The sequence below is a fragment of the Brevibacillus massiliensis genome, from assembly GCF_000311785.1.
Lineage (GTDB): Bacteria > Bacillota > Bacilli > Brevibacillales > Brevibacillaceae > Brevibacillus_C > Brevibacillus_C massiliensis.
In genome coordinates, this window is sequence record NZ_HE978537.1 from 123788 (window position 1) to 286778 (window position 162991).

Annotated in this window: 166 protein-coding genes, 1 other RNA gene, 5 pseudogenes and 1 other annotated feature; of the genes and pseudogenes, 41 read left to right on the top strand and 131 right to left on the bottom strand. The window is 55.7% G+C overall.

Features of this window, described 5'->3' with window-relative positions; genetic code table 11:
- Positions 1-67: 67 nt before the first annotated feature.
- The 7 genes from def to HGBM_RS08090 form a co-directional block, all read right to left on the bottom strand.
- Positions 68-547 (bottom strand): peptide deformylase, encoded by a 480-nt coding sequence (def, locus tag HGBM_RS08060; RefSeq protein WP_019120584.1) that lies wholly within the window; start codon positions 545-547, stop codon positions 68-70.
- Positions 548-560: 13 nt separating this feature from the next.
- On the bottom strand, positions 561-2999 hold the full coding sequence (gene priA / locus HGBM_RS08065) for a primosomal protein N' (RefSeq protein ID WP_019120585.1): 2439 nt from the start codon (positions 2997-2999) through the stop codon (positions 561-563).
- On the bottom strand, positions 2996-4243 hold the full coding sequence (gene coaBC, locus HGBM_RS08070) for a bifunctional phosphopantothenoylcysteine decarboxylase/phosphopantothenate--cysteine ligase CoaBC (RefSeq protein WP_019120586.1): 1248 nt from the start codon (positions 4241-4243) through the stop codon (positions 2996-2998). The genes priA and coaBC overlap by 4 nt, the downstream gene beginning before the upstream one ends.
- 110 nt (positions 4244-4353) lie before the next feature.
- Positions 4354-4560 (bottom strand): DNA-directed RNA polymerase subunit omega, encoded by a 207-nt coding sequence (gene rpoZ, locus HGBM_RS08075; protein ID WP_019120587.1) that lies wholly within the window; start codon positions 4558-4560, stop codon positions 4354-4356.
- Positions 4561-4565: 5 nt separating this feature from the next.
- Positions 4566-5186 carry a guanylate kinase gene (gene gmk, locus HGBM_RS08080; RefSeq protein ID WP_019120588.1) on the bottom strand — a complete coding sequence of 207 codons (621 nt, stop codon included), beginning with the start codon at positions 5184-5186 and terminating at the stop codon, positions 4566-4568.
- A 60-nt stretch (positions 5187-5246) separates the two neighbouring features.
- Positions 5247-5507, bottom strand: coding sequence for an extracellular matrix/biofilm regulator RemA (gene remA / locus HGBM_RS08085; protein ID WP_019120589.1), 261 nt, complete (start codon positions 5505-5507; stop codon positions 5247-5249).
- Positions 5508-5530: 23 nt separating this feature from the next.
- The gene (locus HGBM_RS08090) at positions 5531-6418 is read right to left on the bottom strand and encodes a YicC/YloC family endoribonuclease (RefSeq protein ID WP_019120590.1); all 888 of its coding nucleotides are present in this window, start codon (positions 6416-6418) and stop codon (positions 5531-5533) included.
- Positions 6419-6595: 177 nt separating this feature from the next.
- Here HGBM_RS08090 and HGBM_RS08095 point away from each other — a divergent pair, with 177 nt between their 5' ends.
- A complete protein-coding gene (locus HGBM_RS08095; RefSeq protein ID WP_019120591.1) occupies positions 6596-8326 on the top strand; it encodes an Rqc2 family fibronectin-binding protein in 1731 nt (576 codons plus the stop codon).
- A gap of 70 nt (positions 8327-8396) precedes the next feature.
- The gene (locus tag HGBM_RS08100; protein ID WP_019120592.1) at positions 8397-8792 is read left to right on the top strand and encodes a hypothetical protein; all 396 of its coding nucleotides are present in this window, start codon (positions 8397-8399) and stop codon (positions 8790-8792) included.
- Positions 8793-9038: 246 nt separating this feature from the next.
- On the opposite strand, the pseudogene HGBM_RS26990 reads toward HGBM_RS08100, so the two are convergent.
- From HGBM_RS26990 to HGBM_RS08170, 14 genes and pseudogenes are all read right to left on the bottom strand, one after another.
- A pseudogene (locus HGBM_RS26990) lies at positions 9039-9317 on the bottom strand (hypothetical protein); the annotation flags it as partial.
- Between the two features lie 185 nt (positions 9318-9502).
- On the bottom strand, positions 9503-9820 hold the full coding sequence (locus tag HGBM_RS08115; protein ID WP_051029638.1) for a metal-sensitive transcriptional regulator: 318 nt from the start codon (positions 9818-9820) through the stop codon (positions 9503-9505).
- 106 nt (positions 9821-9926) lie between these two features.
- Positions 9927-10166, bottom strand: coding sequence for a hypothetical protein (locus tag HGBM_RS08120; RefSeq protein ID WP_019120596.1), 240 nt, complete (start codon positions 10164-10166; stop codon positions 9927-9929).
- Positions 10135-10293: pseudogene (locus tag HGBM_RS32445) on the bottom strand (DUF5063 domain-containing protein); the annotation flags it as partial. The pseudogene HGBM_RS32445 and the gene HGBM_RS08120, both read right to left, overlap by 32 nt.
- 48 nt (positions 10294-10341) lie before the next feature.
- Positions 10342-11082 carry an AAA family ATPase gene (locus HGBM_RS08125; RefSeq protein WP_019120597.1) on the bottom strand — a complete coding sequence of 247 codons (741 nt, stop codon included), beginning with the start codon at positions 11080-11082 and terminating at the stop codon, positions 10342-10344.
- A gap of 110 nt (positions 11083-11192) precedes the next feature.
- Positions 11193-13997: a VWA domain-containing protein gene (locus HGBM_RS08130; RefSeq protein WP_019120598.1), complete on the bottom strand. Its 2805-nt coding sequence runs from the start codon at positions 13995-13997 to the stop codon at positions 11193-11195.
- Positions 13987-15846, bottom strand: coding sequence for a vWA domain-containing protein (locus HGBM_RS08135; protein ID WP_019120599.1), 1860 nt, complete (start codon positions 15844-15846; stop codon positions 13987-13989). Before HGBM_RS08135 ends, HGBM_RS08130 begins: the two co-directional genes overlap by 11 nt.
- Before the next feature lie 16 nt (positions 15847-15862).
- A complete protein-coding gene (locus HGBM_RS08140) occupies positions 15863-16750 on the bottom strand; it encodes a DUF58 domain-containing protein (RefSeq protein ID WP_019120600.1) in 888 nt (295 codons plus the stop codon).
- Positions 16747-17730: an AAA family ATPase gene (locus tag HGBM_RS08145; RefSeq protein WP_019120601.1), complete on the bottom strand. Its 984-nt coding sequence runs from the start codon at positions 17728-17730 to the stop codon at positions 16747-16749. Before HGBM_RS08145 ends, HGBM_RS08140 begins: the two co-directional genes overlap by 4 nt.
- Positions 17731-17899: 169 nt before the next feature.
- Positions 17900-19585: a hypothetical protein gene (locus HGBM_RS08150; protein WP_019120602.1), complete on the bottom strand. Its 1686-nt coding sequence runs from the start codon at positions 19583-19585 to the stop codon at positions 17900-17902.
- 14 nt (positions 19586-19599) lie between these two features.
- Positions 19600-20487 (bottom strand): ABC transporter permease, encoded by an 888-nt coding sequence (locus HGBM_RS08155; protein WP_019120603.1) that lies wholly within the window; start codon positions 20485-20487, stop codon positions 19600-19602.
- Complete coding sequence (locus tag HGBM_RS08160) at positions 20484-21410, bottom strand: ABC transporter ATP-binding protein (protein WP_019120604.1); 927 nt, start codon at positions 21408-21410, stop codon at positions 20484-20486. Before HGBM_RS08160 ends, HGBM_RS08155 begins: the two co-directional genes overlap by 4 nt.
- A gap of 1 nt (position 21411) precedes the next feature.
- Positions 21412-23775, bottom strand: coding sequence for a DUF7408 domain-containing protein (locus tag HGBM_RS08165; protein WP_019120605.1), 2364 nt, complete (start codon positions 23773-23775; stop codon positions 21412-21414).
- 117 nt (positions 23776-23892) lie between these two features.
- Positions 23893-24249: a DUF2512 family protein gene (locus tag HGBM_RS08170; RefSeq protein ID WP_019120606.1), complete on the bottom strand. Its 357-nt coding sequence runs from the start codon at positions 24247-24249 to the stop codon at positions 23893-23895.
- Between the two features lie 132 nt (positions 24250-24381).
- On the opposite strand from HGBM_RS08170, the gene HGBM_RS08175 reads away from it, so the two are divergent.
- The gene (locus HGBM_RS08175) at positions 24382-25110 is read left to right on the top strand and encodes a DUF4179 domain-containing protein (protein WP_154653323.1); all 729 of its coding nucleotides are present in this window, start codon (positions 24382-24384) and stop codon (positions 25108-25110) included.
- Positions 25111-25192: 82 nt separating this feature from the next.
- Here HGBM_RS08175 and HGBM_RS08180 read toward each other — a convergent pair whose 3' ends face one another.
- From HGBM_RS08180 to HGBM_RS30290, 6 genes are all read right to left on the bottom strand, one after another.
- Complete coding sequence (locus HGBM_RS08180) at positions 25193-25516, bottom strand: hypothetical protein (RefSeq protein ID WP_026074275.1); 324 nt, start codon at positions 25514-25516, stop codon at positions 25193-25195.
- 80 nt (positions 25517-25596) lie between these two features.
- A non-coding RNA gene (gene ssrS / locus HGBM_RS29435) (6S RNA) lies at positions 25597-25785 on the bottom strand.
- A gap of 36 nt (positions 25786-25821) precedes the next feature.
- A complete protein-coding gene (locus HGBM_RS32450; RefSeq protein ID WP_081590125.1) occupies positions 25822-26220 on the bottom strand; it encodes a M20/M25/M40 family metallo-hydrolase in 399 nt (132 codons plus the stop codon).
- Positions 26210-27379 carry a CaiB/BaiF CoA transferase family protein gene (locus HGBM_RS08185; protein WP_019120609.1) on the bottom strand — a complete coding sequence of 390 codons (1170 nt, stop codon included), beginning with the start codon at positions 27377-27379 and terminating at the stop codon, positions 26210-26212. Before HGBM_RS08185 ends, HGBM_RS32450 begins: the two co-directional genes overlap by 11 nt.
- A 115-nt stretch (positions 27380-27494) precedes the next feature.
- Positions 27495-27848, bottom strand: a complete 354-nt coding sequence (locus HGBM_RS08190; protein WP_019120610.1) for a DUF4870 domain-containing protein — start codon at positions 27846-27848, stop codon at positions 27495-27497.
- A 108-nt stretch (positions 27849-27956) separates the two neighbouring features.
- The gene (locus HGBM_RS30290) at positions 27957-28211 is read right to left on the bottom strand and encodes a hypothetical protein (protein WP_147512831.1); all 255 of its coding nucleotides are present in this window, start codon (positions 28209-28211) and stop codon (positions 27957-27959) included.
- A gap of 191 nt (positions 28212-28402) precedes the next feature.
- Between HGBM_RS30290 and HGBM_RS29445 the strand changes: the two genes are divergently transcribed.
- A complete protein-coding gene (locus tag HGBM_RS29445) occupies positions 28403-28573 on the top strand; it encodes a YjzC family protein (RefSeq protein WP_019120611.1) in 171 nt (56 codons plus the stop codon).
- Between the two features lie 53 nt (positions 28574-28626).
- On the opposite strand, the gene HGBM_RS08200 is transcribed toward HGBM_RS29445, so the two are convergent.
- Positions 28627-28845: a hypothetical protein gene (locus HGBM_RS08200; RefSeq protein ID WP_019120612.1), complete on the bottom strand. Its 219-nt coding sequence runs from the start codon at positions 28843-28845 to the stop codon at positions 28627-28629.
- Positions 28846-28922: 77 nt separating this feature from the next.
- On the opposite strand from HGBM_RS08200, the gene HGBM_RS08205 reads away from it, so the two are divergent.
- A complete protein-coding gene (locus HGBM_RS08205; RefSeq protein WP_019120613.1) occupies positions 28923-29447 on the top strand; it encodes a DUF309 domain-containing protein in 525 nt (174 codons plus the stop codon).
- Here HGBM_RS08205 and HGBM_RS08210 read toward each other — a convergent pair.
- Positions 29444-30115: a CPBP family intramembrane glutamic endopeptidase gene (locus tag HGBM_RS08210; protein WP_019120614.1), complete on the bottom strand. Its 672-nt coding sequence runs from the start codon at positions 30113-30115 to the stop codon at positions 29444-29446. The genes HGBM_RS08205 and HGBM_RS08210 overlap by 4 nt on opposite strands.
- A 366-nt stretch (positions 30116-30481) precedes the next feature.
- Here HGBM_RS08210 and HGBM_RS26995 point away from each other — a divergent pair, with 366 nt between their 5' ends.
- Together HGBM_RS26995 and HGBM_RS08220 are read left to right on the top strand one after the other, a co-directional pair.
- Complete coding sequence (locus HGBM_RS26995) at positions 30482-30778, top strand: CcdC family protein (RefSeq protein WP_483458287.1); 297 nt, start codon at positions 30482-30484, stop codon at positions 30776-30778.
- 211 nt (positions 30779-30989) lie between these two features.
- Entirely contained in the window at positions 30990-31379 is a 390-nt protein-coding gene (locus tag HGBM_RS08220) for a DoxX family protein (RefSeq protein WP_019120615.1), read from the top strand.
- 57 nt (positions 31380-31436) lie between these two features.
- Here HGBM_RS08220 and pyrE read toward each other — a convergent pair whose 3' ends face one another.
- The 14 genes from pyrE to HGBM_RS27005 all read right to left on the bottom strand — a co-directional run bounded on the left by pyrE (position 31437) and on the right by HGBM_RS27005 (position 45505).
- The gene (gene pyrE / locus HGBM_RS08225) at positions 31437-32081 is read right to left on the bottom strand and encodes an orotate phosphoribosyltransferase (protein WP_026074276.1); all 645 of its coding nucleotides are present in this window, start codon (positions 32079-32081) and stop codon (positions 31437-31439) included.
- Positions 32082-32086: 5 nt separating this feature from the next.
- A complete protein-coding gene (gene pyrF / locus HGBM_RS08230; RefSeq protein ID WP_019120617.1) occupies positions 32087-32824 on the bottom strand; it encodes an orotidine-5'-phosphate decarboxylase in 738 nt (245 codons plus the stop codon).
- 15 nt (positions 32825-32839) lie between these two features.
- Entirely contained in the window at positions 32840-36052 is a 3213-nt protein-coding gene (carB, locus tag HGBM_RS08235) for a carbamoyl-phosphate synthase large subunit (protein WP_019120618.1), read from the bottom strand.
- Positions 36036-37133 carry a carbamoyl phosphate synthase small subunit gene (locus HGBM_RS08240; RefSeq protein ID WP_019120619.1) on the bottom strand — a complete coding sequence of 366 codons (1098 nt, stop codon included), beginning with the start codon at positions 37131-37133 and terminating at the stop codon, positions 36036-36038. Before HGBM_RS08240 ends, carB begins: the two co-directional genes overlap by 17 nt.
- 5 nt (positions 37134-37138) lie before the next feature.
- The gene (locus HGBM_RS08245) at positions 37139-38431 is read right to left on the bottom strand and encodes a dihydroorotase (protein WP_019120620.1); all 1293 of its coding nucleotides are present in this window, start codon (positions 38429-38431) and stop codon (positions 37139-37141) included.
- The gene (locus HGBM_RS08250) at positions 38398-39342 is read right to left on the bottom strand and encodes an aspartate carbamoyltransferase catalytic subunit (RefSeq protein ID WP_019120621.1); all 945 of its coding nucleotides are present in this window, start codon (positions 39340-39342) and stop codon (positions 38398-38400) included. Before HGBM_RS08250 ends, HGBM_RS08245 begins: the two co-directional genes overlap by 34 nt.
- A 48-nt stretch (positions 39343-39390) precedes the next feature.
- A complete protein-coding gene (locus HGBM_RS08255; protein WP_019120622.1) occupies positions 39391-40737 on the bottom strand; it encodes a solute carrier family 23 protein in 1347 nt (448 codons plus the stop codon).
- A 170-nt stretch (positions 40738-40907) separates the two neighbouring features.
- Entirely contained in the window at positions 40908-41444 is a 537-nt protein-coding gene (gene pyrR, locus HGBM_RS08260) for a bifunctional pyr operon transcriptional regulator/uracil phosphoribosyltransferase PyrR (protein ID WP_026074277.1), read from the bottom strand.
- A 212-nt stretch (positions 41445-41656) separates the two neighbouring features.
- Positions 41657-42718 carry a TolB family protein gene (locus HGBM_RS27000; RefSeq protein ID WP_147512833.1) on the bottom strand — a complete coding sequence of 354 codons (1062 nt, stop codon included), beginning with the start codon at positions 42716-42718 and terminating at the stop codon, positions 41657-41659.
- Positions 42609-43538: an RluA family pseudouridine synthase gene (locus HGBM_RS08275; RefSeq protein ID WP_019120626.1), complete on the bottom strand. Its 930-nt coding sequence runs from the start codon at positions 43536-43538 to the stop codon at positions 42609-42611. The genes HGBM_RS27000 and HGBM_RS08275 overlap by 110 nt, the downstream gene beginning before the upstream one ends.
- A gap of 37 nt (positions 43539-43575) precedes the next feature.
- Entirely contained in the window at positions 43576-44028 is a 453-nt protein-coding gene (gene lspA / locus HGBM_RS08280) for a signal peptidase II (protein ID WP_019120627.1), read from the bottom strand.
- Positions 44029-44113: 85 nt separating this feature from the next.
- Complete coding sequence (locus tag HGBM_RS08285) at positions 44114-44323, bottom strand: hypothetical protein (protein ID WP_019120628.1); 210 nt, start codon at positions 44321-44323, stop codon at positions 44114-44116.
- A 55-nt stretch (positions 44324-44378) separates the two neighbouring features.
- On the bottom strand, positions 44379-44885 hold the full coding sequence (locus tag HGBM_RS08290; RefSeq protein ID WP_019120629.1) for a DUF4188 domain-containing protein: 507 nt from the start codon (positions 44883-44885) through the stop codon (positions 44379-44381).
- A 17-nt stretch (positions 44886-44902) separates the two neighbouring features.
- Complete coding sequence (locus tag HGBM_RS27005; protein ID WP_019120630.1) at positions 44903-45505, bottom strand: TetR/AcrR family transcriptional regulator; 603 nt, start codon at positions 45503-45505, stop codon at positions 44903-44905.
- A 124-nt stretch (positions 45506-45629) separates the two neighbouring features.
- Here HGBM_RS27005 and HGBM_RS30950 point away from each other — a divergent pair, with 124 nt between their 5' ends.
- Positions 45630-45860, top strand: a complete 231-nt coding sequence (locus tag HGBM_RS30950) for a hypothetical protein (RefSeq protein WP_019120631.1) — start codon at positions 45630-45632, stop codon at positions 45858-45860.
- Between the two features lie 48 nt (positions 45861-45908).
- Here HGBM_RS30950 and HGBM_RS08305 read toward each other — a convergent pair whose 3' ends face one another.
- Both HGBM_RS08305 and HGBM_RS27010 read right to left on the bottom strand, forming a co-directional pair.
- Complete coding sequence (locus HGBM_RS08305; RefSeq protein WP_019120632.1) at positions 45909-47330, bottom strand: phosphoglucomutase/phosphomannomutase family protein; 1422 nt, start codon at positions 47328-47330, stop codon at positions 45909-45911.
- Between the two features lie 35 nt (positions 47331-47365).
- Positions 47366-47818 carry a DUF4912 domain-containing protein gene (locus HGBM_RS27010; protein WP_019120633.1) on the bottom strand — a complete coding sequence of 151 codons (453 nt, stop codon included), beginning with the start codon at positions 47816-47818 and terminating at the stop codon, positions 47366-47368.
- Between the two features lie 234 nt (positions 47819-48052).
- Between HGBM_RS27010 and HGBM_RS08315 the strand changes: the two genes are divergently transcribed.
- Positions 48053-48367: a YbjQ family protein gene (locus tag HGBM_RS08315; RefSeq protein ID WP_019120634.1), complete on the top strand. Its 315-nt coding sequence runs from the start codon at positions 48053-48055 to the stop codon at positions 48365-48367.
- 157 nt (positions 48368-48524) lie between these two features.
- Complete coding sequence (locus HGBM_RS08320; RefSeq protein ID WP_019120635.1) at positions 48525-49181, top strand: polysaccharide deacetylase family protein; 657 nt, start codon at positions 48525-48527, stop codon at positions 49179-49181.
- 40 nt (positions 49182-49221) lie between these two features.
- On the opposite strand, the gene HGBM_RS08325 is transcribed toward HGBM_RS08320, so the two are convergent.
- The gene (locus HGBM_RS08325; RefSeq protein ID WP_019120636.1) at positions 49222-50175 is read right to left on the bottom strand and encodes a DUF2167 domain-containing protein; all 954 of its coding nucleotides are present in this window, start codon (positions 50173-50175) and stop codon (positions 49222-49224) included.
- Positions 50176-50444: 269 nt separating this feature from the next.
- Between HGBM_RS08325 and HGBM_RS27015 the strand changes: the two genes are divergently transcribed.
- Complete coding sequence (locus HGBM_RS27015; RefSeq protein WP_019120637.1) at positions 50445-52376, top strand: DNA topoisomerase III; 1932 nt, start codon at positions 50445-50447, stop codon at positions 52374-52376.
- Between the two features lie 175 nt (positions 52377-52551).
- Here the strand turns inward: HGBM_RS27015 and copZ are convergent, their stop codons facing one another.
- The 4 genes from copZ to HGBM_RS27020 all read right to left on the bottom strand — a co-directional run bounded on the left by copZ (position 52552) and on the right by HGBM_RS27020 (position 54888).
- On the bottom strand, positions 52552-52758 hold the full coding sequence (gene copZ, locus HGBM_RS08335) for a copper chaperone CopZ (RefSeq protein ID WP_019120638.1): 207 nt from the start codon (positions 52756-52758) through the stop codon (positions 52552-52554).
- Between the two features lie 58 nt (positions 52759-52816).
- Positions 52817-53665 (bottom strand): M15 family metallopeptidase, encoded by an 849-nt coding sequence (locus tag HGBM_RS08340; RefSeq protein WP_019120639.1) that lies wholly within the window; start codon positions 53663-53665, stop codon positions 52817-52819.
- A gap of 84 nt (positions 53666-53749) precedes the next feature.
- On the bottom strand, positions 53750-54064 hold the full coding sequence (locus HGBM_RS08345; protein WP_019120640.1) for an AtuA-related protein: 315 nt from the start codon (positions 54062-54064) through the stop codon (positions 53750-53752).
- Positions 54065-54069: 5 nt separating this feature from the next.
- Positions 54070-54888, bottom strand: a complete 819-nt coding sequence (locus HGBM_RS27020) for an acyclic terpene utilization AtuA family protein (RefSeq protein ID WP_019120641.1) — start codon at positions 54886-54888, stop codon at positions 54070-54072.
- 115 nt (positions 54889-55003) lie between these two features.
- Here HGBM_RS27020 and HGBM_RS08355 point away from each other — a divergent pair, with 115 nt between their 5' ends.
- Both HGBM_RS08355 and HGBM_RS08360 read left to right on the top strand, forming a co-directional pair.
- Positions 55004-55678, top strand: a complete 675-nt coding sequence (locus tag HGBM_RS08355; protein WP_019120642.1) for a type 1 glutamine amidotransferase domain-containing protein — start codon at positions 55004-55006, stop codon at positions 55676-55678.
- Positions 55679-55712: 34 nt separating this feature from the next.
- Positions 55713-57170: an aldehyde dehydrogenase family protein gene (locus tag HGBM_RS08360; protein WP_026074278.1), complete on the top strand. Its 1458-nt coding sequence runs from the start codon at positions 55713-55715 to the stop codon at positions 57168-57170.
- A gap of 63 nt (positions 57171-57233) precedes the next feature.
- Here the strand turns inward: HGBM_RS08360 and HGBM_RS08365 are convergent, their stop codons facing one another.
- Complete coding sequence (locus HGBM_RS08365) at positions 57234-58835, bottom strand: amidohydrolase (protein WP_019120644.1); 1602 nt, start codon at positions 58833-58835, stop codon at positions 57234-57236.
- Between the two features lie 185 nt (positions 58836-59020).
- Between HGBM_RS08365 and HGBM_RS08370 the strand changes: the two genes are divergently transcribed.
- Positions 59021-60637, top strand: a complete 1617-nt coding sequence (locus HGBM_RS08370; RefSeq protein ID WP_019120645.1) for an S-layer homology domain-containing protein — start codon at positions 59021-59023, stop codon at positions 60635-60637.
- Between the two features lie 38 nt (positions 60638-60675).
- Here the strand turns inward: HGBM_RS08370 and HGBM_RS08375 are convergent, their stop codons facing one another.
- From HGBM_RS08375 to HGBM_RS08445, 16 genes are all read right to left on the bottom strand, one after another.
- Positions 60676-61650, bottom strand: a complete 975-nt coding sequence (locus HGBM_RS08375) for a 5-oxoprolinase subunit C family protein (RefSeq protein WP_019120646.1) — start codon at positions 61648-61650, stop codon at positions 60676-60678.
- A 1-nt stretch (position 61651) separates the two neighbouring features.
- Positions 61652-62266 carry a carboxyltransferase domain-containing protein gene (locus HGBM_RS27025; protein WP_342626536.1) on the bottom strand — a complete coding sequence of 205 codons (615 nt, stop codon included), beginning with the start codon at positions 62264-62266 and terminating at the stop codon, positions 61652-61654.
- Positions 62157-62519: a carboxyltransferase domain-containing protein gene (locus tag HGBM_RS32235; RefSeq protein ID WP_342626534.1), complete on the bottom strand. Its 363-nt coding sequence runs from the start codon at positions 62517-62519 to the stop codon at positions 62157-62159. Before HGBM_RS32235 ends, HGBM_RS27025 begins: the two co-directional genes overlap by 110 nt.
- A gap of 19 nt (positions 62520-62538) precedes the next feature.
- Entirely contained in the window at positions 62539-64605 is a 2067-nt protein-coding gene (locus HGBM_RS08385) for a sigma 54-interacting transcriptional regulator (RefSeq protein WP_245552913.1), read from the bottom strand.
- A gap of 149 nt (positions 64606-64754) precedes the next feature.
- Positions 64755-65525 carry a LamB/YcsF family protein gene (locus HGBM_RS08390; RefSeq protein ID WP_019120649.1) on the bottom strand — a complete coding sequence of 257 codons (771 nt, stop codon included), beginning with the start codon at positions 65523-65525 and terminating at the stop codon, positions 64755-64757.
- A 43-nt stretch (positions 65526-65568) separates the two neighbouring features.
- Positions 65569-65811: an acetyl-CoA carboxylase gene (locus HGBM_RS08395; protein ID WP_026074279.1), complete on the bottom strand. Its 243-nt coding sequence runs from the start codon at positions 65809-65811 to the stop codon at positions 65569-65571.
- A gap of 28 nt (positions 65812-65839) precedes the next feature.
- Positions 65840-66808, bottom strand: coding sequence for a 5-oxoprolinase subunit C family protein (locus tag HGBM_RS08400; protein ID WP_019120651.1), 969 nt, complete (start codon positions 66806-66808; stop codon positions 65840-65842).
- Entirely contained in the window at positions 66801-67688 is an 888-nt protein-coding gene (locus tag HGBM_RS08405) for a 5-oxoprolinase subunit B family protein (RefSeq protein ID WP_019120652.1), read from the bottom strand. The genes HGBM_RS08400 and HGBM_RS08405 overlap by 8 nt, the downstream gene beginning before the upstream one ends.
- A complete protein-coding gene (locus HGBM_RS08410) occupies positions 67685-68335 on the bottom strand; it encodes a nucleotidyltransferase family protein (protein WP_019120653.1) in 651 nt (216 codons plus the stop codon). Before HGBM_RS08410 ends, HGBM_RS08405 begins: the two co-directional genes overlap by 4 nt.
- Before the next feature lie 21 nt (positions 68336-68356).
- Positions 68357-69823, bottom strand: a complete 1467-nt coding sequence (locus HGBM_RS28870) for an XdhC family protein (protein ID WP_051029636.1) — start codon at positions 69821-69823, stop codon at positions 68357-68359.
- Between the two features lie 72 nt (positions 69824-69895).
- On the bottom strand, positions 69896-70714 hold the full coding sequence (locus tag HGBM_RS27035) for an AAA family ATPase (RefSeq protein WP_245552902.1): 819 nt from the start codon (positions 70712-70714) through the stop codon (positions 69896-69898).
- Between the two features lie 83 nt (positions 70715-70797).
- Complete coding sequence (locus HGBM_RS08425) at positions 70798-71655, bottom strand: FAD binding domain-containing protein (RefSeq protein ID WP_019120654.1); 858 nt, start codon at positions 71653-71655, stop codon at positions 70798-70800.
- A complete protein-coding gene (locus HGBM_RS08430; RefSeq protein ID WP_019120655.1) occupies positions 71652-74000 on the bottom strand; it encodes a xanthine dehydrogenase family protein molybdopterin-binding subunit in 2349 nt (782 codons plus the stop codon). The genes HGBM_RS08425 and HGBM_RS08430 overlap by 4 nt, the downstream gene beginning before the upstream one ends.
- A 2-nt stretch (positions 74001-74002) precedes the next feature.
- Positions 74003-74530 (bottom strand): (2Fe-2S)-binding protein, encoded by a 528-nt coding sequence (locus HGBM_RS08435; protein ID WP_019120656.1) that lies wholly within the window; start codon positions 74528-74530, stop codon positions 74003-74005.
- 27 nt (positions 74531-74557) lie between these two features.
- Positions 74558-75010 carry an SRPBCC family protein gene (locus HGBM_RS08440; RefSeq protein ID WP_019120657.1) on the bottom strand — a complete coding sequence of 151 codons (453 nt, stop codon included), beginning with the start codon at positions 75008-75010 and terminating at the stop codon, positions 74558-74560.
- Positions 75011-75177: 167 nt separating this feature from the next.
- Entirely contained in the window at positions 75178-76032 is an 855-nt protein-coding gene (locus HGBM_RS08445; protein ID WP_019120658.1) for an SMR family transporter, read from the bottom strand.
- 291 nt (positions 76033-76323) lie between these two features.
- Between HGBM_RS08445 and HGBM_RS27040 the strand changes: the two are divergent.
- The 3 genes and pseudogenes from HGBM_RS27040 to HGBM_RS08455 form a co-directional block, all read left to right on the top strand.
- Positions 76324-77940: pseudogene (locus HGBM_RS27040) on the top strand (hydantoinase/oxoprolinase family protein); the annotation flags it as partial.
- Positions 77941-78103: 163 nt separating this feature from the next.
- Positions 78104-78355, top strand: a complete 252-nt coding sequence (locus HGBM_RS31600) for a hypothetical protein (RefSeq protein WP_245552904.1) — start codon at positions 78104-78106, stop codon at positions 78353-78355.
- Positions 78356-78372: 17 nt separating this feature from the next.
- Positions 78373-80340: a hydantoinase B/oxoprolinase family protein gene (locus HGBM_RS08455; RefSeq protein WP_019120659.1), complete on the top strand. Its 1968-nt coding sequence runs from the start codon at positions 78373-78375 to the stop codon at positions 80338-80340.
- 187 nt (positions 80341-80527) lie between these two features.
- Here the strand turns inward: HGBM_RS08455 and HGBM_RS08460 are convergent, their stop codons facing one another.
- From HGBM_RS08460 to HGBM_RS08485, 6 genes are all read right to left on the bottom strand, one after another.
- Entirely contained in the window at positions 80528-82123 is a 1596-nt protein-coding gene (locus HGBM_RS08460; RefSeq protein ID WP_019120660.1) for an amidohydrolase, read from the bottom strand.
- 380 nt (positions 82124-82503) lie between these two features.
- A complete protein-coding gene (locus HGBM_RS08465) occupies positions 82504-82851 on the bottom strand; it encodes a hypothetical protein (RefSeq protein WP_019120661.1) in 348 nt (115 codons plus the stop codon).
- Between the two features lie 332 nt (positions 82852-83183).
- Entirely contained in the window at positions 83184-84446 is a 1263-nt protein-coding gene (gene larA, locus HGBM_RS08470) for a nickel-dependent lactate racemase (RefSeq protein ID WP_026074281.1), read from the bottom strand.
- Complete coding sequence (locus HGBM_RS08475) at positions 84447-85589, bottom strand: glycerate kinase (protein WP_019120663.1); 1143 nt, start codon at positions 85587-85589, stop codon at positions 84447-84449.
- Between the two features lie 99 nt (positions 85590-85688).
- Complete coding sequence (locus HGBM_RS08480; RefSeq protein WP_019120664.1) at positions 85689-86984, bottom strand: (Fe-S)-binding protein; 1296 nt, start codon at positions 86982-86984, stop codon at positions 85689-85691.
- The gene (locus HGBM_RS08485) at positions 86981-88393 is read right to left on the bottom strand and encodes an FAD-binding oxidoreductase (protein WP_019120665.1); all 1413 of its coding nucleotides are present in this window, start codon (positions 88391-88393) and stop codon (positions 86981-86983) included. The genes HGBM_RS08480 and HGBM_RS08485 overlap by 4 nt, the downstream gene beginning before the upstream one ends.
- A gap of 314 nt (positions 88394-88707) precedes the next feature.
- Here HGBM_RS08485 and HGBM_RS29450 point away from each other — a divergent pair.
- The 4 genes and pseudogenes from HGBM_RS29450 to HGBM_RS08505 all read left to right on the top strand — a co-directional run.
- Positions 88708-88845 (top strand): annotated as a pseudogene (locus tag HGBM_RS29450) (alpha-hydroxy-acid oxidizing protein); the annotation flags it as partial.
- A gap of 63 nt (positions 88846-88908) precedes the next feature.
- Positions 88909-90018: a 2-keto-3-deoxygluconate permease gene (locus tag HGBM_RS08495; RefSeq protein WP_019120667.1), complete on the top strand. Its 1110-nt coding sequence runs from the start codon at positions 88909-88911 to the stop codon at positions 90016-90018.
- 85 nt (positions 90019-90103) lie between these two features.
- Entirely contained in the window at positions 90104-90823 is a 720-nt protein-coding gene (locus tag HGBM_RS08500) for a FadR/GntR family transcriptional regulator (protein WP_019120668.1), read from the top strand.
- A 25-nt stretch (positions 90824-90848) separates the two neighbouring features.
- Complete coding sequence (locus HGBM_RS08505; RefSeq protein WP_019120669.1) at positions 90849-91265, top strand: thiol-disulfide oxidoreductase DCC family protein; 417 nt, start codon at positions 90849-90851, stop codon at positions 91263-91265.
- Positions 91266-91278: 13 nt separating this feature from the next.
- Here HGBM_RS08505 and HGBM_RS08510 read toward each other — a convergent pair whose 3' ends face one another.
- Positions 91279-92172 (bottom strand): TIGR01777 family oxidoreductase, encoded by an 894-nt coding sequence (locus HGBM_RS08510; protein ID WP_019120670.1) that lies wholly within the window; start codon positions 92170-92172, stop codon positions 91279-91281.
- A gap of 153 nt (positions 92173-92325) precedes the next feature.
- Here HGBM_RS08510 and HGBM_RS08515 point away from each other — a divergent pair, with 153 nt between their 5' ends.
- The 4 genes from HGBM_RS08515 to HGBM_RS08530 all read left to right on the top strand — a co-directional run bounded on the left by HGBM_RS08515 (position 92326) and on the right by HGBM_RS08530 (position 94847).
- Positions 92326-92931 (top strand): TetR/AcrR family transcriptional regulator, encoded by a 606-nt coding sequence (locus HGBM_RS08515; protein ID WP_019120671.1) that lies wholly within the window; start codon positions 92326-92328, stop codon positions 92929-92931.
- A 2-nt stretch (positions 92932-92933) separates the two neighbouring features.
- A complete protein-coding gene (locus tag HGBM_RS08520; RefSeq protein ID WP_019120672.1) occupies positions 92934-93329 on the top strand; it encodes a DUF5367 family protein in 396 nt (131 codons plus the stop codon).
- A gap of 107 nt (positions 93330-93436) precedes the next feature.
- Positions 93437-94366, top strand: coding sequence for an NAD(P)/FAD-dependent oxidoreductase (locus HGBM_RS08525; protein ID WP_019120673.1), 930 nt, complete (start codon positions 93437-93439; stop codon positions 94364-94366).
- 7 nt (positions 94367-94373) lie between these two features.
- The gene (locus HGBM_RS08530; RefSeq protein WP_019120674.1) at positions 94374-94847 is read left to right on the top strand and encodes an NUDIX domain-containing protein; all 474 of its coding nucleotides are present in this window, start codon (positions 94374-94376) and stop codon (positions 94845-94847) included.
- A 40-nt stretch (positions 94848-94887) separates the two neighbouring features.
- On the opposite strand, the gene HGBM_RS08535 is transcribed toward HGBM_RS08530, so the two are convergent.
- From HGBM_RS08535 to HGBM_RS08545, 3 genes are read right to left on the bottom strand one after another with little or no spacing between them, the layout of a single operon-like run.
- Entirely contained in the window at positions 94888-96300 is a 1413-nt protein-coding gene (locus HGBM_RS08535) for an MFS transporter (protein WP_019120675.1), read from the bottom strand.
- Positions 96301-96317: 17 nt separating this feature from the next.
- The gene (locus HGBM_RS08540) at positions 96318-97436 is read right to left on the bottom strand and encodes a mandelate racemase/muconate lactonizing enzyme family protein (RefSeq protein ID WP_026074283.1); all 1119 of its coding nucleotides are present in this window, start codon (positions 97434-97436) and stop codon (positions 96318-96320) included.
- Positions 97426-98217 (bottom strand): TraR/DksA C4-type zinc finger protein, encoded by a 792-nt coding sequence (locus tag HGBM_RS08545; protein ID WP_019120677.1) that lies wholly within the window; start codon positions 98215-98217, stop codon positions 97426-97428. The genes HGBM_RS08540 and HGBM_RS08545 overlap by 11 nt, the downstream gene beginning before the upstream one ends.
- Before the next feature lie 227 nt (positions 98218-98444).
- Here HGBM_RS08545 and HGBM_RS08550 point away from each other — a divergent pair, with 227 nt between their 5' ends.
- The 3 genes from HGBM_RS08550 to HGBM_RS08560 are packed head-to-tail and all read left to right on the top strand — an operon-like array spanning position 98445 to position 102127.
- Positions 98445-99929, top strand: a complete 1485-nt coding sequence (locus HGBM_RS08550; RefSeq protein ID WP_019120678.1) for a spore germination protein — start codon at positions 98445-98447, stop codon at positions 99927-99929.
- 4 nt (positions 99930-99933) lie between these two features.
- Positions 99934-101040 carry a GerAB/ArcD/ProY family transporter gene (locus tag HGBM_RS08555; protein WP_019120679.1) on the top strand — a complete coding sequence of 369 codons (1107 nt, stop codon included), beginning with the start codon at positions 99934-99936 and terminating at the stop codon, positions 101038-101040.
- Position 101041: 1 nt separating this feature from the next.
- Positions 101042-102127 (top strand): Ger(x)C family spore germination protein, encoded by a 1086-nt coding sequence (locus tag HGBM_RS08560; protein WP_019120680.1) that lies wholly within the window; start codon positions 101042-101044, stop codon positions 102125-102127.
- 55 nt (positions 102128-102182) lie between these two features.
- Here HGBM_RS08560 and ileS read toward each other — a convergent pair whose 3' ends face one another.
- The 40 genes from ileS to HGBM_RS08765 form a co-directional block, all read right to left on the bottom strand.
- Positions 102183-104963: an isoleucine--tRNA ligase gene (ileS, locus tag HGBM_RS08565; RefSeq protein WP_026074284.1), complete on the bottom strand. Its 2781-nt coding sequence runs from the start codon at positions 104961-104963 to the stop codon at positions 102183-102185.
- Positions 104964-105022: 59 nt separating this feature from the next.
- Positions 105023-105255: a binding site (T-box leader), on the bottom strand.
- A 49-nt stretch (positions 105256-105304) separates the two neighbouring features.
- Positions 105305-105790: a DivIVA domain-containing protein gene (locus HGBM_RS08570; protein ID WP_019120682.1), complete on the bottom strand. Its 486-nt coding sequence runs from the start codon at positions 105788-105790 to the stop codon at positions 105305-105307.
- Positions 105791-105895: 105 nt separating this feature from the next.
- Positions 105896-106669, bottom strand: a complete 774-nt coding sequence (locus HGBM_RS08575; protein WP_019120683.1) for a YlmH family RNA-binding protein — start codon at positions 106667-106669, stop codon at positions 105896-105898.
- Positions 106670-106678: 9 nt separating this feature from the next.
- A complete protein-coding gene (locus HGBM_RS08580) occupies positions 106679-106957 on the bottom strand; it encodes a YggT family protein (RefSeq protein WP_019120684.1) in 279 nt (92 codons plus the stop codon).
- A gap of 21 nt (positions 106958-106978) precedes the next feature.
- The gene (locus HGBM_RS08585; RefSeq protein ID WP_026074285.1) at positions 106979-107398 is read right to left on the bottom strand and encodes a cell division protein SepF; all 420 of its coding nucleotides are present in this window, start codon (positions 107396-107398) and stop codon (positions 106979-106981) included.
- A 35-nt stretch (positions 107399-107433) separates the two neighbouring features.
- On the bottom strand, positions 107434-108135 hold the full coding sequence (locus HGBM_RS08590; RefSeq protein ID WP_019120686.1) for a YggS family pyridoxal phosphate-dependent enzyme: 702 nt from the start codon (positions 108133-108135) through the stop codon (positions 107434-107436).
- A gap of 1 nt (position 108136) precedes the next feature.
- Positions 108137-108973: a peptidoglycan editing factor PgeF gene (pgeF, locus tag HGBM_RS08595; protein WP_019120687.1), complete on the bottom strand. Its 837-nt coding sequence runs from the start codon at positions 108971-108973 to the stop codon at positions 108137-108139.
- Between the two features lie 143 nt (positions 108974-109116).
- Entirely contained in the window at positions 109117-109395 is a 279-nt protein-coding gene (locus HGBM_RS08600; RefSeq protein WP_026074287.1) for a YlmC/YmxH family sporulation protein, read from the bottom strand.
- 152 nt (positions 109396-109547) lie between these two features.
- Positions 109548-110327, bottom strand: coding sequence for an RNA polymerase sporulation sigma factor SigG (gene sigG, locus HGBM_RS08605; RefSeq protein WP_019120689.1), 780 nt, complete (start codon positions 110325-110327; stop codon positions 109548-109550).
- A 156-nt stretch (positions 110328-110483) separates the two neighbouring features.
- Entirely contained in the window at positions 110484-111206 is a 723-nt protein-coding gene (sigE, locus tag HGBM_RS08610; protein WP_019120690.1) for an RNA polymerase sporulation sigma factor SigE, read from the bottom strand.
- A 2-nt stretch (positions 111207-111208) separates the two neighbouring features.
- Positions 111209-112168 (bottom strand): sigma-E processing peptidase SpoIIGA, encoded by a 960-nt coding sequence (gene spoIIGA / locus HGBM_RS08615; protein ID WP_019120691.1) that lies wholly within the window; start codon positions 112166-112168, stop codon positions 111209-111211.
- A 163-nt stretch (positions 112169-112331) separates the two neighbouring features.
- Positions 112332-113477, bottom strand: coding sequence for a cell division protein FtsZ (gene ftsZ / locus HGBM_RS08620; protein ID WP_019120692.1), 1146 nt, complete (start codon positions 113475-113477; stop codon positions 112332-112334).
- 104 nt (positions 113478-113581) lie between these two features.
- Positions 113582-114838, bottom strand: a complete 1257-nt coding sequence (gene ftsA, locus HGBM_RS08625; protein ID WP_019120693.1) for a cell division protein FtsA — start codon at positions 114836-114838, stop codon at positions 113582-113584.
- A 155-nt stretch (positions 114839-114993) separates the two neighbouring features.
- Positions 114994-115341, bottom strand: coding sequence for a small basic family protein (locus tag HGBM_RS08630; RefSeq protein WP_019120694.1), 348 nt, complete (start codon positions 115339-115341; stop codon positions 114994-114996).
- 4 nt (positions 115342-115345) lie between these two features.
- Complete coding sequence (locus tag HGBM_RS08635; protein ID WP_019120695.1) at positions 115346-116098, bottom strand: DUF881 domain-containing protein; 753 nt, start codon at positions 116096-116098, stop codon at positions 115346-115348.
- A 21-nt stretch (positions 116099-116119) separates the two neighbouring features.
- Positions 116120-116833 carry a DUF881 domain-containing protein gene (locus HGBM_RS08640; RefSeq protein WP_019120696.1) on the bottom strand — a complete coding sequence of 238 codons (714 nt, stop codon included), beginning with the start codon at positions 116831-116833 and terminating at the stop codon, positions 116120-116122.
- Positions 116833-117660, bottom strand: a complete 828-nt coding sequence (locus HGBM_RS08645) for a cell division protein FtsQ/DivIB (protein ID WP_019120697.1) — start codon at positions 117658-117660, stop codon at positions 116833-116835. The genes HGBM_RS08640 and HGBM_RS08645 overlap by 1 nt, the downstream gene beginning before the upstream one ends.
- Positions 117661-117754: 94 nt before the next feature.
- Positions 117755-119017: a UDP-N-acetylglucosamine 1-carboxyvinyltransferase gene (murA, locus tag HGBM_RS08650; protein ID WP_019120698.1), complete on the bottom strand. Its 1263-nt coding sequence runs from the start codon at positions 119015-119017 to the stop codon at positions 117755-117757.
- 15 nt (positions 119018-119032) lie between these two features.
- The gene (gene murB / locus HGBM_RS08655; protein WP_019120699.1) at positions 119033-119938 is read right to left on the bottom strand and encodes a UDP-N-acetylmuramate dehydrogenase; all 906 of its coding nucleotides are present in this window, start codon (positions 119936-119938) and stop codon (positions 119033-119035) included.
- A 96-nt stretch (positions 119939-120034) separates the two neighbouring features.
- A complete protein-coding gene (gene murG / locus HGBM_RS08660) occupies positions 120035-121141 on the bottom strand; it encodes an undecaprenyldiphospho-muramoylpentapeptide beta-N-acetylglucosaminyltransferase (RefSeq protein WP_019120700.1) in 1107 nt (368 codons plus the stop codon).
- Positions 121142-121170: 29 nt separating this feature from the next.
- Positions 121171-122262, bottom strand: a complete 1092-nt coding sequence (gene spoVE / locus HGBM_RS08665; RefSeq protein WP_019120701.1) for a stage V sporulation protein E — start codon at positions 122260-122262, stop codon at positions 121171-121173.
- Between the two features lie 48 nt (positions 122263-122310).
- The gene (murD, locus tag HGBM_RS08670) at positions 122311-123681 is read right to left on the bottom strand and encodes a UDP-N-acetylmuramoyl-L-alanine--D-glutamate ligase (protein WP_019120702.1); all 1371 of its coding nucleotides are present in this window, start codon (positions 123679-123681) and stop codon (positions 122311-122313) included.
- A 1-nt stretch (position 123682) separates the two neighbouring features.
- Entirely contained in the window at positions 123683-124648 is a 966-nt protein-coding gene (gene mraY / locus HGBM_RS08675) for a phospho-N-acetylmuramoyl-pentapeptide-transferase (protein ID WP_019120703.1), read from the bottom strand.
- A 46-nt stretch (positions 124649-124694) separates the two neighbouring features.
- Positions 124695-126176 (bottom strand): UDP-N-acetylmuramoyl-L-alanyl-D-glutamate--2,6-diaminopimelate ligase, encoded by a 1482-nt coding sequence (locus tag HGBM_RS08680; RefSeq protein ID WP_019120704.1) that lies wholly within the window; start codon positions 126174-126176, stop codon positions 124695-124697.
- Between the two features lie 91 nt (positions 126177-126267).
- Positions 126268-128187, bottom strand: a complete 1920-nt coding sequence (locus HGBM_RS08685) for a stage V sporulation protein D (RefSeq protein WP_019120705.1) — start codon at positions 128185-128187, stop codon at positions 126268-126270.
- Positions 128188-128262: 75 nt separating this feature from the next.
- Positions 128263-130506, bottom strand: a complete 2244-nt coding sequence (locus HGBM_RS08690) for a PASTA domain-containing penicillin-binding protein (protein WP_019120706.1) — start codon at positions 130504-130506, stop codon at positions 128263-128265.
- Between the two features lie 83 nt (positions 130507-130589).
- The gene (ftsL2, locus tag HGBM_RS08695) at positions 130590-130991 is read right to left on the bottom strand and encodes a cell division protein FtsL (protein WP_019120707.1); all 402 of its coding nucleotides are present in this window, start codon (positions 130989-130991) and stop codon (positions 130590-130592) included.
- 26 nt (positions 130992-131017) lie between these two features.
- Entirely contained in the window at positions 131018-131950 is a 933-nt protein-coding gene (gene rsmH, locus HGBM_RS08700) for a 16S rRNA (cytosine(1402)-N(4))-methyltransferase RsmH (protein ID WP_019120708.1), read from the bottom strand.
- A gap of 70 nt (positions 131951-132020) precedes the next feature.
- Entirely contained in the window at positions 132021-132452 is a 432-nt protein-coding gene (gene mraZ, locus HGBM_RS08705) for a division/cell wall cluster transcriptional repressor MraZ (RefSeq protein WP_019120709.1), read from the bottom strand.
- A 139-nt stretch (positions 132453-132591) separates the two neighbouring features.
- Positions 132592-133854: an adenosylhomocysteinase gene (locus HGBM_RS08710; RefSeq protein ID WP_019120710.1), complete on the bottom strand. Its 1263-nt coding sequence runs from the start codon at positions 133852-133854 to the stop codon at positions 132592-132594.
- 440 nt (positions 133855-134294) lie between these two features.
- Positions 134295-134930 (bottom strand): nitroreductase family protein, encoded by a 636-nt coding sequence (locus HGBM_RS08720; protein WP_019120712.1) that lies wholly within the window; start codon positions 134928-134930, stop codon positions 134295-134297.
- A gap of 118 nt (positions 134931-135048) precedes the next feature.
- Positions 135049-136674: a bacillithiol biosynthesis cysteine-adding enzyme BshC gene (gene bshC / locus HGBM_RS08725; protein WP_019120713.1), complete on the bottom strand. Its 1626-nt coding sequence runs from the start codon at positions 136672-136674 to the stop codon at positions 135049-135051.
- 280 nt (positions 136675-136954) lie between these two features.
- Positions 136955-137512 (bottom strand): helix-turn-helix domain-containing protein, encoded by a 558-nt coding sequence (locus HGBM_RS08730; RefSeq protein WP_019120714.1) that lies wholly within the window; start codon positions 137510-137512, stop codon positions 136955-136957.
- An 18-nt stretch (positions 137513-137530) separates the two neighbouring features.
- The gene (locus HGBM_RS08735; protein ID WP_019120715.1) at positions 137531-137917 is read right to left on the bottom strand and encodes a DUF3397 family protein; all 387 of its coding nucleotides are present in this window, start codon (positions 137915-137917) and stop codon (positions 137531-137533) included.
- Positions 137901-138848, bottom strand: a complete 948-nt coding sequence (locus HGBM_RS08740; protein ID WP_019120716.1) for a ketopantoate reductase family protein — start codon at positions 138846-138848, stop codon at positions 137901-137903. Before HGBM_RS08740 ends, HGBM_RS08735 begins: the two co-directional genes overlap by 17 nt.
- Positions 138849-139051: 203 nt before the next feature.
- Entirely contained in the window at positions 139052-140590 is a 1539-nt protein-coding gene (locus HGBM_RS08745) for an acyl-CoA carboxylase subunit beta (protein ID WP_019120717.1), read from the bottom strand.
- A 20-nt stretch (positions 140591-140610) separates the two neighbouring features.
- On the bottom strand, positions 140611-141384 hold the full coding sequence (locus HGBM_RS08750) for an enoyl-CoA hydratase (RefSeq protein WP_019120718.1): 774 nt from the start codon (positions 141382-141384) through the stop codon (positions 140611-140613).
- Positions 141375-142298, bottom strand: coding sequence for a hydroxymethylglutaryl-CoA lyase (locus HGBM_RS08755; RefSeq protein WP_019120719.1), 924 nt, complete (start codon positions 142296-142298; stop codon positions 141375-141377). Before HGBM_RS08755 ends, HGBM_RS08750 begins: the two co-directional genes overlap by 10 nt.
- 50 nt (positions 142299-142348) lie before the next feature.
- Positions 142349-142561: an acetyl-CoA carboxylase biotin carboxyl carrier protein subunit gene (locus HGBM_RS08760; RefSeq protein WP_019120720.1), complete on the bottom strand. Its 213-nt coding sequence runs from the start codon at positions 142559-142561 to the stop codon at positions 142349-142351.
- Positions 142558-143910 (bottom strand): acetyl-CoA carboxylase biotin carboxylase subunit, encoded by a 1353-nt coding sequence (locus HGBM_RS08765; RefSeq protein WP_019120721.1) that lies wholly within the window; start codon positions 143908-143910, stop codon positions 142558-142560. Before HGBM_RS08765 ends, HGBM_RS08760 begins: the two co-directional genes overlap by 4 nt.
- A gap of 208 nt (positions 143911-144118) precedes the next feature.
- On the opposite strand from HGBM_RS08765, the gene HGBM_RS08770 reads away from it, so the two are divergent.
- A complete protein-coding gene (locus tag HGBM_RS08770) occupies positions 144119-144586 on the top strand; it encodes an N-acetyltransferase (RefSeq protein WP_019120722.1) in 468 nt (155 codons plus the stop codon).
- Positions 144587-144637: 51 nt separating this feature from the next.
- On the opposite strand, the gene HGBM_RS08775 is transcribed toward HGBM_RS08770, so the two are convergent.
- Positions 144638-145264 carry an RsfA family transcriptional regulator gene (locus HGBM_RS08775; RefSeq protein ID WP_019120723.1) on the bottom strand — a complete coding sequence of 209 codons (627 nt, stop codon included), beginning with the start codon at positions 145262-145264 and terminating at the stop codon, positions 144638-144640.
- Between the two features lie 210 nt (positions 145265-145474).
- Positions 145475-145846: a Spx/MgsR family RNA polymerase-binding regulatory protein gene (locus HGBM_RS27045; protein WP_019120724.1), complete on the bottom strand. Its 372-nt coding sequence runs from the start codon at positions 145844-145846 to the stop codon at positions 145475-145477.
- A 207-nt stretch (positions 145847-146053) separates the two neighbouring features.
- Here HGBM_RS27045 and HGBM_RS08785 point away from each other — a divergent pair, with 207 nt between their 5' ends.
- Together HGBM_RS08785 and HGBM_RS08790 are read left to right on the top strand one after the other, a co-directional pair.
- The gene (locus tag HGBM_RS08785; protein ID WP_019120725.1) at positions 146054-146770 is read left to right on the top strand and encodes a helix-turn-helix transcriptional regulator; all 717 of its coding nucleotides are present in this window, start codon (positions 146054-146056) and stop codon (positions 146768-146770) included.
- 125 nt (positions 146771-146895) lie between these two features.
- The gene (locus HGBM_RS08790) at positions 146896-147165 is read left to right on the top strand and encodes a DUF2626 family protein (RefSeq protein ID WP_019120726.1); all 270 of its coding nucleotides are present in this window, start codon (positions 146896-146898) and stop codon (positions 147163-147165) included.
- Positions 147166-147192: 27 nt separating this feature from the next.
- Here the strand turns inward: HGBM_RS08790 and HGBM_RS08795 are convergent, their stop codons facing one another.
- Entirely contained in the window at positions 147193-148299 is a 1107-nt protein-coding gene (locus HGBM_RS08795) for a class I SAM-dependent methyltransferase (RefSeq protein ID WP_019120727.1), read from the bottom strand.
- Between the two features lie 186 nt (positions 148300-148485).
- Here HGBM_RS08795 and HGBM_RS08800 point away from each other — a divergent pair, with 186 nt between their 5' ends.
- The gene (locus tag HGBM_RS08800; protein ID WP_019120728.1) at positions 148486-149565 is read left to right on the top strand and encodes a coiled-coil domain-containing protein; all 1080 of its coding nucleotides are present in this window, start codon (positions 148486-148488) and stop codon (positions 149563-149565) included.
- A 10-nt stretch (positions 149566-149575) separates the two neighbouring features.
- Here the strand turns inward: HGBM_RS08800 and HGBM_RS08805 are convergent, their stop codons facing one another.
- The gene (locus tag HGBM_RS08805; RefSeq protein WP_019120729.1) at positions 149576-150832 is read right to left on the bottom strand and encodes a CapA family protein; all 1257 of its coding nucleotides are present in this window, start codon (positions 150830-150832) and stop codon (positions 149576-149578) included.
- A gap of 167 nt (positions 150833-150999) precedes the next feature.
- On the opposite strand from HGBM_RS08805, the gene HGBM_RS30295 reads away from it, so the two are divergent.
- The 3 genes from HGBM_RS30295 to HGBM_RS08820 all read left to right on the top strand — a co-directional run bounded on the left by HGBM_RS30295 (position 151000) and on the right by HGBM_RS08820 (position 151967).
- Positions 151000-151158 carry a hypothetical protein gene (locus HGBM_RS30295; RefSeq protein ID WP_019120730.1) on the top strand — a complete coding sequence of 53 codons (159 nt, stop codon included), beginning with the start codon at positions 151000-151002 and terminating at the stop codon, positions 151156-151158.
- A gap of 174 nt (positions 151159-151332) precedes the next feature.
- A complete protein-coding gene (locus HGBM_RS08815) occupies positions 151333-151635 on the top strand; it encodes an AbrB/MazE/SpoVT family DNA-binding domain-containing protein (protein ID WP_019120731.1) in 303 nt (100 codons plus the stop codon).
- Positions 151632-151967 (top strand): type II toxin-antitoxin system PemK/MazF family toxin, encoded by a 336-nt coding sequence (locus tag HGBM_RS08820; RefSeq protein WP_019120732.1) that lies wholly within the window; start codon positions 151632-151634, stop codon positions 151965-151967. Before HGBM_RS08815 ends, HGBM_RS08820 begins: the two co-directional genes overlap by 4 nt.
- Before the next feature lie 90 nt (positions 151968-152057).
- Here HGBM_RS08820 and HGBM_RS08825 read toward each other — a convergent pair whose 3' ends face one another.
- Positions 152058-152696: an MBL fold metallo-hydrolase gene (locus HGBM_RS08825; RefSeq protein WP_019120733.1), complete on the bottom strand. Its 639-nt coding sequence runs from the start codon at positions 152694-152696 to the stop codon at positions 152058-152060.
- A gap of 98 nt (positions 152697-152794) precedes the next feature.
- Between HGBM_RS08825 and HGBM_RS08830 the strand changes: the two genes are divergently transcribed.
- Positions 152795-153289: a hypothetical protein gene (locus HGBM_RS08830; RefSeq protein WP_019120734.1), complete on the top strand. Its 495-nt coding sequence runs from the start codon at positions 152795-152797 to the stop codon at positions 153287-153289.
- Between the two features lie 5 nt (positions 153290-153294).
- Here the strand turns inward: HGBM_RS08830 and HGBM_RS32060 are convergent, their stop codons facing one another.
- Positions 153295-153420, bottom strand: a complete 126-nt coding sequence (locus HGBM_RS32060) for a hypothetical protein (RefSeq protein WP_019120735.1) — start codon at positions 153418-153420, stop codon at positions 153295-153297.
- Between the two features lie 320 nt (positions 153421-153740).
- The gene (locus tag HGBM_RS08840) at positions 153741-155075 is read right to left on the bottom strand and encodes a PhoH family protein (RefSeq protein ID WP_019120736.1); all 1335 of its coding nucleotides are present in this window, start codon (positions 155073-155075) and stop codon (positions 153741-153743) included.
- A gap of 190 nt (positions 155076-155265) precedes the next feature.
- Here HGBM_RS08840 and HGBM_RS27050 point away from each other — a divergent pair, with 190 nt between their 5' ends.
- Positions 155266-155817, top strand: a complete 552-nt coding sequence (locus tag HGBM_RS27050; protein ID WP_019120737.1) for a YhcN/YlaJ family sporulation lipoprotein — start codon at positions 155266-155268, stop codon at positions 155815-155817.
- 189 nt (positions 155818-156006) lie between these two features.
- Entirely contained in the window at positions 156007-157047 is a 1041-nt protein-coding gene (locus tag HGBM_RS08850; protein WP_019120738.1) for an aldo/keto reductase, read from the top strand.
- Between the two features lie 63 nt (positions 157048-157110).
- Here the strand turns inward: HGBM_RS08850 and HGBM_RS30300 are convergent, their stop codons facing one another.
- Positions 157111-157263, bottom strand: a complete 153-nt coding sequence (locus HGBM_RS30300) for a hypothetical protein (protein ID WP_154653324.1) — start codon at positions 157261-157263, stop codon at positions 157111-157113.
- Between the two features lie 128 nt (positions 157264-157391).
- On the opposite strand from HGBM_RS30300, the gene HGBM_RS08855 reads away from it, so the two are divergent.
- Positions 157392-158681: a helix-turn-helix domain-containing protein gene (locus HGBM_RS08855; protein WP_026074288.1), complete on the top strand. Its 1290-nt coding sequence runs from the start codon at positions 157392-157394 to the stop codon at positions 158679-158681.
- 56 nt (positions 158682-158737) lie between these two features.
- On the opposite strand, the gene HGBM_RS08860 is transcribed toward HGBM_RS08855, so the two are convergent.
- Positions 158738-159190, bottom strand: coding sequence for a pyridoxamine 5'-phosphate oxidase family protein (locus HGBM_RS08860; RefSeq protein WP_019120740.1), 453 nt, complete (start codon positions 159188-159190; stop codon positions 158738-158740).
- Positions 159191-159330: 140 nt separating this feature from the next.
- Here HGBM_RS08860 and HGBM_RS08865 point away from each other — a divergent pair, with 140 nt between their 5' ends.
- Complete coding sequence (locus tag HGBM_RS08865) at positions 159331-159666, top strand: DUF5665 domain-containing protein (RefSeq protein WP_019120741.1); 336 nt, start codon at positions 159331-159333, stop codon at positions 159664-159666.
- Positions 159667-159674: 8 nt separating this feature from the next.
- Here HGBM_RS08865 and HGBM_RS08870 read toward each other — a convergent pair whose 3' ends face one another.
- From HGBM_RS08870 to HGBM_RS08885, 4 genes are all read right to left on the bottom strand, one after another.
- Positions 159675-161030 carry a hypothetical protein gene (locus HGBM_RS08870; RefSeq protein ID WP_019120742.1) on the bottom strand — a complete coding sequence of 452 codons (1356 nt, stop codon included), beginning with the start codon at positions 161028-161030 and terminating at the stop codon, positions 159675-159677.
- 79 nt (positions 161031-161109) lie between these two features.
- Positions 161110-161382 (bottom strand): hypothetical protein, encoded by a 273-nt coding sequence (locus tag HGBM_RS08875; protein WP_019120743.1) that lies wholly within the window; start codon positions 161380-161382, stop codon positions 161110-161112.
- A 12-nt stretch (positions 161383-161394) separates the two neighbouring features.
- On the bottom strand, positions 161395-161694 hold the full coding sequence (locus HGBM_RS08880) for a YlaH-like family protein (RefSeq protein WP_019120744.1): 300 nt from the start codon (positions 161692-161694) through the stop codon (positions 161395-161397).
- A 29-nt stretch (positions 161695-161723) separates the two neighbouring features.
- The gene (locus HGBM_RS08885; RefSeq protein ID WP_245552920.1) at positions 161724-162563 is read right to left on the bottom strand and encodes a deoxyribonuclease IV; all 840 of its coding nucleotides are present in this window, start codon (positions 162561-162563) and stop codon (positions 161724-161726) included.
- A gap of 107 nt (positions 162564-162670) precedes the next feature.
- On the opposite strand from HGBM_RS08885, the pseudogene HGBM_RS31605 reads away from it, so the two are divergent.
- Positions 162671-162775: pseudogene (locus HGBM_RS31605) on the top strand (DNA-binding protein); the annotation flags it as partial.
- A 56-nt stretch (positions 162776-162831) separates the two neighbouring features.
- Here HGBM_RS31605 and HGBM_RS32455 read toward each other — a convergent pair.
- Positions 162832-162984: a hypothetical protein gene (locus HGBM_RS32455; protein WP_154653325.1), complete on the bottom strand. Its 153-nt coding sequence runs from the start codon at positions 162982-162984 to the stop codon at positions 162832-162834.
- Between the last annotated feature and the right edge of the window lie 7 nt (positions 162985-162991).

Here is a 162991-nt window from a genome sequence, read left to right on the forward strand (position 1 = left end):
GCGCCTCCAGGCTGGCCACGGCGAAGTCCGGAGTTCCCATGAACAATATACGTAAGCCGCTCAACCGTTATTCCCCTTCCTCATCCTTGGAAATCGGATAGACGCGATCAGCGATATCGATGAAGAGTACGCCATTGAGATGATCGATTTCGTGCTGGGCGCAGCGGGCGAGCAAATCCTCTGCCTCCATCTCGAACGGATTGCCGTTGCGATCCTGGCCGCGCAGTTTTACCCACTTGTGGCGGCGCACGTCACCGCGCAGTCCGGGAATGCTGAGGCAGCCTTCCGGATAGTTGTTTTGCTGCTCGCCCTTGTACTCGACTATCTCCGGGTTGACTACTTCGATCAGTCCGTCGCCGCAGTCCATGACGATCGCCCGCTTCAAGATTCCGATCTGGGGAGCGGCAAGGCCTACTCCGTCATTTTCGTACATGGTTTCCGCCATATCGTCCAGCAGCTTGTGGAGATTGGCATTGAACTTGGTCACTTCTTTCGACTTTTCCCGCAGGATCGGATCAGGGTGTTTCACAATTGTCCGAATGGCCATCTTTACTTTCCTCCTATATCAACATCTGCGGGTCGACGTCAATGGTCGCCAACACCTGATGTTGTTTCATCCAGTCGTCAAAATGAGCGGTCGTCTGCGCCAGCAGCTCAGTCAATTTAGGCTCATCACGATATTTTATCATGAGTTGAAAGCGAAATCTATCTTTGATCCGGGCGATCGACGAGGCTACAGGTCCGAGCAGCACCGTGCTTTGGGCCAATCTCGGACGCAGGTAGTCGGCGTACAACTCTGCCGCGCGAATCACTACCGGCACATCTTCGTGCGAAAACGTGATCAGCACCAGGCGGTAGTATGGTGGGTAACCACTCTGTTTGCGAAGTTTCATTTCCGTCTGAAAAAACGCATCGTAATCGTGCCGGCTGGCGTACTGAATACTGTAGTGTTCCGGAGTGTAGGTCTGGATCACCACATCGCCGGCCAAATCGTGCCTCCCCGCCCGTCCCCCCACTTGGGTGAGCAGTTGAAACGTCTTTTCCGCCGCCCGAAAATCCGGCAGGTGAAGGGACGTATCGGCGGCGATCACGCCGACCAGCGTGACCCGGGGGAAATCCAGCCCTTTGGCAATCATCTGCGTCCCCAGCAGAATATCTCCCTGCCCGGTGCGAAACTTGGTCAGCAGGGCTTCATGCGCTCCTTTTCGGGAAGTCGTATCCACATCCATGCGTATCACGCGAACCCCCGGAAACAATCCTGCCAGCTCCGCCTCGATTTTCTGCGTTCCTGTGCCAAAAAAGCGAATGTGCGGACTTTGACAGTCCGGGCAGTGGTCCGGCTGGCGGATCGTGTACCCGCAGTAATGGCAGCGGGCCGTATGGTTGGTCCGGTGGTAGGTGAGCGAGATGTCGCAGTGCGGACAGGAGAGCGTGTAGCCGCAGGACCGGCACATGACGAAGGTGGAAAACCCCCGCCGGTTGAGAAACAAGACGATCTGCTCCTGTTTTTCAAGCCGCTGGGCAATCATCTGATACAGCGTCCGGCTGAACATCGAGCGATTGTCTGAGCGAAGTTCCTCCCGCATATCGACCACGTGGACGGGCGGCAGAGGGTGGCTTCCCACCCTCTCTTTCATGGTAAGCAGATGGTATCGTCCGCGTGACGCCAGCGCGTACGTTTCCAATGCGGGCGTGGCGCTGCCCAGGATCAGCACGCCACCGGCCTGCCTGGCCCGCCACATCGCCACGTCGCGAGCGTGGTAGCGCGGAGTCTCTTCCTGCTTGTAAGAGCCTTCGTGCTCTTCGTCGATGACGATCAGCCCCAGCCGCTGGAACGGAGCAAACACCGCCGAGCGGGCCCCGACCACGACCTTGACTTCTTGCCGATGGATTTTGCGCCACTCGTCATAGCGCTCCCCGGCAGACAGCGCGCTGTGCAGGACAGCCACCCGATCGCCAAAGCGGGATTTGAACCGCTCTACCATCTGCGGAGTCAGGGAGATCTCCGGAACGAGGAAAATCGCTTCCTTGCCCTGGCCGAGAGCGTGTTCGATGGCAGCTATGTACACTTCAGTCTTCCCGCTGCCGGTCACCCCATGGATGAGAAACGCGCCGAACTTCCCGGCGTCGAGGGTTTCGGTGATCGCCGCGAGACTTTGCTGCTGCAGCGGCGTCAACACGTGCCGAACCGGCCGGGAAAACGCTCTGTCGGCGTAAGGGTCGCGCAAAACCTCCTGCTGCCAGATGCCGACCCAGCCCTTTTTCTCCAGGCTCGTCAAAACGGATCGCGACGCGCCGGTCAGCTCCAGCAGCTCCGACACGGCAAGCGGCTCCCTGCGCTCCGCGAGCAGGGCGAGTATCTGTCGCATCCGCTCGGCCCGCTGCGGCAGCGACCGGACCGCCTTGTCCAGCTCCCCCTCGGGCAGCAGCAGCTTGGCATAGGCGACACGCTTGCTCGTAACCCTGTCCTTTACATGATACTCCGTCTCTACCCAGCCCGCCTTGATCCAGCCGGGCAGCAAAGGGTACTCTTCGGGAAATCGCTTTTCCGCTTCTGCAAGCGACATGGTCTTCTGCCGTGACAAATAACCCAGCAGGGCAAACTGCCGGCTGACCGTCTCAGTCAGCCCTTCTGCCGCGCGCAAATGCTTCTCGGCCTTCCCTTTCAACACAGACGGCAGCATCGCCTGGATGGCCGTAATCCACGGACACAGATATTGACGGCTCATCCATTCGGCAAGTTGCAGCAGTTCTTCCGTGAGCGGCGGCCGGTCGTCCATCACCTCGGCGATTTCCCGCAGCTTTCGGCCCTCGGCTGCACCGGGAGACAGCTCGCCGATGCCGACGATAAAGCCCTGCAGCCTGCGCGGCCCGAACGGTACAATCACCCGGCTGCCCACCTCGGCCAAGGGCATGAGCCATTCCGGGATCAGGTAGTCAAACGGGCGGTTGGTGCGGGAGACAGGGACGTCAACGACGACCTGTGCAACCCTGTTCATGCGTCTGTCAGGGAATCGCCCGAAATTTTGGCCAGCACGGCATCCAGCAGCTTGTCTGCGACGTCCCGTTTGCTCATGATCGGCAGGGTGACCTTTTCGTTGTCTTTGGTCAGTATTGTGACGATATTGGTATCCTTGCCCATCCCGGCACCTTCCTCCAATACGTTGTTGGCAACGATCAGGTCAAGATTTTTCCGCTCCAGCTTCTCTTGGGCGTAGTGCAACAGATCCCGGGTCTCGGCGGCAAATCCGACGACAAACTGCCCGGTTTTGGCCTGTCCCACGGCAGCCAATATATCCGGGGCCTTCTCCAGCTCGAGGGTCAGCTCGCCGTCCTGCTTCTTCAGCTTGTGAACGCAAGAGGTCTTCGGCCGGTAGTCGGAAACCGCTGCCGCCTTGATGACGATATCGCTTTCACCCAGCACAGCAAATACCGCATCGTACATCTCCTGCACCGATTCGACCGGAACGAACACAACCCCCTCCGGACGCGGCAGGGCGGTCGGTCCGCTGACCAGCACCACCTCGGCACCGCGGTCACGCGCCGCCTCGGCGATGGCGTAGCCCATCTTTCCCGACGAGTGATTGGAGATGTAGCGCACCGGATCGATCTTCTCCCGAGTCGGCCCGGCGGTGATGAGAATCCGTTTGCCGGTCAAATCCCGTCTGGCAGTGCCCGCTTGTCCCGTCTCCTCCCGAGCAAAAAAAGCGGCTGCCGCCTCGAGGATCTCTTCCGGTTCAGCCATTCTGCCTTTGCCGACCCAACCGCAGGCCAAAAGGCCGACGCCCGGCTCGATAAAGCGGTACCCGTCCTCGGCCAACCGCCGCATGTTCCGCTGGACAGCTGGATGCTCGTACATGTTGACGTTCATCGCCGGGGCGACCATCACCGGGGCCTTCGTCGCCAGCAGGACCGTTGTCAGCATGTCATCCGCGATGCCGTTCGCCAGCTTGCCGATCAGGTTGGCCGTGGCCGGAGCGACAATGATCAGGTCGGCCCTGTCGGCCAAATCGATATGGGCGATCACATTCGGGTCTGGTTCGTCAAAAGTATCCGTATGGACGGGCAGGTGGGAAAGCGCCTGGAACGTAAGCGGCCCGACAAACTTCCGGGCATTTTCAGTCATGATGACGTGGACGCGGGCTCCCGCCTGTGTCAGCTTGCTGGTCAGCGCCGCAGCTTTATAGGCGGCAATCCCCCCGGTAACGCCCAAAACGATGGTTTTTCCGGTCAAAGACTGCATGGCATGTTCTCCTCTCAATCCAGATCTGCTTCATCGCTTTATGTAAGGAAACTTCTGCTGGAAAAGGCACTTCCTGTTCAGTAAGAAAAAACAACCTGCGGTGAGGTTGTTTACTTGCGCGTACTGCTATTCTCGTAGATCAGTTTGTCGGAGATCAACTCTTCCAAAGCCTGACCGACGTATTTGCTCGACTTCGGTTTTTCCAGCTGCGTCTGATGGGTCTCTCTTAACCGGCGGGCGCGCTTTGCCGCAACCGTCACCAGCACGTACTTGCTATCGACCTTTTCCATCAACTTGTCTATCGAAGGATACAGCATGACTTCTAGTCCCCCTTGAGCCATTTGCGATATTTATTGATTTGCCGCTCTTTTTTCAGGTGTTCGGCAGTGATGATCGCCTCGATGCTCCGGCAAGCGGATTCGATCCGATCATTGACTACGACGTAATCGTAGTTGTCCATCATTTCGATCTCTGTGCGGGCAATGCTCATCCTGCTTCTGATCGAGTCTTCCGTTTCGGTGCCGCGTCCGACGATCCGGTTTTGCAGCTCTTGCAGATCGGGCGGAGCGAGAAAGAGAAAAATCCCCTGGGGAAACTTCTCCTTGACCTGCATGGCGCCCTGGACTTCGATCTCCAGAATCACATCGCGTCCGCGAGCCAGCGTTTGTTCGACGAAGCGGCGCGGAGTTCCATAGTAATTGCCGGAGTACTCGGCCCACTCCAACAATTCGTCGCGCTCGATCATGCGGGCAAATTCGTCTTTGGTCTTAAAAAAGTAATTCACCCCGTCTACTTCGCCCACCCGGGGTGATCGCGTCGTCGCAGATACGGAGTACACCAGATCCGGCATTCTCTTTCGCAGGGCGGCGCAGACCGTTCCCTTGCCTACCCCCGACGGCCCGGACAGAACCAGGAGAAGGCCATTGTCAATATCCATGCTCATTTGTTCAACTCCCTATAAGGCGGTCCAAAAAGGCGGCTCCTCTTCGGACTGATCATCTCTTTATTCGTCGGATTCGTCGTCTTTGGCGCCCAGCCGCTGCGCCACGGTCTCAGGCTGCACAGCCGACAGGATGACGTGATCGCTGTCCGTAATGATTACCGCGCGCGTCCGCCGTCCGTAGGTCGCGTCGACCAGCATGCTGCGGTCGCGAGCCTCCTGGATAATCCGTTTGATGGGAGCTGACTCCGGACTTACGATAGAAATAATTCGATTCGCGTTTACAATGTTCCCAAAACCGATATTGATCAACTTAATGGCCATGCTGACAGCCTCCCCTTCTTTCCTCACTCGATGTTTTGAACCTGTTCTCTCATTTTTTCCAGTTCCGTCTTCATCTCGACAGTGAGGCGTTGAATAGGTAAGTAATTCGCTTTTGAACCGATCGTATTGGCTTCCCGATTCATTTCCTGCAACAAGAAGTCAAGCTTGCGTCCCACCGCTCCCGTACCCCCGAGCAGTTCGGAAAACTGCGCACAGTGACTGCCGAGTCTCGTCGTCTCTTCGGAGATATCGACGCGTTCGGCAAAGAGAGCTGCCTCCTGTACGACGCGCTGCTGATCAAATGGAAAGGCTGTCTCACGAGACAATTCGGAAATGCGCTGCTCCAACCGCTTCACGTACTCGTCTTTGACGAATGGAGCCAATCGCCCAATTTCCCTGTTCCAATCGGCAATGCGCACCAAGCGCTCCTGCAAGTCACGCTGCAGCTTCTCGCCCTCGGACTGCCTCATGACCACCAGGTCGGCAGTCGCCCGGGCCACCAGCGGCAGCAGAATCTCCGCCAGTTCCTCCGCTGTCATCTCCATTTCCTGCTCCTGCCTGATGATGCCGGGCAGCCTGAGCAGGTCACTTACTTCCAAGGGCTGCTTGAGCGAAAACTTCAGCTGCAATTGACGGGCCATCTGGACGTACTGTTCGGCCAACTCCCAATCAAGCGACAGTCCGCCGGATTGCCCCGACCGCTTTTCTATGGTAATGACGGCCTCCACGCGGCCGCGGTAGACCTGCTTAGCGATTTGCTGCTTGATTCTATCCTCCAGCACCGCCCAGGTCCGAGGCATGCGAACGATCACTTCGCCGTAGCGATGGTTGACGGACCGCATCTCCACGGCCAGGTGCATGTCCCCCCGCATTTCCTCTTGTCGGCCGTATCCTGTCATACTTCTGATCATGGATTTCACATCCAGAGCCTTGGTAAAAGCCTCTTAAAATCATTATATTATTATAGAAGAGAAAGCTTGCCAGTGTCAACTCGGCCAGCCCGCGCCACAGAAGTGCTTAGCGGGATACCCTCCGGTGTGTTACACTAACAGGAAAACGCGCAGCGTGTCAGATTGAGGTGAACCCATATGGCGTTTGACGGAATCGTCACTCGCGCCGTCGTCCACGAACTGCAAAAGCTCGTCGGCGGCCGCATTACCCGCATACATCAACCCCATACAAGCGACATCGTCCTTACGGTTCGAACGCAGGAGGGCAGCGTCAAGCTGCTCCTGTCCGCCAACCCCACGTACCCACGGCTGCACCTCACCAGCGAGGAGTTCGTCAATCCGCAGATCGCTCCCATGTTTTGCATGCTGCTGCGAAAGCACTGTGAGGGCGGATGGATCGAAGCGATCAGCCAGGTAGACACCGAGAGGATCGTCCACATAGACGTAAAGACCCGCGACGAATTGGGCGACACGGCACACAGGCGTCTGATCGTCGAGATCATGGGGCGCCACAGCAACATCATCCTCGTCGATCCGGCTAGCGGCACCATCCTCGACGGCATCCACCACGTCACCCATGCCATTAGCCAGTATCGCCAAGTTCTTCCCGGCCGAACCTATACGGCACCGCCGGAACAGCATAGAAAAAATCCGCTGACGGCGACGGAACAAGACTTTTTGCTGGCGCTGCAGTGGAACGCGGGCAAGCTGGACAGACAGCTCGTCGACGCCTTTAGCGGCATCAGCCCGCTCTTGGGCAGGGAAATCGTCTACCGGGCCGGGCTCCCTACACGCGAGGCGCTGTGGCAAGCCTTTTCCGTTCTATTCCGGCGGATCAGACAGCACGAATACACGCCGATGATCGTGCTGGCAAACGACCGGGCTGCCTTTTCCGTTGCGGAACTGACTCATTTGAGCGGAGAGTCGATCAGCTTTGAGTCGGTCAGCAGCTGCCTGCAGGCGTTTTACCAGGAAAAAGCCCTGCGGGACACGGTGAAACAGAAAGTGCACGACCTGATCCGGATCGTCACGACGGAAAAGCAGAAGAATGAAAAGAAGCTGGAAAAACTGCAGCAAACGCTGGACGAAGCCCAGGAAGCGGAACGCTTTCGCCTGTACGGCGAGCTGATTACCGCCAACATGCACCAAATCAGCCGCGGCGATACCGAACTGGTCGCCGTGAACTGGTACGACGAGGCGGGAGGTACGGTGTCCATCCCCCTCGACCCGCTGAAAACGCCTTCGGAAAATCTGCAAGCGTACTACAAGCGGTACAACAAAGCAAAGAACAGCGTCCAGATCGTCCAGGAACAGCAGCGGCTGGCCCAGGAAGAGATCACTTATCTGGACGGACTGCTGGTCCAACTGGATCACGCCTCGGTCGCGGAAGCCGAGGAGATTCGCGAGGAACTGACGGAACAGGGCTACCTGCGCCATCGCGGCAAGAGTGGCCCGCGAAAGAAAAAAACGGACCGGCCCGAGCTGGAAACCTACTTCTCGAGCGAAGGCATCCCGATCCTGGTTGGCAAAAACAACAAACAAAACGACTACCTCACCAATAAACTGGCCCATGCCCACGATACGTGGCTGCATGCCAAGGATATCCCCGGTTCGCACGTCGTCATCCGCGCCCGCGAGTACTCGGAAGAGACTCTCCGGGAGGCCGCCAACCTCGCCGCTTATTTCAGCAAGGCCAGGCACGGCAGCCAGGTACCGGTCGACTACACGTTGGTCAAGCACGTAAAAAAACCGTCCGGGGCCAAACCTGGATTTTGCATCTACGAGCAGCAGCGCACGCTTTACGTCACACCGGATGAAGCCCTGGTAAAAAAACTGCGAATCCGGCCTGGCGTAAATGTGAGCGAATAGGTGGACCGAGGAAGTCCATACTAAGATTGGAGAAAAGGGAAGCTCAAGACCGACTAAAGGAGATTGGTCAATGAACGTGATTGGAATCGTGCAAACAGACCTCAATGAATTCAACATATTGTTTGAAGCAGAGCGAAAGCACCGCCGCGGGCAGGATGATGATCATCAGCAGGATGACCAGGACAGCGGACAGGATGACGGCGGCGATTCCTCCGGGATTGAAGATCTCTTCGGGCTCGGCGGCAGCGGCCAAAACCAGAACGGCGGCGACGGCGGGCAGGGAGCGCAGGAGATGACGGTCCGGATCAAAGGGGTGCCGGAAGGGCAAAAAGCCACCTTTTTGCAGATGTATCAGATCATCCAGGACGCTAAACAGATCACGGATCTGGAAAAGCAGCTGACGATCGTCAGCCGGGGCGATAACAACAACGACCAGCAGCAGCAGGGACAGGATCAAAAGCACTGAGCTTGCCCGATTGACAGGAGCCGGATTTCCCCAAGGAGAACCGACTTCTTTTTGCTTGGCACAAAGACGCCTCACTATCAGCTTACCAGGCGCTTTCTGGAAAACCGGAAAGCCATGCTTGACGAATTATTTCACGATCCGACTTAAAGACCACAAGCAAGAAACCGGACCTCCTGGGCTTGAGCAGGATTGAAAAACCGGGTGCGGTGTACAGAAATCAAACGGTGCTGCCCTTGGCCAGATGCTTCATTTCACATCGACGACAAAAGGGACGGTGATGACTTCTCCGTTATGTTGAAACTGTCCCCATATCTTGTAGGTGCCGCTTCGCGGAAACGCTGTCGCGAACTGTGCCAGCGGTCCGGTTGTCTGCTCGTTTTGCGGGTGAACATGCAGGTACTGCTCCGCATCGGCCGATAAGATCACCACGTGGCCGACAGCACCCAAATAAGGTTCCAGGTCGTCGATGCCCCGCTTGGTCCTGGCGTCGCGAATCGAAAACGTCAGCGTAACGTCGTCTTTCGCTTAAGGATCATTCTCTGCTGCATGGCTGATCACTCCATTCGTATTTCCCGGTGGATTTGTGACGGACGTTTATCCGCTGCGGTCAAAGCCGCGCCATCGCCCTCCTTTTTACTATAGCCCTGTACCCTATTTTATATCCAAAAGAAAAAAGCAGCATTCCTGCTGCTTCCCCCTCTATATGATCGTTATCTGATCAATTTATTCATCGTTGTCATCAGTTCTGTCAACACGTCCGTATCGCCTTCCTGGATCCGCTCGATGACGCAGCTTTTCAAATGATGCTCCAGCAAGAGCTTCCCAACGCCGTTTAAGGCTGATTGAACGGAGGCGATTTGATTCAATACGTCGTCACAATAGGTGTCCTTTTCAATGAGTCCTTTGATGCCGCGCACCTGGCCTTCAATTCGATTCAAGCGGTTGATCAAACTGTTTTTCACTTTATCCGAATGATGGCTCTTCCGGACGGGCTCTTCGTTTGAGCAGCAGCCCGCTTCCTGATCCATCGCTTGATCCGGCATCTCCATTTCTACGCTCATGCGGCTCGCCTCCTTTTCTTTTATTATACGATACTCCCACCCCCTATTTCAATTCTGTCCCCTGACGTCTGGCTTACCTGTCCCTGAGAAGTCCCGCGTCTGGAGCGATTTCTTTCGTTTTCGAGACAAGCTCACGAAGCATGTGTACTCCTTCCCTTGTTTTGTCTTCGTCGGAAGAGATCAGCGTCACGATCTGATCGATTCTTTTCTTGTCTTCTTGCGGTTTGACTGGAAATCCATCTGCCGTCGCTACTGCCTTTTTCTCATTGATACAGGATTCCTCATTCCTGGCAAACAAGACTTGATTCAACATGGTTCGAAGACAGCACCCACTTCCATCCCTGCCTGTTTTGCAATACGGAATGCAAAGCGCGCAGGGCGTCCACCGCGTGACTGCCCCAGTGGGCGTAGAAATGGAAACGCCAGTGCCATACAGCCTCTGCCTTTTCATCCCAATAACACTCGTATTGACCAACCGTCCAAGAGGATCAGTTCTCTTCATCGCGAAACAAATCCGCTAAAAACTTCTCCGTCCTGTTCAAAAATCCTTTGGTTATCTGGTAATGCTCCGTGTCTTCGTACCTAACGCTTTCAATGCCGTCGGAATCAAAACTGAAAATCTTTGCGTCTGGATAACCCAGAAGAATGGGCGAGTGGGTCGCGATGATGAATTGGGCATTCCCGCCGTTCACCAGTTGATGAATCAACCGCAAAAAGGCGAGCTGACGTGCAGGTGACAGCGCCGCCTCCGGTTCGTCCAACAGGTAGATCCCCTTGCCGCCAAATCGGTTTAAAAACAGCGATAAAAAGGACTCTCCATGGGACTGCTCGTGCAACGACCTTCCGCCGTACCCCCGATAGTTGAAAGAGGGGTCATCCTTGGCAAGCCGGTCGAGATAAGTGGCAAAATGATAAAAGCTTTCAGCCCGTAAAAAGAACCCCTGCGTGATTTTTGGCAGCCAAGAAAGGCGAATGTATTCTCCCAATGCGGCTTGCGAAGAATCCACGTTGTAGTAGTTGTTTTTTCCGCCGCCTGCTGTATGAAATCCGCATTGATAGGCAATCGCCTCCAGTAATGTAGACTTTCCAGAGCCGTTTTCCCCTACAAAAAAGGTTACTCCATTCACGAAATCCAATGTATCCAAACCTCTTATGGCCGGAATGGAAAACGGATAGGTTTCTTCATCTGTGATTTTATCTTTCAGAAGAGTCACGCTTCGCAAAAACAAATGAGCCACCCTCCCATCGAAAAACCTGTTTGACTCTCGTCTACGCACTCCATCATACCAGGCAGAAAAACGAAGGGGCAACTGCCTTCACAGCTGCCTCTTCCTCTGAGCTATTTTTGTTTGCGCTTCTTCGCTTCCAACAGGCGGTTGAACGCCTCCGCGCTTCTTTCGGTGGACACAGTCTGTTTTGTCTCCTGCCTGCCGGGCTGCTCATCCTTTTGTGCTTGCAATCGGTTGGCGTTCCCCCCGCTGTTCACGGAAGCTGCGGAAGACAGTTTGCCGTTTTCCCCGGGAGACAGAGGCGGGGCTGAGACCGGAGCGGAGACCGCACTCCCGGCTTTCTCCACCCGCAGGAAGCGAAACGTCCTTTGCCACCACTGCTCGGGGAGCTGCAAACGCCGGGCGGCAACATCAAGCGGCCAGAGGATGGCCGAGAGTACCAGCAGCAGTTCGGCAATCGGTTGACGGTCCCACTTTTTCGGAAGTTTTCCGCTGAAGACGGCTGCCGGATCGGTAATCAGCGACCCGTCTGCAGCCCGGACAAGCTCTTGCAGCCGCTCCTCGCCATCCTGCCTGATTCCGTATTCGGGGGAAAACGGAATCGCTAGTCCGGCCGTCTGGCTGGAGGCGATCTTCCCGCCTTGCTTCTTCATCACTTGGAGCAGATAGGTTCCCGGATCGGCGGCTGCAAACTCTCCCTGCAGCTTGCCGGGTGCGATCGGCTTTAACGGAACCTTCTCCCGCTCCAGCTTGTGATTCACGACGACCGCGTCCATCTCCTGCGGCATTTCATCCCCTTGCGGGAGGGTAACGGTGACAATGCCGCGAGACCCTTCCTGCCTCGTCTCGGTTCGCCATTCCCCACTTGCGATCTGCGGAAACGTCCAGCCTACGATGTCGTTCCACAGCGGGCTGCTGCCTGCCCAGGTAATCCAGTCAGGCGCCCATTTTCCCTCCAGATCGCTCGTCCAGGCCACCGTGCGCCCCAGCCCGTACTGCCACCTGGCCAGGATCGGATCGGAATCGGCGCTGACCAACACCTGATCGGCCGTCTGCTTGACCGTCGTCGCTACATAGGCGTGGATCGGCGGAACTCCCGACCGCAGCACCTGCCAGTCGCGGCCGCCGGCAAGCGCGGGAAACTGCGGCTTTTCCACGATGAACGTCTTGCTGGCCAGCGCAGTCTCTTTGCTGAAGATCTGCGGTATCGTGGAAGGGTCATTGGCGAAGTAAAACCGCCCCTTGCCCATCGTGGCGATGTCTTCGAGCAGATAGGTGTCAGCGTCGTCGCCAACTGCCACGGTAGACACCGTGATTCCATCTTTGGCCATTCGCCCCAGCAGGCCTTCGTAGTCGTCATCCCGGCCGGATTGGCCGTCTGTCAGCAGGATCACGTGCTTTCGCTGCGTCGGCAGGGCTTTCACCTGCTCATAAGCGGTCTCGAGTGCCGGGAAGATGTCGGTCCCGCCGTCTGCGTAGATTTTGCCGATTTGCTCCTGAATCTTTGGCAGATCGATTACTGGTTCAGGCTGAAGCACCACCCACGGCTCGCCGTCAAAGGCGACGACGCCGATCTGATCCTTCTCATTCAACATCTCTGTCGAGCGGATGGCGGCTTCCTTGGCCAATTCCATTTTGTTGTAACCACCCATCCCGGCATCCATGCTGCCTGATTTGTCAATCACGAGGACCAGGCCCAGCGAGGGCAGTTTTTCTTTGCCCCGCAGGTCCATGTAGACAGGCAGCGCCTCCTCGACCGGCGTCTTGAACCAGCTGCCGAGACCGAAGCTGTCCGCCCCTCCCGTCATGACCAGGCCGATGCCCAAATCTGACACAGCCGTGCGAAGCCGGACCATGTCCTGTTCCTTTACCTGGGGCGCGGCTACATCAGCCAGGACGATCGAAGCGTACGCTTTATACCCGTCCAATTCCTGCGGCAGCAGCGCCGGCTCCTTGACATCGACACGCATGCCGCCCGCTTCCAGCGCGCTCGCCAGGTTTTTGGCCGCACCGGGATGGCCTTCGATCACCAGTACCCGGGCAGCCCCGGCAACCTGGGTGAAAGCGTACGCCTGGTTGTTGGCCGAAACCGTATCGCTCTCCGGAAGGATCTCCGCCCGGTAGCGCTGAAAGCCTTCGCTCCCTGCCCGCTGGGAAAACAGGAAGTGGTTTTGCCCTTTTTCAATCGCTACCTGCTGAACGCCGATTTGCTGATTTCCCGCGTACAGGCGGAGCAGCGCCCGTGTGGCCACTGTACTCTCGATGTCCACTTTGATCTGGAATTCTTCCCCCAGGTAGAGCTGGTCGGGAATGCGGACAGCCGACAGCACGACCTCGTCGCCGGGCGGCTGCTGCAAAGAGACGGCTTCAAAGGCAATCCCCCGCGATTTGGCCAGCGCAAGCTCTGCCGCTGCGTCGCCATGAGTGGCGAGCCCGTCAGAGAGCAGGACGATTTTGCCCCGAGCGCTGCTCGGGATCATCCCCGCTGCCAGCCGGATTCCTTCCGCCAGGTTGGTCGCATGTGCCCCTACTTCCACACCGAGTGACGTCAATTCGCTTCTCGTCGTCAGCGGCTGCTCCACTCCAGCCGTCTGCCCCACGGCGACAATGCCGTACTGGTCTACCGCTTGTTTGTGTGCGACTGCTTCGCGCAAAAAAGGAACCAGCCTGCTGTCGTCCCTCATCGAAGCGGAGCGGTCGACGACAAAGACAACGGTCTCAGCCTTGACCGGATAGAGCAGCTCTGTGCCCGCCAAAGCCAGGATCAGGCAGACAAAAACAAGCGAGCGAATTGACGCGATGAACAGCCGCCGCTGTTTTTGCATGTTCTTCTGCCCGCGCCACCACCAGATCACCGCAACTAGGGCCAAAAGCAGCAGCAGCAGGTACAGCGGCCGTAAAAAACTAATACTCACGTTGGTACACCCTCCATTCCGCAAAAACGATGATGAGGGCGAGAAGGACAAGCCAGAACGTCAGATCCTGGTAACTGCCGGCTGCTTGCGGCGCCTGCCCGCTTTGTTCCGCCTGGCCTTGCCCCGCTGCAACGTGCATCCTCCGCGGGGCGATCTGAGATTCCGCTTCCCTCATCTGTACCGAAAAGTACCGCGTCAACTTCCCTTCGCCCTGCTGCTCCTCCAGCCGGTAGAGCCCCAGCTGCTCCGGTACGGCGTAAACAAATGAGGTTCCCTGTACGGACAGCACCTCAGACGTGCCGTCCGGCAGCGTCAGCACTCTTTTCACAGCCCCGGGAGTGAGGGGGATTTCCAGAGGCTCTCCGGGATAACCGCTGCCGATCGGCATGGACTGCAGCGGCGACAGCCACGTCAGTACATTTTGCATGAAAATGGGGAAGGCGGGACGCAGCACAAGATCGGATTGGTGCAGGTCAAAGGCGACGATGACCACCCTTCTGCCGTCTATCGTTCCAGCCAGCACAGCGTCGTCTTCGCCCGTGCGGATCAGTCCGCGCATCCCGGCCATCTCTCCCAATCGGGCGATGCTGTCCACGTGAACCTGGCTCCAGTCGACGTGCTGCAGCAGAGGGCACGCTTGGTCAGGAACGTCCCAGCCGCTGGCAACCTGGATCTTTCCTTTATATGGAAGCCAATTTACCGCCCGGTCGGGATTGATCAGCAGCACGTTGCCCTCGGGCAGCTTATCCGGGACTACACCGTCAAACACCCAGATGTCGGCAGGATTTGCCGCAGCTGCTTCAACGGTGTTCAGCTGTTCCACGTCAAACCTGCCGCCGATCTTCAGCACCTCGTGCAAAAACCGGTTTCCCGCGGGAGACACGAGCGCGGCCCTGCCTTTTTCCGCGAGGTAGGGGACGCTCCACAGCTCGTTGTCTTCGGCCAGACCGTCCTGTTCGACGTCGATCACAGCGCGGTAGGCGGCGCTTGCGGGCAGGCTGTGAAAGACGGCGGTATGACTCCCGTGCGGAGCTAATTCAAACGGAGCTGCATCAAGGAGGCGCTGCTTCACATCGTAAATCGCCACTTTGCCCTTTTTCCCCTTCGCGCCGTAATTGTCGATGCGCAGCAGCCCGTCTACCCCTTCTGCCGTTTTCTGGGTGGCAAACGTCCCGACGGCGACATTTTCTGCCGCAGTACCCGCCTGGACAAAGCGGAAAGAGCTGAGGTTGCTGGCGTCCGATTCGGCGGCTGGTATCTCCTCCCCTCCGCCGTCGCCAAACCAGATGATCCCGCTGTCCGGTTCTGCAGAAGCGATCGCCTTTGCCAAAGACAAGGCAGCCCGGCTGTCAGATGTACCCGGGCGGACGGTGACCATATCGAGCGCACCCTGCAGGGCAGTCTGATCGACGCTGTCGGATAGGAGCACTTTCGGCACTTTGCCCGCTTCGATCAGGGTAATGGATTGATCGGGGCCCAGCTTTTCGATTATTTTTTTCGCTTCCTGCTTGGCCGACTCAAAGCGGGGCACCTCCCCTTCCCGGGTGAGCATGCTTCCAGATGAATCCAGCACGAGTACCGTATGCCGGGCGATGGCCCCGTCAGTCGGCCACGCCGGCTGCAGCAGTGCCAAGACGATCAGCAGCGCGGCCAGGAGCTGCAGGAACAAAAGCAGGTTTTGCCGCAGCTTCTGAAACGGGCGGCTGACCTCGAGCTCGGTGAGCATTTGCTGCCACAAAAGGATACTGGCTACCTCTCGGTTTTCATACTTCCGCTTCAGGAGGTACAGCAGCAGAATGGCAGGGATAATCAAAGCAAAGCCAAGGTAGTGCGGCGTAAGCCACTGCACGCTTGTTCTCCTCCCTTCAGCGAATCAACCCGGACTGCCGGAACAGGTGAAGCACGACCTGTTCGACCGGCAGTTCCGGTTCCACGTTAAAGTAATGCATGCCGCGCCGGTGCGCGTATGCGGCCAACTTCGCCTGAAACGCCGCTACCGCCCGGTGGTACTCAGCCAGCAGCACAGGGGTAAACGAGATCTCCCTTTGCTCTTGGGTCTCGCTGTCGATCAGTCTAAGTCCGCCTTCGTAGCCAGGGCGGCGCTCCTCACTGGTCAACAGCTGGACCAGTGCCACCTCCTGCCTGGCCGCCTGAACAAAGCCAATTCCCTGCTCGTATCCGGCCGGAAAGAGAAAATCCGACAGGACGATGGAGATGCCCGGCTTTCCCTGCACGGCATGGCCCGAACGCAGCGCTTCATTGAGATTCCCTGCGCCCATCGGTTCCAGCGAAGCCAACAATTGAAACAGCTGATGCACTCCTCCCTTGCCGTGCAAGGATAAGAGCGATGCCTGGACGCGATCCGTAAACGCGTAGACGGAGACGTAGTCCAGGTGATGCAGGGAGAGGTAGCCGAGGGCAGCCGCCAGTTGAACCGCCCGCTGAAACTTGCTCGGTTCCCCGTACGTCATCGACTTGCTGCAATCGATATAGAGGGAGATATGCACCTCCTGCTCATCGAGGAATTTTTTGACAAACAGCTTGCCGGAGCGGGCATAGGCGTTCCAATCGAGCTGCCGCAAGTCATCTCCCGGCGCATAAACGCGGTAATCGGCGAATTCGAGTGAACTACCCGTGTTGCGGGAACGCCGCTTGCCTGCATGCGTGCCGCGCATTGCCCGCTTGGTCGCGAGCCGCAGGCGTTCCAGACGATGCAAAAACGACGGATCCAGGATGGTTCCTTCCGCCATCATGCAGGTCTCTCCAGGGATGCCAAAACCTCGCGGATGATCTGGTCGGGATGGATGCCTAAGGCTTCTCCCTCAAAATTCAAGAAAATGCGGTGACGCAGTGCCGGCAGTGCGGCAGCGTCAATATCCTCGTAGGCGAGATTGAACCGCCCGGCCATGAAGGCGCGCACCTTGCCAGCGGCGATGATCGCCTGCACCCCGCGCGGACCCGCTCCGGCTTTGACGTACTTTTGCACCGATTCGACGGCCCCTTCCTTGGGATGGGTGGCGAGGAGCAGCCTTACTGCGTAGGACAGCACTTCCTCGGCGACGAGAATCTCCCGGGTCCACCGTTGAATGCTCTCGATCTGCGATCCGTCAGCCACTTTCTCTACGGAATTGGCGAAGACGCCTGTCGTGCGCAAAACGATTTCGCGCAGTTCTTCCTCAGTCGGGAACGGCACGTCGATCTTCAAGAGAAACCTGTCCAACTGCGCCTCCGGCAGCGGGTATGTCCCCTCTTGCTCCAATGGATTTTGCGTCGCCAGGACGAAAAACGGCCGGGGCAGTGGACGGGTAGCGCCGCCTGCGGACACCGTGCCTTCCTGCATCGCCTCCAGCAGCGCGCTTTGGGTTTTCGGCGTCGCGCGGTTAATTTCGTCGGCGAGCACGACATGGGCAAACACAGGGCCTGGTTGAAACTGAAAATGCTGCCTGCCCGCCTCATCCACCTGTAAAATGCTCGTCCCGGTAATATCAGTCGGCATCAGGTCGGGAGTAAACTGGATCCGTTGAAACGTGAGTTCAAACGCCTCGGCCAGCGTCTTGACCAGCAGGGTTTTCCCCAGTCCCGGCACCCCTTCCAGGAGGACGTGGCCGCCGGAGAAGACGGCCCACATCATCTGTTCGATCACGTCACGCTGTCCGACCATGACTTTGCCGATCTCCTGCCTGACCTGGCCGATTTGCTCCAGGTAGACCTCCAGCTGCTGTGCATTAACCATGTTTTTTGGCTCCTATCTGTAAGATTTATCTTATTTTCGCAGAAGACTCCCACCTCGATAGGTGGTGAGATGAATGCGTTTTTTTACTTTTTGGCCACTTTTCAGAACATACGTTTCCTTTCCGTGGTGAATCCCCCACCTCTAAGCGAAGCGAAGGCGGCGGGAGACTTCAAGGCTCGATTCGTTGAAAGTAGTCTCTTACCATTTCCTTGTAATCCTCGGGAATTTGCTGCCGCTCCAGGCTCTCCCGGGTAAACTGCTCGTACTGGCGGTAGACCTCCTCATACGGCCGGACCACGCCGGCGCTGACTTGCGTCGTCCCGCTCGCCCGCGTCTCGCTGTCTCCTTCGCCGAGCGGGCCCCCGACTGTCTCCGTCGGACCGCCCTCGCCCGAGATTCGCTCGGCAGGCACGCTGACTAGTTCATGGCTGCCGCTGCCCAGACCGGCACCGCCGCCTTTGCCTGATCCCGAACCTCCCGAACCGGAACCCGCCCCCTGGCCGCCACTGCCTCCGCCGCCAGGTTGATGGCCGCTGCCGGAACCTCCTCCGCCCGCACCTTGGCCTGCCTGGTTGCCGCTGCCCTGACCGCTCCCTTGCGCCTGGGAGCCACCCGTACCCGCAGACTGTCCGGCAGGGGCGGAACTCGCTTGACCGCTGCCTGATCCGGCAGCAGCCGACGCTGATCCGGCGGTGCCTGCGAATACCATTTGCGTTTGCTGCACGCCGGTCAGGGATTGCGATACCTGGGCCAGCATCGAATTCGTCTGCGCGGCCAGCTGCATCGCCTGCAAAAAACCGCTCTGCAGCTGATTTACCGCACCGGCAATATTGCCGCTCTGCAGGGCTGTCCCTGACTGTCGGAGCTGTTCCGCTATTTTGAAGGCTTCAGGGGAATTGGCGGCGCTGGCTGCTTGCGAGAGCTGCTCGGCCACCTCCTGGAGATAAGCGGCAAGCTCCGCCCGCTCATCCTCGGTAAGTTCTGCCAGCTCCCGCTCCATGCTGCGAAAAGCCGCTTCGATCGCGGCCTGATCCAGCTTCTCCATTGCTCTAGCAGCCTCCCTCGTCTGTTCCTGCTGGGCCAGCTGCCGCTGCAGCTGTTCCAGCGAATCCTGGATCTGCTGCTCATCTGCCTGCATTTTTTCCAGCATCTTCGCTGCCGACTGCAGGGCATTCGCCTGCTTCTCCGGATTGTCCGCCGTTTTCAGCTCGTTTTCCACCTGTTGAAAAACCTCGTCAAGCTTCGCTTTTTGCGCTACATTCAACTGGTCGTTACCTGCTGCGTCCTGTTTCGCAGCATCGATTTGCTCTACTGCTTTGGCTGCCTGCTCCGCCAGCTTCAACCGCTCCCGCACCGCCTCGTCCATCGGGTTGGCGGCAACCGTGAGCAGCAGCCAAACCGGCAGCAGGGTCCCCAGCACATAGAGCTGTTTGCCCGGGATGCGCCAGATCCGGATGGCTGCCAGCACCTGCGGAAGCGCCCTTTGCAGCCTGTCCTCGGCATCGGAGCGCTGCAGCTCGGCCAGCGGCGACGGGTGATCCCGCTGGGCAAAAGCGGTCAGCACCCGCTCCGACAGTCCCTGCCGGTCGGCAAACGACGCCGCTGCTCTCAAGTCAGGCGGACGGCAGCAGACGTAAAGCAGGCCGCCAAGCAGCGCCGCCAGCACGAAAGATACGGCGATTTCTTTTCCATACAACGTAACCGGCAGCATTCTTGTGACGAGCAGCAGCAGAACTCCCGCCGCCAGTCCCGCTGCGAGAAAACGGCAGAGAGTGCCGATCAGCTGCTGCCAAAACAGACGTTTGCGGATCGCCGCGAGCAGGGCGGACAACCTGTCTTTCCGCTGTACAAACACTCCGGCCTCACTCCTTATCTCCTGCCCAACCGCGGCCTGACAGGCTTGATCAGATAGATTGCGAGGATGATCGCGACTGCCGCCAGCACGGCAAAGAAGGCAAAGTAAATCCAGTAGGGGTCCATCGGCAGCGGGACGACGTTCCCGGCTGGGGTCCTGCTGACTGTCTGCGGAAGCGGCCCCACCTCGAAGACGCGCAGGATGGCCGCCAGAGGATTCAGGCTCATGAGCAGGTCAGGCCACATCGGAAAGGGCTGCGCCGCTGCCGTGATGCCTGCCAGGCTCCGCTGCCGCTCGATCACCATCCGGATGAATTCGGCAGCCATGAAGGTTCCGGCCGTATAGGCAAACAGGAGGGCATAGGTGACCACGGTAGAGACCCCCGTGCGCTTGAAGATGGTCGAACTGAGCACGCCGACGCTGCCAATCCCGAGCATCGTGATCAGGTAGAGGGCAAACACTTCAATGAGCTGCAACGGAGATACGCCCCCGAACAGCACCACGACCGCGTACAGCGGAAGCGAGGCCAAGACCAGGTAGGTCATAAAGCTGAGCGATGACAGCCATTTGCCAATGATCAGCTTGGTTGCCGTCAGATTGGTCGTGAGCAGCACGCTTAGCGTCTGACGTTCGCGCTCGCCGCTGATCACGCCCGAGGTAAGCCCCGGCGTAAACATGCAGATCATCGCAAGCTGCAGGACGGACAGAAACAGAAAGATGTCCCGCGTCCCGTTCGGATCGAACCGCTGATTCCAGCCGGTCCGCAGGTAGATAAAGGCGAAAGCAATCCCGCCCAGCACCAGCAGGTACAAGGAGATGATCAGCGCGGACCGGTTGGAGCGCATCCTCACTTTCAGTTCGTTGAGCAAAACGGGGTTTCTCATTTGCCTGACGAGGTTCATGACCCTACTCCTTTCGTTATCTCCAAGAATATTTCTTCCAGGTTTCCTTCCGCCTCGCCAAAAGACGCCAATGGCAGGCCGGCCTCGACCAGCCGCTGCAGCAGTTCAACCTGTTCGTCGTCCGTTCCGGTAAAGCCGGCGACCAGCGTGTTCCCCTCTCTGGTCACGCTGGTGAGCAGCGGCATCTGGCGCAAGAGCCGGGCCGCTTCATCCCAGCGGTCGAGCAAACGGAGTTTCAGCAGCTTTTGCCCCTGCATCCGGGCGTTGATCTCTTCCACGCTGCCGGTGGCAACCATTTCTCCCCCTTCGATCACGCCGATGACGTCGCACATCTCTGCCAGCTCCGGAAGAATGTGGGAGCTGATGAGAATCGTCTTGCCCATCTCTCTGAGCTCCTTCAAGATTTCCCGCAGCTCGATCCGGGCGCGGGGATCCAGACCTGAGGCCGGTTCGTCGAGGATCAGCACTTCCGGGTTGTGCACCAGGCTGCGGGCGAGGCCCAGGCGCTGTTTCATCCCTCTCGAGAGGGAATCGACGTACGCGTCCCGCTTGTGGCTCAAACTGACCAATTCCAGCAGCTTGGGGATGATCTCCCGCCGTTCGGCAGCCGGTATATCGTAATTAGAGGCGTAAAAATCCAGGTACTCGTCAGCAGTCACGTTGTCGTATACCCCGAAGAAGTCGGGCATGTACCCGATCAGCTTGCGCACCTCCCGCGGCTGCTTGACCACGTCAAACCCTCCGACGTACGCCTTGCCGCTGGTCGGTTCCAGCAGGGTGGCGAGAATCAGCATCGTCGTCGACTTTCCCGCACCGTTTGGGCCGACGAAACCAAACACCTGACCCTTGCCGATTTCCAGGGAGAGCCCTTTCAACGCCTCCATTTTTCCGTATTGTTTTCGCAGATTTTCTATCTGGATCATGTTACTTTGCCACCCATCCTTCAACGCTGATTTCCGGCAGCCCGACATGCCTGTCTTCTTCGTACTTGTGAGAAAGCGTCAACCGCAGTTTTCCGGCGGGCGAGACGTACTGTTTCAGCTTGTCGCCCGACAGCGTATTATTTTCAAACGCATCGGAAAACGGGTCAAAAGCATTCGTTTTCCAGTTATACACTTTTTTGTCAAAGCTCGTTCGATCTTCTGACCACGTGTACAGGTACACCTTTGTCACATCGATCGGCTGCTTCTCTTTTTGGATGTCAAATTCAAACGTGATCTCCCCCGGTCCCATGTAATAACCGTTTCCGCTGTCATAGCTGCGGGGCGGGCTTGCGGTCATCACGGGAGTAAACGTTCCCGCCGGGTAAAAGACGTAGCCGTCAGGCGATGGCTTCACATCAAGGCTGGAGCTGATCAAAGCCAAGTCCGCCTGCTTTGTGCGCTTTCCGCTGATTTCCACGTCGGCAACCGGCTGCTCCGTCCAGCCGATCACTTTAACCGGCGTTCGCCAAAAACTGGTTCCTCTGCCTTCGTCAAGCATGCCGAGCATGCTGAATTCCCGGGTGTCGTCAAACCGCTTTTGCTGCTGCATCTCCGACGGCAGCAGCCCCTTTCTCGCCTGGTAGCTGTCCCGGTTGGGCTGGGTCATCACCTCAAAATTCATTTCGACATCGGCGGAGGCTCCGACAGCCAGTGTGCCAAGATCCTGAACATTGCGTCCATTCAGAAGCTTCACATCGCGCAGCGGGTAGCTGGTTTTGTTGGTCACGGTTCCGACCAGCTTGCCGTCGCGGTACACGAGGTCGGATTCGATCCGCCCCGCATCCTCTATCATTTTTTTGGCAAACCCGCTCTTGATCGACCAGTAACTTGCGTCGTGAAACTGAATGCTGCCTTGCTGGGGAGCTACGTTGATCCGGGTGGTCCCGGACGGCATCCCCCTGTAGTACCAGCGATTTGGCAGAATCATTTCTCCATCCTTGGCCCGCATCTCGTAATCGCCGCCGGACGGAACGAAGATAGCCGTTGCGATTGCCGCATCTGCCTGCCCCGTGCCGGTCAGCTCCAGATAGCTGACATTATGCACCATGACATCTGTGCCGCGCTGCGCGATCCCGTAGAGAAAAATCCCCAGGCACATGGCGATCGCCGCCGCCGGCCCCACGCCCCACAAGTAGCTTCGCCGTTTTTTTCCGCGAAAGAGCAGGAAGAGCACCGGACCGGCAAGCAGGATATAGCCGGCGAAAAACAGGCTCAGAAAAGTCAGGTTCGGCGCTTTCAGCCCCGGAATGTTTTCAGCCGCATCGATCAGCTGATAGGGATTCCCATACTGGTCAAACTTCGCATGGTTCAGTGTCTGACCAAACGCCTTTGCTAGCAGTTCCGCCCACAATTCACTGTTGCCCGGCCAACTGGCCATGGGCTCTTCTGCCAGATCGTAAGCGGCGTATAACACCTTGCCCTTGTTTGCTTTCGCGATGGCGAACAAGGGAATGCTTCCTTCCTGATAGAGGACTTCGCCCGCTTTCACCGTTCCCCTGCTCACGGTAAAGGGTCGTTCCAGCGAGATCGGTTTGTTGTGCTTGCCGGACACCAGACTTGCCAGTGACCCTACTTCCGCCGTCCCGTCGACGCTGACCGGCGAGAGCTCCTGCAGCTCACTGCCTGTTTTGCCCCAGTAGGCTCCACCTGCCAAAACGAGCATTCCTCCCCGGTTGGTCCAGTCTCTGATCGCCTGTACCTGCTCCGCATTGAGGCTGCCTGTGGAGAAGTTGTTCAAGACCAGCACGTCCATCATCTGCAGCGGCAAAACGTCGTTTGGAATATCCTCCGCCTGCAGCCAGACCGGCCGAACGGGGCGGGAGAACGAACTTTTCGGCAGCGCTGCCAAAAAGTTGGCCGTATCAGGCTGGGAAGCGAGTACGCCGATAAAAACAGTATCCGGGTTAAACCGGCTCCCTGCGACAACACCTTTGGCCACCTCCGTTTTGCCTTGCATCAACCGAATGGAAGAGGTCCGCTGGACATTGCCCGGAATCATCATCGTCACTTTTTTCGTCGAGCCTTTTCCGATGGAGATGGGCTGGTAGTATACCGCGTTGCCGGAATCATCGTTGTCTGCGGTGTAGACGAGCTCTCCCTCGATATCTGCACCATTGTTGGTGACCGTAATCTGCAGCGGGATGAGCTCCGCCTCTTTGTATTCGCCCCCGAAACCGGCGCTCACTTGCAGCGATACGGCATTTTCTGCGTGAGCAGGCGGCGGCAAGACCATTTGCCATCCGGCTGCGAGCAGCAGACACGTACAAAAACAGAAAATCAATTGCTTTATTTTGACGACATTCATCTACGGCACCCTCCGCTATGTATTGTACTTTTCAAGAGGTATGACGCAGCTTGCCGCCAAAAAGATACAGGAAAAAAGAAAAACACCGGGAATGGCGCCCCGGCGTCCGCGTTTACCCTACGTCTTATCCTTCTCCACCCGGCCGGTCTGGACAAGCCAGATGTGCTGCAGATGCTCCAACACGCCGATTGCCAACGCCGTGATCAGCGCCGCAGCCAATGTGACACGGGCGCCGATGAAGACGAACTGGCTGAGGTAGATAAGCAGAGCCCCAATGACAAAATCCATGGCGGTACTGAGCCAGATCGTATCCCGCCTCAAGATCATCACCTCGGTAACATAACCGACCACAGCGAACAACAGACCGACCAGTACATCCTGGTACATGGACGGATAGTACATGCCCGGGAGCACGATATCTGCCAAAAACACTGTAATCAGCGCCACGACCAATTTCACGACAAAACCGCTCATGACTGCACCTCCAACTTCGTGATACGCTAAGCTTTTGCTAAACAGGGCCGTTCGTATACTTGCCGTGCGCGGCCAGCTGCAGATTTTTTTCATCGACCGGTAAGATTATTGCAGAAGTTGTCGTTCTACTAAGTGAGCGTGCAAAAAGGAATCCGTTGCTGCGCAGCACGCCTTTTTGAAGGAGGAGAAAAACACGCTGGATTGCCATTCACGAATGACGCAGGGGGGAAAAAAGCCGCAGAACAGGGATTGATCACCAAGGCAGAGAAAAAGGTGACCGATCAGGGGATCACGCTCACCGTCACAGAGGTGCTTGCCGAGCGTAACCAATCTGCAGTTCCAAACCGAACTGACAGCCGAGTGGGAACAAAAAATGAAGGCGTTATGGGAAAAAGCGGCCCAACCACCGGTCGCGGGCGACAGACAGGTCATCCTCCCTCCCAATATGAGCGAGGAGAAGAAGCAGCAGATTTTGCAGGAAATGGCCAAACAGCCGGCCAGCCAGGAGTACCTGGGCAATACGATTACGGCGCAGAACTTCCGGATGAAAACCGATTCCACAGAGGAGAAATTGAGCGACTGGACGCTTATCAGCCGGCAGCCCTGATCGAAATGGAAGGAAAACTGGCGAAAGATACTGTCAAGCTGGAAGAGTGGAGGGTAAAAGATAGCCAAGGCAACGTCTTCAAACCAGGAGTTGCTTTAAACTACAAACGAGATCAGGACGGCAGCGTCAGCTTCCACGGCTGGCTGTGGGTCGAAACGGCGGAGAAGCCGACAGAATTGACACTGGCGTTCTCCTGCCTGCAAAAAGAGCATAGCGATGTAAAGTGGAGCGTTCCGATTAACCTGAAAAAATAAGCATGGACAGCGAAACCGCCGCAGTTCAAATGTTGCGGCGGTTTGTCCGTCCGGGTGCGAATCCACCGTATTCTGGAACACTTCACGTGTCACGATCCTGTGTTTTCACGCTGCTCAGAATCTCCGCGGCCCACTGCTTGAATATTGGAAGAGCTGTTTCCACATCGGGGCAGCGCTCCTCCGCTTCACAAATATAGTCCGGAAAACGGGTAATGCGGTTTTTTCGCAAACACACGCCCATTTCCTCGCACTTGATCTCCAAAAAAGTGTGAACGGGATCGTCCAGCCCGTATTTGTTTTCCAAAAACTCGTAAGTGCGCACCCACTCCAGAACCCGGATTTCGTTTGGTTTCAGGTCCATGGCCTGTTCCAGCGACATGACCGTCTCATTCCCATAGTAATGCATGGCTGCAGCTCCTTTTTTTGTATGAAATGGCAAAAAGCCCAGGATCCTTTTCAAGGCCCCGGGCTTCCTTGTCTATGTACAAGGCCCCCGCTCTGCCGTCCGACCTCATGTTTCTTTAACCTGCACTGACAGGTGGGTGACCCGTCCACGCTTCTGCCTTCCCATGCGTCCGCAAACGGAGGTGGGCCTGACATACACGTGAAGTTCTGTCTCCCTAGAAACACTCAAGGTTAAAAACATAAGCTGCCGAACGTACATCGCAGGATCGTATCGCACTGATCAGCTAAACAGCTGTTTGCATACCGCTAATTTGATAATCCTATACTACCACAGGATTCAACCATGCTCAACGAGAAATCTTTTCTGTTTGCCTCAATCCTGCCGTGAAGACCGGCCAGACTCAACGTCCAGCCGCCTTCCGCAGCTTCATAAATCATCTCTGTTCCTTCCTCAAGCGATTGAATCGAAATTCTTTCATCGTTTCCATGCATTCGCTCCAAGGTTTCGCTGTCAAGGGGATAAGGATAGATGCCGTAGACAGGAACACCTCTGTCCCGCCAGGCAGATCCGTCTGTCCCCGCTTCGAACAGGGCCGGGACTACCTCTGCTTTGGGCCAAACCTGCTTGCTGCTTTCCTCCAGCGCCCGGTAGAGTTCCGTATCAGGCGCCGATTTCTCAGCGCCGACGGTAACGTTATTTTTTATCCGGTATGATTCCCAATGAGGAGTACTTCCTCAGCTCTGAATCGCCAATCCCCAATTTGTTTCGCAGCACATCATGCGTATCCGCTCCGCTGCCCCCTGCAGATAACGCGGTCTCCGCCATCCTGCCTTGAACGCTTTGCGGCGGAGTCTGAACTGGCGGCTCGTCATAAGCCGAAGCGGCGAAGCGCCTGCTCTGGACGTACATGCTCCTCGCCCAGGTATCCGCTTCTTCCACTGCCGTCAAGCAGCAGTCAACCTCCATCCCGAACTCATTCCACTCCGCCTGCGTCCGGGTTAAAAAGAGCCCTTTCATCTCCTCGTACAATTCCGGAGCTTCTTCGACCCGCAATCCGCCGTACGGTTCCCAGTCTTCCCGTCCGACCGCAGAACAAAAATTCAACCAGAACTTTTCCTCCAATGCCGCTAACGCCACAAAGCGTCCATCTGCTGCTTCATACACGTTGTAATTGACGCGCGGGCACGGAAAGCCGGTCTCCCTGCTCTCCCGCCCCCGCTGACCCGGCCACTCCGGCAGAACGCGCAGCGCAAGCCACGATGCCAGTACGTCTACCAATGCGATATCGAGGTAAGCCCCCTTTTCGCTCCGTTCTTTTTGGACGAGAGCCGCGCAGATTTGTTCAGCCGCAAACAATCCTCCAGCCAGTTCGGCAAGCGGGATTTCCGCCACCACCGGCCGGCCGTCAACATCCCGGTTTACCCCCAAAAATCCGCTTACCGCCTGATAGTTGAGATCGTGTCCGCCCAATTGGCCCATGGTCCCGGTCTGGCCAAACCCCGTTATCGAGCAGTAGATCAACTCCGGCTTTGCCTCGCGAAGAGCGGCGTAGTCCAAACCGAGATGGGAGACGACGCCCGGCCGGAAGCCTTCGATCACGACATCGGCTTCGGCAGCCAGGGCAAAGGCCAAATCGCATCCTTCCGGCGCCCGCAGGTTGAGCAAAACGCTTTTCTTCCTGCCGATCTTATCGGGGAACAAGGCCTGGACCTCGGGGGCAAAAATGCCTGTTTCAACATGGCGGACAGGGTCTCCAAACGACTCTACCTTGATGACTTCCGCTCCCATCCCGGCGAGCCTGATGCCGCAGTAATCGCCTGGCAAATGACGGGTAAAATCAATAACAGTAATGCCCGTGAGCAAGATGATCCCTCCTTCGTAGAAGAGATGCCATTTGCCAGCTTATTCGCCACTCGGACGAAAAATCCTCTTTCTATTCGGAAAATTTGCACTCCCTGCGGTCAGGACGCCGGTTTCGCTATTTCAGAAAGCGGATGGTGAACGGATAGCGGTAATTCACCCCCTCATTGGCTTTGACTGCCGCTATGATCGCAATGATGATCCACGCCAACAGCAGCAAAAGCAGCAGCGGAACTCCGATCAGGACGATCACGAGCAAAGAGAAGACGAGACCGTATATGCTAAAGCTGATGTTAAAATTAACCGCTTCCCTCCCCTGTTGATCGACAAAGCCCCCTTCCTCCCGCTTGATCAGCCAGACCACCAGGGGGCCCAAGATGTGGCCGAGAGGAATAATACAGCCAATAAATGCCGCCAGATGGCAGATCGTCGCCCAAAGCCGTTCTTCCTTTGACGGAATGCTGGTGTTCATGAGGCTCCTCCCTCCCTTCTGTATCGTATGCATGTGCCATGACCACTTTACCAGATTGCTGGGCATTTGAAAAAGGCAAAAAGCGCCTTGGCGGCGCTTTTTGTTCCCCTAGCTGTCCCAGCCTCTCCAACCGTCCCGCATCCATCCGTCGTGCCAACCGCCCATGTGGCGGCTGCCCCACATCGATGAACCGGAGGACGAATCATAGTAATGGCCGTGACCGTAACCGTGCCCGCCTTTATGATAGGTGTGGCACTTCGTCTTGTAGTAAGGCGTGTAGCAGCAATGCTTCTTGTAGTACTTTTTCTTACAGCACTTTCTGCATTTGGTGTGACAATGTGACTTTCCGCATCCACAACTCATTAACCTCACCCCCTTGAACTGATACAGTTACAAGGTATGATGAAGGTGCCGCTGACGAATGGTACATCAGGCTATCCCGAGGAAAATCAGCTTTTGCCCCCCCCTGTTCACGCTTGTGACCGGCGCAGTGGATGAGCAGCCGCACCCCGGGGATACTACGGAAATAACCGTTGAGAGCGAGGTGAGAACTGATGGGGGAACCAACCCGCTTTAAGGCTGGCGACAAATCTCCGAAAAACGCCGTCTACCGGGAGATCGGTGAGACCGGGGCAAATGTGGAGGATTCCATGATCATTGAGTTGGGAAAGGGAGATACCTTTCCGGCTACCCGCAATAAAAACCGCGTTTGGACCTATAAGTAACCAAACGCGAAAAAAAGCGCCAAGAGCTCGTCGGCTTGGCGCACATTCTCCCTTCAATCTTCATCCTCGTCGTACTTTACGTAGGTAATGGTCACACCGAGGCTTCTCAGCAAATCCAGAACGGCTCGGTTCAGCCGTTCGTCAGCGAGCAGCCCGATGCTCTCGACCAATTCCAGCTCTTCCAGTTCCCCCGATTTTGCGTCTTCAATCAACTCCAGAATTTCCGTCATGTTTTGCTGCTCCAATATGGAGAGGATTTCCTCTGTCGTCACGTCTTTTCCCTGCCTTTTCTGCGTGTAATCCTGTATAATTATATCCTATCAGATCACAAAGGGGTTCACGTAAAAAAATGATGAAGTATCCCGACGCCTACATCCGTTACCTTGTCCATTTCCACGGTGACCGCGACTATTTTGAATGCCATGAAATCCTCGAAGAGTATTGGAAAGAGCTGGGGAAGCCGCAGGATCCCGTCTGGGTCGGCCTGATCCAACTCGCCGTTGCCTTGTACCATCAGCGGCGGGGAAATTTCGCCGGCGGCATGAAGATGATGGCCAGCGCCATTCGTAACTTGGAGACCACGCGTGCAAGCGTTCGTCAGTTGGGACTAGATGATCGAAAACTGCTCGCTTTACTTCGCCAGCGGTTGGCCGGACTTGAACAAAACCAACCGTACACCAGCTTGAATCTGCCGTTTTCAGATGAGCAGCTGCTTCTCGCCTGCTCGGACCTCTGCCGGCAAAACGGCATGACATTTGGCCAGCCGAGCGATGAATCGAATCGTTTTCTACTGCACAAACACACCCTGCGGGATCGCAGCGGCGTCATCAGCGAGCGGCTGAACAGCTTGAAAAACAAACATGGACAGTCTTAAAAAATCCACCTGACCAGCGCTGTCATCAGTCCCAGATCGGCCAGCATGTGACTGAACCAGCTCGCGTAAATCGACTGGTAACGAAGCCCAAGCCAACCCCAGAAGGTACCCGCTGCAAACACCAAACAGGTAATCGCGATTCCCCAGGCCCAGCCAAACAGGCAGACGCCCAAAATCAAGTGATAGATGGAAAAGAACAGACTGGTCAGCAGAAGGGACCGCATGGGGGGCATGCTGATCAGCAAGCGCTCAAGGACAAACCCCCGCCAAAACCATTCTTCCAACAGCGAGTTGACGATCGTGATATAGCCGGCAAACAGCCAAATAAACCGTGGGGAAAGTCCCCAGCTTATCAGCATCTGCCGGATCGAAAGTGCGTCAACTTCCGCTGTCAGCAGCAGCCGGGTTCCGATGAGCACGGCGGCAAATAACAGAATTCCGCTGGAAATCCCCAGCCAAAGCCCTCTTGCGCGTTTCCTCCACTCGCGCCGCCAGGCTCGCTGCCAAATTTCCTGCAGCCTGCCCTCCCGCCATCCGTGAAACAGAGGAATCCCGAGGCAGACGAGCAGATGAAATCCGACAAACGTAACCACCAGGCTGTGCCGGTAGACAAGTCCGTAAAAGATCGTCAACGTGGCAAAGAAGCCGTAGCAGATGATGTACAACACAGATTGTTTTGCTGTTGGCCGCCTCCTCTCCCCCTTTACTCGCCCCGTATATTGTTTCTCTTTCCCATCAGATACATTCGTTTCCAGACGCTCGCAAAATTCGTCAAGCTGTAATATTTTTATTGGAGGAATTGGAGGGGATTGTGTAAACTATAGATATGATGAAATGAAATGGTGTGGAGGGATTTTTCCCATGGATCATCTCTTATCGCCTGCTGTAATCGGTTTGGCTGTTGGCCTCTGCATGGCCATGTTCGTGATGGTAGTTCGCCTGCGTGCCGCCAAAAAGCCGGTTTCGATGAAAAAAATCATCATCCCTCCGATCGCGATGTCGACGGGGTTTGCGATGTTTTTTTCCCGGGAACGGTGTCTCCGCTCCCCTATGACATCATCGCTTTTTTCACCGGCACCTTGCTGTCCATCCCGCTGATCCTCTCCTCCAAGTTTGAGGTGAAGGGAAACGAAATTTACCTGAAGAGATCCAGGGCGTTTATCGCCATTCTGTTATTTCTCGTTGTGATCCGATCCGGCATCAAACTGTGGATTGGCGATTCGATTTCGGCGATGCAATCCGCCGGCCTGTTTTTCATTTTGGCCTTTGGCATGATTTTGACGTGGCGAATCGCGATGCTGATCAAGTATCGGCAGTTGGCTAAAAATTAAAGTTTGACCCACAAGAAGCATCTGCAGCTATCCGGCGCTGCAGATGTTTTTTTCTGTGAAAAACGTCTTGACGTTTTTCATAAAACATAGATGTCACCGCTTGCGGTCAACAAAACGGTCATGACCGTTTTGTTACTTGACAAAAGTAAGTAACATGCGGATAATACTAATAAAAAGTAAGTTACATTAATTTAATAACCAGGAGGTTACCATGATAAATCTCGGTCTTTTCCTCATTCGTCTCGTCGTAGGTCTTACATTTATGGGACATGGCGCTCAAAAGCTGTTTGGCATGTTTGGCGGTTACGGCCTGAAAGGAACCGGCCAGTGGCTGGAATCGATCGGGATCAAACCGGGCACGACAATGGCTTTGCTGGCCGGTTTGAGCGAGCTCGTCGGAGGAGCGCTGTTCGCCGCCGGGTTTTTAACGCCTGTCGGAGCGTTCCTGATCGTCGTCACGATGCTGGTCGCTATTTTCACAGTCCATGGCAAAAACGGTTATTGGGCTACGGCCAACGGGTTTGAGTACAATCTCATCCTGCTTGCCGTGGCAGTCGGAGTTGCCCTGACCGGCCCTGGTGCCTACGCGATTGGCGGATAAGCACGCAAAAACGGCAATCCCCTACAAACTCGCCTAGGCGAGCGTGCAGGGGATTGTTTAATTGGCAGGATAAAACGTATGCGGAGCCTGTTTCCACGCTCCGAGCATCTGCTCCTGTTTCGCGTCGATCACACCTTGTTCCCGTGCCGCTTCCAACAGAGCCGTATAGTTGGACAGGGTGTGCATCGGGATGCCAGCTTCGGCAAACAGCGCCTCTGCCGACGGGAACTGGTAGGAGAAAATCGCAGCTACACCGAGCACGCTGCCCCCCTCCGCCTGTACCGCCTGCGCCGCTTTTAATGAACTGCCGCCGGTGGAGATCAAGTCTTCGATCACGACGACTTGTTGGTTCGGACGAAGCACGCCTTCAATCTGGTTTTGCCGCCCGTGCCCCTTGGCCTTGTCCCGGACGTAGATCATCGGCAATTCCAGACGCTCCGCTACCCATGCGGCATGGGGAATCCCTGCCGTAGCCGTACCCGCTATAACCTCTGCACCGGGAAACCGCTCCTGAATCATTCGGACAAACGCATCGGCGATTTGTTTGCGAACGGCAGGGTAGGACATCGTCACCCGGTTGTCGCAGTAGATCGGCGACTTGATTCCCGACGTCCAGGTAAACGGCTGATCGGGACGCAGATGGACTGCGCCAATTTGCAGCAGACTGCTCGCTATTTGCTTTGCCACCTGGGTTGTTTCCATCTGATTCATCTGTGTTCCCCTCCCCCTTTTATCGATTGCACCATGGCCTGCCATGCGGCCAACGGTTCTTTTGCCTGCGTGATCGCCCGGCCGACGACAATAAAATCGCTGCCTCGGCCAAAGGCGTCGGCGGGAGTGGTCACCCGCGTCTGATCCCCGCGATCCCCACCGGCGGGGCGGATGCCCGGCGTGACGGTGTAGAAGGCGGCACCGGCAGCTTGCTTGATCAGCGGCACTTCCAGCGGCGAGGCTACGACGCCGTCCAGGCCGGCTCGTTTCGCCAGCGCGGCGTAGTGAACGACTGCGGCTTCCAGCTCACCGGGGATGCCAAGCTCCTGATTCATCACCTGCTGGCTGGTGCTGGTCAGCATCGTCACGCCGATCAAAAGCGGCCGGGCGCCGCCGGGCACCCCTGCTTCCAAGCCTTCACGCGCCGCCTCCATCATCGCCGTACCGCCGGCGACGTGGACGTTGACCATGTCAGCCCCAAGGCGCGCAAGACTTTTCATCGCCCCTTTGGCCGTGTTGGGGATGTCGTGCACCTTTAAATCGACGAAGACCTTGAGGCCTCGCTCCTTCAACTGGCTGACGATGCCGGGGCCGGCAGCGTAGAAGAGCTCCATGCCTACCTTCACGTAGCGCACTTCCTCTCCCAATTGGGCCAAACAGCGCTCGATCTCCTCGCCGGACGAAAAATCGAGCGCGAGGATGATCCGGTCGCGGATGTCATCGGACAATGCCATCCCTTCATTCCTCCTTTACTGGGCGACGACGGCCCTGCCGATGCGCTGCTGCGGCATCGCTTCCGTGGAAAAGGTAATCGTCTCCAGGACGTGCAGCAGCGCTGTGGCGGTATCGAGTGACGTGAGACAGACGGCCCCGTTCTCTACTGCTTCGCGGCGGATGCGGAAGCCGTCCCGCTCCGGCGCCTTGCCCCGCGTCAGCGTGTTGAGGACGATGTTGGCCTCACCCGTGCGGATGACGTCCAGCAGGTTTGGCGTGCCTTCCGACAGTTTTTGCACCCGGGTCACAGCCAGACCGGCCTGCTTGAGGCAATCGGCCGTACCTTCTGTCGCCATCAATTTGAAGCCGAGCTGATGGAAGCGTTTGACAATTTCCAGCGCTTCCGCTTTGTCCTTGTCCGCTACCGTGACCAGCAGTGTTCCGTGCGTGGGAATGTTCATGCCTGCCGCCAGCAGCCCTTTGTACAGCGCCTTGGCCAGTGTCTGCTCGCGCCCCATCACTTCCCCGGTCGATTTCATCTCCGGCCCCAGCGTGATATCCACCCGGCGCAGTTTGGTAAAGGAGAAGACCGGAACCTTGACGGAGACCATCTGTTCTTCCGGATGGTACCCCGGCTCAAAGCCCTGCTCGATGATCGAATGTCCGAGGATCGCCTTGGTTGCGATGTTGGCCATCGGGATGCCGGTGACTTTGGACAAGAACGGCACTGTACGCGAAGAGCGCGGATTGACTTCGATTACATATGGGCGATTTTGGTAGATGACGAACTGGATGTTGAGCAGCCCCTTGATTTGCAGCGCCCGTGCCAGTTTGGTCGTCATTTCGATCAATTCCCGCTTAATCTCTGCGGAAAGCGACTGCGGCGGGTAGACGGCGATCGAGTCCCCGGAGTGAACCCCGGCCCGTTCGATGTGTTCCATGATGCCTGGGATCAGCACGTGTTCGCCGTCGCAAATCGCGTCTACTTCCGCTTCCGTTCCAAGCATGTAGCGGTCGATCAGCACCGGATGGTCCGGATTTACCTTGACCGCCTGCTCCATGTAGGCGGTCAATTCCGCTTGGTTGTAGACGATCTCCATCGCCCGTCCGCCCAGCACATAGGACGGGCGGACCAATACCGGGAAGCCGATCGACTCCGCTGCCCCGATGGCTTCCGCAACGGACGTGACGGTTTTGCCCGGCGGCTGTGCCAGGTCAAGTTTGCGCAGCAGTGCTTCGAACTTCTCGCGGTTCTCGGCGGCGTCGATATTTTCCAGGCTGGTGCCGAGGATGCGCACGCCTCTGGCGGCAAGCTTGTCAGCCAGATTGATCGCCGTCTGACCGCCAAACTGGACGATGACGCCTTCCGGTTTTTCCTGATCGATGATGTTCATCACGTCTTCGATGTAGAGCGGTTCGAAGTACAGGCGGTCTGAGGTGTTGAAGTCGGTCGAGACCGTTTCCGGGTTGTTGTTGATAATGATCGCCTCGTAGCCGGCCTCTTTCAAAGCCCACACGGCGTGAACGGTGGCGTAGTCGAACTCGATCCCCTGCCCGATCCGGATCGGGCCGGAACCGAGCACGATGACCCGCTTTTTGTTCGTCCAGGTCCGCTCGTCCTCCTGCTCGTAGGCGGAGTAATAGTAAGGCGTGGCCGCTTCGAACTCGGCGGCGCAGGTATCGACCATCTTGAACACGGGGATGATTCCGCCTGACTTTCGCAGCTGGCGGACTTCTTCTTCGCTGCGTCCCGCCAGCTCGCCAATTTTCCGATCGGTAAAGCCAAGCCGCTTTGCCCTGCGCAGCAGCTCAAGGTCCAGCTCGCGTTCGCGCAGTTCTGTTTCAAAAGCGACAATACGGGCAAACTTGTGCAGGAAAAAGAGGTCGATCTTGGTCAAGTCGTGAATTTCACCGATGCCGATCCCGCGGCGCAGCGCTTCCGCGATCAGGAAGAGCCGCTCGTCATCCGCTGTCCGCAGCCGCTGGCGCAGGTCTGCTTCGGCAATCTTGTCCGCCCCCTTCAATTCGAGGTGGTAACAGCCGATCTCCAGCGAACGGATCGCTTTCATGATCGATTCCTCGAACGTGCGGCCGATGGCCATCACTTCACCGGTCGCCTTCATCTGGGTGCCGAGCTTGCGGTTTGCCGACTGGAATTTGTCGAACGGCCAGCGCGGAATTTTGCTGACGACGTAGTCGATGGTCGGCTCAAAGCAGGCGTAAGTCTGTCCGGTGACGGGATTTTTCAACTCATCGAGGGTGTAGCCGATGGCGATTTTCGCCGCCATTTTGGCGATCGGATAGCCGGTCGCCTTGGAAGCGAGCGCCGATGAGCGGCTGACCCGCGGGTTTACTTCAATGACATAGTACTGGAAGCTGTGAGGATCCAGCGCATACTGAACGTTGCAGCCGCCTTCGATGCCGAGCGCGCGGATGATTCTCAGGGCCGAGGAGCGCAGCATTTGGTACTCGCGATCGGCCAGCGTCTGGCTGGGGGCGACGACGATGCTGTCTCCGGTGTGGACCCCGACCGGGTCGATGTTTTCCATGTTGCAGACGACGATGCAGTTGTCGCTGGCGTCACGCATGACTTCGTACTCGATCTCTTTCATCCCGGCGATGCTCTGTTCGATCAGGCATTGGCTGATCGGCGAATACTTCAGGCCGCTGGCGACGATTTCGCGCAGGCTCTCCTCGCTGTCGCAGATACCGCCGCCAGTTCCGCCCAAGGTGTACGCCGGGCGGACGATCAGAGGATAGCCGATCTCATCCGCGAACGCCACCGCTTCTTCTACTGTGGAGACGATCACCGACTCCGGAACCGGTTCGCCCAGTTCTTTCATCAAGGCGCGAAACAACTCCCGGTCTTCCGCCCGCTTGATCGAGTCGAGATTGGTGCCGAGCAGCTTCACGTTCTCGGCCTCCAGCACACCCGCCTCAGCCAGGGCGACAGCCATGTTGAGCCCAGTCTGTCCGCCCAGGGTAGGCAAGAGCCCGTCCGGCTTTTCCTGCCGGATCACGCGGGCGACAAACTCCGGTGTAATCGGTTCGATGTAGACCTTGTCGGCCATGTTGGTATCGGTCATGATCGTGGCCGGGTTGGAGTTGATCAGCACCACTTCCAGCCCTTCTTCTTTTAAAGCCTGGCACGCTTGCGTTCCGGCGTAGTCAAATTCTGCAGCCTGTCCGATGACGATCGGGCCTGAGCCGATGACGAGGATTTTTTTCATGTTATCTAGCTTTGGCATAGGTTTTTTCCTCCTTCGCGCGAGCGACCATTTCCAAAAACTGGTCAAACAAGTATCCCGAATCGTATGGACCTGGAGCCGCTTCCGGATGGTACTGGACAGAAAATGCCTGTTTCCCGGGATGGCGCAGCCCTTCGATCGTTCCATCGTTTAAGGCGACATGCGTCACTTCCAGTCCCGTTCCTTGAATCGACTCGGCAGCTACCGCATAGCCGTGGTTTTGCGCCGTGATGTAGGTGCGTCCCGTAGCCAGCTCTTTTACGGGGTGGTTGCCGCCGCGGTGGCCGAACTTCATTTTGGTCGTGTCTGCACCGGAGGCGAGCGCCAGCAGTTGATGCCCCAAACAGATGCCGAACAGGGGAAACTCGCCGAGCAGCTGCCGGATCGTCTCGATCGATTGCGGCACGTCTTTGGGATCGCCAGGGCCGTTGGACAAGAGGATGCCGTCCGGCTGAATCCGGCGTATCTCTTCAGCTGTCACGTCGTACGGAGTGACGACGACGTCGCAGCCGCGTTTGGTCAGTTCGCGCAGGATGCCGTGTTTGGCACCGTAATCGATCAGCACGATCCGCTCTCCCGCTCCCGGGCAGCTAAACACGCTTTTGGTCGAAACCCGCGAGACCTGGTCGGTGATGAGCGGGGTGGACGCCAGCTCTGCTGCCAGTTCCTGTGCCGGTGTGTCACTCGTCGTGATCATCCCCCGCAGCGTGCCGTAATGGCGGATCTTGCGGGTCAGCATCCGCGTATCGACGCCGCTGATGCCGGGGATGTCATACGCCTTCAGCAGTTGGTCCAGCGTCTGCGCACTGCGCCAGTTGCTCGGCTGTTCGCAGTGCTCGCGAACGACAAAGCCGTGGATAAACGGGCGAACTGCCTCAAAGTCGTCCCGGTTGATTCCGTAATTGCCGATCAAGGGGTAGGTCATGACGACGAGTTGTCCGCAGAAGGACGGGTCAGACAGCACTTCCTGATATCCGGTCATCCCGGTCGTGAACACGACCTCGCCGCGTCTGTCTCCGACTGCTCCAAACGCTTCCCCGATGCACTCCGTTCCGTCTTCCAAGATCAATCTGGCTCTCATGCGGCTCACTCCTCTTCCTTCTCCTGTTGGTAAACTACCTTGCCGTCGACGATCGTCAGCACCGGCCAGCCTTTGCACCGCCACCCGGCAAACGGCGTATTCCGTCCTTTGCTGGCAAAGCGGGCAGGGTCAATCTCGCGTTCCGACTCCAGATCGATGACTGTCAGATCGGCCAGTTCGCCTTCCGCCAGTTTTCCGTAAGGCAGGCCGAAGATCTCTGCGGGCTTGACGGTCAGCTTCGCCACCAGCTCGGCCAGGGTCAATTCGCCTGTCAGCACCAGATGGGTGTAGAGCAGCGGAAACGCAGTCTCCAATCCCACGATACCAAACGGCGCACGCTCCAAACCCCTGGCCTTTTCCTCTTCCGTATGCGGCGCGTGGTCTGTCGCAATAATGTCAATCGTGCCATCCTTCAATCCGGCCAGGAGGGCGGCCCGGTCTTCCTTCGAACGGAGCGGCGGATTCATCTTCCAACGGGCATCGAGATCGTCCGGAATGTCTTCCTCGCACAAGAGCAGATGGTGCGGGCTGACTTCTGCAGTGACATTCACTCCTGCCCGTTTGCCGTCACGCACCAGCCGCACCGACTCCTTCGCGCTGATGTGGCAGACGTGGTAGTGGACACCTGTCTGTTCCGCGAGCAGAATATCGCGTCCGACGTGGATGGACTCCGATTCGGACGGGATGCCGGGGAGTCCGTGGCGGGCCGCCGTAATGCCATCGTGCAGGGCAGCGCCGGGTGTAAGCAGGTCGTCGTCCTCGCAGTGAGCGACGATGGACAGCCCATGCTCCCTGGCCTGCTTCATCGCTGTTTTCATCATCGCGCTCGACTGTACCCCGACACCGTCATCGGTCAGGGCGAAGATGCCTGCGGCTTTGAGTGCAGCGAAATCAGTCAGCTCTTGGCCAAGCTGCCGCCGCGTGATCGCCCCGTAAGGCAGCACACGGGCCTTTCCGGCTGCGCTCGCCTTGTCGAGAATGCTGCGCACGATCTCCACGCTGTCAATCACCGGACGGGTGTTGGGCATGCAGGCGACGGTCGTAAACCCGCCGCGGACTGCCGCGCTTGCACCTGTCTCAATCGTTTCTTTGGCTTCAAAACCCGGTTCCCGCAGGTGAACATGTACATCGATCAAGCCGGCGGAAAGAAACTTGCCGGAGAGCTCAATTACCTCGTGACCCCCGCTGTCGAGTGCTTCTGCTATCTTGGCTATCCGGTTTTGTTCGATCAAAACATCTCGTTTCACCAATTCTCCCGCTTCGTTTAAAACCCTACCGTTTCTAAGGACGATGCCCATGTTCCGATTCCTCCGTTCATCAAGTCTTCCAGTACTGCCATCCGTGCTGCGACGCCGTTCGCTACCTGGGTAAAGATCAGCGAGCGGTCGGAGTCGACCAAGTCGGCGTGGATCTCCACTCCGCGGTTAAACGGGCCAGGGTGCATGATCACAGCTCCCGGTTTCATCAGCCGGGCCCGCTCCAAAGTCAAGCCATACGCCTGGTGATACGCTTCCGCAGAGGAGAACAGCGCTTCTGCATGCCGCTCCAGCTGCACCCGCAGCATCATGACGACGTCGGCCGTGCGGATCGCTTCATCGATATCAGTCACACTGACGCCGGACGGCAGCTCTTCCTTTGGCCGCAGCATCGCCGGCGGGCCTGCCAGGAGCAGCTTGGCTCCCAATTTGGGCAGAGCGTGCAGGTGCGAGCCGACAACGCGGCTGTGGCGCAGATCGCCGATGATCGCCACGGTCTGGCCGGCGATTTTGCCAAAGTGCTGTTTGATCGTCAGCAGATCCAAGAGACACTGGGTCGGATGTTCGTTCGTTCCGTCACCGGCATTAACCAGGTGCAGCTGGACGTTCTCGGCCAGTTTTTGCAGCAGGCCGTTTTCACTGGTGCGGATCACCGCCGCCTCTACGCCCATCGTCTCCAGCATGCGGAGCGTGTCGAGGATGGTTTCCCCCTTGGTCGTCGAGGACGACTCCGCTGCGAAGTTAAGCACGTGCGCCCCCAGCCGCTTTTGCGCTACCTCAAAGGAAAAACGCGTCCGCGTGCTCGGCTCAAAGAAGAGGTTGGCGACGAAGCGGCCAGCGAGCAGGCCGCTTCTTTCTTCCGGCCGCTTGGCCCAGTATTCCGCCCGCTCCAACAGCGCCTCCAGATGCCCGGCGGCAAGCTCCCTGATTCCCGTCAAATGCTGTACTCTCATGTTTCGCACCCTCCCGTTTGTCGCATGTAAAAAAACTCCGGAAATTTGCTACTCTCCCGCACTCTTTCCCATCGCCGCTTCCTTGCCCGGCAGCACCGCATGCAGCACGATGCCGAGGAAGGTGGAGAAGGCGACGTTGTCGATCGTCAGGTTGGACAAGAACGACTGCCAGATGGTGGCGTCGGCAAAGCTGATCTTGTATCCGCCGATCCCTGTGACGAGAATGGCGGCAGTGATAATCATGTTCCGCTTATTGGCAAAGTCTACTTTGTTCTCGACGTACATCCTGAGGCCCTGGGCCGCGATCAGACCGAACAGCACGATCGAGACACCGCCCAGGACAGGCGTCGGGATGGTCATCAAAAGGGCGCTGATCTTCCCGATGAAGGAGAACAGGATAGCAAACACGGCAGCCAGGCCGATGACATTGCGGCTGAACACGCGGGTAATCGCCAGGACGCCGATGTTTTCGCCGTAAGTAGTGCTGGGCGGGCCGCCGAGAAAAGCCGCGATGGAGGTGGAGACACCGTCACCCAAGAGGCTGCGGTGCAGTCCCGGATCCTTCATCAAGTCCCGGTTCAGGATGCGACCGGTGACGAGCAGGTGGCCCAGGTGTTCGGCCAGGGTGACAAAGGCGACCGGCGCGATGACCAGGGCGGTAATCCAGGCACCCGGGGTCCTCATCGTTTCGACCATCAGGCCTACGTGCAGATGCTGCGAGAACATCTCTGCCGGGCTGATCAGCCATTTCGCGCCCGCCACTTGCGCCCAGTCGACGATTTCCGGGTGGCGCAGCAGGCTGTACACGTACCCGGCGATAATGCCGATCAGAATCGGGATGAGGGCAAAAAATCCGCGCAGCACCACTGCCGCGAGTATGGTCACGATCAAGGTGACGAAGGAAACCTCCATCGAAGTAAGCGAGAACACCGACTTGTCGTCCACCTTGATGTTGGTGGCCATGTCGACGGCGACGCCGGAGAGGCTCAGGCCGATGACGACGATGACCGAGGCGATCACCACCGGAGGCAGCAGCTTGTTCAGCCAGTTGACCCCGCTCCTCGCGACGATCGCCGCCACGATCATGTAGACGATACCGGAGAGGAAGCATCCGAGCAGTGCCATGCCTACCCCATGTGTTGCGCTGACTGTCATGATGGGACCGATAAAGGCGAAGGAAGAGCCCAGGTAGTTGGGAATCTTGCCTTTGGTAATGAACAAGAACAAGAGGGTCCCGATTCCGCTTGCGATCAGGGCCGCCGATACGTCCAGCCCGGTCAGGATCGGCACCAGGACGGTCGAGCCGAACATCGCAAACAAGTGCTGGATACTGAGTGGAAACAACCGTGTCAGTGCAGGTGTCTCGTGAACGTCGATAAAATCTTTTTGCTTCATCTTTTTCCCCTTCTTTCTATCTGACTTGCCTCTCTCTTGCCCAGAAAAAAACCTCTTTACCCGGAGGCAAAGAGGCAGACACTTTCTCACAGCATACCTGACACCTGTCGTCATACGCTATGTGGGAACCCTCTTGCCGACCTCACGGGATCAGCGTTAAAGAGGCGTATTCAACTGTGTTGGCGAATCGTCACCTGGTCGATCGAATCGACCTCGGCCAACTGCACCGCGACGATCTCGCTGCGCGATGTCGGCACGTTTTTTCCGACGAAATCCGGCCGGATTGGCAGCTCGCGATGTCCTCTGTCCACGAGGACGGCCAACTGGATCATCTTTGGCCTGCCCTGGTCGATCAGGGCGTCGAGCGCGGCCCTGACGGTTCGTCCGGTGTACAGGACGTCGTCGACGAGCACCACGGTTTTGCCTGTTACCTCGGTCGGCAGCCTGGCTCCTTTGAACTGGGCGTCTTCCGCTTTGTGCGTCAAGTCGTCGCGGTAAAAGGTGATATCCAGCTCGCCTACGGGGATTTGCGTGTTTTCGATCTGTCCGATCCGCTCCGCAAGCCGCTTGGCCAGATATATGCCGCGCGTCTTGATGCCGACGACGACGCAGTCCTCAACGCCCTTGTTTCGCTCAATGATCTCATGGGCAATTCTCGTCAGCGCCCGGCGAATCGCCGCTTCATCCATCAGCACGTTTTTTTCAATCAACGGCCATCTTCTCCTTTTGATTTTCCTGGCGAAAAACTTCTGCTGCCAAAACAAAAAGGCTTCTTGCCGCACTGGCAAGAAGCCGCTTCACACGCAAAAAAAATCGTTCTCCTGTGTGTGAAAGTTGTCCGATTCCTTGCCAGCCTCACGGGACTGGGTTTAAAGGTTCCTTATGTCATCTACGATTATGTCATGAATCGACATCGGAGTCAACCCGTCATTTTCGTTTCTTTTTGCCAGTACACCGCGATCCACTTCGGCAGGTAATTGCCGTAAAAGCCGCTGTCACCGGCAAGGTGGCGCAGCAGTTCCGTCTCCTGCCTGCTGCCCGCCGATGTAACGTAGAGCGAGCCGTGTTCAGCCCCGTCCATCCGGACGAAGAGCAGCTGCCTGCCATCGGGTGAAACCGCCGGATAGTAGTCAGCCGTCTTGGCGGAGCCTTGCGTCACCGGCTGTTCTTTCCCGTCGGACCCGCGCTCCCATATCCGCTGCCCCGGCACCATCACTTCCTCCGGGTTGTATTTGCCAAGCCATGCGGTGCTGCCCTTTCCGCGGGTGAAGTAGAGCTTGCCGGCGTCTGGATTCGACCAGACCGGCCAGGAATCGACAAACCCTGTTAGGCCTGCCTCGATCACCTTGAAGTCGGACGCAGTGACAACAGCCAGGGATTTATTGTCAGTCGCCTCTCTGCCCCTTCCCTTGATCACAGCCAGCTTGCTGCTGTCGGGCGACCAGGCAAACCATTCGGGGTAGCCCAAACCGCCGCTCACCGCTTCCGCTCTTGCCGGCTGCTGCATGTCGAGCAAGTAGATTCCTACCCCGTCGGCTGCGATCGACGCAGAGTTTGGCCTGACAAAAAAGGCGGCGTAGCGTCCGTCCGGCGAAACCGTAATGCCGTCTGCCTGGAATTGCTCAAAGTACGTCTCCGCATTCGCTGTCTGCTTCTCGCCGATTTGATAGGTTTCCAGCAGCTTTCCGGTCAGATCCGTTTTCATGATCCGGATCGGCGCCTCCTTGTCGGCAGCGGTGGACACCAGCAAGCTTTGGCCGTCCGGCATCCAGGAAACCTCGCGCAGCTCCCTGTCGCCCAGCGGGTGAGTGGTGGTTGCATTTTCCAGGAGACCAATCAAAAAAAACACGCCGAGAAATCCCGGCGTATCGTTAGAGCTGGCGCAAATAAGCGAGCAGATCGCTGAGCTCATCTGGCAGCGGCGCATCAAATTCAAGATATTCTTTTGTTCGCGGATGGACAAATCCAAGCGTTTTGGCATGGAGCGCTTGTCCTTCTATCTCTAGCCGATCTTTTTGCCCGTATTTCGGATCCCCTACCAACGGATAACCAATGTACTTCATATGTACGCGAATTTGATGCGTCCGCCCCGTTTCCAGTTTACATTCCACCAAAGTGTACCCTTTAAACCGCTCCAGCACGACAAAGTGAGTGACGGCCGGTTTGCTGTTCTCAAAGACGACGGCCATTTGCTGCCGGTTTTTCGGGTCGCGCCCGATCGGGGCGTCGATCGTCCCCATTTCGTGGGGAATCACGCCGTGGACAATCGCCACGTACTTGCGGTTTACCGTATGCTCTTTCAGCTGTTCGGCCAGACCGAGGTGAGCCTTGTCGTTCTTCGCCACCACCAGCAAACCCGAGGTATCCTTGTCAATGCGGTGGACGATGCCCGGCCGCAGCACTCCGTTAATCCCGGACAAGTCGCGGCAGTGATACAGCAGGCCGTTTACCATGGTGCCGCTGTAGTGCCCCGGCGCGGGATGCACCACCAGGCCGCGGGGCTTGTTGACCACAATCAGGTCGGCGTCTTCGTAGACGATGTCCAGCGGGATCGCCTCCGGCTTGATGTCGAGCTCCTTCGGCGGCGGAACGCGCAGGGTAACCTCGTCTTCCGCGGCCAGCTTGTAGTTGTTTTTGACCGGCTGACCATTTACCGTTACGCGCTCTTCCTTGATCCAGGTCTGAACCTGGGAGCGGGACCAGTCCTGATCCTGCATGGCGATGAACTTGTCGATCCGCTCTCCTTGATCTGCCGGATCGACTGTCCAATCGTATCGTTCAAAGGGTGTTGTTTCGTTCATCTCGTACTCCTTGTCGCGTTTCTTCGTTAGCATGCCCTTACCGTCGGTTCCGCCGCGATTCCGTGAGAACATCCCACAGAAGCAGGACGACCCCGATGGTAATGGCCGAATCGGCGACGTTAAATATCGGGAAGTTGATCAGCGTGAAGTCGAGAAAGTCAACCACCTGTCCCGTGCTGACCCGGTCGATAAAATTGCCGATCGCTCCGCCCAGGACTAGCGCGAGGCCAAGCGACGTGACCGGCAGTTTGCGGCCGATTCGGTAGAGTGTGACAATAATCCCCGCTACGACGACGAGGGTAATCACCACAAACAGCCAGCGCTGGTTTTGCAAAATCCCGAACGCCGCTCCCATATTGCGATGGGAAGTCAAGTGAAACACGCCGGGGATGAGCGGAATTGATTCGCCGAGAGCCATCTTTTTCACAACCGCGTACTTCGTTGCCTGGTCCAATGCAATGACGATGAGTGCTATCACATAGTAGAGCACGCAAGCTCCTCCTTACCATAACGCAGATAGACACACGAATTGTACCATAGCCCACCTGGCGTGGCAACCAAACCCATGGCGCCGCTTACCATGTCTTGTTCGATTGATTTGACTTTGTGTAGCGCCGGCTGACCAAAGAAATGATCGGCGTGCCAATGATCGTCGGAAGGAACCACAGCCACAGGGAAGGAGTGAATCCTTTTCTTTTCTTCACCCCTGCGGCCAGCGCGCCTGCAGCCAGACAAATACTGCCGGCTGTGATGTGCAGCACAAGCATCATGTCAAATAAACTCACCCGCAGCTCTCCTCCTTTATCGTTGGTCAAGAATCCCGCTTGCCAACCGGGTGGCTCAGGGATTTGGCGGAGTCGGCACCGCAGGTTCGCTCTCGCCGCCCAAGCGCTTCCTCGCCGTCTCCTTGCGGCCGAGTGCCGGCACACGGCTGGTGGCCTTGGCGAAACCGAAGGGAGGCATGTTGCTGTACAGGCATTCATACCGTCCCGCTTCGACGAGATACGTCTCGTGGTAGATCCCTACCGTCCCGTCCGTGCCGACGGATTGGTTGAACCTTTTCCACGCTTCAAGATGCAGTCCGCCCCGGGCGTATGTCTCCAACTGCTCAAACGACTTCCAATACTGGACCATCATGGTCCCCCGCCACATGAGAAAGTATTCCGCCCCGAGAAAGCCGCTCTCCGGATGCTGATACAGTTCGCGCATCATCGGCGCCATCGCCTGAAACACAGGCAGCCACTTGTGAACGGCGAAGAGGCGGTTGATCCGCATGCCGATGAGAAACACGACAAACGGCTCGTCATACTGTGCGGTAAACCGTCCGGCGACCACTTTTTCCGTCATCAGATTTCCTCCTTTATTTATAGGCGTTGCGGCTGGGTCAGTACCCCTTCCGTAAACCTGAATATCCTCTGCTTGCACTGCCCGGTGACAGAGAGGGAACTTTCGATGAGCACTCCCAGGTAGAACGTAACCAAAAGAGAACCGGCCTCCTGTGCAGGCAGCGCAGCAGGAATCGCTCCGCCTGCCTTCCCCACCTCAATCCACGTCTCACAGATCTCCCGCCATTTGGCGTGGAAGTCGGACAATACCTTGGCGATTTCCGGATTGTCCTGCCGGCTGACCAGATAGAGCAGCACCTTGCGAAACACCTGTGTCTCTTCGGTGATGAGCCGCATAAATCCGTCGACGATGACATGCAGCGGGCTGTGCAGATCTCCGCATGCCGCCCGGGAGACCGCTTCCCGAAAACGCCGGTCAATCTCTTCGATACGCGCTTGCAGGATAAGCCCGAACAACTCGTCTTTGCTTCTGACGTAGTGGTAGATGCCTCCCATCGACACACCCGCCCGTTTGACGATGTCACGGATCGTCGTCGATTGACAGCCTTTTTCGGCCACGAGCTGCTCTGTCGTCTCCCTGAGAGTCTGAAGTGTCGTCTTGCTGGTAAGGTCGCTTGTCACGCAATCATCCCCATCCTGGCTTTTCTCACAGAAAAACCGAACATCGTTCTGTTCAAAGCATAACAGAACGATGTTCGGTTGTAAAGATGAATCCCGGATGTGATATGATGTGGAGCAAAGGAGCGTGAAGAAGTTGGAGGACAAACAGTTTTACTACATCGTGACATGGGACGAGGCCGCTTATATGACCAAGGCCTTGCACGCCATGGAGATACCGCATACGATTGAGTCCCCCGGCAACAAGCTGGAGATCAATGAAGGAGAACTCGCGATTGTCTTCCCGAACGTGCCGATGCAAAAGTACGTGGAAATCAGAGAACTGTTTGGCTTTGACGGGATGCGCTATCCCCACTGATCCGGGGCCGCCAAAGACAGACTCCGGTCGGCCCTGGAGTTCAGCAGTTCAATATCCTGCGCGCCAATCTTCCACGGCCTCGCATAGATCCGCAAAAGCTTCCCGATTAGCCGCTTCGCAGTATATGCGCAGCAGCGGCTCCGTGCCGGATGGGCGGATTAGCATCCAATGCCCTTGTTCGAGCAGCAGCTTCACTCCGTCACACTCTACCGCCTCCTTTACCCTGTATGGCCCAACCTGCCGAGGCGGTGTCTGCAGGAAGCTTTTCATCCTCGCCGCCTGCCCGTCAAGCCTGACGTCCAGGCGCGTGCTGTACAGTCTGCCAACCTCGTCATGCAAATCCGAGAGCATCTGTTCAAGGCTTTTTCGCTCCCAAGCGCACATCTCCGCGACCAACAGATTGAGCAAAATGCCATCCTTCTCGGGAATATGGCCGCTGACACTTCCGCCGCCGCTCTCCTCGGCACCAATCAATACGTCCCCCTGCAGCATTTCTGCGCCGATGTACTTGAAACCGACCGGCGTCTCCGTCACCCCCAGACCGTATTTTCCGGCGATTCGATCGATCAGGTGGGTTGTAGCTACGGTCCGCACCACCCGCCCGACCTGTCCGCGGTTCTTCACCAGGTGGCGGGTCAAAAGCGACAGGATTTGATTGGCGGAAACGTACTTCCCGGTATGGTCGACGACGCCGAAACGATCGGCGTCACCGTCGGTAGCCAACCCGAGGTCAGCGCGCTGTCTGACCACCTCTTCAGCCAGGCCCTTCAGCCGCCGCTCTGTCGGTTCAGGCAGATCGCCGCCAAAGAGCGGATCGGCATTGCTGCGTATAGCGGTTACTTCTGCTCCTGCCTCGGCCAGCATCCGGCTGACGTATCCGATTCCTGCGCCGTGCATCGGATCGACGACAACGCGAAGACCCGCTTGTTTGATCACGTCGAAGTGAATCATCCGGCGGAGATGAGCCTCGTAGTGCGGCCGCAGATAGATATGGCGCATCAGTCTGCGGGCGATCGCCTCCTCCTTGCTGATCAGCTTCACCTGGCCTGTCTCCTGAATCTCTCGGATCAATGCTTCGATCCGCTCGGTAATCTCGGGATTAGCCGGGCCGGCGTAATCGGGGATGTACTTGATCCCGTTGTACTCAGGGGGGTTGTGGCTGGCGGTGACAACGACAGCCCCGCTGGCGGCGAAGTTCTTTACGCCAAAAGCGACCACCGGTGTGGGCGTCGCTTCATTTACAATGTACGTCTTGATCTCGTTCGCCGTCAGGGTGCGAACGACCTCCTCGGCAAACGACCGCCCCATGAAACGCGTGTCGTAACCGACAATAATCCCCTGCTCCTGCTGCCCCTTTTCCACGGTTAATGCAGCGATCGCCTGTGCGGCAATGCGGACGTTTTCGACCGTGAACCCATCGGCGAACACTGCCCGCCATCCATCTGTGCCAAATGTGATCCGTCGGCTCATGCCTGTTCCTCCCTCGTCGCTTTTCAAGGTTTTTCCTATGTCGTTGCAGCTTGTTTCCCTGCAGCGGGCAGGTTGCGGCTTCCCCTCGGCCGCGACCACGCGGAAGGCTGGCTGCGGGGAGCGGCTGCCGGCTCAGAGCGCAGGATCGGACAAAATCGCTCGCCGTGGAACAGACCAAAATCGGCGATGTACGTGTGCCCAGGCACAACGTCTGGTATGTACCATGAGCTCGCCTCTTGATCGACGATGATATCGCGGCTGTTGCGGACGCTGGCTCCGTCAAAGCAGCGGCCGGTCACATCGTACAGCCGAATCCCTTTTTTGATCAGAACGCTGTCCGCCTGCAAATAGGACGCGACCATGCGCATCCGGGACCTGGCGATGTCCCAGCAGACGTAAAGGACCGTCGGGCTGTGGGGTTTGCATTCGATCGCATTTTCACCGCGAAACGACGGCAGTTTCCCGTCCGAATGGGTCAGCTCTTTCATGAAATTTCCCCCTTTCCGCGAAGGCATGGCTTGCAAAGTAGTGCTGCTTGAATCATCGTATGCCTTATGTTCGAAAAGAAGTATAGCCGATTTGGCAAAGAAAGGCTGTCGAACGCTGGGCATATATCCCTTCTTCTTTTGTCGAGACAAATGTTTTTTTGAAACGGCTAAAAGCTGCAACTTTTTGACAGGATAATCGTTAGACATACTGGGACTGAAAAGGAGGATGAAAGAATGATTTTGACGACAACCAACAATATCGAAGGAAGGCCAATCAGGGAGTACCTCGGGCTGGTCAACGGCGAGGCGATCATGGGGGCAAATATCGTGCGGGACCTCTTCGCTTCGATTACCGACATCGTAGGGGGACGTTCCGGCGCGTACGAAACCAAGCTGGCCGAAGCGCGGGACATTGCCACGAAAGAGATGATGGACCGGGCGAGGCAAAAAGGAGCGAACGCCATCGTCGGAATTGACGTCGACTACGAAGTGATCCGCGAAGGCATGCTGATGGTAGCAGTCAGCGGCACGGCGGTACGAACCGAATAATCTGCGAACTGCCTGGCACCGCCACTGGCTTCCGGCATGAACGGACCGCTGGCGGTGCCTTTTGCAAATGAATCAACTCAGGCATTCTATCCTTTTTTGATCATACACCTATGTTGAGGGATTACCCCGATGCCATCAGCGGGAAAGGATGATGCCGATGCGGTTCAAAGCTGCCAGTTGGAGCTCCGTCTATCCTGAACAGATCTTTTCCAATGGACCTGCCAGCATGGAAGCGGCATTAACGTTTGACGATGGTCCCGATCAAACCTGGACACCGCAAATCCTGGACATCCTCTCCGCTTACCGGGTAAAAGCTACCTTCATGTGCGTCGGAACCCAAATCCGCTCCCATCCCCACGTATTGAAACGCATCTTTGCCGAAGGCCACATCATCGGCAACCACAGCTGGAGCCACCCTGATTTGACAAAGATTTCGCCGGATCAGGTCCGAGAACAGGTCGAGCAGACGTCAGCGGAAATCTACCGCCTGACAGGAGCAAGACCCTGTCTGTTCCGCCCTCCCTACGGAGAGCTTAATCCGGAGGTTATCCAAATCCTCGCCTCGCTGGACCAGAAGATCATCCTCTGGAGCGTAGACAGCCGGGACTGGACGGGAATATCCGGAAGGCAGGTTGCCGCCACTGTGCTGCGCGAAACAGCACCGGGAGGAATCATCTTGCAGCACTGCTTCGGCGGCCGGAGGGGCTTGGCGAATACCGTTCGGGCACTGCCGCAGATCATTGTGCGTCTGCGGGAGCAGGGGTACCGTTTCAGATCGGTTTCCGGTCTGTTGAACGTGTCACCGTACCAATGATAGAGAAAAGAACCCACGGGTATGATCCGTGGGTTTTGGTTTACAGCCGGGTCGTATTCTCATTTGATTCCGCCGCGGTATTTTCCGCTTCGGTCGGCGCTTCCGCCAAAGCTGCGACGTCAGCCTGTTTGCGTTTTTTTCTTCTGATGAAATTCCAGATGGCCACAGGAATGGCGATGATCAAAAACCAGGCCTTTTTCAGAACAACGAGGAGCAAGGCCAACAGTCCCGCCTTTTTCGCTACCGCGAGGCCGGCCCCGCCCAGGATCAGGCCGGTCAGTCCATACTCCGCCATCTTGTCTGTGCCGGGGTCGAAATCTTCATATTTTTCTCCCGATTTAAAGCTGAAGCCAGGCAGCACCTTTTCCGTAAACGTCGCTTTGTCCTTGGCCAGGCTGGTTGGGTCGGAGATCAGCGTTGCCGACACAAAGCCTTTCCGGGACAGCAGGCGAACGTTGTAATTGATGATTTTTTCGCCCCGTCCATTGTGGCCGAGCAGCGACCAAGTCAAGTTGTGCGTTTTTTCATCGTAGTGCGGCTCCAAATCCCAGCCGTCCACGTAAAGCTTTTGTGAGTCGGGCAGGTTTTCATTGTGCTCCTCTGTTCCCTGTTTGTAACTTTCCAACAGGTCATCGGCATTGATCGATTCCTTTTCATCGTCTTTTATGTACCCGGAATTCTCGTACTCGAAGAGAATCACCCAATTTTCCTCAGGATTCATCGGAAAAACCGAACCAATTTCGTTGCCGGAGATGACGCTGTTGGATTCGCTCATCATTTTCTTGGTATCCTCCGCGCCTAGAAACGCGTGATCCGGATCCAGCTTGAGTTCTGCCAACTGGTCGCCCATATCGACAGTGGTTCCACCCTCAATCCAGTTGTAATCATCCTGGCTGCCCTCTCCTTCCGCCAAGGCAGTAGCCGGAATACATGCCGCCCAAACGGCGATGGCGAGGATAAGGGAAAGAGATTCCCATAATTTCACATGCCTCATTGATTCCACTCCTAAAATTTCCAAATTAAAAACAGTTTCTATTTTAGAAGTGGTACTAATTGTATGTCAAGGTTTTTTTTATCAATTTACCCAAACATTTCCGAAAACGATTCCCCATCCCCTCATTCCCGTTCCTGTCCCGTTTTTTTCTGGTGCTTGCGGCCAAAGTTGTGATACGATTTCGACTGAGCACCCTCTGGCCCATCGCTTTTGGGGAGATTCGCTTCTGGCGGGGGACGCATTACACTGAACCTACAAGGAGTCTTGTCATGAAAGTAATCATCGCGGAAAAGCCTGACCAGGCTGCAAAACTTGCCAGCCCATTCACACATAAGAAGCGGCAGGGATACATCGAGATACAGCCTCATCCGCTCTTTCCCAAGGGCGCGCTCGTCACCTGGGCGGTCGGCCATGTCTGTGAACTGGTGCCCCCGGAAAAGTACAATCCGGCCTGGAAAAAGTGGAGCATCCAGACTCTGCCGATCATCCCCGAGCAGTTTCGCTATCAGGTCATGCGCTCCAAATCCAAGCAGTTCTCCGTGATCAAACAACTGCTGACCCGCTCCGACGTCACAGAGATTATTCACGCCGGCGACGCCGGGCGCGAGGGCGAGCTGATCATCCGCACCATCGTCAACCTGTGCGGGGTAAAAAAACCGATGAAGCGGCTCTGGATCTCCTCGCTTACCGAAAAAGCGATCAGCGAAGGCTTCGCCTCTCTCCTGTCCGAAGCGGATACGCGAAACCTGTATTATGAAGCCTACAGCCGCGCTTGTGCAGACTGGCTCGTCGGAATGAACGCTTCCCGCATCTACACCCTCCTCTTGCAGGAAAAAGGGATTTCCGACGTCTTCTCCGCCGGGCGCGTGCAGACCCCCACGCTGGCGCTCGTCGTCAAACGGGAAAAAGAAATTGCCCGCTTCAAGCCTGAGCCGTTCTGGGAAGTGGTCGCCACATTCCACATCGACGGAAAGGAGTACGAAGGTACCTGGCAAAAAGAGGGGGAATCACGCCTGAACAATGAAGAGCTGGCGCAAAAAATCGCCGCCTTCTGCCAGGGAAAACCCGCCCAGGTCAAGGAAATCGCCAAAGAGCGAAAAGAGTACCAGCCGCCCTATCTCTTCAATCTGTCCGGACTTCAGGCGGCAGCCAACAAACTGTACAAATTCTCTCCCAAGAAGACCCTTGACCTGGCCCAGCAATTGTATCTAACGGGAGTTTTGTCCTACCCGCGTTCCGACTCCAGCTTCGTGACGCCAGGAGAGGCGCAGACTTTTCCCAGCATCTTGCGAAAAATCGGGCAAATCCCTACGTACAAAGACCTATTCCCGACTCCGGTCGGCTTGATCATGCACAATAAACGGTTTGTCAACGAGAAAAAGGTGACAGACCACTACGCCATCATCCCAACCGAACAGGTTCCAGACATCACGAAGCTGTCCGCAGATGAACAAAAGCTCTACGATCTGGTCGTACGCCGGCTGATCGCCGCCCATTACGACTCAGCCATTTTTGACTACACGACGATTACCACTGTCGTAGACGGCCGGGCGGAATTCATCAGCAAAGGCAGGGAGCAAATCCGGGAGGGTTGGCGCAAGGTGCTGTTTTCCGAGGACAGAGATGAGGAAGCTGGCGCCATTCTGCCAGAGGTGGCACAAGGGGCCGCCGGCAAGGTAAAGCGAGTCAAGGTAAAAGCGGGCAAAACCCAGCCGCCCAAACGCTACACGGAAGGGCAGCTGATCACGCTGATGAAGACAGCCGGCAAGCACCTGGATAATGAAGAGCTGGAAAAGGTGCTGATGAAAACGGAAGGGCTGGGAACTGAAGCCACGCGCGCCGGAATAATCGGAACGCTCAAAGACAGAAAGTACATCGAAGTGAAGCGAAATCAGGTCTTCGCCACAGCCAAAGGCATGCTCCTGATCGAAGCCATCGGGGATAAAATCCTCGCCTCCCCGGAGATGACCGCCCGCTGGGAACAGCGCCTGAGTGAGATCGGGCAGGGAACCGCATCGGCACAGGCGTTTATGGAGCAGGTGAAAAAGCTCTCGCAAAAGCTGGTCCAGGATGCCGCACAGCAGGCCAAAGATTGGAATTTTGCCGAAATCGACATCGATTCCATCCCCAAAAGGGTGCCGCGGCAAAAAAAGCGAACGGCAAAGGCTCGCAAACGAACAAGCGGCCGATCAACAAAATGAGTAGAAGGCCCCCCCTCTACTCGAATCATGTACCTTATCCTACCAATTGATCAGGAATATGTAAATGAATCTTTGCGACTATGACCAAACGACCACTTCAAAAGGCCTCGAGGCAGACAAAGAGGGCTGTGCGTCCGGGTGACGCCACAGCCCTCTTCACGGTTTCCCGCGTTCTTCAAACTACATCGTATCCCTGTTCTTCAACGGTTTCCTTGACTTCGTCGAGCGATACAGCAGATTCGTCAAAGGATACCATCACCTGGCCTGCCGCCAGATCCACCTTCGCCTGGCCGACTCCCGCCACTTTGTTCAACGCTCCCTCAATGCTGGTGACGCAGTGATTGCACGACATTCCTCTCACATCCAAAGTAACAGTTTTCATCGCAAGTCCCCCTTCCTTTATCCTGGATTCTACCCAAAAGGCTTGCAGCACCGCAGCTTTATTTTTTCTGCGGCATGTACGCTTCCAGGTACTCATCCAGGGTAATCCCCTGCCGTGTCACCTCCTGGGCGACCTTCACCCCGACGTAGCGGATATGCCAAGGCTCATAGGCGTACCCGGTAATCTCTTCCTTGCCCTTGGGATAGCGGATGATAAAACCGTACTCGGGAGCGTGCTGTGCCAACCATTTTCCCTCAGGCGTATCGCCGAATTCCTCCTCCAGGCCGAATTTCGCGCTTCGGCTGGATACGTCGATCGCAAGTCCTGTTTGGTGCTCACTGTGCCCCGGGATGGCGCTCACCCGATTTGCTGCTTCCACCCCTTGGGTTTTTACGTTTTGGTTATAGACCGCTACTTGGGTGGCGTATGAACGGTAGCCCGAGATGCCGTACAGCTCCATCCCGTCCCGCTTCGCTCCGGCAAACAAGCGTTCCAGCGCCTCTGCCGCTTCCTTGCGAAGGTACTTTTTGGGCAAATCTTCCTTAAAGGGGAACGGCACGTTTGGAATCACCAGATCTGCAGGGGCGTAATCCTCAGGCAGCGGGACGCTCTTGTTTACCAGTACCGTGATGCTGCCGGCTTCGGCCGGTTGGGGAGCATCTGCGGGGGCCGGAGCAGGAGTTTCCTCCGCTTTGTTCCCCGCTTGCGGCCCTGGTGTTTCTACAGACATGCCGCCAGTTGAACCATTCGGGCTATGCTCACCTGTGGATTGGGTCACTTCCCGGTCAGCGGGTTTTGCTTCAAACAGCTTGGTGAACGCAATATTTCCCTTCATGAGAAAAGCTGCGACGATCAATCCGGCCGGAACCACGCCAAGCCAGAGTCTTCCCGATCTTTTTCTGCGCATCCGACACCCACCCTATCGCGATACTTTGTTTCTCCTCAATTATAAGGCGAGATGGCGGGATCGCAAGAAAAAAAGTGGGCACAGTCAGGGCAGCTCTACTTCCATCTCCAGCAAGGCAGAACTTAGGCTCTTGCCGTGCATGTCCATGGCCAAAGAGGTCGTCACCCCTCCCAACAGCGCACCTGAACAGACGAATTGAAGGGCGGAAATATGCGGAAGCTCGTAGCGAACCACCTTTCCCGCCACGATGTTTTGCAAATGCGCTGCCACTCTCTCTGCCGTCACTTTCTCGCACAGGAGCGGATAGGTTTGTTCATCATACGGGATCAAGGACAGGATCAACGTGTTTCCCTTGTCTCCAGCCCTGCTGTGGGCCAGCTTGTACAGCTTTGTTCGCATCTGTTTCACTCCAAAACGGTTACGTGAGTTGTAACTTTATTTCTCGGTATTAACGTAGACACAATCCCGATCAGCTCATTGACGTACTTCCTGGCTCCTCCTCCGCCGGCCGGACCATTGGTGTACAGCGCTTCCACTTCTTCGCCGATCAGCTCGGCCAGCTCGCGGGTCGGCACTTTTCCCGCCACCCGCAGCCGGACTTCATAGGGTTTGGCATCCGGCCAAAAGCTCTGCCGGTGTACGGAGGTGCTGCCGATATAATCCACTCTCAGGTCCCCGCAGCGATGCTGTACCCGCTCTCGCACGATCTCGCCTGCCAACCTCGCCCGGGCCACCGCATTGGAGCCGGCGTAGGAAATTTCCCCCTCGCCGAGAAAGCCTGCCTGGTAGCCGATGCTTACCTTGAGCGCTTGCGGCCTTCGTCTCCCCCGACCGTTTGACACCTCTATCTGATCACTCCCTGCCTCCCTCAGACAGACCGCGGTAAAATCGGCCACGACATCAGGCGTCACGTAGCCGGTCGGGTCTGTCACTTCGTAGAGAAGCTGTTCTTTGACGGTCGCCAGGCTGATCAGTCCGCCGGTTCCCGCCACTTTGCCGATCACCGCCCTTCCCGTGGAATTGATGTCGGCGTAGGGAAAGCCAATGTTTGCAAGGTCGGGCACGTCCTTTATGCCCGGATCGGCGAAGTAGCCTCCGCAGATTTGTCCGGCACATTCCAGCAGGTGTCCGACGACGGTCCCCTGCGCGATCCGGTCGGCGTCCTCCAGGGACCAGCCGTAGTGGTAGACCATCGGGGCCAGAAAGAGCGACGGGTCAGCCACTCGCTCCCCCCGGGAACTTTGCGGCGGATAAAACGACGGGCACTTACCATAATATAGATGAATCTTGTGCTGAAACCCAGTTTATCGATCATCCAACAGGAGGTGCCCGTTGTTCATGTCAAATAACAAACGCATTTTGATGGTGGTAACCAATCATACCAGGATCACAGACGATCACAAAACAGGCTTGTGGCTGGAGGAATTCGCTGTTCCCTACAATGTGTTTCGCTCGAAGGGCTATGACGTCAAGGTGGTGAGCATCAGCGGCGGAGAAGTGGCACTCGACCCCAACAGCATACCTGACGAAGCAAACGCCGAGTGGAGAGAAGCGGAAGCCGAGCTGAAACATACGGCAGCGCTGAGCAAAGAAGACGCGAACGGTTTCGACGCAATCTTTCTGCCCGGCGGTCACGGCACGATGTTCGATTTTCCGGACAGTGAGACCTTGCAATATGTACTGCAGCAATTTGCCGAACAGGGAAAAGTGATTGGAGCGGTATGCCATGGCCCGGCCGGTCTGGTAAACGCAACCTACAAGGACGGCACTCCGTTGGTAAAAGAAAAAAAGATCACCTCCTTCACCGACGAGGAAGAAAGGGAGATGCAGCTCGATCAGCATATGCCGTTCCTGCTGGAATCCAAGTTGAGGGAAAAGGGTGGAATCTTTGTCTCCGGAGAAAAGTGGACCGACTTCTCGATTCGGGATGGCGATTTGGTCACAGGCCAAAATCCGATGTCAAGCAGAAGCACTGCCGAAAAGGTGATCGAAGCGATTGAAAACCCCCAGTGAACCTGAACACACGAGAGGATTGGATGTGAGCAAGATGTCGGCATTTGCCAAGTGGAATCTGCAGTTTATCGGCGGTCAATGGAGGGAAGGCCGCAGCCAGACGGTTTACACGGACCAAAACCCTTACAATGAGAGCACCTTGGTTCAAATCCGTTTGGCCAGCGCAGAAGACGTGGATCAAGCCTACCGGGCGGCGAAAGAAGCCCAACAAGAATGGGAGGCGGTCAATGCCTATCAAAAGGTAGCCGTAATGGAAAAAGCTGCGGAATTACTGAAGGAAAGACGGGAGGAAATCATCCGCATCCTCATCGAAGAAAACGGGGCCTCCCATCTGAAAGCCAATATCGAAGCAGATGCCGCAATGGGCATTCTGAAGGAAGCGGCCACTTTCCCGCTGCGGATGCAGGGCAAGATCATGCCGTCCGTCATCCCCGGAAAGGAAAACCGCATCTACCATAAACCTGCAGGTGTCGCAGGCATCATCAGTCCCTTTAATTTCCCGTTCCACCTGACCATGCGTTCCCTGGCGCCTGCTTTGGCTGCGGGCAATGGAGTGGTGTTGAAGCCCGACCAGCAGACGATGATTTCAGGCGGATTGTTCCTGGGCAAGCTTTTTGACGATGCCGGAATTCCCAAAGGGCTGTTAAATGTCACCGTCTGCAGAAGCGCTGAAATTGGCGATGCGTTCGTAGAGCATCCGATCCCGCGCATCATCTCCTTTACCGGCTCGACTCCGGTCGGCCGCCACATCGGAGAACTGTGCGGCAAACATCTCAAGCGGGTGGCATTGGAGCTTGGCGGCAACAATGTGATGCTCGTGCTCAAAGACGCGGATATAGAAAGGGCAGCCGGTTCTGCGGCGTTTGGGAAATTCCTGAACAGCGGGCAGATCTGCATGTCGCTCAATCGGATCATCGTTGAACGTCCGGCCTATGAGGGGTTTGTCAAGGCCTTCGTGGAAAGAGCGTCCCGGCTGAAATACGGAGACCCGAGAGACAAGGATGTCGTGGTGGGGCCATTGATCAATCACAGACAGGTGGAACGCATCCAAAAATTAATCGACCAAAGCCTGGCGGCGGGAGCGCAATACGCCCTGCAGGGTAAGGTGGAAGGCAATGTCTTTGCCCCGACGATCCTGACCCACGTCACCAATGATATGCCAATCGCCCAGGAAGAGATCTTCGGTCCGGCTGTCGGCGTCATCGTCGTAGACAGCGAGGAAGAAGCCATTCGCGTGGCCAATGACAGTGAATACGGATTGAGCGGGGCCGTTCACGCGGGTTCTATCGAGCACGGCGTAGAAGTAGCGAAGCAGATCGAAACCGGGATGATTCATGTAAACGACCAGGGAGTCAATGACGAACCGATCGTCGCTTTTGGCGGCGAAAAGGCTTCCGGTCTGGGACGCTACGGCGGGGAATGGGCGCTCCATGAATTTACCACGGTGAAGTGGATCTCGGTCCAATTACAGCCGCGGGAATACCCGTTTTAGCGGAGATGAACTCCCCTCCGGACGCATTTCACCTGTGCCTGAGGGGAAGTTTTTTCCGCCTGCCTACCGACGCTCGTAGACGATCTCTCCGTCGATCATCGTCAGCTCTACACGCAGATCCTTGATATCCTCTGTGGGTATGTCGAGAATCCTGTCGTCCAGCACAACCAGATCAGCCAGCTTTCCCGTTTCGATGCTTCCTTTCAGATCTTCCTCAAAACTCGCGTAGGCCCCGTTCCAGGTGTACAGCTTAATCGCCTCCATCACGCTGATCCGCTGATTCGCCCCTACCTCCACGCCCGCCCGGCTTTTCCGGTTGACCGACGCGTGAATGCCAAGGAGCGGGTTGAAGTCGGTGACAGGACAGTCGGAGCCGCCCGCCGCGATAATCCCCTGGTCGAAGTAATCGCGGGCCGGAAACATGTGATGGACCCGCTCGCCGATATTTTTGATGTACCCATCGCCGAATTCGTAGAAAAACGGCGGGTTCGGGATCGGGATCACCCCGAGCCGCTTCATCCGCTCCACCAGATCCGGCATCGCAACGCCGGCGTGTTCAATCCGGTGGCGGTGGTTTTGGCGCGGATGCTTTTCCAGCGCGGTCTCGATGCAGTTCAACATCATTTCAATCGCCCTGTCTCCCTGGGCATGGGCGGTAATCTGGAAGCCCTGGGCATGCGCTTCGCCCAAGATCGCGTTCAGCTCCTCTTGCGAAAAGTAGAGAATCCCGCAGTCGTCCGGTTTGCTTGTATACGGCTGCCGCATGGCCATCGTCGGCACGGAGCTGGCTCCGTCAGTAAAGACCTTTGCCGGGCCGATCCTGAACCTTTCATCGCCCAGTCCGGTCACGATGCCCGCGTCCAGCATTTTTCGGACGACGTCCTCGCAGCGGTTCAGCGCGGCAGCCATCGCGTAAATCCTCACTTTTACGTCTCCCGCCCGGACGGCCTGCTGCATCGCCCTGATGTTGTGCGGGCCATACCCCCCGGCGTCGTGGACGCTGGTGATCCCGGCAGCGACAAAGTCGGCTGATGCGAGCGACAGCCCCCGGATGAGCTCGGCTTCGTTGTACCCTGCCGCTTCAAACATCTGCATATGGGCGGTTTCCACGAGCACTCCGTTCAACCGTCCCTGCTCATCGCGATCCAGCCTCCCCCCGGCAGGGTCAGGCGTCCGCTCGTCAAATCCGGCCAGCTCCAGCGCCAGGCTGTTGACGATGGAGTGGTGGGCACAGGTTCGCATGACAAAGATCGGGTGCTCCCGGGAAATCTCGTCCAGTTCCCACCTCGTCGGGAAGCGGCCCTCGGCGATTTTGCTTTCGTTAAAACCCGAGGCCCTCACCCACTCTCCTGTTGGCGTCTGTGCCGCTTTTTCTTGTAAGGCCTGAAACAGATCGTCCAGGGTTTCCATCCCGGGCGCTTTGCAATCGACCCCCAGTTTATTCGTACCGTGCAACGTAATGTGCAGATGGGAGTCGATAAAACCGGGCAGCAGGCTTTTCCCCTGCAAATGGACCACCCGGGTATGCTCGCCAATCAAAGCTTCCACCTCTTGATTGGTGCCCACTGCGACGATCCGGTTGCCGGTTACCGCCACCGCCTCGGCAATCCGGCTGCTGCCATCCACTGTTACCACTTGCCCATCAAGAAACACAACGTCGGCCATGACAACTCCTCCTTTTCCCCCATTTTACTTTATTTTTGGTACTGTATTCCGCCTTTTCTGTCTTTTCGCCGCCTGTCCACCCCGACGTCAAGCGCCCAAGTTTTTTGAATTTGCATTTCATTCGTAGAAAAAAGAGCGGCAATCCGTTACGATAAGGTGAGACGAAGCATAAGGGAGAGAGAAACATGTGGAAAAAGACCGTGCTGCTTTGCGCCATCCTGCTGTTTGCCTGGATGGGACAAGCTTTTGCCTACGACGCCCGGCTGACGCCGTTTAAAGACGTCGCACAGAACGACTGGGCGAAGGACAGAATCTACATGCTGTCCGCCTTGAACATCATTTCCGGATATGAAGACCAGACGTTTCGACCGGGCGACGCAGTGACCCGCGAGGCGTTCATCACCATGCTGGTAAAATCGCTGTCGCCAGCCGGCAATGACGGCAATGCGGGACCGTCGTTTTCAGACGTTGACACAGGCAGATGGTCATACCCGTACATAAAGCGCGCCTACGACAAAGGCTTGATCGGCTTCATGGCAAAAGACCAGGCCCTCCGGCCGGCAAGCAATATCACCAGGCAGGAAGTAGCGATGCTCGTCGGCTCTTACTTGTTCCGGCAGCTGTCGGCTGAGCAGCAAGCGCAGTGGCTGGAAACCGGCTGGAAGGCCGAACAGGCAGCCCGGCATTTTTCCGACGCGAACGGGATTTCAGCAGAGTACGCTCCGTACGTTTACTACGCTTCCCATCAAGGGATCATGATCGGAGACGACAAGGGAACGTTTCGTCCCGGCTCTTCCTTGACCCGGCGGGAAGCGGCCGCCATCCTGTACGCCGCGATCGATCAAGGCATCAAAAACGCGAAGCTGACCGGCACCGGCTTTTACGCCATCCGCTCGTACCAGAGCATCGACAAAATGAACCTCCTGTCCAACGTCATCTTCGGCTGGTCCCATCTTGAATACAGTGGAGCAGGCAATGGCCGTTTAAGTACGGTTTCGACCGAATACTCGGTCCCCGAGGGCTGGGAAACGGTTATCGAGGCGGCAAATCGCAGCAATGTTTTCAAACAACTGATGGTTTACGCAGACAATCAAAACGGCACGCTCAGCAAGTTTCTCGGCGATCAGCCGGCCCGCCAGATGTTCATCCAGACGGCGCAGGCGGCAATGGCAGACGAAAAGTACGGCTTTACGGGGATTGCCCTCGATTTTGAAGGTCTGACGGATGCAACAGACAAGGACAATTACACATCCTTTATCCAACAGCTGAAAGCCAATCTCGGAGGTAAAACCCTGACTGTAGCCGTCCCGCCGACGTTCTACTACAAGGGGTACGACCTTTTAGCCATCGGGCAGACAGCAGATCAAGTCATTTTGATGGCCTACGATTTCACGCACAAGGAAAGCAGCCTGCCCTCCGCTCCGCTGCCTTTGGTAGCGGAATCGATCCGCATTGCGCTCGGCGACATCCCCCGGGAAAAACTGGTGCTGGGGATTTCCAAACAGGCGAACCAATGGATTCAGACAGCCAGCGAAGTCTCCCTGCAGTATCCTTCGGTCGACCTGGTTGAGCAGCGTTTGCAGATGCCGAACACTGCGGCGCAGTTTTCTGTTCCCTACTTCCTGGAGCGGATCACGTTTGCCGACGAGCGCGGCAAGCATGAGCTTTGGTACGAAAACGCCGAAAGCATCGAGAAAAAGCTCTGGATCGCCAAGTACTACGGGCTCCACGGCGTCTCCCTGTGGTACATGGGCAGCTTCACACAGGGCGACTGGAGCGTCATTCAAGCGAACATCCGGTAAAAAAGGCGGACATCCCGCCTTTTTATTCTTTCTCTCGGCTAACGCAGCAAGTCCTGTACCGCCAAGAGCCGCTTTTTCTTTTGCAGTCTCGCGGCAATCGCCTGATCGACGGTTACAGCGAGAAAGCGGGTGGTCGCATGCGGCCTGGACTGGGCGATCAAGTCGAGATCGGCGTTGATCGCCGTGCCGATCGTGACGTAACCTCCGCCCGTCGTGGCGTCGCGCAGAAGCAGGATCAACTCTTCTTCATTCGTCACCATGATCGCACCGACGGGGTAGACGATGTCGACCGCATTGGACGAATTGCTGCCGGTGCCAAACGGCGGATCGAGCGGCTTGAACGCCACTCTGGCGCCTGTGTAGCGGTACGCCACATTGTTTGATTCGAGGCCGACCCGCCATTCGGAATCCAAAAACGCTTTTATTCCCTCATCGCTCAGCCGGTAACTGGAGATGCCCATCACCACGCGAATATCGGCAGAAGCGGGAAACTCAGGAATGAACTCATCCGGGATCCGCTTGCCGACGTGATGGAACACGCCGGGCAGCGGCTCTCCGATCGGCACGTCATCCCCGGCCACAAGCTTCCTCCCCTTGAAGCCGCCGAGATGGCTCAGCGTGTACGTGGATTTGCAGCCGAGCACATCGGGCACCTGGATGCCGCCGGACACGCACAGATAGGTCTTTACTCCCCGCGATGCCGCCTTGAAGCTGATGATATCCCCTTCCTGCACGCTGATCGTCTCCCACATCGGAGCAGGCTGCCCATTGTGCAAGACCTCGACGGGCGCACCCGTAATGGCAATGACCGTCTTCTTCCTCACCTCGATCTTCGGCCCGAGCATGGTGATCTCCAATGCGGCGTAATCATGCGGATTCCCCAGCAGGATGTTCCCCAGCAGATAGGAGTACTTGTCTGCAGCCCCGGAGGGAGGCACCCCGAGGTGGTAGTACTCTTTTCTTCCCAGATCCTGCACCAGTGTTTGCAGGCCTCCGTCGATGATCGTCAACATGCTAAAAATCCTCCATTAGCTGCTTGATGTACGCTCTTCTTTTGGCAAAGTACTCTTCCGGAGAAAAATCGACGTATTTGATCCGATACCTGTAGGTTCCCGCTTCCACTTCGCGGACAATCTGCTGATACTCCCGTTCGCCTATCGGCCGATGTTTCCAGATATCCCCAGGACGCGCCAGAAAGAAGGTGTCTTTCAGATCTTCCAAGCGCCGCTCCTGATCGAATACGGGAACGGCGGACATGCCGATCAACTGATAGCTGCCGGGAGCAGACAGCGGGTAGATCACCGTAAACGCCCCGCCGAGGCCCACCGCCCGGCCGGGGGTATCGGTGCGCGGGCTGGCGTATTTGGGGGTCTGAATGATCTTTTCCTTCTCCATCCCGAGCGGGTACTCCCAGGCCGTGCCGGGAATAAAGCCCATCATCGTAATCAGATAGGGACAGGACGAATGAGCTTCGATAAACCGCTCTTTATCCGTAAATCCGTTCAGCTTCATCACCAGTTCAAAATTGCTGATCTCCTCCCGGGTAAAATTGCGCTCGTGAAACCGACGCCCGTATTCTCTGGTCAGCGGGTCGTCGTACCAGATGGGAATATCTACGATGAGAGGGATTGCTCTTGGTGATGTTGATCTCCTTTAAGTACTCCAGCAGATCGTTGGCCGAGATCACCTCCGGGTCAAACCGCACCAGATAGTAGGCATTGGAAGGACAAATGTCCAGGATTCCGGGAATTTGCCGCCTGCGCAGTTCATTGGTGATCGCCAGCGCCTTGAAATTGCTCTCCTCACTCATATCCCGGGAAATTTCGGCGTAGATGTATTCGTCTCCGCCAAAGTCAAACCTCGTTTCCGGCAGGGTAAACAAAGAGACTCCCCCTTATACCTTAGTACAGCAGTTTTTGCATGCGCCGGCTGACGGTAGCGGGACTCACACCCAGCACCTCTGCCACCTTGTAGGCTGTGCCGTACTTTTTCAACGCCATGCTGATCAACTGGCTTTCCACCTCTTCCACCGCTTCCTTCAGCGGCATGATTTCCTGGACCAGCGGCTTTTTCTCCCGGTCGCGGGCAAGCCCGCCGTACAGGTTGGACAAAACATCTTCCTGGGAAATGACGTCTGCTCTCGTCGTCACCATCAGGCGTTCGATGACGTTTTGCAATTCCCGGATATTCCCCGGCCAATCGTAGCCTTCCAGGACCTCCAGGGCTTCCCTGGTCAGACGCTTATCCAATTTGTGCAGTTCGTTAAATTGCTGCAAAAAATGAATCGACAAGGGGACGATATCCAGCCTCCTCGCCCGAAGCGGCGGGATTTCCAGGGGAATGACGTGCAGGCGGTAGTACAGGTCTTCGCGAAACTTCTGCTGGGCCACCAGCTGCTTGATATTCTGGTTGGTGGCGGCAATCACGCGCACATCGACCGACACTGTTTTCACGCCGCCCACCCGCATGACTTCCCGCTCCTGCAGCACCCTGAGCAGCTTCACCTGCATGTTGTAAGGCAATTCGGTCACCTCGTCCAAAAAAATGCTGCCCCTGTGGGCCAACTCGAACAGCCCCGGCTTTCCCCTCTGGTCGGCTCCGGTAAAGGCGCCCTTTTCATACCCGAACAGCTCGCTCTCCATCAGGTTTTCCGGTATGGCGCCGCAGTTCACCCGGATAAAAGGTTCGTTTTTGCGCGGACTGTACTCGTGGATGGCCTGTGCGAACACTTCTTTCCCGACGCCCGATTCGCCGATTAAAAGCACGGTGGAGTCCACGCGGGAGATGTGCTTCAGCTCGTCCACCAGCCGTTCCATCACCTGCGAACGAAAGACCAGCTTCCGCTGGATATCCTGTCTGGTCAACAGCTCATCCAACTCCTGCTTGTACTCTTTTGACTTTCGTTTGGCCAGCTCCAGTTCCGCCCGCAGCTCGTTGATTTCCGTTATATCCCGGGACAGGATCACGACCTTCTCAACCCTGTCCTCGTGAAAAACGGGCGTAGCGACTGACCAGATCTTCCGGCCGCTCCTCGACTCCTGGATCATCGAAAGCTTTTTCTTCTGGACCAGGCACAAATCGACGATGTTTGGCTGAAAGATGCCGTCTTTCTCTAACTGGTGGACGTCTTTTCCCACCAATTCTTCCGGGCTGTCTTCCTGCCAGAATTCCTGCAAAAAGGTTCCTGCCATGCGGACGATTTCTCCCAGATGGTTGACGACGATGATCTGTTCGTTTGCCGAAGAATAGATCACCTGCAGGTCGTCATTCAGATTGCGGACCATCTCCAGTTCCTTGACGGCTTCCTCGTGCTGCTCCCGCGGCGAGAAAATATGGACAATCCCGATGATCTTGCCGTTCTCGTGCAGCGGCGAGAAATTTCCGCTGATCTGCTTGAAATTGATCGAGCTTTTGATGCTCAAAAGCTGCTTGCCCGAGAGGATCTCCTCCAGGTCTTTGTCCATGCTGAGCAGGGTCTTGTAGTTGCGGTATAAGAGTACGCTCTTGGACAAACCCAGTATCTGTTCAGCCGTTTCATTCATGAAAGTTATTTCAAAATTGGAATTGGTCGTAATGATCCCGGTGCCGGAGCTGTTGAATATCTGGTTGAGCTGCTGCAGCTTGTACTGGCTCAATTGGTTTCGCGCTTCCTGGGTCGTCATATACCCCGTGATGTTTCCCGCGTCGTCCACTCCCAGGACGACGGAGATATTGTGATAAAAGGTGATTGGGCTGTGCTCCGGCACCTTCAGAATGTCGATCTTGTACTCGATTGGACCTCTGAGGTCTTGCGTGGCATTGATCTGTTGCAAAAGGGAATTCCGGTCGACGTATCCTATAATCTCCTGTTGTTCATCGCTGACCAGCAGCAAATCAGCCTGGCTCTCCTCCAACAATTCGAGCGCTTCCAGCAGTGTGCTCTCTTTCGGCAACGGGAAGTAAACAGGTTGCAAAGCATTTTTCCACACAATCAATGCGACCCCTCCAGAGAGATTAAGTGTTTGGAATTTTCCCACATCTATTATTATAGCAAAAAGGGCGGCAAAGCATGCGAATATTTTCAGATTTGAAAAAAAGCAGCCAACCTGTTGTCAAGTTGGCTGTCCATCTATCCACGTTATGAGACATTCAATACATCGCGCGCCGGTTGAATCGCGATCCCCGCCTGTTGAAACGCGGCCTGGATCTGTTTGACCAACTCGATCGCCCCCGGCGTATCTCCATGAATACAGATCGTGTCCGCCGTTACCTCGGCCTCCTCGCCGTCAGGCGTCCGCACCCTGCCCTCTTTCACCATCCGGACGACCCGCTGTGCCATCTCTGTGTAATCCTTGATCGTCGGACCTGTACGGGTCAAGACAATCGAGCCATCCTTCGTATGTTCCCGGTCGGCGTACACCTCCCTGGCGATCGGAATGCCCATCTGCCGGCCGATCTCTGCGACCGCCGAGCCGTTCAACGCGAAGACGATCATCTTGTCGGAGACACTCGCCAGTCCTTCCAGAATGGCCCTGGCTATTTTCTCATCTTCCATCGCCATCATGTACAGCGCCCCGTGCGGCTTGCAGTGCTGCAGTTCCAGTTTGCTGGCGGCGGCAAATTCCCGCAGGGCCCCGGTTTGGTAAAGGACGTAATCCTTGATTTCCTCTGCGGAGGCTGTCATGTAGCGGCGGCCAAACCCCATCATATCGGGAAATCCGGGATGGGAGCCAATGCTGACTCCGTGCTCCTTCGCCAGCCTGACGGTCCTCGCCATCACGTGCGGATCGCCTCCATGATAGCCGCAGGCGATGTTGGCGGAAGAAATGTATTTCATCATTTCCTCGTCATTGCCCATCTGGTAAAGACCGAAGCTCTCCCCCATATCGCAGTTCAGATCGACTTTCACCCGTTTCACTCCTCACGCTTGCTGTCCGCAAAACGGCACAGCATTATTTAAGCACCAGAAGCTCTTGCCCTGCGTCGACAATTCCCTCGTTATCCACGACAAACTTTTCGATGATGCCGTCTTCTTCCGCCTTCACTTCGTAGAAATTTTTCATCACTTCGATCAATCCCACGGTATCCCCCGCTTTGACCGCATCCCCCTCTTTGAAGAATTCGGCTTCCTCCGGGCTCGGTTTGCGGTAAAAAACTCCCGGCAGCGGAGAGAGTATTGCTTTTTTCTGGCTCATCTTGCTTCCCCCTTGGACTTTTTTCTGATCAAACGGCATCCGCTATCCGCTTCAATTTCTCCTGGACTTCCCGCCGCGCCTGCAACGCCTGTTCCAACGTGACAGCGACGAAATGCACTTTTTCGTTGGTCTTGATTTGCGCCATTCGATTCAGGTCACTGCTGATGACGGTCGCGATCGTCGCATATCCGCCGCCGGTCACGGCATCGTGGAGCAGCACGATCGGCTCTACGCCGTCAGGAACCTGAATTGACCCGATCGGGTACCCCAGGTCGGTGACGTTGGACGGGTTGCTCCCCGCGCCGAATGGCTGTTCCCGCTCGACGAAGCGGAGCCGCTCGCCCTTGTGCCTGTACCCGATCCGGTTTGCCTCAGGGGTGACCGTCCATTCGATTTCGAGGAAGGTTTGCAAGCTCTCCTCGGTCAGGCGGTAGCTGCAGAGGCCGACTACGACTCTGATCTCATGTGATTTGCTGTAGACGGGAATCAATTCCGGAGAAATCCTTGTCCCCGCCTTGACGTCTTTCACTTTCATCTCGCCGATCGGCACTTCGTCCCCGGCGGCCAGCGCCCGGCCTTCAAAACCGCCGATCCCGATCAGCGTATAGGTAGAGCGGGAGTTCATCACCAGCGGCACGTCGATGCCGCCTTCGACAGCGAGATACGTCCTCGCCCCCATCTGGACAAAATCGAACGATAAGACGTCACCCGCTTTGACCTCCAGCGTTTCCCACATCGGCACGGAGACGCCGTTGATTTTGGGCGGGATCTGCCCCCCCGTCAGGCTGATGCGCATCCCCCGCTCGAACAAAAGCTCCGGCCCCAGATAGGTAATCTCCAGCACAGCGGCATTGGGGTGGTTGCCTACCAGGAGGTTGGCGACTGTAAAAGCGTATTTGTCCATCGCGCCGGAGGGAGGCATGCCAATCTCGTAGAGTCCGATTCTGCCGTTGTCCTGAACAGTCGTCTGCAATCCGGGCTTGATCACTTTAATCATGGTATAACCTCCCCATTACCATCTCCGAGAACTTCTCCGGGTCGGCCAGCACGTCGCTTGGCGTAAACGAGAACTCTTTCTTGCGGTAGACGAACTCTCCCGCCTCGACCTGACTTCTGATCTCCTCGTATTCCTCTTTCGTGATGCTCCTGTAGCGGAAGATGTCCCCCTGCTTCGGAAACACCATCGAATCGCGGAAGTCAGGCAGGGTCTGTTCCTTTTGGTAGATGGGCGCCGGGGCGATCCCGTACATCTGGTACCCGCCCGCTCCCTGCACCGGATAGATGACGGAGAAGGCGCCGCCAAAACCGAAGGTCCGCTCCGGGGTAAACGTACGGGGGCGTACGTACTTCGGCACTTCGATCTGCTTCTCGCGCGGCACGATCTGAAAGCACCAGGGCAGACCGGGAACGAAGCCGATCATGGAAACCAGGTAGGGAGCCCGCGTCAGCGCGTCGATAAACTCCTCTTTGCTGGCGTAGCCGTTGATGCGGGCCGAGTACTCCAGATCGGTCGACTCGGGATCCTGGTGCCGGTCGCGAAAGCGCATGACCGCTTCATGTGTCCAGGGATCTTCAAACCAGACCGGCACGTCGACCAAGCGGGAGCTGATCGTGATGTCGTCCAGGTCTTTGACCGACTCTTCTATCGCCTTCAGCTCTTTGATCAAGTCGTCCGGGTGAAACACGTCGGGGTCGACACGCACCATGTATGACGCGTTGGACGGGCAAATATCCAAAATCCCTTCGATATTTTTTTCCTTCAGTTTCCTGGTGATGGCAATTCCTTTAAAATTGGCTTCCAGGCTCATCTCTTCCGACAGTTGAACGAAAACAAACTCGTCCCCGCCGTACTCGTATCGGGTATGTAGATTGCTCATTTTCCCTCACCTCCGGGTATTGTCACATCAGAACTTTTTCTCTCGAGCATCCACAGGGCCTGCCTGTACGCCTCCCGGGTGTCGATGTCAAACAGGATGCCGGGATCGTCCACCGGGATCCGGATTCGCTGCCGCATCGTCCCCAGTATCGGCTTCGCCCCCTGGTCGCCTTCCAATTTGTGGAATGCTTCTGCATCTACGTTGCCGAAAAAGACGGGGTGGCCTGCATCGCCTTGAAAAGCGGGCTGCACGACAAAGGGCTCCTGCCATTCCGACAGCAGGCCCGCTCCCCGCTGCATGACGGATTGGATGGTTTCGTCTGCGATCAGGGGAAGGTCGGCGAGAAATACCATGACTGCCGGATGGGCTGCCGCCTGCATTCCCCGGACAAGCGAAGAGCTTTGCCCGGAAGCGAAAGCGGGATTGACCACCCAGCGAAACCGGGAGTCGGCAATGCGGATTTCGCGCTGGATCTCCTCCGCCCGGTAGCCGATCACAGCGATCACCTCGGCCACCTTCGCCGCGAGCACTTGGCGGATCACCCGCTCCAGCAGACAGCTGCCTCCCAGCTTCAGCAGTTGTTTCGGCTCACCCATTCTCGTCGACATCCCTGCAGCGAGGATCACTGCTGATACCTGCGGTTTCACATCCCTTCTCCCCCCTTTACGTTATCTTGCCGCAGGCTGATGGATGCCGGGGCGCTCGCGCAAGAAGCCCGCGCCATGGCCGCTGCGGAAGGCCAAGACCTCGGCCATGATGCTGACGGCGATTTCCTCCGGCGAATCGGCCCCGATATCCAGTCCCACAGGACTGAACATGCGGGCCAGCTCTTCTGCCCGAAAGGTCACGCCTGCCCTCTCCAGGGCTTCCAGCAGGCGGTTGCTGCGGGAGCGCGGGCCGAGCACGCCTACGTACGGCGCCTTCGATTGCAAGGCGAACCGCAGCGCTTCCTGATCGCGCTCCAGGTGGTGATTCATGACGACGACATAGGTGCGCCGGCCGATGCTGACCTGTTCCCCGTACGTCTCGGCATTGGCGAGGATGCGCACCGCTCCCGGAAAGCGTTCGGCTGTGTTGTACCCCGGCCGCGGATCGACCACCGTCGTTTTCAATCCCAGGTCGAGGCTTGCCTTCGCCAGCGGGATGGCATCGTGCCCTGCGCCGAAGATCATCAACTCCGCCGATGGGACATTTACATCGAGGAAGACGCTCGCCATTTTTCCGCCCGGCAGGAGAATCTCCCTCGTCTCCGACTTCGGGGACTGCTCGGACAGCTTCTGGCTAGCCAGCTCGACGACCTGAGATGCAGCGTCTCGTCGCCGAGACTGCCGATCGGCGTACCTTCCTCCGCGACGAACAGCCGACTGGACGAATCCTCTAGGACTGCGGGTGAGCGCATAGGCAAACTGCAGGAATCTTTCGGCAGCCCCCGCCATGGAGCGGCTGGTGTCACACAACAGGACAAACCGCGCCTTGCGAAGCGGGTGTCCCTTCCAGGCAGGGAAGATAGCGTCACCGCCCGCTTGCAGGCTGTTTCGCAAGGTGCTGCGAAAGTCCAGGCGCCTTCCCTTGTGATCCGTTCGCCAGCGCCTGCTTCGCTTCAGCCGGACGCTTGCGGCAAACATTTTTGCGGCATTCAGCATTTCGCCGAGCTGGTCGGCCAAAACCCGCGCCGCCGCCTGATGATCCGCTGTATGGCGGCTGGGTCGAGCGGCCCGCCACATGCCTTCTGCCGTTCTCGAACAGCTGCCTTGCACCTGATGGCCTGCGCCATCGTTCAGCCCCATCCCGAAGCTGTCGCCGGGCTTCGATGAATCCGCCGTGTCCGGTCCGGTCTTCCCATCCGTACCCGGCGCTTGTTTTCCGCTGGCCGCAGAGATCAGAGGAGCCTGGCTGTCAGCCTCCATGGAACCGCTCGAGTGGAAAAAGCGCTGGTAGAGCTGGTCGAACTTCTCCTGTTCTGCTCTGCTGGAACAAAACACCAACCGGAGCGCCAAACGGAATTGCCTTTCATCTGAAATATCTACCGCCGTCAAAGCTTGCAAGGCCTCTATCGATTCTCCGGGACCGCACGAGAAGCCGCACTCACGCAAGCGCCGGCCAAACGCCAGCACGCGATCGGAAAGCTTAGCCATGTTCGCTGCTCCCGGCAAGCAGTGTTCCGCTTTGCAATGCACTTTCCACCAATTCCCAATCTCCACGGTCTTTCAGGAAACAGCCGAACGTTGCCCTGACCGCCTCTTCGGGCAGCTGTCCCCGGTGGAGACCATCAGGGCCTGGGCCCAGTCCAAGCTTTCCGCGACGCCGAGAACCTTGTTCAGCGGCATGCGGCGCAGTCGCTCCATCACACCGGCAATCTGCTGGGCCAGCCGCATGTCGATGTCGGGCAGCCTGACTGCGAGGATGGCCGCTTCCTTCTCGGGATTCGGGTAGTCGATCCACTGGTAGAGACACCGGCGGCGCAACGCGTCACCGAGCTCCCGCGTCCGGTTTGAGGTAAGCACAACATAAGGACGATGGACAGCGGTGATGGTGCCCAGCTCCGGGATGGTCACCTGAAATTCGGCGAGGACCTCCAGCAGAAACGCTTCAAACTCTTCGTCGGCCCGGTCAACCTCGTCAATCAGCAAGACGGGCGACGCCTGCTCATCACCTATCGCTTCCAGCAGCGGGCGGCGCAGCAAGAACGCCGGACTGAAAATCTCCGCCTCCCTCTCCTGGGGCGTTGCTCCGCTGTTCTCCGTCAGTTTGAGGTGAAGCAGTTGCTTCTGGTAGTTCCATTCATACAGGACTGTATTCACATCCAGCCCCTCATAGCACTGGAGCCGGATCAAGCGAGTGCCCAGCACACGAGCCAACACCTTTGCGATCTCCGTCTTCCCGACGCCGGCCGGCCCTTCCACCAGCAGAGGTTTTTGCAGGGCCATGACGAGGTGCAACTCAGTCGCTTGAGCCTGATCGGTTACATAACCCTGATCCCGAAATGCGTTTTCAATCGTGGCAATCTGTTCCAGGATGCTCCTCATTCCCTTCTCTTCCTGCAGCGGTGCAGATAGCAGTGGACCCGCTCTTTTTCACGGAGCGGGTCCACTTTTGTGACAGCCCTCGGCTACAGCAAAATCTGACTTAGCGCACGCTCCGTATAGACCGCACTGAGATGTCGCCTGTATTCTTCGGAAGCGAACAGGTCGCTGCCGATCTCTCCGTCCTCAGCCGCCAGCGCTGCCGCTTCCCGAATATTCTCCGCTGTCGCTCTTTGGCCGAGCAGCGCCTGCTCTGCCGCTGTCGCTCTGTACGCGACATCGGCCACCCCGTTCATTCCGATCCGCACATAGTTGACTACTCCGTCCGGGTCGGTACCGGCGACAGCGCACACCCCGACCACGGCATACCCGGACGCAGGATGCGGGTATTTCAGGTAGACGCTCTTCGTTCCCTCCGGCGGCACCGCGAAGGAGACAGACGTTACCAGACTTGTCTCCGGCAATGCGGTGATCAGCGGACCGAGGAAAAAGCCGTCTATTTCCACCACTTCCTGCCCGTCCTCGCCGTGCAGCTCGACGAGCGCGTCAAGTGCCAGCGCCACCCCCGGCAAATCGGCTGCCGGATCGGCGTGGGCGATATTTCCCCCGACTGTTCCGCGATTTCTCACCTGCAGGTCGCCGATCTGGCGGGCCGCATCAGCCAGGACCGGGATGTGCTCGCGAACGAGCGGATCTGACGCCAACTGGCTGTGAGTCGTCAACGCTCCGACGACCAGCCGGTTCCCTTCCTTCCGCACCCCGCGCAGCTCGGAGATCCGGCTGATATCGACCAGTTTTCCCGGTGTTGTCAACCTGAATTTCATCAACGGGACAAGACTGTGTCCGCCGGCGAGCAGCTTCCCTTCCCCGTTGCTCTCCTGCAGCAGCCGGATCGCCTCTTCTACGGAAGCTGCACGGACGTACTCAAATGCACTCGGTATCATTCGCCACTCCCCCCGTTTCGCATCGCCTTCCACACCTTCTCAGGCGTCAGCGGCATATCCAAATCTTTGATCCCAAACGGCCTCAGGGCATCCATCACCGCATTGGCGACAGCCGGCGGTGCCGCTGTCGTGCCGGTCTCTCCAATCCCTTTGGCACCGAGCGGATTGACCGGTGACGGGGTCTCGGTAAAGGCCGTCTCAATGGTCGGGAAGAAGCGGGCCTTCGGCATCGTGTAGTCCATAAACGTCCCGGATAAAAGCTGTCCGTTCTCCCCGTAGACCGCGCCTTCCCACAGCGCCTGCCCGACGCCCTGGGCGACGCCGCCATGCACCTGGCCCTCGGCCAGCATGGGATTGATCACGCGCCCCACGTCGTCGACGGCGACATACCGTTTCAGCTCCACCTGGCCGGTACTCCCGTCCACTTCCACGACGCAGATGTGAGCGCCAAACGGGTAAACGAAGTTGGACGGGTCGAAGAACGACTGCGCCTCCAGGGAAGGCTCCATGCCTTCCGGCAGGTTCCAGGCAAAATTGGCCGACTTGGCCATCTCCTGGAACGTGCGGGCCTGTCCGGGAACCCCCGCGACTTGGAAGATGCCTTCGGAGAATTCCAAATCTTCCTCCGCCACTTCCAGTTCGTGTGCGGCGATCTTTTTCGCCTTCTCGATGACCCGGTCGGTGGCGATCGCGACCGCGGCCCCGCCTACGGCTGTCGTCCGGGAACCGTACGTTCCCCACCCCATGGAGATGCTCTGGGTATCGCCGTGGATGATTTCCACGTCCTCCATCGGGATGCCCAGTTTTTCCGCCACCACCTGTGAGAAGGCCGTCTCCGTTCCCTGACCGTGCGGCGATGTCCCGGTATAGACGTTTACTTTTCCGCTGGGGTGAACGCGCACCGTGCTGTTCTCCCATACGCCGCCCTGAAATCCGATCGCTCCCGCCACCTTTGACGGGCCGAATCCGCACAGCTCAACGTACGTGGATACGCCGATGCCGATGTACCTGCCCTGTTTCCTCAGCTCTTCCTGCTCCTGGCGCAGCGCCTGATAGTCGATCATCTCCAAGGCTTTGTCCAGCGTGAGATGGTAGTCGCCGCTGTCGTAGACGCACCCCATCGGATTGGAGAAAGGGAATGCCTCTTTTTGCACCATGTTTTTCCGCCGGACTTCGACGGGATCCATGCCGATTTCGCGGGCGAACAGGTCTACCGCCCGTTCGATCTGGAACGTCGCCTCCGGCTTGCCCGCTCCTCGATACGCGTCAGTCGGCGTGGTGTTGGTGTAGACGCCGTACGTTACGACCGCCGCCCGCGGGATGGTGTAGGCTCCGGTCACCATCAAGCCGAAATCGATCGTCGGGCAGCCGGCGCCAAACGTGGACAGGTACGCCCCCAGATTGGCGGTATTCTTTACCCGCAGGGCCGTCATGATGCCGTCCCGCGTCCCGGCCAGCTCGATCTCGATCACCTCATCCCTGGCATGGGTCGTCGCCTTAAAATGTTCGCTCCGCTCCTCCGCCCATTTGACCGGCTGCTTCAACTCACGCGCTACACATCCGACGACGGCCTCTTCCGTGTAAGTAGCGATTTTCGCGCCAAAGCCGCCGCCTACATCCGGAGCGATAATCCGCAGCTTCGATTCGGGAATGCCGAGCACCTCGGAATAGACCATGCGGTGGATGTGCGGGTTTTGCGTCGTACACCAGATCGTCATCTCGCCGCTGCCGGGATTGTACTGGGCGACGGCTGCCCGCGTCTCCATCGGATTGGGGATGACCCGCTGGTTGTACAACCGCTGTCTGACGACGACCTCTGCCTGTTCGAACACCTCGTCAGGGATCTCGCCCGCCTTCCAGACCAGGGCGAGATTGTTCGGCACGTCTTCATGGACGAGCGGCGCCCCTTCCTGCATCGCCGCTTCCTGCCCGACGACCGCCGGCAGTTCCTCGTACTCCACCACGATCAGGTCCAGGGCATCACGAGCCGTATAGCGGTCCTCGGCCACCGCCACCGCCACGGCTTCACCGGCGTACAAGACCTTGTCTACAGCGAGCGGACTCCGCGGTTTCGGCTTGAGGTCGGCGCCGGTGACAAACCACATCGCTGGAACCGCTTTCATTTTTTTGGCGATGTCCGCTCCGGTAAAGACAGCTTTCACGCCCGGCAGCTTGAGCGCTTCCGATACGTCAATTCGCTTGATCCGGGCGTGGGCGTAAGGACTGCGCAAAAAAGCGGCGTGCAGCATGCCCGGCAGCTTGATGTCGTCGGTGAAATTGCCGTTTCCGGTAATCAGGCGGGGATCTTCTTTTCTTTTGATACGTGCTCCAACCAAACCAGCCATTGTCAGCTTCCCTCCCCTACTTGTACTGTGCCTTGGTCAACCGCGTTGCTGCCGCTTTCGGCCAGCAGTTTGGCCGCATGCTGGACGGCGCTGACGATGAATTGGTAACCGGTGCAGCGGCAGATGACGCCCTCCAGCGCTTCCCTGATCTCTGCCTCGGTGGGATCGGGATTCTGCTGGAGCAAGCCGACCGATGCCATCATCACGCCAGATGTGCAAAAGCCGCACTGCAATCCGTGCTTTTCCCAGAATCCCTGCTGGATCGGGTGCAGATTCTGCATGTCGCCCAGGCCCTCCACAGTCGTGATTTCCCCGCCGTCTGCCTGCACCGCCAGCACTGTGCAGGATTTGACGGCCTCCCCGTTCAACAGCACCGTACACGCACCGCACTGGCTGGTGTCGCAGCCAATGTGCGTGCCGGTGAGGCCCTGCTCATCGCGCAAGAAGTGTACAAGCAGCATGCGTGAATCCACTTCCGTGCTTTTCGCGACGCCGTTTACGGTTACTGAAATTTCTGTCCTTTTCGTCACGACGATCCACCTCCTCAAAAATATGTATCATGAAGGCAACATAAGTTGCTTCATTTCCTTATCTACTGCTTTAAAAAACTGTCCCAGAACCAGTTTGGCCACGCCGCCCATCACCCGCTGCCCTACCGACGCAAGAACTCCGGTCACCTGTACCTGCGAGGTGCAGATCAGCTTGGTTCCCTGCCCCTCCTCTTCCAATTTCATATCTGCAACAGCATCGATTTCACCCGGTTTCCCCTTGCCCCGGACGAGTAGCCGATAAAAGGCGGGCTCCTGTTGGTCGACTTGCTGTACCTCTCCGGTAAACAGCCCCTTCACCGGTCCGACGCTCAGGCCCATTTCAGCGTGGTAGACGCCTTCCTTCACCTCTTGAAACGACTGGCAGCCCGGCAGCGACTTCTTCAGCACCTGTTCATCCTGGATGTACTTCCAAACGTGTTCCCGCGGAATGTCAAACGTATATGTGTACTCGATTTGCAACGAAGCTCACTCCTTAACGCGTGATAACGCCGTGTTCCCGTGATGAAGTGCAAATTCCATGCCAGGGCTGGACGTGCTGAAACGCCTTCGTTTTCCCGCCATTCATCCACCTGGACATTTCAATATTGAACAGGACTCTTTCATTATTGAAAAATTCTCACAACAAGTCATCTCCCAATGCCGATCAGAATAACGCCGGCTGTGATGACGATCGACATCGCGACCCGCCTCACCCCCCGGAGCTCCTTCAACACGAGGATCCCCAGCACTGTTCCGATCACGGTTCCGATCTCCCGTATCGGGGCCACGTAGGAAAGTGGCGACAGCTGCATGGCAAACATGAACAGCATCGTCGAGCCGGGAACGAGCAAAGCTCCGAGCAGCACGGTGTGCCAATGCTTCCGGCATTCGCCGACGGCCGCTTGCGACCTCAGCACGGTGCGCAGCGCAATCAACAAATACGTGATGTAAGTCAACTGGATCAAAATGATCGGAGACATGTGCTGCAAGATCACCTTGTCGGCAACGGTATACCCTGTGATGCAAAGCCCCACCCCGACTCCGGCTGCCACGCCCTTCAGCCCCGGGCCATTCCCCCCGGTGATTTTGGACGGCGAAATCCCGCTGATGGCAAACAGCCCACCCACGATGCAGTCAAGGCCGACCCAGCCGATCCAACTGAGCGATTCGCGAAACAGCATAACTCCCAAAACCGTCACCAGCAGCGCGCCCGTTCCCCTGATCAGCGGGTAGACCTGGGACAAATCGCTATATGTGTAAGCTTTATCCAGCAGCAGGTAGTACCCGATCTGATACAAGATGCTCAGCGCGACAAAAAACCAGACGTGCAGGGGGATGCGGAAATGGGCCAGTTCCGCGATAAAAAAAGGCAGCAAAAGAAAAAAAGCCACAAACGTCGCCATCCAAAGAAACACGGTTTTGTGCTTTTCCTTCTTGGTGATAAAGTTCCAAGCGGCATGCATAATGCCCGAGCACAGCACGAGCAAAAGCGGGATGGTCATGCAACCAGAACCTCTCTTTTGTTATTCGAATTTTCTGTCTATATTCCATTCTATCTTAGCACAGCCCGCTGTGAATGAAAACAACTTTGCTGCAAACGGCATGTTTCGTCGGATTTCAAAACCAAAAGACATCTTCCAAAAATGAAAGCTTCCGTTCCCGCCAATCGCTTTTGAGCGGGACGATTTGACATGCATACGGGCTTTTTTTCGCGCGGGTCCCGCTTGGCATTGAATGTGCACGAACGAGTGACGATGTATGTTTAACATCAAAGCGCAAAAGGAGGAGGCTGCGTGGGACATTATCGCGTTGCAGTTGACGTAGGAGGCACATTTACCGATGTCTTTATCTTTGACGAACAGAAAGGAGAGATTACGGTCACCAAAGTATCCTCTACGCCTGATAACCCGGCCGAGGGCATTATGCAGGGCGTAAAGCAAGCCGACGTTCCCCTTGGGGAAATCACGCTGTTTTCCCACGGCACGACGGTCGGCACCAATGCGCTGATCACCAGACGGCTGCCCAAAACAGCCTTCATCGCGACGAAGGGCTTTCGCGATGTGCCGGAGATCCGGCGCGGCACAAAGCTCGACCTGTGGGACGCGTACGAAGATGTCGCTCCCCCCTACATCCGTCGGCGTGACCGCTTCGAGGTCACCGAGCGAATCGACTACTCCGGTCAGCTCATCACGCCCCTGAATGAACAGGAGGCAAGAGAAATCGCGGGAATATTGCGCAAACGAGGAATCGAATCCGTTGCCATCGGCTTTATGAACGCCTATGTCAACCCGGAAAACGAACAGCGAATGAAGGCGATCCTTCAGGAAGAGCTGCCGGAGGCGTACATCTGCACCTCCAGTGAAACCATTCCGGAGATGTTCGAACACGAGCGGATCAGCACGACGATTGTCAATGCTGTCCTCGGACCCATTGTCGGTTCCTATATTAAGGAACTGTCGGCATCCCTGCAGGAAGAAGGGTATGGCGGCGATGTGCTCGTGCTGCACTCGGGCGGGGGCGTCATGACTGCCGATACTGTGCCGCGCTTCGCTGCCCGACTCGCCAGCTCCGGAATCGCCGCCGGGGCCATCGCCAGCGCCCACATCGCCAAACTGTGCGGTTTCCAAAATGCGATCGGCCTGGATATGGGCGGTACCAGCACCGATATCTCGCTGATGTTCGACGGGCAGCTGCGCGTCACCAAGGACTGGTACATCGAGTACGGGTATCCGATCGGCTTTCCCAGCATCGAGATTTTGACCATTGGGGCTGGTGGCGGCAGCCTGGCCTGGATCGATCAGGGCGGTTCGCTGCGAAACGGCCCTCACAGCGCCGGTGCCGCCCCTGGACCGGCCTGCTACCAAAAAGGCGGACAGCAGCCGACCAATACCGATGCCAACCTGCTGCTCGGACGGCTGAACACGCATCTGCTGGGCGGACAGCTCATCCTGGACAAGGAGAGGGCGAGAGAGGTAATCGCGGAAAAGATCGGGGCGCCGTTTGGCTACAGCGAAGTGGAAGCTGCCAATGCGATCATCAAGGTGGCAAACGCCAACATGTGCGACGCGCTGCGCCTGATCTCGATCCGGCGCGGATACGACCCGCGCGACTTCGCCCTGGTCGTGTTCGGCGGCGCAGGGGCGCTGCACGGCGCTCACCTGGCCAAAGAGATGGAGATCCCCACTGTCATCGTCCCGCCCTATCCCGGCATCACTTCCGCCATGGGCTGCCTCTTGGTCGACGTCCGGCACGACCTGTTCCGCACCTACCTGGCCCGGGCCCAAGACGTCACCCCCGACGATCTGGAAACAGCGTACAGGGAGATGGAGGAACAGGCGGCAAAGCTGCTCAGTGAAGAAGGGGTCGAAGTGGAGAACGTTCAGCTGATCCGCTATATCGACATGCGTTACATCGGCCAGTGGCGCTCGCTCTCCATTCCGCTCTCCCGGCCGGCCAGCTCGCTCGCGGAGGCGCTGGAGCTGTTCCACCGGGAGCACGAGCGGGAATTCGCCTTTTCCAATCCCCGATCAGGGCGTGGAAATCTACGGCCTGCGCGTGGAAGCGACCGGGGTCGTGCCAAAACCCGCCCTGCCCACCGAAGAGCCGCATGGACATCTCGAAGATGCCGTCAAGGAAATCCGCAGCGTCTACTTCGAGGAAGGCGGCGGCTATGTGGAGACGACCGTCTACGACCGCAGCAAAATCCCCGTCGGCTCTGTGTTTCACGGACCGGCGATCGTCGAGCAGTTGGACTCGACGGTCGTAGTGCCGCCCGGATTTACCGCCGAGGTGGATGCGTATAAAAACATCCTCTTAACTTACTAAAAGGGAGGGTAAAAGATATGGCTGAAACAAATGCAACACCAACCAAACTGGACCCCGTCACTTTTGAAGTGTTAAAAAACGCCTTTGTCAATCTCGTCGACCAGATGTCGGAACAAATTTTGCGCACCTGCTATTCCTTTGTCATCTACAGCCGGGACTTCAGCTCGGCGATCTGCGACGCTCGGGGCAACACGATCATGCAGGGCACGCAGGACATCTCGGTTCACGTCGGCACGCTTCACTTGTCGGCAAAAGCCGTCATTGAGGACTTCGGCGACGACATTCACCCCGGAGATGTGTTTCTCATCAATGACCCTTATCGCGGCGGGACCCATTTTTGCGATGTCCGCGTGATCCGGCCAGTCTTTTACGAGGGGAAGCTGATCTCGTTCATGCAGTGCAACGGCCACTGGGCCGACGTGGGCGGCTACGTGCCCGGTTCGTTCAACGTCCAGTCAAAAGACCACTACGGAGAGGGTTTGCGCATCCCGCCCGTGCGCATCTGGAGCAAAGGGAACTACCTGACAGATGTCGCCGGCCTGCTCGTCTCCAACATGCGGGTGCCGGAAGAGCGCCTGGGGGATTTGCGGGCCCAGGCGGAGGCGACCCGGGTGGGAGAGCTGCAGCTTTTGCGGCTGATCGAGAAATACGGCGCAGACACTGTCCTGACAGCCTTTGATGAGGTGCAAAACTACGTCGAAAGACTGGCCCGGGGGCAAATTTCCGATCTGCCGGACGGAACCTGGGAGACGACCGACTACATCGACATGGATCCGGAAATCGGCGACATGCTGATCCCGATTCGGATCAAGCTGACGATTCAAGGCGACGAACTCTTTTACGACCTGTCCGGTTCCCATCCGGCGATTAGCTGTTTTCTCAACTCCGGGTTCGGCGCATCGTTCTCCGCCGTCATCTCCGGGACGAAGACGTTCTTTCCGGACATCCCGCTCAACTCCGGATTTTACCGGCTGGTGCACGTGAACTTGCCGGAAAATTCCGTCGTCAATGCTCCGTGGCCGGTCGCCGTAACCGGTTTTTGCTCGGGGGCGTACGAAAAAATCATGAACGCCATCTTTGAACTCTGGTCCTACATCATGCCGGAGCGGGCGCTCGCCTGTTCGTTCAATCTGGAGTACCTCTTGATCGGCGGCTGGGACCGGCGCGAAGGATACCAGAACTACTTCATGTGGTACGACTGGATGGCCGGCGGACACGGCGGACGTGCCCACAAAGACGGCGGAAATGTGCTGTCGCCCGTCTTTGGCGTGGGTCTCAGCATCCAGCCTTGCGAAGGCCAGGAACGGCTTTCTCCGGTCATCACCACGCATCACGAGATCGTCACCGATTCCGGCGGGCCGGGCCGGTATCGCGGCGGGTGCGGACTGCGTAAGGGAGGCATTTTGACCAACTGCGAAAATACGGTGATGTCGTACTGCTGCGACCGCTCCCGCTCGGTCACCTGGGGCATCCTCGGCGGACTTCCCTCTCTCCCGCACGGAGCCTGGCTGAATCCGGGCACGGCCGATGAGAAGTTTTTGGGCACCGTCTTTTCCAACATCCCTTTAAAACCGGGCGACTCCTTTGACCGCCCTTCTGCCGGCGGGGGCGGCCTGGGCGACCCGCTGCAGCGCGATCCCCACGCCGTGCTGGAGGACGTAATCGACCAGTACGTCTCCATTGAGCGGGCGAGAAAAGATTACGGTGTCGTGATCAAAGAAAACGACTGGGAAGTGTATGACTATGAAATTGACTGGGAGGCGACCGAGACAGAGCGCGCGTACATCCGCGCCCACCGCAAGGAGTGGCTGTGGGAAGACATCGCTTCTGTCGCGCAAAAATTCCGTGCCGGTGAAATTGACGAACTCGACCTGATTCGCCGCTACGGAGTGATCATGGACTACACCAGCGGCGAAATCCTGCCCACGTCCACAGAGCAGTACCGCGAAATGCTGTACAAGCGCACCCTGGCGTATTGGTCATAAGGGTCAGGGAGGGGCTGCCTTGGCCTCTCCCCCCTTTTCACATGGATACCAAATAGAAAGGAAGTGACCGCAGGAGGATCAAAAAAGCGCGAAAAAGGAGGACTACGCGCCTTTTGGCAGTAGGCATCTGGCTGACTGCGACCCGCGACCGGAAATCGGTTCGGGGAAGAGCTTTTAAGAGAATTCCTTATACAGTTTGCGGTTCCCCGCCGATAATCGTCATTTCGATATCTGTCTGCAATAGTTCATCCGGATCTTCCAGCCCCATCAGATTACGGGAATAAACCGTCATATCAGCCAATTTGCCCCTCGACAGCGTCCCCTTTACCTGCTCCTCGTTTGTCGCATAGGCGCCGCCAACCGTGAACAGGGTCAAGGCTTCCAGCATGGACAGCTTCTCTTTTTCGTTCCAGCCGCCATGAGCCTGCCCCGGGGCCCGCCGGGTAACCGCGGCGTGAATGCCGAGCAGTGGATCGATCGGTTCGACTGGCGCATCTGAACCGCCCGCACATAACACACCTGCGGCAAGCAGGGATTTCCACGCGTACAGATACGCTTCTCTCGTCTCTCCCAGTCTCTCCAGCACCCAAGGATAGTCGCCCACCACGAACCTCGGTTGAATGTCGGCGATCCGGCTGGGCACGGCCAACCGTCGAACCAAGTCGGCCCGGAGAACGGAGACGTGGATGAGCCGGTCACGCTGCCTCGCTACCGGCAGCTGATCAAGAATATCCAAGACATTTTCCAAGGCCTTATCCCCGATGGTATGTACGGCGATCGGCATGGAGTGGTCCCTCGCCGCTTTGATCAGCTGGAACAGGGCTTCCTGGTCATGCATGGCCTCTCCATACTGCCCAGGCTCATCACAATAAGGCTCCGAGAGCAGGGCGGTTCTTCTCCCCAAGGCGCCATCGGCAAAAATCTTGATCGCCCCGATCTGCAATCTCTCATTGCCATACCCGGCATACATCCCCCTTTCCATCAATTGGCCCAGGTAGGGGGAATCGATCAGCAGGTTGCAGCGCAGCCCGCGGTGCTCCTGATTGAGCAGCTCGTCGTACATTTTGTACGTCTGGTCGAGGCCGCCCAAATAATGCGGGTCATTTGTATGAACACTCGTTAACCCCCGTTTCACGGCAAGTCCCATCGCTTGTCCCAACGCCTGCTTGATCTCATCATACGTTCTTTGCGGGATGTGGCGCGTGATCAGTTGGGATGCGGATTCGAGCAGCAGTCCGGTAGGTTTTCCCGTATCAGGGTCAAGCACTACGCTTCCCCCCGGCGGGACCTCGAGGGACGGGTGATAATGACTGCATTCCAGCGCCTTGGAATTGACCAGAAAGGCGTGATGACAGATCCGCTTCAGGTAGAGCGGACAGTGAGGTGCGACATGGTCTAGCTCATCGATGGTCGGAATCGCGCCGTCATCAAAGAGGTTCTCGTCCCAGCCCATCCCGATCAGCCACTGTCCGGGAGACATCGTATTCGCTTTTTCCCTGATCTTGTCGAGCATTTCCCTCTTCGATTTGACACCTGTCAGATTGAGATCCAGAAAATGGAGAGCCACCCCTGAGAGATGCAGGTGGCTGTCTATCAATCCCGGGGTAGCCATTTTCCCCTGCAAATCGATGATTCGGGAACCGGCTCTGCCCCACTGCAGCACCATTTCCCGATGCGATCCCACGTCCGCGATTCTGCCATTCTCGACGACTACCGCTTCGACAATGGGATGGTTGGCATCAAGTGTATAGATCAGCCCATTGGTAATGATCGTCCTTGCCATCCGAACACCTCCGAAAGATGTGAGATATTGAAGCCGACTCTCCCTTCGGCAGCTCCTTCAGATGAAAATTCGACTTCTTATTCCCCATTGCCTGCTTTCCCCAAACATTTGTCTAGTCGAACAATCCGCTAGAATCCGTCAGCATATTCAATAAACCCCCTCCTCCAATGTCGTCAGCGCCTAACGGTCAGTTTGTTGACTCCTCTTGAAAATCCCTTCTGTCAGGTCAACCATTCGTTTTCGGAACGTCCATGACTTCTTGGACGGTTCAACAAAAAAGGCTCTTCCTTGCCTGGGATTCCAGTCAGGAAGAGCCGTTCGACTTAAGCTTGGCCTCGATCGTTCATTCTAGACCAGCTTGCAAAGCGGGCTTTTATCATCTATTTCCCTTCGCCTCCAACCGAATAAGTATAAATCCAGCCCGGCTCGCTGGAAAATGTGACGTCAAGGTGATACGGATCGTACTGTCGGCCTGTTTTGCGCTCGATCATCCACGTTTCATCGGGATACGCCTTTCGTAAATACTGATTGAGCTGTTCTGTCTTTTTCGCCACTTGATAATCGATCCAAAACGAACGCAAAGTGAAAAAGCCGATTTCACAGACGACCAGACAAGCGGCAAGGTACAAAATAACCCTCCGCCGCCTGGTTGCAGCGGCCGCAATCAGGAGGATCAGCACCGGCACGGCAGCAACAATGAGTTCAATCACGTCCTTCGGGTGAAGCAAGCGTTGCCCTCCTCTTTCTTCCATCCTCGCTCTACCTGAACGAATAATAATCTTCATGATAATTTTACCAATATATGTATTATACCTTTCATTACCAATCCAAAAGCAAGATAAAAAAGGGAAGGAGCATGTGGAGAAGGCTGAGAAGCTGTATTCACCTATGATTCGGAGACACTCGAGGTCGTAATGGTTCTGAAATGGATGGAGAAACGCAAACACCTTACGCTGTGCTTGTGGGGAAGCTCCCGACACTGCCCTAGCGGCGAGCACGGCCGAATGCCGCTCTGCCCGGACAATCATCCGGGGGAGCGGGATGCCGTGCCCCCATCAGCTTACTCCTCTAGATACGGAATGGTCAGCGGCCCGAGCGGCAGGACGGCTACAGACATATCCTCGCCGTACTTTTGCTTCAACTCCGCCAGCGTCGCCTCTATGTCGCGGCATGGCTTAAACATCGCCTTCTCCAGGTCTTCATCGGACAGTGTGGAATAGACGTATACATCTGCCCACACCTGGATGACGGCCTGTTTTTGCACCTGCCACTGATCGAACATTTCGAAGGAAGGATCATTGATCATCTCCAGAATTTCTTCCGGAGTCTTGCGCATTTGCAGGATGTTTGCATAATTGCCGTGATTGGGCAGCCCGTCCGAACACTCTGCGGCACAGATGATCGTCCCGCCTTTTTTCACGATCTTGTGGGCGGCGCTCATCCCTTTTACCGCCTGGTAGAGATTTTGATCCAGCGGATAGCCGGAGTTGGAGGTGATGACCACGTCAAAGCGCTGGTCGCACTTGATCATCGCGTGTTCCTTGGCAAAGGCGCAGCCGACGTCGTGGGCCTCGAACAGCTCGCCGGCAAACACCTGGGTGATCTCCTTCTCCCGGTTCAGCGTAACGTTCAGCATAAAGTGGGGCTTGCACATCCGGTTGATCTCCCGGGTCATGTCCTGCAGCGGATTGTTCACCATATTGCCCCAGGTGGAGAGCGGGTCGCCGATCATCCTCGCGTTGTGAAAGGTCAGGATCGTCTCGATGCCGGCAATTCCTGGCATGATGCCCTTTGGTCCGCCGGAAAATCCGGCAAAGAAATGGGGCTCAATAAACCCGGTTACGATGCGAAAATCCGCTTCTACATACTCCTTGTTCAAATACACATCACAGCCAAAGGAGCTTTTGCCCACCTTTGCCAACGTCTCCTTCTCGTGGCAGTGGTTATTGATGATGCGGATATTCTCGACTACCCACTCGCCCAGCATCTGTACAAACTCTTCCCGCGTCTGGTCGCGATGCGTCCCGGTGCCGTTGATGATGATAAAATTCTCCCGTGGAACGTGGGAGAGCTCCTCGATCAGCCAGGGGACCAGCTTGTGGTTTGGCGTCGGCCGGGTAATGTCGCTGATGACGATGGCCACCTTGTCTGTCTCTTTGACCATTTCCCGCAGCGGCGGTGTGCCAATCGGCTCGCGAAGCGCTTTCAACACGGCCGCCCGCTCATCCGCGAGACCCGGAAGGTGCCTCGGCTCCACGAGGACAGCGTGGTCGGGAACCTCTATAGTCAAGCCTTCTTTGCCGTACATAAGAGTTGTCTTCACTTAGGATAACCTCGCTTTTCCGTCATAAGTTCGCAATACCTGTTCCGCCCGCTCCGCCAGCAATTCCGGGGCCCGCTGCATCGCTTCCTTAAGCGTCATCGGGGCGTTTACAATACTGTGTATGCCGGTAATGCCGTACTGATACAGCTCGCTGATGCCGCGGCCGATCGAACCGGCCAGCACGAACACGGGTACCCCCAGCTTCTGCGCCTCCTGCGCTACCCCCATCGGAGTTTTGCCCGAAGCGGTCTGAAAGTCGATCTGCCCTTCGCCGGTGAAGACCAGATCCGCCCCCTGCAGCGCATCGCGAAGCCCGGTATACTCGATGACGACATCGATGCCCCGGCGCATCGCCGCTGGGAAAAAGGCTTGAAACGCCCCGCCAATCCCACCGGCGGCACCGGCTCCCGGACGGTCGTGAATCCGCATGCCTGTCTTTGCCTCGATCAAGTCTGCCCAATGGGACAAGCCCTCATCCAAGCTGGCGGCCATCTCCGGAGTCGCCCCTTTTTGCGGACCAAATACGTGGGAAGCGCCGCTTGGACCGACAAGCGGATTCTGCACATCTGTGGCGATCAGGAAAGAAGCTTCGGCAATCCGCCGGTCAAAACCGCTGTCGTCGATGGCGGCGATCTGCCGCAATTCGCCGCCTCCAAAGCCAACCGGTTCCCCTTTGGCATTCAGGAGCCGCATCCCCAGCGCCTGCAGCATGCCGGCGCCGCCGTCGTTGGTGGCGCTGCCGCCAATCGCCAAAATGAAGCGGCGGCATCCGTCATCCAAGGCTTGTCTGATCAATTCGCCCGTCCCATAGGTCGTCGTGACCAGCGGATTTCTCTCTTCGGGGGAAATCAGGTAGAGTCCGGAGGCGCTGGCCATCTCGATCACACATGTCTCCCCGTCACCGAGCAGTCCGTACTCGGCTGCTACCGGGGAGCCCAGCGGCCCCGTCACCGTAACCGGCACGCGCTTCCCGCCAGTCGCGGCCACCAAGCTGTCCAGCGTCCCTTCCCCGCCATCGGCGACAGGAATCAGGAGCGTCTTCGCGTCAGGCAGGTATCGCTTGATTCCTTTCTCAATGGCGATTGCCGCTTCCATGGCCGAGACACTGCCCTTAAACGAATCGGGTGCTATGACGATTTTCATGACTGTCCCACCTCTTGCAAGAGTTGCAATATTTATTATACAGAGCATTTTTGCCAAAATCCAAAAATTTCGCCCGGAGCTGGAGGCGAACCTCCAACACTACAGCGCCCGAGCCAGCAGATCCATGATGTGCACCGCTTCCATCTGGCCTTCCAGCCCGGCCCGGATGATGCCTTTTTTCATCTGCAAGAGGCAGCCGGGATTTGACGTCGCGATGATGTGTGCCTTTGTCTCCTTCACGTGCTCCATCTTGTCGTCCAAGATTTGCATCGACATGTCAAAGTTGGTGATGTTGTAGATCCCGGCAGACCCGCAGCAGCTGTCAGCCCCGGACATTTCGACGAGTTCCACGCCGGGGATGCTTTTCAGCAGCTGGCGAGGCTGGTTGCGAACGCCTTGACCGTGGGCCAGATGACAGGAATCCTGGTAGGTGACGCGGGCGTTCAAGGGCTTGGTAAAGACGAGCGGCGGCAGCTCAGCGAGCACCTCATTGGCATCTCTCACCTTCGCGACAAACGCCATGGCCCGCTCCTTCCATTCAGGATCGTCCGCGAACCAGTGGTGGTACTCCTTCAGCGCAGCGCCGCAGCCGCCGGCGTTGTTGACGACCAGGTCGACACCTGCCCGCTCAAACGCTTCAATATTGCGCTTGGCCAGTTCGATGGCGCCGTCTTTTTCCCCGGCATGGGCGTGCAGCGCCCCGCAGCAAGCCTGATTTTCCACAAACACGACTCTGCAGCCCGCCTTCGTCAAGAGGCCCGCTGTCGCCTGGTTCGTCTCAAAAAACATCACATCCATGACACAGCCCGTAAACATCCCGACCGTCAAGACCGTCTCCGCCGTCTGCGCCGGCATCACCTGCTTGCGCTGTTTACGCTCCTTCGGCGATGCGATCTTATCGACTGCCTGCTGCATCTCGGCCATTTCCCGCGGCAGGATGTTGATCAAGCCCGTCTTGTTGGCCAGGGTCTGCAGCCCCGTGCTCTGAGCCGCCCACAGCGCTGTTCCCAGCGCCTTCATCCGCTCGGGATAGGGAAATACCTTCTCAAACACGAGCTTGCGGACAAATGGCGGTTTCGACTCGCTCTTTTTCTTTTCTTCGACCACTTCCCGCGCCGTCTCTACCAGGCTGCCGTATGGCACCCCGGCCGGACAAGCCGTTTCGCAAGCGCGGCAGCCGAGACAGGCGTACATGTTTTTCTCAAATTCCTGATCGATGGCCAGTTGGCTGCTTGCAACTCCCTTCATCAGGGCGATGCGGCCGCGCGGACTGTGCGATTCCAAGCCTGTCTCCCGGTAAGTGGGGCAGGCCGGCAGGCAGAATCCGCAGTGCATGCAGTTCATGATCTCATCCATGTTGAATTTGGCCAAAAGCCCTTGCTTTGCCTTGTTCATCGTTTCACCACCACTCTGCGACGTCCGCTGCCCGCGAACATCTTCCCGGGATTCATGATGTTGTTCGGGTCGAACGCGGCCTTGATCCGCTTCATCAACTCGATTCCTCCCTCGCCCACTTTTAGGTCGAGGTAATTCATCTTGGCCATGCCGACGCCATGCTCCCCGGTAATCGTCCCTCCGAGGCGGATCGCCGTGCGAAAAATTTCTTCAAAAGCTTGCTCCACACGGTGAATCTCTTCCTTGTCCCGCTCGTCGGTCATGCAGGTCGGGTGCAGGTTGCCGTCTCCGGCGTGGCCAAAGGTGCAGATCTGCACCTGGTACTTCTCCGCAATGCGCTCCACTTCTTTCACCATCTCGGCCAGCCGGGAGCGGGGAACCGTCGCGTCTTCGAGAATCGTCGTGGGACGCAGACGGGACAGCGCAGCCAAGGCCGATCGCCTCGCCGCGAGCAGCTTGGCTCCCTCCTCGGCCGTTTGCGCGAGCTGCACATCGGCCGCTCCTTCCTGTTTGGCAATGGCGGCGATTTTCTCAATATCCCGCACCACCAAGTCTTCCGGTCCGTCCTGCTCGATCAAGAGCATCGATTTCATCTCCAGCGGCAGTCCCAGCTTGGCAAAGTCGTCCACGACTTTCATGGTGGACTGGTCGAGAAATTCGATCGTCGCCGGGATGATTTTGGAGGCGATGACTTTTTCCACGGTCCTGGCCGCATCGACGATATTGGTGTAGTAGGCGACAAGCGTCCGCTTCGATTCCGGCAGCGGGAGCAGCTTTACCGTGATTTCGGTAATGATCCCGAGGGTGCCTTCCGATCCGGCCATCAGTCTGGTCATGTCGTACCCGGCGACGTCTTTCATGTTTTTCCCGCCGCAGCGCAGCACTTCCCCCGATGGCAGGACGTATTCCAGCCCCAGGATGTAATCCTTGGTGACTCCGTACTTCAGCCCTCTCATGCCGCCCGCGCATTGGGCCATATTCCCGCCGACCGTCGATATCCGCATGCTGCCCGGATCAGGCGGGTAAAACAAGCCGACCGCTTCGACAGCCTTATGCAGGTCGGCCGTGACGACTCCTGGTCCAAGCGTTGCCGTCAGATTTTTTTGGTCAATTTCATAAATTTTGTCAAACCGGTTCATATTTACGACGATGCCGCCTTCAACCGGAATCGTCCCCCCGGCCAGATTGGTTCCCGACCCGCGGGGCACGATCGGGATGCCGTGGGCATTCGCCAGCTTCAAGATGGCGGACACCTCTTCTGTACCCCCCGGCATGACGACCGCATCGGGCATGGCTTGGTGAATGGGCGTCGCGTCATAGGAATACGCGTACAGCTCATTCGGCGTATCCAAAAAATACTTTTCTCCTACAATGGCAATCAGGTCTTCCCGAATTCCCTTGTCCAGCATCTTATTTCCCCCGTCTATCCTAGTGATCAGGTCATCAGATGACTTCTAAAAATTATATCATTCCTTCTGTTTGGACAACAGTCCCTTTTGCCGTGTTCCCCCTGAAATGAACCTTTCCTTCCGCCAAAAAATAAGACTTACGAAATATTATATCCATTGCAAATCATATGATAATTTATTGAATTCCTATTTTTCTTTTGCTAAAATCCTCTTCAGATGATCATATATTTGCGTCTGGGAGGTGGAGCAAAGATGGATTCCAGCATTTAGGTTGAACTTTTCAAGAGCAAGAAGTACCGCGACGGCCGTTCCTCTACGGTTTGGCGGTGGCCGGCGAAGAAGGGGTAAGAACCGTCCTGCGAAATCTCATCTCCGATTTTAAGCTGACGATGGCTTTATCGGGCTTGCGTTCTACAGCCGAAATCGACAGCTCCATCCTCTTCCGAGTTTGAAAAAATGTTTTTGAAAGCGCAATCATCAGATAATCATACCTCCTTCGAAAGCGAGAGATGTCGATGCAGATCATGAAATCGGTGGAAAAAGTACCCGGGGGGCTCATGGTTGTTCCGCTGCTGCTCGGAGCCTTGTTAAATACGATTGACCAGATGCACGTTCCGTTTATCATGGAGTTCCTGAAAGGATTGGGAGCCGCGCCGACAGCGGACGGCAACTACGAGTTTTTGAAGATCGGCGGCTTTTCCGAGGCTCTGTTCAAGAACGGAGCGATTCCCCTGATCGCCCTCTTCCTGTTCTGCGCGGGCAGCCAAATGAACCTGCGGGTCGGCGGCCGCGCCCTGAAAAAAGGCGTTCTGCTTACGGCGAGCAAATACCTGACCGGCGTGGCAGTCGGGTTTCTCTTCGCCATGTTCTTCGATCCGATGAACGGACTGCTCGGCCTGTCCACATTGGCCATCATCGCGGCCATGACCAACGGCAACGGCGGGATGTACGTCGCCTTGACGGGACAGTACGGTAACCGCTCCGACGTCGGTGCGGTCTCGGTCCTGTCCCTGAACGACGGCCCGTTTTTCACCTTGATGGCGCTCGGCATGCTGGGCCAGAGTTTCCCGGTCATCGCCTTTATCGCCGTGCTCTTGCCGATTGGACTCGGCATGCTCCTCGGCAATCTCGATCCGCGGATTCGCGAGTTCTTAAAGCCCGGCGAGACTCTGCCCGTTCCCTTCTTCGCCTTTGCGCTTGGAGCGGGGATGAATCTGGCCAACTTTTTCAACCCGGAAGTCGTCGGCGCAGGTCTTGCCCTTGGGATCGGGACGACCGTCTTGACGGGGTTGACCGGGATCCTGGTATTTAAGATCTTTCGCGAAAAAAGCCAGATCGCTCCCGTTGCCGAAGCCTCCACGGCTGGCAACGCGGTCGGGACTCCGGCGGCGATTGCAGCGGCGGCGACCGTTGCCGCAGGCTCCGGGATGATGACCCAGGCCGAGGCTCAGGCCTACCACGATATCGTCAACATCGCCACCGCGCAAATATCGCTCTCCACCCTGACAACGGCCATCCTCTGCCCCGTTGCCGTGATTTTAATGGACAAATACCAGCGGCGCAAAGGCATTGACGGCAAGTTGGAGCCGGAAGAATTGAAGCAAGACAAACAGGCTGCTTCCTGACGAAGAGACAACCCCTAAAGCAGATGCTTTGGGGGTTGCTTGTGTAGTAAAATGAAAAGAGAACGAGACAAAGGATGGAATTACATTGCCAATTCAACAAATTTCCAGCAAAAAAATATACGAAGTGATTACAGATGAACTGAAGCAGATGATTCTGGATGGACAGTTAAAACCAGGCGACAAGCTGGACTCCGTGCAGCTGTTGGCGGAGAAGTTCCAGGTCGGACGCTCTGCCGTCAGGGAAGCGCTTAGCGCCTTGCAAGCGATGGGACTGGTAGAAATGAAGCAGGGCGAGGGCACCTTTGTCCGCAAATTCGAAACCTCCAGCCTGACCGCTCCCTTGTCCACCATACTGATGGGTTTTGAAGATATCCTGGAACTGCTGGAGATTCGCAAAATCCTCGAAGTCGGCAGCGCCGGTCTGGCAGCGCGGAAATGGGCAGATGAGGATTTGGCCGCCATCGAACAAGCACTCGAACACATGCGAGAAGGTGTCGACTCGGAAGAAGCCAGTGATCAGGCTGACATCGACTTCCATCAGGCCATCGCCTACGCCAGCCACAATCGCCTGCTGATCGACATGATGAAGACCATCGCCGGAGCCATGAACAAAAGCATGCGCAACACCCGGAAAATGTGGCTGTTTGGCGAGCGGGCCAGCGCAGAGAGGCTGTACAGGGAGCACGTGTTGATCTATAAAGCGATCCGCGACCGCGACGCCTTGATGGCGCAGCAAAGAATGCTGCACCATTTGCTGAAGGTAGAGGATGTGCTGCACAACCGCATGGAGCTCGGCGACGAGTGAAAACAGCTGAAGGAGGAGCGTTTCCATGGGACAAAAAACACCCGCTCCATCCGCGATTCTTCTCTTTGACGGCGACTGCAGCCTGTGCAGCCGCACCGTTCAATTCGTCATCCCCAGAGATCGGCAGGGCCGGGTAAAATTCGCTTCGCTGCAGTCGGAGGCGGGACAGCAGCTGCTTGAGAGGCATGGCTTGCCAGCGCAGGGTGCAGACACAGTCGTCCTCATCGAAGACGGCCGCTCTTATGTCAAATCAACGGCGGCTCTCCGGCTGCTGCGCTGCATGTCCGGCTTGTGGCCGGTACTGTACGCCCTGATTATCGTTCCCCTGCCGCTGCGCGACCGGGTGTACGACTGGGTGGCCCGCAACCGTTACCGCTGGTTTGGCAAGCAGTCCAGCTGCCTCATGCCGACGCCGGAGATCAGGGAGAGGTTCCTGGATTGACCTGGGGATGCCGTTATTTTCCCGCCAGCTGCTTGATCGCGTCATCTATCTCAGGGTAGCGAAACTGGAAGCCGCAATCGAGCAGCTTTTGCGGGATGACCCGCTGCCCTTCCAGCAGGAGGACAGCCAGTTCGCCAAAGATCAGCTTCATCAGCATGGCCGGAACGGGAAACCAATGCGGACGGCCCAGTCCTCTGGCAACGGCCCGGCCAAACTGGTCGTTGGTGACCGGGTTCGGGGCCGTGGCGTTGACCGGCCCGCTGACCTGCTCATTGCGGATGCAAAAATCGATCAGTCTCACCATGTCTTCGATGTGGATCCAGGACAGCCATTGGCTGCCGCTGCCGACCTTGCCGCCGACTCCCAGCCTGTAGGGAAGCACCATCTTCGGATAGGCCCCGCCGTCGTTTCCCAGCACGATCCCGACGCGGATTTTCACCGTCCGCGGCGCGTTGACCAGGTCGGCCGCCGCTTCCCACTTCTCCACGACATCGGACAAAAAATCGACGATTCGGGCGGGACTGCTCTCATCGTACGTATCTGTATCGGAAGTCCCGTAGATGGAGATGCCGGATGCGTTGACCAGCACCGGGGGTTTTTGTTCCAGCCTGTCAAACAGTTCTCCTAGCTTTTCGGCAGCCGTTAGGCGGGACGAGACGATCCGCTCTTTGGCACTCTGTGTCCACCTTTGGTTGATCGACTCGCCGGCCAGGTTGACCACGGCATCCAATCCCTCGAGCATATCCCGCTTGTCTGCCAGCTCGTCCCAGCTTACAACCTTGGCATCGGGCAAACCCCGTGCGCGTGAAGAACGGGAAATGGCGATAACCTCGTCGCCTTGACTTGCAAGATGCCTGACCAGATGCTTCCCGATAAATCCGGTTGCGCCTGTGACTGCGATTTTCATTTGCACCCCTCCGCTCTTGTCATGTTCCCTTCATTATAACCCAATACTTGGCAAAACGGATATCTGTTCTTCTTGACTGCAGCAGCCGCTTATTGTACATTTATGGAAAACAAATGTTAGTTGTTCGACTAACTTACTTAAAGGAGAGTCCCCATGGCGAAACCAAACGTCATATCCAAGCAGGATCTGATCGAATCAGCCAAGCAGTGCATCGTGGAACACGGGATTCAGCAGTTGACGCTGAAGGCGGTAGCCGAAAAGGCGGGCGTCTCACAGGGCACCGTCTACTATCACTTCCGGCAAAAAGAACAGCTTTTGCTTGATGTCGTAAGCGATCTCTGCCACAGCTCGTGGAAAAAGATCCAACAGCCGCAGCCAGGTGATCCGGATGTGATCCGTTCTGCATTGGAATCGGCCCGCAGCCGCTGCACGGCAGACTCGTCTTACCATCAGCTGTTCTTTTCCCTGGTCGTCTCCGGCCTCCAACACGAGGAGATCCGCAAACAGTTGGGGGAGCTGATCGAAACGGAAAACCGCTTTTTGCAAGATCAGCTCGCCGCCCTGTGGCCGCACCCGCCGGTACAAGGTGTCTCCCGAAAAACCTGGGCGATTCTGCTCAATGCGATGATTGACGGACTTGCCCTGCAGGCACTGGTATGTGAAAGCTTTTCCGCGGATGAGGTGTACGGCGAACTGTACCAGTTGATCCGCCGTATCACGGCCGTGTCCCAAGCGGCTCCAGAGTCAAGGGAGGAATAATCATGCCGCGAAAAAAATGGCTGCCCGCTTTGTCGTTCGCAGTCGGCGTCTGGCTCGTCGTCATTCTCTGTTTTCGCCTCTTCGGCCAGACATTATTGCTGCCGCCGGCCTCCGCTGGCCTCTCCCCCCTCCGGTTTGGCCTGTTGGAGGCTGTCACTGCGATCCTGTTGTACCTGGTTGCCTGGTGTTATGGCAAAGTCGACCGATCCCCTGAAGCGGGACGCCGCTTTGCCGTCATCGGCACGGCAACGGGACTCTGCCTGGATACGTTCGTATTCTGGAATCACGAGCTGTTCTTACCTGGTTGGTCCCCTGACCAACTGCTCTCATTCGCCGTCTGGCTCTGTTTTGCTTACGCTTTGTACCTGATCATTCCGCCCCTGGCCAATCGGACTTGAGGAAAACCAACGCCCTCATTTCCCGGCGCTGCAGCCGATGGTTTTTGGCGGGAAGGAATTCAACGTTTCCCATTGAATTAAACTAAGAGGAGACGATTGGAAAAGAAATGGGGAAACTCACGGTGGAAAACGTACAGGTGCTAATCGTCGGAGCAGGTATCGCCGGCATCGCAGCGGCAGTCTGGTGCAAGCGGCTGGGCCTGACAGCCGTTTGCATTGAACGCAGCGATCACATCGGCGGGCAGTTGCAGCAGATTCATAACGAGATCTGGGACTATCCGCCGAAGACCTATGCCAACGGCGCTGCCTTTCTTCAGGAATTGAAGGCGTTTGCCGCATCGGCAGAGGTGGATTGCAGGTTGAATGAAGCGTTGATCGCCATTGACATCAGCCAAAAACGGGTCGTAACGGAAAAGCAAACGTATCAGGTGGAGTACGTGATCCTGGCGACAGGTGTCAAGCAAAACCAGCTCTCTTCGCTCGCGGGCTCATCAATCGTCCTGCCGCCTTCCTTCTCTACCACGACACATGGAGCAAAGCTTGCGGGCAAGCGGATTTTGATCATCGGGGGCGGCGATCGGGCCTTCGAGAGTGCGTACAACCTGTCCGAATACGCCCGGCATATCTGGATTGCAGTCCGCGGAAGCCGCCTGCGGGCCCGGCCCGAGTGGACGAAGCGGCTGTCTTCCCGCTCCAACGTTACGCTGTTCATGGAAACGGAGTTGCTGCGGACGGCAGAGGAACACACGCCAAGAGGCGTCTTCCTGCAGATCCAAGGGCGGGTCGAGCCGCTTTTTCTTCCCGTAGACTGGGTCCTGCCGCGGATTGGCGTCAGGGGCAACAGCGATGAAGTACCTGGCTTGTCCCGCTACGGCGAAGGTTTTTTGCTGACCAATACGTTCCAGGAAACGAGCATTCCGTGGATTTACGCCGTCGGTGACGTAACCAACGGAGCAGCTTATGCTTCCCTTTCGCTCGCCGCGGGCCAGGCCATGAGAGCAACCAAGCACATATCACAGCAACTCAAAAAGGGATGAACACAAAATGTACTTCTTTTCGGATGACTTCGGGCTGCCGGTAGAGCTTACGTTTGACGAATCCGTTTACCGGAAGCGCACGGCTGGGCATGTACTGGTCTTTCCTTTTTTTGAAGGCAAGCTGCTGTTCACGGTTCACACCAAACGCGGCATCGAGCTGCCCGGCGGCAAGGTGGAGCCGGGCGAAACCAGTCTCGCGGCGGCTGTCCGCGAAACCTATGAGGAGACGGGATGCTCCCTTGACTTCATCCAAAAAATCGGCCAGTACGTGGTGGACCAGACGTTGGTCAAAGACATCTTCGTCGCCCGCGTGGAACAGCACGTCACGGAGATGAGAGGCGGCAGCGTAGGCGGTATGATGCTGTTTGAGACCATCCCGGAAGACGTCAAGAGAGACCCCCGCTTCAGCCGCTATCTGTACGACGATGTCTACCCGCTGACCCTCGCCTACCTCCGCGACAACGGGCTCATTCCCAATTAGACGGTAAACAGGTCTTGTGTCGTCCTTCGACCAAGACCTGTTACGTTTTCGATTTGGTTCTGCCTCTTTTTAAAAAGCTGCTGATCGGTCTGGCCGGATCGAAGCCGAGAATCTCATGCATCTCCTGCTGTTTTTTCGCTTCCTCATCCAATTCTGCGGGCTCTTCTTTTGCCTCTGCGGCCGCTTCCTTCATCTGCTGGAGAACTTCATTGTCATCCGCCGATTTTGCCGCGTCCGCCTGTCCCGCCGCGCTCTTCTGCTGCTGCTTGTGCTTTTGCGGCGTAATCAGGAAAAACGCGATGACTGCAAACAGGAGCGTTAAAGAAGCGATCGAGTAAAACATCACATTGGTGGAGAAGCCAAGCAGCCAGGTAAAGACAGGCGGCCCGACAGCCACGCCGATAAACCGGACGCCGTTGTACAGCGAGGTGATCATGCCTCGCTCCGATTTTTTTACGGCCCCGATAATCATGCTGTTCAGGCAGGGCAGGATCATCCCGGTGCCGATGCTGCCGATGACCAGAATGCCGACCAACAGGTAGACGTTTTTCATGAAGCTGGCCAGCAGGTAAGATAAGGAGAGCAGCAGCATTCCCGCAATGATAAATACCCGCATCAGCGTCAGCTTCTTTTTGATGATCGCCCCCGACAGATAGGCGGTTATGCTCATCGCCAACAGCGGGATCGCCAGAAAGCCTCCTTTTAATACTCCGTCGATGCCGTATTTCTCCTCGAAGAGATCAGACAGGTAAAACAGCACGCCAAACAGCGTGAACAGGCAAATGCTGCCGATGAAAAAAGCGGGAACCAGCCACTTGCCATGCTTCTTAAACACCTGCTTGATCGAGCCCAGGTACTGTTTGAAGGGCATCGGTTCTTTCTTTCGCTGCTTTTCCTTGACGAAGAAGGCGAAAAACAGCAGCGTAATGCCGCAAATGATCGGAAAGGCGAGAAACACCATGTACCAGGCGATCAGGGCCAGCAAGGAGCCGATGATCGGACTGAGCACCTTGCCCAACCCGTTTGAGGTTTCCAACAGGCCAAGCGCCCTGCTTTCCGCGGCGCCGTTAAACAAGTCCCCCACCAGCGCCATCGCGATTGGCGCAGTACCGGCAGCGCCAATTCCCTGGAGCACGCGGCCGATCATGATGATCGTGTACGGGTTTTTCCACCAGAGCGCAGCCAATCCGGCCAGCAGTCCGCCGATTCCGTACACCGACAGAGCGATTAATACGACCGCCTTCCGGTTAAACCGATCGGACAGGTAGCCAGCAAGCGGAATCACGATTCCTGCGGAAATCGAGAAAGCGGTAATGAGCAAGCTGGACTGTAACGACGTTAAATGCAACACAGATTTCATGGTCGGGAGCACCGGGATCAACATGGAGTTGCCCAGCACCATGACCAGCGGAACACCAGCCAAACCAAAGAGATTCTTCGTGCTTTGAGCCATGTCCACTCCTCGTCTCTTTAGATGTATGTTCTCTCGTCCCAACGAAAGGCAGCGATTCGCTCAAGATCGAGCTCCACTCCAAGCCCAACGCCGTCGGGAAGCGTCACCCTCCCGCCGCTTGGCGCCAGGGGCACAAGCTGCTGAAGGGGATTTTCCATCACGTCCCACTCTACCGGTTCCAGTTCCTCGTCGGCCATTTTACTCCAGGGCGGCAGGCATGCTTGGGCGAATAGGGCGTAAAGCCTGGACAGCGCTCCATCGAAAGCATGCGGTGAGACGCGCAGCCCAAACTGTCTGATTGTCTCCAGGGTGGAGCGGTAACTGTCAATTCCATCCAAATGCATCGTATCAGGCTGGGCGATATCGATTGCGCCTTGCGCCAGCAGGGGTAAAAACTGTTCTGCCGACTGCAGGTTCTCGCCGCCCGCCAGCGGGATAGACAGCCGGGAGCGAAGCAGCTTGTAATCAGCCGTTCGATTCATCGGCAGCGGCTCTTCCAACCACAGCAGGTTATCCCATTGCGAAAACAAGCGCTGCCACTCCATGGCCGTGGCGGCATCGTAACTTTGATTGGCGTCGAGAGCGATTTGCACCGCGCCTGCCAGTGAACTTTGCAGCGCCTGAATGTGCTTTTGGTCTTCCGCGATCCGCTTCCCGCCGATCTTTACCTTTACTTTGTCGAATCCGGCTGCGACCGCCTGTTCGACCAGCTTGATCGAATGACGCTGCCAGTCAGGCCGATCGCTGTAGGATTGAAAAGAAGCGTAGACCGGTACTTGGGCTTGCCATCTGCCGCCCCAGAGGTCACAGATCGAAAGCCCGGCGGCCTTGGCGGCAATTTCGGTGAGCGCCATGCTGACTCCCGTGGCTATTCGCTGATGCCATTTGTTGATTATTTTCACCAATGGACGTCGATTCGTTGCTGCTTTTCCAATCAAAAACGGGACGATTCGCTCGCGAAACCCGAGCTCCAGCGTAGGCAGCCAGTCGACGCATTCTCCCCAGCCTTCGAGACCGCTCTCTGTCCTCAGGCGAAACAGACAGCAGGTCCGGTATTTTTTGTAGCCGTTGGCATCTCCGTACGGCTGCGGCAGGCGGTACAGCAGCGGAAACGTGTCAACCTGTTTAATCGTCACCATTGCTGATGTCCTCTACTCCCGGTCCGGCGCCATCCTGATCCTCCAACTCGCGCAGGTACTCCTCATAACGAATAGAATTCCCTTTTCCTTCCCCTTTTTCCATATACGCTTCATACTGGAATCCACGGTTAAAATGGACGCTGTCCGGGCCGTGATAGCCGTGAATATCGGTGTAGGCGATCTGCTCTACCGGTTCGACAAAGCCGTCCGGCTCGCCTGATTCAATCATCATGTCATTGTAGTCCGTCTTGTCGTTGTCCTCGTAAGACCAAGGCGTGCTGGACGTACCCCAATTCTCTACGATCTGCCAGGTGTCTTCTCCGTCAAAAGCATTGGTGTCATCCCGCTCATCCAGCGATGAGCGGCCAAACGGGGGCATTTCAATTTGTTCTTCAATCGGCCGCTGATCATTCACGTCGGGGGCCGGAGCGTGTTCTTTGCAGGTGAGGGTATGGGGAATCGCTTCCAGCCGCTCTGCCGGTATCGGCTGGCCGCAGACGCTGCAGTACCCGTAACTGCCATCCTCCATCCGGCTCAGGGCCTGATCGATCTGACGCATTGTCTCTCGGTCGAGGAAGTACAGGGCGATGTCCTTCTCCCGTTCGAACATCTCTGTGCCGATATCTGCCGGGTGGTTGTCGTACATGGAAAACTCGGAGAAGGATTCGGACATCTGGTTCTCCAGGTTGTAGCGATTATTTTCTTCCAGGCTTGCCAGCAGGCTCTCCTTTTCGTCCAACAGCCGCCGCTTCAGCTTCGCGAGCAACTCCTTGTCCATGTGAGCACCTTCCTTTGTCGTTCTATTTGGCTAGTATGCCTCAAGTCGTTCCATCGAAAACTTTGCTTTGCACAGCTTTTTTGGAGGGCCTGTCGTTGTGGCCGAAGGGCTTGTTTTTGCATTTATGCTTCAGTGGACAAGTATTAGCTGAAACTAGTCCGTTCATAATAAGATGAATCATTTTGAACGGTACATAACCAAAAATCTTACATCAGGTGATGGTGTTTATGTTCTGGAAAAAAGGTAAGCGTGGCAACAACGATCGGAAAGATAAACCTCAGAATGCGACCCAGACAGCAGTAACGCTGGATGGCCTCAGACAATTTTTAGCCAACATGGAAGATGCAGAGATCATTCAACGCCAAACCAAAACAGGCCAAAAAATAACACTTGTTTATATCAGAACCTTAATCGACCAGGAACGTTTAAATGAATCCGTAATGGAACCGCTTACCCACTGTTCTCATGACACGATTCACGAATGTATAGCAACCTCCAGGCTAACAAATATCACCACTGTAGCGGAGGCAAAAAAACAGTTGGTACAAGGCTCCATACTGCTGAATGATTTGTCGCAGAATAAATGGTGGGCGGTACATCTGGAAAATCCATTGAGTCGCGGCATCGAATCATCTGCAACGGAAACGATCATATACGGAGCGAGAGACAGCTTCAGTGAACAAATTGAAAAAAATATCACGTTGATTCGCAGACGGCTGCCAATCACTGCCCTAAAAACGGAGAAGTTTACAATCGGTTCGCTAAGTCAAACAACAGTTGTACTCATGTATATTGAAGGGTTAACCAACCCTGATCATATTTCCAATGCGAGAAGCAAACTCTCCGCTATTGATTTTGATCAATTTCTTGATTCGTCCGAGGTTGCCTTTTTTATGGAAGATCATATACACAGCATCTTTCCACAGTTTCAAGAAACCGACCGCCCGGATGCCTGCGCATACTCATTGGGCTTGGGTAAACTAATTTTTTTGGTAGACAATACGCCATATGCCTTAATTGCTCCGATCACATTTTTTAATCTTTTTCAGTCTCCCGAAGATTACTTTCTTCGCTGGATCGTTGCCAGCTTTTTTCGTTGTATTCGATATCTCAGCTTTGTTCTTGCGGTGACACTGATCCCTCTCTATGTAGCGTTAACAACACATCACTATCAGATGATTCCACTGGAAATTATTTCGGTTTTACTGGAATCCAGGAGCAAGCTTCCCTTTACTCCCTTTTGGGAAGCGTTCCTAATGCTGATGACATTAGAGGTCATAAAAGAAGCAAGTCTGAGAATGCCGACAAAATCAGGTCAAACATTGGGAGTGATAGGCGGTATTGTCATTGGTCAAGCTACGGTTGCAGCCGGGTTCGCCAGTAAAGTGTTAATTGTTCTGGTTGGTATTTCCGCCATCGCTTCATTTTTGGTCCCCAATTACGAAGTGACCAAATCCAGCACGCTCATTCAATTTTTTTTCCTTGTACTTTCGGCTATTCTGGGGGTTTTTGGAATAGCACTGGGGGGAATAGCAGTTCTCGCTCACTTAAATGGACTTACTTCTCTCAAGCAACCGTATTTTGCTCCTGTAACTCCATTTTATAGAAAAGATTGGATAGATCTTTTCATTCGAGGTCCCCTGCTTTGGATGAAAACGCGCCCTGAGTATGTGTCTCCCCTTCAGAAATGGCGGTCCAACCGAAGGAGATGATTACATGGCAACATTTGCAAGTTCATCTACCTATAGCGGCGTTTATGTTGTATTCATGGTGAACAGGTTGCAAATCCTATTCACTATTCTGATCTTGCCTATGTATTTGGTACATTCCTACATGATTTGGGGAATTATCGCAATAGGAATTCTGTCACAGCTTAATCTGCTGATTCTATCGAAATGGTTTTCTTCCGATTTTGCTGCAAAGGGTTACAACGGGTTTGTGGAGCTTTTCGGTGAGAGGACGGTTCGTTTATTTGTCATTGCCGGGTTGTTCCCCATATTACTCAATATCGTCGTAAACACACTAGGTTATGTCCAAATGGTCCATACATTTATATTTCCCTCTATGGATAACAAATGGCTGATTTTATCCATATTCCTGGTGGGCTGTTATGTTGCCGCTAAAGGGATGGCGAATACAATCCGTTTTGTTATGATCGCCTTTTTAAGCGGGGCTTGGATCATTCTGCTGTTCCTTCCTTTATTCTTTCCGCCGGAAGCTTCGCTTTACGATTTATATCCCCTGGTCCCAACAGACTGGTCCATAGGCCCTTGGAAATCGTGGCTGGCCTTATGGTCATCTTTTTCAGGACCGGAATATTTAATATGTTTGACTACATGGTTAAGCCCACAACAAAAGATACGAAAATATTTAACTTTGGCGAATGCCATTACCGTCTTTGAATATGTGTATTTGTTCGTAGCATCGTTATTGTTTTTTGGTCCCCATTACTTGAACGCAATCAATTTTCCCGTGGTTCATATGGGCCGTTACCTGCAGTCTCCCGTAATTGAGCGGATTGATACGATTTTGCTCTCCATACATATGTTTAATTACGTGTTTGCTATTGCCATCTTGTTGTTATGCTTCTATGGGGCTGTTCGAATTATCTTGGGAAGATTGCATAAACAGACCACCCGAACCGGATATGTGTCAGCTTGTCTCGTGATACTTATTTGTATGTTCATTGTAGATAAGTGGTTTTGGAATGCGACCGCGAGAGAAAACTTCTGGGTGACCTTACAGATGTGGTTGGGAGCATTCACCTACTCCCTCATTCCGGTATTTCTTCTGTTGGCGATTAAACGAAAGGGAGCTGTCTAATATGGTGCATAGGAAACGGGCAGTGTTATTGGCCTTCTTCTTTAGTATTGTGTTAACCACGGGGTGTTCTCCGTTTGTGGAGAACAATACAATCGAAGAGATCGCCCCAGTGACTTTTTGGTATGTAAGCAGTGGTGGAGAAGGAAAGCTAAAAATCAGCACGTTGGTGCCGCCTCTGGTCAAAGAAAAAAAGCGTCTGCTCACGCTACAGGTTGAACTTGTGAAGCAAGGGATCAAGCAATTCAATTTAATCAATTACCGTGAATTGAAAGCCGGACAAACTCGCATGTTGCTCATCAGCGAAGAACTTGCGAAACAGGGAGTCATTTCGTTGATTAATACCTTGTTGACAGACCCTGAACTTTCTCAACGTCTTTATCTGGCAGTTGTAAGAGGAAATTTCGAAGACTACATAAGGAATCAATTGAATGCGCAGCCAAGCCTTGATTATTTTCTTTATGCCATGTTGAAACACTACGAAAAACATTATCAAGGTGAAATGACGATCGTCAATCTGCACCAATTTATGAAAAAGTTATACTCCCGATTTTCCGATCCGATATTACCAGTCTTCAAGGCCAACAAAAGCAGTTTCACTTACGAGGGAACCGCTTTTTTCAGAAATGACAAACTAGCAGCGACCATCAAAACTATGGACGATCAACTCTTCCAACTGTTTGACAACGATTACTACGTCAAGATTCTTGCTATGCCAGCGTTATCCGTCACGATCGGCCGTGTCCGCTCAACTGTTCATATGGAATTAGATGCCAATTATTCGTCACTGTCAATCAAAATAGATTTGAGCGGCAGAATTGAAGAATATCGGGGTGAGAAGAATATCCTCTATCCGGAAGAAGTAGCGAATCTCACGAACGAGATCAAATCCTATTTGGAGAAAAACACAAAGGCGTTATTTAAGAAAATGCAACAAGAGAAAGTGGATCCTCTGCAAGTAGGAAACCTCTCCCTCCACCCTTTTGCGAAGCCGCTTAAGAAAGAAGAGTGGTCAAGATACTGGCAACAAATGAAGATTAACGTCGACTATCAGCTTCATCTTCAACCTTTAATCAATATAAAAAAATAACCTCCTCCACTGGCATTTGTTCAGCCAGTGAGGAGGCTTTGCAGAGCATTAAACACTATTGTACGTCGGCAAAATGTTCTTCTACGATCGAGGCGCAGCGGCCGCACACTTCAGGATGTGCCGGATTGATCCCTACATCCGGTTTGACGATCCGGCAGCGCTCACACTTGACGCCTTCAGCGGGCAAGACCCGTACAGAAATCCCTTCCAGCGCCATTGCTTCTGCGGGTGCCGCCTCCGCCGGCGAGTGAAGGTCGACATGGGCGACGATAAACAGGTCAGCCAACTCGTTCATCTTCGTCAGCGTCTGGTACGCTTTTTCACCCGGGTACAGCTCCAGCTTGGCGTCGACGGAGTTGCCGAACACCTTTTGGCGGCGGGCTTCTTCCATCGCTTTCAGCACCTCGTCGCGGATCTCAAGGAAGTCGTTCCACTTGACTTCCGCCTCAGCGCCAAACGCCAGGTGCTGCTCATTAGGGCGCGGCATATCGGTCAACTGTACGCTCGCCTCGGAGACACCCGGAATGTAGCGCCAGACCTCATCGGCCGTATGCGGCAAGATCGGGGCGACCAGCCGGACCAAATCCAGCAGGACGTCGTACATGACGGTCTGGGCCGCCCGTCTTTTCACGCTGTCAGGCGCCTCGACATACAGGCGATCCTTGCAGATATCCAGGTAGAAAGCGGACAGGTCGATCGTACAGAAGTTGTGCACCGTATGGAAGACCGTATGGAATTGGTATTCGTCGTAAGCCTTGATCACGCGATCCGTCACTTTGGCCGCCTTTGCCAGCACGAAGCGGTCCAGTTCGTTCAGCTGCTCGTAGGAAACGCGGTCTTTTGCCGGATCAAAGCCGTTCAGGTTCCCCAGCAGAAAGCGGAACGTATTGCGGATTTTGCGGTACACTTCGGCGATCTGGCTGAGAATCGCATCAGAGATGCGCTGGTCTGCCTGGTAATCGACGGAAGCGACCCACAGGCGCAAGATGTCCGCTCCCAGCTTGTCGACCACCTCTTGCGGCACGATGACGTTGCCCAGTGATTTCGACATCTTGCGGCCTTCGCCGTCCAGCGTAAAGCCGTGGCTGAGCACTCCCTTGTAAGGAGCTTTGCCGTGCACGGCGACAGAGGTGGACAAGGACGAGTTGAACCAGCCGCGATACTGGTCGGACCCTTCCAGGTAGAGGTCGGCCGGCCAGACGAGATCATCGCGCTCGGCCAGAACCGCCTCATGGCTGGAACCGGAGTCAAACCAAACGTCCATGATATCCGTCTCTTTGCGGAATTCCTTCGCTCCGCAGCTCGGACAGGTCAGCCCCTGCGGTACCAGCTCCGCAGCATCGCGGGAGAACCAGACCTGGGATCCTTCTTGGCGGAACAGCTTGGACACGTGGTCAATCGTCTGATCGTTGATGATCGCTTCATTACAGGACTTGCAGTAGAAGATCGGAATCGGCACGCCCCAGACCCGCTGGCGGGAAATGCACCAGTCGCCGCGGTCGGCCACCATGTTGGCCAGCCTGGTTTCGCCCCAGTGGGGAATCCACTTTACCTCCTTGATCGCGTCGAGGAGCTGCTGGCGGAACCCGTCAATGGAAGCAAACCACTGTTCGGTGGCACGGTAGATCACCGGTTTTTTCGTCCGCCAGTCGTGCGGATACGAGTGGGTGATGAAGCCCAGTTTCAGCAGCGCCCCTGTCTCCTTCAGCTTTTCCGTTACCGCTTTGTTGGCGTCTTCATAGAACAGTCCGGCAAATCCGGGCGCTTCATCGGTCATCTTCCCTTCGTGGTCGACCGGACAGAGCACGCCGATGCCGTACTTCATCCCGATGTTGAAGTCGTCCTCCCCATGTCCGGGAGCGGTGTGGACACAGCCCGTACCGGCGTCAAGCGTGACGTGCTCGCCGAGCAGCAGCGGCGATTCCCGATCGTAGAACGGATGGCTCGTGACGATTCCCTCCAGCTCCGCTCCTTTGATCGTGGACAGCACTTCGACAGACTCCCAGCCGATTTCCTTGGCAGCGGCTTCGACCAATCCGGAGGCGAGCAGGTATTTGGCTCCGTCCGCTTTGACTACGCTGTACTCCAGTTCCGGGTGTACGCAGATGGCCAGGTTTGCCGGAATCGTCCACGGCGTCGTCGTCCAGATGACCACGCCTGTTTCCGTATCCAGCTTGCCCTTGCCGTCTTTTACCATGAAATTGACGTAGATGGACGGAGAGCGCTTGTCCTTGTACTCGATCTCTGCGTCGGCCAGCGCAGTCTCGGAAGACGGCGACCAGTATACGGAGCGCAAGCCCTTGTAGATGTACCCCTTTTTCGCCATTTCGCCAAACACTTTGATCTGCCGCGCCTCGTACTCCGGACGCAGGGTCACATACGGATTGGCCCAATCTCCGCGCACTCCCAGCCGCTTAAACTGCGAACGCTGCTTGTCGATGTACGACCAGGCGTACTCTTCGCAACGTTTGCGGAAGTCGTTCACTTCGATATTGCGGCGATCCAGACCTTGCGCGTTGATGATCGCCTGCTCGATCGGCAGCCCGTGCGTATCCCAGCCGGGTACGTAAGGAGCGTGGAAACCGGCCATCGACTTGTAACGAACGATGAAGTCTTTCAAAATTTTATTCAAGGCGTGCCCGATGTGAATGTCTCCGTTGGCATACGGGGGGCCGTCATGCAGAACGAAGAAAGGGCGGCCCTTGGTGCGTTCCTGCACTTTGGCGTAAATGTCCAGCTCATCCCAGTGCGCCTGAATTTCCGGCTCACGGTTCGGCAGGTTGCCGCGCATCGGGAATTCCGTTTTGGGCAAGTTCAATGTTTTGCTATAGTCGATACTCATCACTGTCACTCCTACTATTTGCTGTATTGGAACAAAAAAGCCTCCCCCATCCCCTTAGGGACGAGAAAGGCTCCCGTGGTACCACCCTATTGAATCAAAGACTTGATCCACTTAAAGCATTCGTAACGAGAATGACCCGCTCACCTACTGGCCAGGCCCTACGGCGCCCAGCGTTCGGATATGAACTCCCGGGTGATTTTCGGCAAAGTGTACTGATCAGGTTCGCAGCTCCCCCTGACTCTCTTGGCAGCCTTCTCTGCCTACTCGTCCCGTTCATCGTCAAATAAAAAGTTTGCTATAAATTATAACACCATTTTTAACAGAAAATCAAGCTCTTATGTTTCCGAGAGGCTGGCATTCGCCTCTTCAAGATCGTCCCAGTCGCCGTTTTCCAGCATCTCCAACTGCGCTTCGAGCAGCGTGCGAAAACGCATCCGGTAGACGGATGCCCGTTTTTTCAAATCTTCTATCTCAATCGCCACCTTGCGCGACTTGGCCAACGCTTCGTTGACGATCCGATCCGCGTTTTTTTCCGCTTCCTTTAAAATGAGCTGGCTCTCCTTGCGGGCGTTTGCTTTGACTTCTTCAGCCGTCTCTTGGGCCACCAAGATGGATTTGCTGAGATTCTCCTCCATGCTCTTATAATGCTCGACCCGCTCATTTAAGAGGGCAATCCGCTCCTCCAACTCTTTCTTTTCCTTGGTCAACAGTTCAAAGTCTTTGATGACCTGATCGAGAAACTCGTTGACTTCATCTACGTTGTACCCGCGAAAACCGGTACTGAATTCTTTGTTGTGTATGTCTAACGGAGTCAAAGGCACAAGAACACCCCTCTTCACCCTTTTATCAAAATGGTTTTTTCATAGAATTTCGACAGGAGTCAAGACTTTCCTGCTTTTTTTGCATTTTTTTCGCATCCTCCCAGGCTAGATGAAGACGCCGACTGTCAAGCGAATGCGTCCGCTCCGGGTTGTGCCGGATACGTCCAAAACCTTGCAGCGGCCCATGCCTGCAAGTGACAGCACATCGCCGGCTTGAACGAGATGAGACGGATCATCAACCACCTTCCAGTTTACTTTCACCTTTCCTCCCCGGATGGGAACAAGCGCTTTGGCCCGCGACAGGTGATAGACCTCCCCAAGCACCGCGTCAAGCCGCGGCGATGCCACGGTGATGCTCCTCTCGGCGAGGTTTCTGACCGGCGGCCGCAGCTGTGTCCAGGGGACGCTGACGAGTTCGACCGGGATGCGGTGAATCTGCGTGACTTGCGAGCGGGCAAACTCCACGATTTCCTTGGCGATCACGGTTTGGCAGCCCAACTCGTCCAGCAGGATATCGCCAAATTTTTCTCGTTTCAGCCCAATATGAAGGAGTGCCCCCATCACGTCCCGATGCTGCAGCTTCACGAAGCGCTGATCCCCCTTTATCTCGACGAGCGCGAGCCCGAAATCCTCCGCAGCGGGAGTGATGTACTCAGGGAAAACCAGTGCGCGTACTCGTTCAGCCTCAGGGTAACCGCCGTTCCCTTCCACCTTCACGTCTCTCACCTGTGAAGTGAGGCTTCTCAGGATCGCAAACTGCCGCGGATCGAGGAAATCGGTCAGACGTACTATATGTGTACGCTCCACCTGTCCCAATATTTCCAGCGACCGTTCGACAAAAGGCAACTCCTCTTTGCGAAAATGATCGTATAATCCCATCTGACTTCCTCACACGAAACGGTATCCCGTAATCATTCCCAGCAAGGTCAGCACACCGTAACGGGCAAACGTCAAAGCAATCAAAGCGACAATCGGGGAAATGTCAATAAAACCAAGCGGTGGAATAAACCGGCGAAACGGCGCCAGATACGGTTCAACCAACCGTTCCAACAATTGACCGATCTGGGTTTCGCGCATCTGAGGAACCCACGACATCAGCACGTAGGCAATCACCATAAACTGGTACACCTGAAAAGCAAAGTTAATGACATAAATTAAGCTGGACATAAATCACCTCAAAGTCGGTAGTTACTCTTCAATGACACCGGAAATCGTTCCCTGGATGTCGACGTTTTCCGGCGTGCAGACAAAAATGTGATCCCCCACCTTTTGGATGTCGCCGTTCAGCGCGTACACCGTTCCGCTTAAAAAATCGACAATCCGCTTCGCTTGTTCCTTCTCTACCCGCTGCAAATTGATGACGACAGGCCGGCGGTTGCGCAGGTTGTCCGCTATGTCCTGTGCATCACTGTAGTGGCGCGGCTCAAACAGCATCAGGCGGATTCCCGTCTGCTCCCGGGCTGCGTGCAGGCTGACCACGTTGTTTTTTACCGGCTGCTGCCGCTTGGAGAGGACCTCCTCCTTCTCGCGCTGTTCCTCGATCGTCTCTTCAATCAGCTCTTCTTGATCCAAGCCGAAAAAGCCCATGATTTTATTCATAACTCCCATCGTCTGCTTCATCCTCCCATCTGCCCCGAGGTTTGTCAGGGGCGCACCAAAATGGAGCCCAGGCGCACAAACGTCGCTCCTTCTTCAATCGCTACTTCAAAATCCCCGGACATTCCCATCGACAGTTCTTCAACGGTCACATGAGGCAGCTTCAGGGCTTGTAAGCGTTTTTGCCATTCCGCAAGGCCGCGAAAGACAGGCCGGGCCGCTTCCGCATTTTCGACCTGAGGAGCCATTGTCATCAGTCCGGCAATTCTTATATGTTTCATATTACTGGTTTCCTCGGCAAAAGCCAAGACATCACCCGGATTTAGCCCAAATTTTGTCTCTTCGCCGGAAATATTGATCTGTAGGAAGCAGGGAACGACAATATCCAAGGCAGCTGCCCGTTTTTCGATCTCCTCCGCCAGGGACATTCGATCCAGCGAATGGATGTAGTCAAACCGGCCTACCACTTCTTTTACCTTGTTGGTCTGCAGATGGCCAATAAAATGCCAGGTTCCCGTTTCGCCAAATCGCTGCCACTTCGGCAAAGCGTCCTGCACCCGATTCTCGCCGATATGCCCGACGCCTGCGGCCAGGATTTCCCCTACAGCTGCGGCGTCGACGTACTTGGTGACGGCGATGATTTTCACGTCTTCCCGGTTTCGGCCGCTGCGCCTGCATGCTGCCTCAATCCGCTGCTCAATCTCCTTCAGGCGGTTTTGCACCATCTCTTTCGTCACAAGTTGCTCCATCCTAGGAAACATCTCCTTCCGCTCGCCAACCGATGAACGACGCCATCCGGCCGGTCTTGCCCGCTTCTCCGCGATGGGAGAAAAACAAATCTTTACGACAGTTCGTACACCACTCCGTGCGTAAAATCCGCTCTTTTGCCACACCCGCCTCCTCGAGGATCAGCTCATTGAGGAGCGGCAAATCGAGCAGATAACGATCTTCCACTTTATCCGGAACCACCGCCGCGCTCCAGCGCGCGGTTGCGGCCTGTACCTGTATTACGATTCGCCCGTCCACCTGGTAGCAGCACCCGCCGATCGCAGGACCGATTGCCACCAGCAGCTTGGACGGATCTGAGCCGTACTCTCTTGCAAAAGCCTTGACCATTTCCGAGGAAATCTTCCCTACCGTGCCCTTCCAGCCTGCATGTGCAAGGCCGACCGCACTGGACTTTGGATCGAGAAAGTACAGCGGGACACAATCGGCATAAAAGGATGTGAGCAGGACATCAGACAGGTCTGTATGTAATCCGTCTGCTGCGGGAATCGCCTCCTGCAGCTGTTCTCTTCCCGCTCCCCGTCTGTCTGCCGTTACCCGGCAAATCTTCGTGCCGTGCACCTGATCCCCGCAGGTCCAGGATGAAAAAGGAAACCCCAGCCGCTTCGTCAAAAGACGCCTGTTGGCGACAACCTCAGCCGGATCGTCCCCCACGTGCAAACCGTGATTTTGGGAGGAAAACGGAGGTCGGCTATGGCCGCCTGTCCGAAGCGTGAAACCCGCGCATAAACCGGGATACATTGCCTCCCATTCGCGCAGGTGCAGCGTATGGGTATGCTCAGACCTGACAAATGATTCCAACTAGACAACCCTCCCGGCATGTTCTTAGCTATTCTCATCTTACCCAGTTTCGTCCAAAGCCGCAACACGTACAAAAGTACCACCCTATGGCGAAGAGGCCCGAGGCTGCATCTGCAGCTCGGGCCCTTTGTGACGTCGCATCCTTATGCACGGTAATCATCCTCCTGTTTTGCCTCCAGCCGGAGAGCCTCCTCCAGCCGCACCAGAACAACGTCTTTGCCTATTTTCACAATGTTTCTCCAGGGGATCACATAGTCGTTTCCAGAGCTGAACAGACCGAGGAACTTTCCCGGACCGGGGATGATAATCGCTTCGACGCGGCCCTGCCGAAGGTCAATCTCCAGGTCGGATATCTGTCCCAGACGTTTGCCGTCCAGGATGTTGACGACCTCTTTCGTCTGAAATTCCGATATTTTCACCATACCGCTCACCCACTTTTTATCCTCCATACACCATGTATATGTTGCCGGCCGCTGCTTTACTCCAAGAAACCAGACCGGCAAGGCCATCTTTCTGCCCTGATGCAGAAAGAAAAACAAAAGCTCCCGCCTGGCAGGAAGCTCTTTTGCAATGGCTAGATTTGCACGTGTTTTTGCATGTGGGCGATGGCCGCCTTTTCCAGCCGGGAGACCTGTGCCTGTGAAATACCGATCTCCTCCGCTACTTCCATCTGTGTTTTCCCTTCGTAAAAGCGCATGGATAAGATCATTTTTTCCCTTTCTCCGAGCCGCTGCATGCCCTCCCTGAGGGCGATTTCTTCTACCCACAAGACGTCCTTGTTCTTCTCGTCGCTGATCTGGTCCATGACGTAGATCGGATCGCCGCCGTCCTGATAAATAGGCTCAAAGAGCGAGACGGGGTCCTGGATCGCGTCAAGTGCGAATACGACGTCTTCTTTGGGGACGTTCAGCTCTTCTGATATCTCCATGATCGTCGGTTCCCGAGAGTGCTTGTTCGTCAGGTTGTCCCGTACCTGAAGGGCTTTGTAGGCGATGTCGCGAAGGGAGCGCGAGACGCGAATCGGGTTGTTGTCGCGCAGGTAGCGGCGGATTTCCCCGATGATCATCGGTACAGCATACGTGGAAAATTTGACATTCTGCCCCAGATCAAAATTGTCGATGGCCTTCATCAAGCCAATGCAGCCAACTTGAAACAAGTCGTCGACGTATTCCCCCCGGTTGTTAAAGCGCTGGATGACGCTGAGGACGAGCCGCAAATTGCCGTTCACCAGCTTTTCACGCGCGGAATACTCGCCACCTTGCAATCGCACGAAGAGTTCCCGCATCTCCTTATTGGTCAGTACGGGAAGCTTTGAGGTGTCTACTCCACAGATCTCTACCTTGTTGCGCGTCACGTCATTCCCTCCTTGGAGAAGCAAAAGTTCCTATTCCGGATGTCGAAAGGCCGCGTGGCGGGCGCCTAAGCTGCCGAGTGGAGGGGTCCGCAAAGCGGACATCCACTTTCTGGTACGGTCTAGGAACAGTATCTCCCCGAGTTGGGAATTTATGCGTTACACCATCTTGTTGAATTCTTTTCGCAAACGCTTGATAATTCGCTTTTCAAGCCGGGAAATGTACGACTGGGAGATGCCCAACAGATCCGCCACGTCCTTCTGGGTCTTCTCCTCTTCGCCGGAGAGGCCGAAGCGCAGCTCCATGATCGTCCGCTCCCGTTCGGTAAGCTTATCCAACGCCTTTTTCAACAGTTTTCGATCCACCTGGTCTTCAATATTGCGATAGATCGTATCGTTCTCCGTCCCCAAAACATCGGACAGCAGCAGCTCATTTCCGTCCCAGTCGATGTTGAGCGGTTCGTCAAAGGAGACTTCAGATCGGATCTTATTGTTCCGCCGCAGGTACATCAAAATCTCATTTTCGATGCAGCGCGATGCATACGTCGCCAGCTTGATGTTCTTCTCGGGATCAAACGTATTGACCGCTTTGATCAGGCCGATCGTCCCGATGCTGACCAGGTCCTCGATATTGATCCCGGTGTTTTCAAACTTTCGGGCGATATAGACAACCAGCCGGAGATTTCGCTCGATCAGCATGCTGCGTACGGCTACATCGCCAGATGGAAGGCGAGCGAGCAGAATTTCTTCTTCTTCTCGCGTCAGAGGGGGTGGCAGGGCTTCACTGCCGCCGATGTAGTAGATCTCTTCTCCACGGACACCCAGCAGCAATAAAAGACGGTACCAGAATAATTGGACAGATAGACGAATTTTTACGTACATTGCTAGCCCTCCTGTTCAAAAGGTTTAGACTCCTCTTCTGCAGCAGCCTGCAAAAGAGCGGGATGAACAATGGCCTGGTAGTTACCGTTGGCGGCCAGCGGGATCGGGTTCAGTCCGATGAGAACCTTCTGGCTTTCAAAGCGTCTGCCGTTTTGCCTGACGACGAACGTCTCCGGCTTGATTGCGACAAGAAAATCCATACCGCGCGATACGCTGCGAAAAGGAACCAGCCGCAGCCTGTTCTGCCACTCTTGCGGCAGCTCGGGAATGATCTGCTCGAGACTGTCCAGCTTCTCCTCCCGGGCGACCAGACTGGCCAATTCGGCAGGCAGCAGGCGGGCGAACAAACGGGCCTCCATAATCGTTACGGGTATCCGCGTGATCGGCTCGTAGAGCTGGTTGCCCGTGTCGACCAATCCCCGGCAGATCACGCTTTCCCCGGCCACCTTGGCCGCCACTTCCACGTGGAAGGCTTCCAACCGCTTCGGTTCCGAGATGGCATGATAGCTCCGCCGGCTGAGAAAGTAGACCAAGACAAAACCGGACAGTACCACGATCACCGTCGGCTTGGAGCCGACTCCAAAGCTGTCGCTGTGCACCGCCAATATCCCGCCTACCACTTCACTCTGCGAGGACAAAAGGTAATGCAGTCCATAAACCCCTCCACCGAAAACAAAGGCGACAAAATAAAAAATGCAGAGGTTTTGCAGAAAGGTGAGCAGCCTGCGAAAACCAAAGGCGATCCACATCATCGCTGTGGAGAAAGACAGCTTGACCGCCCATTGAAACAACCCGGCGAACTCGGGCAAAAAGTAAAAGGCGACATAGGCAGTTCCGAACGCCGCCGCTGCAGCCAATCTCCACCAGACGATTTTTTCTTTGCGGAAGAAGGCGGTAAACCACAACAATAAAACATCGATCGCAAAATTGAGGAGTAAAATGATATCGAGGTAGACAACCATCATCCTCACCCCCGTCCGGCAAGGACAGTATATATCAATGTTTATTCAAAGTCTGTCACATCTTGACAGCTTACCCGTACTTTTTTTGTAGAAAGGAGAGGATAAAAAAACAGCCTATCCCGGCAGGATAAGCTGTTTTCGCCGATCGATTGCACGATCCGGATTACTTCTTGTTTCTGCGGCGGTTGCGCAGGAAGGCGGGAATGTCCAGATTGTCGAGATTGCTCATCGAAAATACGGACTTCTCGACTTCTTCTTCGCGGCTTCTGGCGGTTGGCGCAGCAGACGACTGCTGCTGTGCCGGACGGATGCTGCCTGCCGCAGGACGGCGTTCTGCGGCGCTTTGCTGCTGCTGCTTCTCTTCAAAGCCGGTCGCGATGACCGTAACGACGATCTCGTTTTTCAGATCCTCGTTGATCACTGCGCCAAAAATCATGTTGACGTCGAGGTCGGCAGCAGACGAAACGATATCGGCCGCTTCGTTTACCTCGTACAAGCTTAAATTCGTACCGCCCGTAATGTTCATCAAGACACCGCGGGCTCCGTCAATCGAAGTCTCCAGCAGCGGGCTGGAGATGGCCCGGCGGGCAGCTTCCGCAGCGCGGTTTTCCCCGCTGCCGATACCGATCCCCATCAGCGCGGAACCGCGTTCGGTCATAATCGTCTTCACGTCGGCGAAGTCGAGGTTGATCAAGCCAGGCACGGCGATCAATTCGGATATGCCTTGGACACCTTGGCGCAGCACGTTGTCCGCCTCGCGGAACGCTTCGAGCATCGGCGTGTTTTTATCGACAATCTCCAGAATGCGGTCATTGGGAATGACGATGAGTGTATCCACTTTTTCTTTCAGACTGGCAATCCCGCTCTCCGCTTGCAGCGAGCGCTTGCGGCCCTCAAAGGAGAACGGGCGCGTGACTACACCTACGGTCAGGGCACCCAGTTCTTTGGCGATTTCTGCGATGACAGGAGCAGCGCCAGTACCCGTGCCTCCGCCCATTCCGGCCGTGACAAAGACCATGTCGGCACCCCGCAGGGCGTGTTCGATCATTTCGCGGCTTTCTTCCGCCGCTTTTTTTCCCACTTCCGGGTTGGCTCCGGCTCCCAAACCGCGAGTCAGCTTCTCGCCGATCTGCAGTTTCGACTCGGCACTGGACAGGTGAAGAGCTTGAGCATCCGTGTTGACGGTAATAAATTCTACTCCCCTGACGCCAGCAGCGATCATGCGGTTTACTGCATTGCTCCCGCCGCCGCCGCAACCGATAACTTTAATTCGGGCAAATTGTTCCATCTCTAAGTCAAATTCCAGCATCTTGCCTGTTCCTCCTCATCTTTGCTACACGCTGAAGGAGCATCTGCCCACGATAATTCCTTGAGGGCGCCCTTGTTTCGTATTTCTGAATGGATCGTTAACCACTAAATAAACTCGCTAAACCAATTCTTTACCCGCTCCATAAAATTGCCTGAATCCTTCTGCTTGGGAGCGGCAGGCTTCGCATTTGGCTTGACGGCAGCAGGCGCGCGGCCGCTCTTTCGTTCGACAAAAGAAGTGGCGTATTGAATCAACCCCACTCCGGTCGTGTAAGCGGGATCGCGGACTCCTATGTAATTGGGGATCGCGATGCGGACAGGAGCGTCCAATTCCTCTTTGGCCAGCTCCAGCATCCCCGGCATCGAAACGGTTCCGCCTGTCAATACATACCCGCCTGCGACGTCCTCGTGGAAGCCCATGCGGTACACTTCCTCTTCGATCAGCGCAAAAATTTCCACAGCGCGCGGCTCGATGATGTTGGCCAGATCCACCTGTGTGAACTGCTTTTCCACTTCGCTGCCAATCCGGGTCACCTTGAACCGCTCTTCTTCGGATGCCTCGTCAACAAGCGCGCAGCCGTGCTTTACCTTGATCTTTTCGGCAACGTCTGTATGGGTTCTCAGCCCGAGGGCAATGTCGTTGGTGATGTGATCGCCGCCGATGCCGATGCAGGAAGTCGCGACCAGTTGTCCCTGCTCAAATACAGCGACAGTCGTGGAGCCTGCGCCGATGTCGACCAGGACCACGCCCAGGTTTTTGTCGTCTTTGGTCAAGGCGACCTGACTTGCTGCCAATGGCTGCAAAAAGATCCCGGCAACTCGCAGGTTGGCGCGCTCTACACAGCGTACAATGTTGTGTATGACCGTTTTGGAACCGGTCACAATCGTGCCTTCCATCTCCAAGCGGACGCCAATCATCCCGCGCGGGTCCTTAATGCTTCCCAGACCGTCAACGATAAACTCCTTGGGTACGACTTCGATTATTTCGCGGTCGGGCGGAAAAGCAACGACTTTTGCCGCTTGTATCACCCGCTCGATATCTTCATCCCTTATCTCCCTGTCTTCACTGGAAACAGCTACGACACCTTGAGTTTCAAACAATTCGATATGGTTGCCGGTGATCCCGACAAACACGTTTTCGATTGAAACGCCTACCATGCGCTCGGCGTGATCGACGGCTTCCCGGATGGCATGCACGGTTTGGTCGATATCAACAATAGCCCCTTTTTTGATCCCTTCGGAGTAGGCTTGTCCTACACCGATGATGTTGATCGAGCCAGTCCCGATTTCGCCGATAATGACGCGAACCTTGGACGTCCCGATGTCTAAGCTGACAATAAGTTCGTTATGGTTACTCACCAAACCAGTGACACCTCCTCCATCAAAACTTGACTATCTCTGCAACACCTGCATATTCTATTCCACACAGGACAATCATTCCCTTTTTTCTCATGATGGTTTTTCAAAAAAAAGTACAATGTACCTAGATCTCTGGAAGGATTTGTCTGGACATCCGCCTAATCGCGCTGGCTCAGCCATTTGGAGAGGATAATCCGGCGGATGACAGCCAGGTTGTTAAACAGGCGCACGCCAAAGGCGACAATCGCAGCCAGATATAAATCTATACCCAAAAACGCGCCAAGAAACGCCAGCCCGGCGGCGAGTGACGTGTTAAAAAAGAACCCGGAAATAAACACTCTCACGTTGAACATGCGCTCCAGGTAAGAGCGTATCCCTCCGAAAATCGTGTCAAGACCCGCAAGCAGGGCAATCGACAAGTAATTGCTGTACTCCTGCGGGATGCGCAAATCCAGCAAGAACCCAACTGCAACGCCGATGATCAATCCTAGTACCGGAAGCCACATTGTTTTATGAATCTCCTTTTGCTTTCACTGGTTTCATATAGTGAATCGTCTGATTCCCCGTAAAAGGCGGCAGCGTCAAGGTATCCCGTTTTTCCAAAACGACCGTCTTGTTGGCCAGCTGGAACGTTTCTTCAATGCCGCTTAATTTCAGGCCCGATACCAGCACCTCCGGGTCGCCCAGAGCGGCAATCTCGTAAGGCGGCCTGATCGTGTACGTGTTCACCTGAATGTACTGTCCGACATTGCGGATGGCGCTCGTGGCTACCAGCCGCTGACCGTTGATCGCCACAGCTTTTGCCCCGTTGACCAACAGCTCGTTGACCAGCCAGCGAAGGTCTTCGTCGATCAGCAAATCGGGGAGTGCCTCTGTCCCGGCAGGACTTCCGTCGTCCGTGCCAAGCGGTCCCGGCGGGAGCTTCATGTCCTCGATGCGCACCACCACGCCTGGGCCTTCCGCGCTTTCGAGGCCGGCGAGCTTGCGGGCGCGGGCCAGTTCTTCTTTCATGACCGAGATGCTCTCCCGCTCGTTTAAAGACGTGTCGTACTGATACAGCAGGTGCTCGAATTTGGAGATGTCGTTTAACAGGTTTTGATGCTTCTCTATTTCTTTTTGCAGGGAGATCCGAAGTTCATTCAAGCTGCGTGACTCCACCTTCTCCGGTTTGAGCGTACTCTGCAATTGAGTAGCCAGCATAACTCCAATAATAACACTAATAGCTGTCAGAATAAACGTAATTTTACGGTTTTGTCCCAGCATTCCAAACGCTTCCTTATCCCCTTATGATGAGGTATTTTGGGTTTTGACGTCGCCCACCAGGGCTGGTATTTGCAGCAGGTCTTTTTTCGCGGTTTCGATCTGGACAAACCCTTGCAGGATGTCCATGACACCGCCGGGAAGATTCAAGGCGTTCTCCAAGGTAGCGGGATCGCCGATCGCGCTGATGACAAACGGCACGGATGATTTGACGCCGTTGACGATGATCGTCGGCCCGACGCAGCGAATCGCCGAATTGCCCATGACCCGCTGGCCGTTGATGCTGATCGATTCCGCGCCGGCGGCCCGCAGTTCATTAACAACGAGGCGGACATCCTGCTCGTGTATGATGTACTTCGTCACGTCGCCGGAATTGGACGCATTGGGATTGTCCTTCATCGTCACGACAATGCCCGGTCCCTCTACCGGAACCATCCCCGCCATCATCCGAGCCGCCTCCAATTCGTTCAGAATGGCCGCCGCTTCAGACTGGTGCTCCGCCATTTTCTCCTCTTCTTCCGCAACCTGGCGCTGAAGTTTCAACAAATCTTCCTCCAGTTGGCGGGTTTGCTTCTTCTCCGCCAGGATCCTCTCGTTCAGACTGACCTCCTGCTGCCACTGCTGATCTCCTTGCCTCTCCATCGCCCGCAGCCTGGTCAATTCTATCGAACTCGCAATGAGAAAGCCTGTACAAATGGTCACAAACGTTAAATAGACGTGAAATTTACGTACCCTCATTACCTTGCGGCTCCTTTTGTTTGTCTGGCTTGGTCCGATTGGTCCGTTTGTCCTTGCTGCCGGTCCCCGGATTCCTCTGTTTCCTTTGGAGCGGGGTACTCGCTGAACCAAGTAGCCTCCAGCATATGTATCACACCTTTTTTGCCTTCGGGTATATCGCTGGCAATCGCCGGATAGTAAGCCATCCGCTCAGCCAGCTGGTAAATAACCGTTCTCACCTCGTTGCCGTCCCGCATGTACAGCGTCACCCGCTGTTTGTCGTACGGGGTCGGCGTCAGGGCGATCTCCGAGATTTCATTGCGGATCGACACCGGCAGTTTGGCCAGGGCAGCGGAGAGTTCCGGCAGGAGTTCGGGCGACGTCCAATTGCGGACGAGGGGATCGTCTATCACATTCGCTTTCATTTTGTTATCGTCTAAACGAACCCCGTTTTCAAGCAGCGGCATGAAGTCTCCTTTGGCGTCGACGAGAAACGCGACCCGTTTGTACTCGACGACGTCAAGTCTAATGACGCCGGGGAACTTGCGTGATACGGTGATCGTTTTGATTCCGGCAAGCTGCTTGACGTTTTCCTGCACGTCCTTTTGCCAAACGTTGAAAAACTGCATGCCAGGAGCGAGCCCAGAGGCAGCCGTGATTTCCTCCTTGGTGTACAGCACGTTTCCCGCAACCTCAATCACCGCCACCTTGCTGTACGAAGAGCGAAAAAACAGGACGGCCAACACGAGCAGAAAAAACAGCAGAAGCAAAAGCAGCACGCGCCGATTTCCCCTGCGCTTCGGTGCGATTCTCTTTACCTGCGGAATGCGTTCCTCATAAACCGCCATCTCTTGCCCCTCCCGTTGTACTTGCGGCAATTTGCTCTCATTCCCAAAAGCATTGAAAAGCGGCATACCTCGATATGCCGCTTTACCTTCATCATCAGCTTATACTAGTTGTACGCTGAATGTCAGCACCCAGTTGTTGGAGCTGCCACTCGAGCCGTTCGTATCCACGGTCAATGTGATGTACTTGCTCAATCGTGGTAACCCCCTCGGCGCCTAAGCCGGCTAATACGAGGGCTGCTCCTGCACGCAAGTCCGTCGCTTCCACCGCAGCACCGTACAATTTATTGACGCCACGAATGAATGCAGTACCCAAATCTACATAGATAGAAGCACCCATTCGCGTTAATTCATTGACGTGTTTGAATCTTCCTTCAAAAATGGTCTCCTTGATCATGCTTATTCCTCTGGCCTGCGCCAGAAAAACCATCATTTGGGCTTGTAGGTCGGTTGGAAAGCCGGGGAACGGTTGAGTAATGATCCGATCGATTGCACGCGGCCTGGTAGTGCTTTTAACTTCCATTATATCATGGTAGGTTTTGATTTCAACACCACAGTTGCGGGCAATCTCGATTAATGCTGTCAAGTGTTCCGGCATGGTATTGGTCAGCTGAATATGGCCCTGCGCCACGCCAACCGCAAGCACGTGAGTGCCGGTGACAATCCGGTCGGGAATGATGCGATAGCTGACCGTCCGCAGGCGGGGAACACCCACGATCTCGATCGTATCCGAGCCGGCCCCGCGTACCCTCGCCCCCATCGCATTGAGGAAGCTTTGCAAATCGACAATCTCCGGCTCGCGGGCTGCGTTGCAAATCCGGGTCGTGCCCTTGGCCAAAACGGCAGCCATCATGAGATTTTCTGTTGCCCCTACACTGGGGAAAGAGAGAAAGATGTTGTTTCCACGAAGCTGTTTTGTACGAAAAGTGGTATACCCATCAACCTCTTCAATTTTCGCGCCAAGCGCTGTTAACCCGGAAAGGTGTAGATCAATCCGCCGCTCCCCGATGACGCAGCCACCGGGGCGGGAAATGGTCACTTCACCAAACCGCGAAAGGAGTGGCCCCATCAAGAAAATCGAAGAGCGCATCAACCCCATCAGATCATCCGGAACATGCGTGACAGAAATGGAAGTCGTATCCACACTGACACATCCGTCTACATGGCTGGCTTTCGCACCGAGGGCTGTCAATATTTGTAACATTACATCAATATCTTTTAAATGCGGGACGTCGTAGATGTGAAATTGCCCCTCCCCAAGTACAGTGGCTGCCAGTATGGGAAGGGCCGCATTTTTAGCACCTTGAATGCGAAGCGATCCGGACAGAGGTCTTCCACCTTCGATAGTAAAAGTTTCCAAACTTTCACCTCCGTGTTACCCCTCGCCCACCACCAGTACTTCCGGATGCAAGTCGATGCCATCTCTCTCTTTAATCGTTTTTCTGACATGCTCCATCAGGGTGAGGACGTCGGTAGCCAAGGCACCCCCACGATTGACGATGAAATTGGCGTGAATCTCCGAGATTTGTGCTCTTCCGTAACTGAATCCCTTCAGGCCTGCCGCTTCGATCAACCGACCGGCGTGATCTCCGGGGGGATTGCGAAATACACTTCCTGCGCAGGGCATCGTCAAAGGCTGTGTCTGACGGCGGCGATTCTTGTAGGAAGCCAAAGTAGCGGCTATCTTTTTGCGATCACCTGTACGCAGTTGGAATACCGCCTCGAGCACGACGCCTTTCTTTGCCTGCAACAGCGACGTGCGATAACTAAACTCCATTTCCTCGTTAGTCAACACCTTCGTTTCGCCGTCTTCAAAGAGGACTTCGGCTTCTTTAAGAATACGTGAAAGATCTGATCCATGGGCCCCTGCATTCATGTACACGGCTCCGCCAACCGTACCTGGAATCCCGCCGGCAAACTCCAATCCTGTCAACCCCATTTTGCCCGTCTCAACCGTCAAGCGAACCATGGAATATCCGGCACCAACACGCACCTCTTCACCCTTAAACTCACAGTGACTTAAGCCCTCAGTCACTTTGAACACGACTCCGCGAATCCCTCCATCCCTCACTAGAAGGTTGGAGCCGCGTCCAATTACACTCCACGGGAGGCCGTGACGATTGACAATCTGTACTGCTGCAATGATGGACGCTTTGTCTTTCGGCTGGATTAACAAGTCTGCCGGACCGCCGATTCGCCAAGTCGTATGGTTGGCAAGAGGTTCATTGACTAACACTTTACCAACATCGGCTCGTATCAACTCTTCTGCAATCTCTTTCATCTTCGAACCTCCTGACACAAATGCTAGGTAGGAACCTGAGTCTTATCACGTGTTTGCTTCATACTATGCGGCCGCCTACAACGGCGTGACAGACGCCTAGCGGCCGGGAGCGCACAGGTTTCTGAGCAGGCGGCTGATGTCGCGGGCGGCGTCCGGCTTCCCGAGCGAGAGCGAGCTTGCGTGCATCGTCTGCCAGCGCTCATCGCTTAGCAAAATGGCGGCCAGCGCCTGCTCCAGCGTCTTCCCTGAAAGTTCACTCTCCAGGAGGACAGCAGCTGCACCCGATCGTTCCAGACCCCGGGCATTCTTCTCCTGATGGTTGTTTGTCACATACGGAGATGGTATCAAAATGGCGGGGATGCCGAGCGCTGTCAATTCGGCCAGCGTCGATGCACCTGCACGTCCAACGATCACATGGGTTGCCGCCAAGACATCCGGCATGTTGTGTATAAACGGCAGCACTGACACATTGCCAGGCAGCTCCCCTCTTTCCCTTACAGCCGCGGAAATACGGTCATAATGGACCTCTCCGGTAACGTATACAAAATGATAACCAGTATATGTCGACAGGACGGGGATAAGTTCTAGGGTAGCATCATTAATAGCTTTCGCCCCCCGGCTTCCGCCGACGATCAGGACAATGCGCTTCCCATCCGGCACTCCGAGAGATTTCCGGCCCGCCTGCGGGTTGCCGTGAAGCACTTCAGTCGCGCAAGGATTGCCCGTAAAGACGGCCTTTTCCCGCGGAAAAGAGTCCAGCGAGTCCGCAAACGAGACGGCTACCTTGTCCGAAAAACGGGCCAAAAAGCTGTTCGTCAAACCGGGAACGGCATTTTGCTCGTGAATCAGCGTCGGAATGCCGAGGCGGGCTGCCGCATAGACGACCGGCCCGCAGACGTAGCCGCCTGTTCCAACCACGACATCGGGCTTCCACTCGCGCAGGATCTCTTTGGACCGCCCCACCGCGCGAACGAATTTCCACGCTGTCCGCAGGTTTTCCCACGTCAGCTTCCGCTTGAGCCCGGCGATGTCGATCGCTTCAAACGGGATGCCCTGCCTCGGCACCAGTTTGGCTTCGAGGCCGGTGCCCGAACCGATATACAAAAAGCTAGCCTGCGGTTCCTGACGCAAAATTTCTTTTGCTACCGCAAGCGCTGGATAAATGTGTCCGCCTGTACCTCCACCGGTCAGGACGACGCGCATATTCATCACCTATTTTCCAAACTTCCGAATTAGCGAGAGAAGCGCGAGATGTTGAGCAGCACCCCCATCCCAGTCAGCACCAACGTCAGGGACGACCCCCCGTAGCTGAGAAACGGCAGCGTGATTCCGGTTACCGGGAACATGCCGGTCACGACCCCGACGTTGATGATCACTTGTACGGCGATGGTGCCGATAATTCCCAGCGCCAAAAGGTTGCCGAACAGATCAGGGGCGGTGATCGCTACCCGCATGCCGCGCCACAACAAGAGCAGGAAGAGCAGGAGGACGAAGGTCCCTCCGATAAACCCCAACTCTTCGGCAATAATCGAAAAGATAAAGTCGTTATACGGTTCCGGCAGGTAGGCAAACTTCTGCCGGCTTTGGCCCAAGCCGAGTCCGAAGAGTCCGCCGGGACCGATCGCGTAGAGCGATTGGATGATCTGATAGCCGGCGCCGCGCGGATCGCTCCACGGGTCGATGAAGGCGGTAATCCGGTCCATGCGGTAAGGAGCGGAGATAACCAGCCCGGCGAATCCGACCAACCCGAGGAAGGCAAAAAAGAGGTAGTGGCTGATCCGCGCACCGGCGGCAAAAATCATCAGGATCGCAGCCCCCATCAAAACCGTTCCGGTCCCCAGGTCGGGCTGCAGCATGATCAGGCCAAAGCAGACCACCGGGATGGCCAGGGCGGGCATCAACCCTTTGCGAAACAGCACGATCTCCTTCTGACGGTCAGAGAGCCACCTGGCGAGAAAGGCGACCACGCCAAATTTGGCAAACTCCCCCGGCTGAATGCCGAACGAACCGATGCCAAGCCAGCTTTTGGAGCCGTTCACCTCGATCCCGACCAGCAAAACCACCACCAAGAGCCCGATGCTGGCCATGTACCCGACCTTCGCCCATTTCTTCCAGACCCAGTAATCGATGTTCATCATGATGTACATCGCAGTAATCCCGAGCAGGGCGAAGATTATCTGACGCTTGACAAAATAGTAAGGGTCGTGCAAGATGTTCTCCGCGAAAACCGCACTGGCGCTGTATACCATCACGATGCCGATTCCGAGCAGGCAGAGCGTTGCAAAGAGAATTACGAAGTCAGGAGCAGTACGTACCTTCGTCATTGCAAGCCATCCTTTCTTGCACCGCCCCGACTTGGCGAAGGGACGGACTTATAGGCTTGTTTTCAGTCTATGCACGCTATTTTTAAACATGCTCCCCCGCACTTCAAATGACGGGAACATATCCCAACTTGCACAGGCAGGACTAAGCAGTACGACGTCGCCTTCCTGTGCCAGTCCGGCAGCGGCGCTGACGGCCTCATCCACAGTATCGACGCGAACGGACTGGCTGATTCCTGCTTCCCCGGCCCGCGCAAGCAAAATATCCGCCGTCTGGCCGTACGTGACGATCGCCTTTACATGCTTCCTTAGAACGGGCACCAGTTCGCGAAAGTCGATCCCCCGGTCCAATCCCCCGGCGATCAGCACAACCGGCTGCCTAAAGACGCCGATCGATCGGCTGCAGGCTTCCGGGTTGGTCGCTTTGGAATCATTGTAATACTTCACACCGGCAATTTCATCGACGTATTCCAGACGATGCTCCACTCCTTGAAAGCGGGACAACACCCTGGCGATTGCCGCATCGTCTGCACCTGCCAGCTTGCTGATCGCGATCGCCGCAAGCGCATTTTCCAAATTATGAACACCTGGCAGGGCAACATCGGCTGCTGCCATAATCTCCGTCGGCTCGCCGCCCGCTTCCTTGAACAAGATTCGCCCGTTCTGGACGAATGCGCCTGCCGACACCGGCTGCGTTCGGCTGAAATAGTAGATCCTGGCTGGCAGGTGAAGTCCGAATTCCCTTACCTCTGCCTGATCGTAGGAGAGAACCGCGCAGTCTTCCGCTGTTTGATTGGCGAACAGCTTCGCTTTGCTGGCCCGGTAATCCTGCACCGTATGGTGGTAGTCGAGATGCGCCTGATACAAGTTCAGCAGGGCGCCGATTCGCGGTCGAAACGAGATCGTCCCCTTCAGCTGAAAGCTGCTTAACTCCGCTACCAGCCATTGGTCGGCTGTGACGGCTTCCGCCAATTCGCAGAGCACGGTTCCGATATTGCCGCCGACTTTGGCGTCGATCCCGGCCTCTGCCAGCATCAGACCGACGAGGGTAGTCGTCGTCGTCTTCCCGTTGGAACCGGTAATGCCGATCAGCGGCGCTTTGGACAATTGGTACGCCAGCTCTACCTCAGTCATCACTGGGATCCCCAGTTCCAACGCTCTGGCGACCGGTTTTGCTTCGTAGGGGATGCCCGGATTTTTGACGACGAGGTCAACACCCGCATCGATCAGATCCTCCGGATGTCCGTCCGTAATGACGCGAATGCCGAGCGCTTCCAGTTCCTCTGCCCCGATTGCTTGTTCGCGCGGTTTTTGGTCGTTCACCACGACCTTAGCACCAAAGCGGTGAAGCAGTTTTGCAACTGCCACACCGCTTTTGGCCAGGCCCAAAACGACTGCGCGTTTGTCTCGATAATATTCCATGTCAGCGAACCACCTCTAAGTAAACACCTAATCCGGCGAATACCATCGCAACCAGCCAAAAGGTCACGACAACACGCCACTCGGACCAGCCGGTCAGCTCGAAGTGATGGTGCAGCGGACTCATGCGAAAAATCCGCTTGCCTCTCGTCTTGAACGAAACGACCTGCAGAATGACAGAGAGCGTCTCCACCACGAATACTCCACCGATCACCGCCAAAAGCAGTTCCGTCTTGGTCATGATGGCGACACCTGCCAACGCTCCGCCCAGTGCCAAGGATCCGGTATCGCCCATGAACACGCGGGCCGGATGGGCGTTGAAGACGAGAAATCCGAGTACTGCCCCCACGATTGCGGCGCTGAAAATGGCAGTGTCCGCTTTGCCCAGCATCCAGGCGATGATCGCATAGGCTCCGAAGGCGATCGCTCCGGTTCCAGCCAAGAGTCCGTCCAGGCCGTCCGTGATGTTGACAGCGTTTGTCGTGCCGACAAACAGAAAGACGAGAAAGGGAAAATACAGCCATCCCAGGTGAATGTCCCAGGGGGTGCCCGGCACGTGCAGGCTGGTATCGTGCCCCATCGTGATCAGCAATGCGTAGGCGAGGATCGCCAGCAGAATTTGGGCGAGAAATTTTTGTTTCGCCGTCAGGCCGAGATTCCGCTTTTTGTTAATCTTGATAAAATCATCTAAAAAGCCAATGAGTCCATACCCCAAGGTAACGAGCATCAGAAAGAAGATCTCCATCGACAGATTGGCAAATTTGAGCACTGTAAAGATCAGAGCAAGCATAATGATCGTACCGCCCATCGTCGGCGTTCCCGCTTTTTTTTGATGGGACTTGGGTCCCTCTACGCGGATGCTTTGGCCGAATTTCATCCGGCGCAGCACCGGAATAAACAGCGGGCCCACCAGGACGGCGATCAGAGATGCAGCGATTATCGTAATGATAAGTACGTTGTCAAAGAGCATGCCATAACCTCCTTTCTTGATGTGTTCGCCCGTTCAACACCACCCGTCACTTTTTTGGATGCAGCGCAGCGATTGCTTCGCGAGCTGCTTCCCGATCGTCAAACGGCAGCACCTGACCCTTGATAATCTGGTAAGTCTCGTGGCCTTTGCCGGCGATTAAAATCACATCGTCGGCGCCAGCCCGGCCGACAGCGTAAGCGATCGCTTCCCTTCGGTCCGGCAGGCTGAGGTAGCGGCTGGCAGGCACACTCGCAAGACCCGCAACCATGTCGGCGATGATTGCTTCCGGATCTTCCGAGCGCGGGTTATCTGAAGTTAAGACGGTAAGATCAGCGTATTTTGTTGCAATTTGCGCCATAATCGGGCGCTTGCCCCTGTCCCGGTCGCCGCCGCACCCGACGACGCAAAAAACCCTTCCCCGGGCGAATTCCTTGATCGTGGTCAAGGCGTTTTCCAAACTGTCCGGTGTATGGGAGTAATCCACCAAAACCGTGAAATCCTGGCCGGCCTTGACCGCTTCGAAGCGGCCGCTGACTCCTTCAACGGCCTCGAGCGCCTCCTTGATATCGGCGAGCGAAATCCCTTCCACCAGGGCTGCCGTCAACGCCGCCAGGGCATTGTAGACGTTGAACTTGCCCATCAAGCGCAGGCAAAGCTTTACGTCTCCGGCGAAGGTGCGCGCGGTGAAGGAAACCCCGCCGCTCGTCAGCTTGATCTCTTCCGCCCGCACGTCAGCGGGCTGATCAATCCCGTATGTAAGCACGCGTGCCGCGGTGGCCCGGGCAAACTGTGCAGAGACCGGATCGTCCGCGTTCAGCACGGCAGTCTTTGGCGAATCGTGACGATAGCGATTGCCGAGCTGGGCAAACAACAGCGATTTGGCCGCAGCGTACTTCTCCATCGTCTGGTGGTAGTCGAGGTGGTCCTGCGTCAAATTGGTGAAGACAGCCGTGTGGAAGTCAACCCCCCAGACCCGCCCCATATCGAGCGCGTGGGAAGAGACCTCCATAATCGCGTATTCCGTATGCGCATCCAGCATGCGCCGGAAGCTTTTTTGCAGGAACAGTGCATCGGGTGTCGTGTTTTTCAGCTCTTCACTGACGTCTCCGATCCGCATATGTATCGTGCCGATCAGACCTGTGCGTTTTTGCCTGTGACGCAAAATGTGATCCAACAAGTGAGTCGTCGTCGTTTTTCCATTTGTGCCCGTTACCCCGATCACTTTCAAGGCTGCAGTGGGCGACCCGTAAAACTTGTCGGCGATCATGGCTGCAGCCCGGCGGGTATCGGGAACAACCGCCACGGTTCCGTCGAGGTTTAATTCTCTTTCCGCCAGGACCGCAGCGGCTCCCTGCTGCATGGCCTGCTGTGCAAACGCATGCCCGTCTACCGTAAACCCCGACAGACAGACAAACAAATCTCCCGGACGTACCTCGCGAGAATCAGCCGTTATGCCCGTAATCGCGACCTGATCGTCGCCCGATATCCGAACTGGCAACAGCGGTGCAAGTAAATTCCTCAGTTGCATGACAGAGGCACCCCATTTTCCAACTAGTATAGACAAAAGCCTGGCGGTTTCAAAACCGGAATGACTTCCTCTACGAAATTTCATTTTATAGCTAATTGGATGTTTTGTCACCAAGGTAGATACGAATTTTTGAACCTTCTTGGACTTTTTCTCCCGCGGCAGGAGATTGCTTGACGATGTAGGAGCCCTCACCCGCCACGTCGAGCGGCAGCGTGTAATAGGAGCCGGCGACTTCATCGATCTTCATGCCCAAAAGGTTCGGCACCTCTACGTATTGGCTGTCTCCGTACCTGTACTCGCGTTCGATCTGCCCTTCGCGTTTGGGCACCTTCATGTACTGCAAGGCGGATTCCAGTATGTTTCGCACCAACGGAGCCGTGACCGTGCTGGCAAACGCTGCTGTCTTCGGGTTGTCGACAGCGACGTAGACGAGGATTTTCGGATCGTCGGCCGGGGCAAATCCGATGAAGGAGACGATGAACTCGCTCGCCGAGTAGCCGCCGCCTTTCGCCTTCTGCGCCGTACCGGTCTTGCCGCCGACCCGGTAGCCTTCGATAAAGGCGTTGCGCCCTGTCCCTTTGGCGACGACGCTCTCTAATGCGTAGCGCACCTTTGCCGAGGTCTCCGGCGTGATCACCTGCCTGACTTCGACCGGCTCCGTGCGGCCGACGACACTGTGCGTAACGCCGTCGCGCCACTCCTTGGCAATGTACGGCTTCAGCAGTTTGCCGCCGTTGATCGCCGCGGCGACTGCCGCCATTTGCTGGATCGGCGTCACGGAAACGCCCTGGCCGAAAGAGGTCGTCCCCAGTTCGACCGGGCCGACGCGATTTAGCTTAAACATGACACCGTTTTCTTCGCCGTTTAAATCGATGCCGGTCTTGTGGCCGAACCCAAATTTGTCGATGTAGCTAAACAGCCGTTCCTTGCCCAGCCGCTGGCCCATGGTGACAAACCCGGGGTTGCAGGAGTTTTCGACGACTTCCAGCATCGTCTCCTGGCCGTGCCCCTGCCGCTTCCAGCAGCGCAGCCTGGCGCCGGCGACCATGATGTACCCTGGGTCGTAAAAACCTTCATCCAAACTGACGACTCCTTCGTTGAGCGCGGCGGCAAGGGTCACGATCTTAAAAGTGGACCCGGGCTCAAACGTTTTCCAGATCGGCAGGTTGCGGTTGTAGATTTCCTGCGGCACGTCCTTGTAGGAGGACGGGTCATAGGTGGGACGGCTGGCCATTCCCAGAATCTCGCCGGTATTCGGGTCCATCGCGATCGCCAGCGCGTCATCGGCCAGGAAGGTGACCATCGCCTGGTCCAGCTCCCGCTCCAGAAAGCGCTGAATGTTGCTGTCGATCGTCAGGTACATGTCCATTCCGTTAATCGGCGGTACGTAGGTATCCGATTCGCCCGGCATCAAGCGGCCTCTCGCGTCCGAGGGAAACGACACGTGGCCGTCCGTCCCTTTTAAAAACTGATCATAGATGCGTTCCAAGCCGGTCAGACCCTGATTATCAATTCCGGTAAAGCCCAAGACATGGGAGGCAAACGCGCCTTCCGGATAAAAGCGCTTGGAGTCCTCCGCCACCTGAATCCCCGGCAGGGCCAGCTTCTGGATCTCCCGGGCCTTCTCTTCGGAAATCTTTCGACCGCCGGGCACACGCCGGATCAATGCCCGCTTGGTGATTTCCTGATAAATTTTATCTTCGTTTTCTCCGAGGATGACGGCCAATTGCTTCGCTGTAGACTTGGGATCTTTAATCTGAGCCGGGATGGCCCATACGGAAGGAACGCTGATGTTCGTGACCAGCACATTTCCGTTTCTGTCCAATATTTTCCCTCTCTGGGCAATAAAGGGGATGTTTCGCCCCCACAATTTTCCCGCTTCATCCTGAAGCCACTGCCCCTGGGCCAGTTGGACGTAGCCAAGCCGTGTAATCAAGGAAGCATACAATACGGTTCCGATGATGAGAGCGATGAAGATGCGGCGTCGTACGGTTACATTGGATACCCGCACAGCACAGCCCCCCTTACGAACAAGAATAGGTTTGTCTCTACCTACCCTATTCGCAGGGGGGTGGGGTTAGAACTGCTATGGCGAGGAGGCGGCGGCAAGCGTTACGCGGAGGGTTTCGCCCTCCTTGATCACCGTCCCCGGCGCGATGCTCTGCTCTTTGACAAAACCGCTGCCCGTCGGACTGACGTCAAGCTTTAACATCGAGGCGTACTCCATCACTTCCCGCAGCGACTTGCCGGTAAAATCGGGCATTTTCACGCCTTCCACCTTGTCGGTGAGCAGCAAGATGGTACTGTTTTGCGGGGCTGTCTCATCTGCTGCCGGATACTGCTGGACGACCTTCGTTCCCGAGCCGATCAGCTCGCTCTGAAACCCGGCCTGTTTGGCCCGGGTGACAGCTGCGTTGGCCGACATCTCTGTCAGCTTGGGCACCGCCCGTTCGATGAGCGCAGACGCTTTTGTCGTTTTCTTGAGACTTGCCGCCTCTACGGTACCAAGGTCCGGCACCTCTTTCAGGTATTTGAGGCTTTTTTCCATAACCGATTTAAAGATCGGGGCAACGATCTCTGAGCCCCAAGTCGTTGAGGGAAGGTCAGTCTCCGGATCGTTGACGACGACGTAGACCAGCAGCCGGGGATCGTCCTTCGGAGCGAAGCCGATGAACGAGACGACGTAGCGGCCCGGAACGATCTTTCCGGTTTTCGCGTCGTAGATCTGAGCCGTCCCCGTCTTCCCGGCGACGTGGTAGCCGTCAATGTTAAAGGCTTGGCCGGTACCGTGTTCGCCGGTGACGACTGTCTCGAGGATATCCCGCGTCTGTTTCGCCGTGGCCTCGGAGACGACCCGGCGCACGACCTCCTTGTCGTACTTCTTGGTCACCTCGCCCGTATGAGGGTCGCGCAGCTCCTTGACGATGTGCGGCTTCAGCAGTTCGCCGCCGTTGGCTATCGCGCCGACCGCCGCCACCTGCTGGATCGCCGTCACCGCCACCCCTTGTCCGAAGGTGGTGACCGCCACGTCCCGCTGGGAGCGCGGATGCTTCAAATCAAACATGATCCCCTCTGCCTCTTTGGGCAGGTCAATCCCGGTCTTCTTGCCGATCCCGAACAGGTCAAAGTACTTGGCCAAGAGATCGGCCTTCAACCGCTCGTAGCCGAGGATGACGAAGGCTACGTTGCTGGAGCGCTGCACGCCCTCAAGGAAGCTGATGTTCCCCCAGCCGTTCCCCCAGTTGTGGTCGCGGATCGGTTCCCCGGGCAATTTGGTGTAGGTACCAGACTTGTAGGATTCTCCCGGATTGAACTTGCCTTCCTGAATCGCCGCCGCCAGGGTGATGATCTTGAACGTCGAACCCGGCTCAAACACGCTGCTGATCGCCTGGTTGCGATAGTCGGTGATGCTCCAATACTCGTTCGGATTAAAACCGGGGCGGCTGGCCATCGCCAGAATGTCGCCGTTATTGGGGTCGGCAACGATGACCGTCATGCTCTTGGGCGTAAACTTCTGCTGCGTTTCGTCAAGCGCCGCTTCGACGTAGTCTTGTATCTGCTGATCAATCGTCAGTACGACGTTCTGCCCGTCTTTGGCCGGCTTGAACTTCTGTTCGCCATCCGGCAGCTGATAGCCGGCGCCGTCCGTCAGCACCTGCAGCTCTCCCGGTTCGCCGGACAGCTCCTTGTCGTACTGCTTCTCGATGCCCATGTGCGCCTCGTCCCGGCCTTCCCCGTAGCTGATGTAGCCGAGCACGTGGGCGGCAAAGCTGTTCTTGGGATAGTACCGCCGCGTCGTCGACTGCAGCACCACGCCGGGCAGTTGATTTGTCTTCTCCTTCTTGCCGCCCTCGACCGGATACATCAAGGCGTCAATCTGCTTTTTCTGATCCTCGGTCAGCTTCTTCCCGACCATCCCCAGCTCGATGCTGCCCGGCTTTTTTACGGCGGCCATTTTTTGCAGCAGCAAGTCCGGCTGTACCCCGAGGATCGGCGCCAATTTTTGGGCCGTCATGTAGGGATCTTTGACGTAGTTGTCCCGCATCCATTCGGGCACCTCTTCTTCTTTACTGTCTGCCGGTTTTATCTGCAGGGATAAATTGTACGCCTTCTCCTCGTAAGCCAGCACCTGGCCGTTGCGGTCCAGAATCGAACCGCGTTTCGGCTGGAGGATCTTCTGCAGCTCCCACTGGTCTTTTGCCCGTTCCAAATTCTCCCGGGCATCCACCGCCTGCAGCCACCAGAGTCGGGTAATCAGACCGCCAAACGTCAAGATAAAACTGAGTCCCATCAACAGGCTCCGCCATTTTATCCGCTGTTTCGTCCCCATGCCTGTTTCACCTCAAAAGCGATTTTTTCTTTCCGTCTGGTGAAAAAAGAAAAGTTACCCTGTATGCCGTCAGAGTAACGCAACTAATCTGCTTTGCCCGCCTTCGCCTGCTGTGGTGACTTGCCGCCTTCGACGACACGGACGGAATCCGGAGAAACGACCAGTCCCATCTCCGCCGCTTCCTGTCTGATTCTGTCACCCGTATTCATTTGTTCGATTTTCAAGCGAAGCTCGGCATTGTCTTCCTGTATGGAAGTAATGGCCCGTTTCACACTCTGAATCTGATAGTTGTACTCTGAAATTTGTACGTAGCGGACTCCGATAAAACCCACTCCGGCAACCATCACACAGATAAAAAACAGGTACAAGAGCTTTTCTTTCGCCGGTATCCCCGGCTTTACCGTGATTCTGCGCTTCTTTCGCACTGACGGGCTGTCTGGGTGTTCCACTTCGACCGCGAGATTCCCCCGATAGTAGTAACGCAAAGAAATCCCCCTCTCTGACTGAAGTTCTACAGCTTCTCTGCAATACGCAATTTGGCTGATCGCGCCCGCGGATTTTGCTGCAGCTCCGCTTCGCTCGGCAAGATCGGCTTCCGCGTGACGATGCGGACAATAGGCTGGTTGCCGCAGACGCACTGCGGAAAGTCGGGCGGACATGTGCAGCCCTTGGCATAATCCTGAAACGTCTGTTTGCAGATGCGGTCTTCCAACGAATGAAACGTGATGACGCTGATCCGCCCGCCCGGGTTCAGCAGGAGAATGGCGTCGTTGATCGCTTCCTGAAACGCGCCCAGTTCGTCATTGACGGCGATGCGGATCGCTTGAAACGTCCGCTTCGCAGGATGCGGTCCGCTCCTGCGGGCCGGCGCGGGAATCGCCTGCTTGATCAACTCTACCAGCTGACCCGTCGTCTCGATTGGCGCCTCCTCCCGCTGCACGACGATTTGCCGGGCAATCCGCCGGGAAAATTTTTCTTCTCCGTACTCCCAAATCACTTTGGCAATTTCCGCCTCATCCCACTCGTTGACGATCTCATAGGCGGACAGCGGCGCGCTCCGGTCCATCCGCATATCCAGCGGCGCATCGGCGTTGTAGCTGAAGCCCCGGTCTCCCACATCCAGCTGCGGCGAGGAGACACCGAGGTCAAACAGGACGCCGTCAACACCGGACAGGCCCTGGCTGTGTATGACTTCTTTCAAATGGCGAAAGTTGCTTTTGACGAGCGTGACGCGCTCCTTGCAGCTGCTTAGTTTCACTGCCGCGTTCTCCAGAGCGGCATCGTCCTGGTCGATGGCGATCAGCCGACCCTGGCCGCGCAGCTGGGCGGCGATCAAGCTACTGTGTCCTGCTCCGCCGAGCGTGCAGTCTACGTACACGCCTTCCGGGCGAATGTCAAGCCCTGCAACGGCTTCCTCTTTTAAGACGGTAATATGATGAAACAATCCTGCTTCCTCCCGAACAAAAGCCCAAACAGCGCGCACTCCATGGCCGCCTGCTCTTCGAGTCAGTGTTTTACAAGTTAAAATCGACGAGTTTTTCCGCTATTTCGCTGAAGGAGCCTTCCGATTGGGCGCAGTAGTCATCCCAGCCTTCCTTGCTCCATATCTCCACCCGGTTGGATACGCCGATGACCACGCACTCTTTTGCCAGCCTGGCATGCTGCCGCAGGTTGACTGGTATATTTACCCTTCCCTGCTTATCCCATTCGCATTCAGTCGCGCCGGAAAAGAAGAAACGGGTAAAAGCGCGTGCATCCGCTTTCGTAAAGGGCAGAGACTTCAATTTTTCTTCGATGACTTTCCACTCATCCATCGGGTAGACAAACAGGCACTGATCAAGCCCGCGGGTAATGACGAAGGAACTTCCGAGTTCATCACGGAACTTGGCGGGGATGGTAAGCCGGCCTTTATCATCGATGCTGTGCTGATATTCGCCCATGAACATGCCGCTTCCCCCACTTCCCTTCCGCTATCCTCCACTTTCCCCCACTTCTCCCCACTCAAACATTATTATACAAAAAAACCCTGCATGTGTATGCAGGATTTTTTCATCAGTTTCTGATTGTATGTAACAGCAGTTTTTTTTAAGATTCGACCCAGCTGTCCAGGTAGTCTTTTTGCTCTGCTGTCAATTTGTCGATTGAGATGCCGAGCGCCTCCAGCTTGTAGCGTGCGACCATCTCGTCCAATTCATACGGCATGTTCAGCACTTGCTTGCCGATCGATTGGTAATTTTTGTTGATGTACTCCAATCCGACTGCTTGCAGGGCAAAGGTCATGTCCATGATCTCTGCCGGATGTCCGTCACCCGCAGCGAGATTGACCAGGCGTCCTTCTGCCAGCAAGTAGAGTTTGCGGCCGCCTGCCAGCGTGTACTCCTCAATGTCTTTGCGAACGACGCGCTTTGCTGTCGAGAGAGCTTCCAGCTCCACCTTGTTCACTTCCACATCGAAATGGCCGGCATTTGACAGAATCGCGCCGTCTTTCATCACTTCGAAGTGCTCTTTGCGAATCACGTCGCGATTGCCCGTCACCGTCACGAAGTAGTCGCCATGTTTCGCGGCTTCGCTCATCGGCATCACTTCAAAGCCGTCCATGTAGGCTTCAACAGCTTTAATCGCGTCGATTTCGGTGACGATGACTTTCGCTCCGAGACCTTTGGCGCGCATCGCCACGCCTTTTCCGCACCAGCCGTAACCGGTGACGACTACCGTTTTGCCGGCTACAACGAGGTTGGTCGTCCGGTTGATGCCGTCCCATACGGACTGGCCCGTTCCATAGCGATTGTCAAACAGGTATTTGCAGTAAGCGTCATTTACTGCCATCATGGGAAACTCCAATTTTCCTTCTTTTTCCAATGCCTTGAGTCGCAGGATGCCGGTAGTCGTCTCTTCCGCTCCTCCGCGCACCTGTGCGAGCAGGTCGCGCCGTTCACTGTGGAGGATCGTCACCAAATCACCGCCATCGTCGATGATCAGGTCGGGACGAGTCTCCAGTGTTTTGATCAGGTGGCTCTTGTACTCCTCCGGCGACGGATTGTACTTGGCGAACACGCAAATGCCGTCTTCAACCAAAGCCGCACAAACGTCGTCCTGGGTAGACAGCGGGTTGGACCCCGTAATCGTCACTTCTGCTCCGCCGGCTTGAATCACTTTCGCCAGATAGGCAGTCTTTGCCTCCAGGTGGAGCGAAATCGCCACTTTCAGTCCGGCAAACGGCTTTTCTGCTTCAAAGCGTTCGCGGATCCGGTTCAACACCGGCATGTGCGCCTTTACCCAATCGATTTTCAAATGGCCCCCAGGGGCGAGGGACATGTCTTTTACAATGCTGTCTGCTGCTGTGCTCATAGGTCAAACGGGCCTCCTTCTTAAAAAACACTCATCAGTTATCTTATCATAAGCCTGGGTGCGCTTCACCTATTTTGTCTTCACCTGCATCCTTCTAACCGGCAGGATTGGCAGTCGGCAGCAGTTGTTCTGGCGGAACCGCAAACCACATATATATGTATAATGCAATACCAGTGTTACACCAGTCGGTTCCCGGTGCTTGGTTGCCACATCTTTAGAACGGCGGGAGGGATTGACCATGAGATACGTCAAAGCTTTTTTCTGCGGGCTGCTGTACGCTTATGTCGCGATCGGCTCGCTGCCTTTCCTGTTGATCAAACTGTTTGAGGATTTGTAAAGCCTCAATTGAAGCCTTCAGCACGCTCTTGTATATGAAGCGGCGCAGCTGACCGGTACGGCAACCGGTTGGCAGCGCCGCTTTTGCCGCCTCCGCCGAGCGGTCAGGAAAACCTCTCCATGACAACCAACTGCTCAAGGGGAAAACGGCTGGTTTTGTGAGCAGGTGCGGCCGCTTTGCCCAGTGTGATCATCATCACCGGCAAGAAGCGGTCCGGGATGTTCAATTCTTCGCGGATCTTGACGCGGTCAAACCCGCCCATCGGACAAGTGTCATATCCTTTTGCCTTTGCCGCCAGCATCAGCTGCATGGCCGCCAGGGCAGCATTGCGATTGGCCTCGTCACGCGGCCCCTCGGGACCGCCGGCATACGCGCTCGCAATGTTGCCAAGCAGGGTGTCATACGCCTGCTGGCTCATCGCTCCGGATTCCAGCATCGGGCGGTAAACCGCTTCCGCCGATTTATTGGCTTCGAGATCCCCCAGGATGATGATGACTGCAGAGCAGTCGACAACTTGCTGTTGGTTGAAGGCGATCGGCAATAGCCGTTTCTTGTTCTCCTGCTCCGTCACGACGAGAAAGCGCCAATGCTGCAGGTTCCAGGAGGAAGGCGCAGTAGCGGCCAGTTCCAGTATTTCCTGCAATTCTGCCTGGGGAATGCTTACCCCCGGGACGTATCGGCGGACGGCGTGGCGACTATGCATTACTTCTTGGGCAGTCATTTGCAAAGCTTCTTTCATGGCAATCCTCCTCTTTCAACTTGTTCAAAGCCTTCCCGAAAAGTGAGCAACAAAGCATCGTATGTAGCTGGAAACCCGTCCAAAAAAAGAATGCCTTCCGCTCCCTACCCATTCCATATCAGAGGTAGACGACCTTGTGATCGGGGCCAAACGCAAGCGGCGCTGCCGCCAGTCGATCGACGAAGTCAAGCCCGTACTTATTCATATAGCTAATGACCGAATACACCCTCTCCTGCCAGACACCTTCCGGAATCAGGGCAGCCTCGATTCGCTTCAGCCTTTTTACCGCTACCTCGTGGCGCCTAAGCAGCGATTGCTGTACTCGCTTTTCCAAAAAATCCACCTGCGAGAGCAGCATCTCCAGGTTCTTGTCCGCCAGTCCGCTCAGGCCGGCATCAAACCGGACCACGTTTTCCAACAAAGGGAGGTACAGCTCTGCCAATTTTTTTCTCGTGCTGGCAAATTGTTCAGCGAGTCCATCCTCCTGCAGACTGGCCAGCCAGTCATTCTGCCATTCCCGAAACCCGCTCATGACCGTTTCGATACCCAGCCCGAACTGCTTCATGCTGCGTTCGATCGTCCGGTCGACCAAGGTAATGGACGTGCGCGGGAGTATGATCGGCAGTTGATAGCCCAAAGCGGCAAAGCATTCCTTGTAAAAGGCCCAGTAGGCGATCTCTCCCGGTCCGCCTGCAAATGCCAGGGTAGGAAAGATGTGTTCCTGGCTGAGCGGCCGTGTCACCACGTTCGCGCTGAACCTCTCCGGCTCCGTCTCCAGCAGGCCGAGCAACTGCTCGCGGCTGTACGAATTTCTCCCGTCTTTGGTCGAAAAGCGGCCGTCTTCATATTCCAGAAGCAAGCGCTCCCCGGCTTCGTACAAAAACAGATTGCCCCCGCGGTCGCTAAGCTCCAGCTGAGGTTCATAGCCAGCCAGGCGGATGCGATGCTCTGCCTCCCGCAGCAATTCGGCCATTCTCTCGGGCTGCTCGATGACCTGGCGAAACACAGGCCGCTGGATAGAGCGGATAAACGGCGAGGAAGACTCGACGAGAACCAATCCGTGTTTGCCGAACAACCGGGCCATCAGAAGCGCAAACCACTCGACCAGCGTGTCGGCGCCCTGCGCCGTCTCGTGCAGCAGCCGGCGCAGGGAAGCAGTCGCGTCGGTCTCAGGATGCACGTCCAAAAACTGATCTGCAAAGCGGATCATCTCTTCCGGAGCTACCGGCAGCATGCTCGCGGAGAACCTGCCGCGCTGTTTGATGGACAATTTGAGCTTTTTTAGCTGCTGTTCCTCTGTCTCGTAGTAGAGATGGTTGATCTCCTCGAGGTCGTGATCTTCTCCGGCAATCCAAAAGACAGGCACAATATCCACCTGCAGCATCTCCTGCAGGTGGCGAGCGGTTTGAATCAGGGTGACCGCCTTGTGGATCGTATAAAGCGGTCCGGTCATGACACCTGCCTGCTGTCCTCCGATCACGACATATGTATCTGAATGTCTCAGTTTTTCGATCTGGCGAAACACCTCAGCGTCGTTTTCCAATTGACGGTTATAGGCAAGGAGGCCATCGGCCAGCTGTTCCCGGTGAGGGTAGTGCTGCTTGCGAAGCCAGTTTAGCCGCTGGCGGTACGATTCTTCTTCATAGGGCAAATATGTAAAGAATGAGGCGGCTTTCGGGTCGCCGCGCAGATAGTCGTCTGCCAGCCTGTTCGAAAGCGGCAATGAGACGCTTTGAATGTCCATGTGTGCTCCTTCTTTCCTATCGTGCTTACCCTCGCATTATATCATGTCGCCAAGCAACGAAAAACAAGTCAACCTGCTTGAAATCGGCTGACTTGCTTGTGGGGTGTTCCGTATTAGAGGAAAAACTCCATGCCCTCTTCGGCAATGAAAAATCCGTTTTCCTTGATTACATCCCGCACCTGATGTTCGGGATCGACGACAGGATTGGTGTCCCTGCATAGACGGGTACGCTTTTCGTCGAAAAAATGAGCTGCAGATGCAGCTCACCAGGTCCAAATGTTTACAATTGCGGCGGCGTCACGGCCCACAAAATAATCGCTTCTTCGTTCCCCTGATTGGAGATGACACGCTGCTGTATACTGTCTATGTGAAGGCTGTCTCCAGTCTTGAGGTAAAAGGTGTCTTCGCCCGCTTTCACTTCTACCGTTCCCTTGGTCACAACCAGGCATTCTTCCCCCTCCTGCTGGACGAAGCGGTCCCTCGCCACATCTCCAGGCTGCAGGCGGACCTCGATCAGCCCAAGCTTGGCATTTCCGCCTTTGGAGAGCAAGGAATAAGACCCGGTGGATTCCGGAAACAGCATCTCTCTGCGCTTCTCTTTGTAGATGTGGTAGACGCGTTTTTGGTCCAGCTCCTCGAAAAATTGCGCAAACGAAGCTTCAAGGGCGCGGGTAATCTTCCACAGCGAATCGAGTGACGGCTGGGAAATGCCCCGCTCCACCTGGCTGAGCAGCCCTTTGCTAAGTCCGGTCTTATCCGCCAACACCTCCAGGGTAAATCCTTTTTCCTTGCGAAACATCCGGATTTTTTGACCGATCGTATGTATCGGATGGTTCATCGGTATCACCCCCTCAACTTATACACTTTGCATGGTCTTCCAGAGGCCGGCACTAAATAAAAACACATAGGCAACGCTTAAGATCAGAAAGGAGAGCCGCCATGTGGAAAATCCGATTTTACGAATGGAAACAGATCCCCTCAGCCGCATTTGCAAAAAGGCCAGCAGACCCGCCAAACCGGCGAACAGCAAAAGTATCCCCCACCATGCGGACCATGCCTCGGGCCAGTTGTGCGCGTGCAGGACGAGGATGGCATGAATTAAGAAAATATTCGTAATATTAATCGACCAGCTGAGAGCGCGCCGCCGATCGCTCTTCACAGCGTAAACGATCAGGTACACCAAAACGAACCCTGCAAAAGGTATGGTGGTGAAAATACCCCAAACGTTAGCCAGAATCCCCATTCGACGCCCCTCCCCGGTGCACAGTTTGCTTGAGGAGTACAGCACGGCGCAAAGTCTCATGCAGCGGTGTCGGGATGCCGTTTTCCTTCCCTTTGCCCGCGATGTAGCCGCTGATCGATTCGATCTCAGTAGGCCTGCCGTGCCGCAAATCCTGTAACATCGAAGAATCATTTCGGAAAGTATTTCGGCAAATGGTTACAATCTCCTGCCAATCTTTTTCCGTGATTTTTTGTCCTGCTGCATTTGCAACCTCTGCCGCCTCCCTAAACAATTGGCGCATCAGGGACGTCAATAACGGAGATTGGACGAGCATCCCGTTGTGAACTTCAAATAACGCCGTGAGCGGATTGATGCAGGCGTTCGCCAATAATTTCCGCCACAAGAGCCCGGACGCTTCGTCAACGTACTCGGCATCGATGGAACACTCGGACAGCAGCTTGACCAAGTCAGCGATGAGCGGGTCCCGGGAGGCTTGTTTCCGCCACGGTCCCAGGCGCAGCCGGCCGCGGCCGGTATGAGCAACTTCAACCGGAGACAATCGCTTGGCTCCTTCCGTGTTGACAGCGAAAAAAAGGCGTTCTGCGGGAATGACGGAACGCAGCAGTTCTTCATGTCCCATGCCGTTCTGCAGCGCGACAACCCGGGCTGAATCTGGCAGCTTCGCCAATGCCGGCAAAAGGTCGGGAAGAAATGGCTGTTTTACGGCCAAGAGGTAACAGTCAGCAGCAGGAAGCGGATCCGAAAAGGCGCATGCCGAAACCGGCGCCTGCAAACACTCGCCTGACAAGGTGTGGATGGTCAGCTGCTCGCGCTGCAGCCGCGCCGCTTGTTCTTCGCCGCGCGTCAGCAAGGCAACCGTCTGCCCGCAAAGCTGCAGCCGTCCTGCCAGCAGCAATCCGACTGAACCACCGCCAATTACCACCAGGTGCATACCCTACTCCTCCAGACAATATCAGAGATAGTACTAGCATACCAAAAATTGGCGGCGGCGGAAAACGATCTGGAATATTTTTTCCCGTACCAGGAAATGGAGGATCTAAACGTGTGCCTCTCCCGGCACACGTTGTGGCGCTCATGGCGTTGGCCGGACCACACGGCCGCGTTCACTGCCGAAAAAGGCATCTCAGCCCCGCTCTATACGGGGTAGACGGGATGCTTGCGATCCGTAAAACGCTGCACTTTGCTGCTGTACACCTGAAAGCGGCTGATCAGTTCTTCGCGCAAATGCCCGGGGGCGACGATGCCGTCGACGATCAGATTGGAGGCCAAGAGGTAAATGTCGATGTCCTCTTGATACAAACGGCGCTGCTCCATGATAAACGCCTGCCGCTCCTTGGGATCTTCAATCGCCTGGATCTTGTTGCTGTACACGGCATTCACGGCTGCTTCGGGTCCCATCACGGCAATCTGCGCTCCCGGAAGCGCCAGACACGCATCCGGCTCAAACGCCGGGCCTGCCATTGCGTACAGCCCAGCCCCGTAAGCTTTGCGGACGATCACAGAGATTTTCGGCACGGTAGCCTCCGACACCGCCGAGATCATCTTCGCTCCGTGGCGGATGATGCCTGCCCTCTCTACCGCGGTGCCGATCATAAACCCGGGGACGTCTGCGAGGAAGAGCAGCGGGATGTGGAAAGCGTCGCACAAATTGATGAAGCGCGCCGCCTTGTCAGCGGAATCGACGAACAGAACTCCGCCCTTCACCCGCGGTTGGTTGGCGATAATGCCGACCGGTTTGCCGTCGAGCCGCGCCAGTCCGGTAATCAGTTCCGGTGCAAACAGCTTTTTCACCTCAAAGAATGAGCCTTCGTCGATCAGGGCGTCGATAAAGTCGTACATGTTGAAAGGCGCGTTTTGGTTTTCCGGGACGATCGACGCCGGGTCCTTCGCTTGCGGACTCGGTGGTTTCGCTGCCGCGGCCGGGGGCTGCTCCGTGTAGTTGGCCGGAAAAAACGCCAGGTAACGGCGGGCCGCCTGAATCGCTTCTTCCTCGCTCGCCGCCAGCACATCCCCGCAGCCGCTCACCGTACAGTGCATCCGGGCGCCGCCTAATTCCTCGAGCGACACTTTTTCCCCGATGACCATCTCCGCCATCCGGGGCGAACCCAAGTACATGCTGGCGTTCTGCTCCACCATGATCACGATGTCGCAAAAAGCGGGGATATAAGCCCCGCCCGCTGCAGATGGCCCAAACAGGATGCAGATTTGCGGAATTTTTCCAGACAGCTTCACCTGGTTGTAAAAAATTCGTCCCGCTCCGCGCCGGCCGGGGAACATGTCCAGCTGATCCGTAATGCGGGCGCCTGCCGAATCGACGAGATAGATCAGCGGCACGCGCATTTTTTCGGCCGTCTCCTGGATGCGGATGATTTTTTCCACCGTACGCGAACCCCATGATCCTGCTTTGACGGTGGAATCGTTGGCCATGACACAGACGGTCTGTCCGTTCACCCGACCAATCGCGGTGACCACGCCGTCAGCCGGCAGGTCTTTGGCGAGGAAATTGGCGAACAGGCCGTCTTCTACCATAAACTCATCATCGAACAACAAGGTCAGCCGGTCGCGAACAAACAGCTTGTTCTGCTCCTTCAGCTTCTCGTGGTATTTTTGCTCTCCGCCCCGCTCCACTTGTGCGATCCGCTCGCGAAGCGTCTCCTCCCATTGTTTGCTCATCTGGACCCTCCTCTTTCTCTTTATTCGCCGCGGTATACCGGCTTCCGCTTTTCCTGGAATGCGGCAAGGCCTTCCAGGCGATCCTTGGTCGGAATCGTGACCTGGTAGGCGCTGCTCTCGATTGCGAGGCCTGTCGCCAGGTCTGTCTCCATGCCGTAGTCGATGGCGTATTTGGCCTGTTCCAACGCGATCGGCGCGTTCATGGCGATCTCTTTCGCCAGCGTCAGGGCAGCCGAAAGCACTTGCCCCGCCGGAACGACGCGGTTGACCAAGCCGATGGCCAAGGCTTCGCGCGCCGTGATCCGCCGGGCAGTGAAAATCAGCTCTTTCGCCTTCCCTTTTCCCACCAGCCGCGGCAGCCGCTGGGTTCCGCCCGCGCCAGGAATGATGCCGAGCGACGTTTCCGTCAGGCCCATTTGCGCGGTCTCGCTCATCACCCGCAGATCACAGGCCAGCGCCAGCTCCGTCCCGCCGCCAAAGGCTGCTCCGTTGATCGCGGCAATAACCGGTTGAGGCAGGCGTTCCAGTTCGCTGAAGGCATCGCGAATGGCGCGGATAAACACTCGCACCTGCGATTCGCTCATCGTCCGCCGCTCCTTCAAGTCCGCTCCGGCGCAAAACGCCTTGTCGCCCGCACCGGTGACGATCACCACTCGCACATCCCGATCCGCGCTCAGTTGACTCACCTGCTGCCGCAGCATTTGCACTGTCTCAAGATTGAGACAGTTGTGCACTTCCGGCCGCTCGATCGTCAGGATGCCGACCTGCTCCTCTCTTTGCAGGGTTATCGCCATGAAGAGTCTCCTCCCTCACTTGTCCGTTTGGCCGCACAATGGGCCTGCAGCATCCTGGAAGGCAGCTGTCGCCCCAGGCGGCTTTGGATGTACTGGCCCGCTTCCGCCAGCCGCTCCAGATCGACGCCGGTGCGATACCCCATCCCGTGAAGCAGGTAAACCAGATCTTCGGTCGAGATGTTGCCTGCCGCCCCCGGTGCATAGGGACAGCCGCCCAATCCGCCGAGCGAACTGTCAAAGGTGCAAATCCCCTCATCCAGTGCGGCTGTGACGTTGGCCAGACCAGTGCCGCGGGTGTCGTGGAAGTGGGCAGCCAGCCGTCCGGGAGTAAACGCTTTCACCAGGACGGCAAATTTTTCCCGGACCTGTTTGGGAGTCGCCACCCCGATCGTATCCCCGATCGATACTTCGTAGACACCCATGTTTAGCAGCCGCTCCGTCACTTTCACCGCTGCCGAGACAGGCACATCTCCTTCGTAGGGGCAGCCGAACACGGTCGAGACGTAGCCGCGCACGCGCAAACCCATGCGTTTCGCCTCCTGCACCACCTCTTCCAGGACCGGATATGTCTCGGCGATCGATTTGTTGATATTTTTCCTGTTGTGGCTCTCGCTGGCCGACATGAACACGGCAATTTCCGCAAGTGCCGTCCCCCGGGCCCGCTCCAGACCGCGAAGGTTGGGCACGAGCGCGCTGTAGGCAACCCCCGGCTGCCTGGCGATGCCGCCCAGCACCTCGGCTGCGTCGGCCAGCTGCGGAATCCACCTCGGATCGACGAACGAACTGGCTTCAATAAAGCGCAAGCCCGCTTGCGACAAGCGGTTGATCAGCTCGATCTTGACGTTTGTCGGCACGACAGCCGTTTCGTTTTGCAGGCCGTCGCGGGGGCCTACTTCGACGATGCGCACATCCATTTCGCTACCTCCTCCGGCAAACCTAGCGGCCGCTCAGAATTGACGCAAAATTACTCCAGGACAAGAATGACGTCGCCTTCATTGACAAAATCGCCGGCGCTTACCTTTACTTCCGCGATTTTGCCATCTGCCTGCGCCTGAATCGGCACTTCCATTTTCATTGACTCCAGCAGGATGACGTCTTGTCCGCTGCTGACCGTATCTCCTGCCTGGACAAGCAGGCTCAAGACTGTGCCCGCCATGTTGGCTGTGATGTTTTTCATTGCCCAACGCTCCTTTTACTGTTTTTTCGCTCAATGAACTGTGTCGTGTAATCGCCGGCTTGAAAATCCGCATCAGCCAATACTTCCTGCAAAAACGGCAGGTTGGTCTTGATCCCGTCGATCTGATACGCCGCCAGCGCTTCTGCAGCTCTCGCAACGGCTTCGCCGCGCGTCGTACCGCTGACGATCACCTTGGCGATCATCGGATCGTAGAACGGAGAAACCTGGATGCCCGCTTCTACCCCATCGTCGATTCGCACATGCGGCATGACCGGGGGCTGGTACCTGACGATCCGGCCCGGCGACGGCATAAACGTCTGCGGGTCCTCGGCGTAAACGCGCAGCTCAATCGCGTGGCGAAGCGCTTTGACGTCCTCCTGTTTCAGCGGGATCGGCAAACCGCGGGCAATATCCAACTGGATCGCCACCAGATCGAGTCCGGTCATCTCTTCCGTTACCGGATGTTCGACCTGCAGGCGCGTGTTCATCTCCAAAAAGTAAAACTTTTTTTGCTCGTCCATGATGAACTCGACGGTCCCCACACCGGTATACGCTACAGCGCGCGCAGCTTCAACGGCGGCCCGGCAGATTTTTTCGCGCGTTTCCTGATCGAGAAACGGGGATGGGCTCTCCTCCACCACTTTCTGATGGCGGCGCTGGATCGAGCATTCCCGCTCCAGCAGATGAAGGCAGTTGCCATGCTGGTCGGCGGCTATCTGCACTTCGATGTGGCGGGGGTTTTCCACGTATTTCTCCAGGAACATCGTATCGTTGCCAAAATAGGCCTTGGCCCGTCCCTTGGCAGATTGAAACGCGCGGCGCAGCTCTTCGTCGTCGCGCACGACCTGCATGCCGATTCCGCCGCCGCCCGCACTCGCTTTCAACATCAAAGGGTAGCCGAGTCCCTGCGCTTTGGCGACCGCTTCCTCCGCTGTCTCCAGCTGCCCTTCAAATCCGGGAACGACCGGCACGCCGGCTTCGCGCATAATCCGCCTCGCTGTCACCTTATCGCCCATACTCGCAATCACGCCGGCAGGCGGCCCGATAAAGGTCAATCCCGCTGCCGTGCAGCGCTCGGCAAATACAGCGTTTTCCGACAGCAGCCCGTAACCGGGATGAATGGCATCCGCTCCGGCTGTCTGGGCCGCTTTTATCATGGCGTCAATATTTAAATAACTCTGGGCCACGGGCGGCGGTCCGATATGCAGAGCCTCGTCCGCTTCCCGCACAAACGGCATTTCCTTGTCCGCGTCGGAGTATACGGCTACCGCAGCTACTCCCTGCTTGCGGCATGTTCGGATGATCCGGCGGGCAATCTCTCCGCGGTTGGCGATCAACACTTTTTGCATGGCGACTCTCCCTTCTTTACCTTGCTATCACCTATTTTGCCATTTCTTCGGGAATTGTTCTAGCAGAAAATTTGAAATTGTGTGCACCATGACAATAACATTTCCTTCCAGTGTTTCCTTTGCAACTCATTGGAGAAATTGTCACATCATTCGTGTATAATAGAAGAGGATACCACTGAAGGACTGGTTCGGGAGGAGTGCATGATCGATGTATGAAGTAGAACGGTTGCGCATTAACTACAAGACGCTTGAGGAATTCCAGAAATTTCGTGAATTCGGCCTGGAAGAATTGTCGATGAAAGAGGACCTGGAAGCCAACATCGTCGAAAACGATTCCGATTCTCCGTTTTACGGCATTTATTACGGCAATCGGCTGGTTGCCCGCATGAGTCTGTATAAAATAGACAGCAAGTACGACCGTTATTTCAGCCCTGCCCAGGATTACTACGAATTGTGGAAACTGGAAGTGCTGCCGGATTATCGAGGCAAAGACTTTGGCACGGCGCTGGTGAACCATGCGAAAAGCTTCGGCTCTCCGATTAAAACCAACTCGCGCTGCCGGGCTGACGAATTTTGGACCAAGATGGGATTTACCCCGGTCAAGTACAACCCGATTCGCGACCGCGGCGAAAACCCTTACGTCTGGCTGCCCGAAGGCGTTGGTTTGCAAGACTGAACCGACATGAAAAAAGACCCGGTCTCTCGGGTCTTTTTGCTGTCTGCAAGCTTATTCGACACGTTCAAGGTTTCCATTTTCATCCATCTTAAATACCGGTTTTGCGCCCGCCTCCTCTTCTTGCAAAAAGGCCAGCTTCCGCGCCCTCTCCATGATTTGGATGAGTGCTTTGTAATCGTCGTTTACTCCCTGAACGCCTTCCAGTTCTTTCTTGTATTTGCTGTTCTGTTCCTTTAGTTCGTTGACCTCCCGTTCCTTGTCTTCAAGCTCTCGTTCCAGCTGTTTGAGTCGACGGATGATTTCCTTTTGGTTCATTAATACACGTATCGCCGCTTCAATCTGCTCTTCCTCGTTATTCTTTGCGGATGACGCTGCCGTTCCCTTGGACAGCGGTTTTAACGTATCCTGTTCTTCGGCAAATTCTGTATGTACCGCCACCCTGCCAATTTTTTTCAACTGCTGCCGCTGGCTTTTGGCGATCGCAATGGCCGCCTCATACCGCTTCCTGACCGCGCTGTTCCAGCGAAAACCGCAAGCTGCAGCCGTCCTGCCCAACCGCTGGCCTACCTCTTCAAAAGCCGCAAGTTGAGTTCCGCCCTCGCGAATGTGGCGGAGCGTGACTTCTGCAAGCACCAAATCGTCATCTTCTGTCCATGCATCCTGTCTTGAAGCTACCATATAGAACGTCCCTCCCGTTTGCCATTGAGGTTAATGTACTTCATTCTATGCTTTTCCCTACTCTCATAGAATCTCTTTCTACTAGAAAAGTATCTCCAAGCCCCATGTGCTTTAAACGGGAAGGGACTCTATTTTGACTCTTTGGGCAGACTAGCTAGCTTTTTGCAGGAGAGACATAAAAAACCGCGCTGTTCGCGCGGTACATTGGCTTTACGCCAACAGCGATTTCATGGCGGATTGGTTGTAGCCGATGATGACGTTTTCTCCGTCGGTCAGGATCGGCCGCTTCAACAGGCGAGGCTCTACACTGAGAAAGTCGAGCAGCTCCGATACGGTCATTTCGTTAATGTCAAATTCCAGCTGTTTAAACTTTTGGCTGCGGGTCGACAAAATTTCGTCCGTTCCGTTGTTGGTCATTTTGATGATCTCGAGCAGCTCCCGGGGAGTGGGCGGATCCCTAAAGAGATGGCGCTCCTCGTACGCCACATTGTTTTCCTTCAGCCATGCCTTGGTTTTCCGGCATGATGTACAGCTCGGATATGTATAGAAAGTCAGCTTTTCCTTGTTCATACTTTTTCCCATGACAACCCCTCCTATCCAGAAGTAAATATGATAAGGTTCATCCCTTACTTTTTTCAAGTAAATTATATGACTCCTATAAACACTATGTCAATAGTGTTTAATATATTAATTATCTTTTTGTTTTGTTTCCCAAAACAGTTTCAAGCTTAACAATCCGCGTAAAATCAGCTACACTAATAAGCGAAATTGAAAACAAGGGGGTAGCTCATGGACAACAATACTCAAAAACTGACGAGTACGCTAGCCGACCCCACCCGTTTCGCCATTTACCGTTTTATCGCCTCCCGCGGTCAAGCTGTAACCGTGCAAGAGGTAGCCGAGCATTTTTCCATCCATCCCAATGTTTCCCGCTTGCATCTCGGCAAGTTGGAAGACGTCAACCTGCTGCAATCCACTTCTGATAAATCGGGAAAGGGCGGCCGTCCCAGCCGGCTCTATTCTCTCTCTGATCAAGTCGTCAGCTTGCAGTTTCCGCCGCGCGATTACCAAATGCTTGCCAACATCGCCATCGAAAGCCTGATGTCACTGGGAGACGTGGGTGAACAGGCCATGATAAGCATCGGGCGGCGAATGGGGACCGAAGCGGCCAAACAGGCGCTGCTGGCTGACAGCCTCGATCCGCGCAGCATGTCCTTTGAACAAGCGCTGGACCACATTCACCGCCTGATCCTCGCACAAGGGTTGAACCCGGAAATCCATGTGCGCGGCGAGGACCAGATATGCTTTCGCATCCACAACTGCACGTTCCTCGACTCGGCCAAGCGGTTCCCCACGCTCGTCTGCAAGATGCATAATTCGATGCTGACCGGAATATTTGAGGTGTACTTTGGGGAGATTGAACTACAAGAAGAAGACTCGTTCATCAGCGGCTGCAGATCCTGCAATTACACGCTGGTGCGGATTCAAAAGCCATTCGGGCGGTAGCCGCGGCGCTTCCGTCCGTTGTCATCAAACCGCCATACGTTCTGGTTTACACAGGACATAGTGTCCTTTATAATGAGGAAGGAAATCTATCCGCTATTCATCGCTGCCGTAAAGGGGGGATACAAATGGATCGCATGTATCGTGTACTCAGCTTCTGGACATTGGTAATCGCCATTATGGCCTACTGGGGCGGGCTTATGAAGATGTCACTTCTGTTCTTCGGTTTAACTGCCATTTTCCTGTCATTAAGCTATATGAAATTAACCGAACGAGCGTACTTACAAATTTTCTTCGGGTTCATGTTCTTTTCGTTTGTCGGTTTCACATATTATACATTCTTCGTAATGCCGCCAGCAGGTGCAGGCGAACAATCCCTCTCCCTGCTGCTGATGTAGGGCGTAGGCAAAGAAAAAAGGATGCTCCTAACGAGCATCTTTTTTTTGTGTCAGCACCCGGAATGTCCCTCCCATGCCATCCGGGCTGATCAACTGCCGAATCGCCTGATTGCTGCGCATCGCCTCGCTGGTAAAAGGGTTGGTGTCTTGATGTTCCCGCAGCTTTTGCAAAATCCCCGCCTTGACCAAAAACTGGCTTTGACTCTCCAACGAGACAGGGACCAGCCCGGCCTCCTCCCCCCACTTCATCAGCGCCGAAAAATTGACGTGGGCTGTGATGTCCTGTTCCCCGACGAAAACGAGGGGATCGTCATGGGCCCGGTGCCGGTAGTAGCATTGGAGCGTTCCGCTCATCCGGCGGGCAGAGTACAGCTCATCCTGCAGACCGCCGTAATCGATGGTGATAACATACCCCCGCACGAGCATTCGGGACACCTCGTGGATCGCCCGGCGCATCCCCAGATTGATCTCCAGCTGCATCCCGGTCGGGAGGGCCAGTTTTTCTTCTGCCAGGTAGTCCGCCGCCTCCGGCGTCAATGCAGGCAAATCCATCCACTTCAGGCATCCTTCCCCTTCGTCCCAGGTCACCCCTGCTTCCGTCCAGCCAGCCGCTTGCCGCTTCACCAGATGAACCGGAAAGGCGTCGAACCACTCATTGGACAGGATGACCCCTTCGATCGCTTCCGACTGCACCGCTTCTTCCACAGCGGCATACCAGACGACGTCCGCCTGGCAGCCGGCCAACGCCTGGCGCTGGCATTCGCGGTGATACGGGCTGGACTCAATCATTACCAGCCGCATCCTGTCGGCCAGCAGCGGCGCGGCCTCGTATATGCGGGCCGCCAGATGCTTCATCAGGATCCCGGTGCCGCCGCCGATCTCGACCAGTGCAGGCCGGCTGTATCCTTCCTCCTGCCAGATGCGGATGATCGCATCAGCCAGGGTTTCGGCAAACACCGGATGCACCGTGGCACTCGTATAAAAATCGCCTTCCTTGCCTACTTTCACTTTTTCCGACATATAATAGCCGTAATCGGGGTGGTACAACGCCAATTCCATAAATCGGACAAACGGGATTGCCCCTATTGCGCTTCTTCTGATCTCATCGTGGATGCCGCGAACGGCTTGATTCATTTTCGGCCCTCCTGCCATCCGTTTTTTCACTTGTACGTGCAAAAAATCATCAAACCGCTATAATGGAACAAGCGGCATTGTAACCGTCTGACGAAATAGAGTTTTCTGAAGCGTGTGATGAGATGGATTGTAGCATGCCGGGCAAACCGGAATCAAGCTTCCCAGAAAACGGTTGAAGGTGAACGTATGCGAAAATGGTTGTTCCTGCTTCTCGCCCTGTGCCTCGCTGTCGTGCCTTGCATCGGCTGGGCGGAAGAAGGTCAAACACTTGAACAACTCATCCTGCAAAAACATTTTACCCAAAAAGAGCTGGAGCGCAACCTGACGATTGTCAAGGCAGAAGAACAGGCCTTGCTTGACGAGCTGGCCCAGTTGGATTTGCAGATGAACCGGCAGGCTGCGGTGATCTCCGCGATGCAGCGGCGTGCCGGCCAGATCACCCGAGCTTATTACACCGGCGAGCGGGTCTCGCTTTTAACGCTGTTTTTTAATGCGAAAAATTTCAATGACATTCTCATGCTGTCGGAGTTCTTGCAGCGCCTGTTTGAGCAGGATATGAACACGTTGGCCAGCTTCCAGTCCGAACGGCAAAAGGCGGCCTCCCTGCTGGCGGAAAAGCAGCAGCGGCTGGACAAGGTGAGGGAATTGCGGGCGCATTTTGAGCGCCAATTGGCACTCATCCTGCAATTGGAAAAGGAGAAAGAAGAAAAGCTGAAGCTTGTGGGTGACGTGACTTCCATGGAATCGCTGATGGATCATCTCGTCACGGACTGGCGCAAACGGGGGCTTCCGGCGTTTCGCAGTTACTTTGGCGTATTGGCCCAGGTGATGAACTCTCTGCCCGAGCTGGTCACGTCTGACCGCTTCAAATCCAACGGCCTGTTAACCCATACGCTGACGATCGGCGAAGCTGAGTTCAACGAGTTTCTCGCCTCCAAAAACGAGATCTTCAAACAGTCCCACTTTCAGTTTTCCGACAACCAGTTGACCGTCGACGGGGTGTACGAGGACATCCATATGAAGATCATCGGACATTACGAGCTCGTCTCCCCGACAGAGCTGCGATTCAAGATGACCGACCTCTACTACGACGGCTTTGAACTGCCGGAATCGACCATAGCAGAGATGGAAAAGGAGTACGATTTGGCATTTTACCCCGCAAAGATCGCACCCAACATCCAGGTCGAAAAGTTTTCGCTCGAAGACCAGGAGCTGCAGCTGCAAATCAAAATCGGTTTGTCCTTTGACTTTGGGGCAAAACGATAGGCCAGTTTCGTCAACTGGCCTTTTCTTTTGGCTGAAGAGACTCTACGTGTCTTTGTATCTCTTTGTAGATGCTGTCCATTTTTTGCAGGACCTGGGGTGTCAGATGCGTCTCTTGTCTGTTTTGGCCAACCGCTTCCTGCGTATGCGGCAGCGGGTAAATCACGTAATTTCGCTTTCCCCCTGTCCGGTAAAAGTGCACATAGGTCGGGATCACCTTCGCCTCTTCAACCGCGGTGCGCCCGTCTGTTCCCTTGTGCAGGACGAGCTGCAAAATCACGCCCGCATCCTTGTAATCGCCGCGTTGGGCGGAGATGAAGTTGCCGAGCGAATAGATGGCGAACACTTTGCGCTCTGCCCCGTCAGCCCCTGTGACCGTCCGCCACTCATACGGTTGAACCACGTGAGGATGCGAACCGAGCACGATATCGACTCCGGCTGCAAAGCACTGATCTACCCACTCGCGCTGTATCGGATTGGGCATCCGCTGGTACTCCACTCCGAAGTGAAGGGCGACGGCGACGACGTCCGCCCCCAGTTCGCGCGCCCTGGCAACGTCCCCCTCCAGCAGTGCCGGGTCGTACAGATTGACCAGATACGGCTTGCCTTCCGGAAGCGGAATGCCGTTCGTGCCGTACGTATAGGCCAATACCCCAATGCGGATTCCGTTTTTCTCCAGGATCAGCGGTTCGTTCCGCTGCTCGGCGTTGCGAAACGTTCCGGTATGGGGCAGCCCCACTTGATCCAGTACATCCAAGGTGTGCAGGACCCCCGCTTCGCGCCGGTCAAGCGAGTGGTTGTTGGCTGTCGTGACCGCAGTAAAGCCCACCTGTTTCAAGGTTTCCGCCAGCGTTTCCGGCGAATTGAACTCCGGATACCCCGTGTAGCGCCGCTCCTTGCCCGCCATCGTCGTCTCCAGATTGCCGATGAGGATGTCCGCCTCCTGAAAAAACGGGATCACTTTCGCGAAGGAAGGTGTGAAGTCGTAGCTTTTCCGCTGCTCATCCCAAGCCGCCTGCAATTGTTCATCGTGCACCATGATATCTCCGACGGCCATCAGGGTCAGCCATTGATCCGCCTGCGGCGCTGTTTCTGCCTGTTCAAGGTCAGACACAGGGAGCGGGTCCGGCAGTTCCGGGCTTGTCTCGGGATCGGCCGGGACTGCGGTTTGGGGGGCAGGCGCGGCTTCGGTGCCGACAGATGCCGGAACAGCACATCCTGTCAGGATCAGGCAGGCCAAGACAACGGCAATGATTTTACCAGCATTCATGTTTTCTCTCCAATTCCATTCATTTTCCGTGAGCTATGTAGTAACTTTCCACAGCGATCGACATCTTCCTGCTATTTCCTTTTTTCAGATCTGGAAAGAAACGATTCTGCATCCCCGGCGTCTTACTGAATAAAGCATCATCCATGTGATGAGGTCAGAGCCGAGGCATGAAGCTCTGTTTGCTCGTCCTGTTGTGGGGGATTATGCTGATCGTCCCGGATCCCCAGGTCGCGAATGCGCGTTCGCGGGGGTACACTCCTTCGCTGGAGGAGGAGTATCTGGCGGCCTGTGCCGGCTCACTAACTGCTGACCAAGGAAAGGCTTGATTCGCTGTCGGCACTATAATGATTGGCAGCAGTCAGCCATGCCATCTTTGGCGGGAAACGTACAAAAGGCGCCTTCGTCAGGCTGCGAAGTTATACCTCCCGCGCTGCAGAGTATCAAATTCACGCTTGATGTATATCATAGGTATATACATTTTTGCGGGTGGTGGGGTATAATTGGATGATAAGAAAGGGAAGGACATGATTCTTATGACAATTGCAACACTTAGTAAATGGGGCAACAGCAGCGCTATCCGGATTCCGAACCAAATTCTTAGACGCCTCAACTTGGAAGAAGGTGCTGAAATTGAGATCATCGTGACACCGGAAAATGATTTATTGCTTCGTCCCACAAAAAAACCGGAAGAATCGAACCAGGAGTTGCGTGCTCATTTGAAACAGCTTCTTTTACAATTGAAGCCAAATACACCGCGTCATGATGAAATTGATGTAGGGGTTGAAGGAGACGAGCTGATTTGACGATTCCAGGACGTGGTGATTTGGTATGGTTAGACTTTGACCCGCAAGCCGGATATGAACAAGCTGGCCGTCGTCCCGCCATTGTGCTGTCCGAAGCAGAGTTTAATGGCCTAACCGGCTTCGCTATTGTATGCCCGATTACAAGCCAAGTGAAGAATTATCCTTTTGAGGTTCCTCTTCCGGAAGGTCTCCCATTTACTGGTGTCGTCCTAACGGATCAGCTAAAAAGCCTGGATGTGAGGAAACGCAGAATCAAAATCGCGGGAAATGCCAACGCTGAATCGGAATTTATGAAAGCCGTTCTTCGCAATACTCGATCTATTTTGGCATAATATCAAAATTCCATCCGGAGCGGGTGGATCTTTGCTTGCGGAAAAAGGCATCCCGTCGCAAACATTGCGTCCGGGATGCTTTTTCTGATGTCAGCGCAGCAATCCAGTCACGAACGGATTGGTCATTTTTTCGGTCTCGACCGTCGTCCTGGGGCCGTGCCCAGGGTAGACAATCGTGTCGTCAGCCAGTTCAAACAATTTGTCCTGGATGCTGATCATCAGGGTCTCAAAGTCGCCGCCCGGCAGGTCCGTCCGGCCGATCGAGCCAGCAAACAGCACATCGCCGCCAAAACAGTGTTTGCCAATCACAAACGAGCAGCTTCCGGGAGAGTGGCCGGGAGTGTGCAGGACCTGAAAGCTCATCCCCGCCAACTCCAGCGTCTGTCCATCCGCCAACTCGTGCTCGGCCGGTTCGCATACGATCTCCTCCGACAGGCCGAACCGGGCGGAACCGTTCAAGCGCGGATCCGTCAGCCAGGCCATCTCCAGCGGGTGAACGTAGACAGGCGCCTTCGTCAGGCTGCGCAGTTCATTCAGTCCTCCGATGTGGTCAAAATGGGTATGGGTCAAAAGAATCGCTGCGACCTTTTCTCCCTTGACGGCATCCAACAGCGCCTTTGGCTGCATGCCCGGGTCGATGACGATCGACTCGCCGTTTGTCTCGTTCTTGACGAGGTATGCGTTCGTCTCAAGCGGCCCCAAGGCAAATGAGCGAATTGATATGGACATGCCTGTCTCCTCCTGTTTTCTTGTTCCCCCAGTAAAATTCCGGTAAAATGAGAAGGGATTGAATCCATAGTAACAGAGAATGACGGGGTGAAACAATCATGCGGCACATGTTTGGCGTTGAAATGCAGATTCCGCGCGGCAAATTGCCTGGCTTTTACGCCCAGGTCATCCATAAGATCGGCGATGCGGTGGAGGTCTTTGACCGCGACAAGCAGTTGTTGATCGTCGAGGGTGAGGCGGAACGCGACAAGCTGCTGGCGATTCTGTCAAAGCACGACATGATCGACGAAGAGTTCGGGCTCTGGCTGGTTCCAGAGGGGATGGACGTTCCTCTGTTGGACGATTACGGCTTTACCAGTGTATCCGGCCGCCGCTATCTGTACGATCACCTGGCCGCACCGTTTGCCGTCCCCGATCAAGCAGGCGCTGAAAAAGACCGCTGGGCCGCGCTGGAACAAATGCGCGAGCACCTGATTGGCTGCCCCGAGAAGCTCGACGGCGGGTCTGTCTGCTTTGCCGACGCCAGCCAGAGAGAGCTGATCGAGCGGATTGCCAAAGCGTTTCAGGTGTCGGTCGAGTGGCACTCCGCATAGGCCGCTTATTTCGCTTGTTCCACTTCCTGCTCATATTTTTCGATCAAGTAATTGACTCTTCGCTCGACACCTCTCACTGTTTTTGAGAGGTGATCAACAGCTTTTTTCGTATGGACAAGTTCCTCTATCATGAATAGCAGCGAACCCACCTAATGGCAAGAACCGGCGGCAAGCCGGACAAACAAGAAACCGCCTCCGAAAAGGAGACGGTTATGATCGAGTCGGGTTGTTTTGGGGTATTCCGGTTATTCTCTTTGGCAGTTCTACCTCCATGATAGAGTCAAACACTCAAAGAGCTGTTCGGCATCCCTCAACATGACTGTCGTCAAGCGGTGACCCATCCAAGGCAGTTCGCCTCCTTACAAGCTGATGCTTGCAAAGCTGGATTGTCTCAGACCACCGGACCCGATGATCATAGTATGAAGTCCCGGGAGAAAATTATGCATCCCCGTTATAAAATATCGGCGGCCAACTGCGCCAAGACGCTTCGCTCGCCCTTTTCCAGCTTGATGTGGCCGGCCAGCTTTTGATTTTTGAACATCTCCACTACGTACGTAAGTCCATTGTTGCTCGCATCGAGATAAGGATGGTCGATCTGCTCGGGATCTCCCATCAGCACGATTTTGGAAGCTTCCCCGACTCTCGTCAAGATCGTTTTCACTTCATGCTTCGTCAGATTTTGCGCCTCGTCAATGATGATAAACTGCTCGGGAATGGAACGGCCGCGAATGTAGGTCAGCGCCTCCACCTGAATACTGCCCATTCCCGCCAGTATTTTGTCCAGATCGCCGGTTTTCTTCGTATTAAACAGGTATTCCAGATTATCGTATATGGGCTGCATCCAGGGACGCAGCTTCTCCTCCTTTTCGCCCGGCAAAAAACCGATATCCTTCCCCAGTGGGACAATGGGCCTGGCGACCAGGAGCTTTTTGTACTTTTGCAAATCCTCGATCTGCAGCAGCCCTGCCGCCAATGCCAGCAGCGTCTTGCCTGTTCCTGCCTTTCCGGTCATCGTCACCAGGGGAATCTCCTCGCGCAGCAGCATTTCGATGGCCATTCGCTGCTGGGCGTTCCGCGGCTTTATCCCCCAGACCGGCTCGTCGCTGACGATGAGCATTTCCAACATTCTGGCGTCTGCGTCCACCTTGCCGATCGCCGAAGCGGACGGATTGCACTGATCTTTCAAGATCAGAAACTGGTGGGGACAAAACGTTTGATTGGGGAAATGGATGGGAAGCGGCAATTTCCTGTTTGTGTAAAAAGCTTTCAATACCTCCGGTGGGACCTGCAATGTTTCATACCCCAGGTAGAAGCTGGAGTACTCCCTGACGACCCGATCGGAAAGAAAGTCCTCTGCCCGCAATCCAAAAGCGTCCGCCTTCACGCGGATCAGGGCGTCTTTGCTGACGAGGATCACAGGCCTTGGGGCTGCCGATTCATCCTCCTCCTGCTGCAGGTTGAGGGCGACGGCGAGAATCCGATTGTCGTTGGTCATTTCGTGAAAATGGGATTGCAACCTGCTCATGGAAGAATGGTTCAATTCTACGCGTACGACCCCGCCTGTTTCCAGTACGACCCCTTGGTCAAGCCGTCCCGCTTCGCGCAGTTTGTCAAGCAGGCGAGCCACATGCCTGGCGTTTCTGCCAATTTCATCCGTATAACGCTTTTTGGCGTCGATCTCTTCCAATACGACTGACGGTATGACAACTTCGTTTTCAGCGAACGAGTAAATCGCCATCGGATCCTGCAGGAGTACGTTCGTGTCAAGGACGTAGATTTTGTTCAAGATCTCGCCTCCCATTATCCATCTGTATATAGTTTATGCAAATGCAATGATGATGCTCAGCATGCTTCATGGCGAGTGTAGTAAAAGTGTATGTCGTCCGGAAGGGAGATAGACGGTTTCCGAATGAAATTGAACCAGGTGGCAAACACTACGGGTACTATCTGCTTCTTTACAGAAAGGATGGTATTCGTTGAAACGTATCGCAGCAATACTGGGAGTCTGTCTGCTGCTCACCGCTTGCCGCACAGCAAACGTGCCTCCCACCACACAGCAAGCGCCACCCAATCAGACACAGACCCAACGCGTCCAGCAAACCGTGCCGCAGCCTGCCTACGATCAATCCCCGCAGGCGACGGCAGACCGTTTAGTCCAGATCGCATCACGCGTAAAAAAGGTTCAAAAAGCGACCGCTGTCGTCCTCGGAAAGTACGCTGTCGTCGGAATTACGGTGGATCCGAAATTGGACCGTTCTGAAGTAGGGGTAACCAAATACAGCGTTGCAGAAGCCCTCAAACACGACCCGCAGGGCGCCAAGGCGGTAGTGACCGCCGATCCGGCCATCGTTCAAAGGCTTCGCGAAATGTCCGACGACATCCGAAACGGACATCCGGTTGCCGGCATTGCCCAGGAGCTCGGGGACATGGTGGGAAGAATGATGCCTCAGCTTCCCCGGGACGTGGAATTGCGCGAACGCCCGTCGTCACCGCAGAACCCTGAGAAGGTCCGCCAGGGACGACCTTAAACCGAGAAACGCTGCCTGCGGCAGGTTAGGAAAGCCCGGCCGCATCAAGCCTTCCATTCAGCCGAAGCGAATGGGAGGTTTCTTTCTTTCACAAAGCTGTAAGAAAACGGACCGCGCTGATGATGTTGTCCGGTAATGGGAAATGATACAATAGGGTCGTGAACATTACACCTGAAGGAGAGATTGAGGATGAAGTACAGAGCACTCCCAGGAACAAGCCTGACAGTATCCGAGGTAGGATTCGGAGTCTGGTCGGTCGCTACCAAGTGGTGGGGCGTCACCGACACGGAACTGGGCAAAAAACTGCTCCGCTCCGCCTACGAGGATTACGGCATCACGTTCTTCGATACAGCAGATGTGTACGGCAACGGTCTCGGCGAGACGATCATCCCTGATGCGCTCGGTGACGTCCGCGACAAAATCGTGATCGCAACGAAATTCGGCTACGATATCTACAATTTGCCGGGAGAACGGAAAGGACACAGTGAGCTGCCGCAAAATTGGACAAAGGAACATATCCGCTACGCCTGTGAACAGAGCTTGAAACGGCTCCGCACAGATTACATCGACTTGTTCCAACTGCACAATCCGCGTATGGAGGCAATCCACAGCGACGAGGTCAACGAGACGCTCGAACGCCTGAAAGAAGAGGGAAAAATCCGCGAGTACGGCGCGGCAATGGGACCGGACATCGGCTGGAAGGAAGAGTCGATCGCTGCCCTGCGCCACGACGGCTATGCGGCGATTCAAATCATTAACAACATGGTGGAACAAGACCCGGCCCGCGACCTGTTTGCCGTCGCCGACGAAGAAAAACGGGCGCTGATCGTCCGCGTTCCGCATGCATCCGGCCTTTTGGATGGAACCTACGATCCGCAAAAGCACTTTGACAAGAGCGATCACCGCAGCCACCGCCCCATCGAATGGATGCAGGCCGGCGTCGAAGTAGTACAAGAAATGAGGGAAAAAGGACTGTTTGACGCTGAAAACCGGACCATCGGACAGTTGGCCATCCAATTTTCACTCTATCGCCCCTCTGTCGTCACGGTTCTTCCTAATTTCACCAGCGAGCAAAATTTAAAAGAGTTTGCCGGCGCATCTGATGTTGCTCCGCTTACCGACGCCGAATTCGCAGTGATCGATTCCCTCTGGGTTAACGGCTACAACGAGAGGCTGAAACAGCACATGTCCGATTCGAAAAACAAGCCGACACCTGTTCTCCAACCATAAACCCATATCTGGGAAAACAAAGAAATGCGCCTTTCCAAGTAGTCAGAAAGGCGCATTTTTCATTTATGGCCAGACAGGCGAACTGTTGGTGGTGACTTCTCCTGAACCTGAACTAATCGGCCAGACTGGTGATTTGGCAGAAGCTCCGCCAACAAAACCAAATACAGCTGTTACCAAAGCGACAGATAGTACGATAGCCCTAATTTTCTTTTTCACAAACAGCCACCTCATTTCAATATTTTAATTTTTCTTGTTACTATAACGATATTAACTGGAAAATATTAATATGTCAATTATCAAAAAATATTGTATAATAGTTAAAAATAGGACAAAGGGTGGAATGGATGACACAAGTAGGTAAACGTTTACGAGAATTTCGTAAAAATTTACGCATGACACAGGAGGACCTAGCCCAGGGCATCTGCAACCGAAGTTACGTGAGTCAGATAGAAAAAGGCCAAGTAATCCCTTCTCCCGAAATATTAGAGCAATTGGCAAAGAGGTTACATACCGATTTACGTGAACTGTGGACCGAATCCCATAACCCCTCCTTTACCCAGGTTGAAATTCAAAATGCGCTGCGCCACATCGTGAACCGAATCGAACAAAAAGAGTGGGAAATTGCCCGGAAATGGCTCTTGAAGCTGTCTGGCGTCTCTCTTTCACCTATTGATCAAGGCATCTATCTCTGGGCGAAGGGAAAAATCGCCGAAGCCGACAGGCGATTGAACGAGGTTGAAGAATTATTTCTACACAGCATCGAATTGAACCGAAAATTGGATGACCCGATTCCGCTCATCCGTTCGTTGGATTCGCTCGGTTCCTTCTATTGCAACAACGATCAACCGGAAAAAGCGGTTACGTATTTGAACGAGGCCTTCCAATCCTTGAACCGATATGAAGTAAGCGGACTATTGCGTATATCCGTTTTATTTCATTTAGGGGCCATGCATGGCAAATTGGGTGAGTATTATTCGGCCATCGAACAGCTTCACAATGCGGAGCATCTGAACAGTACATACGGAACGTTATATAAAAGCGGCGAGATTTTCATGGCGCTTGGCATCTGCTACTGCCATATCAAGCGGTACGAGGAAGCGGAAAGGTATAATCAGCGTGCCGTCGCCGTATTCGAAGTCTCTCCCGACCCCAAACGCCTTGCCGGGGTGTACACGAATATCGGGATTCTTTACCGGGAAATGAAGCAAATGGAGAAAGCTGTCGAGTATTTGTTGAAAGCCATTCACTCCTATGAAAAACAGCAGGAGCTGCAGGGAAAGCACAATGCCTCCATCGAGCTGGCCACCGCGTACAAAGATCTCGGCCGTGTCGAAGAAGCCAAGCAATTGTGCCAGTCCGTGATCGCAACCGGCAGCGACAAAGTGTTGGCGGAAGGTCAGCTGGTTCTGGCAGATATTATGAGCGAAGCTGGTGAAGACGATGAGGCGCTCTCCCATCTGGAAAACGCCCTCGGCTTCTTTACGTTAAAAGGCATGCAGGACTTTCAGCGGAAAACCTATCGCCTGCTGGGCAAAATTCACATGAAAAATAAGCGTTATGAGCAAGCGGCACGCATGTACGAAAAGTACATCTCCTGCACCCCTGCCCCAATAGAATCAGCCCTTCTCGATTGAGACGGGCTGTTCTTTTTGTGTATCAGGCGCGGTCTTGGCGCGTCAGGGCAGCTGCTTTATGTCCTCAATGCCGTCATCACTTGCTGATCCAGTTTTGCCGCAGCGTTTTTGTCATACGTCTTTTCATATTGCGGTTCTACGGAGATGCGCGAGCCGTAGAACATCACATCGCGGACCGTATCAATCGTCACCTCGATCATCGCCAGCTTAAGCGGCACGCCTTCCATCCGCTCTACGGCGACCTTCGCATGACCGTTAATGGAATAGGTCGATCCGTTCCCGATCAGGTTAAGTACGACTTTCGGTTCTTTCTTGATATTGGCGAGAATGCGCGAACGGTTATCTACTGCAAAACGGATTTGCTGATGGGTTGGGGCAAATGTCCAGGATATGGCACTCAGAGTGGGGGCACCCGATTCGTGATCAATTGTGCCAAGCAGGATAAAGCGCTCTTTCTGCAGCAGACTGTACAGCTCTTCGGACAACGATTGTGCTACCGTTTCGGCCATGATGTTTCCCCCTTTTTGGCAAAGTTTTGTACCATTATTTTACCCGTGGCCGCTCCATATGGCAAATGCCTTTCTGCACTTGCTTCGCTCATCCGTTTCTCTTACACTGGAAAAAATAGTTCCTTTCGGGAGGTATTGTCATGTCCCATTCCTCTTCTCCGACAGAAGAGTTTTTGGTAAAAGTGGACCAGCTGCTGGAAGAACTAAAAGAAGTTCGCAAATTGAACGAGCGGATGGACCGGATTGCCATTTTTCTGCAGGAAATCGAACTTGCCGATGTCCTGTTAAATTACACAGCCCCGCGCAGGCTGCTGTTGACCAATTTCTTGGCCGGGCTTGCGCGAGGCTTGGGTCTGACAATCGGGACCGCCCTGATACTCGGGCTGTTAGGCTGGTTTTTGGGTCAATTTCTGTCCATTCCCTTTATCGGGGAATACGTCCGCCAATTGCTTGACTACGTCAACGAGTACAGATAGCAGCCGGTTTAATCGTCGTCTTCATCCTCATCGTCGTCGTCATCATGATGTCCTTTTTTCTGGTCTTTTTTCGCTTTTTTGTCGTCCTGTTTATCATGCCCCTTGGCTTTCCCTTTGCCTGGCTGTTCAGCCGGCTTGGCGGGGTTCACGGTATAGGCGATATCGGCCTCGGCGATCAGCTTGTCATCGCTGTACAGCTCCAAACGGACAGACTTTGCGCTGTAAGAGCGGTCATGGAAGGAGATCCGCTCGTCAAACTGATTGTCCTTCAGCTTTACCTCATACTTTTTTCCATCCGGGGCCACTACATACAGCTTTACCTTGCCCTTGGCTGCAGTCTTTTGGGCTGAGATGCTGCCGGATACATGCAGTTCTTTGCGATTGGGAACGATCTCGGCTGTTCCCTTGATCGTGTAGGTGAGATCGGCCGGCTTGCCGCTGTTTATCGCAACCAGCTTGACAGTGGTACTGTCAACCTTTGTCCCGCCTTTATAGACCTCTACTACCGCCTGACGCTCATCGGTGCTGGCTTTCAGCGTAAGGGTGAACGATCCAATCCCGTTCCACAGCTTTTTCACGTTTACCCGTTTTTTCTCTCCGCCGTAGGTGACATACACTTCATCGGCATCCGTGGAGACGATCCCTTTTACCTGTATTTCCCCTTTGGCCTGGTCGTATGTTCCCTCGGTGAAGATCAGCAGGTCTTTGTCTACGACGTTGTCTTGATTCGTGTTGACTCGAATTTTTTGCTCGGATACGACTTTGTCGCCGGCGTATGCCGTGAGCGTCGCGTATTTGGGAGTCGTGCTGCCTTCCGCTGGGATGCTCAGGGTAAATTCGTGATCGGTGAAGTGCAAAATCTCTACTTGATCGCCGTTTGGCTTGGTTACGACGACCTTCGTGACATCATCAGCCACCTTGCCTTTGATGCGGATCGTGTCGTTTACCTGTTCGTAATCCAGTTTGACAAAGCCATCTTCAACCCCATAGCGGACCTCAAAGTAAATATCCTTATAATGTTTGTAATATAAATCCAACCATTCATCGTTGTGCTCGTTAATGTACGTGACCCACTTGGTATCCAGGTGGATGTCCCCTGTGTCGACGATCAGGTAGAGGTTATCCGCTTGTGTATTTAACAGCATTTGTAAAAACTCAGGATTGTTTTTTTGCAAATCACTTAAATTGTAGCGGACGTATTCGTGGTTATCCGCTCCAAAGACAACCTTGCTGGGCGATGACGTGGTGCCGGACACCGCGATGCCGCTTCCCGAGCTGGCCCACGCCCAGACCGGTGTGATCCCCCCTGCGATTGTCGCTGCTGCAAGCACCGTAAGTACCGGTTTCGTTAAAAACTTCTTCATCTGTCTTCCCCTCTCTCACCTTGCTCAATCCCTCAGACGGCAGCAGATGGAGAAAAGTTGCAAACAGGAAAAAAGTTTTTTAGCAATTACATTTCGGTTCGTTTTCGATTGCCCGCAGCAGTTGCTCAACTGCCTCTATTTCGTACATTTGCATTTTTTGGACGCCGGAAGCCTCATATCGCAGTATGTACATCGTCTCATCCTTGCTGTAGCTGACCTGGCTGACTTGGTGGTCTTGGGTCAAGATATCCCGAAAGAACTCCTCCGTATCCCGTGCGGACCGATCGTCGGGCCTGGCATCGGCAACGACGCTGATCTGCAGCCAATTAAACAGGGCATCACTCAGCTTCATTCCTTTCCCCCTCTATCTTATTCTCATGCGGACAATCACCAAAATGAGGACTGCCACAAACAAGGCGCTGCGGACGGGAAGGGTAATATCCAAAATCCCGAATATCAGGGAGCCCGCGAACAGAGAAATGATCAGCAGTGCCGTTTTCAGGATCGGCATGCGAATCCGGGTGGCAAATCCCAGATAGTAAATGATGATCAGATAGACAAATATGATGTACGTACGTACGGAATCCGCCCACAGGCGAAACTGGTCGTAAAAGGTCAGAGTGCCTGACGGCTCGTACGTAGAGGCTAAATCAAACCACTCCATCGCTGTTCCTCCTTGTTCCACCGGCCGTTTTAGCTCCGCAGCTCATGCAGATAGACCATCTCTTCGGCGTACTCCTGCTCGTCATTGACCGGAGTCTCCAGGATGACAGGGAGGTGCTGAAACTGGTCACAGGTAAGAAACTTGGCAAGCGCCTCGCTGCCGATCTCCCCCTGTCCGATCTTCTCGTGCCTGTCCTTTTTGCTGTCAAACGGCGCCTTGCTATCATTAAAATGAATCGCTGCCAACTGCTGGAGATATCCCGAATGCTCCATTTGCTTGACCAACTCGCCGAACGATTCCAGATTCCATTGACCTGCCGCAAACGAGTGGCAGGTATCAAAGCAGAACCCGATTTTGTCGGGGTGTTTTGACGCCCCGCGAATCTTCATGAGATCGTCGATAGACAGGCCCAATTCGGACCCTTGTCCGGCTGTGTTTTCCAGGAGCAGTTTGACCGGTCCTTCGTATTGATCCAGGATCAGGTCGAGTGTCTCGATCATCCGGTTCGTTCCGTATTCCTCCCCTTCGCCCACGTGTTTGCCGCAGTGGACGACGGCACCGATGGCACCATACGCTTCGGCAATGTGCAAATCCTCGACAATCGAACGGATCGTCACTTCCTGCAAATCCGGTTTTGGCGTGGAAAGGTTGGTGATATACGGGGTATGGCAGACCAGGGTAATGTCATGCTTCTGCATCAGGGCCACCCCTTTCTCCGCATCGTCGTAATCCACTTTCTTCGGCCTCAAGCCGCGCGGATTTTTCGTAAAGACTTGAAACGATTCGGCTCCAAGCTCAAGGGCGCGCCTCACCGCATGTTCAAGTCCTTTGGCAACGCTGATATGGCATCCGATCTTCAACGGGTTCACCTCAATCAAGGAAAATATATGGTTTCCACGTTTACTTTAACAGTTGAACCGATGCCTGTCAAAGCAGGCAAAACCGATGGCAACCGGCGATGAAACGAATATGGAAGCGGAACAAGACCGGCGAGTCGATCAAATTCAAGGCAGACAGGCCTCACGCCTATCATAACCCCGGCCATTCACTGACGCGGATGAGCATGGTCATATTCTATCCGAATGAGCGATTATCATGGGAAAACCCGAGCGTAAGCGGCTCGGGTTTTCAGCGTATTCAAGCTTGCGGTTGGGCTTCCCAGCGTCTTTGTTTGGCGTAGCGTTCCCGCTCCGACTTGGTGAGGTACTTCTTGCGCAAACGGACGGATTGCGGGGTCACCTCGCACAACTCGTCGTCATTCAGGTATTCCAGCGCCTCTTCGAGCGACAAGGTGCGC

Coding starts and splice junctions, on each gene's coding strand:
- def (WP_019120584.1), bottom strand. CDS start 547: ATGGCCATTCGGACAATTGTGAAACACCCTGATCCGATCCTGCGGGAA.
- priA (WP_019120585.1), bottom strand. CDS start 2,999: ATGAACAGGGTTGCACAGGTCGTCGTTGACGTCCCTGTCTCCCGCACC.
- coaBC (WP_019120586.1), bottom strand. CDS start 4,243: ATGCAGTCTTTGACCGGAAAAACCATCGTTTTGGGCGTTACCGGGGGG.
- rpoZ (WP_019120587.1), bottom strand. CDS start 4,560: ATGCTGTATCCTTCGATAGACAAGTTGATGGAAAAGGTCGATAGCAAG.
- gmk (WP_019120588.1), bottom strand. CDS start 5,186: ATGAGCATGGATATTGACAATGGCCTTCTCCTGGTTCTGTCCGGGCCG.
- remA (WP_019120589.1), bottom strand. CDS start 5,507: ATGGCCATTAAGTTGATCAATATCGGTTTTGGGAACATTGTAAACGCG.
- HGBM_RS08090 (WP_019120590.1), bottom strand. CDS start 6,418: ATGATCAGAAGTATGACAGGATACGGCCGACAAGAGGAAATGCGGGGG.
- HGBM_RS08095 (WP_019120591.1), top strand. CDS start 6,596: ATGGCGTTTGACGGAATCGTCACTCGCGCCGTCGTCCACGAACTGCAA.
- HGBM_RS08100 (WP_019120592.1), top strand. CDS start 8,397: ATGAACGTGATTGGAATCGTGCAAACAGACCTCAATGAATTCAACATA.
- HGBM_RS08115 (WP_051029638.1), bottom strand. CDS start 9,820: ATGGATCAGGAAGCGGGCTGCTGCTCAAACGAAGAGCCCGTCCGGAAG.
- HGBM_RS08120 (WP_019120596.1), bottom strand. CDS start 10,166: ATGTTGAATCAAGTCTTGTTTGCCAGGAATGAGGAATCCTGTATCAAT.
- HGBM_RS08140 (WP_019120600.1), bottom strand. CDS start 16,750: ATGATGGCGGAAGGAACCATCCTGGATCCGTCGTTTTTGCATCGTCTG.
- HGBM_RS08145 (WP_019120601.1), bottom strand. CDS start 17,730: ATGGTTAATGCACAGCAGCTGGAGGTCTACCTGGAGCAAATCGGCCAG.
- HGBM_RS08155 (WP_019120603.1), bottom strand. CDS start 20,487: ATGAACCTCGTCAGGCAAATGAGAAACCCCGTTTTGCTCAACGAACTG.
- HGBM_RS08160 (WP_019120604.1), bottom strand. CDS start 21,410: ATGATCCAGATAGAAAATCTGCGAAAACAATACGGAAAAATGGAGGCG.
- HGBM_RS08165 (WP_019120605.1), bottom strand. CDS start 23,775: ATGAATGTCGTCAAAATAAAGCAATTGATTTTCTGTTTTTGTACGTGT.
- HGBM_RS08170 (WP_019120606.1), bottom strand. CDS start 24,249: ATGAGCGGTTTTGTCGTGAAATTGGTCGTGGCGCTGATTACAGTGTTT.
- HGBM_RS08180 (WP_026074275.1), bottom strand. CDS start 25,516: ATGCATTACTATGGGAATGAGACGGTCATGTCGCTGGAACAGGCCATG.
- HGBM_RS08190 (WP_019120610.1), bottom strand. CDS start 27,848: ATGAACACCAGCATTCCGTCAAAGGAAGAACGGCTTTGGGCGACGATC.
- HGBM_RS30290 (WP_147512831.1), bottom strand. CDS start 28,211: ATGAGTTGTGGATGCGGAAAGTCACATTGTCACACCAAATGCAGAAAG.
- HGBM_RS29445 (WP_019120611.1), top strand. CDS start 28,403: ATGGGGGAACCAACCCGCTTTAAGGCTGGCGACAAATCTCCGAAAAAC.
- HGBM_RS08205 (WP_019120613.1), top strand. CDS start 28,923: ATGATGAAGTATCCCGACGCCTACATCCGTTACCTTGTCCATTTCCAC.
- HGBM_RS08220 (WP_019120615.1), top strand. CDS start 30,990: ATGATAAATCTCGGTCTTTTCCTCATTCGTCTCGTCGTAGGTCTTACA.
- pyrE (WP_026074276.1), bottom strand. CDS start 32,081: ATGGAAACAACCCAGGTGGCAAAGCAAATAGCGAGCAGTCTGCTGCAA.
- pyrF (WP_019120617.1), bottom strand. CDS start 32,824: ATGGCATTGTCCGATGACATCCGCGACCGGATCATCCTCGCGCTCGAT.
- carB (WP_019120618.1), bottom strand. CDS start 36,052: ATGCCAAAGCTAGATAACATGAAAAAAATCCTCGTCATCGGCTCAGGC.
- HGBM_RS08240 (WP_019120619.1), bottom strand. CDS start 37,133: ATGAGAGCCAGATTGATCTTGGAAGACGGAACGGAGTGCATCGGGGAA.
- HGBM_RS08245 (WP_019120620.1), bottom strand. CDS start 38,431: ATGGGCATCGTCCTTAGAAACGGTAGGGTTTTAAACGAAGCGGGAGAA.
- HGBM_RS08250 (WP_019120621.1), bottom strand. CDS start 39,342: ATGAGAGTACAGCATTTGACGGGAATCAGGGAGCTTGCCGCCGGGCAT.
- HGBM_RS08255 (WP_019120622.1), bottom strand. CDS start 40,737: ATGAAGCAAAAAGATTTTATCGACGTTCACGAGACACCTGCACTGACA.
- HGBM_RS27000 (WP_147512833.1), bottom strand. CDS start 42,718: ATGCCAAAACGCTTGGATTTGTCCATCCGCGAACAAAAGAATATCTTG.
- HGBM_RS08275 (WP_019120626.1), bottom strand. CDS start 43,538: ATGAACGAAACAACACCCTTTGAACGATACGATTGGACAGTCGATCCG.
- HGBM_RS08290 (WP_019120629.1), bottom strand. CDS start 44,885: ATGACGGAAAAAGTGGTCGCCGGACGGTTTACCGCACAGTATGACGAG.
- HGBM_RS08305 (WP_019120632.1), bottom strand. CDS start 47,330: ATGAGCCGACGGATCACATTTGGCACAGATGGATGGCGGGCAGTGTTC.
- HGBM_RS27010 (WP_019120633.1), bottom strand. CDS start 47,818: ATGAAAGAGCTGACCCATTCGGACGGGAAACTGCCGTCGTTTCGCGGT.
- HGBM_RS08315 (WP_019120634.1), top strand. CDS start 48,053: ATGATTTTGACGACAACCAACAATATCGAAGGAAGGCCAATCAGGGAG.
- HGBM_RS08320 (WP_019120635.1), top strand. CDS start 48,525: ATGCGGTTCAAAGCTGCCAGTTGGAGCTCCGTCTATCCTGAACAGATC.
- HGBM_RS08325 (WP_019120636.1), bottom strand. CDS start 50,175: ATGAGGCATGTGAAATTATGGGAATCTCTTTCCCTTATCCTCGCCATC.
- HGBM_RS27015 (WP_019120637.1), top strand. CDS start 50,445: ATGAAAGTAATCATCGCGGAAAAGCCTGACCAGGCTGCAAAACTTGCC.
- copZ (WP_019120638.1), bottom strand. CDS start 52,758: ATGAAAACTGTTACTTTGGATGTGAGAGGAATGTCGTGCAATCACTGC.
- HGBM_RS08340 (WP_019120639.1), bottom strand. CDS start 53,665: ATGCGCAGAAAAAGATCGGGAAGACTCTGGCTTGGCGTGGTTCCGGCC.
- HGBM_RS08345 (WP_019120640.1), bottom strand. CDS start 54,064: ATGCGAACAAAGCTGTACAAGCTGGCCCACAGCAGGGCTGGAGACAAG.
- HGBM_RS08355 (WP_019120642.1), top strand. CDS start 55,004: ATGTCAAATAACAAACGCATTTTGATGGTGGTAACCAATCATACCAGG.
- HGBM_RS08360 (WP_026074278.1), top strand. CDS start 55,713: ATGTCGGCATTTGCCAAGTGGAATCTGCAGTTTATCGGCGGTCAATGG.
- HGBM_RS08365 (WP_019120644.1), bottom strand. CDS start 58,835: ATGGCCGACGTTGTGTTTCTTGATGGGCAAGTGGTAACAGTGGATGGC.
- HGBM_RS08370 (WP_019120645.1), top strand. CDS start 59,021: ATGTGGAAAAAGACCGTGCTGCTTTGCGCCATCCTGCTGTTTGCCTGG.
- HGBM_RS08375 (WP_019120646.1), bottom strand. CDS start 61,650: ATGTTGACGATCATCGACGGAGGCCTGCAAACACTGGTGCAGGATCTG.
- HGBM_RS08395 (WP_026074279.1), bottom strand. CDS start 65,811: ATGAGCCAGAAAAAAGCAATACTCTCTCCGCTGCCGGGAGTTTTTTAC.
- HGBM_RS08400 (WP_019120651.1), bottom strand. CDS start 66,808: ATGATTAAAGTGATCAAGCCCGGATTGCAGACGACTGTTCAGGACAAC.
- HGBM_RS08405 (WP_019120652.1), bottom strand. CDS start 67,688: ATGAGCAATCTACATACCCGATACGAGTACGGCGGGGACGAGTTTGTT.
- HGBM_RS28870 (WP_051029636.1), bottom strand. CDS start 69,823: ATGGCTAAGCTTTCCGATCGCGTGCTGGCGTTTGGCCGGCGCTTGCGT.
- HGBM_RS27035 (WP_245552902.1), bottom strand. CDS start 70,714: ATGAGGAGCATCCTGGAACAGATTGCCACGATTGAAAACGCATTTCGG.
- HGBM_RS08425 (WP_019120654.1), bottom strand. CDS start 71,655: ATGATACCGAGTGCATTTGAGTACGTCCGTGCAGCTTCCGTAGAAGAG.
- HGBM_RS08430 (WP_019120655.1), bottom strand. CDS start 74,000: ATGGCTGGTTTGGTTGGAGCACGTATCAAAAGAAAAGAAGATCCCCGC.
- HGBM_RS08445 (WP_019120658.1), bottom strand. CDS start 76,032: ATGACCATCCCGCTTTTGCTCGTGCTGTGCTCGGGCATTATGCATGCC.
- HGBM_RS08455 (WP_019120659.1), top strand. CDS start 78,373: ATGGCTGAAACAAATGCAACACCAACCAAACTGGACCCCGTCACTTTT.
- HGBM_RS08460 (WP_019120660.1), bottom strand. CDS start 82,123: ATGGCAAGGACGATCATTACCAATGGGCTGATCTATACACTTGATGCC.
- HGBM_RS08475 (WP_019120663.1), bottom strand. CDS start 85,589: ATGAAAATCGTCATAGCACCCGATTCGTTTAAGGGCAGTGTCTCGGCC.
- HGBM_RS08480 (WP_019120664.1), bottom strand. CDS start 86,984: ATGAACAAGGCAAAGCAAGGGCTTTTGGCCAAATTCAACATGGATGAG.
- HGBM_RS08485 (WP_019120665.1), bottom strand. CDS start 88,393: ATGCTGGACAAGGGAATTCGGGAAGACCTGATTGCCATTGTAGGAGAA.
- HGBM_RS08495 (WP_019120667.1), top strand. CDS start 88,909: ATGCAGATCATGAAATCGGTGGAAAAAGTACCCGGGGGGCTCATGGTT.
- HGBM_RS08505 (WP_019120669.1), top strand. CDS start 90,849: ATGGGACAAAAAACACCCGCTCCATCCGCGATTCTTCTCTTTGACGGC.
- HGBM_RS08510 (WP_019120670.1), bottom strand. CDS start 92,172: ATGAAAATCGCAGTCACAGGCGCAACCGGATTTATCGGGAAGCATCTG.
- HGBM_RS08515 (WP_019120671.1), top strand. CDS start 92,326: ATGGCGAAACCAAACGTCATATCCAAGCAGGATCTGATCGAATCAGCC.
- HGBM_RS08520 (WP_019120672.1), top strand. CDS start 92,934: ATGCCGCGAAAAAAATGGCTGCCCGCTTTGTCGTTCGCAGTCGGCGTC.
- HGBM_RS08525 (WP_019120673.1), top strand. CDS start 93,437: ATGGGGAAACTCACGGTGGAAAACGTACAGGTGCTAATCGTCGGAGCA.
- HGBM_RS08530 (WP_019120674.1), top strand. CDS start 94,374: ATGTACTTCTTTTCGGATGACTTCGGGCTGCCGGTAGAGCTTACGTTT.
- HGBM_RS08535 (WP_019120675.1), bottom strand. CDS start 96,300: ATGGCTCAAAGCACGAAGAATCTCTTTGGTTTGGCTGGTGTTCCGCTG.
- HGBM_RS08545 (WP_019120677.1), bottom strand. CDS start 98,217: ATGGACAAGGAGTTGCTCGCGAAGCTGAAGCGGCGGCTGTTGGACGAA.
- HGBM_RS08550 (WP_019120678.1), top strand. CDS start 98,445: ATGTTCTGGAAAAAAGGTAAGCGTGGCAACAACGATCGGAAAGATAAA.
- HGBM_RS08555 (WP_019120679.1), top strand. CDS start 99,934: ATGGCAACATTTGCAAGTTCATCTACCTATAGCGGCGTTTATGTTGTA.
- HGBM_RS08560 (WP_019120680.1), top strand. CDS start 101,042: ATGGTGCATAGGAAACGGGCAGTGTTATTGGCCTTCTTCTTTAGTATT.
- HGBM_RS08575 (WP_019120683.1), bottom strand. CDS start 106,669: ATGGGATTATACGATCATTTTCGCAAAGAGGAGTTGCCTTTTGTCGAA.
- HGBM_RS08580 (WP_019120684.1), bottom strand. CDS start 106,957: ATGTCCAGCTTAATTTATGTCATTAACTTTGCTTTTCAGGTGTACCAG.
- HGBM_RS08585 (WP_026074285.1), bottom strand. CDS start 107,398: ATGGGAGTTATGAATAAAATCATGGGCTTTTTCGGCTTGGATCAAGAA.
- HGBM_RS08590 (WP_019120686.1), bottom strand. CDS start 108,135: ATGGAGCAACTTGTGACGAAAGAGATGGTGCAAAACCGCCTGAAGGAG.
- HGBM_RS08600 (WP_026074287.1), bottom strand. CDS start 109,395: ATGGTGAAAATATCGGAATTTCAGACGAAAGAGGTCGTCAACATCCTG.
- sigE (WP_019120690.1), bottom strand. CDS start 111,206: ATGTACGTAAAAATTCGTCTATCTGTCCAATTATTCTGGTACCGTCTT.
- spoIIGA (WP_019120691.1), bottom strand. CDS start 112,168: ATGGTTGTCTACCTCGATATCATTTTACTCCTCAATTTTGCGATCGAT.
- ftsZ (WP_019120692.1), bottom strand. CDS start 113,477: ATGCTGGAATTTGACTTAGAGATGGAACAATTTGCCCGAATTAAAGTT.
- HGBM_RS08630 (WP_019120694.1), bottom strand. CDS start 115,341: ATGTGGCTTCCGGTACTAGGATTGATCATCGGCGTTGCAGTTGGGTTC.
- HGBM_RS08635 (WP_019120695.1), bottom strand. CDS start 116,098: ATGCTGGGACAAAACCGTAAAATTACGTTTATTCTGACAGCTATTAGT.
- HGBM_RS08640 (WP_019120696.1), bottom strand. CDS start 116,833: ATGAGGGTACGTAAATTTCACGTCTATTTAACGTTTGTGACCATTTGT.
- HGBM_RS08645 (WP_019120697.1), bottom strand. CDS start 117,660: ATGGCGGTTTATGAGGAACGCATTCCGCAGGTAAAGAGAATCGCACCG.
- murB (WP_019120699.1), bottom strand. CDS start 119,938: ATGAAAGAGATTGCAGAAGAGTTGATACGAGCCGATGTTGGTAAAGTG.
- murG (WP_019120700.1), bottom strand. CDS start 121,141: ATGCGCGTCGTCCTGACCGGTGGAGGTACAGGCGGACACATTTATCCA.
- spoVE (WP_019120701.1), bottom strand. CDS start 122,262: ATGACGAAGGTACGTACTGCTCCTGACTTCGTAATTCTCTTTGCAACG.
- murD (WP_019120702.1), bottom strand. CDS start 123,681: ATGGAATATTATCGAGACAAACGCGCAGTCGTTTTGGGCCTGGCCAAA.
- mraY (WP_019120703.1), bottom strand. CDS start 124,648: ATGCTCTTTGACAACGTACTTATCATTACGATAATCGCTGCATCTCTG.
- HGBM_RS08680 (WP_019120704.1), bottom strand. CDS start 126,176: ATGCAACTGAGGAATTTACTTGCACCGCTGTTGCCAGTTCGGATATCG.
- HGBM_RS08690 (WP_019120706.1), bottom strand. CDS start 130,506: ATGGGGACGAAACAGCGGATAAAATGGCGGAGCCTGTTGATGGGACTC.
- mraZ (WP_019120709.1), bottom strand. CDS start 132,452: ATGTTCATGGGCGAATATCAGCACAGCATCGATGATAAAGGCCGGCTT.
- HGBM_RS08710 (WP_019120710.1), bottom strand. CDS start 133,854: ATGAGCACAGCAGCAGACAGCATTGTAAAAGACATGTCCCTCGCCCCT.
- HGBM_RS08720 (WP_019120712.1), bottom strand. CDS start 134,930: ATGAAAGAAGCTTTGCAAATGACTGCCCAAGAAGTAATGCATAGTCGC.
- bshC (WP_019120713.1), bottom strand. CDS start 136,674: ATGGACATTCAAAGCGTCTCATTGCCGCTTTCGAACAGGCTGGCAGAC.
- HGBM_RS08730 (WP_019120714.1), bottom strand. CDS start 137,512: ATGAACCATCCGATACATACGATCGGTCAAAAAATCCGGATGTTTCGC.
- HGBM_RS08735 (WP_019120715.1), bottom strand. CDS start 137,917: ATGGGGATTCTGGCTAACGTTTGGGGTATTTTCACCACCATACCTTTT.
- HGBM_RS08740 (WP_019120716.1), bottom strand. CDS start 138,848: ATGCACCTGGTGGTAATTGGCGGTGGTTCAGTCGGATTGCTGCTGGCA.
- HGBM_RS08745 (WP_019120717.1), bottom strand. CDS start 140,590: ATGAGCAAACAATGGGAGGAGACGCTTCGCGAGCGGATCGCACAAGTG.
- HGBM_RS08750 (WP_019120718.1), bottom strand. CDS start 141,384: ATGGCGATAACCCTGCAAAGAGAGGAGCAGGTCGGCATCCTGACGATC.
- HGBM_RS08755 (WP_019120719.1), bottom strand. CDS start 142,298: ATGGATGTGCGCATCGTCGAAGTAGGCCCCCGCGACGGCCTGCAAAAC.
- HGBM_RS08760 (WP_019120720.1), bottom strand. CDS start 142,561: ATGAAAAACATCACAGCCAACATGGCGGGCACAGTCTTGAGCCTGCTT.
- HGBM_RS08765 (WP_019120721.1), bottom strand. CDS start 143,910: ATGCAAAAAGTGTTGATCGCCAACCGCGGAGAGATTGCCCGCCGGATC.
- HGBM_RS08770 (WP_019120722.1), top strand. CDS start 144,119: ATGTATGAAGTAGAACGGTTGCGCATTAACTACAAGACGCTTGAGGAA.
- HGBM_RS08775 (WP_019120723.1), bottom strand. CDS start 145,264: ATGGTAGCTTCAAGACAGGATGCATGGACAGAAGATGACGATTTGGTG.
- HGBM_RS27045 (WP_019120724.1), bottom strand. CDS start 145,846: ATGGGAAAAAGTATGAACAAGGAAAAGCTGACTTTCTATACATATCCG.
- HGBM_RS08785 (WP_019120725.1), top strand. CDS start 146,054: ATGGACAACAATACTCAAAAACTGACGAGTACGCTAGCCGACCCCACC.
- HGBM_RS08790 (WP_019120726.1), top strand. CDS start 146,896: ATGGATCGCATGTATCGTGTACTCAGCTTCTGGACATTGGTAATCGCC.
- HGBM_RS08795 (WP_019120727.1), bottom strand. CDS start 148,299: ATGAATCAAGCCGTTCGCGGCATCCACGATGAGATCAGAAGAAGCGCA.
- HGBM_RS08800 (WP_019120728.1), top strand. CDS start 148,486: ATGCGAAAATGGTTGTTCCTGCTTCTCGCCCTGTGCCTCGCTGTCGTG.
- HGBM_RS08805 (WP_019120729.1), bottom strand. CDS start 150,832: ATGAATGCTGGTAAAATCATTGCCGTTGTCTTGGCCTGCCTGATCCTG.
- HGBM_RS30295 (WP_019120730.1), top strand. CDS start 151,000: ATGAAGCTCTGTTTGCTCGTCCTGTTGTGGGGGATTATGCTGATCGTC.
- HGBM_RS08825 (WP_019120733.1), bottom strand. CDS start 152,696: ATGTCCATATCAATTCGCTCATTTGCCTTGGGGCCGCTTGAGACGAAC.
- HGBM_RS08830 (WP_019120734.1), top strand. CDS start 152,795: ATGCGGCACATGTTTGGCGTTGAAATGCAGATTCCGCGCGGCAAATTG.
- HGBM_RS32060 (WP_019120735.1), bottom strand. CDS start 153,420: ATGATAGAGGAACTTGTCCATACGAAAAAAGCTGTTGATCACCTCTCA.
- HGBM_RS08850 (WP_019120738.1), top strand. CDS start 156,007: ATGAAGTACAGAGCACTCCCAGGAACAAGCCTGACAGTATCCGAGGTA.
- HGBM_RS08855 (WP_026074288.1), top strand. CDS start 157,392: ATGACACAAGTAGGTAAACGTTTACGAGAATTTCGTAAAAATTTACGC.
- HGBM_RS08860 (WP_019120740.1), bottom strand. CDS start 159,190: ATGGCCGAAACGGTAGCACAATCGTTGTCCGAAGAGCTGTACAGTCTG.
- HGBM_RS08865 (WP_019120741.1), top strand. CDS start 159,331: ATGTCCCATTCCTCTTCTCCGACAGAAGAGTTTTTGGTAAAAGTGGAC.
- HGBM_RS08870 (WP_019120742.1), bottom strand. CDS start 161,030: ATGAAGAAGTTTTTAACGAAACCGGTACTTACGGTGCTTGCAGCAGCG.
- HGBM_RS08875 (WP_019120743.1), bottom strand. CDS start 161,382: ATGAAGCTGAGTGATGCCCTGTTTAATTGGCTGCAGATCAGCGTCGTT.
- HGBM_RS08880 (WP_019120744.1), bottom strand. CDS start 161,694: ATGGAGTGGTTTGATTTAGCCTCTACGTACGAGCCGTCAGGCACTCTG.